Below are 180,358 nucleotides of genomic sequence, written 5' to 3'. Positions count from 1 at the left end.
CCTGTGGGAGAGTAGGACGCCGCCGAACAATCTTTGAAGGACCCTTGGTCCCAGCGTGCATGCTGGGACCAAGGGTCCTTTTGTTTTTGCTGGGCCCGCATCGGTTTGACTGGTGCGGGAGAATGGCTGAAGTACATGAAGACAGGAGTCACGCCGATGTCCACCAACTCTCCCGACGACCGGTCGGGCCGCGAGCCGCGGGACCGGGACGCCGGCGACCGGCGGGAGGCCCGCGGCCCCGGGCCGCGCCGCGACGGCGGTCGTGGTGGTTTCCGGCGTGACGACCGCCGCGATGAGCGGCCGCGCGGGCCGCGTCGCGATGATGACCGTGGCGGGTTCCGCCGCGATGACGACCGTGGTGGCTTCCGTCGCGATGACCGGCGTGACGAGCGCCGGGATGATCGCCGGGACGACAGGTCGCGTGGGCCGCGTCGGGATGATGAGCGCGGGGGTCGCCCCGGCGGCTATGGGCGCCGCGATGACCGGGGTGGCCGTCCTGCCGGGCGTTACGAGCGCCGTGACGATCGTCGTGATGACCGCAGGGACGACCGTCGCGACGACCGGTCGCGTGGGCCTCGCCGCGATGACCGCGACGGTGGCTTCCGCCCGGGCGGTTTCCGCCGGGACCGCGACGATCGGCCCGACTTCCGCCGGGACGATGACCGCGGTGGCTACCGGCGCGATGACCGCCGTGACGACCGTGGTGGGTTCCGCCGCGATGACCGTGATCGTGACCGTGGCGGCCGGGGCGGCGGCTACGAGCGTCGGGATGAGCGGCCTTCGTACCGTCGTGATGATGATCGTGGTGGGTTCCGGCGTGACGAGCGTCGGGATGAGCGGCCTTCGCACCGGCGCGATGACGACCGCGGTGGATTCCGCCGGGACGACCGGCGTGACGATCGCCGGGACGACCGGTCGCGTGGGCCTCGCCGCGATGACCGGGACGGTGGCTTCCGGGGCGGTCGGGACGACCGCGGGCCGCGTCGTCCGTACGGTCAGGGCCGGGGCCGCGACGACCGGCGCTCCGGCGGTGGCGGCGGTGGGTTCAAGCGCCGTGACGACCGCACCGGCGGCTACGGGCGCCGCGAAGAGCGCGGCAGGGACCGCGACCGCGAGCCGATCAAGCGGCTGCCGATCCCCGAGGACATCACCGGCGAGGAGATCGACAAGGGCGTGCGGCAGGAGCTGATGAGCCTGCCGAAGACCCTCGCCGAGGACGTCGCGAAGAACCTCGTCATGGTGGCCAAGCTGCTGGACGAGGACCCCGAGCGGGCCTACCAATACTCGCGCGTCGCCCTGCGGCTCGCCTCCCGGGTGGCAGCCGTGCGCGAGGCCGCGGGCTTCGCCTCGTACGCCGTCGGGAAGTACGCCGAGGCGCTCGCGGAGTTCCGCGCCGCGCGCCGGATGACCGGCAACTCCGAGCTGTGGCCGGTGATGGCCGACTGCGAGCGCGGCATGGGCCGTCCCGAGCGGGCGCTGGCCATGGCCGGTGAGCCGGAGGTGCAGAAGCTGGACCGGGCCGGTCAGGTCGAGATGCGGATGGTGGCCGCCGGTGCCCGGCGCGACATGGGCCAGGCCGACGCCGCCGTGGTGACTCTGCAGAGCCCGGAGTTGGCCTCGAACTCCGTCCAGCCCTGGACCGCCCGGCTGCGCTACGCGTACGCCGACGCGCTGCTGGCGGTCGGCCGCGAGGACGAGGCCCGCGAGTGGTTCGCCAAGGCGCTCGAGGCGGATCAGAGCGGGAGCACGGACGCGTCGGACCGGCTCGCCGAGCTGGACGGGGTCGAGTTCGTGGACGCCCTCGACCCCGAGGAGGCGGCGGACGACGACGCCTCCCAGCCCGTCGATGAGCCGGTGGCCGAGAAGTCGAAGGCCGAGGAGCCGGTGGTCGAGGAGCCGGTGGTCGACGAGCTGCCGTCCGACGAGGACATGGTCGAGGACCAGCCCGAGGCCGACGACGCCGAGCCGGTGGCCGGGGCCACGTCCGAGGGCCAGGCAGCCGGGCCCGACGAGGACGGCGACGACCGCTGATGCCCTGACATGAGGGGGCGGGATCCCGGATCGGGATCCCGCCCCCTTCGCATGTCCGCTCGTATGCCCGCGCCCTCAGGGCGCCGCGCCCGAAGGGCTCACCCCAGTGTCAGGCTCCGCAGCACCAGCCCCGTCGCGGGCTTCGGCCCGAAGGACGTGGACTTGTGGGGCATCGCGATGCCCTGCCGCGCCAGCTCGTGCACGACGTCCTCGCGTACCGGATGCATCAGCACCGCCGTGCCGCCCAGCCGCTCCGCCTGCTCGACGGCCGCCGCCGGGTCGTGGAGGTAGCCGATGTGCTCGGGGGTGTCCGGGACGTTCCACAGATGGTTCAGCAGGGTGTGGTGGAGCACCGTCGCGTCCAGCGTCCGCCAGGCCTCGGGCCGTCCGTCGGGGACCGTACGGGCCAGCAGCTCAGGGTCCGGCCGGTCCAGGAGGTGGAAGCTGCCGTCCCCGGCCAGCAGGAAGGCGTTCGGCGCACCGGGATCGGCACGCGCCGCCTCGGCGAGGGTTTCCAGGGCGCGCGGCAGTGGGCCGTCGACCGTCCGCACCCGGAAGGCGCGCCGCACCGCCGGGAGCGCCTCGTCCGGGGGCAGCCGGCGGAGCAGCCGGTGGATGGCCCGGACCCGGAGCGGATAGCGGGCGGTGTCGACGAGCAGGACGAGCCCGAAGTCCCAGGGGCCTGGTTCCCGTCGCTCCTCGCGCAGCCGCAGATAGGTGGCCCAGCGGTGGTGGCCGTCGGCGATGAGGGCCTGGTGCTGGCGGAGGTCGGTGGACACCTCCACGAGGTCGGCCGGGTTCGTGACCCGCCACAGATGGTGGTCGACACCGTCCTCGGTGGTCGTGGAGAGCAACGGCTCGCGCTGGATGGTGCGTTCGATGACCTGCGCCGCCCCGCCGGCGCCCTGCCCGGCGGCCCCGTTCCCCGAAGTCCCGTTCCCGTTCCCGTTGCCGCGGTAGGCGAGCAGCAGCGGCTCCAGATGGGCGGCGGTGGCGCGCATCAGATCGGCTCGGTCCTCGACGACATGCGGCATGACCTCCTCGTGGGGGAGGACGATGCCCTCCTCGCGGGGGCTCAGCCGCAGCGCGCCGATCAGCCCGCGCTGGAGGGTCGGGCCGTCACGCTGCTCGTAGACGTAGAGCGCGGGTTCGGGGTCCGGGGCGAGCACTCCGTCCGCCTGCCAGCGGCGCAGCGTCTCGGCGGCCTGGCGGTGGCGGGCCTCCGGGGTCCCGGCCTGCGGCAGGATCAGCCGGACGATGTTGTACGGGTCCGCCGTCTCGAGCTCGCGCAGGCCCTCCGGCCTGACCACCACGTCGTAGGGCGGTGAGGTGACCGCGGCGAGACTGCCCACCCGCTCCGCGACATAGCGCAGCCCCCGGAAGGGGGTGAGCTGCAGACCTTGTCCGCCAGGCCCTGGAATGCTCATCAGTGAATGTTATGCCCCGCGCGGCGATACGCGATGATCGGGGGAGAAGCGCACAGATCTGCGAGGAGTGGCCCTCATGAACCAGCCCGTCCGCACCCGGCCCGAGTCCAGCCGGCAGTCGCTGAACCAGGCGTACGACACGGCCCTGCTGGACCTCGACGGGGTGGTGTACGCGGGCGGCGAGGCCATTGACCATGCCGTGGAGTCGCTGGTCACCGCGCGGGACGGCGGGATGCGGCTGGCGTATGTGACCAACAACGCGCTGCGGACGCCGGAGGCGGTGGCCGAGCATCTGACCCGGCTCGGGATGCCCGCCACCCCCGACGATGTGATCACCTCCGCGCAGGCGGTCGCGCGGCTGATCTCCGAGCAGCTGCCGAAGGGCGCCCGGGTGCTGGTGATCGGCGGGGAGGGGCTGCGGGTGGCGCTGCGCGAGCGCGGGCTGACGCCGGTGGACTCGGCGGACGACGACCCGGCGGCGGTGGCGCAGGGGTACGGCGGGCCGGACATGCCCTGGGCGCGGCTGATGGAGGCGGGGTACGCGGTGGCGCGCGGGGTGCCGTGGTTCGCCTCCAACCTGGACCTGACGATTCCCAGTGGCCGGGGCATCGCCCCGGGCAACGGCGCGGCGGTGGAGGTCGTGCGCATCGTGGCGGGCACCTCCCCGCAGGCCGCGGGGAAGCCGCTGCCGCCGATGCACCGGGAGACGATCCTGCGGACCGGCGCCCGGCGGCCGCTGGTGGTCGGGGACCGGCTGGACACCGATATCGAGGGCGCGTACGCGGGCGGGGTGGACTCGCTGCTGGTGCTGACCGGGGTGACCACGCCCGCACAGCTGCTGGCCGCCGAGCCCGGGCACCGGCCGTCGTATGTGGACCGCGACTTGCGGGGGCTGCTCACCTCGCAGCCGGAGGTGGCGCCCGACGGGGCGTCGGGCGGCTTCCGGTGCGGGGGCTGGGCGGCGCGGGTCGAGGACGGCGCGCTGGTGCTGGAGGGCGGGGGCGAGGAGCCGCTGGACGGGCTGCGGGTGCTGTGTGCGGCGGCGTGGTCCGAGGCGGGGGACGGTGTGAGCGGCGCGGACGCGGGGAAGGCTCTGGCGCGGCTGGGGTTGTGAGCCGACAAGGCTCTGGCCCGGCTGGGTGGTGAGCCGGCGCGGCCGGGCTCTCGGCCGCGCGGGGGCCGACGCTCCGCGCTGACGGGGCCGGGCTCCGGGCCGACGCGGCCGAGGGCCTGAGCCGACGGGGGCTCCGCGCCGACAGGGCCGGGGTTCCGAGCCGACGGGGGCCGTGAGGCCGAACTCGCGCTCCGGGAAACCCGCATGGATGCGGCCAGTGGGACTTAGGGTAACCTAACTTAACCTGAGTCCTGATCGGCCGTGCTGTGAGGTGGAGTTCCGCGTGACCCTGGTCAGTCCGGCGCAAGCCGGGACCGAGACAGCGAGCGCGCCGCCCCGGCGGCGCACCGCGCGCCGTGTGACCGGACTGGTCGTCTCGCTGGGTGTGCTGCTGGCGATCGCCGCCGCGTCCATCGCGATCGGCGCCAAACCGATTCCGCTGGACCAGGTGTGGCACGGGCTGTTCCACTACAGCGGCAGCGACACGGATGTGGTGATCCGGGACGTACGGCTGCCGCGCACCATCCTCGGGCTGCTCGTCGGCGTCGGCCTCGGCCTCGCGGGCGCGGTCATCCAGGCCCTCACCCGCAACCCGCTCGCCGACCCCGGGCTGCTGGGGCTGAACGCGGGCGCGTCCGCCGCCGTCGTCTCGGCCATCAGCTTCCTCGGCGTCACCTCCCTCACCGGCTATGTGTGGTTCGCGTTCCTCGGCACCGCCGTCGTGTCCGTGCTGGTGTACGCGCTCGGCGGCAGCCGGAGCGCCACCCCGGTGCGGCTCGCGCTCGCCGGGACGGCGGTGTACGCGGCGCTCTACGGATACGTCAACGCCGTGGAGCTGCTGGACACCGCGGCGCTCGACAAGATGCGCTTCTGGACGGTCGGTTCACTCGCCTCCGCCAATATGACGGTGGTCCGGCAGGTGGCCCCGTTCCTCCTGGTCGGCGTGGTGCTGGCGGTTCTGCTGGGCCGTTCGCTGAACGCCGTGGCGCTCGGCGACGACACCGCCCGCGCGCTCGGCAGCAACCTCAACCGCACCCGGGCGCTCTCGATGATCGCGGTCACCCTGCTGTGCGGGGCCGCGACCGCCGCCTGCGGGCCGATCGCGTTCGTCGGGCTGATCGTGCCGCATCTGGTCCGCGCGCTCACCGGGCCCGATATGCGCTGGATCCTGCCGTACGCCGCGGTGCTCTCGCCCGTTCTGCTGCTGGGCGCCGATGTGATCGGGCGGTTGGTCACCCGGCCCGCGGAGCTCCAGGTCGGCGTCGTCACCACCTTCATCGGCGGACCCCTCTTCATCTACCTCGTACGTCGCCGAAGGATGGCCCAACTGTGAACGCGAGCAAGCGCACCGCCAAGTCCGGGACGCGCGGGGTCACGCTGCGCACCGCCGGTCTCTCGCTGCGCCTGGACGTCCGCGGCGCGGTCGTGGGGCTGCTGCTGATCGCCGTGGCGCTGGTGATGAGCGTCGTGCTGATCGGCACCGGCGACTTCCCCATCGCCCCCGCCGATGTGGTGCGGACGCTGCTCGGCAACGGCACCGTGGCGCAGGACTTCATCGTCAACGATCTGCGGCTGCCGAGGGTGCTGGTGGGGCTGCTGGTCGGGGCGGCGCTGGGCATGGGCGGGGCGATTTTCCAGTCCATCTCCCGCAATCCGCTGGGCAGTCCGGATGTGATCGGCCTCGGCCAGGGGGCGGCGGCCGGGGCGCTCACGGCCATCGTGCTGGTCAAGGGCGATTCGACCGTGGTCGCCACCGGGGCCGTCCTCGGCGGGGTGCTGACCGGACTGGCCGTCTACGCGCTGGCCTGGCGGCAGGGCGTCCACGGCTATCGGCTGGTCCTCGTGGGCATCGGCATCTCCGCGACGTTCACCGCCGTCAACGGCTATCTGCTCACCCAGGCCCAGCAGGAGGACGCGGCGCGTGCGGTGATGTGGCTGACCGGCTCGCTGAACGGCCGCGACTGGGACCAGGTCTGGCCGCTGCTGGCCGTCTGCGCGGTGCTCATGCCCGTGGCGCTGGGGCAGGCGCGGAACCTGCGGATGCTGGAGATGGGCGACGACAGCGCGTACGCCCTCGGGGTGCGGGTGGAGCGGACGCGGATGGTGCTGATGGGCGCGGCCGTGCTGCTGGTCGCGTCCGCCACGGCCGCCGCCGGGCCCGTCGCCTTCGTGGCGCTCATCGCCCCGCAGCTGGCCCGCAGGCTCACCCGCTCGCCGGGTCCGAACCTGCTCCCCGCGGCCTGGATGGGCGCCGCGCTGCTGGTCACCGCCGACTGGGCCGCCCAGCGCGCCTTCGGGGCCGATCAGCTGCCGGTGGGGGTGCTCACCGGGATGCTGGGCGGTGCCTATCTGCTGTGGCTGCTGGTGACCGAGCGCAGGGCGGGGCGGATATGACGACCGATGTGACGACTGAGGACATGACCCGGACGGAAACTGTGGACACGACCCGGACGGAAGACGACATGGACAAGGACACCCGGCAGACCGTGGCTTCCCGCACGAGTGGCGCCCCGGACCAGCGGCAGCGGCTCATGGCGGAGGGGCTGACCCTCGCCTACGACCGGCGCACGGTCGCCGAGGAACTGTCCGTGACCATCCCCGACCACTCGTTCACGGTCATCGTCGGGCCGAACGCCTGCGGGAAGTCGACCCTGCTGCGCGCCCTGTCCCGGATGCTCAAGCCGGCGGCCGGATCGGTGCTGCTGGACGGGCAGTCGATCGGCTCGCTGCCCGCCAAGAAGGTCGCCCGCACCCTCGGGCTGCTGCCCCAGTCCTCGATCGCCCCGGACGGGATCACCGTCGCCGACCTGGTCGCCCGAGGCCGCTATCCGCACCAGGGGCTGCTGCGGCAGTGGTCGGAGACGGACGAGCGGATCGTCGACGAATCGATGGCGGCGACCGGGGTGGCGGAGCTCGCGGATCGCTATGTCGACGAATTGTCCGGCGGTCAGCGGCAGCGGGTGTGGATCGCGATGGCCATCGCCCAGCAGACCCCGCTGCTGCTCCTCGACGAGCCCACGACCTATCTGGACATCCAGCACCAGATCGATGTGCTGGACCTGTGCGCCCAGCTCCACGAGGAGCAGGGCCGCACCCTCGTCGCCGTGCTCCACGACCTGAACCACGCCGCCCGCTACGCCACCCATCTGATCGCGATGCGGGGCGGGGAGGTCGTCGCGGAGGGGGCGCCGGGGGACGTGGTCACGGCGGAGCTGGTGGAGCGGGTCTTCGGACTGCGCTGCCAGGTGATCGACGACCCGGAGACGGGGACGCCGCTGGTCATCCCGGCCGCCCGCCGGTCCCGTACGGCGCGGGCGGAGGCGCCTCTGGCGACCGCCGCGGTGAACGAGTCCTGAGGGGCGGCTCGGGGCGGGGGCGCCCGGGCCGGGGCGGGGTCCGGAGCGGGGCAGGGCTCGGGGCGGGGTGCCTGCCCTAGATCAGCTTCCGCAGCCGCAGCAGGTCGCGCAGCCCGGCCTCGAGCTTGATCCGTCCGCTGCCCCACGCCCGTGCGAAGTGCAGCTCGCCGTCGACCAGGGCCACCAGGTCGTCGCCGGTCATCGCCAGCCGGATCTGCGCACGCTCGGCCGGGGGGCCCGGCTCGGTCGTCACATCCTCGATCCGGCTGTCCACGAGACGGCCGACGAAAGTGGTGTCCAGGTCGGTGATCCAGCAGCTGACCGAGCGATCGAGCGCGGCAGCGCTGCGAAGGTCCCCATTCGCGGTCGCGAGGTTCTCCGCCAGTTTGTCGAGTGCGCTGCGGCACTGTTCCAAGGTCGCCATCGCGGACGACGTTACCCCAGGTCTCGTACGTCGGAGAACGAAGGATTCGCGGTAGCGTCGGGGCCATGAGCGAGCCGATGCCGGCCGGGTGGCCCGGCCCACAGCCCGGTCGGGCGACCGAGGGGGTCCAGGAGGCCGCTCCGGAGCCGGTGCCCGAGGGGGCCGAGGACGCCGAGGGGGCTGGGGACGCCGCGCCGGAGCCGGTGCCCGCGCGGGCCGAGGACGTCGTGCCGGAGCCGGTGCCCGAGCCCGTGCCGGAGCCGCCCGGCCCCGCCGATCCGGCCCCGCTCGGCGTGGACCGTACGCCCACCGGCGTCGCCGAGGTGGACGCCCGGCTGGCCCGGCTGGCCGACGCCGACCACCTCGGAACGAGCGGACACCTGGAGGTGTACGAGGATGTCCACCAGGGCCTGCGCGACACGCTGACCGCACTCGACCGGCGGCCCGGACCACCGCCGCCCGGCCCGCGGCCCCCGTCCGCTACGTAAACGACCTCAGGAGCTGAACCACCCGTGGCAGTGACCCGTCCACGACGCGTACGACTCGACGCGGAGCTGGTGCGCCGCAAGCTGGCGCGTTCGCGTGAGCATGCCAGCCAGCTGATCGCCGCGGGCCGGGTCACCGTCGGCGGGGCGGTGGCGACCAAACCGGCCACCCAGGTGGAGACCAGCGCGGCCGTCGTCGTGATCGCGGACGACAGCGATCCGGACTATGTCTCGCGCGGTGGCCACAAGCTGGCGGGCGCGCTGTACGCCTTCAGCGAGGAGTACCGGAAGGGCGCGGGCGCGGGGCAGGACCCCGGGGTCCGCCCGGCCACGGGAGCCGGGGCCGGGCTGAAGGTCGCCGGGCGGCGGGCGCTGGACGCGGGCGCGTCCACCGGAGGCTTCACGGACGTCCTGCTGCGCGCGGGCGCCGCTCAGGTGCTCGCCGTGGACGTCGGCTACGGGCAGCTCGCCTGGTCGCTGCAGAGCGATGAACGCGTCAGTGTTTATGACCGTACAAACGTACGCGAGCTGACACTTGAGCGGATTGGGGGGAAACCTGTGGACCTGGTGGTCGGTGATCTCTCCTTCATTCCGCTCGGGCTCGTCCTGCCCGCCCTCGTGCGGTGCGCGGCGCCCGACGCCGATCTGGTGCTGATGGTCAAACCACAGTTCGAGGTCGGCAAGGAGCGGCTGGGCAGCGGGGGAGTGGTCCGCAGCGCCGAACTGCGCGCCGAGGCGGTGCGCACGGTGGCCGGGCGGGCGGCGGAACTGGGACTGGGTGTGCTGGGCGTAACGGCCAGCCCGCTCCCGGGGCCGTCGGGTAACGTCGAGTACTTTTTGTGGATGCGCGCCGGGGCGCCGGCACTGGACCCGGCGGATGTTGACCGTGCAGTGGCGGAGGGGCCCAGTTGACCACTTCAGAAGCAGCGCAGCAGAAGGAAGCAGTGCCCGAGCCCGGAGCCGGGGACGCGGTGGCGGCACCGGCGATCGAGCCGATGACGCCGGCGGCCGAGGCGACGGCGGACCGTACTGTCTTCCTCCTCGCGCACACCGGCCGCCCGGCGGCCATCCGCAGCGCCGAACTGGTCGTCCATGGGCTGCTGCGCAGCGGGATCGGGGTGCGGGTGCTCGCTGCCGAGGCGGCGGACCTGCCGCTGCCCCCCGCTGTCGAGCGCGTCGACGCGGACCGTGACGTGCTGGACGGCTGTGAGCTGCTGGTCGTCCTCGGCGGGGACGGAACCCTGCTGCGCGGGGCCGAGTTCGCCCGGGTCTCGGGCGTGCCGATGCTCGGCGTGAACCTCGGCCGGGTGGGGTTCCTGGCCGAGGCCGAGCGGGACGACCTCGACAAGGTCGTGGACCGGGTGGTGACCCGGCAGTACGAGGTCGAGGAGCGGATGACGATCGATGTGCTGGTCCGCAACGACGGGCACATCGTGCACACGGACTGGGCGCTGAACGAGGCGTCGGTCGAGAAGGCCGCGCGTGAGCGGCTGCTCGAAGTGGTCACGGAGGTCGACAACCGCCCGGTCTCGCGGTTCGGCGGCGACGGCGTGGTCTGCGCGACCCCGACCGGCTCGACGGCCTACGCCTTCTCGGCGGGCGGGCCGGTGGTGTGGCCCGAGGTGGAGGCGCTGCTGATGGTGCCGATCAGTGCCCACGCGCTGTTCGCCAAGCCGCTGGTGACCTCGCCGAAGTCGGTGCTCGCGGTCGAGGTGCAGCCGCAGACCCCGCACGGGGTGCTGTGGTGCGACGGCCGCCGCACGGTGGAGCTCCCGGCGGGGGCGCGGGTCGAGGTGCGGCGGGGGGCGGTACCGGTTCGGCTGGCCCGACTCCACCATGCGTCGTTCACGGACCGCTTGGTCGCCAAGTTCGCCCTGCCGGTGGCGGGGTGGCGGGGCGCGCCGCACTAGCGGCTGTCCGCCAGGCCTCGCCGCCCGCGGCGGCCTGTTCCCCTCCCCGCCCCTTCCCGAACCCGGGGCTCCGCCCCAGACCCCGGAGGACCGGGGCCGCGCCCGGGCGCCGGGGGTTGGGGTTGTGCCTTGGGTGCCGGGGGTTGGGGCTGCGCCTCAGATTCCGNCGGGGCCGCGCCCGGGCGCCGGGGGTTGGGGTTGTGCCTTGGGTGCCGGGGGTTGGGGCTGCGCCTCAGATTCCGGGTCGGGGCTGTGCCCCGGGCCCCGGGGGGGTTGGGGTTGTGTCCCGGGTCCCGGGGGGGGTGGGGTTGTGTCCCGGGTCCCGGGGGTTGGGGTTGTGCCTTGGGTGCCGGGGGTTGGGGCTGCGCCTCAGATTCCGGGTCGGGGCTGTGCCCCGGGCCCCGGGGGGGGTGGGGTTGTGTCCCGGGTCCCGGGGGTTGGGGTTGTGCCCTGGGCGGCGGGGGCTGCGCGTCAGGCTCCGGGGGATCAGGGCTGTGCCCCGGGCCCCGGGGGTGGGTTGTGCCCCAGGCCCTGGGGGCGGGGTTGTGTCCTGGGTGCCGGGGAGTGGGGTTGTGCCCTGGGTCCCGGGGGTGGGGTCGCCCCCTCAGATCCCGGAGGGCCGGGGCTCTCTCCAGATCCCGGGGCCGGGGCTGCGCCTCAGATCCCGGACCCCGGGGCTGTGCCCCAGGCCCCGGGGTCCGGGGGCGGAGCCGCTGTGGGGCCGCCGGACACCCAGTAGTTCGGCTGCCGCCGGGGTGTGCGGTCAGGGGCCCCATGCTCCAGGCCCTCCGGTGTTCGAGTAGCGGGTCCCGGGCGGAGCCCATGTTTCTAGCCCCTCCGGCGCTTGAGGAGCGGGGTTCGGGGAGGAGCCCCGACGTTTCGGGAAGGGGCGGGGTGGGGGCTCTCCGCCGGAGGCGCCCCCACCCCGCACCGGGCAGATGTGCGGGTGGACCCCATAAGTGGCGCCCCTTCGTCGCATCGCACCGACCAAACCTCGTATGGTCTTGCACGTGCTGGAGGAGATGCGGATACGTGCCCTGGGCGTCATCGACGACGCGGTCGTCGAGCTGTCGCCCGGCTTCACCGCGGTGACCGGTGAGACCGGCGCGGGCAAGACCATGGTCGTCACCAGCCTCGGGCTGCTGCTGGGCGGCCGCGCCGACGCCGCCCTGGTGCGGATCGGGGCCAAGGCGGCGGTCGTCGAGGGCCGCCTTACGGTCGACGCCCGCTCGGCGGCGGCCGTAAGGGCCGAGGAAGCGGGGGCCGAGCTCGACGACGGGGTGCTGCTGATCAGCCGTACGCTCTCCGCCGAAGGGCGGTCCCGCGCCCACGTGGGCGGCCGCTCGGTCCCCGTGGGCCTGCTGGGCGAGCTGGCCGACGATCTCGTGGCCGTGCACGGCCAGACCGATCAGCAGGGCCTGCTGCGGCCCGCCCGGCAGCGGCAGGCGCTGGACCGGTACGCGGGCGCCGCGGTGGCCGGGCCCCTGGAGAAGTACGCGGCGGCCTACCGTCGGCTGCGTGCCGTCTCGGCCGAGCTGGAGGAGCTGACCACACGGGCCCGCGAGCGGGCCCAGGAGGCGGATCTGCTGCGCTTCGGCCTCGAGGAGGTCGCGGCCGCCGAGCCCCGGCCCGGGGAGGACGAGGAACTGGCGGCCGAGGCCGAACGGCTGGGGCACGCCGAGGCCCTGGCGTCCGCCGCCGCCGTCGCGCACGCCGCCCTCGCCGGGAACCCGGAGGACCCGGAGGGCGTGGACGCGGCCACCCTGGTCGCGGGCGCCCACCGCGCCGTGGAGGCCGTGCGCTCCCATGACCAGGCCCTCGCCGGGCTCGCCGACCGGATCGGCGAAGTGGGCATCCTGCTGTCCGATGTGGCCGGGGACCTCGCGGGGTACGCCGACAACCTGGACGCCGACCCGATCCGCCTGGCGGCCGTCGAGGAGCGCCGCGCCGCGCTGTCCCAGCTCACCCGTAAGTACGGCGAGACCATCGCGGACGTGCTGGCCTGGGCCGAGCAGGGCGCCGCACGGCTGGCCGAACTCGACGGCGACGACGACCGCATCGGCGAGCTGACCGCTGAGCACGACGCGCTCCGCGCCGAGCTGGGCGAGCTGGCGCAGACGCTCACCGACGCCCGTACGGAGGCGGCGGGGCGGTTCGCGGAGGCGGTCACCGCCGAGTTGGCCTCCCTGGCGATGCCGCACGCCCGGGTCACGTTCGCCATCCGCCAGACCGAGACGGAGGGGGACGGCATCGAGGTGGGCGGCCGCCCGGTGGCCTTCGGGCCGCACGGCGCCGACGAGGTCGAGCTGCTGCTCGCGCCCCATCCGGGCGCCCCGCCCCGGCCGATCGCCAAGGGCGCCTCCGGCGGTGAGCTGTCCCGGGTGATGCTCGCGGTCGAGGTCGTCTTCGCGGGCTCCGACCCCGTACCGACGTATCTCTTCGACGAGGTGGACGCGGGCGTCGGCGGTAAGGCGGCGGTCGAGGTGGGCCGCCGGCTGGCCAAGCTCGCCCGCTCCGCACAGGTCGTGGTGGTCACCCATCTGCCGCAGGTCGCGGCCTTCGCCGACCGGCACCTGGTGGTCGAGAAGACCAACGACGGGTCGGTGACCCGAAGCGGCGTGAAGGCCATGGAGGGCGAGGACCGCGTACGGGAGCTGTCGCGGATGCTCGCGGGGCAGGAGGACTCCGAACTCGCGCGGGCGCATGCGGAAGAGCTCCTGGAGGCGGCCCGCGCGGGACGCTGACCCTTTACCCGAGGCTTCACGCAGCCCTTCACGCGAGGCTTAATACGAGGCTTCACGCAGCCCTTCACGCGATTCACGCAGCCCTTCACGCGACGCTCCACGCGATCCCGCGCGCGACGCTTCCCCCGAACCCGCGCGCGACGCTCCACCGATCCTTCACCCGAACGGGTGGTACCGCGGACGCGCGGGCGAGTTCGGGGCAGGCGTCACCCGGGAGCGTTGCGACGAGGGTCCGGCGAGTGCTGGCATTCTTGGGCGGAGCGCGTCCGCACCGTCCCCCCCCCCATCGCCCCGACACCGTCTCAGGAGCTCCGCCCGCGTGAGCAGTACCGTGAGCAGCACCCCGGTCCCGCCGCACGCGCAGTCGTCGCTGCACGCCGTCCAGGTGCTGGGCGCCGGGAGTTCGGGCAGTGGGGTGCATGTGCGGTCGCTGTCGGCCGGGCTGGTGGCGCGCGGGCTGCGGGTGACCGTCTGTGGGCCCTGGAGCGCCGAGCGGGGCTACGGCTTCACCCAGACGGGAGCGCGGTTCACCGGGCTCGACGCCCTGACGGACGCCGGAAGCATGGCGTCGCTGCGCAGGGCCACCCTGGGAGCGGCCCTGGTGCACGCCCATGGGCTGCGCTCGGGGCTGCTGGCCGCCGTGGCGCTGCGCGGCCGGAACGTACCCCTGATCGTCACCTGGCACACCCGCGTGGACGCCGAGGGCGCCCGGGCCCGTCTGGTCCGGCTGATGGAGCGTCGGGTGGCGCGGGCCGCCGCGATCGTGCTCGGGGCCTCCTCGGATCTGGTGGACCGGGCCCGGGCCCGCGGTGCGCGTGACGCCCGGCTGGCCCCGGTCGCGGTGCCCGCCCCGCGCCGGCCGCCGGAGACCGCCGACGGCCGCCGCCAGAAGGCGCGGGCCGAACTGGGCGTGGTGGAGCGGCCGTTGCTGGTCACGGCGGGGCGGCTGGAGGCAATGGCCGGACACGGCCCGCTGCTGGACGCGGCGCGGCGCTGGCGCGTGCTGGATCCGCGGCCGCTGCTGGTGGTGGCGGGGGAGGGGCCGGACCGTGCGGTGCTCCAGCGCCGGATCGACACCGAGGGGCTGCCGGTGCGGCTGCTCGGCCGCCGCGAGGATGTGCCGCAGCTGCTCTCCGCGGCCGATGTCGCCGTGCTCTCCAGCCGCTGGGAGGCGCGGTCGCTGCTGGCCCAGGAGGCGCTGCACGCGGGGGTGCCCCTAGTGGCCACGGCGGTCGGCGGGGTGCCGGAGCTGGTGGGGGAGGCGGCCGAACTCGTCCCGTACGGCGACCCCGAGGCCCTGGCCGACGCCGTGACCGGGCTGCTCGCCGATCCGGTGCGCCGGGTGGAGCTCGCCGCGGCGGGGCGGGCGCGGACGGCGGGCTGGCCGACGGAGGACGACACCGTCGCCCATGTCCTCAGCGTCTACGATGAATTGGTGCAGACCTTTCTGCGTGAAGGGGTTGACGGGCCCGGTCGTTGATCGGCAGGGTGCTGGGCAGAGGAACAGAGAGCGCTCTCAATGCGCGCGTCTCGTCATCCCCCACGCCATTTTCCCGGCAACCCCCACTACGCCGAGGAGCACCATCATCATGATCAGTCGCAGGAAGCTGCTGGGTGGAATCGCCGCCTCCGCCGCCGCGGCGGGAACCGGTCTCGCCGTCGCCGGCGGCCGCGCGGGCGCCGCGCCGAGCGCGAAGGCCGCCGCCTCCCTGCCCCTGACCGTCGTGAACAAGACGGGGCAGTACGACAACGGGTCGGTATGGCTCTACATCGTCGGCAACGAGGGCGACCGTCAGGTCCACGTCACCCCGGACGGCAACATCGCCCCCGTCGCGCTCTCCGACAACGGCTCGGACGGCTTCACCGACTACGCGATCCCGCTGGCCGGAAGCGGTGACACCAAGCTGAACCTGCCTCAGATGTCCGGCCGGATCTATGTGGCGCTGGGCTCCAAGCTCAAGCTCAAGGTGGTCGAGGACGGGGCGGGCAAGGCCGCGCTGCAGTACCCGGCGGGCTGGGTGTCCGGCGACCCGAACTACGACATCATGCACGACTGCGCGGAGTTCACGTACAACTCCTCGGGGATGTTCTGCAACACCACCATGGTGGACATGTTCAGCGTCCCGCTCTCGATCCACCTCACCGGCGCCCAGGACCAGACGACCGGCACCCTCAAGGACGGCGCCCGCGCCAAGGTCTTCTCCGACCTCGCCGGCGTCGACGCCTTCAAGAAGCTGATCGTCGGCGACAATCTGCGGGTGATCGCTCCCGGTCATGGCATGGGCGCGGGGGTGTTCGCGGAGGACTACTTCGCGTCGTACATCGACCAGGTCTGGGACGCCTACGGATCGAAGGACCTCAAGGTCACCACCAACGCGGGCACCTTCACCGGCCGGGTGAGCGGCGGGAAGTTCTCCTTCACCGGCCCGGCCTCGGTCTCCTTCGACAAGCCCTCTACCAAGGACGTGCTGTTCTGCGACGGCGCCCTGGCCGCGCCCAACGACGGGACCACAGGCCCGGTCGCGGCGATCCTCGGCGCGGGCTTCAACCGCACCACGCTGCACAACGCCGATGCCCAGCCGACCACGGACCCGGCCGCCTTCTACGGTGGGGACGTCACCAACCACTACGCCAAGGCCATGCATGCGGCGACCGTGGACGGTAAGGCGTACGGTTTCGCCTTCGACGATGTGGCCGAGTTCGCGTCCTACATCCAGGACACCGCTCCGAAGGGGATCACGCTCACGCTGACTCCGTTCTAGGGGTGTCCGACGGGGCGTGACGCCTGCGGCGGGCTGTTCCCCTCCCCGCCCCTTCCCGAATCTGGGGCTGCGCCCCAGACCCCGCCGGGGCTGCGCCCCGGGCCCCACTGGGGCTGTGCCCCAGACCTCAGTGGGACTGTGCCTCAGGCTCCAGTGGGGTTGTGCCCCAGGACCTACTGGGGCTGCGCCCCAGGCCTCGCCGGGGCTGTGCTCCAGACCCCGCCGGGGTTGTGCCTCGGGCCCTACTGGGGTTGTGCCCCAGGCCGCCGGGGCTTCGCTCCAGCATCCCGCCGGGACTGTGCCCCAAGGCCCCACTGGGGCTGTGCTCCAGATCCCGCCGGGGTTGTGCCTCGGGCTCCAGTGGGGTTGTGCCCCAGGACCTACTGGGGCTGCGCCCCAGGTCCCGCCGGGGTTGTGCCCCAGGCACTACTGGGGCCGTGCCCCAGGCACCGCCGGGGCTGCGCCCAGACCCCGCTGAGGCTGTGCCCCAGACCTCAGTGGGGTTGTGCCTCGGGCCCTACTGGGGTTGTGCCCCAGGCCGCCGGGGCTTCGCTCCAGCATCCCGCCGGGACTGTGCCCCAAGGCCCCACTGGGGCTGTGCTCCAGATCCCGCCGGGGTTGTGCCTCGGGCTCCAGTGGGGTTGTGCCCCAGGACCTACTGGGGCTGCGCCCCAGGTCCCGCCGGGGTTGTGCCCCAGGCACTACTGGGGCCGTGCCCCAGGCACCGCCGGGGCTGCGCCCAGACCCCGCTGAGGCTGTGCCCCAGACCTCAGTGGGGTTGTGCCTCGGGCCCTACTGGGGTTGTGCCCCAGGCCGCCGGGGCTTCGCTCCAGCATCCCGCCGGGACTGTGCCCCAAGGCCCCACTGGGGCTGTGCTCCAGACCTCGCCGGGGCTGTGTTGCCTTCAGATCCCAGCGAGGCTGTGCCTCAGGCCCCAGTGGGGCTGTGCCCCAGACCGCCGGGGCTGCGCGCCCCAGACTCCGCCGGGGCTGTGCCTCAGACCCCGCCAGGGCTGTGCCCCAGGCCCTACTGGGGCTGTGCTCCAGACCTCGCCGGGGCTGTGCTCAGGCCCCAGCGGGACTTCGCCCCAGGCCCCAGTGGGACTTCGCCTCAGACTCCGCCGGGGCTTCGCCCCAGGCCCCGGGGGCCGGGGCGGGGCCCCTGCCGTGCGGTGGGGGCGCATATCGATGCTGCGGGAAGGGGCGGGGAGGGGGAAGATCCGTCGGGCCGGGTGGGGTGCAGGTGCGGTTCGGCATGGGCGGCCGGGCGGGGAGGTGTTCGCGGCGCACGGCGAGGGCTGCGCGGCGGACGGCGAGGGAGCCACTCCCCGCCCGGCGACACGGGGGGACGCCGGGCGGGGCGGCCCGCCGCCGCGTCACCGCACATGGCGGCGGGCCTGGAGGGCCACCCCCAGGGCGAGCACCGTTTGAGGATCCTCCAGATCGCTGCCCAGCAGCGACGCGATCCGGGCCAGCCGGTCGTACAGCGTCTGGCGGTTGAGGTGCAGTGCGCGGGCCGTCTCCGCCTTGCGTCCCGCATGCCGCAGATACGTCTCCAGCGTCGGCACCAGCGGCGGGCGGGCGGTGCGGTCGTGGGCCAGCAGTGGACCGATCACCCGGTCCACGAAGGCGGCCAGATCGCCGTGCTCGCGCAGTCGCCACAGCAACAGGTCGACATCCAGGCTCCGTACGTCGTACCAGCCCCGCTCGGGCGGCGCACCGCACGCCGCGTTCGCCGCCTCCGCCGCGTGCCGCAGCTCGGCTCCGGCCGCGTCCCAGCCGACCGCGAGCCCGGCGATCACCACCGGCGGCCGGGCGCCGGCCCGGTCCGGCCAGGCCCGCTCCACCCCGGCCCGCAGCGCCGTCGCGATCCGTTCGGCCACCGCGCCCCGCTCGGTCGCGGCACGCAGCCCCGCCAGCAGCGGAACGCGCCCCTCCGGAAGCCGTACGCCGAGCAGCACCGGCACCCCGGCCCCGGCCAACTCCTCCTGTAGGGCGTGGGCCAGCGCCGCCCAGCTCTCCCCGCCCCCGGCCAGCGGCCGCGGATCCTCCACCAGCCGCATCACCACCGGCAGCAGCGGCCCGCCCGGGCCCGGCCGGAAACCCAGCACCCGGGCCTGGGCCGGGGCGTCCGACGCCTCGATCCGGCCCTCGGCGAGATCGGTGAGGAAGTCCCCGCGCCCGCGCGCCGCCAGCTCCTCCTCCTGGCGCGCCCGCAGCAGCACCACCGCCAGCAGATCCGCCGTCCGCTCGGCGGCGATCCGGTGCACCGGGCCCAGCGGCCCGGCCACCGGAAGGACGGTCAGCCGCGCCCGTACGGCGCCGGGGCCGGGCCCGCCGCCCGGGATGTCCGCGATCACGCTGCCCGCCTGCGGCTCGGGCCGCTCGGCCGCGCGCGGCGCCCGCAGCCCCTCCCACACCTGGAGCGGATCGGCCGCGCCCGCCGGGGGCGTACCGCCAGGGCCCGCCGCGTACAGCAACTGCCCGTCGGGGGTCTCCAGGAAGACCGGATTGGCCGCGAAGGCGGCGAAGTGGCGCAGGATCTCCGGCACCCCGCCGCCGCGCAGCAGCACCTCGGTGGCCTGCCGGTGCACCACATCGGCCTGGCGCAGCAGGGCGTAGTGCTCATTGACGATCTCGGTGTGGATCTCCTCGGTGACCGTCACGAACGGCACCTCGCGATGGAGCTGCACCAGCGGCAGTCCGCATGAGCGCGCGGTGTCCACGACCGGCCCCGGCAGGGTGCGGAACCGGGCCCCCAGCTCCACCACCAGCGCCGCGATACCCCGCTCGGCGAGCCGGCGGACGAAGGCGCGCTGCTCGGCGGGGCGCGGCCCGACCCCGAGACCGGTGGTCAGCAGCAGCTCACCGCCCTTGAGCAGCGCGGCGATGTTCGGCGCCTCACCCGCGTGCACCCAGCGCACCGGGCGGTCCAGCAGCTCCTGCCCGGAGACCACCTCGGGGAGCCCGCGGCGCAGGGCGGGAAGGCCGAGGGCCCGCGCGACGGTGATCGTTCCCTCTGGTTCCATGCCGCCACGCTACGGGTGTCCGGCGCGTAGCGGGGGCTTCGCCCCTGAACCCCGAAACCCCGAAGCCGCCCTCCCGGGTCTGGGGCGGAGCCCCACCACGCGGCGGAGCCGCATATCGATGCTGCGGGAAGGGGCGGGAAGGGGCGGGGAGGGGAACGGCCCGCCGCGGGCGCCAAGACTCGTCGGACACGTCGGACACTGCCTCAGCGCTCCGCTGGAAGTGCCGCGATGCGTCGTCGGCCGTCCGCGGCGCCGTCGTGGCTGGTCGCGCCCGCGCGGCGGAGCCGCATATCGACACGGCCCCGCGCCCCTTCGGGGCGCTGCCGAACCATAGCGGCCTTCCTCCGGCCTGCTGAGCCGCTCGCCCGATGCCCCGCGTCGACCCGCCCGGGCTCGCCCAGCGCCCGGGCTCGCCCAGTGGCCCGGCCTCGCGGTTGGCGCGCCGAACAGCAGGCCGGGGGCCGAACAGCAGGCCGGGGGCCGAACGGCGAGGCCCGGGCCGAGCCCGGAGACGAGGAGTGCCCGGGCCCCAGGGCCCGGGCCGGGGTCAGCCTCCGTACGCGCCGGACGCGGTCAGCCGCAGCGCGGTGTCGATCAGCGGCACATGGCTGAACGCCTGCGGGAAGTTGCCCACCTGGCGCTGGTTGCGCGGATCCCACTCCTCGGCCAGCAGCCCGAGGTCGTTGCGGAGCGCGAGCAGCTTCTCGAAGAGCCTGCGGGCCTCGTCCACCCGGCCGATCATCGCCAGGTCGTCGGCGAGCCAGAACGAGCAGGCCAGGAAGGCCCCTTCGTCGCCCTCGAGACCGTCCACCCCGGCGTCCTCGCCCGCGGTGGGGTAGCGCATCACGAAGCCGTCCTCGGTCGACAGCTCCCGCTGGATCGCCTCGATGGTGCCGATGACCCGCTTGTCGTCCGGCGGCAGGAAGCCCATCTGCGGGATGAGCAGCAGCGAGGCGTCCAGCTCCTTGGAGCCGTAGGACTGGGTGAAGGTGTTCCGCTCGGCGTCGTAGCCCCGCTCGCAGACGTCCCGGTGGATCTCGTCGCGCAGCTCCCGCCAGCGCTCCAACGGCCCGTCCACATCGCCGGATTCGATCAGCTTGACGGTGCGGTCGACCGCGACCCAGGCCATCACCTTGGAGTGCACGAAGTGGCGGCGCGGCCCGCGCACCTCCCAGATGCCCTCGTCCGGCTCGTCCCAGTGGTCCTCCAGGTAGCCGATCAGCTTCAGCTGGAGCACGCTCGCGTAGTCGTTGCGCGCCAGACCCGTCATATGGGCCAGGTGCAGCGCCTCGGTGACCTCGCCGTAGACGTCCAGCTGGAGCTGGCCCGCCGCGCCGTTGCCGACCCGGACCGGCTGGGAGTTCTCATAGCCGGGCAGCCAGGTCAGCTCGGCCTCGGCCAACTCCCGCTCGCCCGCGATGCCGTACATGATCTGGAGGTTCTCCGGGTCGCCCGCGACCGCGCGGAGCAGCCATTCGCGCCACGCGCGTGCCTCCTCGCGGTAGCCGGTGCGCAGCAGCGAGGAGAGGGTGATCGCCGCGTCCCGCAGCCAGGTGAAGCGGTAGTCCCAGTTCCGGACGCCGCCGATCTCCTCGGGCAGGGAGGTGGTGGGCGCCGCGACGATGCCGCCGGTGGGTGCGTAGGTCAGCGCCTTGAGCGTGATCAGCGAGCGGACCACCGCGTCCCGGTAGGGGCCGTGGTAGGTGCAGTGCTCGACCCACTCCCGCCAGAACGCCTCGGTGGCCTCCAGCGCGGCCTCCGGCTCGGGCAGGGCGGGCGGCTCGTTGTGCGAGGGCTGCCAGCTGATGGTGAAGGCGATCCGGTCGCCGGGGCCCACCGTGAAGTCGGAGTAGGTGGTGAGGTCCTTGCCGTAGGTGTCGGCCTCGGTGTCCAGCCACACCGAGTCCGGCCCTGCGACGGCGACGGTACGGGTGTCCACCCGGTGCACCCACGGCACGACCCAGCCGTAGGAGAACCGCATCCGCAGCGCCGAGCGCATCGGCACCCGGCCGCTGACCCCCTCGACGATCCGCACCAGTTGCGGGGCGCCGTCACGGGGCGGCATGAAGTCGATCACACGGACCGTGCCGCGCGGAGTGTCCCACTCCGATTCCAGGACCAGCGAGTCGCCGCGGTAGCGGCGGCGGTCCGCGGCGGGCGGCCGGCTCCCCGCGGGGGCGGCGGGCCCCAGCCGCCAGAAGCCGTGTTCCTCAGTGCCCAGCAGACCGGCGAAGACGGCATGGGAGTCGAACCGCGGCAGGCAAAGCCAGTCGACGGTCCCATCTCTGCAGACGAGGGCGGCCGTCTGCATATCACCAATCAGTGCGTAATCCTCGATACGCCCGGCCACGTGCATTCCCCATTCGAACGGCCGTATCGCCCCGGAGGGCGTTGCTTACGGTCTCGGAAAATTCTGACGAGCTCTTGTTCCGGGGGCGTGCTGGTGGTGCCGTGCCGGGGTGGCTCGCATGCGTGCGTCCGATGAGGATACGACGGACAACGGTGATCCGCTTGAGCCAGTCCACATCGTGGCTCCCATCTCACGGCCGATCGGGTGGCCAGGTCACGCATGGTGTTCGGGCGGTTGCGCAGACCGAACGCGGGAACCAGGTCAGCAGCGACCGCTCCGGGGCGCTGATACCCTGGTAGCCCGTGGAGCGGCGGGCACAAAACCCCCGAACCTCAGCGGCGGCGCCCCCGGACCCCGGAGCGGCTGCCGTACGCACCCTCACGACGCGACCACGGGAGCCCCCTCTTGGCCATTGCCGCTAAGCCCATGACGACCAAGCACCTCTTCGTCACCGGGGGTGTCGCCTCCTCACTCGGCAAGGGTCTCACCGCCTCCAGTCTGGGGGCGCTGCTGAAGGCGCGCGGTCTGCGCGTCACCATGCAGAAGCTCGATCCGTATCTGAATGTCGACCCGGGCACGATGAACCCCTTCCAGCACGGCGAGGTGTTCGTCACCAACGACGGCGCCGAGACCGATCTGGACATCGGCCACTACGAGCGCTTCCTCGACGTCGACCTCGACGGCTCGGCCAATGTGACCACCGGACAGGTCTACTCCACCGTAATCGCCAAGGAGCGGCGCGGTGAGTACCTCGGGGACACGGTGCAGGTCATCCCGCACATCACCAACGAGATCAAGCACCGCATCCGGCGCATGGCCACCGACGACGTGGACGTCGTCATCACCGAGGTCGGCGGCACCGTCGGCGACATCGAGTCGCTGCCCTTCCTGGAGGCCGTCCGCCAGGTCCGGCATGAGGTCGGCAGGGACAACGTGTTCGTGGTGCACATCTCCCTGCTGCCCTACATCGGCCCGTCCGGCGAGCTGAAGACCAAGCCCACCCAGCACTCGGTGGCCGCGCTGCGTAACATCGGCATCCAGCCGGACGCGATCGTGCTGCGAGCCGACCGCGAGGTCCCCACCTCCATCAAGCGCAAGGTCTCGCTGATGTGTGACGTGGACGACGCCGCCGTGGTCGCCGCCATCGACGCCAAGTCGATCTACGACATCCCCAAGGTGCTGCACTCCGAGGGCCTGGACGCCTATGTCGTCCGCAAGCTGGACCTGCCCTTCCGCGACGTGGACTGGACCCAGTGGGACGACCTGCTGAAGCGGGTCCACGAGCCCGACCACGAGGTCACCGTGGCGCTCGTCGGCAAGTACATCGACCTGCCCGACGCCTATCTCTCCGTCACCGAGGCGCTGCGCGCCGGCGGCTTCGCCAACAACGCCCGCGTGAAGATCAAGTGGGTCACCTCGGACGACTGCAAGACGGCGGCCGGCGCCCGGGAGCAGCTCGACGGCGTGGACGCGGTCTGCATCCCCGGCGGCTTCGGCGACCGCGGCGTCATCGGTAAGGTCGGCGCGATCACCTACGCCCGGGAGAACAAGATCCCGGTGCTGGGCCTCTGCCTGGGACTCCAGTGCATCGTCATCGAGGCCGCGCGCAACCTCGCGGGCATCGAGGGCGCCAACTCCACCGAGTTCGAGCCCGCCACCACCGACCCGGTGATCTCCACCATGGCCGAGCAGCTCGACATCGTCGCGGGCGAGGGCGACATGGGCGGCACCATGCGGCTGGGCATGTACCCGGCCAAGCTGGCCGAGGGCTCGATCGTCCGCGAGGTCTACGACAACCAGCCGTATGTCGAGGAGCGCCACCGCCACCGCTACGAGGTCAACAACTCCTACCGCGGTGAGCTGGAGAAGAAGGCCGGGATCGTCTTCTCCGGCACCTCCCCGGACAACAAGCTGGTGGAGTACGTGGAGTATCCGCGCGAGGTCCACCCCTATCTGGTCGGCACCCAGGCCCACCCCGAGCTGCGCTCCCGCCCGACCCGTCCGCACCCGCTCTTCGTGGGCCTGGTGAAGGCGGCGGTCGAGCGACAGGTGGCAGCTCAGACGGGGGGCGTCGGCGCCTGACCGTTACGGTTGGCAGGGGCGGGCGGCCGGCGCGGCCCACCGCCCCGTCAACCGCACGCGGAAAGGACGCTGAGGCAAGCATGCGCATCCAGGACACCCCCGAGGAATGGCCGGTCACCGCCACCGCCACGCCGTTCACCGGCAACAAGACGAGCGTGCGCACGGACGAGGTGGAGATGCCCGACGGGAGTCGGGTCAAGCGCGACTACCAGGTCCACCCCGGCTCCGTGGCCGTCCTCGCCCTGGACAGGGACGACCGCGTGATCGTGCTGCGGCAGTACCGGCACCCGGTCCGCCAGCGGCTGTGGGAGATCCCGGCCGGTCTCCTGGACGTCCCCGGTGAGAACCCGCTGCACGCCGCCCAGCGGGAGCTGTACGAGGAGGCGCACGTCAAGGCCGAGGACTGGCGGGTCCTCATCGACGTCTACACCTCGCCCGGCGGCTGTGACGAGGCGGTGCGGATCTTCCTGGCCCGGGAGATCTCCGTGGCCGAGGGCGAGCGGTTCGAGGTCTCCGAGGAGGAGGCCGACATGGAGCTCGCCCGGGTGTCCCTGGCGGAGCTGGTGCGCGGGGCCCTCGCGGGCGAGCTGCACAACAACTGCCTCGCGGTCGGCGCGCTGGCGCTGCACGCCGCGCTCTCCGGCGACGGCATCGACGCCCTCCGGCCCGCCGACGCCTCCTGGCCGGCCCGGCCCTTCGACGCCTGAGCCACCGATGGGGCGGATGGCCCCGCTCGGCCTCGGTGAAGATCCGATGGAGTGATTTTCGGTCCGTGCTGTGGGCCGCGAGTGCCGGGTACCTGACGCGGAGTGAACTACGCTCATAGTGAGCCGTAGGGGCTCGTACGCGCAGGTGGACGGGAGTGGGCCGGTGGTGGAGCAGGCGGTCGACACCGATGGGGAGCCGGCGGCCCCAGGGAAGCGGCAGCCGCCGCCCGCCGCGTCCGCTTCATCCGCTTCGTCCGCTCCCGGCCGTCCCGCGGAATCCACTCCCGGCCGCTCAACGGAACCCACTCCCGGCCGCTCAACGGAATCCGGTCCCGGCCGTTCGACGGAACCCACTCCCGGCCGTCCGCCGGAAGGTGGGGCCTCCTCCTCCGACACCCCGCCGCGGCAACGGCGCCCCGCCGCGGACGCCGGGGACGGCGGGGTGTGGAGCGGGGCGACCCGGGCCGTGCTGTTCGCGGCGGCCGCCTCCGTGGGGCGGGGTTTCGCCGGGCGGCGGCGGGAGCTGCTCTCACTGCGGGCCGATATCGAGCGCGCGGGCCTGGACACCCTCGCCGGCCGCAAGGCCGCCCGCAGCCGGGTGCTGCTGATCGCGGGCCGCCCCGGCTGGGGCCGTACGGCGCTGGCCGAGGAGCTCGCCCGGCGGCTCGCCGACGACTACCCCGACGGAGTGCTGAGCGCCCGGCTGACCACCTCGGCCGGCGACCCCGTGCCCACCGAGCGCACCGCCCGTGAGCTGCTGGGACGGCTCGGCGTGAGCGCCCCGCCGGGCGCGGACGAGGACGATCTGAGCGAGGCGCTGCGCGCGGCGCTCGACGGCAAGCGGGTGCTGCTGCTGCTCGACGACGTGGCCGGGGCCGAGCAGGTGGACGCGCTGCTGCCCGACGAGCCCGACTGCCTGGTGGTCGCCGTCTCGCGCGGGCCGCTGACCGGGGTGCCGGATGTGCGGCCGTGCACGGTGGGCGGGCTGGATGTGAGCGCGGCGGTCGGGCTGCTGGCGCAGTACACCGGCCCCACCCGGATCACCTGCGATCCGGTGGCCGCGCAGTCCCTGGTCGAGGAGTGCGCGGGCCAGCCCGCCGCGCTCGTCCTGGTCGGCGGCTGGCTCGCGGCCCGCCCCCAGGCGTCGGTCGCCGACGCCCTGGCCCGGCTGCGCGAACTGCCGCCGGACGAGGGCGACCTCGACCACGGCGCCCGCCCGCTGATCCGCGCCTTCCGGCTGGCCTACGCCGCGCTGCCGTCGGCCGCCGCCCGGATGCTGCGGCTGCTGGTGCTGGCGCCCGGCGGATGGGCCGACGCCCAGATCGCCTCCGCGCTGGCCGGCTGCTCGGTGGCGGACGGCGAGGCGGCGCTGGAGGGCTTCGCCGCGTACGGGATGCTGCGCCCGCGCGGCACGGGCCGCTATCTGGTGCCCGGCTGTCTCGATCCGCTGCTGCGGGAGCGGCTGGCGGCCGAGGAGCGCCCGGCGGAGGTGGAGCTGGCGCGGGCGCGGATGCTGGAGCGCGCCGTACGGCAGCTGCACGCCTGCCGGCTGGCCGCCGAGCCCGCCGGTTCGCCGGGCCGGAAGAAGCTGGCCGGGATGCCGAAGCCGCTGCGGTTTTCGTCGTCGGCGGAGGCGGGCGGCTGGCTGGAGGAGCGGCTGCCCACGCTGATCGAGGCCGCCCGGATGGCCGTGGAGACCGGTCAACTCGACACCCTGGCCCGGCGGTTGGTGGCCGCGCTGACCCACGCCCTGACCGCCCACCGGGGCTTCGAGGGCGCGGCGGTGGAGCTGTACGGGCTGCATCAGCTGGTGCTGGACGTGGCCCGGCGCCGCGATCTGCCGGTGGAGCGGGCGGCCGCGCTGCTGAACCTCGGCGATCTGGACGGCGGGGCGGGCCGGGTGGACAAGGCCCTCGCCCGCTACAAGAGCGCCCTGGAGGCCGCCCGCGCCTCGGGCGATCCGTATACGACCGGCCGTGCGCTGGAGTCGATCGGCGGCACCTACCAGGAGCTGGAGGACTGGCACCGGGCGGCCGACTGGTACGGACGCGCCCTGGAGCTGCGGCTGAGCCGCCGCGACACGCCCGCGGCGGCCCGGCTGTACGCACGGCTGGGCACGGTCCACGGCTACGCCGGGCAGTGGGGCGAGGCGCTGCGCGACTGGCGGGCCGCCGCGGCCGCCTGCCGCCGGGCGGGCGACCGGCCGGGGTACGCGCGGGCGCTCAGCGGCACCGCGGACGCCCAGGAGCGCTCGGGGCGGCCGAGGGAGGCGCTGCGCACCTGGGCGGAGACCGCCGCGGCCGCCCGGACCTGCGGTGACACCGGGCTGCACGCGGAGCTGGCGCGCCATGCGGCGGACGCGATGGACCGGCTCGGCGGGGATCCCGCGGTGGCGCGGTCCCTGCGGCGCACCGCCCGGAGGATCGAGGCGGGCGAGGCGGAGGACACCGGTCCGTCATCTCAGAGTGGGGACTGACACCCTGCCGACCTACGAAATCAGTAGTGGTCTCCCAAAAGATTGATGCATTGCAAGGCTAGACAGCGCGACGTCCTTCATTAGACTGCCTGTACCGCGATTGTTGCGGTCGTCTCCGGCATGCGGACGCGCGTTCCGGTTTGCCTGTCTATGGTCGATGGTGTATCGGCCTATGACCGGCTATGGCGATATGTTCCATTTCCCCCATTCAAGGACCGTGATCGACGTGAAGGTCGGCATCCCCCGCGAGGTCAAGAACAACGAGTTCCGTGTGGCCATCACCCCCGCCGGTGTGCACGAGCTGGTCCGAGGCGGCCATGAGGTCGTCATCGAGCGGAGTGCGGGCCTCGGCTCGTCCATCACGGACGAGGAGTACACCGCCGCCGGCGCGCGCGTCCTCGGCACCGCCGACGAGGTCTGGGCCACGGCCGACCTGCTGCTGAAGGTCAAGGAGCCCATCGCGGAGGAATACCACCGGCTGCGCAAGGGCCAGACGCTCTTCACCTATCTGCACCTGGCCGCCTCCCGGGCCTGCACCGACGCGCTGCTGGAGTCCGGCACCACCGCCATCGCCTACGAGACGGTCGAGACCGCGAACCGCGCCCTGCCGCTGCTCGCGCCGATGTCCGAGGTCGCGGGCCGGATCGCGCCGCAGGTCGGCGCGTACCACCTGATGCGCTCGGCCGGCGGCCGCGGTGTGCTGCCCGGCGGGGTGCCGGGGGTGGCCGCCGGGCGGGCCGTTGTCATCGGCGGCGGCGTCTCCGGGTGGAACGCCGCCCAGATCGCCATCGGCATGGGCTTCCACGTCACCCTGCTCGACAAGGACATCAACAAGCTCCGCGAGGCCGACCGGATCTTCGGCAACCGGGTGCGGACCATCGCCTCCAACGCCTATGAGCTGGAGAAGGCCGTCCTCGAGGCCGACCTGGTCATCGGCGCGGTGCTCATCCCGGGCGCCAAGGCGCCCAAGCTGGTCACCAACGAGCTGGTGTCCCGGATGAAGCCGGGAAGTGTCCTTGTCGACATCGCGATCGACCAGGGCGGCTGCTTCGAGGACTCCCGTCCCACCACCCACGCCGAGCCGACCTTCGAGGTCCACAACTCGGTCTTCTACTGCGTGGCCAACATGCCCGGCGCGGTGCCGAACACCTCCACCCACGCGCTCACCAACGCCACGCTCCCGTACATCGTGGAGCTGGCCAACCGCGGCTGGCGGGACGCGCTGCGCCGGGACGCCGCGCTGGCCAAGGGGCTCAACACCCATGAGGGCCAGGTCGTCTACGGCCCGGTCGCCGAGGCCCATGAGCTGCCCGTCGTCGAACTGGGTTCGCTGATCGGCTGAAAGACACCCGGAGTTCACCGGCCCCGGCCGCCGGGGGCCCGTTAACTCCGGTTGCCGGACGGTCAACCCGGACCGTCAACCACATGTCAACACCGGGCATCCGGCCGGGTCTTGTCGAAGGACGAGGCCCGGCCGAAGGTGTGTCCGCTGTGCCCCGTATCGAGGGTGGACCACGGCTCGGCCAACTCGCCCTAAATGTAACTATTCAGACGCTTTATGCGGTGGTGAAATCTCCGCGGCACCGTTCACACGCCCTTGACATCGGGGTGTTCGATTGCCGACACATCGTGCCGTGTCCGGTGGATTGTGTTGCTGCGGACCGGTGACACGCCATAGAGTCGCCAACCGTCGGCATGGTGTCACGCTGACCTATAGAGAAATTTCCTGGTCACCAAGGAGGTAGGACGACTTGTGAATGAGTCGACATTTTCTCCCGGGGGTGGTCAACCAGGATCGGCTGCGCGGGGCCAGGGTCCCTCGGGGCTCGAGGCTGTCGGCTCCGTCGCTGTCCGTACCTTCGCAACCCACCAGAGCCCGACGACAGCCCACCAGAGCCACAGCATGGACGGCCATCACGTGAACGCCATGGCCGGCGACCAGGGGGGCACGGATCCCGCCCGCTTCGCCGACTACGACGACCTCCCCGACGGGCACTTCTACGACCCGGACGCGGAGTACGAGCCAGACCCCGAATACGCGGCCACGCTCGCGCCCGACGCTGCCCGTCAGCGCCGCGAGCGGATCGGTCCCACCGGGCGTCCGCTGCCGTACTTCCCGATCCCCGGGCCGCTGACCGACCACGGTCCCGCGAAGATCATCGCGATGTGCAACCAGAAGGGCGGGGTCGGCAAGACCACCTCCACCATCAACCTGGGCGCCGCCCTGGCCGAGTACGGCCGCCGGGTCCTGCTCGTCGACTTCGACCCGCAGGGCGCCCTGTCGGTCGGCCTCGGGGTCAACCCGATGGAGCTCGACCTTACGGTCTACAACCTGCTCATGGAGCGGGGTATGTCGGCCGACGAGGTGCTGCTGAAGACGGCCGTGCCCAACATGGACCTGCTGCCCAGCAATATCGACTTGTCGGCCGCCGAGGTGCAGCTGGTGAGCGAGGTCGCCCGGGAGTCGACCCTCCAGCGCGCGCTCAAGCCGCTGATGGCCGACTACGACTACATCGTCATCGACTGCCAGCCCTCGCTCGGTCTGCTCACCGTCAACGCGCTGACCGCCGCGCACAAGGTGATCGTGCCGCTGGAGTGTGAGTTCTTCGCGCTGCGCGGTGTGGCGTTGCTCACGGAGACGATCGAGAAGGTCCAGGAGCGGCTCAACCCCGACCTGGAGCTGGACGGCATCCTCGCCACGATGTACGACTCGCGCACCGTGCACAGCCGTGAGGTCCTCGCCCGCGTGGTCGAGGCGTTCGACGATCACGTCTACCACACGGTCATCGGCCGTACGGTCCGCTTCCCCGAGACCACGGTCGCGGGCGAGCCGATCACCACGTACGCGTCCAACTCCGTCGGTGCCGCCGCCTATCGCCAGCTCGCCAGGGAGGTGCTCGCCCGGTGTCACGCCGAGTGAGTCTGCCGGGAGCCGACGAACTGTTCCGCACCACGGGAGGGATGGGCCTCCAGTCCTCCTCTCCCGCCGCCGGGCGCCGCCAGGCGAACGGCGAGGCCCCCCGGGTGCCGCCGCCCGCCGCCGAACCCGACGCGGGCGCCGAGCCGCGCGAAGGGCAGGAGCGGTGCGCGGACGACGAGCAGTCCGGCTCGGGCGAACACACGGGACGGGAGACGGCCTCCCAGGACGCGGTCGGCGAGCGGCGCCCCGCCGCCGGGGACCGGCCCAAGGGCCGCCAGGCCCAGGGCGGTTCGGCCGCGGCCGCGGCCGAGCAGAACGGCCCGGCCCGCCGCCGCGCCCGTACGGCGAACCGCAGGCCCAGCGGGCGCGAGCGCCACGACGAGAAGATCACGGTCTATGTCTCCGCCGAGGAGCTGATGGACCTCGAGCACGCGCGTCTGGTGCTCCGTGGCGAGCACGGGCTCGCCGTCGACCGCGGCCGGATCGTCCGCGAGGCGGTCGCGGTCGTCCTCGCCGACCTCGAGTCGCGCGGCGACGCGAGCATCCTGGTGCGCCGCCTCCGCGGCCGTTGACCGGGCCGGGCGATAGCCTGCCCGGTCGTACGGGCTGCCCCGCCCGGCCCTGAGCACCCTGGACCGCGATGCCGACGAACGACACCCCCGCCCCGCCGCCCCGCCCCTCTCGCCGCACCCTCGGCCGGGGCCCGGGCGCCGCGCCACCCGGGACGGGTCCGGACCGGTCCACCGCGCCCACGCGGGCTCGCGACGCGCCACCCGCCGCCCCGGGCGCCCCGGCCCCGCGGACGGACACCGCCGAAGAGGAGCAGCGCCCCGCACCGGGCGGCGAGCCCGCCCCTGCCACGGCGCCGGAGGCCGCCCCCGCCACGGCGCTGGCCGAGCCCACCTCGCCTCCGGCGGCCGGAGAGCCGCTGGACGGCGCCCAGGCGGCGTCCGAGGCCACCGCCGAGCCCTTCGCCTACCCCGAGGCGCGCGAGGCCGCCTCGGAGGAACTCACGGCGCCGGACGCCGAGCCCGAGCCGTTCCCGGCGACCACCGAGGCCGCTGCCCCGGACGCGCGGCGGGGCGCGGGCGGTGGGCGCGGCCGTAGCGGCCGTAAGGGAGCGTCGGCGGACGAGCCGGAGCCGGTGCACGCACGGGCCGACCTCGACGGGGTGGCCCCCGCGGGCGGACACGGCGGCGAGGCGGCCGGGGCGGCGAGCAGCGAGGCTGACGCGAGCGGTGGGGCCGAGGCGAGCGGCGGGCCCGCCGCGAGTGACGGGAGCGGTCCGGTCGAGGACGGTGGCAATCGGTTCACCGTGCGGCTGGACAACTTCGAGGGGCCCTTCGACCTCCTCCTCCAGCTGATCTCCAAGCACAAGCTGGACGTCACCGAAGTGGCCCTGTCCAAGGTCACCGACGAGTTCATGGCCCACATCCGCGCCATGGGGCCGGACTGGGACCTCGACCAGACCACCGAGTTCCTCGTCGTCGCGGCGACCCTGCTGGACCTCAAGGCGGCCCGGCTGCTGCCCGCCGCCGAGGTCGAGGACGAGGCGGACCTGGCGCTGCTGGAGGCGCGCGATCTGCTCTTCGCCCGGCTGCTCCAGTACCGCGCGTACAAACAGATCGCGGACATCTTCAACGACCGGCTGGCCGCCGAGGCCGCCCGTCACCCCCGTACCGTCGGCCTGGAGCCGCACCACGCCGAGCTGCTTCCCGACGTCGTCATCAGCATCGGCCCCGAGGGCTTCGCCAAGCTGGCCGTCAAGGCGATGCAGCCCAAGCCCAAGCCTCAGGTCTACGTCGACCACATCCACACCCCGCTGGTCAGCGTCCGGGAGCAGGCCGAGGTGGTGGTCGCGCGGCTGCGGGAGCTGGGGGAGGCCACCTTCGCCGCGCTCACCGAGGACGCTCCCGACGTCCTTACGGTCGTCGCGCGCTTCCTGGCGCTCCTGGAGCTCTACCGCGAGCGCGCGGTCCTCCTGGACCAGCCGGAGGCGCTCGGGGCGCTCATGGTCCGCTGGACGGGCGAGGCGGGGCAGCGGCCACTGGTCACCGACGAGTTCGACCAGGAGGCCAAGCCCCGTAAGGAGCCCGAGAAGGAGACGGCCACGCCCGAGAAGCAGAAGGAGGAGGTACCGAGTTGAGCGAGCAGCCGACACCCGCCGGGCTCTCCGAGGTCGCCGAGCTGGACCTCAAGCCCGCCCTGGAGGCCGTCCTCATGGTCGTCGACGAGCCCGCCACCGAAGAACACCTCGCCAAGGTCCTCCAGCGGCCGCGCCGCGCCGTCGCGGACGCGCTGCGCGAGCTGGCCGACGAGTACGCGACCCAGGGCCGGGGCTTCGAGCTGCGGCTGGTCGCGGGCGGCTGGCGCTACTACACGCGCCCGGCCTACGCCGCCGCCGTCGAGGGGTTCGTCCTGGACGGCCAGCAGGCCCGGCTCACCCAGGCCGCTTTGGAAACCCTCGCGGTGGTCGCGTACCGTCAGCCGGTCAGCCGTTCCCGCGTCTCGGCCGTCCGCGGCGTCAACTGCGATGGCGTGATGCGGACCCTCCTCCAGCGGGGCCTGGTCGAGGAGGCGGGCACGGAACCCGAAACAGGTGCGATCCTGTACAGGACGACGAACTACTTCCTGGAGCGGATGGGCCTGCGGGGGCTCGACGAGCTCCCGGAGCTCGCGCCGTTCCTCCCCGAGGCGGACGCGGTCGAGGACGAGTCCCAGGAGGGCGTGCCGTCGTTCGATCCGGACGCCATTGACGGCGATGACGCGCAGGACGACGCAGAACGCACGACGACGTAGAACACCGAGCCGGCAGCGGCCACTCTCAGACGGAAACTTGATGCGAAGCAGCGGCAGGAACAGCAGGGGCAGCGGTAGCGGCGGCAAGAACTACCGGGGCGCGGGGAACAGGCGCGACGAGCAGCAGCAGCGCGCCGGCCGCCCCCGCCCCGAAGAGCGCCGCTACGACGTGGGCGGCGGCCCCAAGGCGGGCCCCAAAGCGGGCCCCAAGGGCTCCCAGGGCGGCCCCAAGGGCTCCCAGGGCTCCCAAGGCGGCCCCAGGACGGGCGGCTCCCAGGGCGGCGGCCCCAAGGGCGGTGGCGGCGGCCGTGGCCGCAAGCCGGGCCCGGCCCGTCCGCGCGAGTACGAGGCGCAGATAGAGGAGCGCAACCGTGCCCGCCACGACAAGCCGCGGGTCAAGATGCCCAAGACCTTCGGCGAGCCGGAGGGCGAGCGGCTGCAGAAGGTCCTGGCCCGCGCCGGCATGGGCTCGCGCCGCGCCTGTGAGGACCTGATCGACCAGGCCCGGGTCGAGGTCAACGGCAAGATCGTGACCGAGCAGGGGCTGCGCGTCGACCCCGAGAAGGACGAGATCAAGGTCGACGGGCTGACCGTGGCCACCCAGTCGTACCTCTTCTTCGCGCTGAACAAGCCCGCCGGTGTCGTCTCCACCATGGAGGACCCCGATGGCCGCCAGTGCCTGGGCGACTACGTGACCAACCGCGAGACCCGGCTCTTCCACGTCGGCCGCCTCGACACCGAGACCGAGGGCATCATCCTGCTCACCAACCACGGTGAGCTGGCCCACCGCCTCACCCACCCCCGCTACGGCGTGCGGAAGACCTATCTGGCCGCCATCCAGGGCCCGCTCCCGCGCGACCTGGGCAAGCGGCTCAAGAGCGGCATCCAGCTGGAGGACGGCTACGCCCGCGCCGACCACTTCCGGGTGGTGCAGAACACCGGCAAGAACTATCTGGTCGAGGTGAGCCTGCACGAGGGCCGCAAGCACATCGTGCGGCGGATGCTCGCCGAGGCCGGCTTCCCGGTCGACAAGCTGGTGCGGACGGCCTTCGGCCCGATCGCGCTCGGCGACCAGAAGTCCGGCTGGCTGCGCCGACTGACCAACACCGAGGTCGGCATGCTCATGCGCGAGGTCGAGCTCTGACAGGGGCCCGGGGCCGCTGACGAGGTCCGCCGCCGCGTCTCGCCCAGCGGTCGCGCCGGGAGCCTGTCCGACCCGCTCGTTACGCTGATCGGGAGTGCGGCCGAATGACGCGGCCGCGCCCGACGCACGACAGGCACAGCGCGCACAGGGGAGCGAGACGTGGCGGTACGAGCGGTCCGCGGGGCCGTCCAGCTGGACCGGGACGAGCCGGAGCACATGCATGAGCGGGTCTCCGCGCTGCTGACCGCCATCCTGGAGCGGAACGCCCTCGATCCCGACGACCTGATCAGCGTGTGGTTCACGGCCACCCCCGATCTGCACAGCGACTTCCCGGCGGTCGCCGCCCGCAAGCTGGGCATCACCGACGTACCGCTGATCTGCGCCCAGGAGCTGGACATACAAGGGGCCATGCCCCGCGTCGTCCGCATCCTGGCGCATGTCGAGACCTCCCTGCCCAAGTCCGACGTCGCCCATGTCTACCTCGGCGCCGCCGCCTCCCTCCGCAAGGACATCGCCCAATGAGAACCGCCCTCGTCATCGGCACCGGCCTGATCGGCACCTCCGCCGCGCTGGCCCTGGCCGGCCGTGGCGTCCAGGTGCACCTCTCCGACCACGACGAGGCCCAGGCGCGCACCGCCGAGGCGCGCGGCGCCGGGACCCAAGGCCAGCCCGAGGGGCCCGTGGACCTGGCGATCGTCGCCGTGCCCCCGGCGCACGTGGCGGCGACGGTGGCCGATGTGCTGCGCCGCGGGCTGGCCCGCGGCGTCCTGGACGTCGCGAGCGTCAAGGGCGGCCCGCGCCGTGAGCTTCAGGCCCTCGGCTGCGATCTGACCCGCTACATCGGCACGCATCCGATGGCGGGCCGGGAGCGCTCCGGGCCGCTGGCCGCCACCGCCGACCTCTTCGAGGGGCGGCCCTGGGTGCTCACGCCCACCGGCGACACCGACACCGAGGTGCTCAACCTCGCGCTCGAGCTGGTCGCGCTGTGCCGGGCGGTGCCCGTGGTGATGGAGGACGAGGCCCACGACCGGGCGGTGGCGCTCGTCTCGCACACCCCCCACCTGCTGTCCAGCATGGTCGCCGCGCGGCTCCAGGACGCCGATGAGACGGCGGTGCGGCTGTGCGGGCAGGGCATCCGCGACGTCACCCGGATCGCGGCCTCCGACCCCGCCATGTGGATCGACATCCTCTCCGCCAACCCCGGCCCGGTGGCCGATGTGCTCGCCGCCGTCGCCGCCGACCTGGACGAGACGGTACGGGCGCTGCGCGCGCTCGAGTCCGCCGACGAGGCCAAGCGCGGCGGCGGCGCGGCCGGGATCGAGGACGTGCTGCGCCGGGGCAACGCCGGGCGCGAGCGGGTGCCGGGCAAGCACGGCGCCGCCTCGGCCGTCTATGAGACCGTGACGGTGCTCATCGGCGACCAGCCGGGCGAGCTGGCCCGGATCTTCGCCGACGCGGGCCGGGCGGGCGTCAACATCGAGGACGTCCGGATCGAGCACGCCACCGGGCAGCAGGCCGGTCTGATCCAGCTGGTGGTCGAGCCCTCGGCGGCCCCGGGGCTCACCCAGGCCCTGCGGGAGCGGGGATGGTCCATCCGGCAGTAGCGGCGGAGCGGACCGCCCCCGGCCCGGCCCCGGGGCCGTCCCCCAGCGGTGCGAAGCCGCCCGGAGGAAGCCAGTAACCTTGTCCGAGGCTCACATGGCCCGTTCAACTCAGCCCCGTGCACACGAAAGGTGTCTGTCACCGTGGAAACCGCCGCCCGGACCGCCCCGGCAGCAGTGATTGTCGCGATCGACGGCCCCGCAGGCACGGGCAAGTCCAGTACCTCGAAGGCCGTCGCCGCCAAGCTGGGCCTGGGCTACCTGGACACCGGCGCCCAGTACCGGGCGATCACCTGGTGGATGGTGGCCAACGGCATCGACGTCGAGGACGCGGTGGCCGTGGCCGACGCCGCCGGCAAGCCCGCCATCGTCTCCGGCACCGACCCGGCCAACCCGACGATCACCGTCGACGGCACCGATGTCTCCGGGCCGATCCGCACCCAGGAGGTCACCTCGCGGGTCAGCGCGGTCAGCGCGGTGCCCGAGGTGCGGGCCGTGATCACCGAGCTCCAGCGGACCATCGCCGCCGAGGCGCCGCGCGGCATCGTGGTCGAGGGCCGGGACATCGGCACCACGGTCCTCCCGGACGCCGACCTCAAGATCTTCCTGACCGCCTCCCCGGAGGTCCGGGCGGCCCGCCGCAGCGGTGAGCTGAAGGGCAAGGAGGCCGCCGACCTGGCCGCCACCCAGGCCGCGCTGGCCAAGCGGGACGCCCTGGACTCCGGGCGCAAGACCTCGCCGCTGGCCAAGGCGGACGACGCGGTCGAGGTGGACACCTCCGAGCTCACCCTCGACCAGGTCATCGAGTGCGTGGTCACCCTCGTCGAGGAGAAGCGGACGGTCGCGTGAGCGCCACCGACGGGACCCTGCCCAGCCCCTCCGGGGCCGCCGTGGCGCGCCGGATCGGCATCGGTCTGATGTACGGGCTGTGGCGGCCGCGGGTGCTGGGCGCGTGGCGGATCCCGTCCGCCGGGCCCGTCATCCTCGCGGGGAACCACTCCCACAACATCGACGGCCCGATGCTGATCGGGACCTCGCCGCGGCCGGTGCACTTCCTGGTCAAGAAGGAGGCGTTCGTAGGCCCGCTGGACCCGTTCCTGCGCGGTATCGGGCAGGTGAAGGTGGACCGTACGAGCGCCGACCGCACCGCGATCGGCCAGGCCCTGGGGGTGCTGGAGCGCGGCGGGGTGCTGGGGATCTTCCCGGAGGGCACCAGGGGCGAGGGCGACTTCGCCTCGCTGCGCTCGGGGCTCGCGTACTTCGCGGTGCGCTCCGGCGCGCCGATCGTGCCGGTGGCGGTGTTCGGCACCGCCACCCCGCGCGACGACGGCCGGTCCAGGCCGCTGCCCCGGCTGCGCAGCAGGATCGACGTGGTGTTCGGCGACCCCTTCGAGGCGGGGGACGGCAGCGGCAGGCGGACGCGGGCGGCCCTGGACCAGGCCACCGAGCGCATCCAGAAGCGGCTGGGCGCGCATCTGGGCACCGCCAGGCGGCTCACCGGCCGCCCAGATCAGACATGAGACCCGCGAGCCCTCAGGGGCGGCCGCGGCATTGAGGGACGACGAGGAAATCTTCATGAACGACCAGATCCACAGCGGCGGCGACGAGCACGGGGAGCTTGGCGACGCCGAGTACGCGGAGTTCATGGAGCTCGCCGCGCAAGAGGGCTTCGACCTGGCGGAGGTCGAGGGCGACCTCGCCGAGGCGGGGCATGGCCCGCTGCCGGTGCTGGCCGTCGTCGGCCGCCCCAACGTCGGCAAGTCCACCCTGGTGAACCGGATCCTCGGCCGCCGGGAGGCGGTCGTGGAGGACCGCCCCGGCGTCACCCGCGACCGGGTGACCTACGAGGCCGAGTGGTCCGGCCGCCGCTTCAAGGTGGTCGACACCGGCGGCTGGGAGCAGGACGTGCTCGGCATCGACGCGTCCGTGGCGGCCCAGGCCGAGTTCGCGATCGAGGCCGCCGACGCGGTGGTCTTCGTCGTGGACGCCACCGTGGGCGCCACCGACACCGACGAGGCCGTGGTCAAGCTGCTGCGCCGGGCCGGGAAGCCCGTGGTGCTGTGCGCCAACAAGGTCGACGGGCCCAGCGGCGAGGCCGATGCCGCGATGCTGTGGTCGCTCGGCCTCGGCGAGCCGTACGCGGTGTCCGCGCTGCACGGCCGCGGCACCGGCGACATGCTCGACGCGGTCCTGGAGGCGCTGCCCGAGGCCCCGGCCCAGACCTTCGGGGCCACGCTCGGCGGACCGCGCCGGATCGCCCTGATCGGCCGCCCGAACGTGGGCAAGTCCTCGCTGCTCAACAAGGTCGCGGGCGAGGAGCGGGTGGTCGTCAACGAGATGGCGGGCACCACCCGTGACCCGGTCGACGAGATGATCGAACTGGGCGGCACCACCTGGAAGTTCGTCGACACCGCCGGTATCCGCCGCCGGGTCCACCTCCAGGAGGGCGCCGACTACTACGCCTCGCTGCGCACCGCGGCCGCCGTGGAGAAGGCGGAGGTCGCGGTCGTGCTGATCGACGCCAGCGAGTCCATCAGCGTCCAGGACCAGCGGATCATCTCGATGGCCGTCGAGGCCGGGCGCGCGCTCGTCATCGCGTACAACAAGTGGGACACCCTGGACGAGGAGCGCCGCTACTACCTCGAGCGCGAGATCGAGACGGAGCTGGGGCAGATCCAGTGGGCGCCGCGGGTCAATGTCTCGGCCCGCACCGGCCGCCACATGGAGAAGCTGGTCCCGGCGATCGAGACGGCGCTGGCCGGCTGGGAGACCCGGATCCCGACCGGGCGGCTGAACTCCTTCCTCGGCGAGATCGTCTCCTCCCATCCGCATCCGATCCGGGGCGGCAAGCAGCCGCGGATCCTCTTCGGGACGCAGGCCGGGACCCGGCCGCCGCGGTTCGTGCTCTTCGCCTCGGGCTTCCTGGAGGCGGGCTACCGCCGCTTCATCGAGCGGCGGCTGCGCGAGGAGTTCGGCTTCGAGGGGACGCCGCTGCAGATCTCGGTGCGGGTGCGCGAGAAGCGCGGCCGCAAGAAGTAGCGGCGGCGCGACCGCGAGACGTGGCGGCGGCGCGGCCGTGAGAGGTAGCGACAGCGCGCGGCCGTGACAAGCAGCGGCGGCCGCGCCGGGGGGCTCACGCCGCCCCGGCCCCCGGCACCGCGTCAGTACGTGTGCCCCCGCTCCTCGCCCCGGCCGGGCGGGAGCGCGGGGACATAGCCGCGGTAGTACAGCTCGTCGGTGTGCCAGGCCCCGCCGTGGCCGTCCGGGCGGCCGTAGCCGCCGACGAGGCCCCGGGGCTGGCCGATGGCGGCGAACGCCACGAACTCCATGTTCTCCTCGTCCGAGCGGTCACCGGGCAGCGCCCGGAACAGCCTGCGGTACTCCGCGTACAACGCGTCGTAGATCGGCGTGGCGGAGTGGCGCCAGGGATCGTGCGCTGCCTCCAGCGCGGGGCGCATGGCCGGAATGCAGCCGTATGAGGGGGAACGGTAGGAGAGGTCGTATGCGTGCACGTATGTGCCAACGACCCGGCCGCCCGTCGGATGCGGCATCGGTGGCGAATGGGCTGCCCACCAAGGCTCGGTGAGGTCCGGGGAAAGGTCCGGGGGGAAGTCCGGGACGGCGGCGGCCATGGCGGTCATGTGCCCGCGAGCGGCATCGAAGCGCCGACCAGGGCGCCGCGCGCGGCGGCCCGGTCCAGCGCCGCGCGCAGCTGGTCCTCGCGCGGCTGGGTGCCGATCGTGCCCGCGGCCGCGGCGTAGACCAGCACCTTCTGGGAGCGGCCGACGGCGCTGCGCCAGCCCTCGCTCAGCGGCATCGGGCTGTGCGCCTGCCACCAGGCCACCGGGCGGCCGCCGCCCGGCGCCGGCATCAGCACCGCGTGCAGCCGTCCCATGGCCAGCAGCACCGACCAGCCGGGGTTGGGCGCGGGCGGCCGGCCCAGATCGACCACCGGGGCGAACCCCTGCTCGCTGAGGAGCTGGAGGAATTCATCGCCGTGGCCGACCGAACCGGGGCGGACGATCGGCGCGGTCGGCTCGACCACCAGCGCCGCGCACGCCTCCTGACCGACCAGCACCACCCCGCTGGTCACACCGAGCACCGCCTGCTGCGGCACCGGCGCGTGGTCGGACGGGGCCGGGGCGTGCGCCACGGCGACCGGCGACACCGGCGACGCGGCCGGGGCGGGCGACGGGGCCGGGGCCGGGGCCGGGCCTGGAGCCGCCGGGCCGGGGAAGTGCGACGTGGAAGCATGCGACGCGGCCGGCACGGGCGGCGCGTGGGACGCCTCGGCGGTCGGCGGCGCGGTGTCCTCACCCGTGATGGACCGCACCGCACCCCGCAACTGGTCTTCCGAGACCGGGACGACCTGGGAGGGCACGCAGGTGGCGTGCGCGAAGGCCAGCACCGCCGTCTCCTGCCCCACGAAGAGCACGGTGCTGGTGCGCTCCTGCTCGGTGTTGCCGGGGGTGCGGCAGGACGTGCAGTCGTAAGCGCCCGGGGCGTTGTCCCCGGCGAGCAGCCGGTCGGCTTCTTCGTCGCCGATCTCGGCGCGTACGTCATCGCTGACGTCGAGCATGCGCGGCACGGGTGGCTCCTCGGTCTCGGTGGGTGCGCCGGGTGGTTCCCGGCCCATACGTAGACAACGGGCCATGCGGGGTGGGGGTCACGCGCCCGGCCACCCGGCGGTCTGATGCGACGTCGGGCCGAAAAGTTCCCCCGACTCCCTACCGATTTCACATCTGTTGGAGCACAAGAAGGTGATGAAACCCAACCCTGTGCCACTTTTCACCGTCTTACATCGTGGTAGGCGGACGACACACCCGTCCGCGGGGAAGCAGTGGGATACGGGGCCGGATGCACATCTCTTTCCTTATTCACAACGCGTACGGGATCGGCGGGACGATCCGGACCACGTACAACCTCGCCCGCACCCTGGGGGAGCAGCACGATGTGGAGATCGTGTCGGTCTTCCGCCACCGCGACCAGCCGATCTTCGACCCCGGTCCGCAGGTGCGGCTCAGCCATCTCGTGGACCTCCGGAAGAGCAGCCCGTCCTACGACGGCGGCGACCCGGACCACAGCCGCCCGGCGCAGGTCTTCCCCGTGACCGAGGGCCGCTACAAGCAGTACAGCGCGCTCACCGACCGCCGTATCGCGGATCATCTGCGCTCGCTCGAGGCCGATATCGTTGTCGGAACCCGGCCCGGGCTCAATGTCCACATCGCCCGGGAGGCCCGTCGCGGTCCGGTACGGGTCGGCCAGGAGCATCTGACGCTCAGCACCCACTCCAAGGGGCTGAAGCGGGCCCTGCGCGCCGTCTACCCCCGGCTGGACGCGGTGACCACCGTGACCGAGGCCGACGCCCAGACCTACCGCGGCCAGATGCGGCTGCCCGGTGTGCGGGTCGAGGCGGTCCCCAACAGCGTGCCCGCGCCCGGTCTGGAGCCCGCCGACGGCACCGGCAAGTGGGTGGTCGCGGCCGGCCGACTGGCCCCGGTGAAACGCTACGACCTGCTGATCCGCGCGTTCGCGAAGGTCAGCGAGGCCCGCCCCGACTGGCGGCTGCGGATCTACGGCGGCGGCGCCCAGCACGCCAAGCTGCGCGCCCTCATCGACCGGCTCGGCCTCTACAACAACGTCTTCCTGATGGGCCCGGCCAATCCGCTCGACCCCGAGTGGGCCAAGGGCTCCATAGCCGCCGTCACCTCCAGCCTTGAGTCGTTCGGCATGACCATCGTGGAGGCCATGCGCTGCGGCCTTCCCGTGGTGTCCACCGACTGCCCGCACGGGCCCGCGGAGATCATCGACAACGGTGTGGACGGCCGTCTCGTCCCCACCGGCGACATCGACGCCATAGCCGCCGCGCTGCTCGACCTCATCAACAACGACGAGCTGCGCCAGCAGATGGGGCAGGCGGCGCTGAAGGACTCGGCCCGCTTCGACCCCTCGCGGGTTGCCGGGCGCTACGAGACGCTGTTCTCCGAGCTGATCGGCCGCAGCGGCCTGCGGGGCTCCCTGCACCGCGCCCGCGGCTCCCTGATCGGTGGCGCGTTCGCCGCCAAGGACTCCCTGCGGAAGGTGCGTGTCGCATGAGTGCACCAGCACAGGCAACGCAGCACGTCGAGGAGGACAGAATGATCGAGGCCGCCGAGGCCGCCCCCGCCCGCGCCGACTGCGTGGCGGACTCCGCCGGTGGGCTCACCTTCCACATCGCCGACTGGGCCCGCCCCACGCCGGGCGGCCACGACGACTGGAGCGGTGCGCTGGTGCTGCTCCGCCGGGGCGCGGCCGACGCCCCCGACGGGGAGGTCCGGCTGCCGCTGGGCCCCACCGCGGACGGCCGGCTCCAGGCCGCCCTGCCCAGCAACGTCGCCCTGCCCGAGGGCCGCTGGGACGTCCATGTGGCCTACCGGGACGCCGAGCCGCGGCGGCTCGCCCCGGGCCTGAACGATCTGCGCTCGCTCGTGGACCGCCGTCCCGGGCCGAGCACCTCCCCGCTGTCCGTCCGCATCCCGTACGCCACCAAGCACGGCAATCTCTCCCTGCGCAGCTGGCGGCGGGCGCCCCACGCCGAGGCCGGGGAGATCCGGCTGGAGGACGACACGATGGCGGTGCGGGGGCGGCTCTACCGCGTCGCGTACCCGTCCGAGTGGCTGGCCGACGCGGTGGTCGAGGCCCGCTGCCGCGGGGGCGAGGCCCCGGTGCGCACGGCACCGCTCGAGGTGGAGGGCTCGGACTTCTCCTTCACGCTCCCCTACGCCGAGCTCGCGCGCACCTGGAGCGGCGGCGCGGACGTCTGGGACCTGTGGCTGCGCCCGGCGGACCGGACCATGGCCCCGGCGCGGCTCGCCCGGATCCTGGACGATGTCGCGGACAAGAAGGAGATCTTCACCTATCCGCCGCGCACGGTGGCCGGTCCGCACGGGGAGGCACTGGCGCGGCCGTACTACACCCGGGACAACGATCTCGCGGTGCGGATCGAGGCGCTCGCCTGAGCCCGGGAGCCTGAGGGCGAACCGAGGACAGCCTGGTGAGCCGGGGACAGCCATGAGGACCGAGGGCAGCCTGGTGAGCTGAGGACAGCCTTGGCCTTGAGGACGAAGGCTGTCCTCGATCGGTGGCAGACTCGGCCGCATGCTGGAGACCTCGGCCCGACTGCTCCGCCTGCTCTCCCTGCTGCAGGCCCACCGCGAATGGTCCGGCGCCGACCTCGCCGACCGGCTCGGGGTCACCCCGCGCACCGTGCGCCGCGATGTCGACCGGCTGCGCGAGCTCGGCTACCCGGTGCACTCCGCGCCGGGCACCGGCGGTGGCTATCAGCTGGGCGCGGGCGCCCAGCTGCCGCCGCTGCTGCTGGACGACGAGGAGGCGGTGGCGGTCGCGGTGCGGCTGCGCCAGGCGACGGGCGGCGGGGTCGAGGGCATCGAGGAGACCTCGGTGCGGGCCCTGGCCAAGCTGGAGCAGGTGCTGCCGGACCGGCTGCGCCGCCGGGTGGGCGCGCTGACCGCCTTCACCGTGCCGCTGTCCGGCTGGAGCGGCGGCCCCGGGGTGGACCCCGGGGTGCTGACCGAGCTGGCCGCCGCCTGCCGGGACTGCCATCAGCTGCGCTTCGAGTACCGCGACCACGGCGGTGCGGTCACCCGCCGCACCGCCGAACCCCACCGGCTGGTCGCCGCGCAGCGCCGCTGGTACCTGGTCGCCTGGGATGTGGAACGCGCCGACTGGCGTACGTACCGGGTCGACCGGATCACCCCGACCCCGCCGCACGGCCCCCGCTTCACCCCGCGCCGCCCGCCCGCCGACGACATCGCCGCCTATGTGGCCCGGGGGATCACCACCTCGGTCTACGCCCAGCGGGCCACCGTGCTGCTGCGGGTGCCCGCCGAGCGGGCGGCCGAGCGCTTCACACCCACGGTGGGGGTGCTGGAGGCCGTGGACGAGCACAGCTGTCTGCTGCACACCGGCGCCCACAGCCTCGAGGGGCTGGTGATCCACATCGCGCTGAGCGGCTTCGACTTCGAGGTGCGCGAGCCGGTGGAGCTGATCGACCACATCCGGGAGCTCAGGAATCGGCTGGATCGGGCCCTGGGCTGACCGAGCCCCGCGACTTCAGCGGCTGGTCCTTCTGCCGCGTCAGGCTCGCCACCTCGGGGTGGTTCAGATCGAAGGCCGGCGACTCGGAGCGGATCCTGGGCAGCGTGGTGAAGTTGTGCCGGGGCGGGGGACAGGAGGTCGCCCACTCCAGGGAGCGGCCGAACCCCCACGGGTCGTCGACCTCCACCTTCTTCCCGTACTTGGCCGTCTTCCAGACGTTGTAGAGGAACGGCAGGGTCGACATGCCCAGCAGGAAGGAGCCGACCGTCGAGATGGTGTTGAGCGCGGTGAAGCCGTCCGCCGCCAGATAGTCGGCGTAGCGGCGCGGCATCCCCTCCACGCCCAGCCAGTGCTGCACCAGGAAGGTGGTGTGGAAGCCGGTGAACAGCGTCCAGAAGTGGATCTTGGCCAGCCGCTCCTCCAGCAGCTTCCCGGTGAACTTGGGCCACCAGAAGTAGAACCCGGCGAACATCGCGAAGACGACCGTCCCGAAGACCACGTAGTGGAAGTGGCCCACGACGAAGTAGGTGTCCGTGACATGGAAGTCCAGCGGCGGTGAGGCCAGGATGACGCCGGTGAGCCCGCCGAAGAGGAAGCTCACCAGGAACCCGACCGCCCACAGCATCGGCGCCTCCAGGGACACCGAGCCGCCCAGCATGGTGCCGATCCAGTTGAAGAACTTCACCCCGGTCGGCACCGCGATCAGAAACGACATCAGGGAGAAGAAGGGCAGCAGAACCGATCCGGTGGCGAACATGTGGTGGGCCCAGACGACCATCGACAGCCCGGTGATGGCCATGGTCGCGCCGATCAGCGTCACATAGCCGAAGATCGGCTTGCGCGAGAAGACCGGGATGATCTCGCTGATGATGCCGAAGAACGGCAGTGCGATGATGTAGACCTCGGGATGGCCGAAGAACCAGAAGAGGTGCTGCCACAGCAGCGGCCCGCCGTACCGGGGGTCGAAGACCACCGCCCCGAACCGCCGGTCCGCCTCCAGCGCCAGCAGCGCCGCCGCCAGCACCGGGAACGCCATGAGGATCATGATCGAGGTGAAGAGGGTGTTCCAGGTGAAGATCGGCATCCGGAACATCGTCATGCCCGGTGCGCGCATCGCCATGATGGTGGTCAGGAAGTTCACCGCGCCCAGGATCGTCCCGAACCCCGACAGCGCCAGCCCCATGATCCACATATCGGCGCCGATGCCGGGGGAGCGGATCGGGCTGTTGAGCGGGGCGTAGGCGGTCCAGCCGTAGTCCGCGGCGCCGCCCGGCACCAGCAGCCCGGCCACCACGATCAGCCCGCCGAACAGATACAGCCAGTACGACAGCATGTTCAGACGCGGGAACGCCACATCGGGCGCCCCGATCTGCAGCGGCATGATCTCGTTGGCGAACCCCGCGAACGCCGGGGTCGCGAACAGCAGCAGCATGATCGTGCCATGCAGGGTGAACGCCTGGTTGAAGTCCTCCTGCGAGACGATCTGCAGGCCCGGACGGGCCAGCTCGGCGCGCATCACCAGCGCCAGCACGCCGCCGACCAGGAAGAAGCCGAACGACGAGATCAGATACAGATGCCCGATCTTCTTGTGGTCGGTGGTGGTGAGCCAGTCCACCAGCACACTGCCCTGCCGCGTCTCCCGTACCGGACCGGCGGCCCGCGCGGTCTGTGTCGCCATCGGGACTCCTCCGTGTCCTGGGCGGGTATCGCCATGATCACCCGGTGGGTGCCGTGATCCGGGGAGCTGCCCCGAGCGTCACTCCCTCGGGGGCAGCAGCGGACCGAGTGGCCCAAGGTCCAGATTGAGATCGGAGGGCGCGATGCCGTAGCGGTCGCAGAGCGTGCCCATCCGGTCCTCCAGGAGCATCAGCGTCAGCCCGATCCGCTCCTCCTGGTCCTCCGTCAGATCGCCCTGGTCCACCCGGCGCAGTGCCTGCCGCTCCATGAGCTGGCGCAGCAGCTCCACGACGGTGAGCACCAGCTTCATCAGATCGCGCTCGACGGTGTCCTGGTCCAGCTCCAGCTTGTGGCTCACGGTTCCTCCCAGGGAGACGGCACATTGGCGTTGACCGAGCTGATGAGCGCGCGCAGATCGATGCGGACCAGGTCGACGTCGGCGATCCGCAAGGTCAGATCACCGGTGATCACCACCCCGCCCGCCAGCAGCCGGTCCAACACGTCCACCAGGGCGATCTGCTGATGGGCCAGGGGGCCTTCGGGGGCGATCGTCATCCGTCCGCCCCCGCGCTCTCGGTCTCCCCTTCCGCGCCGGAGGTCTCGTCCATTTCCGCGCCGGAGGTCTCGTCCATGGCGGTGAAGGAGTACGGCGCCCAGGGGCCGGTCAGCTCCAGCCGCAGCGCGGGCGTCCGCCCGGCCAGCTCACCGACCCGCTCGGCGAAGTCGGCGCTGTCCTCGCGCCGCACCAGATACGCGGCGTTCAGTACATTGCGGTCGGAGATCCCCGACAGTTTGGGGTCCTGCGGCGGATGCAGCCGGGACCGCTCGGCCAGCCCGCTGAGGGTGTCGTGCACCAGCCGCGCGCCCTCCTCCGTATCGCCCCAGCGCCGCTCGGCGGCCTGCCGCTGGGCCTTGCGGCGGCGCAGATAGTCACGGCCGGACATGGCGCCCGGGGAGTTCGGGGCGCTCGGTGCCTCCGCGGCCCCGGCCCCGGCGGTGGACTCCTCGGCGGCGGGCTGCTGGGTGGCATACGCCTTGACGCCCCATTCGACCCGGCCCTCCAGCCGGTCCAGCGCCGAGGCGAACCGCTCCCGCCCGGTGGCGAGCATCCGCCGCAGCCCCTCGTCGCCGTGGCACACGGTGGCCAGCCGGACCGGTATGACACAGGACTCGGCACCGGCGGTGTCGACCACCCGCTGATGGGCCCGGGCCATCTTCTCCAGCCAGGCCATGTCCTCCAGCCGCTCCCGCAGCGGGCCCTCGTCGAAGTCCTCGGCCGGTACGGCGCCCGCCAGCACGGCGAGCCCCAGATGGCGTACGGCGTACACCGGTTCACCCGCGACGCCGGTCACCCCCTCCAGGGCGGTGAGGGTGTCCAGGGCGGCCTCCGGCGCGCCGGTGTCGCACACGACCGCGTAGGCGTACCGCAGTCCATCGGTCATTCGGCCGTCTCCCGGTTCTCGCCGCTGGTCACCTCGGTGTTCTCGCTGCCGTTCCGACTGGTGACCTCGGCGTTCTCCCGGTGGGTGACCTCGGCCCGCTCGCCGCCGTCCACCCCGGTCCGGGCGCGCGAGGAGAGCGAGGGGTCGTGCTCCCACCAGTCGATGCCCATCTCCTTCGCCTTGTCGACCGAGGCCACGATCAGCCGCAGCTTGATCGTGAGAAGTTCGATGTCGAGCAGGTTGATGCGGATATCGCCCGCGATCACCACGCCCTTGTCGAGCACCCGCTCCAGGATGTCGGCGAGGTTCGCCCCGCCCTCACCCCGTCCGGCCAGGCCGTACGACCCCGAGGAGCCGAGCGACGACGCCGGTGAGCCATAGGCGCCGGCCGTCGGGGCCACACCGCCCCGGGTGGTCACAGAGTCCCGTTCGCCCACTGGCGCGCCTCCTCCAACCGGTCGAGCAGCACGTCCTCCTGCCGCTCGAATTCCGTCTCGTCGATGAGGCCCTGGTCGAGCTGGGTCTCCAGCTCGGCCAGGGCGCGCTGGATGTTGGCCGGGTCGTAGTACTCCTGCTCCGCCGCGGCGACGACCTGCCTCAGCACCCAGCCGATCATCAGCATCAGGACTCGACGAAGCTGTACGGCGGCAGCGGACCGTTGATCCGCAGCTTCAGCCAGGGGTGGGACCGCTCCAGATCGGCGGCCGCCGACAGCAGCGGATCGGCAGCGTCCTTGCCCAGCAGCAGCGACAGGCTCACGAACCAGCCGCCGCTCTCCGGACCGGGCCGCACCTCCTCGGCGGTCGGCGCCAGCGCCTCCTCCACCAGCTTCGCGTCCCGCACCTCACGGGCCCGTACCGCGCCCGCCATCAGCTCGCCGAAGCGCACCCGGTCCTCGTAGGTGCCGCCGCCCGCCGCCCGGTTGGCCTCCGCCATCATCCGCAGCTCCGGCTCCTCGGCGAGCACCTGGTGGAGCACCGAGTCCTCGTCGTGCACGGCCTTGACGTTGTACTCCACCCGGTCGGTCAGCCGGTTCAGCTGGTCCTGGTAGCGGTCGGCGTGCTCGGCCAGCACGCTGCGGACGTCGTCGTCGCTGGAGGAGACGCTGCCGAAGCGCATCGGCAGCACCGCGCGGGAGCCGCTGACCTCGGCCAGCACATGCTGGTGGGCCAGCAGATCGCGGCGCCGGGGCTTGAGCTCCGGCGGGCAGTCGCTGACGATCGCGGCCAGCTCGCCCTCGTTCAGCGCCCGGACCGGCAGCGGGGGGTCGCCGATGCCCAGCAGTCGATCGCCCAGGTCCGGGACCTCGCCCCGCGCGATGCCGTAGACATACGTGGTCATGAGGACTCCTCGGACTTCCGTGGTGCCGCCTTACGGGCCGGACGGCGCCGGCGCGGCTCCTCCTCCGCTTCCTCCTCCGACGGCCGGATCGCGTCGGCCACGGTCTGGGCGGCCTTGGAGACGGTGTCCCCGGCGCCGGAGAGGGCGCCCTTGGTCTTGGCCCGCGAGCCGTTCTCGGTGATGCCCTCGACGACCTCGGGCAGCCCGGGGGACTTGTTCGGGCCCGACTCCAGGTCGAGGCGGTTGCACGCCTCGGCGAACCGCAGATAGGTGTCGACGCTCGCGACCACGACCCGAACGTCGATCTTGAGTATTTCGATGCCGACCAGGGAGACTCGGATGAACGCGTCGATCACCAGCCCTCGGTCGAGTATGAGTTCCAGGACGTCGTACAGGCCGCTGGTGCCGCCCCCGCCCCTGGATTGCTGTGCCGGGACAACAGTGGTCATGTCGGGTGTGTTCCTCTCGTGTCCGGTGGCGTCCGGTGCCCCACCGGCGTCAGCGGCGGTCGCTCCGGCCGCGCTCATAGCGGCGGAGACGTCGGTAGCCGGTCAGCAGGCCGTCCGGGTCGAGGGTCACCTCGTACAGGGCCATCAGGCTCATCGTCTCCGGCACCCGGGCCAGCTCCGTCACCTCGGCCTCCAGCAGCCACCCGTCGTCGGTCCGCTCCAGACGGGGGAGGGACTCGGGGTGCAGGCCCGTCAGCTCGACGAGTTGTTCACGGGCGGCGCGCAGGAGCGCCAGCGGGCTCGGACCGCCGGCCGCCGTCTTCTCGGGGGTCTCATCGGATCTGTCAGTCATGTTGGCTCCGGTGGCGGCGGGTACCGCGCCCGGGTGGGTGTAAACCTCGGCCTTCGGCCCCCGGCGATTTGTGGTGGAATTGTGTGCTCCGAAGGGGTCCGGGCCGTGCATTTCCGGTCGCCTCGGGAATTATTCGGCAGATCTCGCCCGCGCACCCGCCGCCCATACCGGAGCCGGCCGTTTGGCGCGGGATATCGACGGAAACTCGCAATCGTCTTCGAGGCGTCAACACAAGCCCCGGAAGAGTGATGAAGTCGCTCACAAACCCGGGCGTGTTTTCTGTGACACAAGTGTGACGAATGGCGGCCGTGAGAGGCATGGGGCGGTGGTAGTCCCATGGCGGTCCATGACAACTCTGGGTTTGCCACCCGTAGGGAGCCGCCTACGGTGGCTCTCATGGGACCTGTACCGAACCTTCCGGCCGAACCCGACGACGACCTCGACAGCTATGTGGGCCTCGATGCGGGCACCGCCGAGGAGCGGGCGCGCGCACGCGGCTGGAGCACCGTACGGACGCTTCCGCCGGGCGCGATCATCACCATGGAGTACCTGCGGGGGCGGATCGACTTCGAGGTGGACGAGGGCACGGTGAAGCGCTGCTGGCGCGGCTGACCGGGGCCGGTCGACCGAGTGCGGCCGACGGGCTGACCGGTCGGCTGACCGGTCTGGGTCGGTGCCGGTGCGCCGATGGGCCGGTGCGCCCGGCGCGGGGACGACGACGGCCCCGGAACGCTCTCGCCCGAGCGTTCCGGGGCCGTGGTGCGACCGGTCGGTGTGGGGAAGGGGTGCGTACCGCCCCGCGGCCCGGTGGGGGCTCAGCCTCCCGTGGCCGTCCGGCCCCGGGAGGCGCCGGACGGGCCGAAGGGCGCCGTGGCACGCGGCACCCGGTCGGCGTGCGGCGGCCGGCGGCTGCCGACCGGGGTGACCGGGGTGCGCTCGGAGCGCACCGTGTGCTGGCGGACCGGGTGGAGGGGCCGCCCGTCGGGGCCCCGGCCGGTGGCGGTGCCGGGCCGGACCACGGCCACGGTCTCGCGGGCGGGCAGCTCGTCGTCGCGGGCGGCGCGCGGGGTGGCCAGCGGGGTCCCGGCGACCGGCCGCCCGGACGGCACCGGCACGGGCGTGCGGCGCTCGCGCAACCGGCGCCACAGGGTCAGCAGCAGCACCTCGGCGCGGGCCATGGCGGGCTCCAGCCAGGGCAGCGCCAGCAGCACCAGCACCCCGGCGGCCCAGCCCAGCACCACATCGCTCAGCCAGTGGGTGCCGAGGTAGACGGTGGTCATGCCGACGCCGAAGGCGAAGCCCGCGGCGATCAGCGAGGCGACCCTGCGGGCCACCGGGGTGGTCGCCAGATAGGCCAGCACACCCCAGGTGACCACGGCGTTCGCGGTGTGACCCGAAGGAAATATATCGCCGGTGCGCCACATCTCGTTGGATCCGACGGTGGTCGCGTAGTGCGGACCGAGCCGGCCGAAACCGATCTTCACCGCGCCCACGGTGGCGTTCAGCAGCAGCAGGGAGGTGCCCAGCACCAGCAGCGGGCGCAGGGTGCGCTGCCGGTAGCAGCACCACCCGAGCCAGGCGGCGACGGCCACGGCGGTGGGCCCGCGCTGGCCCATGACCACGAAGTAGTCCAGGAAGGTGTGGAACTCGGGCCACTGCTTGTAGGGCCGGAAGAGCATGACCTGCCAGTCGAGCTTCACCAGCCATGAGGTGGTGAGCACGCCGATCACGGTCGCCGCGTAGACCGCCAGCGTGGTCCCGAGCAGCCAGAAGCGTGTTCGGGTCATGCGCGGTCGCGCGAGATCGGGCCTTCGCTCCTCGGTCGCGGGGAGCCTGTCTTCGGTACGCACCTAATCGACGTTACATTGCGTGACAGGCGGGTTCAGTCGATCAGGTCGCTTTGTGATGACGATGTGATGTGGAGTGCGTCTCGTCCGCGCCTTTTGGCCGCGCCTTTCCAAGGAATGTACGAGGCCCCGGGGCTTTTCCGCTCCCGGCCTTCCAATGGGCGTGTCTCAGGGACTTTATGGAATTCTTACAGGGCGTGTTTATCGCCTATTAGTCAAAGCGTTCCCCGAAGTTTCCCCTGGCGTCGCCGGGTGGCCGGGAGTGATCGTCGACGTGGTCCTGACGGGCCGGTCGGGGTGGCCGGATCGCGGCGGTGGCCGGAGCGGTGGCCGGAGCGGTGGCCGGATCAGGGCGGTCCGGAGCCGTGCAGCCAGAAGGCCCCGTACACCGCCGACGCGAGCCCCACCGACCCCAGGACCAGCGCGGTGCGCGCCGGGCGCAGCCGGGCCAGGGCGACCGCGATCGGCAGCAGCAGCGGGAAGGCCGGTATCAGCAGCCGGGGCTTGGAGCCGAAGTACCCCTTCGCGGCCAGCGCCAGGACGAGCACCGCCCCGCCGTAGGCCAGCAGCGGCAGCGGCTGGCGCTGCCGCACACAGCGCACGGCGAGCCAGAGCAGCGCCCCGACGCCGAGCAGCAGCCCGAGCCCGCTCACGAAGGGCGGCTCGATCAGCAGCCCCCCGATGAAGCGCGCGAAGGCCAGACCGCCGTCGAAGCCGTTTCCCCAGCCGTTCTGCACGTCGAAGTAGCCGGTGACGCTTCCGGTGCGGAGGGCGACCCACACCACATAGCCCAGCCAGCCCAGCGGCGCCAACACGACGCCCGCGAGCAGCCCCCTCTGTGTGCGCCACGCCTGGTGCCGGTGACCGCCCGGCAGCAGCTCCACCGCGGCGGCCACCCAGACCGCCGCGACGACCGCCGCCCCCACCGGCCGGGTGAGCCCCGCGAGCGCCGCGCACAGCCCCGCCCACAGCCACCGCCGGGTGAGCGCCGCGTAGACCCCCCAGGCGGCCAGCGCCGTGAAGAGCGACTCCGAGTACGCCATCGACTGCACGATCCCGACCGGCAGCACACCCCACAGCACGGCCAGCGTGACGCCCACCCGCCGTCCGTACAGCAGGTCCCCGATCGCGAAGATCCCCCATGCGGCGAACAGGGACGTGACCGAGCTCACCAGCAGACCCGCGTCGGCCGCGTCCAGCGGGGCTATGGCCGATATCACTCGCTCCAGCGCCGGGAGCAGCGGGAAGAACGCCAGGTTGGAGTGGACCGCGCCGTCGGGCAGATGGAGCGTGTAGCCGTACCCCTCCTCGGCGATGCGGGTGTACCACAGCGAGTCCCAGCGCGCGGAGAGCAGCTGGTGCGGGCTCTTGTCCGCGAAGGCTCCCCAGATCGCGAGGACCACCAGCCCGAGCAGGCGCGTCCCCGCGTACGCGAGCAGTGCCGGAGCGGCCCGGCGCAGCGCGCGACCAGCGGCGCGGCCCGGCCGGCCGTCGTCGCTGAGCGGCGCGGTGCCAGCCTGGGCGAGATCAGTCACGGCGACGATTATCAAGGATGATCCGGACCGCCCGCCGGGCCTGTGGACAACCCTGCGCGGAGCGGCCACGGAGGCTGTGGACAACTGCGGCGCGGCAACGGCGGACGGCAACGGCGGACGGCAACCGCGGACGGCAACGGAGGGCGAACGGAAGACGGTCACCAGGAGGACGAGGGTGGGACGAGGGAGGGACGGGGGGCGGAACGCCGGTGGGACGCCGGGAGGGCACAGGAGGGACGGCAGAAGGCCAGGGGGACAAAAGGGGAAGTCTGGAACGTACGCCTCCGTAACCATCCGCGGTCCGGTCCCAACATGACCTGCGGCACACGGCTCGCGCGGGGACTCGCGTACCCTGACCTCTCACTCGCGCCTTCGCCACCGGGGCCACCCGGACGTCCCTACGACGTGACGTACCGCCCTCACGACGGCGGACCGCGAGCGCAAGACCCAGGGAGGTGCGTACATGTCCGGGACGACCACGGCCGGCAATCGGCGGACGGCGGGCGTTCCCCGGCAATGGCGCGGCACCGAGGCGAGCGGCGGGGCGAACCGCTGGGTCGTGCTCCTCGTGCTCTGCGTCAGCCTGCTGCTCGTCGCCGTGGACGCGACCGTGCTCCATGTCGCGGTCCCGGCCGTGACCGAGGATCTGCGCCCCGGCGCGATCGAACTGCTGTGGATCGTGGACGTCTACCCACTGGTCTGCGCCTCGCTGCTGATCCTCTTCGGCACCCTCGGCGACCGCGTCGGCAGACGGCGCGTCCTGCTGCTCGGCTACGGGCTCTTCGGCGCCGCCTCCGCGATCGCCGCCTTCGCCCCCAACCCCCAGATCCTCATCGTGGCCCGCGCCCTGCTGGGCGTCGGCGGCGCGATGATCATGCCCGCCACCCTGTCGATCCTGCGCCAGGTCTTCCCGGACCGCCGGGAGCGGGCGCTGGCGATAGGCATCTGGAGCGCGGTCGCCGCCGTCGGCGCGGCCGTCGGCCCGCTGCTCGGCGGCTTCCTGGTGGAGAACTTCTGGTGGGGCTCGGTCTTCCTGGTCAACCTGCCCCTGATGATCGTGGCGCTGCCCGTCGGCCGCTGGCTGCTGCCGGAGTCCACCGGCGACAAGAACGGCCCCTGGGACGTGCTGGGCGCGGTCATGGCCGCCTGCGGCCTGTTCTGCGTCGTCCTCGGCGTCAAGCGGGTGGGCAGCGGCGCGGGGCCGCTGGACGCCGTGACCGCCGCCCCGGTGCTGGTCGGGGTGGTGCTGCTGGTGCTCTTCGTCCGCCGCCAGCGCCGCCGTACGCATCCGCTGGTGGACCTCAAGCTGTTCGCCCGGCCCGCCTTCTCGATCTCCGTCGGCTGTATCGTGCTCGCCCTGCTGGCGCTCGTCGGCCTGGAGCTCATAGCCGCCCAGTACCTCCAGCTCGTGCTCGGGCTCACCCCGCTCGAGACGGGTCTGCGGCTGCTGCCGCTCACCTTCGCCGCCATGGCCGCCGGGCTCGTAGGGTCCCGGATGCTTCAGTGGCTCGGCCCGCGGGTCATGGTCGCGGTCGGCTTCGCACTCACCGCCCTCGCCGTGCTCTCGCTGACCGCCATGGGCCAGTCGGACCGGCCCGCCGTGCTCGTCGGCGGCTTCATCGTCCTGGGCTTCGGCCTGGAGACCACGCTCTTCAGCGCGTACGAGTCGATGCTCAACGAGGCGTCGGCCGGCTCCGCGGGCGGCGCGGCCGCCATCGGCGAGACCTCCTACCAGCTCGGTGCCGGGATCGGCATCGCCCTCCTCGGCAGCGTCATGAACGCCGCCTACAAGCCCGGCGTCTCCTCGGTGCCCGGCGTCCCCGCCTCCGCCAGCTCCGACGCGAGCCAGTCGCTGGGCGCGGCGTACAAGGTCTCCGACCGGCTCGGCGGCCACGCCGGGGAGGCCCTGCGCTCGGCCTCCCGCGCCGCCTTCGTCCACGGTCTGCACGTCACGCTCGCGGTCAGCGCCGGGCTGCTGCTGCTCGGCGCGCTGGCCGCGCTGCGGCTGCCCAAGGTCATGGAGTGCGCCGCCGACGACGAGGAGCCCACCCAGGGCCCGGCGGACCAGCAGGGCCCGGCGGATCAGCAGGGCCCGGCGGATCAGCGGGGCCGGGCGGACCAGCAGGGCCTGGACCAGCAGGAGTCGGACGGCACGGACGCTCCGGCACGCCTCGACCGCGCCACCGTCGCCGCAGAGTCCTGACCGACTCGGGCCGGTCCGGGCTGGTCCGGTCCGGGCTGGGCTGGGTTCTATGGGGTGTCCGCCGGTTCTCGGTTCTTTCCCCTCCCCGCCCCTTCCCACAACTGGGGCTCCGCCCCAGACCCCGGGATCCAGGGGCGAGGCCCCTCCCGTGGGGCGGGGTCCCTGCCGTGGGGTGAGGCTCCTTCCGTGGGGCGGGGTCCCTTCCGTGGGGCGGGGTCCCTTCCGTGGGGCGGGGTCCCTTCCGTGGGGTGAGGCCCCTTCCGTGGGGCGGGGTCCCTGCCGTGGGGTGAGGCTCCTTCCGTGGGGCGGGGTCCCTTCCGTGGGGTGAGGCTCCTTCCGTGGGGCGAGGCCCTGCCGTGTGAGGCCCGGCCTCGTCCTGCTCGATCGCTGGCCGGCCCCCGATGACCCGATGACCCGGCGCGAGCAGGTCTGGACGCCAGGGGTTACCCGGTCGTAGCGTCGGACCGGCCGGGCTGATCATCCCGGCCGCCGGGCGGGAGGACGCGCCCCGGCGGCCGGTACGCGCCCGGCGTACCCGGAACCGCATCCACCGGAGGCCGCCACCCATGTCCGCTGGCACCCTGCCGTCGTTCGATCCGCGCGACCCGCTGGGGCTCGACGATCTCCTCGACCCCGAGGACCTCGCGGTCCGCGACACCATGCGGCGGTGGGCCGCCGACCGCGTGCTGCCGCACATCGCCGACTGGTACGAGCGCGGAGAGGTGCCCGGCATCCGCGAACTGGCCCGGGAGCTCGGCTCCCTCGGCGCGCTCGGGATGTCCCTCACCGGCTACGGCTGCGCGGGCGCCAGTCCGATCCAGTACGGCCTGGCCTGCCTCGAGCTGGAGGCCGCCGACTCCGGGATCCGCTCCCTGATCTCGGTGCAGGGCTCCCTGTCCATGTACGCCATCCACCGCTTCGGCTCCGAGGAGCAGAAGGAGCGGTGGCTGCCCCGGATGGCCGCGGGCGAGGTCATCGGCTGCTTCGGGCTGACCGAGCCCGACCACGGCTCCGACCCGGCCGGGATGCGCACCTACGCCAAGCGGGACGGCTCGGACTGGGTGCTCACCGGCCGCAAGATGTGGATCACCAATGGCTCGGTGGCCGGGGTCGCCGTGGTGTGGGCCCGCACCGACGAGGGCATCCGCGGCTTCGTCGTCCCCACCGACGCGCCCGGCTTCTCGGCCCCCGACATCAAGCACAAGTGGTCGCTGCGCGCCTCGGTCACCAGCGAGCTGGTCCTGGACGAGGTGCGGCTGCCGGCCGACGCGGTGCTGCCCGAGGTCACCGGCCTGCGCGGACCGCTGAGCTGTCTGAGCCACGCCCGCTACGGCATCATCTGGGGATCGATGGGCGCGGCCCGCTCCGCGTTCGAGTCGGCGCTGGACTACGCGCGCGAGCGGGAGCAGTTCGGCCGGCCGATCGGCGGCTTCCAGCTCACCCAGGCCAAGCTGGCCGATATGGCGCTGGAACTCCACAAGGGGGTGCTGCTCGCCCACCATCTGGGGCGGCGCTTGGAGGCGGGGCGGCTCCGCCCCGAGCAGGTCAGCTTCGGCAAGCTGAACAATGTGCGGGAGGCGATCGAGATCTGCCGCACGGCCCGGACGATTCTGGGCGCCAACGGGATCTCGCTGGAGTATCCGGTGATGCGGCACGCCACGAATCTGGAGTCCGTGCTCACCTATGAGGGCACCGTCGAAATGCACCAACTGGTGCTGGGCAAGGCGCTCACCGGAATCGACGCCTTCCGGTGAGCGGCCCCGGGCCTAGCTCTGGTTGAAAAAGCCCGTGGCGTGGCCGGCCTGACCGCTGACGATCTGGTAGTCGGCCGGGGTGAGGAGGAAGACGCGGTTGGCCACGCGGTCGATCGAGCCCCGCAGCCCGAAGATCAGCCCGGCCATGAAATCCACCACGCGCTTGGCGTCGGCGGACTCCATCGTCGTGAGGTTCACGATGACCGGTACGCCCTCCCGGAAGAGCTCGCCGATGCCGCGGGCGTCCCGGAATCCGTCCGGGGTGACCGTGGCGATCCGGGTGCCCTGGTCCCGCGCGGTCTCGTCGGCCACCCGCGCTCGCGGGTCGGTCATCCAGGAGTCGCCGGGCTCGGACCCCTCGGCGTAGTCGTCGTCGTAGTAGCGCTCGTCATCGCTGTCGTCGACGAGGCCAAGCCAGGCACTTGCCTTGCGTACCGATCCCATGGACGCCTCCTCTCCCTGATGGTGTGTACTGTCCGCCCCTCTATGGTCGTCCATGATGCGGATGGTCTGCCACGTGGATTGCGGCCGCACAGGGGATTCGTGACGTTACTGGTGCACAACGGCTGGCGCCATATCAGAGTTCCACCTGCTTATGGGGGCTGACGGCGCGGTGGGTAGACTCCGCCGCTGCCGGACGGGTGACGTCGGGGACGTACGGGTGAACGGGGATCGTGGTGTTTGGCATTATCCGGCCTTGTCGGCATCGGCTGTCGGAAAACCTGCGCACCGAGTGGATGGCGCATTTGTGCGGGCTGTGCCTCGCGTTGAGGGGTGACCACGGGCAGTTCGCCCGCATCGCCACCAATTACGACGGCCTGGTGATATCGGTGCTGGTGGAGGCCCAGGCCGGGCGGTCGGAGGGCTGGCGGCGGACCGCCGGGCCCTGTCCGCTGCGCGGGATGCGGACGGCGTCGGTCGCCCAGGGCGAGGGGGCGCGCCTTGCGGCCACCGTCTCGCTGGTGCTGGCCTCGGCGAAGGTACGGGACCATGTGGCGGACGGCGACGGGGCGTTGGCCCGGCGGCCGGTCGCCGCGGCCGCCCACCGGGTGGCCGGGCGGTGGGACCGGGCGGGGGAGCGCAGTGGCGCCGCGCTCGGCTTCGACACCGCGCTGCTGCTCGACGCGGTCGGCCGGCAGGAGGAGCTGGAGTCCCTCGCGGGCCCCGGCACCTCCCTGCTGACCGTCACCGAGCCCACCGAGACCGCGACCGCCGCGGCCTTCGGGCACACCGCCGTCCTGGCCGGGCGGCCCGGCAACCGGGCCCCGCTGGAGGAGGCGGGCCGGCTCTTCGGACGGCTGGCGCATCTGCTGGACGCGGTGGAGGACCTGGCCGAGGACGCCGAGACCGGCGCCTGGAACCCGATCGCGGCCACCGGGACCGACCTCGCCGAGGTCCGCAGGCTGTGCGACGACGCGGTGCACGGGGTGCGGCTGGCGCTCAAGGACACCGAATTCGCGGGCAAGGGCTCTGGGCGGCTCGCCCACGTACTGCTGGTCCATGAGCTGGGGCGCGCGGTCGACCGCGCCTTCGGCACGACCGGCTGTGCGCATACCGGCGGCCAGGGCGCGGGTGCTCCGGGCGCTCCGGGCGCCCCGGGCGCTCCGGGTGCCCCGGGTGCTCCGGAGTCCTCCTACGGGCCGCCGCAGTCACCGTGGATCAACCCGGGAGGCCCCGGCGGCGCGCCCCCGGAGCCGCCGCACGGCCGCCGGCGGGGGCTGATCGCGGGCTGTCTGGTGTGGACCGGGCTGTGCTGCACCTGCCAGGTGTGCTGCCGCGACCCGTACCACGACCCGTGGACCGGGCAGCCGCGCGAGGGGCTGTGCCATAAGTGCGATGACTGCTGCGACTGTTGTGACTGCTGCGGCAACTGTGGCGACTGCTGCAGCTGCGACTGCTGTGATGGGTGTGACTGCGGCTGCGACTGCTAGCCGCCAGAGGCGTACCGCCTGCGGCGGGCCCCTCCCCTCCCCGCCCCTCCCCGAAACCGGGGCCCCGCCCCGGCCCCCGGAACTGGGGCTTCGCCCCGAGTCCCAGAGCTGGGGCCCCACCCCCGGAACTGGGGCTTCGCCTCAGCTCCCGGGACTGGGATTTCGTCCCGGCCCCCGAAACCGGGGCCTTGCCTCAACTCCCGGAACTGGGGCTTCGCCCCGGGCCCCGGAACCGGGGCCCCAGCCCCAGCCCCCGAAACAGGGCCCCGATGCTGCGGGGAGGGGACGGCATCGATATGCGGCTCCGCCGCGTGGTCCGCCGGACACCCCGTAGCCGAAAGACGGGCTGAGGCGTGAGGAGAGACAGGGGTGAGGAGAGGGGGGGAAGTACTGACGTGTGTGGGAAGGCCGAAGACGCGTGACGACGCGGATGTGCTGCGGCCGCACCGGGGGAGGGAATCCGGCGGGCGCGGGCGAAGCCTCGAAGCGCTGGGGAAGCGAGTCCCCCTACGGCAGCTGAGGCGGGCGGTCAGCCCGAACAGGACGACGACCACACCCGACCGAAGTCGATGTGGTCGCGCGTGACCAGTCGCTGCCGTGAGTCCATGGAGCAAGTGGAGCAGCCTTCCGCTTCCTCGTCAACCGTCGGTGAGACGCACCGCTCACAGTTCGGACAGTCTTGACAGCGCACCATGGGATCGTCCTAATCTCGGGCCCATGCCGGGCCGAGAGGCTCGCATGCCGGGCTGAGGGGCCCGGCCGTTGTCGAGCTGAGGGGCTCGACGTGTGTGAAGGCCGTGCGTGTGTTCACTTCAGAACCCACGGAGCCTCCGCATGTCCGCGAACCCGGACCATCCCGCGCATCCGGACCACCCCGTCCGATCACCCGTCCGATCACCCGCCACCGTCGTCATCGTCGGCGCGGGCCCGCGTGCCACCGGTCTGATCGAGCGCATCGCCGCCAACGCCCCCGAGCTGTACGGCGACGGCGCTCCGTTCGCGCTGCACCTGGTCGATCCGCATCCGCCCGGCGGCGGCCGCATCTGGCGCCCCGACCAGTCCCCGCTGCTGTGGATGAACTCCATGGCCGAGGACGTCACCATGTTCACCGACGAGTCGGTGGAGCGCGAAGGCCCGATACGCCCCGGTCCCTCCCTCGCCGAGTGGGCCCGCGAGGTCCGCGGAGCGGAGCCGTCACACGTCCTGCCGCCCGAACTCGCCGCCGAGGCCGCCGCCCTGACCGGGCAGAGCTTCGCCACCAGACGTCTGCAGAGCGCCTATCTGCGCTGGGTGTACGAGCGCGCGGTGGCCGACCTGCCGCCCGGTACCACCGTCCATGAGCACCGGGACCGAGCCGTGCGCGTCACCGGACCGCGCGACGGACGGCAGCAGGTGTGGCTGGAGGGGCGGACCGCCCCGCTGACCGCCGACGCCGTGGTCCTCGCCCTCGGCCACCTCGACGCCGAACCCGACGCCGAGCAGCGGGCGCTCACCGCGTTCGCCGCCGAGCACCAACTGACCCATCTCCCGCCGGAGTACACCGCCGACAGCGACCTGAGCGCGCTGCGCCCCGGCGAGCCGGTGATCGTACGCGGCCTCGGCCTCGCCTTCGTCGATCTGATGGTGCTGCTCACCGAGGGGCGCGGCGGACGCTATGAGCGCGGCCCGGACGGGGAGTTGGCCTACCGGCCCTCCGGCCGCGAGCCCGTGCTGTACGCGGGTTCGCGGCGCGGCGTGCCGTACCACGCCAAGATCGGCTACTCGCTGAGCGGTGAGCGGCCCCCGGTGCCGCGCTTCTTCGGCCCCGCCGAGGTCGATGCGTTGCTCTCGCGCCCCGGGCGGCCGGACTTCCGGCGCGACGTCTGGCCGCTGATCGCCAAGGAGCTGGGGTTCGCCCACTACCACCGGCTGTTCACCGCCCATCCGGAGCGCGTGGCAGGGGAGTGGTCCGCGTTCGAGGAGAAGTACGCCGCCTGCCCGCCCGGCAGCCCCGACCTGGACGTCCTGGTCGCCGCGGCCGTCCCCGACCCGGCCGACCGGCTCGACCTCGACGCCCTCGACCACCCCCTGGCCGGGCTGCGGTTCGGCGACCACGAGGCCCTGCAGCAGGCGCTGCGCGGCCATATCGAGGCCGACCTCGCCCGCCGCCACGACCCCGCGCACAGCCCCGACCTGGCCGTCTTCCTCGCCCTGCTCTCCGTCTACGGCCAGCTGATCCGGCTCGGCGACATCGGCGGCTGGTGGCACGGCTTCTTCAGCTTCCTCGCCTCCGGTCCGCCGGGGCCACGGCTTGAGCAACTGCTCGCGCTCTCCCGCGCCGGAGTGGTCCGCTTCCTCGGCGCCGACATGACCGTGACCCCGGATCCGGTGCGCGGGGTGTTCCGGGCGAGCTCCGCCAGTGTGCCCGGACACACCGTCGAGGCCCGTGCGCTGGTCGAGGCCCGGCTGCCGGAGCCGACCGTGGACCGCTCCCGCGACACCCTGCTGCGCTCCCTGTACCGCGACGGCGCCGCCGCCACCCCGGCCGGACTGCTCGCCGTCAGCCCCGCCGACGCCCGGATCCTGGACCGGGCGGGCCGCCCGCATCCGCGCCGCTACGCGCTCGGCCCGCACACCGACGCCCGCGCCTCGGGCGCCTTCGCCCGGCCCCGTACCAACGCGCCCGCGTTCCGGCAGAACGACGCCACCGCGCGGGCCCTGCTGCTCTGTCTGCGCGAGCTGTCCTGTCGCGCCACGGCCACCGCCTGAGCGTCACCGTCTGAGCCTCATTGCTTGAGCCTCATCGCTTGAGCTCCGCCGTCTGAGCCTCATCGCCCGAGCTCCACCGTCTGAGCCTCACCGCCCGAGCTCCACCGCTTGAGCACCTGCGCCTCAGCTCCACCGCCCGAGCGCCCCCCGGAAACCATCCCCCGTACAGCCCTCCGCTCCCTCCGAAGGACCCTCCATGTCCCTGACGTCCGATCCACCCGTCGGCAAGGCCGCCGCAAGCGGCACCGAACGCGAGGACTACTCCGCCCTCAAGGTCGTCCCGGTACGCCACCCCTGGCGCTGGGCCGCCGTCGTCACCACCGCCGTCCTGGTGGCCCAGTTCGCCCACGGCCTGATCACCAACCCCGGCTGGGAGTGGGACGTCTTCGCCGACTTCTTCACCACCCGGACCATCCTCAAGGCGGTCTGGATCACCATCCAGCTCACCTTCTACGGCACCGCGCTCGGCTTCGCCCTCGGTATCGTCCTCGCCTTCATGCGGCTGTCCCAGAGCCCCTTCCTGAAGTCGGTCGCCTTCACCTACATCTGGGCGTTCCGCTCCATCCCGCTCATCGTCCAGCTGCTGTTCTGGTTCAACCTCACCTATCTCTACAAGCGGCTGGACTTCGGCATCCCCTTCGGCCCCGGCTTCTTCTCCTTCGACACCGCGGGCCTGGTCGGGGCGATGAGCGCGGCGGTGCTCGGACTCGCCCTCCACCAGGCGGCCTACGCGGCGGAGATCGTGCGCGGCGGCGTCCTCGCCGTGGACGGCGGACAGCTGGAGGCGGCGGCCGCGCTCGGCATCCCCCGGCTGCGGCAGCTGCGCCGGATCGTGCTCCCGCAGGCGATGCGGTCGATCCTGCCGAACGCCGCCAACGAGGTCATCTCGCTCTTCAAGGGCACCTCGATCGTCTCCGTCATGGCGATCGGCGAGCTCTTCTACCAGGTGCAGGTCATCTACGGCCGCAACGGCCGGGTCGTGCCGCTGCTGATGGTCGCGACCGTCTGGTACATCATCCTGACCACCGTGCTCTCGATCGCGCAGTACTACGTCGAGCGCCACTTCTCGCGGGGAGTCACCCGATGACCGCCATGGTCGACATCCGCTCCGTCCACAAGAGCTTCGGGTCCCTGGAGGTGCTGCGCGGCATCGACCTGGAGGTGCGCTCCGGGGAGGTGGCCGTCGTCCTCGGCCCCTCCGGCTCCGGCAAGTCCACCCTGCTGCGCGCCATCAACCACCTGGAGAAGGTGGACAGCGGCTGGATCAGCGTCGGCGGCTCGCTGGTCGGCTACCGCCGCCAGGGCGACCGCCTCTACGAGCTGCGCGAACGCGAGATCCTCAAGCAGCGCACCCGGATCGGCTTCGTCTTCCAGAACTTCAACCTCTTCCCGCATCTGACGGTGCTGGAGAACGTCGTCGAGGCGCCGGTCTCGGCGTTGCGCCGCCCCAGGAAGGAGGCGGTGCGCGCGGCCGAGACGCTGCTCGACCGGGTCGGTCTGGCCGACAAGGCGGCCGCGTACCCCCGGCAGCTCTCCGGCGGCCAGCAGCAGCGGGTGGCGATCGCCCGCGCCCTCGCCCTGGAGCCCGAGCTGCTGCTCTTCGACGAGCCGACCTCCGCCCTCGACCCCGAACTGGTCGGCGAGGTCCTCGACGTCATCAAGGACCTGGCCCACCAGGGCACCACGATGATCGTCGTCACCCATGAGATCGGCTTCGCGCGGGAGGTCGCCGACACCGTCGTCTTCATGGACGGCGGCCGGATCGTCGAGCGGGGCACACCCGCCGAGGTGCTCGACGCGCCGCGCCACGAGCGCACCAAGGCGTTCCTCTCCAAGGTCCTCTGAGGCCACGGATGTTCACGAGCCCGCCGATGTCCACGAGCCCTCCGATGTCCACGAGCTCGCACATGTCCATGAGCTCGCACATGTCCACGAGTTCGCCGAAGCCCACCAGATCACAGGTCTCCACCAGACCACCGATGTCCACCTACGCAAGGAGCACCCCCGTGAAGACCCGCCGTACCCTCGTCACCGCCGTCGCCGCGTTCACCGCCTCCGCCCTGCTCGGCGGCTGCGGCGACGGCGACGTCCAGGAGTCGGTGGGCTCCAAGGGCTCGAAGAACGCCATCAACATCAGCCCGGACCAGCACCGCATCAGAGGGAAGAAGGTCGACTCGATCGCGGCGAAGGTACCCGCCGCGATCCGTGAGCGCGGCACCCTGCGCATCGGCGGCAGCGCCGACGCCTCCGCCCCGCTCGGCTTCTACGCGACCGACGACAAGACCCGGATCGGCTCCGAGATCGACATCGCCACGCTGGTGGCCGACACCCTCGGGCTCAAGGTCGACTTCCAGGCGGTCTCCTGGGAGAACCTCTTCGTCGGCCTGGACAGCTCCAAGTTCGACGGCGTGTTCTCCAATGTGACGGTCACCGAGGAGCGCAAGGAGAAGTACGACTTCGCCACCTACCGTCTTGACGACCTCGCCTTCGAGGCCAAGAAGGGCACCTCCTGGCGGGTCAAGGGCCCGAAGGACGTGGCGGGCAAGACCATCTCGGTCGCCTCCGGCACCAACCAGGAGAAGATCCTGGTCGACTGGAGCAAGCAGAACGAGAAGGCGGGCCGCAAGCCCGTGGACATCAAGTACTTCCAGAAGGACACCGACTACTACCTCGCCCTCCAGTCCGGCCGCATCGACGCCTACTTCGGCCCGAACCCCACCTCCGCCTACCACGTCGCCTCGGCCGGCCAGACCCAGATCATCGGCCGGTTCTCGGGCGGTGGCGACCAGGTGCAGGGCAAGATCGCGGCCACCACCAAGAAGGGCAGCGGGCTGGTCGACGCCTATGCCGCGGCCCTGGACCACGTGATCCAGGACGGCTCGTACGCCAAGGTCCTGAAGCGGTGGGGGCTCTCCAGCGAGGCGGTGAAGAAGTCCGAGATCAACCCGCCCGGGCTGCCCAAGCCGTGACCCGCTGGAATTTCGTCGTCTCCGACGCCGCCGACGGCTTCATCCTCGTGCCCCATCCGACCCCCGGCGGGCTCGATGACGTCGTGGACCGGGTGGCGCCGCTCCAGGAGCGCGGGGTGTTCCGCACCGCGTACACCGGTCCGACACTCCGCGACCACCTGGGACTTCCCGATCCGGGGGAGCGGGGCCAGGGCCTGTCGTCAAAGGGGCGCGATACGTCCGCGCCATAGCGGAACCCGATCGCCCGCGCGTCCGTCTCACCGGATACCCAAGGGGATGGGAGCACAAGCCCCGGCGGCCTGAACCCGCCGGGGCTATGTGGCGTGTGCCCGGCGGCTGTTCCGAATTGTCCTCTTGCGCGCTGCGCCCGGAGCCACGAATACTTCCGGAAGCGCTTGTCAGGGGCACGCCGAATCGGTCATATCGGCGTGCTCATTGACTGCGCCTCACGGGCCTGCCCACCCAAGTGGACCCCCGATTCCCACGGAGGAAGAGTTGAGGATCAAGCGCAACGCCCCCCACAGCAAGCAGGCGAGACGTATCGCCCTGATTGCCGCGACCTCCGCCCTGGTGGCCGGAACGGCACTGGCCGCCCCCGCCGCCTACGCCGGTAGCGACGGCGCCCGCACCTTCAGCGCGGCCGAGGCCAAGTCGGCGAGCAGCGCCGTCCTCGAGGCCGATGTCGCGGGCACCGCCTGGTATGTCGAGAAGGGGACCAACAAGCTCGTGGTCACCGCCGACAGCACGGTGTCCCAGAGTGAGATAGCCAAGATCAAGAACACCGCCGGCGCGAACGCCGACGCGATCGAGGTCAAGCGCACCCCCGGCAAGATTCAGAAGCTGATCGCGGGCGGCGACGCGATCTACGCGAGTAGCTGGCGCTGCTCCCTCGGCTTCAACGTGCGCAACAGCAGTGGCGCCAACTACTTCGTCACCGCCGGTCACTGCACCGACGGTGCCGGCACCTGGTGGTCGAACTCCGGCCACACCACCACCATCGGCCCGACGGCCGGCTCCAGCTTCCCGACCAACGACTACGGTCTGGTCCGGTACAGCGGCTCGGTCACCCCCCAGGGCACCGTCGGCAGCCAGGACATCACCTCGGCCGCCAACCCGACCGTGGGCCAGACGGTCACCCGGCGCGGCTCCACCACCGGCATCCACAGCGGCCGGGTCACCGCGCTGAACGCCACGGTCAACTACGGCAACGGCGACGTCGTCTACGGCATGATCCAGACCACGGTCTGCGCCGAGCCCGGCGACAGCGGCGGCCCGCTCTACGCCGGCTCCACCGCCCTCGGCCTCACCTCCGGCGGCAGCGGCAACTGCACCTCCGGTGGCACCACGTTCTTCCAGCCGGTCGTCGAGGCGCTGAACGCGTACGGCGTGAGCGTCTACTGATCGGCCCCGTTCCTGAGCTGATCAACTCCGCACCAGGCTGAGCGAGAGCCCCCGTCCGTGCTGCCGGACGGGGGCTCTCCGCGTCGGTGGGGAAGGCCGTTCCGGGCGGCCTGACGGGGGTTTTCCACAGCCCTCCCCACTGTTCGACGGGCGGACTATCGTGGACATCAGTACCCCACGAGGGGCATTGTTCGCGATACGGACGGCAGGTGGCCGTGATGGTCGATGCGCTCGTGACATTGGTAGTGGTACTGGCTTGCCTCGGCGCCGTAGGCGTGCTGGCCGCGGCCCGGGTGGTCAAGCAGTACGAGCGGGGGGTGGTCTTCCGGCTCGGGAGGCTCCGCTCGGATATCCGGGGGCCGGGGTTCACCATGATCGCCCCGTTCGTCGACCGGCTCAACAAGGTCAACATGCAGATCGTGACGATGCCCGTCCCCGCCCAGGAAGGCATCACCCGGGACAATGTGACCGTGCGGGTCGACGCCGTCGTCTACTTCAAGGTCGTGGACGCGGCCGAGGCGCTGGTCGCGGTGGAGGACTACCGCTTCGCCGTCTCCCAGATGGCCCAGACCTCGCTGCGGTCGATCATCGGGAAGAGCGATCTGGACGATCTGCTCTCCAACCGGGAGAAGCTCAACCAGGGCCTGGAGCTCATGATCGACAGCCCGGCCGTCGGATGGGGCGTCCATATCGACCGGGTGGAGATCAAGGACGTGTCGCTGCCGGAGACCATGAAGCGGTCGATGGCCCGCCAGGCGGAGGCCGACCGCGAGCGCCGCGCCCGGGTGATCAACGCGGACGCGGAGCTGCAGGCGTCGAAGAAGCTGGCCGAGGCCGCCTCCCAGATGGCCGACACCCCCTCGGCGCTCCAGCTGCGGCTGCTGCAGACGGTGATGGCGGTCGCCGCCGAGAAGAACTCCACACTGGTGCTGCCCATCCCGGTCGAGCTGCTGCGCTTCCTGGAGAAGGGACAGCAGGAGATCCCGGCGGCGGCCCGGGCGGAGGGCGGCACGGAGGGCGGCGCCCCGGCCGCCGGTCCGGCCGCCGCGCCGGGGCGGGAGGCCGCACCCGCGCAGCCCGCCCAGCCCGCTCGGCAGGCGATGCCGACGCTCACCGAGCGCGAGCCGGAGCCGCATTCGGTCGAGCGATGAGCCGTGGGAGGTGACCCGGCAGGGGGCCCCGCGAGGGGATTCCGTGAGGGATTCCGTGAGGGGATTCTCTGAGGTGATCCGCCCGGTTTGACGGTTCGTCCGGAAATCTGATTCGGTGCCCGTGCACCTCGAAGGTGTGCGGGCACCGCCATGTCCGGACATGAGTCCGCAGTGTAAATTTCACGCCCATGACGTGAACGCGCCCTTGTGCGTGCCCGGTGGTGATGGGAATACTCGGCGGCGCAAATTGGCATGGACGCGCCCCCGAGTGGGGAGAAGCGCCATGTCGTTACGCCCTCCGGGCCCTGGCACCCCACTGCCGATGGGCCCAACCCCCCACTGGAAGGCAGAGAGTTGAAGCACCGCCGCATACCCAAGCGTCGCGTCGCCATCGCCGGAGCCGGCATAGCGGCCCTGGTCGCCACGGGCATCACCCTGCAGAGCGCCAACGCCGCCCCCGGTGAGCCCCAGCCCGACACCCTCTCGGTCGGCGCCGCCGGAAAGCTCGCCACCACGCTCACCTCCTCGCTCAAGAGCGACACGGCGGGTTCGTACTACGACGCCAAGGCCAAGAAGCTCGTCGTCAACGTGGTCAACAAGGGCGTCGTGGACAAGGTCCGGGAGGCCGGGGCCGAGGCCAAGGTGGTCACCCACACCCTGGCCGAGCTGAGCAAGGCGCGTCAGACGCTGAAGGAGAAGGCCACCATCCCCGGCACCTCGTGGTCGGTGGACCCCAGAAGCAACAAGGTCGTCGTCACCGCGGACAGCTCCGTCAAGGGCGCCCGGATGGCCACCCTCAACAAGGTCGCCGACGCGCTCGGCGACAAGGTCGAGGTGAAGCGCTCGGCCGGGAAGTTCTCCACCTTCATCGCGGGTGGCGACGCCATCTGGGGCGACGGCGGGCGCTGCTCGCTCGGGTTCAACGTCGTCAAGGGCGGCGAGCCGTACTTCCTGACCGCCGGTCACTGCACCGAGGCCATCAGCAGCTGGTCGGACTCGCAGGGCGGCGGGGAGATCGGGACCAACGCGGGCAGCGAGTTCCCCGGCAACGACTACGGCCTGGTCAAGTACACCAAGGACACCGACCACCCGAGCGCGGTCGACCTCTACAACGGCAGCACCCAGGCGATAGCCAAGGCCGGTGACGCCACCGTCGGCCAGAAGGTGACGCGCAGCGGCTCCACCACCCAGGTGCACGACGGCGAGGTCACCGGCCTCAACGCGACCGTCAACTACCAGGAAGGGTCGGTCGAAGGGCTGATCCAGACCAACGTCTGCGCCGAGCCCGGCGACAGCGGCGGCGCGCTCTTCGCGGGCGACACGGCGCTGGGTCTGACCTCGGGCGGCAGCGGTGACTGCTCCTCGGGCGGCGAGACCTTCTTCCAGCCGGTGCCGGAGGCGCTGCAGGCGTTCGGCGCCGAGATCGGCTGACCTGACCGACCTTCGTGAACGAAAGCAGGCCCCCGGACACCCGTGGACGGTGTCCGGGGGCCTTCCCTTTTGTTGTGCTGGTGCGGCTGTGCCGCGTACGCGGTCGTTCAGCCGGTCAGAACTCGAAGACCGCCGTCGGGGCCGCGCTCTTGAAGCAGTTGTTCGCGAAGGTGTGCTCGTACGACACCCGGCGGCCGTCCCAGATCCCCTCGGCGGTGACGGTGATGGGGTGCCATTCCTTGGTGCACACCCGGCCGGGCTCCGCCCCGGTCCGCAGCTGACCGAACAGGCCGCCCACGGAGCGGAGTTCGGCGCATGCCTGAGTGGGGGCCGGGTGGGTACCGGTGGGGGTGGGGCGACAGCTCAGGGTCACCGCCCGCTGGACCTCGGTCGTGGCCGCGTCGGCCCCCCAGCCGACGGTCAGGACCAGCGCGGACGGCGGGTACAGGCTCTTCGGCTTGGCGGGCTCGGCGTGTGCCGCGCCACCCGTGCCGATCCCCAGCACGGCGCTCATGGCCAGTGCGGCTCCCAGCCCGATCGCCCCAGTGGTCTTCCGCATTTCGAACACTCCCTTGCTCGTCGTTGCAGATACCGGACGGAGTTCTACGCGGTGCGCGTCAGGAACGCACGTCGATCGAGCACTTCCGGTCGCTACAAGTAGTCGTTCGGTGGCTTATTGTCGCGTGCGATGGATGTCCGGGCGCGGAACGCCGCGTGGCGACCGGGTGTGCGGCGCCGCGCGCATTGCGCCCCTCAGGGGGTCCCGTCCGCCGTCCCGCGCTTCTGGGATGGCGTGCTCAGCGAGGTGCCGGGGCGCTCAAATCGATTCAAGAGCGCTCAGGTGAGCGGGATCGAGTGATGTACGTGATGTCTCTGGGATGAGGGCTGTCGCCTGCCGCGCCAGGGCGAGAACCTGCCAGGGCAAGCCGACCGGCGGAGTGGGGTCGGAGCCCGGAAACCGCGGCTCCCCCGGGGGGCCCGACAGGCCCTAGCCGCCCTGGCCCAGCTCTCCGCTCAGGGGCCCGGTCTGCCGCCCCCAGCCGTAGCCGCGCTCCGCGCGCAACCGCACCACCAGTCGCCGCTCGGCCACCATCGCCGCGCGGAACTCCTCCCAGTCCGGGTGCTCGCCCTGGATCGCGCGGTAGACCTCCACCAGCTCATCGGCGGTGGCGTCATGGGGGTCGGCGGCGACCGGCGTCAGCTCGGCATCGCCCTCGGCCACCAGATAGGAGTAGCGGTCCCCGCTGGTGACGTAGAAGCTCGCGCGCGGATCGCGGCGCAGATTGCGGGTCTTGGCGCGGTCGTCGGTGACGGAGATCCGGATGAGGCGCGTCGCGGGGTCATAGGTGAAGGCGACATTGGACAGCTGCGGCCGTCCGTCCCGCTTGAGGGTGACGAGCGCGCCGGTGCGCTGCTCCAGCAGCAGATCGAGCAGGGATCCCTCCGTCATGGTGATCAGCATACGCATGGGCCGGTGGCCCGCCTACCGATGCGACCCACCGGCTTCCGCGTGCCGCGTTCGCAAGGCGACACGCGGGATTAAAGGGTGTTTTAGGTGCTTATGGTGGAGAGGGAAGTGTCTTCGAAGCGCCATCGAAGCCGACTCGCACGCGTGTTCGAGAATGGGGTTATGGTGGGGCGTGGGACATGCGGGGTCGGTCAGGGGGTGTGAGCAGCGGGAGGTGCGGATGCCAGGCTTCACGCATCTGCACACCGCGTCCGGGTTCTCCATGCGGTACGGGGCCGCGCACCCGGAGCGGCTGGCGCAGCGTGCCGCCGAGCGCGGCATGGACGCGATCGCGCTGACCGACCGGGACGGCCTCGCCGGGGCGGTGCGGTTCGCCCGGGCGTGTGAGCGCGCGGGGGTGCGGCCGCTGTTCGGGGTGGACCTCGCCGTACGGAGGGAGGCCCCGGAGCCGGGGCGCACCGCCCGGCGCCGTACGCCGGTGCGCGGCGGGGCGTTCATCGACGAGTCCGCGCCCCGGGTGGTCTTCCTCGCCCGGGACGGCGCGCCCGGCTGGGCCGCGCTGTGCGGGCTGGTCTCGGCCGCCCACGCGGGGCTCGCCCACCCCGGAACCGCCCGGACGAACGGCGCGGGACCGCCCCTGCTGCACTGGCGCGATCTGGTGGGCGACCCCGGCGCGCTCGCCCCGCTGACCGTGCTGCTCGGCCCGGACTCCGACGTCGGCCGGGCCCTGGCCGCCGGGCGCCCCGACCGGGCCGCCCGGCTGATCGCCCCCTGGCGCGAACTCTTCGGCGACGCGCTGCGGCTGGAGGCCGTATGGCACGGCCGCACCGGCACCGGCCCGGGCTCGCTGCGGCTCGCCGCCCGTACCGTCGGCTTCGCCGCCGAGCAGGGCGTCCCGGCCGTGCTGAGCAACGCCGTGCGCTACGCCGATCCGGGGGAGGGGCCGGTCGCCGACGTCCTGGACGCGGCCCGCCGGCTCGTCCCCATCGACCCGCGCACCCCCGGGGCGCTCGACAGCGGTGAGCGCTGGCTCAAGGGCCCCCGGGACATGGCGCGGGCGGCCGAGCGGATCGTGGAGGCGGCGGGGATGCGGCGGGACGCCGCGCACCGGCTGCTGGAGGAGACCCGGCGCACCGCCGCCGGGTGTCTGGTCGACCCCGAGGACCACATCGGCCTGGGCAGCGTCCACTTCCCCGAGCCCCGGCTGGTCGGGGCCGGGCGGCGGAGCGCCGAGCGGGTGCTGCGGTCGCGCTGCGCCGCGGCCATGGTGCTGCGGGGATACGACCGGGACCGGGCGCGCTGGGAGCGGCTGGAGGACGAGCTGCGCACCATCGAACGGCTCGGCTTCGCCTCGTACTTCCTCACCGTCGCGCAGGTCGTCGACGACACCCGGGAGCTGGGCATCCGGGTGGCCGCCCGGGGCTCCGGCGCCGGATCGTTCGTCAACCACCTGCTGGGCATCGCCCATGCCGACCCGGTGGCCAACGGCCTGCTGATGGAGCGCTTCCTGTCGGTGCGGCGGGCCGCGCTGCCCGATATCGACATCGATGTGGAGTCGGCGCGCCGGCTCGACGTCTATCGCGCGATCTTCGAGCGGTTCGGGTCCGAGCGGGTCGCGACCGTCTCGATGCCCGAGACCTACCGGGTGCGCCACGCCGTACGGGACGTGGGTGCGGCGCTCGGCATGGACCCGGCCGAGGTGGACCGGCTCGCCAAGTCCTTCCCGCACATCCGCGCCCGCGATGCCCGCGCGGCACTCGCGGAACTGCCCGAGCTGCGGGAGCTCCGCGAGGCGACCGCCGAGCAGATGCGTTTCGGCAGGTTCTGGGAGCTGGTCGAGGCGCTCGACGGGCTGCCCCGTGGCATCGCCATGCACCCCTGCGGGGTGCTGCTCTCGGACGCCGGGCTGCTGGCCCGTACGCCCATCGTGCCGACCAGCGGCGAGGGCTTCCCCATGTCGCAGTTCGACAAGGACGACGTGGAGGAGCTCGGACTGCTCAAGCTGGATGTCCTCGGAGTGCGGATGCAGTCCGCGATGGCGCACGCGGTCGCCGAGATCCGGCGGGCCACCGGGCGTGTCGTGGACATCGACGACCCCGAACAGGTCCGGCCCGGCGATCCGGCCACCTACGACCTGATCCGCTCCACCGAGACCCTCGGCTGCTTCCAGATCGAATCGCCCGGTCAGCGCGATCTCCTCGGCCGGCTGCAGCCCACCTCCTTCCATGACCTCGTGGTCGACATATCGCTCTTCCGGCCCGGCCCGGTCGCCGCCGACATGGTCCGGCCCTTCATCGACGCCCGGCACGGCCGCATGCCCCCGCGCTATCCGCACCCGGACCTGGAGGACGCGCTGCGCGAGACGTACGGGGTGGTGGTCTTCCACGAGCAGATCATCAAGATCGTGTCGATCATGACCGGATGTGAACGGGACCTCGCCGACGAGGCGCGGCGCGCCCTGTCCGACCCCGAGCGACAGGGGCGGGTGCGGGCCTGGTTCCACGCGGAGGCGGAGAAGCGGGGCTACGCGCCGGAGGTGCGGCTGCGCACCTGGGAGATCGTCGAGGCGTTCGGCTCGTACGGCTTCTGCAAGGCGCATGCCGTCGCCTTCGCGGTCCCGACGTACCAGTCCGCCTGGCTCAAGGCGCACCATCCGGCCGCCTTCTACGCCGGGCTGCTCACCCATGACCCCGGGATGTACCCGAAGCGGCTGCTGCTGGCGGACGCGCGGCGGCGCGGGGTGCCGATCCTGCCGCTGGATGTGAACCGGTCGGGGGCCGCCTATCGAATCGAACTGACGTCTGGTGATTCTCGCGACAGCCGTCATGAACGTGACAGTCGTCATGAACGTGATAACCGTCATAATCCTGACAGTGGTCATAAAGGGGACGTCGGTATCCGGCTGGCGCTGAGCGATGTCCATGGCATCAGCGAGGCCGAGACCGAGCGGATCGCGGCTGGACAGCCGTACTCCTCGCTCCAGGACCTGTGGCTGCGCGCCCACCCCGGGCGGCCGGTCGCCGAACGGCTGGCCCAGGTCGGCGCGTTGGACGCGTTCGGCGCGAGCCGCCGCGATCTGCTGCTGCGGATCGCCGAACTGCACCGGCAGCAGCGGGGCGCCGCCCGGCGCAACGCGGAGGGACAGCTTCCGCTGGCCGAAACCGGCCCCGCCGCTCCCGCCGGGCTCCCCGACCTCGACGCGGACGAACGCCTCGGCGCCGAACTCGGCATCCTCGGCATGGACGTCTCCCGCCATCTGATGGGCGACCACCGGGACTTCCTGGAGGAGCTGGGCGCGATCCCCGCGAAGCGGCTGCGCGACGCGCCGCACGGGGAGGTCGTGCTCGTCGCCGGCGCCAAGGCCGCCACCCAGACCCCGCCGATCCGCTCCGGGCGCCGGGTCATCTTCACCACGCTCGACGACGGTACGGGGCTGGTCGACTGCGCCTTCTTCGACGACAGCCACGCGGCGTGCGCGCACACCGTCTTCCACTCCTGGCTGCTGCTCGTCCGCGGCGTGGTCCAGCGGCGCGGCCCGCGCAGCCTCAGCGTCGTCGGCTCGGCCGTGTGGAACCTCGCCGAACTGGCCCAGCTCAGGAGGGAGGGCGGCCTCGGGGCGGTCGCCGCCGAACTGGCGGGGGCGGGCCCGGAGGCGGCCGAAGCGGACTCCGGTCGCCGCATCGAGATGCCCACCGGCTACGCCATGCACCCCTGGGCCGACCTCCGGCCCGCGGGTGACCAGGCCGCCACCGGCCGCAAGCTGTGGCACGCCAGCCCGGGGAGCGCGGGATGACCTCCGACCAGCACTCCTTCCCCGACCAGCGCCCCTTCCCGACCCGCCGGATGGGCATGGCCCTGCCGGGCGGCGGCCGGGCCGTGGGCCCGGAGCGGGCGGGCGACGTGCCGCGGGTGGCGGACGTGCCGCATGTGCTGTACGTGCGGTTCCACCCCGTGCCCGGGGAGGACGTCTACCAAGGGCTGCTCACCCTGCTCGGCGAGGTGACGCCGGTCGTCGAGGCGCTGCCGCCCGATGCCGCGCTCGCGGATGTGCGCGGCGCGCTGCGGTACTTCGGGCGGGACGCGGCGGGGCTGGCCGAGATCGTACGGGTCCGGGCGCTGGCCCGGTACGGCGTGGACTGCACCGTCGGCGTCGCCGCCAACCCCCTGCTCGCGCGCATGGCCGCCCACGAGGCCCAGGAGGACCAGGGGGCTCAGGGTGCTCAGGGGGTCCAGGGTGCTCAGGGGGCCCAGGAGTCCGGGGCCGTCCGTACCGTTCCCGGCGATCCGGACGCCGTCGCCGCGTTCCTGGCCCGCAAGCCGCCCATCGCCCTGCCCGGGGTGGGGCCCGCGACCGCGCGCACCCTGAGCGCGTACGGGCTGGACAGCGCCGCCCGGATCGCCGCCGCGCCGCTGTCCACCCTCCAGCGGATCCTCGGCGCGGCGACCGCGCGCCGCGTCCACGCCTGGGCGCGCGGTATCGACCCGGCGCCGGTCACCCCGAACGCCCCCGCCCGTGCGATGGGCGCCGAACACCGCTTCCGCCGCGATGAGTTGGACCCCGTACGCCGTCGTCGCGCGCTGCTCACCCTCGCCGACGGGCTCGGCGTCCGGCTGCGGACGAGCGGGCAGGTGGCGGCCGCGATCAGCCTCACCGTCCGCTACGCCGACCGCTCCACGACCACCCGCACCCGCACCCTGACCGAGCCGACCGCCCACACCCCGGCGCTGACCGCCGCCGCGTACGCGCTGCACGACGCGCTCGGGCTGCAGCGGGCCCGGGTGCGGTCCGTGGCGCTGCGCGTCGAGGGGCTGACGGACGCCGGACTCGCCTCCCATCAGCTGACGTTCGACCCCGCGGACGAGAAGTCACGCCGGCTGGAGGCCGCCGCCGACCGGGCCCGCGCCCGCTTCGGCGTCTCCGCGGTCCGGCCCGCCGGGTTCCTCGACGTCGCGTGAGTTTCTTCGACGTCGTGTGAGCTTCCTCGACGTCGCGTACGCCGCGGGTCCCACCAGTCCCACTGGTTTTCCCCACTTCACGTAACCCGGCGCATTCCTGGCCGTCATGTGAAAAGCGTGTAAACGTTCCTTCACTGACAGATGGCTGGATGGCTTTGCTACTCGCGCGTAATTTCGAGTGAGCGCACCACTCTTGTGATCCGGATCGCAGGCCGCAGCGCAAGCGCACCGTCAGCGCGACTCTCTCCCCCACCAGCGAGGAGTTCATGTGATGCTGCCCTGGAGGCGTATCCGGCGAATCCGGAAGACCAAGACCCGCAGCTTACTACCCGCCCTGGCCCTCGCGGTCGCGGCGACCGCGGCGACCCCCACCGCCGCGCTCGCCACGGACACCGCGTCGGAGGCGGTGAGCAGCGGCTGGAACGACTACTCCTGCAAGCCATCGGCCCAACACCCCCGCCCCGTCGTCCTGGTGCACGGCACCTTCGGCAACTCCGTCGACAACTGGCTGGGCTTCGCCCCCTACCTGGTCCAGCGCGGTTACTGCGTCTTCTCCCTCGACTACGGCCAACTGCCCCTCGTCCCGCTGTTCCACGGCCTGGGGCCGATCGACAAGTCCGCCGAGCAGCTGTCCGCCTATGTGGACCGGGTGCTCGCCGCCACCGGCGCCGCCAAGGTCGACATGGTCGGGCATTCGCAGGGCGGGATGATGCCCCGCTACTACCTCAAGTTCCTCGGTGGCGCGCCGAAGGTGAACGCCCTGGTCGGCATCGCCCCCACCAACCACGGCACCACCCTGTCCGGGCTGACGAAGCTGCTGGACTACTTCCCCGGGGCCGGCGACATCATCGCCAAGGGTGCCCCGGGGCTGATGGACCAGGTGGTCGGCTCGGACTTCCTGCGGCGCCTCAACGAGGGCGGCGACACCGTCCCCGGAGTGCGCTACACCGTCATCTCGACCAAGTACGACGAGGTCGCCACGCCCTACCGGGCACAGTTCCTCTCCGGTCCGAACGTCAAGAACGTGGTGATCCAGGACCTGTGCGCGACCGACATCTCCGAGCACGTGACCATCGGGCTGACCGACGGTCTGGCCTTCCACGAGGCCGTCAACGCCCTCGATCCGGAACACGCCACGCCGACGACGTGTGCGTCGGACGACTGACGCTTGACAGCGAGTGGATGAAGTGCACGTCATGGCGCGCCCTGTCTCGGTCCGTACGAGCAGGGCGCGTCGCCCGTCGGGCTGGTCGACGTCCGATTACTCGGCGACGAGCTCGACCTCGATGTTGCCCCGCGTCGCCTTGGAGTACGGGCACACCTGGTGCGCCTGCTCGACCAGCTTGCGGCCGGTCTCGTTCTCGAGCTCGCCCGGCAGCTCGACGCGCAGCGTCACCTTGAGCCCGAAGCCGTCGTCCGCCGCGTCCTTGCCGATGCCGACCTCGGCGGTGACGGAGATGTCCTTGGCGTCGACCTTGGCCTGGCGGCCGACGAGGCCGAGCGCGGAGGCGAAGCAGGCGGCGTAGCCCGCGGCGAACAGCTGCTCGGGGTTGGTGCCCTTGCCGTCGCCGCCGAGGGCGGGCGGCATGGCCAGCGGCAGATCGAGCTGTCCGTCGGAGCTCACGGCCCGGCCGTCGCGTCCGTTGGCCGTGGCCACCGCGGTGTAGAGCGCGTCCATGAAGACCATCCCTTTCGTTTTCCGGCAGTCGTTCCGGTAGTCGTTCCGGTAGTCGGAGGGAGGTGGGGGCTCGGGGTGCCCCGCCTCCGGGCAGAAGTAGAGCACACAATTAAGTTGTGCACAACTAAAGTGTACGCTGGGGGCATGTCGCACCAGCCCGACCGCACCACCGACAGCCCAGCCGACCGCACCACCACCCCCGAGCCGCGGCCCTCCGGCGAACTGCTCCGGCTCGACCGGCAGCTCTGCTTCACCCTGCACGCCGCCTCCCGCGCCTTCGACAGCCTCTACCGCCGGGTGCTGCGCGACACGGGGCTGACCTATCCGCAGTACCTGGCCATGCTGGTGCTCTGGGAGCACGGGGAGATGCCGGTCAAGCGGCTGGGGGAGCACCTGCGGCTGGACTCCGGCACCCTCTCGCCGCTGCTCAAGCGGCTGCAGTCGGCCGGACTCGTCCAGCGCGAGCGCAGCGCGCACGACGAGCGCTCGGTGACGGTCCGGCTCACGGCGGAGGGGGCGGCGCTGAAGGAGCGCGCCCAGGGTGTACCCCTGGCGGCGATCGAGGCCAGCGGCCTCGGCCTGGAGGAGGCGGTGGATCTGCAGGCGCGGGTCCGGCGGCTGACGGCGGCCCTGGACGCGGCGCTGGCCGAGGAGACGCCGTAGGTGGACCCGCTGGAGTGATGGCGGGCGGGGGTCGCAGGGGTTCGGCTTCCGTGCTTCGGCGGCGCTCGCAACCTGGACCTCCTCCGGTGAGGAGGTGAACTGCCCCACATTTGGATCGTTCGATCCGTAATCGGTTGACGTTCCCGCGGTGCCGGGGGTACGGATTACGGCATGAACGATCCACAATTCGTCGTGAGCGGCGCGGCCCACCCCCGCACAGCGCCCGCTGACGGGCCCGGCACCGGCCCTCCGGCCCTGAGCCGGGCGACGGTGCTGCTGCTGGCCGTGGTGTGTGGCGCGGCGGTGGCGAACATCTACTACGCCCAGCCATTGCTGCCCGTGATATCGCGGGCACTCGGGGTGTCCCAGGGAGCCGGCGGCCTGGTGGTCACCGTCTCGCAGATCGGCTACGCGCTCTCGCTGGCGCTGCTGGTGCCCCTGGGGGACGTCCTGGAACGGCGCCGCCTGGTGACCGTGCTGCTGGGCCTGAGCGCCCTCGCGCTCCTCGGTGCGGCGGCGTCCCCGTCGCTCGGGCTGCTGCTCGCCGCGATCGCGGTGGTCGGGGCGACCTCCGCGGTGGCGCAGATCGTGGTGCCCATGGCCGCGTCGCTGGCGCCGGACCACCAGCGCGGGTCGGCGGTGGGCACGGTGATGAGCGGGCTGCTGATCGGGATCATGATCGCGCGTACCGTCGCCGGGGCGCTCGCCCAGATCGGTGACTGGCAGCTGGTGTTCGTCTTCGCCGCGGTCCTGATGGCGGCCCTGGCGGTCACCCTGCGCCTGGTCCTGCGCCCCGTCCCGCGGTCGGAGAGCAGCACCTATCCCCAGCTGCTGCGCTCGGTGCCGGCGCTGGTGCGCGGCGAATCGCTGCTGCGCAGGCGCATGGCCCTGGCGGCGGTCGGCATGGGCTGCTTCACCGTCCTGTGGACCGCGTCCTCGTTCCTGCTGGCCGGCCCGCCGTACGGCTTCGGCCCCGCCGTCATCGGCCTGTTCGGCCTGGCCGGGGTCGTCGGAGCGGCCGCGGCGGCGAAGGCCGGCCGGCTCGCCGACCGCGGACACGGCCGTCGGGTGACCACGGGCGGACTGGTCCTGCTGGCGGTCAGCTGGCCCGTGCTCGCCGTCGCCGGCGTGGGCGGGCCGAGCGGCCTGATCGCGCTGACCGTCGGCATCATCGCGCTCAACCTCGCCCAGCAGGCCCTGTTGATCAGCCACCAGAGTGCGATCTACCGCCGGGTCCCGCACGCTCGAAGCCGCGTGACGACGGCCCTCATGGTGTCCGCGTTCGCCGGGGCCACCGTCGCCTCGGCGCTGACCGCGGCGCTGTACCCGCTCGTGGGGTGGCTCGGCGTGAGCGCGCTCGGCCTGGTCATCGCACTGGCCGGGGCCGGCATCTGGATCCTGGAGCTGGTCCACCCCAGCCCCGCCGAACCGCCCGCCGAATCGTCGGCCGAACCGCCCGCCGAACCGCCGACGGCCGTGCGGCACCCGGTGGGCGCGGGCCGTGAGGAGGTTGGTTGTGCCTGAGATCCGACGAGTGGCGATCCTCGACGACTACCAGGGAGTCGCGCGCCGGTACGCCGACTGGAGCACCCTGCCGGACGGCGCGCGACCCACGGTCTTCACCGAGCCCCTGGGCGGTTCCGAGGACGTGATCGCCGCGCTGGAGCCGTTCGACGTCGTCGTGGCCATGCGCGAGCGCACCGCGTTCCCGGCCGCGGTCATCGACAGGCTGCCGCACCTGCGCCTGCTGGTGACGACGGGCCCGGCCAACGCGGCCATCGACGTGGCCGCGGCCCGGCGGCGCGGGATCGTGGTGTCGGGCACTCGCGGGGCGGGGCTGATCCCAACCGCCGAGCTCACCTGGGGCCTGATCCACGCCCTTGCCCGCTCCATTCCCGCCGAGGACCGCGGCGTACGCGAGGGCGCCTGGCAGCGGACCGTCGGGCGCGATCTGCACGGCGCCCGCCTCGGCGTCATCGGGCTCGGCGGTGTGGGCACCCATGTGGCCCGCGTGGGGCTCGCCTTCGGCATGGACGTCGTCGCCTGGAGCGCCCACCTCGACGCCGAGCACGCCCGTGCCGTCGGGGTCACCCCGGTCGACAAGCGGGAACTGCTGGCCACGTCCGACGTGGTGACGATCCACCTCAAGCTCTCCGCCCGCACCACCGGACTCCTGGGCCGGGACGACCTCGCGCTCATGCGACCGGACTCGCTGCTGGTCAACACCTCGCGCGCGCCCATCGTCGACGAGGAGGCGCTGCTCGCCGCCCTGCACGCCGGGACCATCGGCGGAGCCGGTCTGGACGTCCACTCCACCGAGCCCCTCCCGGCCGACTCGCCGTGGCGCACGGCCCCGCGCACGGTGCTCACCCCGCATCTGGGCTACGTCACCGCGGGCACCTACGACATCTTCTACTCCGACGCGCTCGAGGACATCCTCGCGTACGCCGCCGGTGAACCGATCCGCGTGGTCGCCCCGTGAGCCGACCACCCACCACCCCGTACGGCACACCCGCACCCGAAAGGCACGACACCGTGGCAACGCATGAGCGGCACACCAGGACGAAAAGCGTCGAGGACGGCGACGACTCGGGAATCCGGCTCCCTGCCATCTGGACCCGAACCCTGGGCGAACTCACCTTGAGCTACGTTCCCGACGCGGGCGTCGACATGATCCCGACCCGGGTCTACCCGGCCTCCGCCGAGGAGGACTGGCACGCGCACCACACGCACATGACCGAGGCGGGCCACCTGCCCATGGGGTGCGGGGCGCTGCTCGTCGAGCGGGGCGGCACCCGCCTGCTCATCGACGCCGGCCACGGCCGCATATCGGGCGAGGACCTGGAGCACTTCCAGCACGCCTTCGGCCATGTGCGGGACCTGCCCGAGTCACTGGCGACCCTCGGCGTGGACCCGGCCGAGCTGGAGACGGTGGCCTTCACCCACTTCCACGGCGACCACACCGGGTGGGCCCGGCCCGACGCGGTCGAGGATCCGCGGAGCCTCTTCACGAAGGCGCGCTGGATGGTCGGGAAGGGCGAGCTGGAGAGCGTTCCGCCCGGGACCGGCCCGATACTGGCGGGCCAGGAGGAACGCACCGTGGTCGTGACCGACGGGACCGAGATCGCCGACGGCATCCGCGCATGGTCCCTTCCCGGGCACACCCCCGGGCACACCGCCTGGATCCTCGACACCGGCGACGGCCGGGAGGTCGTGGCCTTCGGCGACGCCATGCACTCACCGGTCCAGGTCCAGCACCCGGACTGGGAAGTCGTTCTCGACACCGACCGGAACGAGGCCGAACGGTCGCGGCGCCGGCTCGTGGACCACCTGGCTCGGGACGGGGTCTACGGCTTCGGTGTCCACTTCGCCGACCAGCAGCTGGGAACCGTCGACGGCTCCGGCCGCTGGCGCCCCTGGAACGACGCGACGGATGCTTCCTGACGCCGGCTCCCAGCTGCTTCCTGACACCGGCCCCGCCCCCTGGCCCCCGCCCGCTAAACTGGACTGATCGTTCCTTTATGGAGGAGGTATGCCGTGTCCCCCGCAGGCCGCCCCCGCGCCTTCGTCATCGAGGGCGTCCTGGAAGCCGCGATGCGGCTGTTCTGGGAGCAGGGCTATGAAGCGACGTCGATGGCCCAGCTCCGGGAGGCCACCGGCCTGTCCTCGGCAAGTCTGTACGGTGCCTTCGGTTCGAAACAGGGTCTGTTCGAGCGGGCGGTGGAGCACTACATCGCGGGGCCGGGCAGCGTCACCGACGTCATCGGCGACGAAGCTCTGAGCCCGCGCGAGGCCGTCGCCCGGATGCTGCACGGATCCATCGACATGCAGACCGACACCTCCCACCCGCGCGGCTGCCTCGTAGCGCTGTCGGGTACCGTCCGGGCCCCCGGGGACGACGAAGCCGCGGTGCGCCGGACGATCGCGGCGCGCCGTGCGACGGACCGGGCGCGTATCAGAGAGTGCGTCGTCCGTGGCGTCGCGGCGGGGGAGCTCCCCGAAGAAACCGACGTGGACGGTTTCACAGCCATGATCCACGGCTTCCTGCTCGGCGTCTCCACGCAAGTGTGCGACGGCACGCCCGCCCGGGATCTGCATGCCGCGGCGGACGCCGTCCTCGCTGCCTGGCACGCACCGTCCGCGCGGACGGCCGGCAGGTAGGCGAGCCGGTCGTGTCGCCTGCGGCGGGCTGTTTTCCCCTCCCCGCCCCTTCCCACAACTGGGGCTTCGCCCCAGACCCCGGGGTTCAGGAGCTCGGCTGGGGCTCCGCTCCAGGTCTCGGGGTCTAGGGGCTTGGCTGGGGTTTCGCCTCGGTCTCGGGGTTCAGGGGCTTGGCTGGGGCTCTGCCTCAGGTCCGGGGTTCAGGGGCTCGGCTGGGGCTTCGCCTCAGGTCTTGGGGGCCAGGGGCTTGGCTGGGGTTTCGCCCCAGACCCCGGGGTTCAGGGGCTCGGCTGGGACTTCGCCCCAGGTCCCGGGGTTCAGGGGCTCGGCTGGGGCTCTGGCTCAGGCCCGCCGGGGGCCAGGGGGCTTGGCTGGGGCTGCGCTCCGGGCCCCGGGGCTCAGGGCTCGGCTGGGGCTTCGCCCCAGACCCGGGGGCCAGGGGCGAAGCCCATGCCATGCGGCGGGGCCGTGGGGCCTCAGCCGCGGCCCCGCCGTACGGTCTTGCGGCGGTTGGCGACGGCGAACAGCACGGCCGCGCCGGTGGCGAGGACCGCGGCGCCGCCGATGGCCATGGGGCCGGTGGACCCGTCGCCCCCGGTCTCGGCGAGGCGCTGCCCGTCGGCGGCGCTCCCGTTTTGCGAGCCCTGCGCGTCCTGCGAGCCCTCCGGCCCGGTGCTCGCGGCCATGACCTCGGCGCTCTTGGCCTCGGAGTGGTTCCCCGCCGTGCTCTTCTCGTCCGCCGCCTCGGCCGACTTCGGCTGGTGGTTGGCCTCGGCGCCGCTGTCACCGCCGTGGCCGTGGTGATCGACCGTGGACTTCTCGGCGCCCTTCGCTATCTGGGCGTCATTGGGCACGGCGGCGGTGGGTGCGGAACCCGCCTCCGTCTCCGCCCCCTTCGCGCCCCCGGCCCCGCTCGCGGCCCCGCCTCCGCCGAAGGTCACGTCCGAGCAGGTGTAGAACGCCTCCGGGCTGTCCGAGCGCTGCCAGACGCTGTAGATCAGATGGCGGCCCGACTTGCCCGGCACCTTCCCTGAGAAGACGTAACTCCCGTCCTTCAGCGTGGGGTCGGTGACCTTGGCGAACGGCTCCGCCTCCAGATCCGCCCAGGTCAGGGGCTTCGTCGGGTCGTAGCCGTCCTTGGTGATGTACAGCTCGAAGCTGCCCCGGTGGGGCGCGGTGGCCCGGTAGGTGAAGGTGTGCTCACCGGCCGTCATGGCGGTGGCGGGCCAGTCGGCGCGCGGCAGGTCCAGGCCCTTGTACTTGTCGCGGCCCGCGCTGCACAGCTTTCCGTCCGGGATGATCTGCTTGTGGCGCCCGGCGGCGTCCGGGATGTTGACCTCGTTCCAGTCGTAGAGCGCCTGGGTGCCGCCCGCCGCGACGGCCGCCTTGCAGGCCGCCGAGTCCGGGCTCTCCGGCCCCTCCGCGAAACACGCCGACACCCGGCTGACCGGGCTCGTCATCGAACCGTGTGCGGAGGCCGGGTCGGCGCTCAGCGCGGTGAGGGCGAGCGGCACCATGCCGAGCACGGCGATGCGGGCGGTTCTGCGGCGAGCGGTCGCACGAGCGGTCATCGTCGGGGACTCCTTCGGTGGGGGGTGATGCGGTGGGGGGTGACGCGCAGCACGCTAGCCCCGCCCACGGGCCTCATCGCCGGTCTTATGGCGCCGTTAAGGAGCAGCTCAGGCGCAGCTGAGACTGGGCGGGTCGCGGGGTGCCCGAGGTGATCCACCCGAGGTGATCGCCGATGATTGCGAGGGGTCGGTGGCGTGGAAGGGTGACACACATGACCGGTACGAACTCCCCCCGCGCCTCGGGCGCCTCTAGCGCCTCCCGCCCGTCGGCCCGTGAGCTGATCGAGGCCATCGTCGACCCCGGCAGCTGGCACGGCTGGGACGAACCGGTGGAGATCACGACGGACGACCCCGAGTACCGGGCCGACCTGGAGCGGGCACGGGAGCGCACCGGTCTTGACGAGTCGGTCATCACCGGTGAGGGCCGTATCGAGGGGCGCAGGGTGGCGCTGGTCGCGTGCGAGTTCCGCTTCCTGGCGGGTTCGATAGGGGTGGCCGCGGGGGAGCGGCTGGTACGGGCCGTGGAGCGGGCCACGGCGGAGCGGCTGCCGCTGCTGGCGGCACCGGCGTCGGGCGGCACCCGGATGCAGGAGGGTACGGTCGCGTTCCTGCAGATGGTGAAGGTGGCCGCGGCGATCACGGACCACAAGGCCGCGGGCCTGCCGTACCTCGTCCACCTCCGCCACCCCACCACCGGCGGCGTCCTCGCCTCCTGGGGCTCCCTGGGCCACGTCACCGCCGCCGAGCCGGGCGCCCTCATCGGCTTCATGGGCCCACGGGTGCACGAGGCCCTGTACGGGGAGGAGTTCCCGCCCGGCGTCCAGAACGCCGAGAACCTGATGAACCACGGCCTGATCGACGCGGTCCTCCCGCTGAGCCGCCTATCGGGCGTGGCCGCCCGGGTATTGCGGGTTCTCTGCGCGGGCGCTGCCGGGCCCTCGCCCGCCTCCGGCCGGTCGGGGGGTGGAGGCGGGGCCTCCACCGAGCCCGCGCCCGGCCCCGGCGCGTCGGGCGCAACACAGGCGGCGTCCGATGCGGCCGCGGCGCCTGCGTCGACGGGCGCCCGGGGCGGCGCCGGGTCCGCCGGGGCCGCCGGGGCTACCGGGGCTACCGGGTCCATCGGGCCTACCGGGGCCATCGGGGCGCCCGGGGGCAGGGCGGTCGTGCCGTCCGCGGAAGCCTCGATACGGGCCTCTCGGCGGGTGGAGCGGCCCGGGGTGCGGGACTTGTTGCGGGTGGCCGCCGAGGATGTGAGTCCGCTCAGCGGTACGGGGGCTGGGGAGCACGATCCCGGGTTGTTGCTCGCGCTCGCCCGGGTCGGCGGGACGCCCTGCGTCGTTCTCGGGCACAACCGGCGCAGTGCCCGTAAGGGCGAGACCGCCGAGGGGCCGGGGGAGGGGCAGGCGCTGGGGCCGGCCGGGTTGCGGACCGCGCGGCGCGGGATGCGGATCGCCGCCGAGCTCGGGCTGCCGCTGCTCACCGTCATCGACACCGCGGGCGCCGCGCTCAGCCGCGAGGCCGAGGAGGGCGGGCTCGCGGCGGAGATAGCGCGGTGCCTCGCCGACATGGTGACCCTGCCCGCGCCCACCCTCTGTCTGCTGCTCGGCCAGGGCGCCGGTGGCGCCGCGCTCGCGCTGCTGCCCGCCGACCGGGTCGTGGCGGCCCGCCACGCCTGGCTGTCGCCGCTGCCGCCCGAGGGCGCGTCCGCGATCCTCCACCGCACCACCGAGCGGGCCTACGAGGTCGCCGCCCGCCAGGGCGTACGCTCCGCCGACCTCCTCGCCCAGGGCATCGTCGACCGCATCGTGGAGGAGGACACTTCCGAGGATGCCTGCGGCGCTGGGGGCGCCTCCGACGCACGGGAAGCCTCCGGCGCTGGGGGCGCTTCCGGCGCTGGGGGCGTCTCCGGCGCTGGGGATGTCTCCGGCGCTGGGGGCGCTTCCGGTGCTGGGGATGTCTCCGGCGCTGGGGGCGCCTCCGACGCACGGGATGCCTCCCGCGTTGGGGACGCCTCCCGCGCTGGGGATGCCTCCCGTACCGGGGACGCCTCCCGTACCGGGGACGCCTCCCGCGCCGGGGACGCCTCCTGCGCCGGGGATGCCTCCCGTACCGGGGACGCCTCCCGTACCGGGGACGCCTCCCGTACCGGGGGCGCCTCCTGCGCTGGGGACACATCCGACGCCCGGGACGCCCCCGCCCCCCACATCGGAGACGCCTCCCACGCTCCCGACGTCTTCCTCAGGCGTCTCGGCCGGCTCCTCGGCGCCGAACTCGCCGCCCTCCGTGCCCAGGACCCGGACCAGCGGCTCGCCGCGCGGCGCGTTCGGCATCGCCGTATCGGGCTGCCCGGTTGACGCCGAGCGTTGACGATCGTGACGGCCAATCAGGGCCAAACGGGCGGACCGGAACGCCGAATTAGCGGTCTTAGGCATGCCTAACCTAATCTCGGGCCGTGAACGAGAATGATCTCGATGCGGCGTCACGGCCGTTCTCCTCCCCTGCCCTCCGTGGCTCCTCGGCGGCCCCGGCCGCCCCCGCCCCCCGGCCGCCCCGGCTCCACCTCCTCGCCCTCAACCCCACCGACTCCGTCACCGAGGGCTTCCTCCCCGCGGCGGCCCGGCTCGGCCTGGCGGTCACCCTCCTCACGGACCAGCCCGAGGCCCATGAGCGCGCCTATGGCCGACGGGGAGGCGACGGCGCGGCCCCGCACCCCTTCCCCGCCCTCGACATCGTCCCCTGTGACGTACGGGACTTCGCCGAGGTCATCAGCCGTATCGCCGCCGTCGACGGCCGCCACCCCCGCGCCGTCTTCACCAACAGCGACCACCTCCAGGCCCAGGCCGCCCTCGCCGCCCAGTACTTCGGGCTCCCGGGCAAGGACTGGCGCGCCGCGCTGCGCACCAAGAACAAGGCCGAGCTGCGCCGCGCCCTCGCCGCCGCGGGCCCGGACGTCGCCGACCCCGTCTGGGCCGCCGAGCTCGCCACCGGGCAGGACCCCGCCACCCTCGCCGGGCTCGACGACGCGCCCTACCCCTGCGTGGTCAAACCGCGCGAGGGTGTGGCCAGCGAGGATGTCGTCCTCGTCGCCGACGCGGACGAACTCGTCCGGCGCTGCGCCGAGATACGGGAGCGGCGGCCGGGCGCGGCCCTGGTCGTGGAGGAGTTCCTCGACGGCGAGCTGCGCACCCTCGAAACCCTCGGCGACGGCCGCACCCTCCACGTCCTCGGCGCCTTCCGCACCGAGCTCTCGCCGCCCCCGCACTTCATCGAGGAACGGCTGCACCTGCTGCCCGCCCCGCCGCCGCAGCCGCACACCGACCAGGTGCTGGCGCAGCTGCGCGCGCTGGGCGTCGGCTTCGGCGTGTGCCACACCGAGTACGTCGTCCAGGGGGACCGGGCCCGGCTCATCGAGGTCAACTACCGTGCCATAGGCGACCAGTGCGACCTCGTCCTCGCCGAACTCCTCGGCATCCCCCTCTTCGAGCACATCCTCCGCACGCACCTGGGCGAGCCGCTGCCGGACGACCTCGGCGCGCGCACCGACGGCAGGGTTCGCATGGAGTACGTCATGGCCGACCGCGCCGGGCGGCTCGCCTCCGCCCCTCCGGCCAGTGTGACCGAGCGCGACGGCGTACGGCTGGACTACCGGCCGCTGCGCGGGATCGGCGAGGAGCACCCGCTCCACCGCACCAACCGCGACTTCCTCGGCGTACTCCGGGCCACCGGCACCGACCAGGGGCGGATCGACACGGCGGTGGCGCGGTTCCTCGCGGCCCACCGATGGGAGATCGTGTGACAGAGGAAGCGGAGCTTCTCGGGCGGGTGCTCGACACGCTCCTCCGAGAGGACGCCTACAAGCTGCGCAGCCGCGCCGTCCCGGTGCGGCGCGCCGACGGCGACTGGCTGCGCATCGCGCACATGGGGCCTGAGGGGTTCGAGGGGTTCGAGGGGGGCGAAAGCGTGCTGCTGCCGGTGGAACCCGAAGGCTTCCAATGCGACATCCGCACCCGCCGCCCGGCCCGGCTGCTCTGCCTGCCCCCGCACGACGGGCAGGAACCGGCCGCCGCCGGGCGGACGGGTGTCGGGCGAGAGCCCGCCGTCGCTCCCTCCGCCAGTCCGACCTCCGCCAGTCCGACCGCCGCCAGTCCGACCGCCGCCGGGGCGCCGAGCGCCGGGGGCGGGCCCGGGGCATCGGGCGAGCCCGGTGGGTCGTCGGGTCGCCCGGCCGAGGGGCCCGCCGGGACCGTGCTCACCGGCCTCGACGCCGTCCTCGGGCGGCTCCGGGGAGCCGTGCCGGACGAGGACCGGGCGCTCTACGACGTCTTCGTGGACGAATGCCGCCAGGCGCTCGAGGCCATGCGGCTGCACAGCCGCGTTCGGCCCCGCGTCGTCGCCGAGTTGGGCGCGCGGTACGGGAAGTGGTGGGGCGGGATGGCCGGGGCCCTCGCGTATGACACGCTCGCCGCCTTCCGCGACCATCCGGTCTACCCGACCAGCCGGGGGCGGTCCGTCTTCAGCGAGGAGCAATTACGGGCGCACGCACCCGAGTTCCACCCCACCTTTCCGCTGCGCTGGCTCGTACTCCCGCGCGAGGCGGTGTCCGGGGATCCGGCGCGGCTGCCCGACTGGTGGCCTGCGCCCGGGGAGTTCGGGCCGGGGCCGAGCGACGGGCAGCTCGCCCTCCCCGTGCATCCGCTCACCCTCGGCCCCCCGCTGGAGAACGCCCTCCGCGCCGCCGGGCTCCACGACGTCGCCCGGCTCGCCGAGCGCCCCCTGCTGGACGTACGGCCCACCCTCTCCATGCGGACCGTGGCCGTCGCCGACGACCTCGCCGACGACCCCCTCGTCCACCTCAAGCTGCCCCTCACCACCTCCACCCTGGGGCGGCGCAACCGGCGGTCCGTCAAACCCGGCACCCTGATCGACGGCGAGGTGGCGCAGCGGCTCGTGGAGGCCGTGATCGAGCGCGAGCCGAGGTTCGGCGCCACCGTGCTGCTCGCCGACGAGACCACCCACCTCCACGCGGGACATGAACTGCTCGCCACGCTCGTGCGCCGCTACCCACCCGGCCTGGAGAACGCCACCATCGTGCCGCTGGCCGGGCTGCTCGCGCCCGCCCCGGACGGCACGCTCGTCATCGACGGGCTCGCCGAGCGCCACTACGGCGGGGACGTGCTCGCCCTGCTCGACGACTACCTCACGCTGCTCTTCGACTTCCACACCACCCTTTTCGCCTACGGCATCGCGCTGGAGTCCCATCAGCAGAACACCTCACTGGTCTTTGAGGACGGCAGCGCGAACGGCGGTGCGGTGCCCCGGCTCCGGCTGCTCATCAAGGACCACGACGGCCCCCGCGTCCACGCGATACGCCTCGCCGCCATGATCGGCGGAGGACCGGCCGCCGACCTGTGCGGATTCGACGACCGCAGGATCCTGACGTCCGGCGACGGGCCGGTGGCCGATGTGTTCACCACCATCACCGTCCACCTCTGCGCCGCCGCCCCCCTCTTCGAGCTCGCCCGCCTCGGCCGGGCCCCGCTCGACACCCTGCTGCGGCGGCTGCGCGACCGGCTCACCGACGCCGTCGACCGGCTCGCCGTCACCCGGCCCGGCGCGGCCGCCGCGCTGCTGCGCGGTCGGGTGCTGGACGCGGACCGGCTGCCGGTCAAGGCGATGGTCACCGCCGGCACCTTGTTCACCAAGGAGCGCTCGGGCGCCGTGGACATCAACAAGCACTACGTCTGCGGGCCCAACTATCTGCTGCGAGGAAGCGGCAGATGACCGCCGTGCTCAATCGGCCCGCCGTCCCGGAACCTTGCCCCCCACTTCCCTCCGTACCTCTCTCCTCCGCACCCGCTGGAGCCGCCCCATGCCCATGACCTCCTCGCCCGCCACGACCGTGGCCTCCGCCGACCACGCCACCGCCCACACCCTCCTCAACTGTCTGCTCCGTGAGGTGTCGGGGCCGGAGCACCAGACCGTCGTGGCCGATGGATGGCTGCGGCTGAGGCTGCCGCGCTGCGGAGTGCTGCTGCGCGTCGGGCTGCGGCGCACCTCCCTCATCGGGGCGCACCGCTTCACCGGGCCGGTCAGCGAGGAGCGCGACGGCATGTGGGCCGAGGTGTCCTGGCGCGGGCTGGCCGAGCGGATCCACCGGGAGCTGCACCTGCGCACGGGGGTGCACAACGACGAGTTCCTGGGCCAAGTCGCCTCCAGCCACGCGGGGATGACGGCCGCCCTTGAGGCCTTTGGGGCCCTGGAGGCCCCGGAGGCTTTGGAGAATCGGAGCACCGTGGACGAGCGGAGGACAGCGGACGACAGCGCCCACGACCGCTACCTCGCCTCCGAGCAGTCCCTCCTCTTCGGCCACCGCTTCCATCCCACCCCCAAGGCCCGCACCGGCAGCGCCGACTCCTGGTCGCGGTTCGCCCCCGAGGCCGGGGCGCGCTTCCCGCTGCACCACCTCGCCGTACGCCAGGAGTACGTGCGCGAGGAGTCCGCGCGGCCCGGGGCGCTCGCCGCGCTGGACCGGCAGGGCGCCGTCCCCGAGGGCTACCGGCTGCTGCCCGCCCACCCCTGGCAGTACGCGATGCTGCGCGAGCACCGGCTGCTGCGGGCGGCCATCGCCCGGGGCGAGGTGCTGGACCTCGGGCCCGGCGGCGCGGAGTTCGCGCCCACCGCGTCGGTCCGTACGCTCTACGACGGCCGGGACTTCCTCAAGTTCAGCCTGAACGTGCGGATCACCAACTGCCTGCGCAAGAACGCCGACTACGAGCTGTCCGGCGCGGTCGCCCTGACCCGGCTGCTGGAGCCGGTCGCCACCGACCTCGCCGCCCGCTTCCCCGGCTGCGAGCTGCTGCGCGAACCCGCGTACCGGACGCTGGACCTGGGCGGCGGGGGCCGCGACGGCAGCGGCGGCGATCGTGGGCTGATCGAGGGCTTCGGGGTGATCGTCCGCGAAGGCCTGGCCGCCCGCCTGCGGCCCGGCCTGACCGCGCTGCTCGCGGCGGCCGTCGCCGATGAGTACCCGACCAGCGGCGCCCAGATCTCCCGGCTCCTCCCCGACGCCGGCCCCGACCGGCTCTCCGCCTGGTGGCAGGCGTATCTCGACCTGCTCGTACCGCCCGTACTGGCCGCCTACTTCGACCACGGCGTGGTCCTCGAACCCCACCTCCAGAACGTCGTCATCGGCGTCGACCCCGCCGACGGCACCCCGCGCCAGGTGCTCTTCCGCGATCTGGAGGGCACCAAGCTGGTGCCCGAGCACCACACCGCCGCGCTCGCCGCGCTGCCCGAGGCGGTGGCCCGCCCGCTGACGTACGAGCGGGAGCGCGGCTGGGACCGGGTGGTGTACTGCCTGCTGGTCAACCACATCGCCGAAATGGTGGCCGCCCTCGCCGACCGCTGCCCCGAACTGGAGCCCGCGCTGTGGTCGGCGGTCCGCCGGGTGCTGTGCGAGCGCTCGGCGGCCCATGACCACCCGCCCGCGCTGCGCGCCCTCGTGGCGGGCGTGCCGCTGCCCGCCAAGGCCAACCTCCTCACCCGCTGGGACCGTCGGGCCGACCGCCACGCGGGCTATGTCCGTATCGCCAGTCCGCTCGCCTCCGCCCTGCTGTCCGAGGCGGCCCACGTCATGCACCCTGGGAGCAGCCGTTGATCACCTCCGCCGTCCGTACCCTCGCCACCGAGCTCACCGGCGACGACCTGCCCGCCTACGTCTACGACCTGGCCGCGCTCCGCGCGCACGCGCGAGCCGTACGGGACGCGCTGCCGCCGGGCCTGGAGCTGTACTACGCCGCGAAGGCCAACCCGGCGCCCGCCATCCTCCGGGCCCTCGCGCCCCACGTCACCGGCTACGAGGTCGCCTCCGGCGGCGAGGTGGAGCATGTCCGCGCGGCCGTGCCCGGGGCGCCGCTGGCCTTCGGCGGGCCGGGCAAGACCGAGGGGGAGCTGCGGCGGGCGCTGACGCTGGGCGTGGAACGGTTCCATGTGGAGAGCGAGCAGGAGCTGCGGCTGCTGGCCGGGGCGGCGGAGGACGCGGGGATCGACACCGTGGACGTCCTCCTGCGCGTCAACCTCCCGTCGGCCGGTGACGAACTGGGCGGCGCGGCGCTCGCGATGGGCGGCCGCCCCAGCCCCTTCGGGCTCGACCCCGAGGCCGTCGAGCGCTGCCTCCCCCTGCTCTCCCCGGGCGGCGCGGGCGGCCCCCTCCGGCTGCGCGGCATCCATGCCCACCTCGCCAGCGGCCTCGACGCCCCCGCCCAGGTCGCCGTGGCCGCCGCGATCGCCGACTGGGCGCGGAAGCTGTCCGAACGCCACGGCCTGGGGATCACCGAGGTGAACGTCGGCGGTGGGATGGGCGTGGACTACGCCCATCCCGACCGCCGCTTCGACTGGGCCGCCTACGGCCAGGGCATGGCGGACCTCGCCCCGCGCCACCCCGATCTGACCCTGCGGATCGAGCCGGGCAGGGCGCTGACCGTCTACTGCGGCTGGTACGTCACCGAGGTGCTGGACATCAAGCACAGCGGCGGCGAGGCGTTCGCGGTGGTGCGCGGCGGCACCCACCACATCCGTACCCCCGCCACCAAGCAGCACGACCAGCCCTTCCAGGTGCTCCCCGCGGACACCGGGTGGACCCGGCCATGGGCGCGCCCGGCCGTACGGGACGAGCCGGTCACGCTGGTCGGCCAGCTGTGCACCCCCAAGGACGTCCTGGCCGGCCGGATCCCGGTCGCGGAGCTACGGGTCGGGGACCGCGTGGCGTTCGCGATGGCGGGTGCGTACGCGTGGAACATCTCGCACCACGACTTCCTGATGCACCCCCGGCCGGGCTTCCACTACCTGGAGGAATGAGGGCGGACAGCTCTCAGTCGGTTGCGGGCCGGGGCTCGCCCCGGTAGGTGCCGAAGGACCACTTGTTGCCCTCCGGGTCGGCGATGGCGAACTCACGGCTGCCGTACGGCTGGTCCTCGATCGGCCGGAGCACCCGCACCCCGGCCGCCGTGAGGCGCTCGTACAGCGCGTCGACGTGGTCGGTGACGACGTACGCCCCGAAGGTGCCCGGCTCCAGGCACCAGGTCTTGGTCTCCGGGTCGTACGAGCCGAGCATGATGCCGCCGCCCTCGGGCCAGTCGAGCTGGGCATGGGCGACGCGGTTCCCGTCCTGGTAGACGGCGGTGCGCAGGAAGCCGACCGTGTCGACCAGGAAGTCGATCAGGGCGACGGCGTCATGGGCCTGGAGCGTGGGCCAGATGGCGGCTTCGCGCGATTGCTTGGGCTGGTTCTTTTCGTCCGGTGCGGTGTTCATGGGCTCTACTCTTCGCCGTAGAGGTGGCCCCCGGCTTGGATATTCCGGCACTCCTCGGCCAGCCAGGCGGTCGGGCTCACCCCGGTGTACTGGCGGAAGTCGCGCACCAGGTGGGAATGGTCGAAGTAGCCGCAGTCGGCGGCGACCCGGGCCAGGTCCGGCGCCCGGCCCGCAGCGACGGCCCGGACCACCGTGGTCCTGGCGTGCTGGAAGCGCATCAGCCGGGCCGCCTGCTTGGGGCTCAGCCCCGTCTCGGCCTGGAACACGCTGGTCAGCCGGCGCGGGCTGAGCGAGACGTGTTCGGCCAGGCCCGTGAGCGTCCCGGCCCCCCGATGCCGGGCCAGCCAGGCCCACGCCTCGGCGACCTCGCTCCGCACCGGAGTTCCGTCCTCGCCCTCGGCCGCGCGCTCCCGCAGATAGGCGCCGAGCGTGGCGAACCGGTCCTCCCACGTCTGCTGCTCGCACAGCCGCTCGCGAATGTCGGCGGCCCGCTTGCCCAGCACGTCGGCCCCTGAGGTGACCAGGTCGTCGTCGGAGGCGAGCGCACCGGCCGGAAGCCCCAGCAGCGTGCGCGCCGCCAGCGGATGCACGGCCAGCTGCACCCCGGCCTCGCGGCCGGGCTGGACGATGTAGGCCGGTCGCTGGTGCAGGCCGCCCACGACGATCTCGGTCCGCGCGGCGTCTGGCCCCCGTGCCTGCTCGGGCGTGACGCCGCCGACGACGGGGCCGTCGAGGGAGAAGATCAGCGTCAGGTAGGGCGAGGGCAGCCCCCGGTGCAGCGCGGGCGGTATCCCCTGAGACCGATACCCGACGGCGGACACCACCATCCCCCCGAGCCCATGCCCGAGCCCGGCCCCGGCCCGCACGAACTCCTGACTGCTCATGCGGCCAGTATCACCCGCCCCTCCGACAGCGGACCCGCCCGCAGGGGTCGCTTGCGGCGGGCTGTTCCCCTACCCGCCCCTTCCCGAAACTGGGGGCTCCGCCCCAGACCCCACTCCTCAATCGCGGAGGGGCTGGGAGGCGAGGCTCCGTCCGCGGTGCTGCTCGTCAATGGCCGGAGGGGCCTGGGAGGCGAGGCTCTGCCCCCGGCCCCGCTCCTCAATCTCCCCCAGCTACCGCTGGGAGGTGCCCCCTGGAAAGGGCTGCAAGGTGAGGCTCCGCCCCAGACCCCGGGGTCTGGGGCGGAGCCCCTGGTATCGGGAAGGGGCGGGGAGGGGAAAGATCCGCCTGGCCCCTGAGAACGACTACGCTGAGAGCGCACCGCACCCGAAGGAGGCTCCCGGTCATGACCGCGACCCACGATCGTCCGCAGATGCTGCCGGAGGAGTTCGAGGAGTACGCGCGGCTGGCGGCCCGCGTGGCGGAGGGAGTGCGGTGGGAGTTCATCAAAGGGAAGATCGGGGTCACGCCGGTGCCGGATGGCGATCATGGGCGGATCATCCAGTGGCTGGCGCGGATCTGCATCCAGGCCCATCCCGACCTGTGGCTGCATGACCAGGGCCTCAAGGTCGAGACCTACCGCAACGGCCATGCCCGCCCCGACGGGACACTCGCCCACAGTGACGCGTTCGTCGGCCAGGGAGAGTGGGCCGACTCCGATCCCGTCCTGATGGTCGTGGAGGTCACGTCGTACGACTCCGACCCCGACCGCAGGGACCGGGTGGAGAAGCCACGCGCCTACGCCGAGACGGGCATCCCCGTATATCTGCTGGTCGATCGGGAAGCCGGTGAGGTCACAGTCTTCAGCGAGCCCGACGGGGTCCGGTACGAGAGCACCAAGACCGTGCCGTTCGGCAAGCCGCTCACGCTGCCCGCGCCGGTCGGCGTCACGCTCGACACCGAGCCGCTCCAGGGCTGGGTGCGCTGAGGTCCCTGGCTCCGGGGGTTGCGGTGGCCTGGAATGATTCCGTGGCATGTACACCGTTACCCTCTGGGAGTTCGCCGCGCTCGCGGCGGCCTCCATACTCGTCGGCTTCTCGAAGACCGCCGTCAGCGGCGCCAATACCGTCAGCCTCGCGGTCTTCGCGGCGGTGCTTCCGGCCCGGGAGTCGACCGGTGTGCTGCTGCCCCTGCTGATCGTCGGCGACCTGCTCGCCGTGGGCACCTACCGTCGGCACGCCCACTGGGGGACCCTGCTGCGGCTGTTCCCGGCGGTCGCGGTCGGGGTCGTGGTGGGGACCGTGTTCATGCTGTGGGCCGGGGACGCGGAGGTGCGGACCTCCATCGGCGCGATCCTGCTGCTGATGGCGGGCGTCACGGTGTGGCGGCGCCGCGCGACCGCCCGGGCGGCGGCCCCGGAGGTCCCGGCCGCCGACGGGGCGGGCGCACGGCTCAAGGCCGGTTCGTACGGGGTGCTCGGCGGCTTCACCACGATGGTGGCCAACGCGGGCGGGCCCGTGATGTCGCTCTACCTGCTCTCCGCCGGCTTCCGGAAGCTGGGCTTCCTGGGCACCTCGGCGTGGTTCTTCCTGATCGTCAACGTCGCCAAGGTGCCCTTCAGCGTCAGCCTCGGCCTGATCGACGGCCGCTCCCTGCTCCTGGACGCGCTGCTGGCGCTCTTCGTCCTGCCCGGTGCGTACATCGGTAAGGCCTGCGTGGACCGGATCAATCAGCGGCTCTTCGAGCGGCTGGTCATCGCGGCGACGGTGCTGGGCGGACTTCAGCTGCTGCTGCGGTGACCCTTCAGGCTCGCTCAGTGTGTCAGTTCACCAGAGCGCGATGGCGAGCCTCCCGGATGACGCGATCGGCGGTCTCCTCGGGAGTGAGGGCCGAGGTGTCGAACCACCAGCCCGCATCGCCGAGCTCGCGCTTCATGTCGGCATCGAGCCCTTCATAGCCGTCGAAGTCGAACCGCTCTTGTGGATCCCGGATGGTGTTGCGGTACCGGCATACCTCGATGCCCGGTGCGAGAACGACGAACAAGACCTGCCGGGCCGGGAGGAGGGAGACGAAGAAGTCCAGCTGCTTGCGGTCGGGTATCACCCAGTCGATCACAGGCGTGAAGCCGGTATCGGAGAAGTTGTTCGCCAGCGTGCACAGATTGCGGTTGCACAGCTCCACTTGCCGCGCTGCCTCGTCAGCAGGCTCGCCCAGGGCCCCGACGCGACCGCTGACGATCAGCCTGCTGACGAAGTCGCCGTCGAGCCGGGCGGAGCGTGGCAGGCGCTCGGCGACCAGCCTGGTCACCGTCGACTTCCCGGCCCCCGGCATCCCCGTCACGATCAGGCAGTCCGGCGTCTCAACAGTGCCGCTCTTGTGCCATGCGGCCGTGCTCGGCATCAGGTCCCGTCCGTCTTGAGGGTGGCTATGAACGCGCTCCACGAGGCGTTCGGGAATATGAGGACGGGCCCGTCGGGGTCCTTGGAGTCGCGTACGGGGACGATGCCGGGGAGGTTGTCGGCGACCTCGACGCAGATGCCGCCGTCGTTGTTGCTGTAGCTGCTCTTACGCCAGGCGAGGGTGCTCAAGTCCGGGGTGATCCCCATGAAGCCCACTCCTTCATCAAGGCTCGGATCATCGCCTCGGAGTCACGGGGCGAGAGGGCCATGGCCCGCAACAGATCGTAGTTCTTCCGGAGCTTCGCAACTACGTCCTTATCCTCGATGATCGTCCCGAAGCGGCTGCCTTCCCTGTAGGCCAGCATCGGCTCATCCGGCACCGTGTAGAGCACGAGGGAGTTGCCCGCTTCCACATGGTGGCCCGCGCTGAACGGCAGCACCTGAAGGGTTACGTACGGATGCGTCCCGCGCTCAAGCAGGGACTTCATCTGGCGCTGCATCACCTCCGGCCCGCCCGGCGGGCGGCGCAACGCCGCTTCGTCCACGATGAACCAACACTCCGGCGGATGAGGCTGGTCCAGCCGTGTTTGCCGATCTAGGCGAGCCTTGACCAGCGCCTCGATTTCCGCGTCCGGAGCATGGCGGTGTCCGATCCGTAGCGACTCCCTCGCGAGTTCAGCGGTCTGGAGCAGCCCGGGGATGGTGGCGCAGGCGTACTCCTCAATCACGATCGCCTGGCTCTCGACCTCAACGGCCCGCCGGTACTTGCCCGGGAACGGCTCGTTCTTCGCGAGCGCATAGATCCGCGCGAACAAGCCATCCGTCCCAAAGCACGCATCCAGCTTCGCCGGAAGGTCGTCGTACGGCAGGGACTCCGCCGCCTCGATCCGGGCCAGGTGTGACTTGCTGTAGTTCAGCACCTCGGACAGCCGCCGCAGCGACATGTCCGCCTTCTCTCGGTGGCGCCGGATCTCCGCGCCGAAGAGGTCGCGTGCCGAGCGGTCGGGAAACAGTTCGCGTGGCTGGAACGGCATCGTGCATCCCCTCTTGTCCCGCGATCTTGGCTGGGACGTGTCGCCTCTTTCCAGCCTATGCGCCGGAACGCAACGGTGTGTGCACTCAACGTAATTGGCCGACCGGAAAGACAGGTCAACGTGTTCTCACACACCGAATCCACCGCTCCACGGATGACGATGCGCGTCTACCGCGTCTCGCCGGACGGCGCGGTCGTGACGCAGGAGCTCGGCAGGGTGGTCGTCGTGGTCAAGGACAAGCTCGAACCCCTGCGGTCCAGCCAGTTCCCACCCTGCCGCTGCCCACGCCACCGCGACGCCGCGGACCTGTGATGCGGCTGCATTATGCATGCGGTGCTGCTAAAATGCAGCGCATGACTGCTCTGACCATCCGCGATGTGCCGGACGACGCCCTCGCCACGCTGAAGGCCCGCGCCGCGCAGGCTGGCAAGTCACTCCAGGCGTATGCGCTGGACGTCCTCGTCGGCGAAGCCTCCAGGCCCACCCTTGCCGAGGTCGCGGCCCGTGCCGAAGCCGAGGCCGGCGCGAGCCTGAGTACATCGGACGTGCTCGCCGCGATCGACGACGCAAGGGCGGGCCGTTGATCGTCATCGATTGCTCCGCGCTCGTCTTCTTCCTGACGGACGAGGGGCCCACCGGGCATGGGGTGCGTGTACGTGTCGCGAAGGAGGATCGGCTCGCCGCACCCCACCTGCTCGACTACGAGATCATGTCCGCGTTGCTCGGCCTGGCGCGCGGGCGACGCGGTGGTGATCCCAAGCTGACCGAGAAGCAGCTTCGCAAGGCCGTGGCGACGTATCGGGACCTGCCGATCGACCGGCATGAAACGCTGATCCTGTGGGAGCGGGTCAAGGGTCTGTCGAGCAACCTGTCCGCCTATGACGCCCAGTACGTCGCGCTTGCCGAAAGCCTGGGTGTCCCGTTGATCACCAGTGATGCCAGGATCGGCAAAAGTGGTGCGGGGCGGTGTGAAGTCGAGACGTTCGACGCACGTTTCTGAGACCGTGCGGACCTGCGGCGCCGCCGCGTCACACCCCCAGCCCCACGCGTCGGCCGCGGATGCTCAGGGCGATGACGGAGACGAGGAACCAGAAGGCACCGAAGGCCGAGTATCCGGCGACGGTGGAGAGAGAGCCCAAAGACACTCGGCGGCCACCGTCGCCTGCCACGCGCCCGGGCGTTTGCCTGTGGCCTTGTGGAAGAACACCGAGAAGTTGGATGCGTCGGGGAAGCCGAGTATGTCGGCACAGCGGGCGGCGGTGACGCGGTCGTGTGCGAGGAGCCGTTTGGCTTCCAGGGTGATCCGTTCGACGATGTACGCCTTCGCGGTGCGGCCGGTGGCCTGCTGCACCGCTCGTGAGACGGTGCGGGGCGCGTATCCCAGCGCACGGGCGTAGTAGCCGGCGTCGTGGTGTTGCCGGAAGTGCGCTTCGACGCTGGAGCGGAACAACCGGAACACCGGATGTGTGAGCCGTGCTTCGGCGTGCGGTGGGTGCAGCCGGGTGATGAGCGCGGAGAGCAGGATTTCGGGCAGCTCCGTCGAGGAGTCACTGGGTGGGGCGGATGCTTCGAGGAGGAGATGGCTGCGCGCCGTGTCGACGAAGGGCCAGCCGGCGTCGGGGATGCTCCAGTGCGCGGCAAGGCTCCGGCCCGGCGAAGCCCGCCGCACAGGTCACTCCCGAGTACCAGGAAGCCCTGTCGCACGCCTACGACTCCGTCGAGTCCGTGGCCGGGGCACGGGATCACGTCCTCACCGCGACCGAGCTGCCCGCTCCGGTCAAGGCGCAGATCGTGACCGATTCGCGGACCGTCACCGACGCCGCCCGCACCGAGTGGCCGCTGCGCGGCATCGCGCAGGACATCACCGAGCACACGCGCATGGTCAGCGTGCCCGCTCTCGTCGTCGCCGGAGAACACGACCAGGTGGAGCCCGTCGGCGTACTCCGCGACAACCTGGTGCCCTACCTCTCCCAAGCCGACTTCGTGGTGGTCCCCCGCACCGGTCACCTGATCCCGCTGGAAGCCCCGGCCGACCTCGTCGACGCCATCACCGCATTCGCGTCGGCAGCCTGACCGTCCCCGCGGCCCGACGACGGGCTGTGCCCCTGATCTCCCGACCACGGGGCCGGGACAGGTCCTGCCGCGTTGCACCGCACCCGACAGCACACACAACGGTGAGCAGTTCCCTACCCGTGAGCCTGCCGGGCAGCACCCCGGAACAGGTGGCCACAGCTCTCGCGCAGGACCAGCTCGGTGGGGATGGTCACCCGCACCCCCGGCTCGGGGGTGCGTTCCAGCTGGTCCAGCATCAGGCTCAGGCAGCGGCGGCCGATCTCCGCGAAGTCCGTACGGACCGTGGTGAGCGGTGGGAGCAGGTGCGCGGCCTCGGGGATGTCGTCGTAGCCGATCACGCCGACGTCCTCGGGGACCCGGCGGCCCGCCTCGTGGAGGGCGCGGAGGACGCCCACCGCCATCTGGTCGTTGGAGACGAACACCGCCGTGACGTCCGGGTCGTGGGCGATGCGGCGGCCCAGGTCGTGGCCCGAGTCCGCGCTCCAGTCGCCGAACAGGGGCTCGTGCGCCTCCGCGCCCGCGTCCCTAAGGGCCGCCCGCCAACCGTCCACCCGGGCCTCGGCGGCGATCCAGCCCACCGGGCCCGCGATATGGCGGACCGTGCGGTGGCCGAGGCGCAGCAGGTGTTCCGTGGCCTGGCGGGCGCCGGACGCGGAGTCGCCCGCGACGACGGGGAAGCGGGCGCCGAAGCTCTTGTCCAGGGTGACCATGGGCCTGCCGTGGTCGGCCTCGACCAGGGCCTCGCCCACCGAGCGCTGCGGGGCGATCGCGATGATGCCGTCCGCGCCCTGGCCGAGCAGCCGGTCGACCGCGCCCCGCACCGCCTCCTGGTCGGCGGCGGTGAGCGCGATCGTGCTGACCAGGTAACCGGCCTCCTGCGCGGCCTCGTTGATGCCCGCCAGCGTGGCGGCCGGGCCGAAGCGGGCCGCGTCGAAGGAGATCACGCCGAGGGTGCGGCTCCGGCCGCTGGCCAGGGTGCGGGCGCTGGCGGTCGGGCGGTAGCCCAGTTCGCGCATGGCGGCGCGGACGCGTTCGCGGGTCTCGGGGCGGACCCGGGGGTGGTCGTTGAGGACGCGGGAGACGGTCTGCCCGGAGACCCCGGCACGGCGGGCGACGTCGGCCATCACGGCCCCGCCGCCCGCTGTGGCCCGGCGCCGCCGGACGCGCTGGGGTCCGCCCGCTTCCTCCTCCGGCTCGCCCATGTCCGTTGTGTCTCCCCTCGTCCGTCTCGGTCCTCGTCCGTCTCGGTCCTCGGCCGTCTCGGTCCTCGGCCGTCTCAGTTCTCGGCCGTCTCAGTCTCCGTACGTCTCAGTCCTCGTACGTCTCGGCCCTCGGCCGTATCAGTTCTCGTCCGTCCAGCCCAGGTCCGGCTCGTCCGTCAGCCGTACCGTGCGCGTCGTCGCCGCGTGCAGTTCCAGCAGGACCAACTCGTTCGTCCCCGGCCGCAGCACCGGCGCGGGCACGTAGAGGCGGCGCTGCGGGCCGCGCGACCAGTAGCGGCCGAGGTTGAAGCCGTTGATCCAGGCCACGCCCTTGGTCCAGCCGGGCAGGGCGAGGAACGCGTCGGCGGGGGTGTCCACCGTAAAGGTGCCACGGTGGAAGGACGGACCGGCGACGGGGGTGTCCGTACCACGGAAGGGCAGCTCGGGCAGGTGGTCCAGGGGGAGGGGGTGGCAGGTCCAGTTCTCCAGGGGCTCGCCGTCGAGGGTGACCGGGCCGGTGATGCCCTTGGGGTCGCCGATGCGCGGACCGTAGTTCGCCCGGCCCATGTTCTCGACCAGGACGTCCAGCCGGGCCCCGTACTCCGGGCTCCGCACGTGCAGCGTGTCCTCATGGCGCTCGCGCTCCAGGACGCCCGCCGGGGCGCCGTTGACGAAGACCTGCGCCCGGTCGCCCACCCCGCCCGTGAAGTGCAGGACGCGGTCGCCGAGCGCGGGCAGCTCCGCGCCGTAGAGGACGAAGCCGTACGCCTGGCCCAGCCGCTCCATGGTGGGCGGCTCGGTGAACCGCTCGCCGGGGGACAGGAATTCGGCGCAGACCAGGGCGTTGGCTGAGTCGGTCAGCGTGACGTCGGTCGGGGGCAGCTTGGGCGAGGGCCCGGGGACGGGCTCGTCGGGGACGGCGGCGTGGCGGGCGATGACATCGCGGAACGCGGCGTACTTGGGGCCCGGGTCGCCGCATTCGGTGAGCACCGCGTCGTAGTCGTAGGAGGTGACGGCGGGGGTGTAGGCGTGGTCGTGGTTGGCGCCGGCCGTGAAGCCGAAGTTGGTGCCGCCGTGGAACATGTAGATGTTCACCGAGGCACCGGCGGACAGCAGCGTGTCCAGGGCCGCCGCCGCGTCGTCTTCGGAGCGAACGTGGTGCGGCTCGCCCCAGTGGTCGAACCAGCCGATCCAGAACTCCGCGCACATCAGCGGCCCGCTCTCCTGGTGGGCGCGCAGCACCTCCAGCGACTGCTCGGCCCGGCCGCCGAAGGTGCCGGTGGTGAGCACTCCGGGCAGGCTTCCGGCCGCCAGCTTCGCCTTGTCCGCCTGGTCACAGGTGAACAGCAGCTCCTCGACGCCACGGGTGCGCAGCGCGTCGGCCAGATGCGCGAGATAGGCGGTGTCGTCGCCGTACGCCCCGTACTCGTTCTCCACCTGGACGGCGATCACCGGGCCGCCGCGCGCCGCCATATGGGGAGCGAGGGGCGGCAGCAGCAGATCGAGGTACGCGTCCACGGCGGCGGTGAAGCGGGGGTCGCGGCTGCGCGGGCGCAGACCGGGCTGCGCGGTCAGCCAGGACGGCAGCCCGCCGCCCTCCCACTCGGCGCAGATGTACGGCCCGGGGCGCAGCAGTACGCGCAGCCCCTCGGCGTGGGCCAGCTCGAGGAAGCGGGGGAGGTCGAGCAGCCCGTCGAGGTCCAGGGTGCCGGGGGCGGGCTGGTGGAGGTTCCACGGGACGTAGGTCTCCACGGTGTTGAGCCCCAGCAGCCGCGCCTTGCGCAGCCGGTCGGCCCACTGGTCGGGGTGGGTGCGGAAGTAGTGGAGGGCGCCGGAGAGGATCCGGAAGGGCTCGCCGTGCAGCAGGAAACCGTCGTCGGAGAGCGTCAGGGCGGGCGGGGCGGCGGGCATGGGGGTCAGGAGGTCCTTTCGGTGGCGGGGGCGGGTTCGTCGGGTGGCGTGGGGAGTTCGAGTGACGTAGGGGGCACGGGAGGTGTAAGGGGCACGGGAGATGACGTAGGGAGTACGGACGGGGACGCGGCGCGGATCAGCCATACGGTGGTGATCAGGCACACCGCGGAGATGGCGCAGAGGATCAGCGGTACGGCGCGGACGCCCGAGAGTTCGATCGCCTTGCCGAGCGCGGGCGGTGCGGCGACCCCGCCGACCATCGAGGCCGCCATGACCAGCGCCCCGGCCCGGTGGGCGCGCGGCGCCGCCCGGAGCAGCCAGGGCAGCCCGGTGGGGAAGATCGGCGCGATGAACAGCCCGGCGCCCGCGTACGCGTACGGGGCCGCGGCGGGGATCGCGGCCAGCAGCAGACACCCCGTCATCCCGGCGCAGCTCACCGCGATGATCGCCTGGGCGGACCAGCGGAGGGCGAGCGGGGCGACGAGGAAGCGGCCGACCGTCATCATCAGCCAGAAGGCGGAGGTCGCGGAGGCGGCGGCGGTCGCCCCGTAACCGATGGCCTCCAGGTGGGTCGGCTCCCAGCCACCGACGCCGGACTCGATGCCGACGTGGAGGACGTAGAGGACGACGAAGGCGCCCAGGACGGTGGCGAGACTGCGGGCGCGGACGCGGCGGCGTACGCCGGTGTCCGCCGCCGTGTCTTCGCTAACGCCGGTGTCGCCGCCGCGCGGCGGGGCCTCGTCGCGCACCCCGGCCAGACACAGCAGCAGCGGCAGCGTGAGCGCGGCGAAGCCGAGGAAGACGGCGGGGTAGTGGGCGGCCCCGACCAGGCCGATGAGGGCTGGGCCGAGGACGGCGCCGATGCCGAAGTGGGCGTTGAGGATGTTGAGCATGGCGGTGCTACGGCGCCCGAAGCCGACGGCGAACAGCTGGTTCAGCCCGTAGTCGATCCCGCCGAAGCCCAGCCCCGCGAGGAGCGCCAGGCCCAAGGCGAGCGGCCAGCTGGGCGCGAGCGCGAACCCGGCCGCGCCACCCGCCATGAGCAGGTAGGACCAGCCCAGCAGCCGGCGGTTGCCGATCCGGCCGAAGAGCCGGTCGAAGACGAGGACACCCGCCACCGCGCCGATGAAATGCGCGCTCAGGCCGGTCCCGGCCGCCGACGGCGACAGTCCGTAGGTGTCGCGCAGGGCCGGGATCGACGGCCCGTAGAGCGCCTGGAGCGCGCCGATGAGGACGAAGCCGACGCAGGAGGCGGCCACGGCGGCGCGGCTGAAGAGTGGGGGAGGAGGTGGTGGTGAGGGGGTGCTCGTTGGTTGCTCCAAGGAGTCCACGAGGGGGAGTGTTACCGCTAACATGCGGCCCGTCAAGGGGGGTTGCGGCTCGCTGCCGGTGCGGCTGCGGGGTGCTCGGGGGCTTTCCCCTCCCCGCCCCTTCCCGTTACCGGGGGCTCCGCCCCCGGACCCCCGGAACCGGGGGCGGAGCTTGCCGTGCGGCGGGGCCGCCCCGGCGCGGAGCCGCCCCGGCGTGGCGGGGCCCGCGACCGGTCAGACGGCGGCGGAGTGGCTCAGTGCCGCGCGCCGCCCTCCGAGGTGGGGCCGCGGCAGCGCCTTGGCGTCGCCGTCGTCCTCGACGGCCACGTCCAACTCGGCGGGCAGCGAAGCGGAGTGCGGCCGGCGGCCGCCCCGCCCCTCGCCGAGGACCCGCCATCCGTCGTGGGTCAGCGTGATGTACGCACCGCAGCGCAGGCCGCGCAGGGTGTGGCCCCCGCGTGGCGGAGCCCCCCGGCGCGGCGGAGCCCCCGGTGCGGTGGAACCCCCGTGCGGCGGAACCCCCGCGTGGCGGAGCCCCCGTGCGGCGGAGCCCCCGGCGTGGTGGAACCCCCGTGCGGCGGAACCCCCGCGTGGCGGAGCCCCCGTGCGGCGGAGCCCCCGGCGTGGTGGAACCCCCGGTGCGGCGGAGCCGCGTATCGATGCTGTCGGGGAAGGGGCGGGGAGGGGAGCGGCCCGCCTCATCAGGCGTCACGATCCGTCGGGCATCCCCCAGCCGCCCCGGCGGGGGCACCTCCCAGCGGTGGCTGAGGCGAGAACCAAGCCTGGAAAACCGGCTGCGGAGCGGGTCGGGCCTTGCCACGCTGTGCGGATGGACCGTCAACGCAGATCCCATCTCGCGCACGCCGCCCATCCGATCGCCGCCCCGATCGCCGACGAGTCGGTGGCCCGACTGCTCGACCGGGCGGTGGCGGACGAGGCCGACCGCGCCCTCGACCTCGGCTGCGGGGGTGGCGAATGGCTGCGGCGGCTGCTGGTCCGCTATCCGTGGATGCGCGCCGAGGGGGTGGACATCCACACCGCGGCCCTGGAGCAGGCACGTGAGGGCGCGGAGGAATCCGAGGTCGCGGACCGGCTGATCCTCCATGAGATGGACGCCGCGGTCTTCGCCTCGGCGCACCGCTTCGACGTGGTGCTGAGCGTCGGCGCCGCGCACGCCTTCGGCGGCCTGCTGCCCACGCTCGCGGCGGCGCGCGAACTCCTCACCCCGGACGGCCATGTCCTGGTGGGCGACGGCTTCTGGGAGCGCGAACCCGACGCCGCCGCCCTCTCCGCGCTGGGCGCCACGTGGGACGACTACGCGGATCTCGCGACCACCGTGGACCGTGTCGTCGCGGACGGCTGGACGCCGGTCTACGGCCACGTCAGCACGGCCGGGGAGTGGGACGACTACGAGTGGTCCTGGACCGGCTCCCTGTCCCGCTGGGCCCTGGACCACCGCGAGGAACCCGACGCCCTGGACGCCTTCAAGGCCGCCGCCGAGCACCGCTCCCAGTGGCTTTCCGGCTACCGCGGCACGCTGGGCTTCGTCACGCTCGTGCTGCGACGGAGTCCCTGAGCGCCAGGGTGACGTCGGTGCCTACGCCGCTTCGTGGGCGGTGAGCGTCACGTGTGCGTCGGCCTCGTCAATGGCGATGTTCAACGACGCGTTCAGTCCCTTCGCCAGCTTCGCCAGAAGGGGCAATGTGGGCACCGTGTCGGAACCCTCGATCCGGGAGATCTTGGCCTGGGTCAACCCGGTACGGGCGGCCAGTTCGGTCTGGGACAGCCCCAGCTCCATACGGCGGTCGTAGACGACTTTGGCCAGTGCCATGGACAGGCGGTGCTCCTGACGCTCCTGCTCGACCTCGGCGGACTCCTGGTACCCCTCGGCAAGCTTCCGCTCGCTCGCCCGCTTCCAGCGGCTGTGCAACGCGTCGTTCATGTCGTGCACGATATTCGCGCCATGGGCAACGCGGTGTGCTCATCCGCAAGAGGGGCGTTGTCAGTGGTCGGTGCGACCATCGCGGTATGTGTGCAGAGAGCTCGACCACCGCTTACTGGGATGCCGCCGCCGCGGGCTTCGACGATGAGCCGGACCATGGGCTGCGTGACCCGGCCGTGCGGGAGGCGTGGGCCGGGCGGTTGCGGGGGTGGTTGCCCGGGCGGGCCGCGGATGTGCTTGACCTCGGGTGCGGCACGGGGAGCCTCGCGCTGCTCGCGGCCGAGTGGGGGCATCGGGTGACGGGGGTCGATCGGTCGCCGCGCATGGTCGAGCTGGCGCGGGCGAAGCTGGCCGGGACGGGGGCCAGTGTGCTCGTCGGGGACGCGGCGGAGCCGCCCGTGGGGGAGGGGCGGTTCGATGTCGTGCTGGTGCGGCACCTGCTGTGGATGCTGCCGGATCAGCGGGCGGTGCTGCGGCGTTGGGTGCGGCTGCTGCGGCCGGGCGGGCGGCTGGTGCTGATCGAGGGCCGGTGGGGCGAGGCCGAGCCCGTCGGGCTGACCGCCGCCGAGCTGTCCGCGCTGGTCGGGCCGTTGACGGAGCGGCTGTCGGTCGAGCAGCTCGCACCGGACGCGGCGCTGTGGGGGCGGGCCGTGCACGACGAGCGGTATGCCCTGGTGGCCGATCTCGCGCCGGTTCGGCGGCATCGGGAGATCGTCGATGTGCATCTGATCCTGCGCCGGGGCGGGGACGTCCTCCTCGCCCGACGCGCGAACACGGGCTATGCGGATGGGCTGCTCCACGCCCCGTCCGGGCATGTCGAGGACGGCGAGGACGTGCGTGCCGCGATGGTGCGGGAGGCGGCCGAGGAGATCGGGATCAGCCTTGCCCCGGACGAGGTGCGGGCGGTGCTTGTGCTGCAGCACAAGGCGCCGACCGGCGACGCCCGTACGGGGTGGTTCTTCGAGGCGGAGCTGGGGGAGCGAGGGGACGGCGGGCGCGAGCCGGTGAATCGGGAGCCCGAGAAGTGTTCCGAGCTGGGCTGGTTCCCGCTGGGCGCGTTGCCGGACGACATGGTGGCGTACTGCCGCGCGGGCCTCGAGGCGTATCGCGCGGGGCACCGCTTCGCCCTCCACTGGCATGAGCCCGACGACCCCATCGCGTACGCCCCCGAGGGGCCCGACCGGCTGACCCCGCTCTGACGCTCAAAGATTATGGGACGTTGTCCCGTTTCGTTAGACTCGGCCGCGGAGGGAGGGTGCGGTGAACGACAACGATCGAGACGCGGAGCGCGCGGCCCGGCCCAAGCGGGCGGACGCGCGGCGCAACGAGAAGGCGCTGCTCGAAGCCGCCGCCGCGGTGTTCGTCAGCTCGGGCGTGGAAGCGCCGATACGCGATATCGCGGCCAAGGCCGGTGTCGGGACGGCCACGATCTACCGCCACTTCCCGACCCGAGCCGACCTCATCGTCGCCGTCTACCGGCACCAGGTCGAGGCCCTGGCGGAGGCCGGTCCCGCCCTGCTGGCGAGCGGCGAGACCCCGCACGCCGCCCTGGGCCAGTGGATCGACCTCTTTGTCGACTTCCTGGTCACCAAGCACGGCCTCGCCGCCGTGTTCCAGTCCGACGACCCCTGCTTCGACCCCCTGCACTCGTACTTCATCGACCGGCTCCTGCCCGTCTGCACGCAGCTGCTCGACGCCGCGGTCGCGTCGGGCGAGATCCGCTCCGGCCAGGACGCCTATGAGCTGATGCGCGGCGTCGGCAGCCTCTGCGCGGGGGCCGGCAACAGCTCGCGCTACGACGCGCGCCACCTCGTCGGGCTGCTCATCGCGGGGCTGCGCCAATCGCGCTGACGCGCGCTGAGGCGGTTACGCCGCGAGCTGCCCTACCCAGCGCCACTCCGTGGCCGCCGGTTCCTCGCCGCCGGTTCGTGGCCGAACCACCTTCCCCCGATTTCCGCGGCTCGTGGGCTGGATCACCGGGGCCATGCGCCGCCCCTCGGCCTGGCACACAATGGATGCCACAAACACCGTCCCGCCCCCACGCCCCAGGAGCCCCGACGTGGCCTTGCAGATCACCCTCGACCAGGACGCGGCGACCGCCCCCTTCGAGCAGATCCGCGAGCGGATCGCCGAGCTGGCCCGCTCCGGCGCGCTTCCCGTGGGCTACAAGCTGCCCACCGTGCGCGGCTTCGCCGAGGAGCTGGGGCTGGCGGCGAACACCGTCGCCAAGGCGTACCGGGCCCTGGAGGCGGACGGTGTGATCGAGACCCGCGGCCGCCACGGCACCTTCATCGCGGCGGCGGGCGACGCGACCCTGCGCCGGGCCGCCGAGGCCGCCCAGACCTACGCCCAGCGGGCGCGGCGGCTGGGCCTGGACCGCGCGGCCGCCCTCGCCACCGTCGAGGACGCCCTGCGCGCGGTCTACGGCGACTCCGCCTGACATGCTGTCCCCCATGACCAGCGCGCTGCCCAACCCCCTGACCGGCCGTACGACCAGCCGCAAAGCCCTCGTCCGGCGCCCCAGCCCCCGCCTCGCCGACGGGCTCGTCACCCATATCGACCGCACCCCGGTCGACCCCGCGCTGGCACTGCGGCAGTGGGAGGTCTACGTCGTGGCGCTGCGCGCGCACGGCTGGGAGACGGTCGAGCTGCCCGCGCTGGACGACTGCCCGGACGGGGTGTTCGTCGAGGACACCATGGTCGTCCACCGGAACGTCGCGGTGATCGGCCGCCCCGGAGCCGAGTCCCGCAGGCCCGAGACCGCGACCGCCGAGGAGGCCGTGACGGACCTCGGCTGCTCGCTGAACCGGATCCGCGAGCCGGGGACGCTGGACGGCGGAGACGTCCTGAAGATCGGCGACACCCTCTACGTGGGGCGCGGCGGACGCACCAACGGCGACGGCATCCGCCAGCTGCGCGCCGCGCTGGAGCCGCTGGGCGCGCGGGTGGTGGCCGTACCGGTCAGCAAGGTGCTCCACCTGAAGTCGGCGGTCACCGCGCTGCCGGACGGCACCGTCATCGGCTATCCGCCCCTCGTCGACGACCCGGCCGCGTTCCCCCGCTTCCTCCCCGTCCCCGAGGAGTCCGGCGCCCATGTGGTGCTGCTCGGCGGCGGCAAGCTGCTGATGGCGGCGAGCGCGCCGCGCAGCGCCGAGCTGTTCGCCGACCTCGGCTATGAGCCGGTGCCGGTGGACATCAGCGAGTTCGAGAAGATGGAGGGCTGTGTGACCTGCCTGTCCGTACGGCTGCGGGAGCTGTACGGCTGACGTAGGGCGGGGGAGCTGTGCAGCTGACGTAGGGCTGCGGGAGCTGTATGGCTGACGTAGGGCTGGGGGAGCTGTACGGCTGACATAGGGCTGCAAGAGCCGTACGCCTGCGCAGCCGGGCAGCCGCGCAGCCCCCTCGGCGTACGGCGTCTCAGAGGTACAGCCCCGCGTTCGACTCCCCCGACTGCGACGGCACGGCGGGCGGCCGGGTGCCGCGCCGCAGCGCGTACAGCTCCGCGAGCGTCGCCCCGTCCCGCCCGATCACACCTTCCCGGTCGTCGACCTCCCCACCGAGCCAGTCCACCGCCTCCGACCGCGTCAGCTTGCCGACCTCGATCCGGGCCAGGCACCGGCCGGGCCGGACCACCGCCGGATGCAGCCGCTCCAGGTCCTCGTTGGTGGTCACCCCGACCAGCACATTGCGGCCCTGGCCGAGCAGACCGTCCGTCAGGTTCAGCAACCGGGAGAGCGCCTGACCCGCGGTGTGCTTGGCCTCGCCGCGGATCAGCTCGTCGCAGTCCTCCAGGAGCAGCAGCCGCCAGCGCCCCTTGGCCGTGCCGTCGTCCTCGCCGATCGCGATGTCCATCAGATAGCCCACGTCGGTGAACAGCCGCTCCGGGTCCAGGACGCAGTCCACCTGGCACCAGTCCCGCCAGGAGCGGGCCAGGGTGCGCAGCGCCGAGGTCTTGCCGGTGCCGGGCGGGCCGTGCAGCAGCAGGAGGCGGCCGGCGATGTCGTCCGGGGTGACCTTCATCAGCCCGTCCATGGCCTCGGCGACCGGCGCCGTGTAGTTGTCGCGGATCTCCTCCCAGGTCCCGGCCGAGATCTGCCGCGTGGTGCGGTGCGGGCCGCGCCGCGGCGAGACGTACCAGAAGCCCATCGCCACGTTCTCCGGCTGCGGCTCCGGCTCGTCCTCCGCGCCGTCCACGGCCTGGTGCAGCACCTTCTCGGCCAGGTCGTCCTCGACGGCGGTCACGGTCACATCGGCCCCCCGGTTCCACCGGGAGATCAGCAGGGTCCAGCCGTCGCCCTCGGCGAGCGTCGCGCTGCGGTCGTCGTCACGGGCCGCGCGCAGCACGGTCGCGGACGGCGGCAGCAGCGTCGCGCCCGACCTCACCCGGTCGACGGAGTGACTGCGGGCGTACGGCTGCTCGCCGGTCGCGAAGCGCCCCAGGAAGAGCGCGTCGACGACATCCGACGGCGAATCGCTGTCATCGACGTTCAGCCGGATGGGAAGGGACTTTTCGGCGGGTGTCGTAGGCAGGGTCTGCCTCCTGAGAACGGGGGGCCCGGTGCGTCGGTCAGCGCACCCGCCCCCATGATCCAGGACGGAGGGCGAGGGCGCACCAAGGTTTGTGGCCGTTTACCGAGCTGTTCCACGGAAGCCCACCGGAATGGGGGCGTTCACGGATACTCTCACCCGTTGTGGGGCACTGAGCGCTCCGCTGCAAGTGCCACGATGCGTCGTCGGCCGTCCGCGGCGCCGTGTTCAGCCCTGACGTCGTGTCATGCGTCGCCGCCGCGCGAGGCGGGTGCAGAGCGTCGGCACCAGGATCAGCAGGCTCACGGCCCCCACCGCCGCCACCCCGCCGCGCGCCGACCACATCCGCAGCGCCAGCAGCGCCTCCGCCACCAGCAGATCCAGCGCGAGCGCGCCCGCCACCGCCAGCACCGGGCGGATCAGCGCGTCCAGCCCGCGCAGGGCGCTGCCTATGGCCAGCGCGGGCGCCGCGAGCAGGAAGAACAGCGTGAACGGTGCCCGCAGCGGTGAGTGGACGTCGGCCAGCGCGAGTGCCGCGCCGAGGGCCGCGATGCCGACCGCGGCGCTCACGATCACCGGCAGCGAATCCCCGCCCGCCGGTCTGTTGTCAGTGATGGTATGCATTGGCGACTTTGCCCCCCGAAGCGCCGGATGCCGGGCTTCAATGTCGCGCAGTCGACGGATGCCGTCAAGACGGGGAAAGGGCGCGAACGCGCGCCGTGGCGGGCGGCCGGTTGAGCCCTCATCAGGGCTGGTCGCGCGGTGTGCGCCGGGGCTTTCCGGCGGGGTCTTCGGGCGGTGTGTTCGGGTGTCGCGTGGTGACTCATCCGGATTCCGTCCGACCTATGGACGTATCAGCCACGTATCGAAAGATTTTTGCCAACTACCCGCATAGATCGGCCGGTTGCGCGGGATGACATATCCATGTCACATCGCTGCAATCGATCCCCGCGACGTGACTGACGGTTTCGAACGCGATTGCCCATTTTTCGGGCTATCGCGCCTCACATCGGCACAGCAGTGATCCTGCTAGGGAGATCGAATGAAACTGTCCAGACTCACGGCGACGATGGGTGCGTTCGTCGTCGGTGCCGTCCTCGCCCTCACCGGGGCCGGCGCGGCCCAGGCCAACGAGAACAGCGCGGGCCCCGCCTATGTGGCGCTGGGCGACTCCTACTCATCCGGCGTCGGCGCGGGCAGCTACGACGGCGCCAGCGGCAGCTGTAAGCGCAGCAGCAAGGCGTACCCCGCGCTCTGGGCCGCCTCGCACGCCCCCTCGAGCTTCAACTTCACCGCCTGTTCCGGCGCCAGGACCGGCGATGTGCTGAACAACCAGCTCGGCCCGGTGAACTCCGGCACCGGCCTCGTCTCCATCTCCATCGGCGGCAATGACGCGGGCTTCGCCGACATCATGACCACCTGTGTGCTGCAGTCCGAGTCCACCTGCGTCAACGCGGTCAACAACGCCAAGAACTTCGTCCAGAACACCCTGCCCGGCAAGCTGGACCAGGTCTACAACGCCATCAGCGCCAAGGCCCCTTCCGCGCATGTCGTCGTCCTCGGCTACCCGCGGTTCTACAAGCTGGGCGGCTCCTGCATCGTGGGCCTCAGCGAGACCGAGCGCGCCGCGATCAACAGCGGCGCCGATCTCCTCAACTCCGTCACCGCCAAGCGCGCGGCCGACCACGGCTTCAGCTTCGGCGACGTCACCACGACCTTCACCGGGCATGAGATCTGCTCCGGCAGCGCCTGGCTGAACAGCGTCACCCTCCCCATCGACGAGTCCTACCACCCCACCGCCGCCGGCCAGTCCGGTGGCTACCTCCCGGTCTTCAGCTCAGCCGCCTGACCCGCGCGCGTCACCACTCGCAGGGGAGGAGGCCCCGTCCGCCGGGGCCTCCTCGCGGGTCGTGGCGTCCGTCCGGGCCTTGTCGCCGCCGAACGCGAGCGTCTTCCGGCGTCTTCCGGCCCGGATCGGACACCTCAGCCGAGCGTGGTTGCCGCCCCCCTCAACACCAATCCGCACCCCAGCGCGAGGACGACGGCGGCGGTTCCGACGGGCGAGGCGCGGCGCACCGCCCCCAACAGCCGGTCGATCCGGCCCCCGGACCCCTTGCGCGCCGCCAGCCGTTCCGTGGCCCGCACGCCCAGGCGCACCGCGGCGAACCCGGCCAGCGTGAGCGTCAGCGCCAGCCCGAGCCCGTACGCCACGACCAGCACGAAGCCGAACCACGCCTGGCCCAGCGCGGCCGCGCCGACGAGCACGATGACGGCGGAGGGACTGGGCACCATGCCCCCGGCGAACCCGAGCAGCAGCGTGCCGCGCAGGGTGGGGCGCACCTCGTGGGTGTGGGTGTGACCGTCGCCGTGGTCGTGGGTGTGCGTATGGGCGTTCGCGTGGTCGTGGGTGTGCGGGTGCGCGTGGCCGTGTGCGTGATCGTGGTCAGGTGCGTGGCCGTGATCGTGGCTGTGGTCATGGCCGTGTTCATGGCCGTGGTGATGGGCGTGCACGTGCCGACGGCGGCGCAGCGCCTTGCGGAGCAGTCCCGCCCCGGCCACCGCCACCAGCACACCGCTCGCGATGCCCAGCCACGAGATCACCGAGGGGGCGGCCGCCGAACCCGCCGTGACCAGCAGCCCCAGCGCGAACACACCCAAGGTGTGGGTGACCGTCACCGACGCGCCCAGCGCCAGTACGTCGCGCAGCGCGCTGCGCCCGCCCGCCGCGGCGGCCGCCGCCATCATCGTCTTGCCGTGGCCGGGGGCCAGGGCGTGCATCGCGCCCAGCAGAACGGCGGTGGCGAAGGCCGTGAGGGCGAAGCCGAAGGTGATGTCGTGGCGCGCCACCATCGAGGTGAGCGCCTGCGTCCACCGGTCCACCCCGCGCGGCAGCACCGACGAGCCCACCGCGTCGTCCCGGTCGGACTCCGCCGCGCTCGCGAGCGCGGGGCCGCCCGCCTCGACCTTCAGCGCGGCCGACCGCTGGTCGGACGGCGAGGAGAGCTGCCCCGCCGGGTAGCGGACCAGCCGGTGGGAGGCGGAGGTCTTGGGGACGTTGGCATCGGTGAGCGTCATACGGTCGCCCTGCGCCGTCACCTCCCGCCAGCCGGGGCCCGTACCGATGTCGCGCGGGCGATAGGCGACCGTGGCCCGTTCGCCGTGGCCCAGCGCGGCCGTGAGGCGGCACTCGACCCGCAGCGTCGGCAGCCCGGCCTGGCCGGGGCGCTGACGGGCCTGGGCACGCCCGGCGCGTACGGGCACCTCGCGCCCGTCGACCGTCAGCCGCGCCCCCTCCGCCGCGCTCGCGCACCGCCGCGCCGCCCACGCCCCCAACTCCCGCCCGGACAGCGCGTCGTCGCCGTCGCGGTCGATCTCCGGCTTCGCCTGGGCGGCGGGGATCTCGGCGAGGTCCTCGACATGGTCGACCCGCAGCGTCCCCGGGGTGACCACGAGCCCGTCGTAACGGTTGACGGTGAAGTTCCCCAGCGGATGCGCCTCGGCACTCCCGACAGGCAACACCACCATCCCAACGGCCCCCACCAGCACCCCAACGCACGCCCACCGCCATCGGGCGCGCCGCCCGGGGTTCGCGGTTTCGCTGGTGCGCTTTCGGGGGCGGGGGGCTGAGGGCCGGCCCTCGGTTTGCGAAGCGGCCGCGAGCCGCCAACGGGCGCGTCGCCCAGGGCCCTGGGTTTCGTCGGCGCGGCTTCGGGGGCGGAGCGCCGGGCGGGAGGCCGGGGGCCGGTCTCCGGTTGGGGAAGGGGCCGCGAGCCGCCATCGGGTCCGCGGCCCAGGGCTCTGGGTTCCGTCGGTGGGGCTGTGGGGGCGGAGCCCCAGGCGGGAGGCCAGGTGGCGGATCCGGGGCTTGGCTCCGGTTCGGGGAGGGGCGGGGCGGGGGGGCGTCATCGGGCGGCCTCCAGTTCCTTCAGCGCCGCCTTCGCCGCCCGCGCGCCCGTGGGGGAGAAGCCCGGGTTGAGGTCGAGCGCGGCCTTCAGATGGCGGCGCGCCGGTCCGTCGTCGCCGAGGGACTTCTCGATGACGCCCCGGTGGTAGAGGAACGCCGCGTTGCGGTAGCCCGGTCCGGCGGCGCGCTCGGCGTACTCCAGGGCCTCCTCGTCCTTGCCGTTGCGGTGCAGGGCCCAGGCCAGCGCGTCGGCGGTGTGGACGGTCCGCCGCCGGTCCCATTCGGCGCGGGCCGCCTTCAGCGCCTCCTTCACATCGCCGTGGTCGGCCGCGACCAGCGCGCTGTCCAGGTCGGTCGCCACGCCGTTGGCCCGTGCGAGCGCGATCCAGGTGTCGACCACCGCGTACTGCCCACGCGCCTTGGAGCGGTCGCCCCGCGCCTCGTACGCCTCGCCCAGCGCCGCGAGCTCGGCGGGCAGCGGATAGCGCCGTACGACCGCCTCCAGATCGCGGATCCCCGCCTTCTGGCGGCCTTCCGCGACCGATGTGCGGCCCTGCCCCTCCAGCGCCGGGAGATAGCCGGGGACGGCGCGCAACGCGGTGTCGTACGCGCGCCGCGCGGTGTCGTACTCGCCCTGGTTCCAGGCCAGTTGGCCGAGCGCCGTCGAGACGTAGGCGATATCGCTGGGCGAGGTGGCGGAGTCCTGGGCGCGCAGCAGCACCCGGCGCGCCCCGGCCGGGTCGCCGCGCAGTTCGAGGACGTAGGCGAGGCGGGTGAAGACGGGGATGCCGGGGCGCAGGGCGTCGGCCTTCTTGGCGGCCGTGTACGCGTCCTCGTAGCGGCCCAGTTCGACGAGGGCGTCCACCCGCACGGCCAGCGCCCCCTGGCTGTAGGAGTTCACCTTCAGGGCCTTGTCGGCGTCGCGCAGCGCGCCCCGGAAGTCATGGCGGGCGGCCGCGAGCGAGGCGCGCCCGGCGAGCGCCACGTCGTTGTCGCGCGGCTGGAGGGACAGGGACCGGGCGAACGCCTTGTCCGCCTGCGGATAGCGGGTGGGGTCGCCGCTGGTCCTGGCCTGTTCGACATAGGCCGAGCCGAGACCGGCCCAGCTCTCCGCGTCCTTCGGCTCACCGCGCAGATGGGTCTGCATCGCGTCGATCTGCCGGGCGAGGCCGTCGCCGCTGAGCTGCTCGTACCGCGCGGCGGCCGGGTGCACCGCGCGGGCGGCGTCCTGGCCACCGCCGGAGCCGCCCGGCCCGTCCGAGGCGTCGATCACGATCGAGGCGGCGGTCAGCCCGGCCGCGAGCGCGAACACCACGGCCGCGGTCCGGGCCGTAGGGGTGAGGAATGGCCGAAGAGCCATGGTGACAGCTGCCTTTCGAGATGAGCGCGAACCCAGCGGAACGGGACGGACGAACGGATGAGGAGGAGCCTGGGCGCGGCCGCCGCGCGGGTTTCGGCGGGGCCGCGCCCGGTGGTACGGGCCCGATGGCACTCGTGGTTCAGTGCCGGCGCACGCGCGGACCCCGCCGGCGCGACCGCATCCAGAGGAATCCGAGACCCAGCAGCAACACGGCCCCGCCACCGGCCGCCGCGGACCCGGCCAGCATCATGTTGTCGTCGGAGGAGGAACCGACGCCCGAGCCGCCGTTCAGCAGCGACTGCCCGGCGCTCTTCGAGACGGCCTTGGCGTCCGAACCGGAGCTGGGCAGCGCCAGATACGGGAAGGAGCCGCCGAACTTCTGGTCGTTCTCGTCCACCGCGTCGCCCAGGTCGTTCTTCTTGCCGAGCAGCTCGCCCTCCATGGCCTGGAGCGCGATGTCCAGGACGTCGTCGGAGAGCCTGCGGCCGTTGGGGAAGCCCGCGTTGTCACCGTCCAGGACGCCCAGCCGCTTGGGGCTGCCGCTGGGTTCGATGGAGGTGTTGAGCCGCAGTTCCTCGGCGGGGCGGACGTTCGGCGGCTGGTTGAGCTTGGGCACACCGGTGAGGAACGCCTGCACCAGGTCGTCGCGCGGGGTGTCCGGCGCCTTGATCTTGTAGATCTGCTCGATCAGCTTGGGGAGTTCGGGGTCCTGGACGAACTTCAGGAACTGCCCGTCGTCCCACGGCGCCGAGGCGTTGAACTTGTCCTTGTCCTTGCGCGGGATGACCACCTCGTTGACCAGCGGGCTGCCGAGCCGGGAGACCTGGGTCCAGTCGCCGTCGGCGGTCTGGCGGTGGGTGGTGGCCCAGACGCCGATCACCGGCTGGTCCTTGGACTCGGTCAGCGCCGACGTCGGCACCTGGAGGGCCATCGACTGGACGTTGTAGCCCTTGAGGGTGTCGTTTCCGACCTCGGACATGTCGCCGCCGTACAGCAGGTCGAAGACGCGCAGATCGAGGAAGAACGGGTCGTCGGCCTGACCGGCGAAGGCGGTCGAGCCCCCGCTGTAGCCGATCTTGCGCACTGACTGGTCGCGGAGCTTGGAGTAGTCGGGCATGGACGCCTTGCCGACGTTCGACGGCGCGACCGGCAGATCGCTGCCCAGCTTGGCGCGGGCGACGGCCTTCTGGTTCTTCAGCTTGATGACTTCGAGGTCGTATGTCTGGGTGAAGTTGAGGGTGGCGTCCTCGATCGAGTTCACCGGCCCGGTGTTGTAGAGGAACGTGTCGCCGTTCTTGAGGTGGTCCTTGAAGGTCCACCGGAAGAGCAGATCGCCCTGGCCGTCGCCGTCGTTGTCGACGTGCAGGTCGTAGCGGGCGTCATGGGCGAACTTGTAGAAGTTGGGGCCGCCCGCGGGATCCTGGAACGGCAGCACATTGACGACCATCGTGGTCGTGTCCGGCTTGTCCGGGCTGACGAACGCGTAGACGTCCGTGGCGTCGTACTGCGGCTGACCGGAGATCAGCGGCGCCTCGCGGTGGCTCGAGGCCTGCGCCGTCCCGGGCTGCAGTACGGCCACTCCGGCGGCCGTGAGCCCGCCGGCGGCCAGTGCGCAGCTGACCAGCGCGGCCAAGCTCTTGGTGATTGCGGTCATCCTGTAGGTCCTTCGCACGCTTGTTGGAAGCAGTCCTTCATGCGGCTATTCGGACCCGGCGAACGGATGGATTGGTCGGCCCGGGAATTTGTTTGCGCGTGATAGGTATCGTCAACACCCTTGACTCGGTGGTGAATCCGGAACCTGGGATGCGTGGGTGACGGCTCGGGGAGGTAGGGTTACTCTGCCCGGGGCGGGTGCCCTCGTACGGGTGGGGAGTGTCATGGAGCAGATAACGGTAAGGAGCAGGCCGCGAGTGCCTGCGATCAACTGCGGAAGCGGTGCGTCCAGTGCGCGCCTCGAGCGCCATCTCGCGGTGATGGGCGGGCCTGCCGTCCCGCAGCGGGAGGCGGAGAGCGCGGCGGTGCTGATGCAGGAGCTGACCGCGCGCGACCACGCGCGCGCGAAGAACAACCGGGGTGCGCGGGTGTCGCTGTTCGCGCCGCTGCGCCGGTTGCGCCGTTCGCTGTTCGGCAACCACGGCTGACCCGGCCGGCCCGTAGGCGTCTTCGTCGTCATCCCGGGCAGGCACGGGGTCAACCGGTTCGCTCCAGCCGGTGAGTCCGTGCTGTGATCCACCCCACGCCGCTGTCGCCGTGGGATGCCGACGAGAGGCCACGACCGGCCGCCATGGCCGCTGTGCGGCCGTGGCCGAGGGGTGCGCCCGGCTCCAGAGGTAGCTCGGCTGCGGAGTCCGCCCGGTCGTGAGGGACGCGGGCTGAGCGCGGGCGGGTCCGGAGAAGGCACGCCCAGGGCAAGCACCCCCACACGCCCAGGGCAGGCGAGCCCACGGAAGACAGGCCCCGAGCGGGCGGGCCCGGAGAAGCCAGGACCAGGCCGGGCAGGCCCGGAGCGGGCGGCAGGCGGGATCAGAGCAGGGCGCTCAGAGCAGCGCGAACTGCCCCTCCGGGCCCTCCTCGTGGTGGTCCAGTACGGACGCCGGGCGCCGGGCCGCGCCGGGCACCGGCAGCACCCCCGCCCCCCGCAGCTCCGCCGCGTCGATCAGCGCGCCGTCCGCCACCCGGTCGGCGAGGGCCCGCAGCTCCGGGCGCAGCTCGGCGAGCAGCGCCAGCACCGTGATCAGCTCCAGCAGCTCCGAGGTCCACGCGGACGGCCAGCCCGCCGGGCCGATCGCCTCCAGCGTGCCCGGCTCCCGCGCGGCGGTGCGCTGCTCGAACCAGGTCTCCAGCACCCGTACCCCGCCCGCCTGGAAGTCCCATGCGCCCTGGGGGACGGGGGAGATACGGCCCTCGCCCAGCAGCAGGGCCTCCTCGTCCGGGTCGTAGTCCAGGGAGTCCGGCAGCCCGCTCGACGGAAGCGCGGCACGGACATAGGGGCGCCGGCCACCCGGCATGCGCGGGCGTTCACCACTGTGCGCCCCGCGCGTATGCAGCCACAGCGCACGGCGGCCCAGCTCCACGCCCGCTTCCCACAGCTCGGGGTCGGCGGTCAGGGGTACGGCGCAGGGCGCGCCGCGCGCCGTGGCGGCGGTCCACGCCAGGAAGTCCTCCGCGGTCACCGGGCGGCCGAGCCGCGTGATGAGGTGGTCCAGCAGCCCGGGCGCGAGATTGGGCTCCTGCCCGCCGGGGCGGCGGTAGAGCGGACGGATCCGGCCGGGGCGGCCCGCGGGGGAGTGGCCGTCCGGCAGCAGCGCGGAGAAGGCGAGCACCGGGTCCGGATCCGGTCCCGCGGCCTCGATGACATGGATCTGCCGGTCGTCCGCCACCCGCCACAGCTCGGGGCGGGCGGCGTCGATCAGCCGGTGATCCGGGATCAGCCACTGCTGGTCGAAGGGCCCGTGCGCGATCCGTACCGGCTCGGGGCACGGCCCGTCCTCGCGCGCCAGCCGGGCGGTGGAGGTGGCCTGGCCGGGCAGCTGCGGTACGGAGCTGTGCACCGTACGGGCGCGGGTCGGCCGGAACAGCGCGGCCCGCGCTGCCTCGTCCTCGGCCCGGGTCAGCCGCTCCCAGCGTGCCCCGAGCGAGGCCGCGTCCGGTGCCATGACCCAGGTCCGGCCGAGCCGCAGCGGCCCCACGGACCACGGCATCAGGTCCCCCAGCGGCGGCGCCTCACGTTCTCCCACGCCCGGCATGGTATCGATGCCGCCCTGTCCTTCCAGGGGGCTGCCCGACGTTCCAGGGGGCTACCCGACGTCGTCGTCCGTCGCCGCTCCGGTGGCTGACCGGCTGGGATCTTTCCCCTCCCCGCCCCTTCCCGACACCTGACGACATGCGGCTCCGCCGCGTGGGGGGCTCCGCCCCTGGACCCCGGACGCCCTTCGGGCGTGTCCTCAAGCTCCCCCAGCTACCGCTGGGAGGTGCCCCCTGACGGGCTGAAATCAGCCCCTCCGGCGTTTGAGGAGCGGGGTCTGGGGCGGAGCCCCAGTTGTGGGAAGGGGCGGGGAGGGGAACAGCCTGCCGCAGGCGTACGCGTACTGTCGGGCACCCTCTAGTCGGCTTCGACCGTCACCGAGAACGAGAAGCGGTCGCCCCGGTAGTGGATGCGGGCCACGTCCACCACGCGGCCGCTCTCGTCGTAGGTCACCCCCGTGTAGTGCAGGATCGGGCTGAGCAGCGGGACCTGGAGCAGCCGGGAGGTCTCGGGGTCGGCGAGGCGGGCCTCCACCGTGTCCGTGATCCGGCTGATCCGCACCCCCACCGCGTCCCGCAGCACCTTCGTCATCGGCCAGCGGGTGAGGTCCGCGAGGTCGATGCGGTCGGCCAGCTCGGGGCGGACCAGGTTCTCCGCCCAGTTGGTGGGCTCGCCGCCGCGGCCGTCCCGGCGCAGCCGGCGGTAGGCGGTCGCCTCGTCCAGGTCCGGGAAGTACTCCGCGAGTTCCGCCGGCACCGGCGCCGGGCCGTGCTCCAGCACCGTCGTCCGCTCACCCGACTGCTGGGCCACGATCGCGTCCACCGACCCCAGCAGCCGCACCGGCGCGGCCCGCCGGGCGCTCGGCTCGATGAAGGTGCCGCGGCGCCGGTGGCGGCTGATGAGCCCCTCGGTCTCCAGCTCCTTGAGCGCCTGCCGCATGGTGAGCACGCTGACCCCGTAGTGCTCGGCGAGCCGGTCCTCGGTCGGCAGCCGCAGCGGATCGTGCGGGGCCCGCCCGAGTATCGAGGCCCGCAGCGACTGCGACACCTGGTACCACAGCGGCAACTTGCGGTTGAGGGCGAGGGAGTCGGGGGCGAAGGTGGTCACACGGTCTCCGGTGGGCGGCGGCAACGGCGGCGTTGCCGCAACGGCGGCGTTCTCAGCGGCGACGGCGGCGTTCAGCGGCAACGGCGGCGTTCAGGGGCGGAAATGGCGTTCCAGACCCTGCCATACGTCGTCATAGCGCCCCTGGAGGTGGTCCGCCTCCAGCGCCTGCCGGGTGGCCGTGACCGGCCAGCGCGTCTCGAACATGAAGGCCAGCCCGTCGTCCAGCTTGTGCGGCGCCAGCTCGGCCGCGCTCGCCCGCTCAAAGGTCTCATGGTCCGGGCCGTGCGCGGACATCATGTTGTGCAGCGAGCCACCGCCGGGTACGAAGCCCCCGGCCCCGCCGGTCTTCGCGTCGTACGCGCCCTCGATCAGCCCCATGTACTCGCTCATCACATTGCGGTGGAAGTACGGCGGCCGGAAGGTGTCCTCGCCGACCAGCCAGCGCGGGGCGAAGACCACGAAGTCCACGCCCGCGAGGCCTGGGGTGTCGGAGGGCGAGGTGAGCACCGTGAAGATGGACGGGTCCGGGTGGTCGTAGCTGATGGTGCCGAGCACATTGAAGCGGCGCAGGTCGTACACGTACGGCACATGGGTGCCGTGCCAGGCGACCACGTCCAGCGGCGAGTGGTCGTAGGTGGCGGCCCACAGATTGCCGCAGAACTTGTTGACCACCTCCACCGGGCGCTCCACGTCCTCGTACGCCGCGACCGGGGCGAGGAAGTCGCGGGGATTCGCCAGCCCGTTGGCGCCGATCGGGCCGAGGTCGGGGAGGGTGAAGGGGCGGCCGTAGTTCTCGCACACATAGCCGCGCACGGACGGCTCCAGCGGCTCCACCCGGAACCGCACCCCGCGCGGGATCAGCGCCACATGCCCCGGCTCGGCGCGCAGCAGGCCGAACTCGGTGTGCAGCAGCAGCCCGCCCCGCTCGGGGACGATCAGCAGCTCGCCGTCCGCGTCGCTGAACACCCGGTCGGTCATGGGCGCGTTGGCGGCGTAGAGGTGGATGGCCATGCCCGCGCGCTGGGTGGCGTCGCCGTTGCCGCCCAGCGTCCACAGCCCGGCCAGGAAGTCGGTGCCCTCCGGCGGCTCCGGCAGCGGGTCCCAGCGCAGCCGGTTGGGGTCGGGCGCGGCCTCGGTGAAGGGCGCCCCGCGCAGCGCGCCGCTGTCGATCCGGGTGAACGGCGGATGGGCGGCGGAGGGCCGGATGCGGTACAGCCAGGAACGCCGGTTGGTGGCGCGCGGCTCGGTGAAGGCGCTGCCGCTCAGCTGCTCCGCGTAGAGCCCGAGCGGTGCGCGCTGGGGGGAGTTGCGGCCGATGGGCAGTGCGCCGGGCACGGCCTCACTGCTGTGCTCATTGCCGAAACCGGAGGCGTAGACCAGCTCTTCCGCCGTCTTGCGCGCCCGCTCGATCCCCTGCTCGTGTCCTCGCTGACCGCCGTGCTGATCGCTGTGCTGATCGCCGTGCCGGATCCCCGTGCCGTCGCCCATCGCGCGCTCCCACCGCTCCGCCGCACACCACTGGTTTCCCCTGGATTCCTATGTCAGACGATAGGAATCGAAACCCGGGCTCGTCAATGATCGGGCAGGATGGTGGCGTGCCCATACCGCCCCTCCGCCGCCATCCGGTCCAACGCCGCAGCGCCGAGCGCCTCGGCCGGATCCTCGACGCGTGTGCCGAACTCCTCGACGAGATCAGCTACGAAGAGCTGAGCACCCGGGCCGTCGCCGAGCGCGCCAACGTGCCCATCGGCTCGGTCTACCGCTTCTTCTCCAACAAGCGCGCGATGGCCGAGGCCCTGGCCCACCGCAATCTGGACGAGTACGCCGCGCGGATCACCCGGCGGCTGGCCGCCTCGGACGCGGCCGCCGGCTCCGGGCCGGACGGGGGCGGCGGCTGGCGGGAGGCGATGGACGTCGTCGTGGACGAGTATCTGGCGATGAAGCGCGGGGCGCCGGGCTTCGCGCTCATCGAGTTCGGCCATCCGGTCCCGGCCACCGCGCCGCCGGAGCAGCCCAACCATCTGGTCGCCGACCGGCTGCGGACGCTGCTCGCCGACCGGCTCGGGACGGGTGGGGACGAGGCGACCGAGGAGCGGCTGCGGGTGGCCTTCCTGCTCGCGGTCGAGGCGGCGGACGCACTGCTGCGGCTGGCGTTCCGGGTGGATCCGGAGGGCGATCCGGCGATCGTGGCGGAGACGAAGGAACTTCTGCGCGCCTATCTGGCCCGGGTCCTGGACTGACCGGCCCGGCCCGGGTCCTGGACCGACCGGAGCCCCCGGCCACCGGAGCCCCCGGCCACCGGAAGTCCCGGCTGATCCCTCCCCGGCATGCCTACCAGTCGGTATGGTGAGCGGGTCCGGCGCGTCATCGCGGCCTCGCCGCCGTCCCTGGGAGAGACCGATGAGCACTGCCCTGCGTATCTGCCCGCTCTGCGAGGCCACCTGCGGGCTGACCCTCACCATCGACGAGGGGAGGGTGACCGGGGCGCGCGGCGATCGCGAGGACGTCTTCAGCCGCGGCTTCATCTGCCCCAAGGGGGCCGCGTTCGGGCAGCTCGACGCCGACCCCGACCGGTTGCGGCGCCCCCTCGTCCGCCGTGCCGGGCGCCTGGTGGAGGCCGACTGGGACGAGGCGTTCGCCGCCGTGGCGGAGGGGCTGGCCCCGCTGCTGCGCGAGCACGGGCCGCAGTCGGTGGGGGTCGTGCTCGGCAACCCCAATGTGCACACCGTGGCCGGCGGGCTCTATCCGCCGCTGCTGCTCGGCGCGTTGCGCACCCGTAACGTCTTCAGCGCCAGCACCCTCGACCAGATGCCCAAGCACGTCTCCAGCGGACTGCTGTACGGCGACGCCAACGCGCTTCCGGTGCCCGATCTGGACCGTACGGACCATCTGCTGATGCTCGGCGCCAACCCGCTGGACTCCAATGGCAGTCTGTGCACCGCCCCCGACTTCCCCGGGCGGCTGCGGGCGCTGCGGCGGCGCGGCGGCCGGCTGGTGGTGGTCGACCCCCGGCGCACCCGTACCGCCGCGCTGGCCGACCGCCATGTGGCGATCCGGCCCGGCACCGACGCCCTGCTGCTCTTCGCCATGGCGCAGGTGCTCTTCGCCGAGGACCTGGTGGCGCCCGGCCCGCTGGCCGAGCACGTCAGCGGGGTGGCCAAGGTGCGGCGGCTGGCCGCGGACTTCCCGCCGGAGGCGGTGGCCGAGGCGTGCGACGTGCCCGCCGAGGAGATCCGCACCCTCACCCGTGAGCTGGCCACCGCGTCCCGGGGCGTGGTGTACGGGCGGGTGGGCTCCACCACCGTCGAGTTCGGCACCCTCACCAGCTGGCTGGTCGATGTGGTCAACGTGCTCATCGGGCAGTTGGACCGGCCCGGCGGCATGATGTTCCCGCTCGCCGCGACCGGCCGCCGGGAGCGCCCGGCGCGGCCCGGGAAGGGGTTCGCGCTCGGCCGCTGGCACAGCCGGGTCAGCGGATACCCCGAGGCCAAGGGCGAACTGCCCACCGTCGCGCTGGCCGAGGAGATCGAGACCCCGGGCGAGGGACGGATCCGGGCGGTGCTGGCGCTCGCGGCCAACCCCGTGCTCTCCGCGCCGGACGGCGACCGCCTGGACCGGGCGCTGGCCGGGCTCGACTTCATGGTCAGCGTCGATCCGTACCTCAACGAGACCTCGCGCCACGCCCATGTGGTGCTGCCCCCGCCGCCGCCCAGCCGCAGCCCCCACTTCGACTACGCCTTCAACAGCCTGGCCGTGCGCAACCAGGTCCGCTACACCCGCCCCGCCATCCCCCTGGAGGCGGACCGGCTGAGCGAGAGCGCCATCCTGGCGCGGCTGGTGCTGTGCGTGAGCGGTCACGGCGGCACCGATCCGGAGGCGGTGGACGCGATGGCGATCCAGGGGACCCTCGGCAAGGAGGTCGCCGACCCGTCCTCGCCGGTGCACGGGCGCGACCCCGGCGAGCTGGCCGCGCTGCTGACCGGGGTGGACGGCCCCGAGCGGCGGCTGGACATGATGCTGCGGCTGGGCCCGTACGGCGACGGCTTCGGCGCCGACCCCGACGGACTGAGCCTGGAGAAGCTGCTCGCCCATCCGCACGGCATCGACCTGGGCCCGCTGCGGCCGCGCGTGCCCGGGCTGCTGAAGACCCGCAGCGGCACGGTGGAGCTGTGCCCGGAGCCGCTGGCCGCCGATGTGGAGCGGCTGCGCCGGTCGCTGGCCGACCGGCCCTCGGGGCTGCTGCTGGTCGGCCGCCGCCATCTGCGCTCCAACAACAGCTGGATGCACAACGTCCCGGCCCTGATGGGCGGCAGCAACCGCTGCACGCTCCAGGTCCACCCCGAGGACGCCACCCGGCTGGGCCTGGCCGACGGCGGTCTGGCCCGGGTCAAGGGCGAGGGCGGGGAGCTGGAGGTGCCGGTCGAGGTGACGGACGCGGTACGGACCGGAGTGGTGAGCCTGCCGCACGGCTGGGGCCACGCCCGCCCCGGCGTCCGGCTGTCCGTGGCCGGGGCCCGCCCCGGGGTCAATGTCAACCAGCTCTTCGACGGCTCACGGCTGGATCCGCTCTCGGGGACGGCGGTGCTCAATGGCCACCCGGTGCGCGTATCACCCTCGATACGGCATTGACCTGGGGTTTTGCGCTTATTGCTCACGCGTCAAGACCTTGTTAACGGAAAGTTGCGGCACCTAACGTCGCCTCGACCGCCAAATCTGGGGGAGTTCAAAGGCGAACGTGAGGTAGCCAACTATGCTGACCATCCTCGGCTTCGTCATGATCGCGACATTCCTTGTCCTGATCATGATGAAGAAGATGTCCCCGATGGGCGCCCTGGTGCTCATCCCCGCGCTGTTCTGTGTGCTTGTCGGGAAGGGGGCGCACCTCGGGGACTATGTCCTCAAGGGCGTCGGCGATCTGGCACCTACGGCCGCCATGCTGATGTTCGCGATCATCTACTTCGGGGTGATGATCGACGTCGGCCTCTTCGACCCGATCGTCCGGCTCATCCTTCGGTTCTGCAAGGCGGACCCGATGCGGGTGGTGGTCGGCACCGCGATCCTCGCGGCGATCGTCTCGCTCGACGGCGACGGCTCCACCACCTTCATGATCACCGTGTCGGCCATGGTGCCGCTCTACCGGCGGCTGAAGATGAGCCTGGTGGTGATGACCGGTGTCGCGGCCATGGCCAACGGTGTGATGAACACGCTGCCCTGGGGCGGCCCGACCGCCCGCGCCGCCGCCGCGCTCAAGGTCGACGCCAGCGACATCTTCGTGCCGATGATCCCGGCCCTCGCGGTCGGTCTGCTCTTCGTGATCGCCCTCTCCTACGCCCTGGGCCTGCGGGAGCGCAAGCGGCTCGGCGTGCTGACGCTGGACGAGGTCACCGCGGGCGACCCGGAGCAGGTGCTGGTCGGCGCGGGCTCCGGCGGCAAGGGGGCCAAGGGCCGTAAGGGCGGCAAGGCCGCGCTGACCGGCGGCGGCGCGGGCTCCGGCACCGACGCGCAGGCGCCGTCCTCGAAGGGCTCCGGCTCCGCGGATTCCTCCTCCCACGAGGGCGAGGACGACGACGAGTTCAAGGGGCTCGACCCCCACCGCGCCACCCTGCGCCCCAAGCTCTACTGGTTCAACGCGGCCCTGACCGTCGCCCTGCTCACCCTGATGGTCACCGAGACCATGCCGATACCGGTCCTCTTCCTGCTCGCCGCCGCCATCGCGCTCACCGTCAACTTCCCGAACATGAACGACCAGAAGGCGCGGGTGGCCGCCCACGCCGAGAACGTCGTCAACGTCTCCGGAATGGTCTTCGCCGCGGCCGTCTTCACCGGCGTCCTCACCGGCACCGGCATGGTCGAGCACATGGCCCGCTGGCTGGTCGACGGCGTCCCCGAGGGCATGGGCCCGCACATGGCCATCGTCACCGGTGTGCTGTCCCTCCCGCTCACCTACTTCATGTCCAACGACGGCTTCTACTTCGGCATCGTGCCGATCCTCGCCGAGGCCGGGGCCGCCCACGGGGTCTCCGCGCTGGAGATCGCCCGCGCCTCGCTCGTCGGACAGGCCCTGCACATGTCGAGCCCGCTGGTCCCCGCCGTCTACGTGCTCGTCGGCATGGCGAAGGTCGAATTCGGCGACCACACCCGGTTCACCGTGAAATGGGCGGCGCTCACCTCGCTGGTGGTGCTCGGCGCGGGTCTCGCGTTCGGCATCATCTGACCCGTGAAGATCTCGGAGCCCGGTAGGGGCTGGCTGCTGCGCCTGGTCATCGCCTTCTCGTTCGCCCAGGGGGCGGTGAGCATGGCGCGGCCGGCCGTCTCCTACCGGGCGCTGGCGCTCGGTGCCGACGCCCGCGCCGTCGGCGTCATCGCCGGTATCTACGCCCTGCTGCCGCTGTTCGCCGCCGTACCCCTCGGGCGGCGCACCGACCACGGGCGGTGCGCCCCGCTGCTGCCCATCGGGGTGGCCCTCATCGCCACCGGCTGCGCGTTCAGCGGAACGGCCGGATCGCTGCCCGCGATGGCCGTGTGGAGCGGGGTGATGGGGCTCGGCCATCTGTCGTTCGTCATCGGCGCCCAGTCCATCGTGGCCCGCCAGAGCGCGCCCGAGGACCAGGACCGCAACTTCGGCCACTTCACCATCGGCGCCTCGCTCGGCCAGCTCGTCGGGCCCATCGCGGCCGGTCTTGTGGTCTCCGAACACGACGGGGCGATGGGCCGCACCAGCGCCGCCGCGCTGTTCGTCTCCGCCGCCCTCGCGGCCTTCTCCGTCACCTCGCTGTGGCGCATCGAGCGCCGCCCGGACGGTACGGCGGCCGGGCCCGCCGAGGAGGCCCCGGCCCGCAAGGCCTCCGTACGGTCCATCCTGACCACCCGCGGGGTCGCCTCCGGCATCTTCATCAGCCTCGCGGTGCTCTCCGCCACCGACATCCTCACCGCCTATCTGCCGGTCGTCGGCGAACAGCGCGGCATCTCGCCCGCGGTCGTCGGTGTGCTGCTCAGCCTGCGCGCCGCCGCGACGGTGGCCTGCCGCCTCGTCATGACCCCGATGATCCGGCTGATGGGCCGCACCGTGCTGATGGCCGTCAGCTGTCTGGGCGCCGCGCTGCTGTGCACGGGCATCGCCCTGCCGGTGCCCGCCTGGGCGCTCGGGGTGCTGCTGGCCGGGCTCGGCTTCTGCCTCGGCGTCGGCCAGCCGCTGTCGATGACGACCGTCGTCCAGGCCGCCCCCGAGGGGGCGCGCAGCACGGCCCTCGCGCTGCGGCTCACCGGCAACCGGCTCGGCCAGGTGGCCGCGCCCGCCTCCGCCGGTGTGCTGGCGGGACTCGCGGGCACCGCCGCCCCCTTCGTCATGCTGGGCGGGCTGCTCCTGATATCGGCGGCGATAGCCGTCCGGCCGCTGCGCGGTCGCCCGGCCGCGGCCCCCGGCGAGGACCGGCCGGTGCCGGAGAAGCGGCCCGCCAAGGGGCGTACGGAGGAGTCGTCCTCGGCGTCGCGGGGCACGGGGCGGCCACCCCGGTGAGCTGACGGTGGGACGGCGGTGAGCCGACCGCGAGATGGTCTCAGGGCCGCTCGCCGTCGACCATGGCCAGCCACGCCCTGGAGGCGTCCCCGAACGGCTCGGCGCGCCCGTCGACCGCGTCCATCAGCCACCGCCCCGCCGCCTCGGCCTCCGCTATGACGTCCGCCGGATAGCCGTACCGCACCTGGTGCTCGGCGAACTCGTCCTCGTCGTCCATCAGGGTCGAGCCGTCCGTCCGCTTGCGGAGCACATCCAGGTCCAGGTCCACCATCGACACCTCGTGGGAGGAGCGCCACTCGGCAGGCGTGGCGATGTCGCAGTAGATCTCGGTCTCCCGGGGCGGGGCGTTGAACGCCGCGGTCCACCACGCGTCGCGCGGGATGAGGATCACATGCGCACAGGCGATCGGCACCATCGGGCCGTACCCCTTGCGCATGACGCCCCCGCCGGGCAGCCCCAGCCAGACGCCGTGATCGTCCTCGCCCAGCCTGCGCATCCGCAGGTTCCAGTGCAAAGTGCCGTCGTACTTGCGGTAGTTGACGGATACGAGATCGGGCATGAGCCGATCCTATGCGGTGGCCGGAGTGGCGAGCGGGCGCGCGGCGGCTACGGCTTGATCGACCCCGGCGAGCTCGGGCGACTCGCCGACTCCGTCCACCCCCCGCTGGAACACTGGCCCCATGACAGAGCTGAACGGTGAACCGGCGGGTATCTGCGAGCTGACGGCGCTGGCCATGACCAACTACGGCCACTTCACCACCATGCGGGTGGAGGACGGGCGGGTGCGCGGCCTGTCCCTCCATCTGGACCGGTTGGTACGGGACTGCGGTGTGCTGTTCGGCACCGACCCGGACCGCGACCGGATCCGCGAACTGGCCCGGCGCGCCGTCGCGGACACCACGGGGCCGCTCACGGTCCGGGTGACCGTGTACGACCCCGACCTCGGGCTGGAGCGGCCCGGGGCCGAGGCCACACCGCGCATCCTGGTCACCACCCGGCCCGCCGCCGCGCCCTCGCCGCCGCCGCTGAGCGTGCGCACCGCACCGCACCACCGCGACCTGCCGGAGGTCAAACACGTCGGGCTGTTCGGGCTGTTGCGGCTGCGCCGCCTGGCCCAGCTCGACGGCTACGACGATGCGCTGCTGACGGACGAGCGGGGCGCGGTGTCCGAGGGCGCCACCTGGAACGTGGGGTTCTTCGACGGCGATCGCCTGCTGTGGCCGGACGCCGCGTGCCTGCCCGGCGTCACCCAGGAACTGCTCCGGCGCGCCCACGGCGGGCCGCAGCACACCGAGCGGATCGACCGTGACCGCTTCGGCGCACTGCGCGCGGCCTTCGCCCTCAACGCGGGGGTGGGCGTGCGGCCGATCCGGTCGATCGACGGGGTGGAGTTCGACCCGGCGCACCCCGTCCTGGACACCCTGCGCGAGGAGTACGCCGCGACGGACGCGGAACCGCTGTGAGTCCTCTAGGGTCCTTCTGACGGAGATCCGTCAGAAGGGCCCTAGCACACGGCGTCTGGATTCCGTATCGGTACCCCGGACGCCGAGCGCCGCCCGGATGTGACATCCCCGGCCGACGCCGCTCCACGGGCGGCCGTCAGAACCGGTCCCGGTGCTCCCGAACCGCCCGGTCCACCAGCGGCCCGGCCGCCCCCGGATAGTTCGCCGGGTCCAGCAGGGCGGCGAGCTCCTCCGCCGTGAAATGACCCGCCAGCTCGGGGGCGGCGGTCAGCACCTCTCCCAGCGTCCGCCCGCCGGCCGCCGCCTCCGCCGAGGCCCGGCTCATCAGCTCCTTCGCGGGGCCCTTGCCCAGCACCGGGGTCAGGGCCGCGGCCAGGCGCTCGGAGACGATCAGCCCGCCGGTCAGCCCCAGATTGACGCGCATCCGGTCCGGGAAGACATCCAGCCCCTCGACCAATTCGACGGCCGTGTGCGCCGCCCCGCCCGTCAGCCGCAGACACTCGCGCAGCGGAAGCCACTCGGCGTGCCATGCCCCGGCCGGCCGCTCGTCCTCCGCGAGCATGCACCCCATGACGGCGCTCGCCAGCGCCGGCACCTGGAGCGCGGCGGAGCGCACCAGGGTGGCCAGGGCGGGGTTGCGCTTGTGCGGCATCGCGGAGGACACCCCGCGGCCCTCGGCGGCGGGCTCGGCGACCTCGGCGGTCTCGGTGCGCGACAGCAACTGCACATCCACCGCGACCTTGCCCAGCGCCCCGGCAGCCAGGGCCAGTTGGGCGGCCAGCCCCGCGACCGGAGTACGGGCGGTGTGCCAGGGCAGGTCGGGCTCGTTCAGCCCGACCTGCGCGGCGAACTCCGCCATCAGCCGCTCCGCGAACTCGCCTGGCCCCGGCGCCCCGGGCCGCGTCCCCCGGTCCATCAGGGCGTACTCGGTGTAGCCCGCCAGCGTGCCCGCCGCGCCGCCGAGCTGCACCGGCAGTCCGTGGTCGCGGATCCGGGCCAGCCCGGCCGCAGCCTCCGCCACACCGCTCAGCCAGCCCGCGGCCTTCAGGCCGAAGGTGGTGGGCACGGCGTGCAGGGCGAGCGTACGGCCGGGCATCAGCGTGTCCCGGTGCGCCACGGCCAGCTCGCGCAGCGCCCGCGCGATCCGCTCCAGGTCCGCCACCAGGGGCACGAGGGTCCGGTGCGCCACCAGCATGGCGGCGGTGTCCATGATGTCCTGGCTGGTCGAACCCCGGTGCACATACTCCGCGGCCGCCGGGTCCGCCGCGGCCACCAGGGCGGTGAACGCCCGGACCAGCGCTACCACCGGGTTGGCCGCGCCCCGGGCCAGCCGGGCGATCTCCACCACGTCCAGGTGCTCGGCACGGGCGAGGTCGGTGATGGTCCGGGCCGCCGCCTCGGGCACCAGGCCCAGCCGCGCCTGCGCCCGCACCAGGCCCGCCTCGGCGTCCAGCATCGCCTGGAGCCAGGCGCCGTCCGACGTGGTGGTCTCGGCCGGGGTACCGGCCCGGACGGGGCTCAGCAGGCCCACGTCGGCATGGCGCGGGGCGCCGTCGGTCGTATCGCTCGCGGTGTCGGTCATGGGACGCTCACGGCCGCAGGGCGCGCATCAGGAGGTCGGCCAGGTGGTCGGCGACCTCCTGGGGGGCCCAGCGGCCGCCGGGCCGGTACCAGGTGCCCAGGTGGTGGACGGAGCCGAAGTGGTAGTCCACCACCAGGTCCGCCGGGGTCCGGGAGCTGAACACCCCGGCCCGCTGCCCCTCCTCGATCAGCGCGCGGAACCGCTCGTGGTAGCGGCGCCGCTCGGCGCGTACCTGCTTGTGCTTCTCCGGGCTGAGTTGGTGCATCGACCGGAAGAAGATGGTCGCGTCGTCGAGGTTCTCGATGGTGGTCACCACGACGTCGGCCGCCGCGTCCCGCAGCCGCGTCTCCACCGGCGCGTCGGCGTCCGCGAAGGCGTCCAGCCGCTCCTGCTGGAGCCGGAGCACCCGGCCGTAGATCTCGTGGAGCAGATCGTCCTTGGAGCCGAAGTAGTGGTAGAGCGCGCCCTTGGTGACGCCCGCCGCCTCGACGATCTCCTGTACGGACGTCCGGTCGTAGCCCCGCTCCGCGAAGAGGCGGGTGGCAGCGGCCAGCAGCCGCTGTGGCACCGGCTGTCCGTCACCGTCCGTCGCTCTGGCCATGGTCGCCACCCGTTCTCTTCCTCTTCTCTCTCATCCTCGCAGTTCCCGCCGGAGGATCTTGCCACTGGTCGTCTTCGGCAGCTCGGGCAGGATCTCCACCTCGCGGGGGTACTTGTACGCGGCAAGCCGCTCCGCACAGTACGCGGACAGCTCGTCCGGTGTGACCTCGACCCCTGATCGGAGGCTCACATACGCCTTGACCGTCTCGCCGCGGTACGCGTCGGGTTTGCCGACGACCGCCGCCTCCCGCACGGCGGGGTGAGTGTAGAGCACGTCCTCGACCTCACGCGGCCACACCTTGAAACCCGATGCGTTGATCATGTCCTTCTTGCGGTCGACCACGTACAGCCAGCCGCCCTCGTCCATGAAACCGATGTCGCCGGTGCGCAGCTCCCCGTCCGGGAGGGCGGCCGCGGTCGCCTCCGGGCGCCGCCAGTAGCCGGGCACCACCATCGGGCCGCGGACGACGATCTCGCCCTGCTCGCCGAACGGCACGTCCCGCCCCTCGTCGTCCGCGATGCGCACGATGGTGTCGGCGCCGGGGACGCCGACGGCGAGGGTGCCGGAGACCGGGTCGACGGGGGCGCGGACCCCGGGCGGGACGCTGGCGCAGGGGGCGGTGCACTCGGTGAGCCCGTAGCCGTTGTGCAGATACGGACCGAAGCCGGACTGGAACCGCTCGACCAGCGCGGGCGGCAGCGGGGCGCCGCCGGAGGAGATGATGCGGAAGGACGAGAAGTGGTCGCGGGTGGCCCGGGGGTCAGCCATCAGCGCCATGAAGGCGGTGGAGGGGCCCACGGTGTAGAGGGGGCGGTGCTCGGCGAAGGCGTCGAGGACGACGCCGGTCTCGAAGCGGTAGGCCAGGGCCAGGGTGCCGGCTCCGGACATGCACGCGCACAGCTGGCAGACCATCCCGGTGATGTGGAACAGCGGGGCCAGCGCGAAGAGCGTCGAACCGGTGGGCAGCTCATGGAGGATGTGCTGCCGGTCGGCGTTGTAGGAGATGTTGCCGTGGGTGTTGGTGGCGCCCTTGGGGGTGCCGCTGGTCCCGGAGGTGTAGCTGATCAGCGCGATGTTATCGGCGCCGGGGGCGGGGACGGACGGCGGGCGGGCCCCGGCGCGGGCGACGGCGAGGAGGTCCTCGGTGTCCCCGGGCACCGGGATGGGCCGGTCGCGCAGCACCCGCTCGTCGTCGCGGGTCTGGAGGTCGCGGGCGTCGGCGGTGAGCGCGATGCGCACCGGGGACGCGGCGGCCGTGTCGCGTATGTAGTCCTCCCAGCCGTGGCGGGAGCAGACCAGGGCGCTCACCTCGGCGTCGCCGAGGATGTGCGCGAGCTCGGCGCCCTTGTACATGGGGTTGACCGGGACGACCGTACCGCCCGCCTTCCACGCCCCCAGCAGCGCGAGCACGAAGTGCGGAGTGTTCTGAAGCATGATCGCGAGGCGGTCGCCGGGCCGGAAGCCGCGCTCGGCGAGATGGCCGGCTATGCCGTCGGAGAGCTCGTCGGTCTCGCGGTAGGTCAGCCGTCCGTCGAAGTAGGCGAGCGCCGGATGGTCGGGGGCGGTGCGCACGGCGTCCCGGAAGGCGTGCAGCGGACTCGGCCGCGGGGTGATCCTCTGGCGCTGTTTCTCAGTGAGCTGAGCGAGCCATGGCTGGTCCTGGTACGTCGTCATGGGGGCGGCCCTGTCTGGACGGGGGTGAGGGTGGTGGGCGGAGCGTACGCGGGTACCGGCCCGCGGGGTCAGCCCGAGGTCCCGGACGCCGCCTCGAGCTGTTCGAGCTTGCGCTGCAGCTTGTTCATGCCGCCCAGCCAGCGGTCGGTGTCACCGGCGCGGGAGGCGTAGTGGCGGGCCACCTCGGGGTGCGGAAGGATCAGGAAGCGCTCCTCGTCGATGCCCGCGAGGACGGCGTCGGCCACCTGCTCGGGCTCGATCGCGGTGGGCGCCAGCACCAGCTCCCCGGCGGTCCCGGAGGCGGTGAGCATGTCGGTGCGCACTCCCTGCGGGCAGACGGCGTGGACGCCGATGCCGCGGTGGCGGTAGGTGGCCGAGAGCCATTCGGCGAAGGCGAGCGCGGCGTGCTTGGAGACCGCGTACGGCGCCGAGCCGACCATGGTGAGGATCCCGGCGGCGGAGACGGTGGCCACGAAGCGGCCGCTGCCGCGCTCCAGCCACTCGGGCAACAGCTCCCGGGCGGCCCGCACATGGGCCATCACATTGACGTCCCAGGACTGCTGCCACAACGCCTCGTCGGCCTCGGGGCCGCCGTCGTGGCCGACGCCCGCGTTGGCGCAGAAGACGTCGATGCCGCCGCCCAGCGCCTCGCGCGCCGCGGGTACGACACCGGAGGCGTCCCCGGGGACGGAGATCCCGCCGATCTCCCCGGCGACGGAGGCGGCCTTGGCGGCGTCGAGGTCGTTGACCACGACCTGGGCGCCCTCGGCGGCGAAGCGCCGGGCGAGGGCGGCGCCGATGCCGCCGCCCGCTCCGGTGACCACTACACGCGCCCCACGCACGGTACCCACGTCTCGCAGCTCCTCGGATCGACTCGGTCAGGCTCCTGCCGCAGCAGACTAACCAGTCGGTATGTGCAAACGGAAGAGGCATATCCGCCACCCCACGGGCGGCCGGGCGGTTACCCGCCGACGACGGGTGGGTTACCGACCGGGGCGCCCCTTGCGCATGACGCCGCGCCACCGCGCGTTCTCCCCGGCGAGCGCGCCCCACAGCACATTGAGCGGATGGCCGGCGTCCTGCGCGGTGCGCTCCCCGGCCCGTACGAACACCCCGACCAGCACTTCCAGCTCCGGCCCCATGCCGTCGGTCAGCTCCAGGGTGCGCAGCCCCGCCCCGGCCCGGATCCGCCCGTCGGCCACCGCGTCGCCGATGCCCTCGGTGACCAGCACACAGCCGCGCACCACCCCCGAGGAGAGCAGCTCAAGACCGTAACTCACGGTGTCGATCTCGGCCGCGATGTGCAGCTCCTGGCGGTAGCGGGCGCCGAACCAGCCGCGCAGGAAGCCAGGTATGAGGCCGTCGGCCGAGACCGCGAGCGGCAGCCGGGGCAGCTCGCTCACCGGGACCGAGGGCCCGGGCAGCTCCTCGGCGTCGAGGTTGGTGACCAGGGAAAGACCGCTGCGCCGCCACTCCATCACCTCGAAGCCGTCGAGCCGGCCGTCGTGGCCCGCCGTGGTGAGGACGCTGCCGCAGACCAGGTCGAGCTCCTTGGCGTCGAGCCGCTGGAGCAGGTCCCGGGTGCGTACGTGCTCGACCTTGAGCTCGACGCCCCGGCCCTCGAATTCCTCGGTGACCAACTCCACGGCATTCAGCAGAAAGCCGAGGATGTAACGGGTTGAGCCGACCACGAGCCGACTGCCGAGCCGGCGGCGGCAGTCGTGCAGCTCCTCGCGCCAGTCCTCCAGGGTGCCGCGCGCGAGTCCGGCGAGCGACTCCCCGGTCGTGGTGAAGAGCACATTCTGACCGCGTCCCCGTTTGACCACCAGCGGCTCACCGCACAGTGCGCCGAAGTTCCGGTTCAGGGTGTCCAGTTGTTTCTGCACACTGGACTGCTCCCGCCCCAGCAGCCGGGCGGCGCCCAGCGCGGTGCCCGCCTCATGGACCGCGAGCAACGTCCTGAGCTGGTCCATCGTGGTGTCCAGCAGCGCCGTCGGGTACTGCCATCGATCCTTTAAGGGCATTCCGGCCTTCCGCTCGAAGAGTATTCGGCACCCCAATGACGTTTCCGTTCGCAGCATAGTGCAGCGGCTTGTCATGTACTGATCCCGAGAACAGCGGCGATATTCTTCCGATGGATATTCGGGAATTCCCCATCGCAGGATGATGACGGAGCCCGGCATTCCAGGTTCCACCCGCCCCATTCCGGGTAAGTCGAACGGCTGGCCGATTGTCCGACGGCGACCGTATGCGTGTCGTATGGCCAGCGGTCGGGGCAGTTGGGACGATGCACGCACATCGGACCATCCGAGGGGAAAGAACGATGACGGGGATGAGCGTAGGGCCGTACTGGGAGCTGAGATTCGACGCCGACGGGGACGTCGACACCCGGCAGCGGGACCGGCTGCTGGAACAGGCCGCTCAGCAGGGACTCACCGATCTGGTGGTGTTCTCGCACGGCTGGAACAACACCCGGACGATGGCCACACGGCTGTACGACCGCTTCTTCGCGCCCTTCCCGGGGCTGCTCGGCGAGGCGGGCGGCCCGGTGAGGCCGGGCTATGTGGGAGTGGTGTGGCCGTCGATGCGGTTCGCCGACGAGTCGCTCGGGGGGTTACCCCGGGAGCAGGCGCCCGGCGCGCCGCCGGGACTGGACCCGGAGACCCACCGGGCGCTGGACGCGGTCTTCCCGGGGCGGCAGCAGATCGTGGCGCGCCTCGCGGAGTTGCTGGCCGAGCGGCCGGAACGACCGGTGGCACTGGACGAGTTCGCGGTGCTGGTGCGCGGTCTGGTGCGGGTCCGCGGGATGTCCGGCGGCGCGGGGGACGCGGCGGACACGGACGCGGAGGCGGACGAGGACGGCGTACCGGCGATGTTCGGCGAGGACGTGACCGAGGTCTGTGAGCGGTTCGCCGCCGCGCTCACCGAGGCGCGCGGGAAGACCGACGCCGAGGACCGCGCCGTCTTCGACAGCGGGCTCGGCGGCCTCTGGGACGGTGCGCACGAGCTGCTGCGCCAGGGGACGTACTACGTGATGAAGCGGCGGGCCGGCACGGTCGGGCGCGAGGGCCTGGGGCCGGTGCTCGGCTCCCTCGCGGCCCTCCGCCCCGCGCCGCGGCTCCATCTGGTCGGCCACAGCTTCGGCGGCCGGCTGGTGTCGTTCGCGCTCACCGGGCTGCCGGAGGGTGCCACGGTGGCGTCCGTGACCCTGCTCCAGGGCGCGTTCTCGCACTACGCCTTCGCGGAGCGGCTGCCGCACGCGGCCGACCGCGGCGGGGTGCTGCACGACGCCCCGCGCCGGGTCAGCGGGCCGGTGGTGTCCTGCCATTCGCGCCATGACACCGCGCTGGGGCTGCTGTACCCGGTGGCGTCGCGGGTGTCCTGGGACGATGCCTCGCTGCTGCCGGACGACATCCGCTGGGGGGCGATCGGGTACGACGGCGTCCGGGCGGTGGAGGGCTGCCCGCGGCTGGAGCTGGCCGAGGCGCTGGACGGCCCGTTCCCGGCCGGGGGCTGTGTGAGCGTCGATGTCTCGGAGGTGGTCCGGCACGGTGTGCCGCCGGCCGGGGCGCACAGCGACATCTGCCACGAGGAGCTGGCCCGGGTGGTGCTGCGCGCGGGCCGGATCGGAGAGGGGTAGCGGACCGGGGGCGGGGCCTCGCCGGATGCGGGACCGGACCGGGGCGGGGCCTCGCCGGGTGCGGGGCCCCGCCCCTCACGGCCTCAGCGGTGGGCCGGGAACTCCACCACCTGCTGGAAGGTCGGCCGGTTCTGCCAGCTGATCTTGTCGTGGGTGAGCCCGCCGACCGGCCGGTGGATGATGGCGTCGGCGCACCACTGGTCGCCCGCGGAGCAGTTGTCGTCCCCCGGGTAGACCTGGGCGGCGGTCTTGCCCACGGCCGTCTTCAGGCTGGTCAGCAGGGCGTCACGGCAGGCGCTCAGCTGCCCGTCGCCGCAGTACGGGCGGGCCAGCGGGCCCTTGACGTCCTCGCCGAGGACCGTGCGCAGATCCTTGTCGACATAGGACCACCAGCCGTACTGGAAGGACGACCCGGCGTGCGAGCCGGTGGGGCCGTGTCCGGCCGAGGGCGCTTCGTCGACGGTCAGGTTGGCGCGCAGCGCGTCGTAGAGCCCGTCGCCCAGGCCGGACTTGAACTCGGCCTCGACCAGCAGCGGCCACCAGGCGTCCATGATCCGTACCGCGTCGGCGTGCCCGTAGGTGTGCGATCCGGCGCTGGTCTCATGGCGCTGTGAGCCCGCCGACTGCCAGGACTCCAGCTGTTGCACGGCGGTGGCCAGCTGGGGGTCGTCGATGGGCTTGGAGCGCACCACCTTCAGCAGCTCCGGCAGCACGTCCTCGCCGCGCAGATCGGTGACGGCGGCCTCGGCCATCGCCCGGGTGAGCGCCGAGCGGGTGACCCCGCCCTTGCGGACCAGGGCGCGCACCCGGTCGTCGAGGAGGTTGCCGCGGTGCACCGAGCCGTTGCCGAAACCGGCCGTGCTGTAGTCCTTGGCCAGCTTGTTGTTCCAGCTGATGTAGTAGTCCTGGTCGATGGACTGGGGGTGTTCGGCGGGCGGGGTGGTGGCGGCGGTGTTGTCCTTGGGGTCGAAGTCCCGCCACTCGTAGGGGGTTTCGGCCTTCACCGGCAGCGAGGGGTCGACGTCCGCGGCGCGCACCGGGTTGAGCCCGCTGTTGTAGTAGCCGGTCTGCCGGGAGTTGGCGTAGAACCAGTTGAAGGTGTAGTTGATGTGCTGCGCCGCGCTCTGGAAGGACGCGGCGTCGGTCACGTGGCCGGGGTCGTTGAGCATCTGGAAGCCGATGATGGAGTCGGCCTCGTGGCGGTAGGTGGAGCGCAGCACGGTGTAGGCCACCGGTTTGCCGCCGACGGTCGCGCGATGGGTCACCAGCCCGTACTTGGTGCGGTAGACCTGCATCCGGTACGAGCCGGCGGCGGTGGAGTCGGCCAGGGTGGGCTTCCAGGCGTTGCGCCGCTCCAGCTTGTCCATCGGCACACAGGCGCCGCGGTAGCGGTAGTACGTGGAGTCCTTGGCCGGCGCTGAGCCGTCCGGGGAGCACAGCTCGACCGCGTAGGTGTCGGTGATGTCCTGGGCCGAGGTGGTGGCGCTCCAGGCGTAGTCCTGGCCCCGGCCGAGCTGGACGTACATCCCGACCCCCGCGAAGGAGGCGCCGCGGGCGCTGATCCCCGGGCCCTGGATCTCCTGGAGCATCAGCAGCTGCGGGGCGAAGTAGCCGGTCTGGGGGCCGAAGACGGCCACCGGGTGGCCGCTCGCGGTGTACTTGCCGGAGACCACGAGCGCGTTGGACATGCCCTTCTTACGGCTGAACAGATCCCGGGGCAGCACCCCGTCGTCGTAGATGCCGCGCAGCGGCTCCAGGGCCGGCTTGGGGGCCTTGACCTGGGTGCGGGCCTTGGTGGCGGCGCCGCCCTCGCGGTCGTAGACGAGCTGTTCGGGGGTGACCGAGCCGGCGTCGGGCAGGGCGGTGCCCTTGGGCGCGGAGGGCTTGCCGGCGTACGGGAAGCTGCCGTCCCGTACGGTCAGCACCGCCTCCGGGTCGTTGCGCTCCCGGAAGGACTCCCACACCTTGGTGCCCTCGGCGAGGCCGTACTTCTGCTGGGCGGCGAGCAGCGAGAGCGCGCCCTCCACCTCGCCGCCCCCGCCGTTGCCGAAGAGCGCGCCGACGACGGAGGCGAGGGCTATCAGGTCGGTGAGCTTGAACGGCTGGATCTCACCGGCGTTGGTGATCGCGTCGATATGGCCGGTGAGCACGTACTCACCGGGGAAGTACCGGCCGTCCTTGGACTTCTTGGCGTAGGCGTTGATGCCGTCGACATACGCCTGGGCGTCGGCCAGCGCCTGCTTTCCGCGCTCGCCGCCGGTGGCCAGGATGTAGTCGATCTGCGCCTGATAGTCGGCCTCGGTGTACGGCGCCTGGCGGAAGAAGTCCTGCTCCAGGCCCTGGTTGGCGGGGGCGCCGCCGGCGAAGGGGGTCAGCTCGCCGCGGCCCACGTGGCGGAAGAGGTCCATCAGCCACAGCCGGTCCTGGGCGGCGGCGTATCCGGCGCCGAACTCGGTGCCCTCGCGGGTGGTGCCCTGGATGTGCGGGACGCCGGTCTTCTTGTCGCGGGTGATCGTGACGTCGTCGCGCGGCTTGGTCACGGAGGCGACCTGGTCGGCGGGGACTCCGAAGGAGGAGTCGTTGAAGAAGCTGTTGAGCTTGTCGTCGGTGAGGGTGGGGTAGCCGCTCGCCAGATCGCCGTACGGGCCGAGCTGGTCGGTGCTGTGCTCGGGGTGGGTGCCCAGCACCCGGTTGGCGAGGATGTCGGCGAGGGTGGCGTTGCCGGTGGCGCCCGGCGGGAGGATGTCGGAGCACTGGCCCCGGCAGTAGTCGGTGGCGGCCGCCGCGGCGGGCTCCGCCCGGGCCGGCTGGGGCACCGGGGCCGCGAGGGCGATGCCGAGGCCGAGCGCGGCGGCCGCGGCGAGCACGGTACTGGTGAGCTTGCGGGTTCTGGTGGGCCTGGGGGTTCGTCGTCGCATGTGCGCTCCTCCCGATTGCCGTCGGACGGAGGTTACCGGCGGTATGAGCGGCCCGGAAGATGAGCGGACGTCAACTTCTTTCCGCTCGCGGACGGATGAGGACTGCCCGCGAAGATCCAGGGAATTCGATGGATCCGGATCGCGCTGCGTTACGTCCATTCGACAACGAGTCGGGTCCGCAATCGCGGAGGTGGTAGGAAGTGGCCGGTTTCAGAGCACTCGCCCGAGAGGTTCGCAATCCACGCAGACACATCACCGCTCGGCGCACATCGCTGCGCAAATGCCTGGAACGGTTCGCGCCGTACGGGCACCGGGCGACCTGGCACCATCTGTGCACCCGCTCCGGGATCATCCCGGAGGATCGCAGGCCGGACCCCCTACGACTGCTCACCGCCCTTGAGGAGCTCGAGGAGGCCCGCACGCTGTGGCTCGCGTACGAGGCGGACTTCGCCGCCCGGCGCAGGCAGGAGAAACTTCTCGGCATCCGGCAGCCGAGCGCTGTCGACGACTGGCATCTGCGGACCTGGGGCGGATGCGACATCCTCCCCTGCGAGAGCCCCTCGGCCCATCCCGACGACCGCCTCGCGGATGTGCTGCGACGGCTGATCGCCGCGATGGAGTCGGGCCCGGGGGCGGTCTGCCCGGTGTGTGCCCGGCCGGGGCTGATCTGGCGCGAGGACCTGGACCGCTATCCCTCGGCCGGGCCGGTCTGCGCGGACTGCGGCATCGTGGTGCCGCTGCCGCTGCTGACCACCGAGGCCCTGGCGGCGGCCCGGCGCGCGGTCCGGATGAGCCGGTACGCCACCGTATGACACCCGGCCGCCCCGGCCGGGAGCGCGCTCGTCGGAGCCTTCGCGCACCGGACGACCGGCGAGCGCGCCGGAATCCCTGAGACCGCCGTCGACCACTGACACTCGTGGTTGACCGCTGACGCACGCCGGTGGCCGCGTCGGCGCGGGCCGCGTTGACAGGGCCCTGGTCAGCCGACCATGCTGAGCAGTCGCTTAGTGAGTGGTTGCCCGGGAGGCACGCATGGCAGAGCCCAGGATCTTCACCTCGCCCGATGAACTGCGGTCCGCGGTCGGCGAGGAACTCGGCCCCAGCGACTGGCTGGAGATCGACCAGAAGCGCATCGATCTGTTCGCCGACGCGACCGGCGACCACCAGTGGATCCATGTGGACCCGGAGAAGGCGGCCGCCGGTCCGTTCGGCACCACGATCGCGCACGGCTATCTGACGCTGTCCCTGCTGCCGTCGTTCACCCCGCAGCTACTGCGGGTCGAGGGTGTGCGGATGGGCATCAACTACGGGGTCAACAAGGTCCGCTTCCCCTCCCCCGTCCCGGTCGGCTCCCGGCTGCGCGCCACCGGCCGGATCGTGGAGGCGGCCGAGGTCAAGGACGGTCTCCAGATGACGCTGACGGTGACCGTGGAGCGGGAGGGCGGCGACAAGCCGGTGTGCGTGGCGGAGTCCGTCGTCCGCTTCTACCGCTGACGACGGCCTCGCCGCCACGGCCGACGGCGGCCGTCGCCCCTCGCGACCGCCCTACGACCGGCCGTCCCCACTGCCGCCGGCCCCCACCATGCGCAGCACCAGACCCGCGTAGAGGTCGCCGACCTCGTCGGGGGTGCTGCGCCCGGCGGCGTTGAACCAGCGGGCGACGTCGATGCACAGGGACAGCACCGCGACCGTGGTGCCACGGACGTCCGGGACGTCGAAGACGCCCGCCTTCACCCCGTCCTCGATGATCGAGCGCACCGCCCCGTCCGTGGCCTTGCGGACCGCGATGACCTCGGCGTGGTGCTCCTCGGCGAGCGCGCCGAGCTCGTACTGCACCACGCGCGCGGTCGTGTGGTGCTCGGCGTGCCAGCGGACGAAGGAGCGGACGGCGTCGACCAGCCGCTCGGCGGGGGTGCCCTCGCTGTCCCGCGCCCGCTCCACGATCGCCAGGGCCCGCTCATGGCCGACCTTGCTGATCTGGTAGAGCAGCTCTTCCTTGGTCTTGTAGTGGATGTAGAGGGCGGCCGGGCTCATTCCGGCGCGGCTGGCGATGTCCCGGGTGGTGGTGGCGTGGTAGCCACGCTCCGCGAAGGCGTGCACGGCGGCGCTCACCAGCCGCCGGGCGGCGTCGGGAGTGATGTCGTCCCAGGGCTCGGCCTTGCCTCCGGTGTTCTTCGGCTCCGCGTCCATGGCGCACACCCTACACGGAGAGTGAGCAAGCGCTTAGGGGGTTGCCGCGCACCGCCACCTGGAAGGTGCGCCGGGCGGAGCCCCGGCGGGGGTGTGGGGGCGGAGCCCCGGCGGGGGTGTGGGGGTGGCGCCCCTGCGGTGGGGGCCGGGGGTGCCCCCCGGTTACGGGAAGGGGCGGGGTGGGGAACCAACCCCGCGCCCCGCTCAGACGTACCGCTTCAGCTCCCGCCGCGCCAGCGACCGCTGATGCACCTCATCCGGACCGTCCGCGAGCCGCAACGTCCGCGCGGCAGCCCAAAGCTCCGCCAGCGGAAAGTCCTGGCTCACCCCACCCGCGCCATGCAACTGCACCGCCCGGTCCAGGATCCCCACCACCGTACGCGGAGTCGCGATCTTGATGGCCTGGATCTCGGTGTGCGCCTCGCGGTTGCCCACCGTGTCCATCAGCCAGGCCGTCTTCAGCACCAGCAGCCGCAGCTGCTCGACCGCCACCCGCGCGTCCGCGATCCACTCGTGCACCTGCCCCTGCTGGGCCAGCGCCCTGCCGAACGCCTGCCGGGCCACCGCCCGCCGGCACATCAGCTCGATGCCGCGCTCGGCCATGCCGATGAGCCGCATGCAGTGGTGGATCCGGCCGGGGCCGAGGCGGGCCTGGGCGATGGCGAAACCGCCGCCCTCCTCGCCGATGAGGTTGCTCACCGGCACCCGCGCCCGGTCGAAGACCACCTCGGCGTGGCCGCCGTGGTAGTGGTCCTCGTAGCCGTACACCCGCATCGCCCGCCGCACCTCGACGCCCGGGGTGTCGCGCGGCACCAGCACCATCGACTGCTGGCGGCGCACATCGGCGCCCTCCGGGTCGGTCTTGCCCATCACGATGAAGATCTTGCAGTCGGGGTTCATCGCCCCGGAGATGTACCACTTGCGGCCGGTGATGACGTACTCGTCGCCGTCGCGCTCGATCCGGGTCTCGATGTTGGTCGCGTCGGACGAGGCGACCTCCGGCTCGGTCATCGCGAAGGCCGACCGGATCTCGCCCGCGAGCAGCGGCTCCAGCCACTGCTTGCGCTGCCGCTCGTCGCCGAACTGGGCGAGCACCTCCATGTTGCCGGTGTCCGGGGCGGCGCAGTTCAGGGCGGTGGGGGCCAGCTGGGGGCTGCGGCCGGTGATCTCCGCGAGCGGGGCGTACTGGAGATTGGTCAGCCCCGCGCCGTACTCGGCGTCGGGCAGGAAGAGGTTCCACAGCCCCTGGCGGCGGGCCTCGGCCTTGAGCTCCTCGACGATCGGCGGGGTCAGCCAGGGGGAGTCCAGGGCGGCCCGCTGCTCCTCGGCGACCGCCTCCGCCGGATGGACGTGCTCGTCCATGAAGGCGAGCAGTTTGGCGCGCAGCTCTTCGGTCCGGGCGTCGAATGCGAAGTCCATGACGGGATCAGCTCTCCTGGAGGGTGGTGAGGCCGTGGTCGATGAAGGCGGGGACGATGTCACCGATGCGGTCGAAGCCCGCGCCGAGCGTCTGGCCGAGGGTGTAGCGGTAGTGGATGCCCTCGAGGATCACCGCGAGCTTGAAGTAGGCGAAGGCGGTGTACCAGGAGACGCCGCTGACATCGCGTCCCGAACCCTCGGCGTAGCGCTGGATCAGCTCGTCCGTGGAGGGGTGGCCGGGGGCGCCCTGGGTGGAGGAGATGGGGGAGCCGGCGAGCTGTGGATGACCGCTGTACATCACGATCAGTCCGAGGTCGGTCAGCGGATCGCCGAGCGTGGACATCTCCCAGTCGAGGATCGCCGTGATCCGGTCGTCGGCATTCACCAGGACGTTGTCGAGGCGGTAGTCGCCGTGGACGACCGTGGGCGCGGGGGAGTCCGGGAGCGCCTTGGCGAGCCGGGTGTGCAGCTCGTCGATCCCGGCCAGCTCACGGCTGCGCGAGGCGGCCAGCTGCTTGCTCCAGCGGCGCAGCTGCCGCTCCAGGAACCCCTCCGGGCGCCCGAAGTCGCCGAGCCCGACCCCGGCCGGGTCCACGGAGTGCAGCGTCACGAGCGTGTCGACGAGGGAGAGCACGACCTCCCGGGTGCGCTCCGGGCCGATGCCGGCGAGCTGCTCGGCGGTGCGGTACGGGGTGCCGTCGACGAACTCCATGACGTAGAAGGACGATCCGATGACCGACTCGTCCTCGCACAGCAGCACCGGCTTCGGCACCGGCACGGCCGTCGGGTGCAGGGCGCTGATCACCCGGTGCTCCCGCGCCATGTCATGGGCGGTGGCGAGCACATGGCCCAGCGGCGGACGGCGGACCACCCAGCGGGACGTGCCGTCGGTGACGGTGTAGGTGAGATTCGATCGGCCGCCTTCGATCAGCTCGGCACTCAGCGGCGCGCGCACCAGCCCGGCGCGTTCGCGGTCGAGGTGGGCGCGGAGCCGTTCGAGGTCGAGCCCTGGGGGATTGCCTGCGTTCATCGAACCTCTCTCGTACTCGTATCCGGGGAACGGTGGACCGTCCGTCCCGCCTCATGATGCCGACCAGTCGGTATGTAGTCCAGTGCGTCTCGGGTCCCGGGCGCATGGGTTCCGCGGCGGGGCGGAGCCGCGCTGCCGCCGCTGGCGGCGTAGCGGGGCTGGGGTAGCGGCCGGGCGGTGCGGATTTGCGGTGGTGGTGGGGGAGCAGGAGCGTCGTAGGGGAGGAGCCGGGCGAGGAACGCCGCGAACGCGGGGACGCGAGAACGGCGAGAAATGGGGAACGCGAAAACCGCCGGAACCGCGAGAGCCACGAGAAGTCGCGAGAAGCCACGAGAGCCGCGCAGAACGAACGCCGCGCAGAACGAACGCCGCGCAGAACGAATCGCGAAAGCCGCGAGAGCCACGAGGAGCGCCACCATGAAGGCCATAAGCTACCGCCGCTACGGCGGCCCCGAGGTCCTGGAGTACGGGGAGCGGCCGGAGCCCAAGGTCGGCCCCGACTCCGTGCTGATCAGGGTCAAGGCCGCCGCCGTGAACCCCGTCGACTGGAAGGCGCAGGCCGGATACCTCGAGCCGGTCCTGGACGCGGTCTTCCCGGTCATCCCCGGCTGGGACGTCGCGGGGGTCGTGGAGCGGCCGGGCCCGGCGGTGACGGGGTTCCAGCCCGGTGACGAGGTGATCGGTTACGTACGGGAGGACTTCCTCTCCCGGGGCACCTGCGCCGAGTACGTGGCCGCGCCCGTCCGCACCCTCGCCCGCAAGCCGCGGAACCTCTCCTTCACCCAGGCCGCGGGCATCCCGCTGGCGGGCCTGACGGCGTACCAGTCGCTGGTGCGGGCGCTGCGGGTCGGCGAGGGCGACACGGTGCTGGTGCACGCGGCGGCGGGCGGGGTCGGCTCGATGGCGGTGCAGCTGGCCCGGCACATGGGGGCGCGGGTGATCGGCACGGCGGGGGAGCGCAACCACGAGTATCTGCGGGCTTTGGGCGCCGAGCCGACGGTGTACGGGGAGGGCCTGGCCGACCGGGTCCGCACCCTGGCCCCGAACGGGGTGGACGCCGTGCTCGACCTCGTCGGCGGCGACGCGCTCGCCGTCTCCTCCGAACTCCTCGCCCCCGAGGGCCGCCTCGCCTCCATCGCCGACCCCGCCGTGCTCGGCCTGGGCGGCCGCTACGTCTTCGTCCGCCCCGACCCCGACGACCTCCAGGACCTCACCGACCTCGCCGAACGCGGCGCCCTCGGCGTCGAGGTCTCCGCGGTCTTCCCCCTCCAGAAGACGGCGGACGCGCAGCGTCTGAGCATGGAGGGCCACGTCAGGGGCAAGATCGCCATCACGGTGGACTGAGCGATCCCGCGACCGCCCGCGCCGGGCTGAGCCCCGGCCCAGCCAGCCCTACCGCAGCATGGCCGCCCCCAGCGCCGCCAGCGCCACCGTGCAGGTCACGGCCGCCGCGGCCGCCCGCGGGGACAGGGCGGGCGGCCGGGGCGCGTGCATGGCCCGGATGCGGTGGTGGGCCAGGGCCAGGAAGGCCAGCCAGACCAGCACCACCAGGGCCAGGACCACGAGCGAGACCGGGTCGATACCGCTGTGCAGCGTCTGCCGGCCCGCGAGCGAGGCGGCCACCGCGCACGCCAGCGTCGTACGCCGCCACGCCAGCCGCGTCCGCTCCGGCTGGAGGCCGGGGTCCCGGTCCCGCGTTCGGGATCCGCCCGTTCCTTTCCCCTCCGGCATCGCCTCACACCTCCGGCTCACCCGCCCCACCCGAAGGCGGCCACGATCACCATCAGCAGTGCGACCACCCCGACCGCGAGCCCCAGCACGATCGGGAAGCGGGACGCCGGCAGGTCCTCGCCGCGCCGCATGGCCCGCTCGCAGCGCACCCAGTGGCTGATGGCCCGCAGGGCGCACAGCGCGCCGCCCGCCAGCAGCGTGAGCGCCAGCGCGAGCCGCAGCGGGCGGCCGGTCTCCGGGAGGAACTGGTCGACCGCGAACCCGCCGCCCACCAGCGCCATCGCGGTGCGCAGCCACGCCAGGAAGGTCCGTTCGTTGGCGAGCGAGAAGCGGTAGTCGGGGGTGCTGCCCTCCTCCCGCAGCCGCTCGGGCGCGAACCACAGCCGGATGTCCGAGACCGCTGAGGGGCGGTCGTCGCCACGCGGCTCGGTGTGGCGGGAAGGCTCCGAGGGCCCGGAAGGATCCGTCACCTTTCGACCTTCTCACGGCGCCACTCCACCAGCCGCCGGTACGCCTCCCACCCGTCCGGCACCCACTCCCACTCCGGCAGCCGCCGCGTCAGCTCCTCCTCGGTGAGGAAGGCGTGCCAGGCGACCTCCTCTGCCTGCGGATCGACCGGCAGCTCGCAGCGCACCTCGTAGACCCGGCTCCACCACGTGTGCTCGGTCGTCTCGTAGAGGAACGAGAACAGCGGTACGGGCGCGGGCAGCCCCCGCACCCCCAGCTCCTCCTCCGCCTCGCGCAGCGCCGCCGCGTCGTAGCCCTCGCCCGCGCCGACGACCCCGCCGACGAACATGTCGTACAGCGACGGGAAGACCAGCTTCTCGGCGGTGCGGCGATGGACGAAGATCCGGCCCTGGGCGTCCCGCGCCTGGATGAAGACGCAGCGGTGGCGGAGCCGGTGGGCCATGGCGTCACCGCGTCGGGCCTGGCCCACCACGCGGTCCCGCTCGTCCACGATGTCCAGGAGTTCGTCGGCGGAAAGCGGTTCCTGATCAGGCATACCGCCATACAAGCAGATCGGGGGCGAGGTCAGCGCCGGTGGCCACCGCCGTAGCCGCCTCCGTACTCGCCGCCATAGCCACCGCCGTAGCCGTTACCCCCGCCGTAGCCGTGCCCGCCGCCATGGCCGTTGCCCCCGCCATAGCCGCCGCCGTGGCCGTCCCCGCCGCCGTTCCCGTTCCCGTACCCGCCGCCGTAGCCGCCCCCGTAACCGCCGCCCTGGCCCTGACCCTGACCCGGCCCGTACGGCCCGGAGCCGCCGTCCTGGCCGCGCTGCCTCGCCTGCTGCTCGGCCCAGCGGTCGAACGCCTCCGCCGCGTCCTGCCAGTCGTCGTACTGCCCCGGTCCCCGGGACGACCAGCCCGGCCAGGACGGGGTGGAGCGGCCCTTGCCGGGGGACGACGCCGCGGGCTTGTCCGGCGCGGAGTCGCCCGCCGGGGCCTGCGCCGTCGGCCGCGCGGCCGCGGGCCGCTGCGGCTCGGGCTTCTCGGCGCGCGCACCGCGCAGCGGGGTCTCGCCCGCCGCCGCCTCGGCGTACGGGACGGCGTGGCTCTCCGGCTCGTCCGGGGCGGCCGTCGCGCTGTCGTGTCCGGGGGCGGCCGTCGCCTGACGGGCGTCCTTGCCCATGAGCATGAAGAGCGCGGTGGCGGCGCCGGTGGCCGACAGCAGAATCGCCCCGGCGGCCGCCTTGCGCCGGTTGTCCACCGGGCGGCGGCGGGCGTGCCGGGGGCCGATCACCTCGCCGCGGAGCACCTGTGGTGCCTCGTCCGCGTCCGGCGCGGCTAAGAGGGGCTGCGGGCCTGGCGTGATGAGCGTCGGGTTCACCACACGGCGTTCGACATCGGGCCTCGGCCCTGAGTGCTCAACGGAGCGGTCAGCCATGGTCGATGATGATGCCCGTTTGGCCGAACCCTGTCCAATGTCGGTGAACGAATGTGACCTTTTGTTCCACGCCCAGGGCACGCCCAGGTTGCGCCGAGGGAGTTGGCCGTTCGGCACCGGGCCGGCGGCGGCCGGAAACCGCTCCCACACCCCGGGTTGACGCCGTACTGGCCGGTAGGCAGGATCGCGGTCACGGCGCCGCTGGACGGGCATCTGCTGGCTCAAGAAACGGGATTTCGCCTCTGGGGCGAAAGACTGCCCACACGATCGGGTAAACTGCCTGTTGTGCGTTGCGAGAACCAAGTGCGCACAACGTGCTGAGCGAGAGCCAAGCCGGCGCATCCCAATGCTTTCGGGCAACCGGGCAGGTTCCGTCCCGGCTGGTGCTGAGGGAGTAAGACCTTGTCGGTCGCTGACCTGCGGGGCTTCCTGAGCCAGGAATTCCCCTGCTGTGGCTGGGGGAGGGTTCAAGAGAACGGGACATCACACCATGGCGTACGACGCGGATGTGATCGTGGTCGGCGCGGGGCTCGCGGGCCTCGCGGCCACCGCCGAACTGGCCGACGCCGGCCGTAAGGTGATCCTGCTCGACCAGGAGCCCGAGCAGTCGCTCGGCGGCCAGGCCCACTGGTCCTTCGGCGGGCTCTTCCTCGTCGACTCGCCCGAGCAGCGCCGCCTGCGCATCCGCGACAGCCGCGAACTCGCCTGGCAGGACTGGCTGGGCACGGCCGGGTTCGACCGCGAGGAGGACCACTGGCCGCGCCGCTGGGCCGAGGCGTACGTGGACTTCGCGGCGGGCGAGAAGCGGTCCTGGCTGCACGCCCAGGGGCTGCGGCTGTTCCCGCTCGTCGGCTGGGCCGAGCGCGGCGGCTACGACGCGACCGGGCACGGCAACTCCGTGCCCCGCTTCCACATCACCTGGGGTACCGGACCCGGCATCGTCGCCCCCTTCGAGCGGCGGGTGCGGGCGGCCGTCGCCCGCGGCCTGGTCGAGCTGCGCTTCCGGCACCGGGTGACGGGGCTGGCCCGCAGCGCGGGCACGGTCGACACCGTCACCGGCGACATCCTGGAGCCCAGCCGGGCCGAGCGCGGCACCCCCAGCGGCCGCGAGGTCACCGGCGCCTTCGAACTGCGTGCCCAAGCCGTGATCGTCACCTCCGGCGGCATCGGCGGCAACCACGACCTCGTCCGCGCCAACTGGCCCGAGCGGCTCGGCTCCCCGCCCGAGCGGATGATCTCCGGGGTCCCGGCCCATGTGGACGGCCATATGCTCGGCATCGCCGAGGAGGCCGGCGGACGGATCATCAACCGCGACCGGATGTGGCACTACACCGAGGGCATCCAGAACTGGAACCCCATCTGGCCCCGGCACGGCATCCGCATCCTGCCCGGCCCGTCCTCCCTGTGGTTCGACGCGCGCGGCAAGCGGTTGCCGGTGCCGCTGTTCCCCGGCTTCGACACCCTCGGCACGCTCGAGCACATCATGCGGACCGGCTACGACTACACCTGGTTCGTGCTCACGCGGAAGATCATCGAGAAGGAGTTCGCGCTCTCCGGCTCCGAGCAGAACCCGGACCTCACCGGCAAGAGCGTCCGCGATGTGATCGGCCGCGGGCGGGCCGGGGCGCCGGGCCCGGTCCAGGCGTTCATGGACCACGGCGCGGACTTCATCGTCGAGCGGTCGCTGCCGGCGCTGGTCCGGCGGATGAACGAGCTCACCAAGGAGCCGCTGATCGACGAGGCCGAACTGCGGCGGGAGATCGTCGCCCGGGACCGCGAGATCGCCAACCCGTACACCAAGGACCTCCAGGTCACCGCCCTGCGCGGGACCCGCAAGTACATCGCCGACCGGCTCATCCGCACCGCTGCCCCGCACCGTATGCTCGACCCCAAGGCGGGCCCGCTGATCGCCGTGCAGCTGCACATCCTGACCCGTAAGACCCTCGGCGGCCTGGAGACGGACCTCTCCTCCCGCGTCCTGACCGAGGGCGGCGAACCGCTGCCCGGCGTCTACGCGGCCGGGGAGGCGGCGGGCTTCGGCGGCGGCGGAGTGCACGGCTACCGCTCCCTGGAGGGCACCTTCCTGGGCGGCTGCCTCTTCTCGGGCCGTACGGCGGGCCGCGCGGCGGCCGAGGCGGTGGGGTAGGGGGGGTAGGGGGCGGGTATCCGGCGGGTATCCGGCGGTAGGCGTACGCCTCCGGCGGGCCACGCGGCGGAGCCGCATCCGGATGCCGCGGGAAGGGGCGGGGCACGTCGCGCCGGGCACCCCGTAGTCCCCGGCGCGCCGCGACAGGCCCCGCTTCCGGAGTCTTACCGAAGTCTGACGAATCCCGGCAGGAGATGGCGCACCACCCCCGCCCGGTGCTCTCATCGATCCATGGACCCCAACACCGGTGCCGGACCCGACGGCCACGGCGCGCCCGTCGGCCGGCGCCTCGTCCTCGGCATGCTCGGTCTCGGCGCGGGCGCGATGGCCGCGGCCCCCTGGCTCCAGGGCCGGCTGGAGGCCGCCCTGGGCGCGGTGGCCGACAAGGACCCGACGGGGGTGACCGGACTCCTCCCCAACGGCGGCGGCTTCCGCTATTACTCCGTCACCTCCTCCGTGCCCCACAAGGACGACGGCAACTACCGCCTCACCGTCGACGGACTCGTCGACAAGCCCGGCGCGTACCGCCTCGCCGATCTGCGCGCGCTGCCGCAGACCCGCCTGGTGCGCGATGTCCAGTGCGTCACCGGCTGGCGGGTACCCGAGACCCCGTTCGAGGGGGTGCGGCTGTCGACGCTGCTCGACGCCGCCGGGGTGCGCCGAGGGGCCAAGGCCGTCCGCTTCACCTGCTTCGACGGCGCGTACAGCGAGAGCCTGACCCTCGACCAGGCGCGGCGGCCGGACGTGCTGGTCACGCTGAAGCTGCGGGACAAGCCGCTCGGCCACTCCCACGGCGGGCCGGTGCGGCTGTACGTGGCGCCGATGTACTTCTACAAGTCGGCGAAATGGCTCTCCGGTATCACCGTCACCGATGAGGTGCGGCCCGGCTATTGGGAGGAGCGGGGCTATGACGTCGACGCCTGGGTCGGCAGGTCGAACGGACGCGACGATGACCCCACCGCCTGAGACGACGCCACCGTCCGAGATGACCCCACCGCCTGAGCGGACGGCGGCCCCTCCGCCACGGGCCGACGACCGGGACGGCGGGTCCCGGGTGCTCCGGTTCAGCCCCGCCGAGCGCTGGATCCACCGCACCACGGCCCTCCTGCTGGGCGCGTGCGTGCTCAGCGCGGCCTGTCTCTACCTGCCCGCGCTCGCCGAACTCGTCGGCCGGCGCGCCCTCGTCGTCACCGTTCACGAGTGGACCGGCATCCTGACGCCCCTCCCGGCCCTGCTCGGCCTCGTCTCCCGCGCCTTCCGCGCCGATCTCAGCCGCCTCAACCGCTTCGGCCCGCACGACCGCCGCTGGCTGCGCGCGGCGCTGCGGCGCGACCACCGGCACCAGGAGCGCCCGGCGGGGAAGTTCAACGCCGGGCAGAAGCTGTACGCGGGGTACATCGCGGGCGCGGTGCTGGTGATGGCGGGCACCGGGCTGCTGATGTGGTTCACCGGTCTGGCCCCGCTGGTGTGGCGCACCAGCGCCACCTTCGTCCACGACTGGCTGGCGCTGGCCATCGGCATCGTCCTGCTCGGCCACATCGGCAAGGCGCTCGCCGATCCGGAGGCCCGGCGCGGGATGCGCACGGGCCGGGTCGAGCGGGCGTGGGCGGCCCGGGAGCACCCGCTGTGGCGTACGGACGAGGACGCGGGGGAGAGCCGCGAGCGCTGAACCGCTCAGCTCGCGGGAGCGCCGAGGGCGCCGGGAGCGCCGCGTCCCCGGGGGCCTCGGCACGCCCGGACGGTACGCCCGGACGGTACGCCCGGGACGGTACGCCCAGGCCACCCGGGACGGCCACCCGGACCGGGCGCGGGGCCCCAAACCGGTGGCCACGAACGCCGCGTCCGCTGAACCCGTGACACCCGGTGCCATGATTCGTCGCATGCGACACAAAGGTGTAAGAACATCCGTTATGCGGCTTTGGCTGCATGCCGCCGTATGCCTCGCGGTGATGCTTCCGCTGAGTGGATGCCGCATGTTCGAGTCCCCGCTGCGGCGCGGGGGGCTCTGGGTGAACCCGGACAGCCCCGCCGCCCGGCAGGCTCATGAACGGGAACACGAGGGGAAGAACGGCGACGCCGCGCTCATCCGGCAGATCGCCCAGCAGCCGGTCGCCGAATGGTTCGGCCCCGCGCCGCCCCGGGAACGGGCCCGCTCCATCACCGAGTCGGCGGCGCGGACCGGGTCCACCCCGGTTCTGGTGGCCTATCACATCCCGTACCGCGACTGTGGGCGGTACTCGGCGGGCGGCGCGCGGAACCGCACGGACTACCGGTGGTGGATCGAGCAGTTCACCCTCGGTATCGGCGATCGCAGGGCGATCGTCGTCCTGGAGCCCGACGCGGTGGCCCAGCTGGTCGACGGCTGTGTGCCGCGCAGGCTGCGCAAGGCCCGGCTGGAGATGCTCCGCGACGCGGTCGCCCTGTTCGCCGCGCTGCCCCGCGTCCAGGTGTACCTGGACGCCGGGAACCCGGGCTGGATCAAGAATCCCGCCCGGCTGGTGCGGCCGCTGCGCGAGGCCGGTATCGAGCAGGCGGACGGCTTCGCGCTGAACGTCTCCAACTTCCAGCCGACCCGCCGCACCAAGGCGTACGGCCACCGGCTCTCCACCGCCCTCGACAAGGCCCACTTCATCATCGACACCAGCCGCAACGGCAACGGTCCGCTGCGGGCCCGCGGCGCGGCCCGGCACGGCATCCGGGCGCGGGACTCCTGGTGCAACCCGCCGGGACGGGCGCTGGGCGAGCCGCCCAGCACCCACACCGGGGACCCCCTCGTGGACGCCTATCTGTGGATCAAACGGCCCGGGGAGTCCGACGGCACCTGCAACGGCGGCCCTCCGGCGGGCCACTGGTGGACCAAGTACGCGCTCGACCTGGCCCGTAACGCCCCCCATCGCCGCTGAGCGCTCCGCTGGAAGTGCCGCGATGCGTCGTCGGCCGTCTGCGGCGCCGTCGTGGCTGGTCCCACGCGGCGGAGCCGCATATCGACACAGCCGCGCGGCGGAGCCGCACATCGGCACAGCCCCGCGCCCCTTCGGGGCGCTGCCCGAACCAGAGCGGACTTCCTCCGATCTGCTCAGGAGACATCCGACGGATCGTGACGCCCGCGGCGGGCCACGCGGCGGAGCCGCATATCGGTGCTTCCCTCTCCCCGCCCCCTTCCCAATACCGGGGCTCCGCCCCAGGCCCCGGGGCCCGGCGCGGAGCCCCTGCCACGCGGCGGAGCCGCATAAGGATCCTTCGGTGTCGCGCAGGGGCTGGCCGCGTCGCGCGCCGTCGGCACCGTGCCATGCGCCGGACGCTTCCGCTCGCGGCGCAGCAGCCCCACCGACCAGATCGCCACCGGAGCCAGACACAGGGCCAGGGCGAGCACCGCCCAGGTCCGCATCACCGCATGGGTGTGCCCCAGGAAGAACGAGCCGACCAGCGAAGAGCCGAACACCCCCGCCCACAGCAGATGGATACGGAACGTGGAGAGCCGGTCGGGGCTGGACGAGTCGCCCTTGGGCGTGACCACGAACCGGCTGGTGCGCCGCAGCACCGCGTCGCACAGCGACTTGGCGTAGATCGGGGCGGACAGCGCCGAGAGCACCATCCCGGCCAGCCCGCCGGAGCCCTCCGGCTCGTGCGGGGAGACGTTGTGCCGGCGGTTCCAGATGTACAGCCCGATCTGGAGCATCGCCGCGTCGCTGTAGAGCATCATCCACATCTCGGCCGGGATGTGGAGCCCGGCGGCGCCCAGCACCAGGAACAGCGCGCACGACAGCGCGGAGAGGAGCCAGTTGACCGCGGTCATCGGGTAGTACGCGATCATCAGCGAGTAGTTCAGCAGCTTGCCCGGCGACAGGGTGAACGGGCCCTTCCAGAACTGCTTGAGCACGGTCTCGTAGGTGCCGCGGCTCCACCGCATCTGCTGGGTGAAGAAGTCCGTCCAGGTGCTCGGCCCCTCGCCGACCGCGAGCACATCGGGGGTGTAGACCGAGCGCCACTTCTTCCCGGTCGCCGGGTTGCGGTGGCGGTGCAGCTCGAAACCGGTGGCCATGTCCTCGGTGATCGAGTCGTACAGCCCGCCGATCGAGCGCAGCGCGCTGATCCGCACCGCGTTGTTGGTGCCCACGAACATCGGGCCGCCATAGGCGTTTCCGGCCCGCTGGATCAGCGCGTGGAAAAGGAACTGCTGGCTTTCGGCGGCCTTGGTGACCGGGGTGTCGTAATTCCCGTAGACCTGCGGGCCGACCACGAAGGCGATATCCGGATCCCGGAAGTAACCCAGCATGCGCTCCAGGAAGTTGGGCAGCGGTACGTGGTCGGTGTCCACACACGCCATGAATTCATAGCCGTCGCCGTGCGCGTCCAGCCAGGCGTTGTAATTCCCGTGCTTGGTCCGCGCCCGGAAAGCGCCCTTCGGCTGATTCCACTTCTCGACGCCCTTGCGCGAGAAGTGCCGTACGCCCAGCCGCTTGCACAGCGCCTTTACCTCGTCGTCGTCCCCCTCGTCGAGCAGCCAGACGTCCAGCGGCCCGGTGTGCCGGATCCGCACCGCCCCCTCCAGCGTGGCCCGGACCATCGCGATCGGCTCCTTGCCGGGCACGAAGCTGGTCAGGAACGCCACCCGGGTCCCAGGCTCGGCCACCACCGGCACCGGGTCCCGCGCCACCAGCGTGGCATGGGCGTTGGAGACGACCGTGAACAGGCGAAACCCCTCGATCAGCGCGATCGAGACCAGCATCGCCAGGTCCGCCGCCCGCTGCCACCCCGGTGCGTAGTCGCGCTCCACCCAGTGGTCCGGGTGCAGCAGCCACAGCAGCAGCACCGCCGAGCACACCGGCGCCGCGCACAGCAGCAGCGCGGCGCGGAACCGGTGCGGCTCCTGCGCCAGCAGGCTCCGGCAGCGCACCCGGTAGGGGCGGTCCACCGGGGCCTTGGCCAGCGGGCCCGCCAGTTCGCTGTACCGCTTGTACTCGTACACCGGGGTGGGACGGCGGTGCGGGACGCGGGAATCCGACGCGGTACGCGCGGGCGGCGGCCCGGCTACGGCGCGTGCGGTGGTTTTCCGGGGGGAATCTCTGACGGGGGTCGGTGCAGACATCTGGGCACTCCCGCGGGGCTGGCTCGAACCGAATGTCGCGCCACGATGACCCATACGGGCCATATTCTTCAGGTCATCGCGCGAGATGAGAAGGTAACAATCCCATGGGGCATGAGCGTGCACATCGGATATTCGGCGCGCCTTTGTTGACGGTCCGTAAGGCATCCACTCCGACGGCCCAGCGGCGCGCGTCTTACGTGATTTACATCCCGCCGTCTGGCAGGGTCGGCACCGATCGAAGCCCATCGGAATACGGAGGATGGGGCGCAGTCGCCCGATGAGAGTCCTGCACATCATCTCCCGCCTCGGGGCCGGAGGAGCCGAACAGCAACTGCGGCTGCTGCTGCGCCATATGCCGGTGCGCTGTGACGTCATCGCCCTCTCGGGCCCCGGTGCCACCGCGCACGGCATCCGCGCGGACGGCATCCCGGTCACCCATCTGCCCCTGGACGGCGGGCGCGAGCGGCAGCTCACCACCGTGCCCAGGCTGGTGCGGATCATCCGGTCCGGCGGCTACGACCTGGTGCACACCCATCTGTACCGGGCCTGTGTGCTCGGCCGGATCGCCGCCCGGCTGGCCGGGGTGCGGGCGGTCATCGCCACCGAACACAGCCTGGGCGAGCGGCGGATCGACGGCCGCCCGCTCAACGCCGCCCTCCGCGCCCGCTATCTCGCCGCCGAGCGGCTGGGCTCGGCGACCGTCGCCGTCTCGGCCGCCGTCGCGGACCGGCTGCGCGACTGGGGCGTGCCCAACCGCCGGATCCATCTGGTGCCCAACGGGATCGACGCCCGCCACTTCCGCTTCGAGCCGACCGCCCGGGCGGCCGCCCGCGCCCGCCTCGGCATTCCCGACCGGGCCTTCGTGGTCGGCGGGGTGGGCCGGCTGGTGGCGGACAAGCGGTTCGACACGGCGGTACGGGCCGTCGCCGAGGTGCCGGACACCCGGCTGCTGCTGGTCGGCGAGGGCCCCGAGCGTCCCGCCCTGGAGGACCTGGCCGCCCGGCTCGGCGTGGCCGACCGGGTCCGGCTGCTGGGGGAGCGGGACGGCGCGGTGGCCCCGGCCGACGACCGGCCCGCGGGGCTGCCCGCGCTGCTGGCCGCCATGGACGTGCTGGTCTCGCCGTCCGCCGAGGAGGCGTTCGGCCTCGCGGCACTGGAGGGGCTCGCGGCCGGGCTGCCGGTGCTGCACACCGTCTGCCCCGCCCTCGACGAGCTGCCCGACGGCGCCGCGCCCGGCGCCCGCCGTATCGCCCCCGGCCCGGCCGCCCTCGCCGCCGCCCTGCGCGCGCAGGCCGCCCAGGGCCCGCTGCGCTTCCCGGTCCCGGACGCCGTCGACCGCTACGACATCGCCCGCGGCGCCCGCCGCCTGATGGACCTCTACGACCGCACCACCACCTGCGGCCCGGACGGCTGCCTGCGGGTGCCGCCCGCCAGCCGCATGCCACGGCGCGGCGCACCCGCGGGCTGAGCGGGCCCCCGCGCCCCGCGCCCCGGCGTGCGCCTCTCCCGGTTCGCGTTTCGATGTCCGAAGGGCGCCTGTCTTCCGCGAGGCGTCAGGGGAGTGGCTGTTCGGTCCAGATGCACTTGCCGGTGGGCGTGTAGCGGGTGCCCCAGCGCTGGGAGAGGGCCGAGACCAGCTGGAGCCCGCGCCCGCCCTCGTCGGTCTCCGCGGCATGCCGGATCCGGGGCGTGGTCAAGGAGCAGTCGGTCACCTCGCAGATCAGCCCCTCGCCGCGTAGCAGCCGCAGCCCGATGGGTCCCTTGCCGTGCCGGATCGCGTTCGCGACCAACTCGCTGACCAGCAGTTCCGTGATGGGGGTGAGGGAAGCCAGCTTCCAGTGGGTCAGCTGGTCCCGGACGTGATCGCGCGCCTCGCCCGCGGCGATCGGCCCCTCGGACAGCGGCCATGCGGCGATGTGGTCGGAGGCGAGCGCATGGGTGCGGGCGATGAGCAGCGCCGCGTCATCGGCGGTGAGCTGCTTCTCCGGCAGCAACTCGGCCAGCACCTCGTCGCACAGCCGCTCCAGCGACGCGTTCCCGCCCCGGTCTCCGTCCCCCCGGTCTCCGTCCCCCCGCTCTCTGTCGCGCCGGTCTCCGTCGCGCCGGGTGTCTCCCGGGCCGGGTGCGCGGGTCGCGCTGGACAGCGCGCTCGCCAGGTGCCGCATCCCGCGGTCGATGTCCCGGGCGGCGGATTCCACCAGACCGTCGGTGTACAGCACCAGCAGACTGCCCTCCTCCAGACTCACCTCGGTGGTCTCGAACGGCGGCTGGGCCGCGCCCAGCGGTGGATCGGGGGCGCCGCCGGCGAAGCGGACCGGGTGGCCGGGGCGTACGACGGCCGGCGGCGGATGTCCGGCGCTGGAGAAGACGCAGGTGGCGCGGGCCGGGTCGTACACGGCGTACAGGCAGGTCGCGTAGAGGTTGTCCCCCAGGTCGCTCACCAGGTCATTGAGGCGGGTGAGCAACTCGGCGGGCGGAAACTCCAATTCGGCCAGGGTGTTCACGGCGGTGCGCAGCCGGCCCATGGTGGCCGCCTCGGACAGCCCGTGCCCCATCACATCGCCGATGACCAGGGCCACCCGGGCGCCGGACAGCGGGATCACGTCGTACCAGTCACCGCCCACCTCGATGCCCTCGCTGGCGGGCAGATAGCGTGCGGCGGTGGTGACCGAGGACAGCGACGGCAGAGCGCGTGGCAGCAGCCCCCGCTGGAGCTCCTTGGCCCGGGTGTGCTCGATGTCGTACAGCCGGGCGCGCTCGATGGCCTGCCCCATCAGCCCGCTGAGCGCGGTGAGCAGGGCCCGCTCCTCCGCGTCGAGCCGGCGCGGCTCGGCGAAGGCGACCACCGAGCAGCCGATGTTCCGGCCGGAGACGATCAACGGCAGAAAGGCCCATGCCTGCTTGTGCGCCGCGGCGGGCCGCCCGGCCATGGCGGGGTAGCGCGCGGTGTACTCCTCGGCCGACTCGACGAAGGCCGGCGCCCCGGTGTAGTACACCTCCGCGACCGGCGACACATCAAGGATCGACGCCCCGTCGATCGACTCCAGGAAGGGCTGCGGATAGCCGACGGCCCCGGCGATCCGGATCACGCTGCCCTCGATGAGCTGCACCACGATCCCCGAGGCGCCGAACGGCGGCAGCACCCGGTCGGCGATGGCGTTCACCACGTCGCGCATCGTCAGCGCCTGCGCGAGGGCGTCGGTCAGCTCGCCGATCCGCGCGGTGCGCTCGGCCGCCGCGCGCTCGGCCGCGGCCCGCTCAGCCTCGCGCGCCCGGCTCGCGGTGATGTCGGCGGCGTAGACGGTGAGACCGTTCGGCACCGGGACCAGCCGCATGGAGTACCAGCGCTGATCGGTGGGCCAGCGCACCTCGAACCCGACCGGGGTGCCGCTCTCGGCGGCCCGCCGGTAGCGGCTCCGCAGGTCCGGCTCCGCGTCGTCGACGCGCAGCCGCGCGAAGGCGTCCCACAGGGTCCGGCCGAGAGTCGTCCGGGAGGCGCCGAGCAGCCGCTCCGCCTCGCCGTTGACGAAGGTGACGCGCCAGTCGCTGTCGACCGCGAAGAACGCGTCGCTCATGTGCCAGAGCGCTTGGCTGACCTGGTCGTCCGCCATCAACGTGCGGGTGCCGCCCCGGTCCTGGTCCCGGTCTTGGTCCTGGCCCTGGTCCTGGTCCCGGTCCTGGACCCGGCCCCGGCCCTGGTCCTGGACCCGGCCCTGGTCCTGGTCCTGGTCCTGGACCCGGCCCCGGTCCTGGCCCCGGCCCCGGCCCCGGTCCTGGGTCTGGTCCCGGTCAGGCGGGTCCCCTCGCAGCCGTGGGGCGGCCCACGCGGCCAGCGCCTCGACGGCCGCCCACCGCTCCGGTGCGGGCCGCTCGGCCGGGACCATCAGCACCGACAGCGCGCCGGTGACCTCCTCCGGAGTGATCAGCGGAACCGCCAGCAGCCCGCTTCCGGCGGGCAGCGCCGGGCCCGTGCCGTCCCCGGCGCCGGGGGCCGGCGCCCACACCGGTGTGCCCTGGGCCATCGCGCGGGCCGGGGCGCTGGCGCCGTTGGGCTCGACCTCCTCCCAGTCCCGGGCGACCGTACGGATCAGCCCGTGCACCGCGGCGAGCAGCAGCGGCCGGGCGCCGGTGCCGCGCAGATGCGCCATGCCGCCGAGACCGCCGGTCTCCGTCACGGCGTGGTCGAGCGCGAATCCGAGCAGATCGGGGCCGCTCAGGCCGTTACCCGCCTCAGTGATCATGCGGATTCGCGTGGCGACGGCCACATCCATGCCCATGGGGAAAATTTACTCCCTTGGGAGCATATGTACGGGAGTGTGCCGGGAGGTGTCCGGCGGATCGTGGGGCCTCCGGCGGCTTGCTCCCCTCCCCGCCCCTTCCCGATTCCTGGGGCTCCGCCCCAGCCCCCGAAACCGGGGCTCCGCCCCAGCCCCCGAAACCGGGGCTGCGCCCCTGGACTCCGCGATCGGGGCTGGGTCCCTGGCCTTGCGACTGGGGCTGGGCCCGGTTCCCGCAGTCGGGGCTGCGCCCCAGACCCTGCACCCGTGCACCCGGGGCTCCGCCCCTGGCCTCCGCGACCGGGGCTGCGTCCCTGGCTTCGTGACTGGGGCTGGGCCCGGTTCGGGCAGTCGGGGCTGGGTCGCAGGCTCTGCGACCGGGGCTGGGCCCCCGTTGCCGCGACCTGGGCTGCGCTCCTGGACCCCGCGACCGGGGCTGCGTCCCTGGCTTCGTGACTGGGGCTGGGCCCGGTTCCCGCAGTCGGGGCTGGGTCCCCGGCTCTGCGACCGGGGCTGGGCCCCCGTTGCCGCGACCTCGGCTGCGCCCCTGGCCTCCGCGACCGGGGCTGCGTCCCTAGCTTCGTGACTGGGGCTGGGCCCGGTTCCCGCAGTCGGGGCTGGGTCCCCGGCTCTGCGACCGGGGCTGGGCCCCTGTTGCCGCGACCTGGGCTGTGCCCCTGGACTCCGCGATCGGGGCTGCGTCCCTAGCTTCGTGACTGGGGCTGGGCCCGGTTCCCGCAGTCGGGGCTGCGCCTCAGACCCTGCACCCGTGCACCCGGGGCTGCGCCCCAGGCCCCTGCAATCGGGGCTCTGCCTGCCCCTGGCCTCACGACTGGGGCTGGGTCCCGTTCCCGCGACCTGGGCTGCGCTCCTGGCCCCCGCGAACGGGACTGCGCCCCAGACCCTGCGGGCTCTACCCCTGACCCCCGCGACTGGGGCTGGGCCCCGGTTCCCGCAGTCGGGGCTGCGCCTCAGACCCTGCACCCGTGCACCCGGGGCTGCGCCCCAGGCCCCTGCAACCGGGGCTCCGCCCCCAGACCCTGCAACCGGGGCTGCGCCCCACAACCCCGGGGTTCAGGGGCGGAGCCCCTGGTATCGGGAAGGGGCGGGGAGGGGAAAACATCGATGCGCGGCTCCCGCGCGTGGTCCCCCGGACACCCCGTAACGAGTCGCGCGGCGGCGGTCGACCAGGGGCAGGGGCAGGGGCGGCGCGGGGCCAGGCGGGGGGTGTGCTGCGGCGGGCGGGGCCGGGCAGGGGGCATCACGGTGCGCCACTGCTCCCAGTCGCGTTCGTGAACATCTCGGCCTGCTCGCGGACGTACTCCCGCACCCCGGTCGCGGGCCTTCCCGTGATCGTCTCGATGTCGTCGGTCCAGCGGTCGTAGCGGTTCTCCGCGTGCAGCCGCGCCATCGTGGCGAGGTGGTCGAAGAGGTGGTCGGACAGGCCCAGCGCCTTCAGGTCGTGGTTGACCCAGGCCTCGTAGGAGACGTCCACATAGGCGACCGGCCGGCCGAGCGCTACGGCGAACTCCTCGGCCATGGTGGTCATGTCGATCGAGGCCGGGCCGGTCAGATGGTAGGTCCTGCCGATGTGCGAGGAGGGGTTCACCAGGATCTCGGCCACCACCGCGGCGACGTCCCGCGCCGCGACCGGGGCGGTGCGCCCGGCGCCGAACGGCAGCCGGATCGTGCCCTCCTCCGCGATGGAGCGGTGGGCGAAGGCCGTGAAAAGCGGGTTCTCCATGAAGATGGTGGGCCGGAGATGGGTGACGGGCAGGCCGGACCAGTTGAGCGCCTGCTCGGCCAGCCAGTGCTCCCGCTGCTGCGTCGACTCCGAGGCGCTGGTGAGATCCATCTGGGAGACCGTCATCTGCGACATGTTGACCAGCGCGTCCAGCCGCGCGTAGTCGCGGGCGACCGCCGCCGTGGTCATCGTGGCCTCGAGGTACTTCGGCGAGACGCTCATGCCGAAGTACATCCGACCGCAGCCGTACAGCACCCGGACCACATCCGGGGCGCGGGTCAGATCGCCCGCCACCACCTCCGCGCCCGTGGCGCGCAGGGCCTCGGCCCGCTCGTCCTCGCGGTGGACCATGGCGCGCACGGGCAGCCCGCGCCGGCGCAGCTCCTCCACCACGGTGCGGCCGACGGCCCCGACGCCGCCCGCGGCGCCGGTCACCAGGATCGGTGGATCGGGCACGGCTAGGACACCAACTTGTCGAGGGTGATGGGCAGTTCGCGGATCCGGGCACCGGTCGCGTGGTGCACGGCGTTGCCGATGGCCGCGGCGGTGCCCGTGATGCCCACCTCACCGAGGCCCTTGGCCCCCATGGGGTTGGTGTACGGATCGGACTCGTCCAGCCAGTGGGCCTCGATCGTGTGCACATCGGCGGCGGAGGCGATGTGGTACTGGGCGAAGTCCTGGTTGACCACATGGCCGAACCGCGGGTCCAGCACGCTGTGTTCGTACAGCGCCATCGAGATCCCCTGGGTCATGCCGCCGATCAGCTGGGAGCGGGCCGTCTTGGGGTTGATGACCCGGCCCACGTCGAACATCCCCAGCAGCCGTGCCACCCGCACCTCGCCGGTGTCCTCGTCCACCCGTACCTCGGCGAACTGGGCGCCGAAGCTGTGCATCGCATAGCGCTCGGCCTCCGGATTGCCGCCGGGCAGCTCCGCGGTGACCTCCAGCCCCTCCGGCGGCGCGATACCGCCGTGCTCGGCCTGGAGCCGGGCCCGCAGCCGGTCCGCCGCCTCCCAGATCGCGGTGCCCCAGCTGTTGATGCCCGCCGAGAACCCGGCGCCCGACGCGGTCGGCAGCGCGGTGTCCCCGATCCGCATCTCCACCTGCCCTACGGGTACGCTCAGCGCGTCCGCGGCGATCTGGGTGAGCGCCGTCCAGGTGCCGGTGCCCAGGTCGGCGGCGGCGATCCGGACCGTGTAGTGGCCGTCCGGGGCGAGCCGGATCGTGGCCGCGTTGCCGGGGAAGCGGGGCGAGGGGTACGTCGAGGCGGCCATGCCGGTGCCCACCAGCCAGCGGCCCTCGCGCCGCGACCGGGGGACCGGGTCGCGGTGGTCCCAGCCGGCCCGGCGGGCGCCCTCGCGCAGACAGGCCGTCAGATGGCGGCTGGAGAACGGCAGCCCGGACTCCGGGTGCGCCTCCGGCTCATTGCGGATCCGGAACTCCACCGGGTCGAGACCGCAGGCGATCGCCATCTCGTCCATGGCCGACTCCAGCGCGTACATCCCCTGCGCCTCGCCCGGCGCCCGCATGATCGTGGGCACCGGGACATCCAGCGGGGCCAGCCGGTGGGTGGTGCGCCGGTGCGGCGCCGCGTACATCATCCGGGAGCATACGGCCACCTGCTCCGCGTACCCCTTGGCCTTGGCGGTCTGCTCGATCACCTCGTGGGAGAGCGCGGTGAGCCTGCCGTCCCGGCCGGAGGCCAGCCGGATCCGCTGGATCGACGCCGGGCGGTAGCCGACCAGGGCGAACATCTGCTGCCGGGTCAGGGAGAACTTGACCGGCCGCCGGACCATCCGGGCCGCCATCGCGGCGAGCACGGCGTACGAGTGGGGGTAGACCTTCGAGCCGAACGCGCCCCCGACATGCGGGGAGATCACCCGCACCCGCCCCGGTTCAAGACCCAGCACCCCGGAGATCAGGGCCTGGCTCGTGGAGGGGCCCTGGGTGGAGCAGCGCACGATCAGCTCACCGTCCAGCCAGGTGACCACGGCGGTGTGCGGCTCCATCGGGTTGTTGTGGTACATCGGCGTGGAGTAGGTGGCGTCCACCATGATCGGCGAGGCCGCCAGTGCCGTGTCCGCGTCCCCGAGCACGCTGTCGGCGGGCGAGCCGTCCTGGAGCTCTCCGCCGCCCGAGCCGAAGGCGGCGGCGTGCACCGGGGAGTAGAGGTCGTCGCGGTCGGCGCGCAGCACCACATCGGGGGGCCGGCTCTCGTAGTCCACGCGGACCAGCCCCGCCGCGCGGCGCGCGGTCTCCAGGCTCTCGGCGACCACCGCCCCGATGAACTGGCCGCGCCAGGCGACCTCGTCGGACTGCAGCACCGCGAGCTCCGGATCGTCCGGGCGGGTCAGCGTGGGGGCGTTGAGGTGGCTGAGCACCGCCAGCACCCCCGGCTCCGCCTCCGCGAGCGCGCTGTCCACCCCGGTGACCCGCCCGGAGGCGATCGTGGACTGCAGCGGATACAGATAGACCGGCTGGTCGAGGGGCCATTCATAGGCATAGGTGGCGGTGCCGGTGACCTTCTGCGCACCGTCGATACGGTCCATCGGGGTGCCGATGGCGCGGGGGCGGGCCGTGACGTCGCTCATCGCGCCTCCTCCAGCAGCTCCAGCAGGGTGGCGACCATCGTGTTGCGGGCGAGCGGGACCTTGAAGGCGTTGCCCGGCAGCGGCCGGGCCCCGGCCAGCTCGGCGGCGGCCGCGTCCACGAAGCTCTCCCGCGTGGCGGGCGCGCCGCGCAGCACCGCCTCGGCCGTGGTGGCCCGCCAGGGCTTGTGCGCCACCCCGCCCAGCGCGATCGCTACGTCCCGTACCGCCCCGTCGGTGACCTCCAGCGCGGCGGCGACCGAGACCAGCGCGAAGGCGTACGAGGCGCGGTCGCGCACCTTGCGGTAGCGGGAGCGGGCCGCGGCGTGCGGGGGCGGCAGCTCCACCCCGGTGATCAGCTCACCGCGCTCCAGGACGGTGTCGCGGTCGGGGGCGTCCTCCGGCAGCCGGTGCAGCTCGGTCAGCGGGATCCGGCGCTCGGCGGCCGGGCCGGCCACCGTCGCCACCGCGTCCAGCGCGGCCAGCGCGACGGCCATGTCGGAGGGGTGGGTGGCCACGCAGGCGGGGGAGGCGCCCAGGATCGCCATATCGCGCTGGTAGCCCTCCACCGCCGAGCAGCCCGAGCCCGGTAGGCGCTTGTTGCAGGGGGTGGTGACGTTCTGGAAGTACGGGCAGCGGGTGCGCTGGAGCAGATTGCCGCCGGTGGTGGCGAGGTTGCGCAGCTGGCCCGAGGCGCCCGAGAGCAGCGCCTGGGAGAGCACCGGATAGCGCCGCCGGACCCGCGGGTCGGCGGCCAGATCGCTGCCCGTCACCGCCGCGCCGATCCGCAGGCCCCCGTCGGGCAGCTCCTCGATCCGGTCCGAGGTCAGCCGCCGGACGTCGATCAGCACCTCCGGGGTCGTCACCTCAAGACGCATCAGATCGACCAGATTGGTGCCCCCGGCCAGATAGGCCGCCTCGGGCTCCTTCACGAGGGTGGCGACGGCCGCCGGCACCTCATCGGCGCGTTCGTAGCGAAAGGGCTTCATCGGTGCGCCACCTCCGCGATCGCCGGGACGATGTTCGCGTACGCGGCACAGCGGCACAGATTGCCGCTCATCCGCTCGGCGATCTCCTCGTCGTCGAGCACCACATCGGTGGCGCCCGGGTCCTTGCTCACGGCGCTGGGCCAGCCCTGCCCGGCCTCCTGGAGCATCCCGGCCGCCGAGACGATCTGACCGGGCGTGCAGTAGCCGCACTGGAAGGCGTCATGGGCGATGAACGACCGCTGGAGCGGATGCAGCTCACCGTCGGTGAGCCCGGCCGCCGTGACGATGTCCGCGCCCTGGTGGGCGACGGCGAGAGCCAGGCAGCCGAGGATCCGGCGGCCGTCGAGCAGCAGGGTGCAGGCGCCGCACTGTCCGTGGTCGCAGCCCTTCTTGGGGCTGGTGTTCCCCAGCTGTTCGCGCAGGGCGTCCAGCAGCGTCGTACGGGTGTCGACGGTGAGGCGGTGCTCGGTCCCGTCCACGCGGAGGTCGATCTCGAGGTCCATGGTCCCTACCCTTGATCGTCGTCCTTCGGAACGTCACGCGGCACCCCCATTCTGGGACAAATGGGCACTGATCGCCCGTTCGGCGGTATGGTCACGCCGAAACTCCGTACCGATACGGGCCGCGGCCCACGCCCGGCCGACACCGGTGGACCAGACCGCGGCCCGGGGCCAGGGCCTCCTTCAGGTGCGCTGGATCACGGCTTCCAGATGGGGCAGATAGTGGTCCATGCGGTCCCGCTTGGTGAGCAGATACGGGAGGTTCTCCTGGTGCGGAGTCATCAGCAGCGGCACCTGCTCGCTGACCCGGACGCCGTGGCGCACCAGCGCGTCCCGCTTCTGGGGGTTGTTGGACAGCAGCCGCACGGAGCGCACCTCGAGGTCGTGCAGGACATCCGCCGCCACCTTGTAGTCGCGGGCGTCGGCCGGCAGACCGAGGGCGAGGTTGGCCTCGACGGTGTCCAGCCCCTCGGACTGGAGCTTCATCGCCTGGAGCTTGGCGAGCAGCCCGATCCCGCGCCCCTCATGGCCCCTCAGATACACCAGGACGCCCCGGCCTTCGGCCACGATCGCCTTCAGCGCCGCGGAGAGCTGGTCGCCGCACTCGCAGTGACGGGAGCCGAACGCGTCTCCGGTGAGGCACTCGGAATGCAGCCGGGTAAGCGCTTCCTGCCCGCCGACATCGCCGTATACCAGCGCTATTTGTTCATCACCCAGCACGAGGTCCCGATAGCCGATCGCGAGAAAGTCGCCATGCTTCGTGGCCAGCCGGACATTCACCACTCGTTCGACACCCGAGGTGCGGGTGTCGACATCGAACACGCCATCACTTTCTGTCATGTCCCGATCTTATCTGGAAAACCACCGCCCTTGTACAGGAGAATGAGAAAAGCCGCAGCAACAAGCTGTCCGGCCGACGCATGAAAGGTCCACGAGATATGAGCGGTTCGGGAACGCGCCCCCAGGCCGGCATGGTGTTGCCGACACGGACGACGGAGGAAGTGCGGGCCGACCGGGCCGATGTCGCCGTTCTTCCCGTAGGCAGCTTCGAGCAACACGGCGCATTTCTCCCACTGGTGACCGACACGGTCATCGCCTGCACGGTCGCAGGGGAGATCGCGGCCGCGTATCCGGTGCTCCAACTGCCCCCGGTGACGGTCTCCTGCTCCCATGAACACGCCGCCTGGCCAGGGACGGTGTCGATTTCCGCGGCCACCCTCTACGCCGTCGTCCGCGATATCGCGGACTCACTCAGGCGCTCGGGTATACGCGGTCTGATTCTGGTGAACGGACACGGCGGAAATTACGTACTGCGCAACATCGTTCAGGAATCCGCGGGCACTGACTTCCGCATGGCGCTATTCCCCGGATCGGCCGACTGGGAGGTCGCCAGGACACGCGCCGGAGTACGCACCCCAGCCAACAGCGATATGCATGCGGGGGAACTGGAGACATCGATCCTCCTGCATGCCCATCCGGAACTCGTACGGCCCGGTCACGAAACCTCCGACTGGATATCCGACGATCGGAAACATCTGCTCACCCTCGGTATGCCCGCCTATACCGAGTCCGGGGTCATCGGCCGTCCGTCCAGGGCGTCCGCGGACAAGGGAAAGGAACTCCTTTCCGGGCTCGTCGACTGCTTCGCCGAGTATCTTTCCCTGGTCGGTGCCGAGAAGGAGGCGCGATGACCTTCCTGGAGACGGAAGAGGCATGGGAGCGGCTGCGCTCGGTCCGGACCGAGGCGGACGCCGGGGCCGCCGGTCTGGTCCGGGGCCCGGACGGCCGGTGGCGGTGGAGCGAGGCCGCCTCGCCGGAGGCCCGGCTCCTGGTCGACCGCTATCTTCCGCTGTGCCTGGCCGGGCCGCGGCTGACCGTCGCTCAGCTCGGCCAGAGCCTGGACGGCTTCATCGCCACCCGCACCGGCGACGCCGACTACGTCACCGGCGAGGAGGACCGCCGCCATCTCCACCGGCTGCGCGCCCTCGCCGACGCGGTGGTCGTCGGGGCCGGCACCGCCGTCGCGGACGACCCCCAGCTGACCGTGCGCGCCTGCGCGGGCGCCCACCCGGTGCGGGTCGTCCTCGATCCGCGCGGACGGGTGCCGCTCGACCGACGGGTGTTCACCGATGGCTCAGCTCCGACCCTGTGGGTGGTGGGCACCACCGGCGAGCGCCGGCCGGCGCCGCCGGACGGCGTGGACGTGCTGACGCTTGACGACCCGGATGCCTTTGCCCCCCACCACCTGGTGCGGGCGCTTCGGCGGCGCGGGCTCGGCCGGGTACTCGTCGAGGGCGGCGGCGTCACCGTGTCGCGCTTCCTGCACGCGGGGGCGCTGCACCGGCTCTACGTCACCGTGGCCCCCGTCCTGCTCGGCGGCGGCATCCCCGGGCTGCGCTTCGACGGGACGACGGTCATGCGGGACGCGCTCCGCCCGCCGGTCCGCCGCGACACCCTCGGCGAGGACACCCTCTTCGAACTCGACCTGTCGGCCCCGCAGCCGGCCGTAACCCTGGACGGCCAGCACCACGACACCGGGGAGGCTCGCGGCGAAGGTGAGCACCCCGTAGACCACGGCCACGGTCAGCCCCTGGCTCGCGCCGAGGCCCGCGGCGCCGAAGGCCCAGGCGGTCACGCCCTCGCGGGGGCCCCAGCCGCCGACGTTCAGCGGCAGCGCCATGGCGATCAGGGCGAGCACCATCAGGGGCACCAGCTCGGTCAGCGGAGCGTCTGACCCCGCCACCCGCGCGGCCAGCACGAACGTCGTCAGATGCCCGGCCAGCACCACCACCGAGGAGATCACCACCCCCGGCCAGCTGCCCCGGGCCAGCAGCCCGCGGCGCGCCTCGAGGAGCGCGCCGCGGACCGCGCCCCGCCGCCGCCCGGCCACCGGCGCCGCGCGGCGGCGGCGCCGGAGGGCCACCGAAGCCACCATGAGGAGCAGCGACAGGACGCCCGCCGCGGCCACCCATGCCGTGGTCATCCCGCCGAACAGCCGACCGGCGTGTGCCAGGGCCAGGGAGGGGTGGGCCAGCAGGACCGCCACCCCCACCGCGATCAGCACCACCTGGCCGGCGACCCGCTCCAGCACCACCGCGCGCACGCCCCGGCCGACATCCCCCGCGTCCCGCCCGTGCCGCACCGCGCGGTGCACATCGCCGAGCACCCCGCCGGGCAGCGCGGCGTTGAGGAACAGCGCGCGGTAGTAGTCGGCGACGGCCGGGCCCAGCGGCAGCCGGATCCGCAGCCCCCGCGCCACCAGACACCAGCGCCAGGCGCTGAAAACCGTGGTGAGCAGGCCAAGGCCGACCGCCGCCAGCAGGGTGAGCCCGTCGATGGTGCGCAAGGCCTCCACGAAGGCCCCGGTGCCCAGCCGCCACAGCACCACCCCGAGGATGGCGACGCCCGCGGCCGCCCCGAGCCGGGCCCGCAGCGCGGCGGTCACGCGGCCGCCCCCAGCGTGCGGGGCGCGGGCAGCGCCAGCAGATCGTGGTGGTGCACCACCACCCGCAGCGCGCCCGCCGCGGCCATCGCCAGCCGGCGGCGCAGATACGCCTCGGCGTGCGCGCCGAGCTCCGGCCGGTGCTCCACGGCCGCGCCCACCCAGCCCCGCAGCCACTCGGCCGTCAGCGCGGACTGCTCGGCCCCCAGCACCCAGGGGCTGGCGTGGGTCCGTACCGTCGCGCCGTGCCGGGCGAACGCCTCGGAGGCCACCGCCATCGCGTCGGGGCCCACCAGACCGCCGCGCCGCTGATGGGCGTTGAACGCCTCGGTGATCTCCGCGTCCATCGGGTCGGCCGGGGTGAGCTCGACCCGCCCCACCACGGACAGCGCCAGCAGCGCCGGGCACTCCGCCTCGGCGCAGGCCGCGGCGATCCCGTCCACCTCCTCGGGGGTGAGCACGTCCAGCAGCGCGGACGCCGTCACCAGCGAGGCGCCGTCCAGCGTGCTCGCGGTCAGCCGGGAGAGGTCGCCGCGCGCCGTCGCGATGGTGATGCGGCTGCCGTCGGTGGCCGCCCGGGGCATCCGCACCGCCGCCCGGTCCAGCAGCTCGGGGTCGCGGTCGTGCAGGATCCACAGCTGCGGGCCGCTCAGCCGGGGCGCCAGCCAGCGCCCCATGGAGCCGGTGCCGCAGCCCAGGTCATGGATCACCAGCGGCGGGCCGGACAGCTGGGGGCCGAGCGCCTCGAGGAGTTCGGGGGAGCGGGCCGCCGCGTCGGCGCCCTCCCGCAGCTCCAGCCAGTCGGGGGTGTAACGCGGTACGTCGGTCGTCTTCACGCGGCCCTCCGCGGTTCGTCTCGGAGCTGTTCCAGCGCACCGGCCAGATTGCGGGTGGTGTTCTCCCACCCGGCCAGCGCGGTGCGCCGCTCGTGCGCGGCGGCGGTGAGCCGGCGGCGCGTACCGGGGTCGCCCAGCCAGCGGCGCAGCGCCGCCGTGAGCGCGTCGGGGTCGTCCGGGTCGACGAGGATGCCCGGCACCCTGCCGTCGGGCGCCTGCCCGACCGCCTCCGGAACCCCGCCGACGGCGGTGGCCAGCACCGGGATGCCCCGGGCGAGCGCCTCGGTCACCGCCATGCCGTAGGTCTCGGCGTACGAGGCGAGCACCACCGCGTCGGCGGAGGCGTAGCCGGCGTCCAGCTCGGCGCCGGTCCTCGGGCCGAGCAGATGCACCCGGTCGGCCACGCCCAGCTTCTCGACCAGCTCCCGGAGCCGGGCGGTGTACTCCGGGTCCTGCTCCAGGGAGCCCACACAGTCGCAAGTCCAGGGCAGATCGTCGATCCGCGCGAGCGCCTCGACCAGCCGCAGCTGCCCCTTGCGCGGGGTCACCGAGGCCACGCACAGCAGCCGCGAGCCGTCGCCGCCGGAGGAGGCGAGCGGCGCGATGTCGGCGCCGGGCGCCGCCACATGGACCCGGTCCGGGACCAGCCCGTGCAGATCCACCAGCCGCCCGGCCGCCCAGGCGCTGGTGGCCACCACCGTCCGCACCGCGCGCAGCGTCCGGCCCTCCAGCGCCTTCAGATCCTCGGCCCGGCCGGGGGCCAGCCCCGTCTCGTCGCCCAGCGGCAGATGCACCAGCACCGACAGCCGCAGCCGCTGGGCCTGGGGCACGACGATGTACGGGAGCGCACAGGCCACCAGCCCGTCGAGCAGGACGAGCGTGTCGTCCGCCAGCGCGGTCAGGAGCCGGGTCAGCTCGGCGCGGGCGGCCGGGCCCGGCTGGGGCCAGTCGCCCGCGATGGCGTGCTCCTCGACCCGCCAGCCGACGCCGGGCAGATCCCGGCAGACCCGCCGGTCGTAGACGTTGCCGCCGCTCGGCGCGGCCGGGTCGGCCACCCCGCCGGGCATCACGAAGTGCACCGTGCGCGGTGCGGCCGGGCTCATAGGCCACGCTCGTAACTCGCCCAGGCGATATGCGACTCGTGCAGGGTGACGGTGATCCCGGACAGCCCGCGGGCGCCCTCGCCCAGCGCCCCCGAGCGCACCCGCTCCGCGAGGCGGTCGGCGATCACCTTGGCGAGGAACTCGGTGGAGGTGTTGATCCCCTTGAAGTCGGGCTCGTCGTCGAGGTTGCGATAGCTGAGCGCGCCGCACACCTCCCCCAGCTCCCGGGTGGCCAGGCCGATGTCGACGACGATGTTGTCGTCGTCCAACTCGGCACGGCGGAAGGTGGCGTCCACGAGGAACGTCGCCCCGTGCAACCGCTGCGCGGGTCCGAAGACCTCGCCGCGAAAACTGTGAGCGATCATGATGTGATCGCGAACGGTGATGCTGAACAACGGATGACCCTCCAGATACGGCGCGTCGGGCCCTCGGCCGGGGCACGCCTTCTAGTACGGCCGTCGCGTTCCCCGTGTTCAGCCGGGCGACACGGCAGATTCCGCGTCGTAGCGAACCCGGTGGCACAGCCCCGGAATCTCGCCCGAGGCGAGCCTCGGAAGCACCTCGGGAAGCTCCTCGAAACCGCATTCACCGGTGACGAGGGCGTCGAAGGCGGGGTCGGCGAGCAGCTCGAGCGCCAGCGCCATCCGGTCGCCGTAGGAGCGGCGGGAGCCCCGGGCCGGGGACACCGTCCCCACCTGGCTGCTGCGCACCGTCAGCCGTCGGGAGTGGAACGCCTCGCCCAGCGGCAGGCCGATCCGCCGGTCCCCGTACCAGCTCAGCTCCAGCACGGTGCCCTCCGGGGCCAGGAGCTCCAGCGAGCGCGCGAGCCCCTGCTCGGTGGCGCTGGCGTGCACCACCAGATCGAGGCCGCCCGCCGCCTCCCCGGGGAGCGCGAAGTCCACCCCGAGCGCCCGCGCGACCTCCGCGCGCGCCGGCTCGGCGTCCACCAGCTGCACCCGTACGGCGGGGAACCGGGACAGCACCGCCGCGACGGAGGCGCCCACCATCCCCGCCCCCACCACCGCGATCCGGTCGCCCAGCAGGGGCGCGGCGTCCCACGCGGCGTTCACCGCGGTCTCCACCGTCCCCGCCAGCACCGCGCGCGGCGCGGGCACGCCCTCGGGCACTTCGGTCACCGCGCTCGCCGGGACCACATAGCGGGTCTGATGCGGATACAGGCTGAAGACGGTGCGCCCCCGCAGCGACGCCGGCCCCTCCTCGACCAGACCCACGTTGAGATAGCCGTACTTCACCGGCCCCGGGAACGCGCCGTCCTGGAACGGCGCGCGCATCGCGGTGTACTGGCTCTCCGGTACGCCACCGCGGAAGACCAGGGTCTCCGTACCGCGGCTGACCCCGGAGCACAGCGTGCGCACCACCACGTCCTCGGGTCCGGGTTCGGGCAGGCCGACCTCCCGTATCTCGCCATGGCCGGGGGAGCGGAGCCAGAAGGCACGGGCGGTGCGCGTCATACGACGTTCTCCTGAGAGGCTGAACAATCGGACGGTGGCCCACGTACGGATGACCATGAAGCCGCGAACACGGTACGCGGCACCCATCCACTCCGCCACACAGCCCGGAGGGTGCACGGTGGCCCTGAACAATCCCTACAACACGACGCTGGTGCGCAACGAGACAGCCGCGGGTGCGGCCGCGTTGCGCAACGAGACAGCCGTGGGCGCGGCCGCGCAGCTGCTGTTGCTCGTCCTGCTCGGCACGGCGATCGACCTGGGACCCGCGGGCTGGCTGACCGGCCTGGCCTTCGCGGTCGCCACCTGGGCGGTGCTCACCCGCGCCCTGCAGCGGTCCTGGCTCGCGTCCTTCGGCGCGGCCAACCGCGTCACGCTGGCGCGGGCCACGCTCGTCGGCGGGGTGACCGCGCTGGTCGCGGACTCCTTCGAGAGCCCGACGCCGGTCACCGCCCTGGTGTCCCTCACCGCGATGGCGCTGATCCTCGACGCGGTCGACGGACAGGTGGCGCGCCGCACCGGCACCTCGTCCTCCCTGGGCGCGCGGTTCGACATGGAGGTCGACGCCGTCCTCATCCTGGTGCTCAGCATCTATGTGGCCACCTTCCTCGGCCCCTGGGTGCTGCTGATCGGCGCCATGCGCTACGCCTTCGTCGCCGCGGCGTGGGTGCTGCCCTGGCTGAACGGCCAGCTGCCCCCGAGCACGGCCCGCAAGACGGTGGCCGCGCTCCAGGGCGTCCTGCTGCTGGTCGTCGGCGCCGATGTGCTCCCGTATCCGGCGGCCTTCGGCGCCGCACTGCTGGCCCTGACCCTGCTCAGCTGGTCCTTCGCCCGCGACATCAGGTGGCTGTGGCGCACCAGGGCCGACCGGGCGCAGTGAGCGCGGCGGGGCCGGCGAGCCCGCCGCCCGCTACGCCCGCTACCGGGGGAGGGCCCCGCTACCGGGGGATGGTGCCCTTGAGCCCTCTGTCGGGGAGCCCTCTACCAGGGCAGACGTCCCTCGATGTCGAAGTAGCCTCCCGTCGGGCCGTCCGGGCCCACCTGCGCCATACGGACGATGATCTCGGCACCCTCCTCGACGGTCTGGTGACCGGTGTGCGCGTTGAGGTCCGTCGCGGTGTAGCCGGGCTCCACGGCGTTGATCCGCATCTCCGGGAACGCCTTCGCGTACTGCACGGTGACCATGTTGACCGTGGTCTTCGACGCCGGATAGGCGACCCCCGGATAGGCGTGCGTGGGGGTGTCCGGGGTGGAGACCCGCTCCAGCGAGGCCAGCCCGCTGCTGACATTGACCACGACCGGCGCGGCGGACCGCCGCAGGAGCGGCAGGAAGGCATGGGTCACCCGCACCACCCCGAAGACGTTCGTCTCGAACACCTCCCGCATCATGTCGGCGGTGACCTCGGCGGCGCCGATCACCCCGCCGTCCGGCGTCCGCGCCTCGATACCGGCGTTGTTGATCAGTACATCCAGCCCGCCGTCGGCCTCGATGGTCTTCGCGGCGGCGGCCACGGACGCGTCATCGGTGACATCGAGGACGACCAGCCGCGCCCCCAGCTGCTCGGCGGCCCGGCGTCCGCGGTCGGCGTCCCGGCTGCCCAGGTAGACGGTGTGGCCCGCGGCGATCAGTCGGCGGGCCGTCTCGAAGCCGAGACCCTTGTTCGCTCCAGTGATAAGTGTTGTCGTCATGCCCTCCAGACTGCCCCCGGGCCGGGCGGGCAGCCAGGTGCTCCGTCTTCCTGGGACCGCGGGTACCAGGCTCCTCCCCGGCCCGGGGTGCAGACTGGTGACCATGGCGACCACGGAGTTCGGGCAGGCGGTACGGCGCTGGCGGGACCGGGTCCCGCCGGAGGCCGCCGGGCTGCCGGCCGGCGGGCAGCGGCGCGCGGCCGGGCTGCGCCGTGAGGAGCTGGCCCTGCTGGCGGGGATCTCCGTCGACTACATCACCCGCCTCGAACAGGGCCGGGCCTCCCATCCCTCGACCCAGGTCGTCGAGGCCCTGGCCAGGGCGCTGCGACTGTCGGCGGCCGAGCGTGCCCACCTCTTCCGGCTGGCCGGGCTGGCCCCACCGGGCCCGGAGACGGTCCCCGCGTACATCACCCCGAGCGTCCAGCGGCTGCTGGACCGGCTGACCGGAACGCCCGTGGCCGTGAGCGACGCCTCCTGGACGCTGCTCATGGCCAATCCGCCGTACGTGGCCCTGAGGGGCGATCCGTCCCGGTGGCGCGGCAACGAGCGCAACGGGGTCTGGCGCCACTTCGTCAGCGAGGACACCGGGTCCCGGCAGACGCATGAGGCCCGGAACGAGTTCCAGGCCGCGCTGGTCGCCGACCTCCGTACGGCCGCCGCCCGCTACCCGGCCGACCAGCGGCTGCGGCGGCTGGTCGCGGAGCTGCGCGCGAACAGCGAGCGGTTCGCCGAGCTGTGGGACTCCGGCGCGGTCGGCCACCACGAGGCGTCGCGCAAGACCATCGACCATCCGCGGGTGGGCCCGCTGACGCTGGACTGCGATGTGCTCACCGTGGCGGGCAGCGATCTGCGCATCGTGGTCTACACCGCCGAGCCCGGCACCGAGGACGCCGAACGCCTCGCCCTGCTCACGGTGCTGGGCACCCAGTCGCTCACCGGCTAGCGGCGCCCGCCGCCTCGCGCGCCGCCTGCGGCGGGCCGTTCCCCATCGCCGACCCACTCCCGCAGCCCCGCTACGTAGCCCCAGCCGCGCCTGCGGCGGGCCGTTCCCCTCCCCGCCCCTTCCCACAACTGGGGCTCCGCCCCCGCCCCCGCCCGGTGAGCCGACCACGCCAACGACCGGCTCGTCGCCCCCTGGGGTCCAGGGGAAGTAAACCCGGGGCTCCGCCCCGAACCCCGGCCGGACGGCCCGGGTGTACGCGGGCGTCCGCCCGGTCTTCCGCCGCATCGCAGGTGGCGCGGTGGGTGTCCTGGGCCGGTGAGTTGATCGCGGCGGCGTTCGGCTCGTCGCCCCCTTGGGGCCAGGGGCGGAGCGGAACCGGAGTTCCACCCCAGGCCCCGGTCGGGCGGCCCTGGCCGGGGTCCAGGGGCGGAGCCCCTGGTTGTGGGAAGGGGCGGGGTGGGGGAAAGACCCGCCGGGCACCCCATGACCCGCCGCTCGCGCCCAACGGCGCCAGCGCGGCGCGGGTGGTACGGGGTCGGTCGGCCCCGCACCAACCCCTGAATCTGGCGGTGAGATTTTCATATTTGCGTAATTGGATCGCTGCGTTCCGTAAGATTTTAGGCTCATCCGATGCACGAACCCGCGTCCGTGCGCGCTATCTGAGCAGAGGGCGCAACACGGCGCACTCGCGGGGCGTGTGGGGGCCACCCTCGTACGACGAACAGAAGGACAGCGAAGTCCGGTGAATCTTCAAACCGTGGTGAACGTCGTCACCGCCGTACTCGTCGCCCGAGTATTCGGCAGTGACGCCATCGCCCTCCTGCGCCGCGCGGCCGCGATGGGAGTCCGCGTCGGCGTATCGGAACTGCATCGCAACAACCAGGAGGGAGGGGAGCGGTGACCAACGACTTCCCGCGCTCGCGCGAGATCACCTCGATGACCACCGGACTCCCCGCCGACTTCCGTGCCTTCCACCAACTCCACCGGAAGGCGTACATCGACCGGGCCATGGTCTACCTCGGCAACCACGCGGACGCCGAAGAGGCCGTCGACGCCGCCTTCGAACAACTCCTGCGCTGCTGGCCCAAGGTGCTGACCATGGAGAACCCGGCCGCCTACGCCTGGAAGGTCATGAAGAACCGGGTCATCGACCTCGCCCGGGCCCGCAATCGGGGCCCCGCCCTCCTGGACAACGCGACCTTCGAGACCGCGATCCTCAAGGACGCGGTCGACCCCATCGCCGTCCTGGAGGAGAGCCTGAACCTCTATCAGGCGATCAAGAAACTCCCCGAGCGCCAGCAGGACGTGGTCATCCTGCTCCACTGCCGCGGCTACAGCGTCGCCGAGACCGCCACCCACCTCGGCATCACCGAGGCCGGCGTCCGCTCCACCGCCCGCTACGCCCGCCGCCGTCTGCAACAACTCCTGGCCAAGGACAACCGATGACCTCACCCATTGACCGCATCCTCGCGCGGGCCCTGCTCAATCCCACCCCTCCCATCGACTTCGAGGCCGCCGAGGCCCGGCTCGCCGCCCGCCACGCGGGCCCCGGCGGCATCCCGCCCCAGGAGCGCCCCCCACAACAGGGCCGGCGGACCGCCGCGGCCGCCGGTGCCGCGGTGCCGGGCGCGGACGAGCGGATGGCGCAGGACCTGCACACCCTGTGCGAGGCGATCATCGCCCGTCCCGACGCCCTGACCCAGCTGCGGGACTTCCTCACCCGCCGCATCCTCGAACCGCCCGGCTCCCGGGTCCTGGGGTGCGTGCTCCAGCTGGCCGGACATGAGGACCACGCCCAGTTCTGGTGGCAGTTCGCCGCCGGGGCCGGCGACCCCGCCGCCGCGTACTGCCTCTACCTCCACCACATGGCCCTGGGCGAGGACGGCCAGGCGCACGCATGGCTCGAGTGGTGGCACGAGCAGGCGGGCAACGACGTCCCGCCGGTCACCGACACCGTGGAGGACTGGACCGCCACCGACCACGAGATGGCCGCAGCCCTCCGCATCCTGCACGGCCTGAAGAGGGGACAGGAGGTCCCGCCCGCCACCAGGGCGGTCATCCACTACGTCGCCGAGGCCGTCGACTTCACCGACGACCCCGACATCGACCTCCCGCTGCCGGAGCCGGGATTCGCCGACCGCATCGAGGACCTCACCACCACCAAGACCACCACCAAGACCCCCACGGACGCCGCGCCTCCGCCCGGCCGGGCCGTGCTGCCGGAGCGGCCGCGCAGCGGTTCACCGGCCTGAGTGGCACAACGGCGGGAGCCGGCGGCCGGAGAATCCTCCGACCGCCGGCTCCCGCTCCAGAGGGACCGGGCCCCCGCTTCTGAAGGTCCGGCCCCCGTTCCTGAAGGACGCGGAACTCCTCCGCGCCGCGCACCTCAGCGCTGGGCCACGAGATCCTTGAGCGCGATGTTCAGCTCGAGGACGTTCACCCGCGGCTCGCCGATGAACCCGGCCGTGCGCCCCTCGGTCGCGTCCTTGACCAGCTTCTCCACCCGGGCGACGGACAGCCCGTTCCGCTCCGCGACCCGGTGGACCTGGATCTTCGCGTACTGCGGGGAGATGTCCGGGTCCAGGCCGGAGCCGGAGGACGTCACCGCGTCGGCGGGGACCTGCGACGGCTTGACGGTGTAGCCGGGCACCGAGTTGTTCTTGATGACCGCGGCCTTGGCGGCCCGGACCTGCCGGAGGAGGTCCTTGCTGTCGGCGGCGAGGTTGGTGGCTCCGGACAGCAGCAGCTGGTACTGGGTGTTGACGCTGTTGCTGCCGAGGCCGTTCGCCGGGCGTCCCTGGAACCACCTCAGATCGGGATCCGGGGTCTCCTGGCCCTTCTTCAGCGGCAGGTCGTACGACTGCCCGATCAGCGAGGAGCCGACGACCTTGCCGTGCGCCGTGATCTCGGAGCCGTTCGCCTTGTCGTGGAACAGCCCCTGGGCGACGCCGGTGACCACCAGCGGGTAGATGACGCCCGTGACCAGGGTCAGCATCAGCAGGGCGCGCAGCCCGGCGCCGAACAGCCGGACGGTGTTCGTGACGGTATGGTTCATGGCGATCAGCCGATCCCGGGGATGAGGGAGATGAGCAGGTCGATGATCTTGATGCCGAGGAAGGGCGCGATCAGGCCGCCGAGGCCGTAGATCCCGAGGTTGCGCCGCAGCATCTTGTCCGCGCTCATCGGCCGGTAGCGCACACCCCGCAGGGCGAGCGGCACCAGCGCGACGATGATCAGTGCGTTGAAGACGACCGCGGACAGGATCGCCGAGTCCGGCGAGGACAGCCGCATGATGTTCAGCTTGTCCAGGCCCGGATAGACCGCCGCGAACAGCGCCGGGATGATCGCGAAGTACTTCGCGACGTCGTTGGCGATGGAGAAGGTGGTCAGCGCGCCCCGGGTGATCAGCAACTGCTTGCCGATCTCCACGATCTCGATCAGCTTGGTCGGGTTGGAGTCGAGGTCGACCATGTTGCCGGCCTCCTTGGCGGCCGACGTCCCCGTGTTCATCGCCACCCCGACGTCCGCCTGCGCCAGCGCCGGGGCGTCGTTGGTGCCGTCGCCGGTCATCGCGACCAGCTTGCCGCCCGCCTGCTCCCGCTTGATCAGGGCCATCTTGTCCTCGGGCGTGGCCTCGGCGAGGAAGTCGTCGACGCCCGCCTCCTCGGCTATCGCCTTGGCCGTCAGCGGGTTGTCACCCGTGATCATGACGGTCTTGATGCCCATGCGGCGCAGCTCGTCGAACCGCTCCCGCATTCCCTCCTTGACCACGTCCTTGAGGTGGATGACGCCCAGGACACGAGCGCCCGTCTCGTCCTGGACGGCGACCAGCAGCGGGGTGCCACCGGCCGCGGAGATCCGGTGGGCGATCCGGTCCGCGTCCTCGGCGACCGTACCGCCCCGCTCCCGGACCCAGGCGATGACCGAACCGGCCGCCCCCTTGCGGATCTTCCGCTCGCCGACGTCCACACCCGACATCCGGGTCTGCGCGGTGAACTCGATCCACTCGGCGCCCACCAGCTCGCCCTGGTGGCGCTCGCGCAGCCCGTACGCCTCCTTCGCCAGGACCACGACGGACCGGCCCTCGGGGGTCTCGTCGGCCAGCGACGACAGCTGGGCGGCGTCCGCCACCTCGGCCTCGGTGGTGCCGCGCACCGGCACGAACTCCGCCGCCTGCCGGTTGCCCAGGGTGATGGTGCCGGTCTTGTCCAGCAGCAGCGTGGAGACGTCACCGGCGGCCTCCACCGCCCGGCCCGACATCGCCAGCACATTGCGCTGCACCAGCCGGTCCATGCCCGCGATGCCGATCGCCGACAGCAGCGCGCCGATCGTCGTCGGGATCAGACAGACCAGCAGCGCCACCAGCACCACCATCGTCAGACGCGTGCCCGCGTAATCCGCGAACGGCGGCAGCGTGGCGCAGGCCAGCAGGAACACGATGGTCAGCGAGGCGAGCAGGATGTTCAGCGCGATCTCGTTGGGCGTCTTCTGCCGTGCGGCGCCCTCCACCAGATTGATCATCCGGTCGATGAAGGTCTCGCCGGGCTTGGTGGTGATCCTGATGACGATGCGGTCGGACAGCACCTTCGTCCCGCCGGTCACGGCCGAACGGTCGCCACCGGACTCCCGGATCACCGGCGCCGACTCGCCGGTGATCGCCGACTCGTCGACCGAGGCGACGCCCTCCACGACATCGCCGTCACCGGGGATGACCTCGCCGGCCTCGCAGACCACCAGGTCACCGATGGTCAGCCCGGTGCCGGGGATCCGCTCCTCCGAGCCGTCCCCCAGCAGCCGGCGCGCGACGGTGTCGGTCTTGGCCTTGCGCAGGGTGTCGGCCTGCGCCTTGCCACGGCCCTCGGCGACCGCCTCCGCCAGATTGGCGAAGATCACGGTCAGCCACAGCCAGGCGCTGATCGCCCAGCCGAACCAGTCGCCCGGGTCCTGACACGAGAACGCGGTGGTCAGTATGGACCCGACCAGCACGACGAACATCACGGGCGACTTCACCATCACCCGCGGATCCAGTTTGCGGAAGGCGTCCGGGAGCGACCGCAGCAGCTGCCGGGGATCGAAGAGGCCCGCGCCGACACGGTCCTCGGCCGAGGTGTGCCCGGTGGGAACGCCGCTGTGTGGCGCCCTGGTCGGAGTGGCAGTGGACATGGAGTCCTCGTGGTTTTCTATGCGGGTCGTCATCACGCCAGCCCCTCGGCCAGCGGCCCCAGCGCCAGCGCCGGGAAGTACGTCAGACCGGTGATGATCAGGATCGCGCCCACCAACAACCCGGTGAACAGCGGCTTCTCGGTGCGCAGGGTGCCCGCGGTGGCCGGGACCGGCCGCTGCCCGGCGAGCGAGCCCGCGAGCGCCAGCACGAAGACCATGGGCACGAAGCGGCCGAGCAGCATCGCGAGCCCGGTCGTGGTGTTGTACCAGTCGGTGTTCGCGTTCAGGCCCGCGAAGGCCGAGCCGTTGTTGTTCGAGGCGGAGGTGAAGGCGTACAGCACCTCGGAGAAGCCGTGCGCACCGGAATTGAGCATCGAGTGCGGCGGCGTCGGCAGGGCCATGGAGGCGGCGGTGAAGACCAGGACCAGCGCCGGGGTGACCAGGATGTAGCAGGCCGCCAGCTTGATCTCGCGGGAACCGATCTTCTTGCCCAGATACTCGGGCGTACGGCCGACCATCAGCCCGGCGATGAACACCGCGATGATCGCCATGATCAGCATCCCGTAGAGGCCGGAGCCCACCCCGCCGGGCGCGATCTCGCCCAGCATCATGCCGAGCATGGTGATGCCACCGCCCAGGCCGGTGAAGGAGGAGTGGAAGGAGTCCACCGCTCCGGTCGAGGTGAGCGTGGTCGACACCCCGAAGAGCGCCGAGGCGCCGACCCCGAACCGGGTCTCCTTGCCCTCCATCGCGCCACCGGCGGCCTGCAGCGCCGGGCCGTGGTGGGCGAACTCGGTCCACATCAGCAGGGCGACGAAGCCGACCCAGATGGTGACCATGGTCGCCAGGATCGCGTAGCCCTGCTTGACCGAGCCGACCATGACGCCGAAGGTGCGGGTCAGCGCCAGCGGGATGACCAGGATCAGGAAGATCTCGAAGAGGTTGGTGAACGGGGTCGGGTTCTCGAACGGGTGGGCGCTGTTGGCGTTGAAGTATCCGCCGCCGTTGGTGCCCAGCTCCTTGATGGCCTCCTGCGAGGCCACTGCCCCGCCGTTCCACGCTTGCGTGCCGCCCATGAACTGGCCGACCTCGTGGATGCCGGAGAAGTTCTGGATCGCCCCGCAGGCGACCAGCACCACGGCGGCGACCGCCGCCACCGGCACCAGCACGCGGACCGTGCCGCGCACCAGATCGGCCCAGAAGTTCCCGAGCTCACCGGTGCGCGAGCGCGCGAAGCCACGCACCAGCGCCACCGCGACGGCGATGCCCACCGCCGCCGACACGAAGTTCTGCACGGCCAGACCGGCGGTCTGCACGACGTGGCCCATGGCCTGCTCGCCGGCGTACGACTGCCAGTTGGTGTTCGTCACGAAGGAGGCGGCCGTGTCGAACGCCTGCGCCGGTTCGATCGAGGAGAACCCCAGCGAACCGGGCAGGCTGCCCTGGAGCCGCTGCAGCAGATAGAGGAAGAGCACCCCGGCCGCCGAGAAGGCCAGCACCCCGCGCAGATACGCGGTCCAGCGCATCTCGGCGTCGGGGTTGGCACCGATGCCCTTGTAGATCCACTTCTCCACGCGCAGATGCTTCTCGGAGGAGTAGACCCTGGCCATGTAGGTGCCGAGGGGGACGTAGGCGAGCGCCAGCGCCCCCATGAGGGCGAGCAGTTGCAGCACGCCGGCGAGTACGGGACCCATGGCTGTTCTCAGAACCTCTCCGGGAAGATCAGGGCGAGGACGAGATAGCCCAGCAGGGCGACGGCCACGATCAGGCCGACGACGTTTTCGACGGTCACAGCTTCGTCACCCCTTTGGCGACAAAGGCCACCAGCGCGAACACCGCGA

At 72.6% G+C, this 180,358-nt stretch carries 154 protein-coding genes and 6 pseudogenes (1 of these 160 running past the window's edge); 87 read left to right on the top strand and 73 right to left on the bottom strand.

The features are described from left to right. The coding region (locus IEJ02_RS49870; RefSeq protein WP_191065246.1) for a hypothetical protein at positions 1-1,281 on the bottom strand (1,281 nt) is incomplete at its 3' end. Between IEJ02_RS49870 and IEJ02_RS14585 the strand changes: the two genes are divergently transcribed. Further along, complete coding sequence (locus tag IEJ02_RS14585) at positions 1,174-2,031, top strand: tetratricopeptide repeat protein (protein ID WP_317985795.1); 858 nt, start codon at positions 1,174-1,176, stop codon at positions 2,029-2,031. The two genes, IEJ02_RS49870 and IEJ02_RS14585, sit on opposite strands and share 108 nt — an antisense overlap. A 98-nt stretch (positions 2,032-2,129) precedes the next feature. On the opposite strand, the gene IEJ02_RS14580 is transcribed toward IEJ02_RS14585, so the two are convergent. Beyond that, a complete protein-coding gene (locus IEJ02_RS14580) occupies positions 2,130-3,458 on the bottom strand; it encodes a DUF1015 domain-containing protein (protein ID WP_191065244.1) in 1,329 nt (442 codons plus the stop codon). A 76-nt stretch (positions 3,459-3,534) separates the two neighbouring features. Between IEJ02_RS14580 and IEJ02_RS14575 the strand changes: the two genes are divergently transcribed. The 4 genes from IEJ02_RS14575 (at position 3,535) to IEJ02_RS14560 (ending at position 7,928) form a co-directional block, all read left to right on the top strand. Beyond that, a complete protein-coding gene (locus IEJ02_RS14575) occupies positions 3,535-4,572 on the top strand; it encodes an HAD hydrolase-like protein (RefSeq protein WP_191065243.1) in 1,038 nt (345 codons plus the stop codon). A gap of 283 nt (positions 4,573-4,855) precedes the next feature. After that, entirely contained in the window at positions 4,856-5,905 is a 1,050-nt protein-coding gene (locus IEJ02_RS14570) for a FecCD family ABC transporter permease (RefSeq protein ID WP_191065242.1), read from the top strand. After that, positions 5,902-6,966 carry a FecCD family ABC transporter permease gene (locus IEJ02_RS14565; protein ID WP_191065241.1) on the top strand — a complete coding sequence of 355 codons (1,065 nt, stop codon included), beginning with the start codon at positions 5,902-5,904 and terminating at the stop codon, positions 6,964-6,966. The genes IEJ02_RS14570 and IEJ02_RS14565 overlap by 4 nt, the downstream gene beginning before the upstream one ends. Positions 6,967-7,103: 137 nt before the next feature. Then, positions 7,104-7,928 (top strand): ABC transporter ATP-binding protein, encoded by an 825-nt coding sequence (locus IEJ02_RS14560; RefSeq protein ID WP_223863824.1) that lies wholly within the window; start codon positions 7,104-7,106, stop codon positions 7,926-7,928. A 76-nt stretch (positions 7,929-8,004) separates the two neighbouring features. Here the strand turns inward: IEJ02_RS14560 and IEJ02_RS14555 are convergent, their stop codons facing one another. After that, on the bottom strand, positions 8,005-8,352 hold the full coding sequence (locus tag IEJ02_RS14555; protein ID WP_191065239.1) for a sterol-binding protein: 348 nt from the start codon (positions 8,350-8,352) through the stop codon (positions 8,005-8,007). A gap of 227 nt (positions 8,353-8,579) precedes the next feature. On the opposite strand from IEJ02_RS14555, the gene IEJ02_RS50380 reads away from it, so the two are divergent. From IEJ02_RS50380 to IEJ02_RS14525, 6 genes are all read left to right on the top strand, one after another. Then, complete coding sequence (locus IEJ02_RS50380) at positions 8,580-8,840, top strand: hypothetical protein (protein ID WP_191065267.1); 261 nt, start codon at positions 8,580-8,582, stop codon at positions 8,838-8,840. 30 nt (positions 8,841-8,870) lie between these two features. Further along, the gene (locus IEJ02_RS14545; protein ID WP_137980657.1) at positions 8,871-9,749 is read left to right on the top strand and encodes a TlyA family RNA methyltransferase; all 879 of its coding nucleotides are present in this window, start codon (positions 8,871-8,873) and stop codon (positions 9,747-9,749) included. 83 nt (positions 9,750-9,832) lie between these two features. Continuing rightward, the gene (locus IEJ02_RS14540) at positions 9,833-10,747 is read left to right on the top strand and encodes an NAD kinase (RefSeq protein WP_191065266.1); all 915 of its coding nucleotides are present in this window, start codon (positions 9,833-9,835) and stop codon (positions 10,745-10,747) included. A 998-nt stretch (positions 10,748-11,745) separates the two neighbouring features. Next, the gene (gene recN, locus IEJ02_RS14535; protein ID WP_191065238.1) at positions 11,746-13,491 is read left to right on the top strand and encodes a DNA repair protein RecN; all 1,746 of its coding nucleotides are present in this window, start codon (positions 11,746-11,748) and stop codon (positions 13,489-13,491) included. A 319-nt stretch (positions 13,492-13,810) separates the two neighbouring features. After that, the gene (locus tag IEJ02_RS14530) at positions 13,811-14,971 is read left to right on the top strand and encodes a glycosyltransferase family 4 protein (RefSeq protein ID WP_275559231.1); all 1,161 of its coding nucleotides are present in this window, start codon (positions 13,811-13,813) and stop codon (positions 14,969-14,971) included. A 109-nt stretch (positions 14,972-15,080) separates the two neighbouring features. After that, positions 15,081-16,253 carry a glycoside hydrolase family 64 protein gene (locus IEJ02_RS14525; protein WP_191065237.1) on the top strand — a complete coding sequence of 391 codons (1,173 nt, stop codon included), beginning with the start codon at positions 15,081-15,083 and terminating at the stop codon, positions 16,251-16,253. 1,375 nt (positions 16,254-17,628) lie between these two features. Here the strand turns inward: IEJ02_RS14525 and IEJ02_RS14520 are convergent. Both IEJ02_RS14520 and IEJ02_RS14515 read right to left on the bottom strand, forming a co-directional pair. After that, positions 17,629-19,281: a PucR family transcriptional regulator gene (locus tag IEJ02_RS14520; RefSeq protein WP_191065236.1), complete on the bottom strand. Its 1,653-nt coding sequence runs from the start codon at positions 19,279-19,281 to the stop codon at positions 17,629-17,631. Positions 19,282-19,828: 547 nt separating this feature from the next. Then, positions 19,829-21,637, bottom strand: coding sequence for a glycoside hydrolase family 15 protein (locus IEJ02_RS14515; RefSeq protein WP_137977368.1), 1,809 nt, complete (start codon positions 21,635-21,637; stop codon positions 19,829-19,831). 420 nt (positions 21,638-22,057) lie between these two features. Between IEJ02_RS14515 and pyrG the strand changes: the two genes are divergently transcribed. The 14 genes from pyrG to der all read left to right on the top strand — a co-directional run bounded on the left by pyrG (position 22,058) and on the right by der (position 38,399). Continuing rightward, on the top strand, positions 22,058-23,713 hold the full coding sequence (pyrG, locus tag IEJ02_RS14510) for a CTP synthase (RefSeq protein WP_191065235.1): 1,656 nt from the start codon (positions 22,058-22,060) through the stop codon (positions 23,711-23,713). Between the two features lie 80 nt (positions 23,714-23,793). Next, on the top strand, positions 23,794-24,420 hold the full coding sequence (locus tag IEJ02_RS14505) for an NUDIX domain-containing protein (RefSeq protein ID WP_191065234.1): 627 nt from the start codon (positions 23,794-23,796) through the stop codon (positions 24,418-24,420). 442 nt (positions 24,421-24,862) lie between these two features. Further along, positions 24,863-26,896, top strand: coding sequence for a tetratricopeptide repeat protein (locus IEJ02_RS14500; protein ID WP_275559228.1), 2,034 nt, complete (start codon positions 24,863-24,865; stop codon positions 26,894-26,896). A 226-nt stretch (positions 26,897-27,122) separates the two neighbouring features. Further along, the gene (ald, locus tag IEJ02_RS14495; protein ID WP_191065263.1) at positions 27,123-28,238 is read left to right on the top strand and encodes an alanine dehydrogenase; all 1,116 of its coding nucleotides are present in this window, start codon (positions 27,123-27,125) and stop codon (positions 28,236-28,238) included. 561 nt (positions 28,239-28,799) lie between these two features. Then, entirely contained in the window at positions 28,800-29,816 is a 1,017-nt protein-coding gene (locus tag IEJ02_RS14490) for a ParA family protein (protein ID WP_020872375.1), read from the top strand. Then, on the top strand, positions 29,801-30,388 hold the full coding sequence (locus IEJ02_RS14485) for a hypothetical protein (protein ID WP_191065233.1): 588 nt from the start codon (positions 29,801-29,803) through the stop codon (positions 30,386-30,388). The genes IEJ02_RS14490 and IEJ02_RS14485 overlap by 16 nt, the downstream gene beginning before the upstream one ends. Before the next feature lie 68 nt (positions 30,389-30,456). Then, on the top strand, positions 30,457-31,962 hold the full coding sequence (locus IEJ02_RS14480; protein ID WP_191065232.1) for a segregation and condensation protein A: 1,506 nt from the start codon (positions 30,457-30,459) through the stop codon (positions 31,960-31,962). Next, complete coding sequence (gene scpB / locus IEJ02_RS14475) at positions 31,959-32,615, top strand: SMC-Scp complex subunit ScpB (protein ID WP_191065231.1); 657 nt, start codon at positions 31,959-31,961, stop codon at positions 32,613-32,615. Before IEJ02_RS14480 ends, scpB begins: the two co-directional genes overlap by 4 nt. Before the next feature lie 40 nt (positions 32,616-32,655). Continuing rightward, positions 32,656-33,759 (top strand): pseudouridine synthase, encoded by a 1,104-nt coding sequence (locus IEJ02_RS14470; RefSeq protein WP_191065230.1) that lies wholly within the window; start codon positions 32,656-32,658, stop codon positions 33,757-33,759. Positions 33,760-33,918: 159 nt separating this feature from the next. Further along, complete coding sequence (gene aroH, locus IEJ02_RS14465; protein WP_137977360.1) at positions 33,919-34,281, top strand: chorismate mutase; 363 nt, start codon at positions 33,919-33,921, stop codon at positions 34,279-34,281. Beyond that, on the top strand, positions 34,278-35,363 hold the full coding sequence (locus IEJ02_RS14460) for a prephenate dehydrogenase (protein ID WP_191065229.1): 1,086 nt from the start codon (positions 34,278-34,280) through the stop codon (positions 35,361-35,363). Before aroH ends, IEJ02_RS14460 begins: the two co-directional genes overlap by 4 nt. A 141-nt stretch (positions 35,364-35,504) precedes the next feature. Next, on the top strand, positions 35,505-36,209 hold the full coding sequence (gene cmk, locus IEJ02_RS14455; protein WP_275559225.1) for a (d)CMP kinase: 705 nt from the start codon (positions 35,505-35,507) through the stop codon (positions 36,207-36,209). Beyond that, positions 36,206-36,880: a lysophospholipid acyltransferase family protein gene (locus tag IEJ02_RS14450; protein WP_317985794.1), complete on the top strand. Its 675-nt coding sequence runs from the start codon at positions 36,206-36,208 to the stop codon at positions 36,878-36,880. The genes cmk and IEJ02_RS14450 overlap by 4 nt, the downstream gene beginning before the upstream one ends. Positions 36,881-36,935: 55 nt before the next feature. Continuing rightward, the gene (gene der, locus IEJ02_RS14445; protein ID WP_191065226.1) at positions 36,936-38,399 is read left to right on the top strand and encodes a ribosome biogenesis GTPase Der; all 1,464 of its coding nucleotides are present in this window, start codon (positions 36,936-36,938) and stop codon (positions 38,397-38,399) included. Between the two features lie 122 nt (positions 38,400-38,521). On the opposite strand, the gene IEJ02_RS14440 is transcribed toward der, so the two are convergent. Together IEJ02_RS14440 and IEJ02_RS14435 are read right to left on the bottom strand one after the other, a co-directional pair. Next, complete coding sequence (locus tag IEJ02_RS14440) at positions 38,522-38,818, bottom strand: hypothetical protein (protein WP_191065225.1); 297 nt, start codon at positions 38,816-38,818, stop codon at positions 38,522-38,524. A 179-nt stretch (positions 38,819-38,997) separates the two neighbouring features. Next, positions 38,998-39,948, bottom strand: coding sequence for a DUF8842 C-terminal domain-containing protein (locus IEJ02_RS14435; protein WP_498067033.1), 951 nt, complete (start codon positions 39,946-39,948; stop codon positions 38,998-39,000). Between the two features lie 269 nt (positions 39,949-40,217). On the opposite strand from IEJ02_RS14435, the gene IEJ02_RS14430 reads away from it, so the two are divergent. From IEJ02_RS14430 to IEJ02_RS14420, 3 genes are all read left to right on the top strand, one after another. Beyond that, the gene (locus tag IEJ02_RS14430; protein WP_191065224.1) at positions 40,218-41,456 is read left to right on the top strand and encodes a glycosyltransferase family 4 protein; all 1,239 of its coding nucleotides are present in this window, start codon (positions 40,218-40,220) and stop codon (positions 41,454-41,456) included. A gap of 41 nt (positions 41,457-41,497) precedes the next feature. After that, a complete protein-coding gene (locus IEJ02_RS14425) occupies positions 41,498-42,358 on the top strand; it encodes a hypothetical protein (RefSeq protein ID WP_191065261.1) in 861 nt (286 codons plus the stop codon). A gap of 139 nt (positions 42,359-42,497) precedes the next feature. Continuing rightward, positions 42,498-43,457: a helix-turn-helix transcriptional regulator gene (locus IEJ02_RS14420; protein WP_191065223.1), complete on the top strand. Its 960-nt coding sequence runs from the start codon at positions 42,498-42,500 to the stop codon at positions 43,455-43,457. Here IEJ02_RS14420 and ctaD read toward each other — a convergent pair. The 9 genes from ctaD to gvpO all read right to left on the bottom strand — a co-directional run bounded on the left by ctaD (position 43,426) and on the right by gvpO (position 48,718). Further along, positions 43,426-45,135: an aa3-type cytochrome oxidase subunit I gene (gene ctaD / locus IEJ02_RS14415; protein ID WP_191065222.1), complete on the bottom strand. Its 1,710-nt coding sequence runs from the start codon at positions 45,133-45,135 to the stop codon at positions 43,426-43,428. The genes IEJ02_RS14420 and ctaD overlap by 32 nt on opposite strands. Positions 45,136-45,213: 78 nt before the next feature. Next, positions 45,214-45,492, bottom strand: a complete 279-nt coding sequence (locus tag IEJ02_RS14410) for a gas vesicle protein K (RefSeq protein WP_162001815.1) — start codon at positions 45,490-45,492, stop codon at positions 45,214-45,216. Continuing rightward, complete coding sequence (locus IEJ02_RS14405) at positions 45,489-45,689, bottom strand: gas vesicle protein (RefSeq protein WP_137977353.1); 201 nt, start codon at positions 45,687-45,689, stop codon at positions 45,489-45,491. The genes IEJ02_RS14410 and IEJ02_RS14405 overlap by 4 nt, the downstream gene beginning before the upstream one ends. Next, complete coding sequence (locus IEJ02_RS14400) at positions 45,686-46,576, bottom strand: GvpL/GvpF family gas vesicle protein (RefSeq protein WP_191065221.1); 891 nt, start codon at positions 46,574-46,576, stop codon at positions 45,686-45,688. Before IEJ02_RS14400 ends, IEJ02_RS14405 begins: the two co-directional genes overlap by 4 nt. Continuing rightward, complete coding sequence (locus IEJ02_RS48510; protein WP_223863816.1) at positions 46,573-46,911, bottom strand: gas vesicle protein; 339 nt, start codon at positions 46,909-46,911, stop codon at positions 46,573-46,575. Before IEJ02_RS48510 ends, IEJ02_RS14400 begins: the two co-directional genes overlap by 4 nt. An 80-nt stretch (positions 46,912-46,991) precedes the next feature. Next, positions 46,992-47,198 (bottom strand): gas vesicle protein GvpG, encoded by a 207-nt coding sequence (locus IEJ02_RS14390; protein ID WP_191065220.1) that lies wholly within the window; start codon positions 47,196-47,198, stop codon positions 46,992-46,994. Next, positions 47,198-47,917, bottom strand: coding sequence for a GvpL/GvpF family gas vesicle protein (locus tag IEJ02_RS14385; protein WP_137977350.1), 720 nt, complete (start codon positions 47,915-47,917; stop codon positions 47,198-47,200). The genes IEJ02_RS14390 and IEJ02_RS14385 overlap by 1 nt, the downstream gene beginning before the upstream one ends. Next, positions 47,914-48,366, bottom strand: a complete 453-nt coding sequence (locus IEJ02_RS14380; protein ID WP_191065219.1) for a gas vesicle structural protein GvpA — start codon at positions 48,364-48,366, stop codon at positions 47,914-47,916. Before IEJ02_RS14380 ends, IEJ02_RS14385 begins: the two co-directional genes overlap by 4 nt. A gap of 49 nt (positions 48,367-48,415) precedes the next feature. Beyond that, positions 48,416-48,718, bottom strand: coding sequence for a gas vesicle protein GvpO (gvpO, locus tag IEJ02_RS14375; RefSeq protein ID WP_191065218.1), 303 nt, complete (start codon positions 48,716-48,718; stop codon positions 48,416-48,418). Between the two features lie 396 nt (positions 48,719-49,114). Between gvpO and IEJ02_RS14370 the strand changes: the two genes are divergently transcribed. Beyond that, positions 49,115-49,330 (top strand): I78 family peptidase inhibitor, encoded by a 216-nt coding sequence (locus IEJ02_RS14370; protein ID WP_037949885.1) that lies wholly within the window; start codon positions 49,115-49,117, stop codon positions 49,328-49,330. 203 nt (positions 49,331-49,533) lie between these two features. On the opposite strand, the gene IEJ02_RS14365 is transcribed toward IEJ02_RS14370, so the two are convergent. Together IEJ02_RS14365 and IEJ02_RS14360 are read right to left on the bottom strand one after the other, a co-directional pair. Continuing rightward, positions 49,534-50,568, bottom strand: coding sequence for a phosphatase PAP2 family protein (locus IEJ02_RS14365; protein ID WP_191065217.1), 1,035 nt, complete (start codon positions 50,566-50,568; stop codon positions 49,534-49,536). Positions 50,569-50,912: 344 nt separating this feature from the next. Then, entirely contained in the window at positions 50,913-52,100 is a 1,188-nt protein-coding gene (locus tag IEJ02_RS14360; RefSeq protein WP_191065216.1) for a hypothetical protein, read from the bottom strand. A 463-nt stretch (positions 52,101-52,563) separates the two neighbouring features. Here IEJ02_RS14360 and IEJ02_RS14355 point away from each other — a divergent pair, with 463 nt between their 5' ends. Then, a complete protein-coding gene (locus tag IEJ02_RS14355) occupies positions 52,564-54,303 on the top strand; it encodes an MFS transporter (RefSeq protein WP_191065215.1) in 1,740 nt (579 codons plus the stop codon). 566 nt (positions 54,304-54,869) lie between these two features. Further along, positions 54,870-56,057, top strand: a complete 1,188-nt coding sequence (locus tag IEJ02_RS14350) for an acyl-CoA dehydrogenase family protein (RefSeq protein WP_137977346.1) — start codon at positions 54,870-54,872, stop codon at positions 56,055-56,057. A 12-nt stretch (positions 56,058-56,069) separates the two neighbouring features. On the opposite strand, the gene IEJ02_RS14345 is transcribed toward IEJ02_RS14350, so the two are convergent. Beyond that, positions 56,070-56,501 carry a cell division protein SepF gene (locus tag IEJ02_RS14345; RefSeq protein ID WP_137977345.1) on the bottom strand — a complete coding sequence of 144 codons (432 nt, stop codon included), beginning with the start codon at positions 56,499-56,501 and terminating at the stop codon, positions 56,070-56,072. Positions 56,502-56,734: 233 nt separating this feature from the next. Here IEJ02_RS14345 and IEJ02_RS14340 point away from each other — a divergent pair, with 233 nt between their 5' ends. The 9 genes and pseudogenes from IEJ02_RS14340 to IEJ02_RS14300 all read left to right on the top strand — a co-directional run bounded on the left by IEJ02_RS14340 (position 56,735) and on the right by IEJ02_RS14300 (position 67,688). Further along, entirely contained in the window at positions 56,735-57,988 is a 1,254-nt protein-coding gene (locus tag IEJ02_RS14340; protein WP_191065260.1) for a DUF5685 family protein, read from the top strand. Between the two features lie 834 nt (positions 57,989-58,822). After that, positions 58,823-60,736, top strand: coding sequence for an FAD/NAD(P)-binding protein (locus IEJ02_RS14335; RefSeq protein ID WP_223863787.1), 1,914 nt, complete (start codon positions 58,823-58,825; stop codon positions 60,734-60,736). A 196-nt stretch (positions 60,737-60,932) separates the two neighbouring features. Beyond that, positions 60,933-61,823 carry an amino acid ABC transporter permease gene (locus IEJ02_RS14330; protein WP_191065214.1) on the top strand — a complete coding sequence of 297 codons (891 nt, stop codon included), beginning with the start codon at positions 60,933-60,935 and terminating at the stop codon, positions 61,821-61,823. Positions 61,824-61,828: 5 nt separating this feature from the next. Continuing rightward, on the top strand, positions 61,829-62,581 hold the full coding sequence (locus tag IEJ02_RS14325; RefSeq protein WP_191065258.1) for an amino acid ABC transporter ATP-binding protein: 753 nt from the start codon (positions 61,829-61,831) through the stop codon (positions 62,579-62,581). A gap of 161 nt (positions 62,582-62,742) precedes the next feature. Next, positions 62,743-63,705 carry an ABC transporter substrate-binding protein gene (locus IEJ02_RS14320; protein WP_191065213.1) on the top strand — a complete coding sequence of 321 codons (963 nt, stop codon included), beginning with the start codon at positions 62,743-62,745 and terminating at the stop codon, positions 63,703-63,705. An 11-nt stretch (positions 63,706-63,716) separates the two neighbouring features. Next, positions 63,717-63,935: pseudogene (locus IEJ02_RS14315) on the top strand (hypothetical protein); the annotation flags it as partial. A gap of 265 nt (positions 63,936-64,200) precedes the next feature. Beyond that, positions 64,201-65,106, top strand: coding sequence for a S1 family peptidase (locus IEJ02_RS14310; RefSeq protein ID WP_191065212.1), 906 nt, complete (start codon positions 64,201-64,203; stop codon positions 65,104-65,106). 218 nt (positions 65,107-65,324) lie between these two features. Further along, positions 65,325-66,257: a slipin family protein gene (locus tag IEJ02_RS14305; RefSeq protein WP_191065211.1), complete on the top strand. Its 933-nt coding sequence runs from the start codon at positions 65,325-65,327 to the stop codon at positions 66,255-66,257. A 354-nt stretch (positions 66,258-66,611) separates the two neighbouring features. Next, positions 66,612-67,688 carry a S1 family peptidase gene (locus IEJ02_RS14300; protein WP_191065210.1) on the top strand — a complete coding sequence of 359 codons (1,077 nt, stop codon included), beginning with the start codon at positions 66,612-66,614 and terminating at the stop codon, positions 67,686-67,688. A gap of 115 nt (positions 67,689-67,803) precedes the next feature. Here IEJ02_RS14300 and IEJ02_RS14295 read toward each other — a convergent pair whose 3' ends face one another. Both IEJ02_RS14295 and IEJ02_RS14290 read right to left on the bottom strand, forming a co-directional pair. After that, positions 67,804-68,247, bottom strand: a complete 444-nt coding sequence (locus tag IEJ02_RS14295; protein WP_191065209.1) for a subtilase-type protease inhibitor — start codon at positions 68,245-68,247, stop codon at positions 67,804-67,806. 429 nt (positions 68,248-68,676) lie between these two features. Next, positions 68,677-69,138 (bottom strand): PPOX class F420-dependent oxidoreductase, encoded by a 462-nt coding sequence (locus IEJ02_RS14290; RefSeq protein WP_223863786.1) that lies wholly within the window; start codon positions 69,136-69,138, stop codon positions 68,677-68,679. Between the two features lie 238 nt (positions 69,139-69,376). On the opposite strand from IEJ02_RS14290, the gene IEJ02_RS14285 reads away from it, so the two are divergent. The 3 genes from IEJ02_RS14285 to IEJ02_RS14275 all read left to right on the top strand — a co-directional run bounded on the left by IEJ02_RS14285 (position 69,377) and on the right by IEJ02_RS14275 (position 75,277). Beyond that, positions 69,377-72,949 (top strand): DNA polymerase III subunit alpha, encoded by a 3,573-nt coding sequence (locus IEJ02_RS14285; RefSeq protein WP_191065208.1) that lies wholly within the window; start codon positions 69,377-69,379, stop codon positions 72,947-72,949. Beyond that, a complete protein-coding gene (locus IEJ02_RS14280; RefSeq protein WP_223863785.1) occupies positions 72,946-74,112 on the top strand; it encodes a DNA polymerase Y family protein in 1,167 nt (388 codons plus the stop codon). The genes IEJ02_RS14285 and IEJ02_RS14280 overlap by 4 nt, the downstream gene beginning before the upstream one ends. A 271-nt stretch (positions 74,113-74,383) precedes the next feature. Beyond that, positions 74,384-75,277: an esterase/lipase family protein gene (locus IEJ02_RS14275; RefSeq protein WP_137977342.1), complete on the top strand. Its 894-nt coding sequence runs from the start codon at positions 74,384-74,386 to the stop codon at positions 75,275-75,277. 96 nt (positions 75,278-75,373) lie between these two features. Here IEJ02_RS14275 and IEJ02_RS14270 read toward each other — a convergent pair whose 3' ends face one another. Continuing rightward, the gene (locus IEJ02_RS14270; RefSeq protein WP_191065255.1) at positions 75,374-75,790 is read right to left on the bottom strand and encodes an organic hydroperoxide resistance protein; all 417 of its coding nucleotides are present in this window, start codon (positions 75,788-75,790) and stop codon (positions 75,374-75,376) included. Positions 75,791-75,934: 144 nt separating this feature from the next. Between IEJ02_RS14270 and IEJ02_RS14265 the strand changes: the two genes are divergently transcribed. The 5 genes from IEJ02_RS14265 to IEJ02_RS14245 all read left to right on the top strand — a co-directional run bounded on the left by IEJ02_RS14265 (position 75,935) and on the right by IEJ02_RS14245 (position 80,614). After that, a complete protein-coding gene (locus IEJ02_RS14265; RefSeq protein WP_191065207.1) occupies positions 75,935-76,453 on the top strand; it encodes a MarR family winged helix-turn-helix transcriptional regulator in 519 nt (172 codons plus the stop codon). Between the two features lie 171 nt (positions 76,454-76,624). Then, positions 76,625-77,977 carry an MFS transporter gene (locus IEJ02_RS14260; protein ID WP_191065206.1) on the top strand — a complete coding sequence of 451 codons (1,353 nt, stop codon included), beginning with the start codon at positions 76,625-76,627 and terminating at the stop codon, positions 77,975-77,977. Then, complete coding sequence (locus IEJ02_RS14255) at positions 77,970-78,935, top strand: D-2-hydroxyacid dehydrogenase family protein (protein WP_317985793.1); 966 nt, start codon at positions 77,970-77,972, stop codon at positions 78,933-78,935. Before IEJ02_RS14260 ends, IEJ02_RS14255 begins: the two co-directional genes overlap by 8 nt. A gap of 53 nt (positions 78,936-78,988) precedes the next feature. Next, positions 78,989-79,897, top strand: a complete 909-nt coding sequence (locus IEJ02_RS14250) for an MBL fold metallo-hydrolase (protein WP_191065205.1) — start codon at positions 78,989-78,991, stop codon at positions 79,895-79,897. 93 nt (positions 79,898-79,990) lie between these two features. Next, positions 79,991-80,614 carry a TetR/AcrR family transcriptional regulator gene (locus IEJ02_RS14245; protein ID WP_191065204.1) on the top strand — a complete coding sequence of 208 codons (624 nt, stop codon included), beginning with the start codon at positions 79,991-79,993 and terminating at the stop codon, positions 80,612-80,614. Positions 80,615-81,090: 476 nt separating this feature from the next. Here IEJ02_RS14245 and IEJ02_RS14240 read toward each other — a convergent pair whose 3' ends face one another. Then, positions 81,091-82,185, bottom strand: a complete 1,095-nt coding sequence (locus tag IEJ02_RS14240) for a lytic polysaccharide monooxygenase (RefSeq protein WP_191065203.1) — start codon at positions 82,183-82,185, stop codon at positions 81,091-81,093. Positions 82,186-82,397: 212 nt separating this feature from the next. Here IEJ02_RS14240 and IEJ02_RS49865 point away from each other — a divergent pair. From IEJ02_RS49865 to IEJ02_RS14215, 5 genes and pseudogenes are all read left to right on the top strand, one after another. Further along, positions 82,398-83,999 (top strand): annotated as a pseudogene (locus IEJ02_RS49865) (carboxyl transferase domain-containing protein); the annotation flags it as partial. Positions 84,000-84,637: 638 nt separating this feature from the next. Continuing rightward, the gene (locus IEJ02_RS14230) at positions 84,638-85,981 is read left to right on the top strand and encodes an ATP-grasp domain-containing protein (protein ID WP_191065201.1); all 1,344 of its coding nucleotides are present in this window, start codon (positions 84,638-84,640) and stop codon (positions 85,979-85,981) included. After that, positions 85,978-87,966 (top strand): IucA/IucC family protein, encoded by a 1,989-nt coding sequence (locus tag IEJ02_RS14225; RefSeq protein ID WP_191065200.1) that lies wholly within the window; start codon positions 85,978-85,980, stop codon positions 87,964-87,966. Before IEJ02_RS14230 ends, IEJ02_RS14225 begins: the two co-directional genes overlap by 4 nt. An 88-nt stretch (positions 87,967-88,054) precedes the next feature. Beyond that, positions 88,055-89,842, top strand: coding sequence for an IucA/IucC family protein (locus IEJ02_RS14220; protein WP_191065199.1), 1,788 nt, complete (start codon positions 88,055-88,057; stop codon positions 89,840-89,842). Next, positions 89,839-91,041, top strand: coding sequence for a type III PLP-dependent enzyme (locus tag IEJ02_RS14215; RefSeq protein WP_191065198.1), 1,203 nt, complete (start codon positions 89,839-89,841; stop codon positions 91,039-91,041). The genes IEJ02_RS14220 and IEJ02_RS14215 overlap by 4 nt, the downstream gene beginning before the upstream one ends. A gap of 13 nt (positions 91,042-91,054) precedes the next feature. Here the strand turns inward: IEJ02_RS14215 and IEJ02_RS14210 are convergent, their stop codons facing one another. Then, positions 91,055-91,495 carry a VOC family protein gene (locus tag IEJ02_RS14210; RefSeq protein ID WP_191065197.1) on the bottom strand — a complete coding sequence of 147 codons (441 nt, stop codon included), beginning with the start codon at positions 91,493-91,495 and terminating at the stop codon, positions 91,055-91,057. Between the two features lie 5 nt (positions 91,496-91,500). Further along, entirely contained in the window at positions 91,501-92,379 is an 879-nt protein-coding gene (locus IEJ02_RS14205; RefSeq protein WP_191065196.1) for an AraC family transcriptional regulator, read from the bottom strand. 404 nt (positions 92,380-92,783) lie between these two features. On the opposite strand from IEJ02_RS14205, the gene IEJ02_RS14200 reads away from it, so the two are divergent. Beyond that, positions 92,784-93,365 (top strand): Uma2 family endonuclease, encoded by a 582-nt coding sequence (locus tag IEJ02_RS14200; protein ID WP_191065195.1) that lies wholly within the window; start codon positions 92,784-92,786, stop codon positions 93,363-93,365. 46 nt (positions 93,366-93,411) lie between these two features. Further along, positions 93,412-94,176 carry a sulfite exporter TauE/SafE family protein gene (locus IEJ02_RS14195; protein ID WP_191065194.1) on the top strand — a complete coding sequence of 255 codons (765 nt, stop codon included), beginning with the start codon at positions 93,412-93,414 and terminating at the stop codon, positions 94,174-94,176. 22 nt (positions 94,177-94,198) lie between these two features. Here the strand turns inward: IEJ02_RS14195 and IEJ02_RS14190 are convergent, their stop codons facing one another. Genes IEJ02_RS14190 through IEJ02_RS14180 form a run of 3 tightly spaced genes read right to left on the bottom strand, consistent with a single transcriptional unit; the run spans position 94,199 to position 95,810 of the window. Beyond that, a complete protein-coding gene (locus IEJ02_RS14190) occupies positions 94,199-94,777 on the bottom strand; it encodes an AAA family ATPase (protein ID WP_191065193.1) in 579 nt (192 codons plus the stop codon). Continuing rightward, positions 94,777-94,983, bottom strand: coding sequence for a DUF397 domain-containing protein (locus IEJ02_RS14185; protein ID WP_191065192.1), 207 nt, complete (start codon positions 94,981-94,983; stop codon positions 94,777-94,779). The genes IEJ02_RS14190 and IEJ02_RS14185 overlap by 1 nt, the downstream gene beginning before the upstream one ends. Continuing rightward, complete coding sequence (locus IEJ02_RS14180) at positions 94,962-95,810, bottom strand: helix-turn-helix domain-containing protein (protein ID WP_191065191.1); 849 nt, start codon at positions 95,808-95,810, stop codon at positions 94,962-94,964. The genes IEJ02_RS14185 and IEJ02_RS14180 overlap by 22 nt, the downstream gene beginning before the upstream one ends. A 153-nt stretch (positions 95,811-95,963) precedes the next feature. Here IEJ02_RS14180 and IEJ02_RS14175 point away from each other — a divergent pair, with 153 nt between their 5' ends. The 3 genes from IEJ02_RS14175 to IEJ02_RS14165 are packed head-to-tail and all read left to right on the top strand — an operon-like array spanning position 95,964 to position 96,810. Continuing rightward, on the top strand, positions 95,964-96,122 hold the full coding sequence (locus IEJ02_RS14175; protein ID WP_191065190.1) for a hypothetical protein: 159 nt from the start codon (positions 95,964-95,966) through the stop codon (positions 96,120-96,122). Between the two features lie 41 nt (positions 96,123-96,163). Next, positions 96,164-96,394 (top strand): FitA-like ribbon-helix-helix domain-containing protein, encoded by a 231-nt coding sequence (locus tag IEJ02_RS14170; RefSeq protein ID WP_191065189.1) that lies wholly within the window; start codon positions 96,164-96,166, stop codon positions 96,392-96,394. Beyond that, a complete protein-coding gene (locus IEJ02_RS14165; protein WP_191065188.1) occupies positions 96,391-96,810 on the top strand; it encodes a type II toxin-antitoxin system VapC family toxin in 420 nt (139 codons plus the stop codon). The genes IEJ02_RS14170 and IEJ02_RS14165 overlap by 4 nt, the downstream gene beginning before the upstream one ends. A gap of 63 nt (positions 96,811-96,873) precedes the next feature. Here the strand turns inward: IEJ02_RS14165 and IEJ02_RS14160 are convergent. Then, positions 96,874-97,452 (bottom strand): annotated as a pseudogene (locus IEJ02_RS14160) (AraC family transcriptional regulator); the annotation flags it as partial. Between IEJ02_RS14160 and IEJ02_RS14155 the strand changes: the two are divergent. After that, positions 97,452-97,883 (top strand): annotated as a pseudogene (locus IEJ02_RS14155) (alpha/beta hydrolase); the annotation flags it as partial. The pseudogenes IEJ02_RS14160 and IEJ02_RS14155 overlap by 1 nt on opposite strands. 113 nt (positions 97,884-97,996) lie before the next feature. Here IEJ02_RS14155 and IEJ02_RS14150 read toward each other — a convergent pair. The 3 genes from IEJ02_RS14150 to IEJ02_RS14140 all read right to left on the bottom strand — a co-directional run bounded on the left by IEJ02_RS14150 (position 97,997) and on the right by IEJ02_RS14140 (position 102,351). Then, positions 97,997-99,085: a LacI family DNA-binding transcriptional regulator gene (locus IEJ02_RS14150; RefSeq protein ID WP_191065187.1), complete on the bottom strand. Its 1,089-nt coding sequence runs from the start codon at positions 99,083-99,085 to the stop codon at positions 97,997-97,999. Between the two features lie 138 nt (positions 99,086-99,223). Beyond that, the gene (locus IEJ02_RS14145) at positions 99,224-100,996 is read right to left on the bottom strand and encodes a glycoside hydrolase family 35 protein (RefSeq protein ID WP_191065186.1); all 1,773 of its coding nucleotides are present in this window, start codon (positions 100,994-100,996) and stop codon (positions 99,224-99,226) included. A 5-nt stretch (positions 100,997-101,001) separates the two neighbouring features. Continuing rightward, positions 101,002-102,351 carry an MFS transporter gene (locus IEJ02_RS14140; protein ID WP_191065185.1) on the bottom strand — a complete coding sequence of 450 codons (1,350 nt, stop codon included), beginning with the start codon at positions 102,349-102,351 and terminating at the stop codon, positions 101,002-101,004. Between the two features lie 784 nt (positions 102,352-103,135). Between IEJ02_RS14140 and IEJ02_RS14130 the strand changes: the two genes are divergently transcribed. Then, positions 103,136-103,882, top strand: a complete 747-nt coding sequence (locus IEJ02_RS14130; protein ID WP_191065184.1) for an SAM-dependent methyltransferase — start codon at positions 103,136-103,138, stop codon at positions 103,880-103,882. A gap of 21 nt (positions 103,883-103,903) precedes the next feature. Here the strand turns inward: IEJ02_RS14130 and IEJ02_RS14125 are convergent, their stop codons facing one another. Then, positions 103,904-104,248 (bottom strand): helix-turn-helix domain-containing protein, encoded by a 345-nt coding sequence (locus tag IEJ02_RS14125; RefSeq protein ID WP_191065183.1) that lies wholly within the window; start codon positions 104,246-104,248, stop codon positions 103,904-103,906. An 86-nt stretch (positions 104,249-104,334) separates the two neighbouring features. Between IEJ02_RS14125 and IEJ02_RS14120 the strand changes: the two genes are divergently transcribed. The 4 genes from IEJ02_RS14120 (at position 104,335) to ddaH (ending at position 107,514) form a co-directional block, all read left to right on the top strand. Then, positions 104,335-105,447, top strand: coding sequence for a methyltransferase domain-containing protein (locus IEJ02_RS14120; RefSeq protein ID WP_191065182.1), 1,113 nt, complete (start codon positions 104,335-104,337; stop codon positions 105,445-105,447). A 61-nt stretch (positions 105,448-105,508) separates the two neighbouring features. Next, a complete protein-coding gene (locus IEJ02_RS14115; RefSeq protein ID WP_191065181.1) occupies positions 105,509-106,099 on the top strand; it encodes a TetR/AcrR family transcriptional regulator in 591 nt (196 codons plus the stop codon). Positions 106,100-106,307: 208 nt separating this feature from the next. After that, positions 106,308-106,688, top strand: a complete 381-nt coding sequence (locus IEJ02_RS14110) for a GntR family transcriptional regulator (RefSeq protein WP_191065180.1) — start codon at positions 106,308-106,310, stop codon at positions 106,686-106,688. Positions 106,689-106,701: 13 nt separating this feature from the next. Then, the gene (gene ddaH / locus IEJ02_RS14105; RefSeq protein ID WP_137977319.1) at positions 106,702-107,514 is read left to right on the top strand and encodes a dimethylargininase; all 813 of its coding nucleotides are present in this window, start codon (positions 106,702-106,704) and stop codon (positions 107,512-107,514) included. Positions 107,515-107,665: 151 nt separating this feature from the next. Here the strand turns inward: ddaH and IEJ02_RS14100 are convergent, their stop codons facing one another. Together IEJ02_RS14100 and IEJ02_RS14095 are read right to left on the bottom strand one after the other, a co-directional pair. Then, the gene (locus tag IEJ02_RS14100) at positions 107,666-108,778 is read right to left on the bottom strand and encodes a DUF5925 domain-containing protein (RefSeq protein ID WP_191065253.1); all 1,113 of its coding nucleotides are present in this window, start codon (positions 108,776-108,778) and stop codon (positions 107,666-107,668) included. Positions 108,779-109,003: 225 nt separating this feature from the next. Continuing rightward, positions 109,004-109,399 (bottom strand): hypothetical protein, encoded by a 396-nt coding sequence (locus IEJ02_RS14095; RefSeq protein WP_191065179.1) that lies wholly within the window; start codon positions 109,397-109,399, stop codon positions 109,004-109,006. A gap of 418 nt (positions 109,400-109,817) precedes the next feature. On the opposite strand from IEJ02_RS14095, the gene IEJ02_RS14090 reads away from it, so the two are divergent. Beyond that, positions 109,818-110,624, top strand: a complete 807-nt coding sequence (locus IEJ02_RS14090; protein ID WP_191065178.1) for an SGNH/GDSL hydrolase family protein — start codon at positions 109,818-109,820, stop codon at positions 110,622-110,624. Between the two features lie 134 nt (positions 110,625-110,758). Here IEJ02_RS14090 and IEJ02_RS14085 read toward each other — a convergent pair whose 3' ends face one another. The 3 genes from IEJ02_RS14085 to IEJ02_RS14075 all read right to left on the bottom strand — a co-directional run bounded on the left by IEJ02_RS14085 (position 110,759) and on the right by IEJ02_RS14075 (position 115,693). Continuing rightward, positions 110,759-112,300, bottom strand: a complete 1,542-nt coding sequence (locus tag IEJ02_RS14085; protein ID WP_191065177.1) for a HoxN/HupN/NixA family nickel/cobalt transporter — start codon at positions 112,298-112,300, stop codon at positions 110,759-110,761. A gap of 377 nt (positions 112,301-112,677) precedes the next feature. Then, a complete protein-coding gene (locus IEJ02_RS14080; RefSeq protein ID WP_223863783.1) occupies positions 112,678-114,039 on the bottom strand; it encodes a tetratricopeptide repeat protein in 1,362 nt (453 codons plus the stop codon). A 139-nt stretch (positions 114,040-114,178) separates the two neighbouring features. Next, positions 114,179-115,693 carry a DUF4331 domain-containing protein gene (locus IEJ02_RS14075; RefSeq protein WP_191065176.1) on the bottom strand — a complete coding sequence of 505 codons (1,515 nt, stop codon included), beginning with the start codon at positions 115,691-115,693 and terminating at the stop codon, positions 114,179-114,181. A gap of 223 nt (positions 115,694-115,916) precedes the next feature. Here IEJ02_RS14075 and IEJ02_RS14070 point away from each other — a divergent pair, with 223 nt between their 5' ends. Next, entirely contained in the window at positions 115,917-116,180 is a 264-nt protein-coding gene (locus tag IEJ02_RS14070; RefSeq protein ID WP_137977314.1) for a hypothetical protein, read from the top strand. Between the two features lie 396 nt (positions 116,181-116,576). Here the strand turns inward: IEJ02_RS14070 and IEJ02_RS14065 are convergent, their stop codons facing one another. The 3 genes from IEJ02_RS14065 to hmgA all read right to left on the bottom strand — a co-directional run bounded on the left by IEJ02_RS14065 (position 116,577) and on the right by hmgA (position 120,379). Continuing rightward, complete coding sequence (locus tag IEJ02_RS14065; RefSeq protein ID WP_191065175.1) at positions 116,577-117,785, bottom strand: type ISP restriction/modification enzyme; 1,209 nt, start codon at positions 117,783-117,785, stop codon at positions 116,577-116,579. A gap of 356 nt (positions 117,786-118,141) precedes the next feature. Then, complete coding sequence (locus IEJ02_RS14060) at positions 118,142-118,891, bottom strand: GntR family transcriptional regulator (protein WP_137977313.1); 750 nt, start codon at positions 118,889-118,891, stop codon at positions 118,142-118,144. A 90-nt stretch (positions 118,892-118,981) separates the two neighbouring features. Next, on the bottom strand, positions 118,982-120,379 hold the full coding sequence (hmgA, locus tag IEJ02_RS14055; RefSeq protein WP_223863782.1) for a homogentisate 1,2-dioxygenase: 1,398 nt from the start codon (positions 120,377-120,379) through the stop codon (positions 118,982-118,984). Positions 120,380-120,465: 86 nt separating this feature from the next. Here hmgA and IEJ02_RS14050 point away from each other — a divergent pair, with 86 nt between their 5' ends. The 4 genes from IEJ02_RS14050 to IEJ02_RS14035 all read left to right on the top strand — a co-directional run bounded on the left by IEJ02_RS14050 (position 120,466) and on the right by IEJ02_RS14035 (position 126,407). Continuing rightward, positions 120,466-121,131, top strand: a complete 666-nt coding sequence (locus IEJ02_RS14050) for a TetR/AcrR family transcriptional regulator (protein ID WP_191065174.1) — start codon at positions 120,466-120,468, stop codon at positions 121,129-121,131. A gap of 160 nt (positions 121,132-121,291) precedes the next feature. Further along, positions 121,292-123,520 (top strand): molybdopterin oxidoreductase family protein, encoded by a 2,229-nt coding sequence (locus IEJ02_RS14045; protein ID WP_191065173.1) that lies wholly within the window; start codon positions 121,292-121,294, stop codon positions 123,518-123,520. Between the two features lie 121 nt (positions 123,521-123,641). Continuing rightward, the gene (locus IEJ02_RS14040; protein WP_191065172.1) at positions 123,642-125,105 is read left to right on the top strand and encodes a CitMHS family transporter; all 1,464 of its coding nucleotides are present in this window, start codon (positions 123,642-123,644) and stop codon (positions 125,103-125,105) included. A gap of 3 nt (positions 125,106-125,108) precedes the next feature. Beyond that, positions 125,109-126,407 (top strand): MFS transporter, encoded by a 1,299-nt coding sequence (locus IEJ02_RS14035; protein WP_191065171.1) that lies wholly within the window; start codon positions 125,109-125,111, stop codon positions 126,405-126,407. A 40-nt stretch (positions 126,408-126,447) separates the two neighbouring features. Here the strand turns inward: IEJ02_RS14035 and IEJ02_RS14030 are convergent, their stop codons facing one another. Further along, a complete protein-coding gene (locus tag IEJ02_RS14030; RefSeq protein WP_191065170.1) occupies positions 126,448-126,966 on the bottom strand; it encodes a ribonuclease FAU-1 family protein in 519 nt (172 codons plus the stop codon). A 121-nt stretch (positions 126,967-127,087) separates the two neighbouring features. On the opposite strand from IEJ02_RS14030, the gene IEJ02_RS14025 reads away from it, so the two are divergent. Then, the gene (locus IEJ02_RS14025; RefSeq protein WP_191065169.1) at positions 127,088-127,870 is read left to right on the top strand and encodes an aminotransferase class IV; all 783 of its coding nucleotides are present in this window, start codon (positions 127,088-127,090) and stop codon (positions 127,868-127,870) included. 136 nt (positions 127,871-128,006) lie between these two features. Here the strand turns inward: IEJ02_RS14025 and IEJ02_RS14020 are convergent, their stop codons facing one another. The 5 genes from IEJ02_RS14020 to IEJ02_RS14000 form a co-directional block, all read right to left on the bottom strand. Next, the gene (locus tag IEJ02_RS14020; RefSeq protein ID WP_191065168.1) at positions 128,007-129,452 is read right to left on the bottom strand and encodes a nitrosuccinate lyase; all 1,446 of its coding nucleotides are present in this window, start codon (positions 129,450-129,452) and stop codon (positions 128,007-128,009) included. Positions 129,453-129,459: 7 nt separating this feature from the next. Continuing rightward, entirely contained in the window at positions 129,460-130,053 is a 594-nt protein-coding gene (locus tag IEJ02_RS14015; protein ID WP_162001814.1) for a TetR/AcrR family transcriptional regulator, read from the bottom strand. Positions 130,054-130,083: 30 nt separating this feature from the next. After that, positions 130,084-131,727 carry a class I adenylate-forming enzyme family protein gene (locus tag IEJ02_RS14010; RefSeq protein ID WP_191065167.1) on the bottom strand — a complete coding sequence of 548 codons (1,644 nt, stop codon included), beginning with the start codon at positions 131,725-131,727 and terminating at the stop codon, positions 130,084-130,086. Between the two features lie 68 nt (positions 131,728-131,795). Next, a complete protein-coding gene (locus tag IEJ02_RS14005; RefSeq protein WP_191065166.1) occupies positions 131,796-132,578 on the bottom strand; it encodes an SDR family oxidoreductase in 783 nt (260 codons plus the stop codon). 132 nt (positions 132,579-132,710) lie between these two features. Beyond that, complete coding sequence (locus tag IEJ02_RS14000; RefSeq protein ID WP_191065165.1) at positions 132,711-133,751, bottom strand: LysR family transcriptional regulator; 1,041 nt, start codon at positions 133,749-133,751, stop codon at positions 132,711-132,713. A 299-nt stretch (positions 133,752-134,050) separates the two neighbouring features. Between IEJ02_RS14000 and IEJ02_RS13995 the strand changes: the two genes are divergently transcribed. Next, complete coding sequence (locus IEJ02_RS13995) at positions 134,051-135,367, top strand: serine-threonine protein kinase (RefSeq protein ID WP_191065164.1); 1,317 nt, start codon at positions 134,051-134,053, stop codon at positions 135,365-135,367. Between the two features lie 83 nt (positions 135,368-135,450). Here the strand turns inward: IEJ02_RS13995 and IEJ02_RS13990 are convergent, their stop codons facing one another. Further along, positions 135,451-138,285, bottom strand: a complete 2,835-nt coding sequence (locus IEJ02_RS13990; RefSeq protein WP_191065163.1) for a penicillin acylase family protein — start codon at positions 138,283-138,285, stop codon at positions 135,451-135,453. A 200-nt stretch (positions 138,286-138,485) separates the two neighbouring features. On the opposite strand from IEJ02_RS13990, the gene IEJ02_RS13985 reads away from it, so the two are divergent. Together IEJ02_RS13985 and IEJ02_RS13980 are read left to right on the top strand one after the other, a co-directional pair. Further along, positions 138,486-139,097 (top strand): hypothetical protein, encoded by a 612-nt coding sequence (locus IEJ02_RS13985; protein WP_191065162.1) that lies wholly within the window; start codon positions 138,486-138,488, stop codon positions 139,095-139,097. A 220-nt stretch (positions 139,098-139,317) separates the two neighbouring features. Beyond that, positions 139,318-139,779 (top strand): MaoC family dehydratase, encoded by a 462-nt coding sequence (locus IEJ02_RS13980; protein ID WP_191065161.1) that lies wholly within the window; start codon positions 139,318-139,320, stop codon positions 139,777-139,779. Between the two features lie 51 nt (positions 139,780-139,830). Here IEJ02_RS13980 and IEJ02_RS13975 read toward each other — a convergent pair whose 3' ends face one another. From IEJ02_RS13975 to IEJ02_RS13965, 3 genes are all read right to left on the bottom strand, one after another. Continuing rightward, complete coding sequence (locus IEJ02_RS13975) at positions 139,831-140,475, bottom strand: TetR/AcrR family transcriptional regulator (RefSeq protein WP_191065160.1); 645 nt, start codon at positions 140,473-140,475, stop codon at positions 139,831-139,833. 204 nt (positions 140,476-140,679) lie between these two features. After that, entirely contained in the window at positions 140,680-141,894 is a 1,215-nt protein-coding gene (locus tag IEJ02_RS13970; protein WP_191065159.1) for an acyl-CoA dehydrogenase family protein, read from the bottom strand. A 7-nt stretch (positions 141,895-141,901) separates the two neighbouring features. Next, positions 141,902-142,924 (bottom strand): phosphotransferase family protein, encoded by a 1,023-nt coding sequence (locus IEJ02_RS13965; protein ID WP_191065158.1) that lies wholly within the window; start codon positions 142,922-142,924, stop codon positions 141,902-141,904. 417 nt (positions 142,925-143,341) lie between these two features. Between IEJ02_RS13965 and IEJ02_RS13960 the strand changes: the two genes are divergently transcribed. Further along, entirely contained in the window at positions 143,342-144,268 is a 927-nt protein-coding gene (locus tag IEJ02_RS13960; protein WP_191065157.1) for an NADP-dependent oxidoreductase, read from the top strand. A 48-nt stretch (positions 144,269-144,316) separates the two neighbouring features. Here the strand turns inward: IEJ02_RS13960 and IEJ02_RS13955 are convergent, their stop codons facing one another. The 4 genes from IEJ02_RS13955 to IEJ02_RS13940 all read right to left on the bottom strand — a co-directional run bounded on the left by IEJ02_RS13955 (position 144,317) and on the right by IEJ02_RS13940 (position 146,539). After that, positions 144,317-144,655: a DUF202 domain-containing protein gene (locus IEJ02_RS13955; protein ID WP_191065156.1), complete on the bottom strand. Its 339-nt coding sequence runs from the start codon at positions 144,653-144,655 to the stop codon at positions 144,317-144,319. Positions 144,656-144,672: 17 nt separating this feature from the next. Next, the gene (locus tag IEJ02_RS13950) at positions 144,673-145,044 is read right to left on the bottom strand and encodes a YidH family protein (RefSeq protein WP_275559239.1); all 372 of its coding nucleotides are present in this window, start codon (positions 145,042-145,044) and stop codon (positions 144,673-144,675) included. Positions 145,045-145,121: 77 nt separating this feature from the next. Beyond that, the gene (locus IEJ02_RS13945) at positions 145,122-145,658 is read right to left on the bottom strand and encodes an NUDIX domain-containing protein (protein ID WP_191065154.1); all 537 of its coding nucleotides are present in this window, start codon (positions 145,656-145,658) and stop codon (positions 145,122-145,124) included. A gap of 29 nt (positions 145,659-145,687) precedes the next feature. Further along, the gene (locus IEJ02_RS13940) at positions 145,688-146,539 is read right to left on the bottom strand and encodes a hypothetical protein (protein ID WP_191065153.1); all 852 of its coding nucleotides are present in this window, start codon (positions 146,537-146,539) and stop codon (positions 145,688-145,690) included. Between the two features lie 490 nt (positions 146,540-147,029). Here IEJ02_RS13940 and IEJ02_RS13935 point away from each other — a divergent pair, with 490 nt between their 5' ends. From IEJ02_RS13935 to IEJ02_RS13920, 4 genes are all read left to right on the top strand, one after another. Beyond that, positions 147,030-148,685, top strand: coding sequence for an FAD-binding dehydrogenase (locus IEJ02_RS13935; protein ID WP_191065152.1), 1,656 nt, complete (start codon positions 147,030-147,032; stop codon positions 148,683-148,685). Between the two features lie 231 nt (positions 148,686-148,916). Continuing rightward, entirely contained in the window at positions 148,917-149,651 is a 735-nt protein-coding gene (locus IEJ02_RS13930) for a molybdopterin-dependent oxidoreductase (protein ID WP_191065151.1), read from the top strand. Positions 149,652-149,670: 19 nt separating this feature from the next. Then, the gene (locus IEJ02_RS13925; RefSeq protein WP_275559238.1) at positions 149,671-150,354 is read left to right on the top strand and encodes a cytochrome b/b6 domain-containing protein; all 684 of its coding nucleotides are present in this window, start codon (positions 149,671-149,673) and stop codon (positions 150,352-150,354) included. Positions 150,355-150,658: 304 nt separating this feature from the next. Then, the gene (locus IEJ02_RS13920) at positions 150,659-151,588 is read left to right on the top strand and encodes a glycoside hydrolase family 6 protein (protein WP_223863780.1); all 930 of its coding nucleotides are present in this window, start codon (positions 150,659-150,661) and stop codon (positions 151,586-151,588) included. Positions 151,589-151,761: 173 nt separating this feature from the next. Here IEJ02_RS13920 and IEJ02_RS13915 read toward each other — a convergent pair whose 3' ends face one another. Further along, entirely contained in the window at positions 151,762-153,774 is a 2,013-nt protein-coding gene (locus tag IEJ02_RS13915) for a glycosyltransferase family 2 protein (RefSeq protein WP_223863779.1), read from the bottom strand. A gap of 277 nt (positions 153,775-154,051) precedes the next feature. On the opposite strand from IEJ02_RS13915, the gene IEJ02_RS13910 reads away from it, so the two are divergent. Then, positions 154,052-155,242, top strand: a complete 1,191-nt coding sequence (locus IEJ02_RS13910) for a glycosyltransferase (RefSeq protein WP_191065148.1) — start codon at positions 154,052-154,054, stop codon at positions 155,240-155,242. An 85-nt stretch (positions 155,243-155,327) separates the two neighbouring features. On the opposite strand, the gene IEJ02_RS13905 is transcribed toward IEJ02_RS13910, so the two are convergent. From IEJ02_RS13905 to ribA, 6 genes are all read right to left on the bottom strand, one after another. Further along, positions 155,328-158,051 carry a SpoIIE family protein phosphatase gene (locus tag IEJ02_RS13905; RefSeq protein ID WP_223863778.1) on the bottom strand — a complete coding sequence of 908 codons (2,724 nt, stop codon included), beginning with the start codon at positions 158,049-158,051 and terminating at the stop codon, positions 155,328-155,330. Positions 158,052-159,312: 1,261 nt separating this feature from the next. Further along, the gene (locus tag IEJ02_RS13900; protein ID WP_191065147.1) at positions 159,313-160,251 is read right to left on the bottom strand and encodes an NAD(P)H-binding protein; all 939 of its coding nucleotides are present in this window, start codon (positions 160,249-160,251) and stop codon (positions 159,313-159,315) included. Positions 160,252-160,253: 2 nt separating this feature from the next. Next, positions 160,254-162,386 carry a xanthine dehydrogenase family protein molybdopterin-binding subunit gene (locus IEJ02_RS13895; RefSeq protein WP_191065146.1) on the bottom strand — a complete coding sequence of 711 codons (2,133 nt, stop codon included), beginning with the start codon at positions 162,384-162,386 and terminating at the stop codon, positions 160,254-160,256. Then, positions 162,383-163,372, bottom strand: coding sequence for an FAD binding domain-containing protein (locus tag IEJ02_RS13890; RefSeq protein ID WP_191065145.1), 990 nt, complete (start codon positions 163,370-163,372; stop codon positions 162,383-162,385). Before IEJ02_RS13890 ends, IEJ02_RS13895 begins: the two co-directional genes overlap by 4 nt. Beyond that, complete coding sequence (locus IEJ02_RS13885; protein WP_137977293.1) at positions 163,369-163,875, bottom strand: (2Fe-2S)-binding protein; 507 nt, start codon at positions 163,873-163,875, stop codon at positions 163,369-163,371. Before IEJ02_RS13885 ends, IEJ02_RS13890 begins: the two co-directional genes overlap by 4 nt. Before the next feature lie 180 nt (positions 163,876-164,055). Continuing rightward, positions 164,056-164,712, bottom strand: a complete 657-nt coding sequence (gene ribA, locus IEJ02_RS13880) for a GTP cyclohydrolase II (RefSeq protein WP_137977292.1) — start codon at positions 164,710-164,712, stop codon at positions 164,056-164,058. A gap of 98 nt (positions 164,713-164,810) precedes the next feature. Here ribA and IEJ02_RS13875 point away from each other — a divergent pair, with 98 nt between their 5' ends. Next, positions 164,811-165,563: a creatininase family protein gene (locus IEJ02_RS13875; RefSeq protein ID WP_191065144.1), complete on the top strand. Its 753-nt coding sequence runs from the start codon at positions 164,811-164,813 to the stop codon at positions 165,561-165,563. Then, positions 165,560-166,195: pseudogene (locus IEJ02_RS48495) on the top strand (RibD family protein); the annotation flags it as partial. The gene IEJ02_RS13875 and the pseudogene IEJ02_RS48495, both read left to right, overlap by 4 nt. A gap of 279 nt (positions 166,196-166,474) precedes the next feature. Here the strand turns inward: IEJ02_RS48495 and IEJ02_RS13870 are convergent. The 5 genes and pseudogenes from IEJ02_RS13870 to IEJ02_RS13850 form a co-directional block, all read right to left on the bottom strand. Continuing rightward, a pseudogene (locus tag IEJ02_RS13870) lies at positions 166,475-167,227 on the bottom strand (lysylphosphatidylglycerol synthase transmembrane domain-containing protein); the annotation flags it as partial. An 86-nt stretch (positions 167,228-167,313) separates the two neighbouring features. Next, complete coding sequence (locus IEJ02_RS13865) at positions 167,314-168,150, bottom strand: class I SAM-dependent methyltransferase (RefSeq protein ID WP_191065142.1); 837 nt, start codon at positions 168,148-168,150, stop codon at positions 167,314-167,316. Beyond that, positions 168,147-169,253: a glycosyltransferase family 4 protein gene (locus IEJ02_RS13860; RefSeq protein ID WP_191065141.1), complete on the bottom strand. Its 1,107-nt coding sequence runs from the start codon at positions 169,251-169,253 to the stop codon at positions 168,147-168,149. Before IEJ02_RS13860 ends, IEJ02_RS13865 begins: the two co-directional genes overlap by 4 nt. Further along, positions 169,250-169,648 (bottom strand): 6-pyruvoyl trahydropterin synthase family protein, encoded by a 399-nt coding sequence (locus IEJ02_RS13855; protein ID WP_191065140.1) that lies wholly within the window; start codon positions 169,646-169,648, stop codon positions 169,250-169,252. Before IEJ02_RS13855 ends, IEJ02_RS13860 begins: the two co-directional genes overlap by 4 nt. A 78-nt stretch (positions 169,649-169,726) precedes the next feature. Continuing rightward, a complete protein-coding gene (locus tag IEJ02_RS13850) occupies positions 169,727-170,725 on the bottom strand; it encodes a zinc-dependent alcohol dehydrogenase (RefSeq protein ID WP_191065139.1) in 999 nt (332 codons plus the stop codon). 118 nt (positions 170,726-170,843) lie between these two features. On the opposite strand from IEJ02_RS13850, the gene IEJ02_RS13845 reads away from it, so the two are divergent. Next, complete coding sequence (locus tag IEJ02_RS13845) at positions 170,844-171,602, top strand: CDP-alcohol phosphatidyltransferase family protein (protein WP_275559169.1); 759 nt, start codon at positions 170,844-170,846, stop codon at positions 171,600-171,602. Positions 171,603-171,703: 101 nt separating this feature from the next. Here the strand turns inward: IEJ02_RS13845 and IEJ02_RS13840 are convergent, their stop codons facing one another. Continuing rightward, positions 171,704-172,411, bottom strand: coding sequence for an SDR family oxidoreductase (locus tag IEJ02_RS13840; RefSeq protein ID WP_191065138.1), 708 nt, complete (start codon positions 172,409-172,411; stop codon positions 171,704-171,706). Between the two features lie 103 nt (positions 172,412-172,514). Here IEJ02_RS13840 and IEJ02_RS13835 point away from each other — a divergent pair, with 103 nt between their 5' ends. From IEJ02_RS13835 to IEJ02_RS13820, 4 genes are all read left to right on the top strand, one after another. Further along, on the top strand, positions 172,515-173,354 hold the full coding sequence (locus IEJ02_RS13835; RefSeq protein ID WP_191065137.1) for a helix-turn-helix transcriptional regulator: 840 nt from the start codon (positions 172,515-172,517) through the stop codon (positions 173,352-173,354). 742 nt (positions 173,355-174,096) lie between these two features. Next, positions 174,097-174,255, top strand: a complete 159-nt coding sequence (locus IEJ02_RS13830) for a hypothetical protein (RefSeq protein WP_165556238.1) — start codon at positions 174,097-174,099, stop codon at positions 174,253-174,255. After that, complete coding sequence (locus IEJ02_RS13825; protein ID WP_275559168.1) at positions 174,252-174,800, top strand: RNA polymerase sigma factor; 549 nt, start codon at positions 174,252-174,254, stop codon at positions 174,798-174,800. Before IEJ02_RS13830 ends, IEJ02_RS13825 begins: the two co-directional genes overlap by 4 nt. Then, positions 174,797-175,606 carry a hypothetical protein gene (locus IEJ02_RS13820; protein WP_191065136.1) on the top strand — a complete coding sequence of 270 codons (810 nt, stop codon included), beginning with the start codon at positions 174,797-174,799 and terminating at the stop codon, positions 175,604-175,606. Before IEJ02_RS13825 ends, IEJ02_RS13820 begins: the two co-directional genes overlap by 4 nt. A gap of 134 nt (positions 175,607-175,740) precedes the next feature. Here the strand turns inward: IEJ02_RS13820 and IEJ02_RS13815 are convergent, their stop codons facing one another. The 5 genes in view from IEJ02_RS13815 to IEJ02_RS13795 are tightly spaced (at most 8 nt apart) and all read right to left on the bottom strand, a layout consistent with a single transcriptional unit that may run on beyond the window. Then, complete coding sequence (locus tag IEJ02_RS13815; protein ID WP_191065135.1) at positions 175,741-176,409, bottom strand: potassium-transporting ATPase subunit C; 669 nt, start codon at positions 176,407-176,409, stop codon at positions 175,741-175,743. Between the two features lie 5 nt (positions 176,410-176,414). Further along, positions 176,415-178,550, bottom strand: a complete 2,136-nt coding sequence (kdpB, locus tag IEJ02_RS13810) for a potassium-transporting ATPase subunit KdpB (protein WP_191065134.1) — start codon at positions 178,548-178,550, stop codon at positions 176,415-176,417. Further along, on the bottom strand, positions 178,550-180,211 hold the full coding sequence (gene kdpA / locus IEJ02_RS13805) for a potassium-transporting ATPase subunit KdpA (RefSeq protein ID WP_191065133.1): 1,662 nt from the start codon (positions 180,209-180,211) through the stop codon (positions 178,550-178,552). The genes kdpB and kdpA overlap by 1 nt, the downstream gene beginning before the upstream one ends. An 8-nt stretch (positions 180,212-180,219) precedes the next feature. Further along, positions 180,220-180,309: a K(+)-transporting ATPase subunit F gene (gene kdpF, locus IEJ02_RS13800; RefSeq protein ID WP_010351568.1), complete on the bottom strand. Its 90-nt coding sequence runs from the start codon at positions 180,307-180,309 to the stop codon at positions 180,220-180,222. Further along, positions 180,306-180,358 carry the 3' portion of a hypothetical protein gene (locus tag IEJ02_RS13795; RefSeq protein WP_191065268.1) on the bottom strand. The gene runs 157 nt beyond the window's last position, so the window shows 53 of its 210 coding nt (coding positions 158-210); the start codon falls outside the window, past its right edge — the gene reads right to left on this strand; the stop codon is at positions 180,306-180,308. Before IEJ02_RS13795 ends, kdpF begins: the two co-directional genes overlap by 4 nt.

It is taken from the genome of Streptomyces sp. 5-10 (genome assembly GCF_014712245.1).
Lineage (GTDB): Bacteria > Actinomycetota > Actinomycetes > Streptomycetales > Streptomycetaceae > Streptomyces > Streptomyces violaceusniger.
Note: the sequence above shows the minus strand (reverse complement) of the source record. Positions and strands in the feature narration are given on the sequence as shown.

Bases quoted from the DNA above. Each gene is read 5' to 3' on its own strand.
- IEJ02_RS14580 (WP_191065244.1), bottom strand. From the start codon at position 3,458: ATGAGCATTCCAGGGCCTGGCGGACAAGGTCTGCAGCTCACCCCCTTC.
- IEJ02_RS14575 (WP_191065243.1), top strand. From the start codon at position 3,535: ATGAACCAGCCCGTCCGCACCCGGCCCGAGTCCAGCCGGCAGTCGCTG.
- IEJ02_RS14560 (WP_223863824.1), top strand. From the start codon at position 7,104: ATGGCGGAGGGGCTGACCCTCGCCTACGACCGGCGCACGGTCGCCGAG.
- IEJ02_RS14555 (WP_191065239.1), bottom strand. From the start codon at position 8,352: ATGGCGACCTTGGAACAGTGCCGCAGCGCACTCGACAAACTGGCGGAG.
- IEJ02_RS14540 (WP_191065266.1), top strand. From the start codon at position 9,833: ATGACGCCGGCGGCCGAGGCGACGGCGGACCGTACTGTCTTCCTCCTC.
- recN (WP_191065238.1), top strand. From the start codon at position 11,746: ATGGTCTTGCACGTGCTGGAGGAGATGCGGATACGTGCCCTGGGCGTC.
- IEJ02_RS14525 (WP_191065237.1), top strand. From the start codon at position 15,081: ATGATCAGTCGCAGGAAGCTGCTGGGTGGAATCGCCGCCTCCGCCGCC.
- IEJ02_RS14520 (WP_191065236.1), bottom strand. From the start codon at position 19,281: ATGGAACCAGAGGGAACGATCACCGTCGCGCGGGCCCTCGGCCTTCCC.
- IEJ02_RS14515 (WP_137977368.1), bottom strand. From the start codon at position 21,637: ATGCACGTGGCCGGGCGTATCGAGGATTACGCACTGATTGGTGATATG.
- pyrG (WP_191065235.1), top strand. From the start codon at position 22,058: ATGACGACCAAGCACCTCTTCGTCACCGGGGGTGTCGCCTCCTCACTC.
- IEJ02_RS14505 (WP_191065234.1), top strand. From the start codon at position 23,794: ATGCGCATCCAGGACACCCCCGAGGAATGGCCGGTCACCGCCACCGCC.
- IEJ02_RS14490 (WP_020872375.1), top strand. From the start codon at position 28,800: ATGGACGGCCATCACGTGAACGCCATGGCCGGCGACCAGGGGGGCACG.
- IEJ02_RS14480 (WP_191065232.1), top strand. From the start codon at position 30,457: ATGCCGACGAACGACACCCCCGCCCCGCCGCCCCGCCCCTCTCGCCGC.
- IEJ02_RS14470 (WP_191065230.1), top strand. From the start codon at position 32,656: ATGCGAAGCAGCGGCAGGAACAGCAGGGGCAGCGGTAGCGGCGGCAAG.
- IEJ02_RS14460 (WP_191065229.1), top strand. From the start codon at position 34,278: ATGAGAACCGCCCTCGTCATCGGCACCGGCCTGATCGGCACCTCCGCC.
- der (WP_191065226.1), top strand. From the start codon at position 36,936: ATGAACGACCAGATCCACAGCGGCGGCGACGAGCACGGGGAGCTTGGC.
- IEJ02_RS14440 (WP_191065225.1), bottom strand. From the start codon at position 38,818: ATGCGCCCCGCGCTGGAGGCAGCGCACGATCCCTGGCGCCACTCCGCC.
- IEJ02_RS14430 (WP_191065224.1), top strand. From the start codon at position 40,218: ATGCACATCTCTTTCCTTATTCACAACGCGTACGGGATCGGCGGGACG.
- IEJ02_RS14425 (WP_191065261.1), top strand. From the start codon at position 41,498: ATGATCGAGGCCGCCGAGGCCGCCCCCGCCCGCGCCGACTGCGTGGCG.
- IEJ02_RS14420 (WP_191065223.1), top strand. From the start codon at position 42,498: ATGCTGGAGACCTCGGCCCGACTGCTCCGCCTGCTCTCCCTGCTGCAG.
- ctaD (WP_191065222.1), bottom strand. From the start codon at position 45,135: ATGGCGACACAGACCGCGCGGGCCGCCGGTCCGGTACGGGAGACGCGG.
- IEJ02_RS14405 (WP_137977353.1), bottom strand. From the start codon at position 45,689: ATGACGATCGCCCCCGAAGGCCCCCTGGCCCATCAGCAGATCGCCCTG.
- IEJ02_RS14400 (WP_191065221.1), bottom strand. From the start codon at position 46,576: ATGACCGATGGACTGCGGTACGCCTACGCGGTCGTGTGCGACACCGGC.
- IEJ02_RS14390 (WP_191065220.1), bottom strand. From the start codon at position 47,198: ATGCTGATGATCGGCTGGGTGCTGAGGCAGGTCGTCGCCGCGGCGGAG.
- IEJ02_RS14385 (WP_137977350.1), bottom strand. From the start codon at position 47,917: ATGACCACGTATGTCTACGGCATCGCGCGGGGCGAGGTCCCGGACCTG.
- IEJ02_RS14380 (WP_191065219.1), bottom strand. From the start codon at position 48,366: ATGACCACTGTTGTCCCGGCACAGCAATCCAGGGGCGGGGGCGGCACC.
- gvpO (WP_191065218.1), bottom strand. From the start codon at position 48,718: ATGACTGACAGATCCGATGAGACCCCCGAGAAGACGGCGGCCGGCGGT.
- IEJ02_RS14370 (WP_037949885.1), top strand. From the start codon at position 49,115: ATGGGACCTGTACCGAACCTTCCGGCCGAACCCGACGACGACCTCGAC.
- IEJ02_RS14355 (WP_191065215.1), top strand. From the start codon at position 52,564: ATGTCCGGGACGACCACGGCCGGCAATCGGCGGACGGCGGGCGTTCCC.
- IEJ02_RS14350 (WP_137977346.1), top strand. From the start codon at position 54,870: ATGTCCGCTGGCACCCTGCCGTCGTTCGATCCGCGCGACCCGCTGGGG.
- IEJ02_RS14345 (WP_137977345.1), bottom strand. From the start codon at position 56,501: ATGGGATCGGTACGCAAGGCAAGTGCCTGGCTTGGCCTCGTCGACGAC.
- IEJ02_RS14335 (WP_223863787.1), top strand. From the start codon at position 58,823: ATGTCCGCGAACCCGGACCATCCCGCGCATCCGGACCACCCCGTCCGA.
- IEJ02_RS14330 (WP_191065214.1), top strand. From the start codon at position 60,933: ATGTCCCTGACGTCCGATCCACCCGTCGGCAAGGCCGCCGCAAGCGGC.
- IEJ02_RS14325 (WP_191065258.1), top strand. From the start codon at position 61,829: ATGGTCGACATCCGCTCCGTCCACAAGAGCTTCGGGTCCCTGGAGGTG.
- IEJ02_RS14305 (WP_191065211.1), top strand. From the start codon at position 65,325: ATGGTCGATGCGCTCGTGACATTGGTAGTGGTACTGGCTTGCCTCGGC.
- IEJ02_RS14295 (WP_191065209.1), bottom strand. From the start codon at position 68,247: ATGCGGAAGACCACTGGGGCGATCGGGCTGGGAGCCGCACTGGCCATG.
- IEJ02_RS14290 (WP_223863786.1), bottom strand. From the start codon at position 69,138: ATGACGGAGGGATCCCTGCTCGATCTGCTGCTGGAGCAGCGCACCGGC.
- IEJ02_RS14285 (WP_191065208.1), top strand. From the start codon at position 69,377: ATGCCAGGCTTCACGCATCTGCACACCGCGTCCGGGTTCTCCATGCGG.
- IEJ02_RS14280 (WP_223863785.1), top strand. From the start codon at position 72,946: ATGACCTCCGACCAGCACTCCTTCCCCGACCAGCGCCCCTTCCCGACC.
- IEJ02_RS14275 (WP_137977342.1), top strand. From the start codon at position 74,384: ATGCTGCCCTGGAGGCGTATCCGGCGAATCCGGAAGACCAAGACCCGC.
- IEJ02_RS14270 (WP_191065255.1), bottom strand. From the start codon at position 75,790: ATGGACGCGCTCTACACCGCGGTGGCCACGGCCAACGGACGCGACGGC.
- IEJ02_RS14265 (WP_191065207.1), top strand. From the start codon at position 75,935: ATGTCGCACCAGCCCGACCGCACCACCGACAGCCCAGCCGACCGCACC.
- IEJ02_RS14260 (WP_191065206.1), top strand. From the start codon at position 76,625: ATGAACGATCCACAATTCGTCGTGAGCGGCGCGGCCCACCCCCGCACA.
- IEJ02_RS14240 (WP_191065203.1), bottom strand. From the start codon at position 82,185: ATGACCGCTCGTGCGACCGCTCGCCGCAGAACCGCCCGCATCGCCGTG.
- IEJ02_RS14220 (WP_191065199.1), top strand. From the start codon at position 88,055: ATGCCCATGACCTCCTCGCCCGCCACGACCGTGGCCTCCGCCGACCAC.
- IEJ02_RS14210 (WP_191065197.1), bottom strand. From the start codon at position 91,495: ATGAACACCGCACCGGACGAAAAGAACCAGCCCAAGCAATCGCGCGAA.
- IEJ02_RS14205 (WP_191065196.1), bottom strand. From the start codon at position 92,379: ATGAGCAGTCAGGAGTTCGTGCGGGCCGGGGCCGGGCTCGGGCATGGG.
- IEJ02_RS14200 (WP_191065195.1), top strand. From the start codon at position 92,784: ATGACCGCGACCCACGATCGTCCGCAGATGCTGCCGGAGGAGTTCGAG.
- IEJ02_RS14195 (WP_191065194.1), top strand. From the start codon at position 93,412: ATGTACACCGTTACCCTCTGGGAGTTCGCCGCGCTCGCGGCGGCCTCC.
- IEJ02_RS14190 (WP_191065193.1), bottom strand. From the start codon at position 94,777: ATGCCGAGCACGGCCGCATGGCACAAGAGCGGCACTGTTGAGACGCCG.
- IEJ02_RS14185 (WP_191065192.1), bottom strand. From the start codon at position 94,983: ATGGGGATCACCCCGGACTTGAGCACCCTCGCCTGGCGTAAGAGCAGC.
- IEJ02_RS14180 (WP_191065191.1), bottom strand. From the start codon at position 95,810: ATGCCGTTCCAGCCACGCGAACTGTTTCCCGACCGCTCGGCACGCGAC.
- IEJ02_RS14175 (WP_191065190.1), top strand. From the start codon at position 95,964: ATGACGATGCGCGTCTACCGCGTCTCGCCGGACGGCGCGGTCGTGACG.
- IEJ02_RS14170 (WP_191065189.1), top strand. From the start codon at position 96,164: ATGACTGCTCTGACCATCCGCGATGTGCCGGACGACGCCCTCGCCACG.
- IEJ02_RS14150 (WP_191065187.1), bottom strand. From the start codon at position 99,085: ATGGGCGAGCCGGAGGAGGAAGCGGGCGGACCCCAGCGCGTCCGGCGG.
- IEJ02_RS14145 (WP_191065186.1), bottom strand. From the start codon at position 100,996: ATGCCCGCCGCCCCGCCCGCCCTGACGCTCTCCGACGACGGTTTCCTG.
- IEJ02_RS14140 (WP_191065185.1), bottom strand. From the start codon at position 102,351: ATGTTAGCGGTAACACTCCCCCTCGTGGACTCCTTGGAGCAACCAACG.
- IEJ02_RS14130 (WP_191065184.1), top strand. From the start codon at position 103,136: ATGGACCGTCAACGCAGATCCCATCTCGCGCACGCCGCCCATCCGATC.
- IEJ02_RS14125 (WP_191065183.1), bottom strand. From the start codon at position 104,248: ATGAACGACGCGTTGCACAGCCGCTGGAAGCGGGCGAGCGAGCGGAAG.
- IEJ02_RS14120 (WP_191065182.1), top strand. From the start codon at position 104,335: ATGTGTGCAGAGAGCTCGACCACCGCTTACTGGGATGCCGCCGCCGCG.
- ddaH (WP_137977319.1), top strand. From the start codon at position 106,702: ATGACCAGCGCGCTGCCCAACCCCCTGACCGGCCGTACGACCAGCCGC.
- IEJ02_RS14095 (WP_191065179.1), bottom strand. From the start codon at position 109,399: ATGCATACCATCACTGACAACAGACCGGCGGGCGGGGATTCGCTGCCG.
- IEJ02_RS14090 (WP_191065178.1), top strand. From the start codon at position 109,818: ATGAAACTGTCCAGACTCACGGCGACGATGGGTGCGTTCGTCGTCGGT.
- IEJ02_RS14085 (WP_191065177.1), bottom strand. From the start codon at position 112,300: ATGGTGGTGTTGCCTGTCGGGAGTGCCGAGGCGCATCCGCTGGGGAAC.
- IEJ02_RS14080 (WP_223863783.1), bottom strand. From the start codon at position 114,039: ATGGCTCTTCGGCCATTCCTCACCCCTACGGCCCGGACCGCGGCCGTG.
- IEJ02_RS14075 (WP_191065176.1), bottom strand. From the start codon at position 115,693: ATGACCGCAATCACCAAGAGCTTGGCCGCGCTGGTCAGCTGCGCACTG.
- IEJ02_RS14070 (WP_137977314.1), top strand. From the start codon at position 115,917: ATGGAGCAGATAACGGTAAGGAGCAGGCCGCGAGTGCCTGCGATCAAC.
- IEJ02_RS14065 (WP_191065175.1), bottom strand. From the start codon at position 117,785: ATGCCGGGCGTGGGAGAACGTGAGGCGCCGCCGCTGGGGGACCTGATG.
- hmgA (WP_223863782.1), bottom strand. From the start codon at position 120,379: ATGGGCGACGGCACGGGGATCCGGCACGGCGATCAGCACAGCGATCAG.
- IEJ02_RS14050 (WP_191065174.1), top strand. From the start codon at position 120,466: ATGATCGGGCAGGATGGTGGCGTGCCCATACCGCCCCTCCGCCGCCAT.
- IEJ02_RS14045 (WP_191065173.1), top strand. From the start codon at position 121,292: ATGAGCACTGCCCTGCGTATCTGCCCGCTCTGCGAGGCCACCTGCGGG.
- IEJ02_RS14040 (WP_191065172.1), top strand. From the start codon at position 123,642: ATGCTGACCATCCTCGGCTTCGTCATGATCGCGACATTCCTTGTCCTG.
- IEJ02_RS14030 (WP_191065170.1), bottom strand. From the start codon at position 126,966: ATGCCCGATCTCGTATCCGTCAACTACCGCAAGTACGACGGCACTTTG.
- IEJ02_RS14025 (WP_191065169.1), top strand. From the start codon at position 127,088: ATGACAGAGCTGAACGGTGAACCGGCGGGTATCTGCGAGCTGACGGCG.
- IEJ02_RS14020 (WP_191065168.1), bottom strand. From the start codon at position 129,452: ATGACCGACACCGCGAGCGATACGACCGACGGCGCCCCGCGCCATGCC.
- IEJ02_RS14015 (WP_162001814.1), bottom strand. From the start codon at position 130,053: ATGGCCAGAGCGACGGACGGTGACGGACAGCCGGTGCCACAGCGGCTG.
- IEJ02_RS14010 (WP_191065167.1), bottom strand. From the start codon at position 131,727: ATGACGACGTACCAGGACCAGCCATGGCTCGCTCAGCTCACTGAGAAA.
- IEJ02_RS14000 (WP_191065165.1), bottom strand. From the start codon at position 133,751: ATGCCCTTAAAGGATCGATGGCAGTACCCGACGGCGCTGCTGGACACC.
- IEJ02_RS13995 (WP_191065164.1), top strand. From the start codon at position 134,051: ATGACGGGGATGAGCGTAGGGCCGTACTGGGAGCTGAGATTCGACGCC.
- IEJ02_RS13990 (WP_191065163.1), bottom strand. From the start codon at position 138,285: ATGCGACGACGAACCCCCAGGCCCACCAGAACCCGCAAGCTCACCAGT.
- IEJ02_RS13980 (WP_191065161.1), top strand. From the start codon at position 139,318: ATGGCAGAGCCCAGGATCTTCACCTCGCCCGATGAACTGCGGTCCGCG.
- IEJ02_RS13975 (WP_191065160.1), bottom strand. From the start codon at position 140,475: ATGGACGCGGAGCCGAAGAACACCGGAGGCAAGGCCGAGCCCTGGGAC.
- IEJ02_RS13970 (WP_191065159.1), bottom strand. From the start codon at position 141,894: ATGGACTTCGCATTCGACGCCCGGACCGAAGAGCTGCGCGCCAAACTG.
- IEJ02_RS13965 (WP_191065158.1), bottom strand. From the start codon at position 142,924: ATGAACGCAGGCAATCCCCCAGGGCTCGACCTCGAACGGCTCCGCGCC.
- IEJ02_RS13960 (WP_191065157.1), top strand. From the start codon at position 143,342: ATGAAGGCCATAAGCTACCGCCGCTACGGCGGCCCCGAGGTCCTGGAG.
- IEJ02_RS13955 (WP_191065156.1), bottom strand. From the start codon at position 144,655: ATGCCGGAGGGGAAAGGAACGGGCGGATCCCGAACGCGGGACCGGGAC.
- IEJ02_RS13945 (WP_191065154.1), bottom strand. From the start codon at position 145,658: ATGCCTGATCAGGAACCGCTTTCCGCCGACGAACTCCTGGACATCGTG.
- IEJ02_RS13940 (WP_191065153.1), bottom strand. From the start codon at position 146,539: ATGGCTGACCGCTCCGTTGAGCACTCAGGGCCGAGGCCCGATGTCGAA.
- IEJ02_RS13935 (WP_191065152.1), top strand. From the start codon at position 147,030: ATGGCGTACGACGCGGATGTGATCGTGGTCGGCGCGGGGCTCGCGGGC.
- IEJ02_RS13930 (WP_191065151.1), top strand. From the start codon at position 148,917: ATGGACCCCAACACCGGTGCCGGACCCGACGGCCACGGCGCGCCCGTC.
- IEJ02_RS13925 (WP_275559238.1), top strand. From the start codon at position 149,671: ATGACCCCACCGCCTGAGCGGACGGCGGCCCCTCCGCCACGGGCCGAC.
- IEJ02_RS13920 (WP_223863780.1), top strand. From the start codon at position 150,659: ATGTTCGAGTCCCCGCTGCGGCGCGGGGGGCTCTGGGTGAACCCGGAC.
- IEJ02_RS13915 (WP_223863779.1), bottom strand. From the start codon at position 153,774: ATGTCTGCACCGACCCCCGTCAGAGATTCCCCCCGGAAAACCACCGCA.
- IEJ02_RS13910 (WP_191065148.1), top strand. From the start codon at position 154,052: ATGAGAGTCCTGCACATCATCTCCCGCCTCGGGGCCGGAGGAGCCGAA.
- IEJ02_RS13905 (WP_223863778.1), bottom strand. From the start codon at position 158,051: ATGGGCATGGATGTGGCCGTCGCCACGCGAATCCGCATGATCACTGAG.
- IEJ02_RS13895 (WP_191065146.1), bottom strand. From the start codon at position 162,386: ATGAGCGACGTCACGGCCCGCCCCCGCGCCATCGGCACCCCGATGGAC.
- IEJ02_RS13890 (WP_191065145.1), bottom strand. From the start codon at position 163,372: ATGAAGCCCTTTCGCTACGAACGCGCCGATGAGGTGCCGGCGGCCGTC.
- IEJ02_RS13885 (WP_137977293.1), bottom strand. From the start codon at position 163,875: ATGGACCTCGAGATCGACCTCCGCGTGGACGGGACCGAGCACCGCCTC.
- ribA (WP_137977292.1), bottom strand. From the start codon at position 164,712: ATGACAGAAAGTGATGGCGTGTTCGATGTCGACACCCGCACCTCGGGT.
- IEJ02_RS13875 (WP_191065144.1), top strand. From the start codon at position 164,811: ATGAGCGGTTCGGGAACGCGCCCCCAGGCCGGCATGGTGTTGCCGACA.
- IEJ02_RS13860 (WP_191065141.1), bottom strand. From the start codon at position 169,253: ATGAGCCCGGCCGCACCGCGCACGGTGCACTTCGTGATGCCCGGCGGG.
- IEJ02_RS13850 (WP_191065139.1), bottom strand. From the start codon at position 170,725: ATGACGCGCACCGCCCGTGCCTTCTGGCTCCGCTCCCCCGGCCATGGC.
- IEJ02_RS13840 (WP_191065138.1), bottom strand. From the start codon at position 172,411: ATGACGACAACACTTATCACTGGAGCGAACAAGGGTCTCGGCTTCGAG.
- IEJ02_RS13835 (WP_191065137.1), top strand. From the start codon at position 172,515: ATGGCGACCACGGAGTTCGGGCAGGCGGTACGGCGCTGGCGGGACCGG.
- IEJ02_RS13820 (WP_191065136.1), top strand. From the start codon at position 174,797: ATGACCTCACCCATTGACCGCATCCTCGCGCGGGCCCTGCTCAATCCC.
- IEJ02_RS13815 (WP_191065135.1), bottom strand. From the start codon at position 176,409: ATGAACCATACCGTCACGAACACCGTCCGGCTGTTCGGCGCCGGGCTG.
- kdpB (WP_191065134.1), bottom strand. From the start codon at position 178,550: ATGACGACCCGCATAGAAAACCACGAGGACTCCATGTCCACTGCCACT.
- kdpA (WP_191065133.1), bottom strand. From the start codon at position 180,211: ATGGGTCCCGTACTCGCCGGCGTGCTGCAACTGCTCGCCCTCATGGGG.